This window comes from Kitasatospora sp. NBC_01287 (assembly GCF_026340565.1).
Lineage (GTDB): Bacteria > Actinomycetota > Actinomycetes > Streptomycetales > Streptomycetaceae > Kitasatospora.
In genome coordinates this window covers 3,962,935-4,189,616 of the sequence record NZ_JAPEPB010000001.1, presented here as the reverse complement: position 1 = coordinate 4,189,616, position 226,682 = coordinate 3,962,935, and the positions used below count along the sequence as shown (strand labels likewise).

General features: G+C 73.1%; 205 protein-coding genes, 2 tRNA genes and 2 pseudogenes (2 of these 209 only partly in view). 122 read left to right on the top strand and 87 right to left on the bottom strand.

Going from position 1 to position 226,682, the window contains the following annotated elements:
- Positions 1-333, top strand: partial view of a hypothetical protein gene (locus tag OG455_RS17725; protein WP_266294827.1) — the final stretch only. Its footprint begins 654 nt before the window's first position; the window shows 333 of its 987 coding nt (coding positions 655-987); its start codon lies off the left edge, out of view; its stop codon occupies positions 331-333.
- A 118-nt stretch (positions 334-451) separates the two neighbouring features.
- Here OG455_RS17725 and OG455_RS17720 read toward each other — a convergent pair whose 3' ends face one another.
- The gene (locus tag OG455_RS17720; RefSeq protein ID WP_266294825.1) at positions 452-1,336 is read right to left on the bottom strand and encodes a methyltransferase domain-containing protein; all 885 of its coding nucleotides are present in this window, start codon (positions 1,334-1,336) and stop codon (positions 452-454) included.
- A 62-nt stretch (positions 1,337-1,398) separates the two neighbouring features.
- Positions 1,399-2,367, bottom strand: coding sequence for an iron-siderophore ABC transporter substrate-binding protein (locus OG455_RS17715; protein ID WP_266294823.1), 969 nt, complete (start codon positions 2,365-2,367; stop codon positions 1,399-1,401).
- An 85-nt stretch (positions 2,368-2,452) separates the two neighbouring features.
- Here OG455_RS17715 and OG455_RS17710 point away from each other — a divergent pair, with 85 nt between their 5' ends.
- Positions 2,453-3,088 carry an HAD family hydrolase gene (locus OG455_RS17710; protein ID WP_266294821.1) on the top strand — a complete coding sequence of 212 codons (636 nt, stop codon included), beginning with the start codon at positions 2,453-2,455 and terminating at the stop codon, positions 3,086-3,088.
- 18 nt (positions 3,089-3,106) lie between these two features.
- On the opposite strand, the gene OG455_RS17705 is transcribed toward OG455_RS17710, so the two are convergent.
- Positions 3,107-3,340: a hypothetical protein gene (locus OG455_RS17705; protein ID WP_266294820.1), complete on the bottom strand. Its 234-nt coding sequence runs from the start codon at positions 3,338-3,340 to the stop codon at positions 3,107-3,109.
- Between the two features lie 487 nt (positions 3,341-3,827).
- On the opposite strand from OG455_RS17705, the gene OG455_RS42090 reads away from it, so the two are divergent.
- On the top strand, positions 3,828-4,211 hold the full coding sequence (locus OG455_RS42090; RefSeq protein ID WP_323185531.1) for a cold shock domain-containing protein: 384 nt from the start codon (positions 3,828-3,830) through the stop codon (positions 4,209-4,211).
- 87 nt (positions 4,212-4,298) lie between these two features.
- Here OG455_RS42090 and OG455_RS17695 read toward each other — a convergent pair whose 3' ends face one another.
- From OG455_RS17695 to OG455_RS17680, 4 genes are read right to left on the bottom strand one after another with little or no spacing between them, the layout of a single operon-like run.
- Positions 4,299-5,174, bottom strand: coding sequence for a 1,4-dihydroxy-6-naphthoate synthase (locus tag OG455_RS17695; protein ID WP_266294819.1), 876 nt, complete (start codon positions 5,172-5,174; stop codon positions 4,299-4,301).
- Positions 5,167-5,865 (bottom strand): futalosine hydrolase, encoded by a 699-nt coding sequence (locus OG455_RS17690; protein ID WP_266294812.1) that lies wholly within the window; start codon positions 5,863-5,865, stop codon positions 5,167-5,169. The genes OG455_RS17695 and OG455_RS17690 overlap by 8 nt, the downstream gene beginning before the upstream one ends.
- Complete coding sequence (locus OG455_RS17685) at positions 5,862-6,458, bottom strand: hypothetical protein (RefSeq protein ID WP_266294810.1); 597 nt, start codon at positions 6,456-6,458, stop codon at positions 5,862-5,864. The genes OG455_RS17690 and OG455_RS17685 overlap by 4 nt, the downstream gene beginning before the upstream one ends.
- 27 nt (positions 6,459-6,485) lie before the next feature.
- Positions 6,486-7,802, bottom strand: coding sequence for an MFS transporter (locus tag OG455_RS17680; protein ID WP_266300850.1), 1,317 nt, complete (start codon positions 7,800-7,802; stop codon positions 6,486-6,488).
- A 730-nt stretch (positions 7,803-8,532) separates the two neighbouring features.
- Here OG455_RS17680 and OG455_RS17675 point away from each other — a divergent pair.
- The 3 genes from OG455_RS17675 to OG455_RS17665 all read left to right on the top strand — a co-directional run bounded on the left by OG455_RS17675 (position 8,533) and on the right by OG455_RS17665 (position 13,580).
- Positions 8,533-9,411 (top strand): DUF3027 domain-containing protein, encoded by an 879-nt coding sequence (locus tag OG455_RS17675; RefSeq protein WP_266300849.1) that lies wholly within the window; start codon positions 8,533-8,535, stop codon positions 9,409-9,411.
- A gap of 203 nt (positions 9,412-9,614) precedes the next feature.
- Positions 9,615-12,929 (top strand): sacsin N-terminal ATP-binding-like domain-containing protein, encoded by a 3,315-nt coding sequence (locus OG455_RS17670; RefSeq protein WP_266294808.1) that lies wholly within the window; start codon positions 9,615-9,617, stop codon positions 12,927-12,929.
- Between the two features lie 90 nt (positions 12,930-13,019).
- Positions 13,020-13,580 carry a flavodoxin family protein gene (locus tag OG455_RS17665; RefSeq protein ID WP_266294806.1) on the top strand — a complete coding sequence of 187 codons (561 nt, stop codon included), beginning with the start codon at positions 13,020-13,022 and terminating at the stop codon, positions 13,578-13,580.
- 80 nt (positions 13,581-13,660) lie between these two features.
- On the opposite strand, the gene OG455_RS17660 is transcribed toward OG455_RS17665, so the two are convergent.
- Entirely contained in the window at positions 13,661-16,141 is a 2,481-nt protein-coding gene (locus OG455_RS17660) for an HAD-IC family P-type ATPase (RefSeq protein WP_266294804.1), read from the bottom strand.
- 75 nt (positions 16,142-16,216) lie between these two features.
- Positions 16,217-16,498 carry a DUF2530 domain-containing protein gene (locus OG455_RS17655; RefSeq protein WP_266294802.1) on the bottom strand — a complete coding sequence of 94 codons (282 nt, stop codon included), beginning with the start codon at positions 16,496-16,498 and terminating at the stop codon, positions 16,217-16,219.
- A gap of 121 nt (positions 16,499-16,619) precedes the next feature.
- On the opposite strand from OG455_RS17655, the gene OG455_RS17650 reads away from it, so the two are divergent.
- The 5 genes from OG455_RS17650 to OG455_RS17630 all read left to right on the top strand — a co-directional run bounded on the left by OG455_RS17650 (position 16,620) and on the right by OG455_RS17630 (position 23,203).
- The gene (locus tag OG455_RS17650; RefSeq protein ID WP_266294800.1) at positions 16,620-18,026 is read left to right on the top strand and encodes an NCS2 family permease; all 1,407 of its coding nucleotides are present in this window, start codon (positions 16,620-16,622) and stop codon (positions 18,024-18,026) included.
- Between the two features lie 1,124 nt (positions 18,027-19,150).
- Complete coding sequence (locus tag OG455_RS17645; protein WP_266294798.1) at positions 19,151-19,630, top strand: hypothetical protein; 480 nt, start codon at positions 19,151-19,153, stop codon at positions 19,628-19,630.
- Positions 19,631-19,711: 81 nt separating this feature from the next.
- Positions 19,712-20,998 carry a VanZ family protein gene (locus OG455_RS17640; protein WP_266294796.1) on the top strand — a complete coding sequence of 429 codons (1,287 nt, stop codon included), beginning with the start codon at positions 19,712-19,714 and terminating at the stop codon, positions 20,996-20,998.
- A 326-nt stretch (positions 20,999-21,324) separates the two neighbouring features.
- On the top strand, positions 21,325-21,816 hold the full coding sequence (locus OG455_RS17635) for a hypothetical protein (protein WP_266294795.1): 492 nt from the start codon (positions 21,325-21,327) through the stop codon (positions 21,814-21,816).
- 730 nt (positions 21,817-22,546) lie between these two features.
- Entirely contained in the window at positions 22,547-23,203 is a 657-nt protein-coding gene (locus OG455_RS17630; protein WP_266290265.1) for a hypothetical protein, read from the top strand.
- Here the strand turns inward: OG455_RS17630 and OG455_RS17625 are convergent.
- Both OG455_RS17625 and OG455_RS17620 read right to left on the bottom strand, forming a co-directional pair.
- Positions 23,112-24,077 (bottom strand): IS5 family transposase, encoded by a 966-nt coding sequence (locus OG455_RS17625; RefSeq protein ID WP_266290267.1) that lies wholly within the window; start codon positions 24,075-24,077, stop codon positions 23,112-23,114. The genes OG455_RS17630 and OG455_RS17625 overlap by 92 nt on opposite strands.
- Positions 24,078-24,284: 207 nt before the next feature.
- On the bottom strand, positions 24,285-24,902 hold the full coding sequence (locus OG455_RS17620; RefSeq protein WP_266294794.1) for a histone deacetylase: 618 nt from the start codon (positions 24,900-24,902) through the stop codon (positions 24,285-24,287).
- Positions 24,903-25,061: 159 nt separating this feature from the next.
- Here OG455_RS17620 and OG455_RS17615 point away from each other — a divergent pair, with 159 nt between their 5' ends.
- Positions 25,062-25,307: a hypothetical protein gene (locus OG455_RS17615; RefSeq protein WP_266294793.1), complete on the top strand. Its 246-nt coding sequence runs from the start codon at positions 25,062-25,064 to the stop codon at positions 25,305-25,307.
- 123 nt (positions 25,308-25,430) lie between these two features.
- On the top strand, positions 25,431-26,354 hold the full coding sequence (locus OG455_RS17610) for a DUF4231 domain-containing protein (RefSeq protein ID WP_266294791.1): 924 nt from the start codon (positions 25,431-25,433) through the stop codon (positions 26,352-26,354).
- A gap of 13 nt (positions 26,355-26,367) precedes the next feature.
- On the opposite strand, the gene OG455_RS17605 is transcribed toward OG455_RS17610, so the two are convergent.
- The gene (locus OG455_RS17605; protein WP_266294789.1) at positions 26,368-26,691 is read right to left on the bottom strand and encodes a hypothetical protein; all 324 of its coding nucleotides are present in this window, start codon (positions 26,689-26,691) and stop codon (positions 26,368-26,370) included.
- 184 nt (positions 26,692-26,875) lie between these two features.
- A complete protein-coding gene (locus OG455_RS17600) occupies positions 26,876-28,492 on the bottom strand; it encodes an MFS transporter (RefSeq protein WP_266294787.1) in 1,617 nt (538 codons plus the stop codon).
- Between the two features lie 236 nt (positions 28,493-28,728).
- Between OG455_RS17600 and OG455_RS17595 the strand changes: the two genes are divergently transcribed.
- The gene (locus tag OG455_RS17595; RefSeq protein ID WP_266294778.1) at positions 28,729-29,163 is read left to right on the top strand and encodes a MarR family winged helix-turn-helix transcriptional regulator; all 435 of its coding nucleotides are present in this window, start codon (positions 28,729-28,731) and stop codon (positions 29,161-29,163) included.
- Between the two features lie 282 nt (positions 29,164-29,445).
- Complete coding sequence (locus OG455_RS17590) at positions 29,446-30,774, top strand: MFS transporter (protein WP_266300848.1); 1,329 nt, start codon at positions 29,446-29,448, stop codon at positions 30,772-30,774.
- A 24-nt stretch (positions 30,775-30,798) separates the two neighbouring features.
- Here OG455_RS17590 and OG455_RS17585 read toward each other — a convergent pair whose 3' ends face one another.
- Together OG455_RS17585 and OG455_RS17580 are read right to left on the bottom strand one after the other, a co-directional pair.
- Positions 30,799-31,317, bottom strand: coding sequence for a GNAT family N-acetyltransferase (locus OG455_RS17585; protein ID WP_266294776.1), 519 nt, complete (start codon positions 31,315-31,317; stop codon positions 30,799-30,801).
- A gap of 56 nt (positions 31,318-31,373) precedes the next feature.
- A complete protein-coding gene (locus tag OG455_RS17580) occupies positions 31,374-31,781 on the bottom strand; it encodes a VOC family protein (protein WP_266294774.1) in 408 nt (135 codons plus the stop codon).
- A gap of 96 nt (positions 31,782-31,877) precedes the next feature.
- On the opposite strand from OG455_RS17580, the gene OG455_RS17575 reads away from it, so the two are divergent.
- Positions 31,878-32,888 carry a YafY family protein gene (locus OG455_RS17575; RefSeq protein ID WP_266294772.1) on the top strand — a complete coding sequence of 337 codons (1,011 nt, stop codon included), beginning with the start codon at positions 31,878-31,880 and terminating at the stop codon, positions 32,886-32,888.
- A 137-nt stretch (positions 32,889-33,025) separates the two neighbouring features.
- Here the strand turns inward: OG455_RS17575 and OG455_RS17570 are convergent, their stop codons facing one another.
- From OG455_RS17570 to OG455_RS17550, 5 genes are all read right to left on the bottom strand, one after another.
- On the bottom strand, positions 33,026-33,439 hold the full coding sequence (locus OG455_RS17570) for a DNA-binding protein (protein ID WP_266294770.1): 414 nt from the start codon (positions 33,437-33,439) through the stop codon (positions 33,026-33,028).
- Complete coding sequence (locus OG455_RS17565; protein ID WP_266294768.1) at positions 33,421-33,705, bottom strand: hypothetical protein; 285 nt, start codon at positions 33,703-33,705, stop codon at positions 33,421-33,423. Before OG455_RS17565 ends, OG455_RS17570 begins: the two co-directional genes overlap by 19 nt.
- An 80-nt stretch (positions 33,706-33,785) precedes the next feature.
- The gene (locus tag OG455_RS17560; protein ID WP_266294766.1) at positions 33,786-34,256 is read right to left on the bottom strand and encodes an NUDIX domain-containing protein; all 471 of its coding nucleotides are present in this window, start codon (positions 34,254-34,256) and stop codon (positions 33,786-33,788) included.
- Positions 34,257-34,308: 52 nt separating this feature from the next.
- Positions 34,309-34,512 carry a hypothetical protein gene (locus OG455_RS17555; protein ID WP_266294764.1) on the bottom strand — a complete coding sequence of 68 codons (204 nt, stop codon included), beginning with the start codon at positions 34,510-34,512 and terminating at the stop codon, positions 34,309-34,311.
- The gene (locus OG455_RS17550) at positions 34,509-34,835 is read right to left on the bottom strand and encodes a hypothetical protein (protein WP_266294762.1); all 327 of its coding nucleotides are present in this window, start codon (positions 34,833-34,835) and stop codon (positions 34,509-34,511) included. Before OG455_RS17550 ends, OG455_RS17555 begins: the two co-directional genes overlap by 4 nt.
- A gap of 149 nt (positions 34,836-34,984) precedes the next feature.
- Between OG455_RS17550 and OG455_RS17545 the strand changes: the two are divergent.
- Positions 34,985-35,809 (top strand): annotated as a pseudogene (locus tag OG455_RS17545) (Scr1 family TA system antitoxin-like transcriptional regulator); the annotation flags it as partial.
- Positions 35,810-35,843: 34 nt separating this feature from the next.
- On the top strand, positions 35,844-36,047 hold the full coding sequence (locus OG455_RS17540; RefSeq protein ID WP_266294760.1) for a DUF397 domain-containing protein: 204 nt from the start codon (positions 35,844-35,846) through the stop codon (positions 36,045-36,047).
- An 11-nt stretch (positions 36,048-36,058) separates the two neighbouring features.
- Here OG455_RS17540 and OG455_RS17535 read toward each other — a convergent pair whose 3' ends face one another.
- Positions 36,059-36,610 carry a GNAT family N-acetyltransferase gene (locus tag OG455_RS17535; protein ID WP_266294758.1) on the bottom strand — a complete coding sequence of 184 codons (552 nt, stop codon included), beginning with the start codon at positions 36,608-36,610 and terminating at the stop codon, positions 36,059-36,061.
- A 109-nt stretch (positions 36,611-36,719) separates the two neighbouring features.
- Positions 36,720-37,436 (bottom strand): annotated as a pseudogene (locus tag OG455_RS42230) (alpha/beta fold hydrolase); the annotation flags it as partial.
- 196 nt (positions 37,437-37,632) lie between these two features.
- On the opposite strand from OG455_RS42230, the gene OG455_RS17530 reads away from it, so the two are divergent.
- From OG455_RS17530 to thpR, 3 genes are all read left to right on the top strand, one after another.
- Positions 37,633-38,331 carry an SDR family oxidoreductase gene (locus tag OG455_RS17530; RefSeq protein WP_266294756.1) on the top strand — a complete coding sequence of 233 codons (699 nt, stop codon included), beginning with the start codon at positions 37,633-37,635 and terminating at the stop codon, positions 38,329-38,331.
- A 196-nt stretch (positions 38,332-38,527) separates the two neighbouring features.
- The gene (locus tag OG455_RS17525; protein WP_266294754.1) at positions 38,528-39,064 is read left to right on the top strand and encodes a GNAT family N-acetyltransferase; all 537 of its coding nucleotides are present in this window, start codon (positions 38,528-38,530) and stop codon (positions 39,062-39,064) included.
- Between the two features lie 31 nt (positions 39,065-39,095).
- Entirely contained in the window at positions 39,096-39,683 is a 588-nt protein-coding gene (gene thpR / locus OG455_RS17520) for an RNA 2',3'-cyclic phosphodiesterase (RefSeq protein WP_266294747.1), read from the top strand.
- Here the strand turns inward: thpR and OG455_RS17515 are convergent.
- The gene (locus OG455_RS17515; RefSeq protein WP_266294745.1) at positions 39,661-40,281 is read right to left on the bottom strand and encodes a TetR/AcrR family transcriptional regulator; all 621 of its coding nucleotides are present in this window, start codon (positions 40,279-40,281) and stop codon (positions 39,661-39,663) included. The two genes, thpR and OG455_RS17515, sit on opposite strands and share 23 nt — an antisense overlap.
- Positions 40,282-40,359: 78 nt before the next feature.
- On the opposite strand from OG455_RS17515, the gene OG455_RS17510 reads away from it, so the two are divergent.
- Positions 40,360-41,127: an SDR family oxidoreductase gene (locus OG455_RS17510; RefSeq protein WP_266294743.1), complete on the top strand. Its 768-nt coding sequence runs from the start codon at positions 40,360-40,362 to the stop codon at positions 41,125-41,127.
- 241 nt (positions 41,128-41,368) lie between these two features.
- On the opposite strand, the gene serC is transcribed toward OG455_RS17510, so the two are convergent.
- Together serC and OG455_RS17500 are read right to left on the bottom strand one after the other, a co-directional pair.
- Positions 41,369-42,490 (bottom strand): phosphoserine transaminase, encoded by a 1,122-nt coding sequence (gene serC / locus OG455_RS17505; RefSeq protein ID WP_266294741.1) that lies wholly within the window; start codon positions 42,488-42,490, stop codon positions 41,369-41,371.
- Between the two features lie 141 nt (positions 42,491-42,631).
- On the bottom strand, positions 42,632-43,732 hold the full coding sequence (locus tag OG455_RS17500) for a citrate synthase 2 (protein WP_266294739.1): 1,101 nt from the start codon (positions 43,730-43,732) through the stop codon (positions 42,632-42,634).
- Positions 43,733-44,117: 385 nt separating this feature from the next.
- On the opposite strand from OG455_RS17500, the gene pdxH reads away from it, so the two are divergent.
- The 6 genes from pdxH to fxsT all read left to right on the top strand — a co-directional run bounded on the left by pdxH (position 44,118) and on the right by fxsT (position 54,309).
- Positions 44,118-44,744 (top strand): pyridoxamine 5'-phosphate oxidase, encoded by a 627-nt coding sequence (gene pdxH / locus OG455_RS17495; RefSeq protein WP_266300847.1) that lies wholly within the window; start codon positions 44,118-44,120, stop codon positions 44,742-44,744.
- 330 nt (positions 44,745-45,074) lie between these two features.
- Complete coding sequence (fxsA, locus tag OG455_RS17490; protein ID WP_266294737.1) at positions 45,075-45,254, top strand: FxSxx-COOH cyclophane-containing RiPP peptide; 180 nt, start codon at positions 45,075-45,077, stop codon at positions 45,252-45,254.
- 67 nt (positions 45,255-45,321) lie between these two features.
- Positions 45,322-47,841, top strand: coding sequence for an FxsB family cyclophane-forming radical SAM/SPASM peptide maturase (locus OG455_RS17485; protein ID WP_266294735.1), 2,520 nt, complete (start codon positions 45,322-45,324; stop codon positions 47,839-47,841).
- A 1-nt stretch (position 47,842) separates the two neighbouring features.
- Complete coding sequence (locus OG455_RS17480; RefSeq protein ID WP_266294733.1) at positions 47,843-48,742, top strand: aminoglycoside N(3)-acetyltransferase; 900 nt, start codon at positions 47,843-47,845, stop codon at positions 48,740-48,742.
- A 124-nt stretch (positions 48,743-48,866) separates the two neighbouring features.
- Positions 48,867-50,246 (top strand): TIR-like protein FxsC, encoded by a 1,380-nt coding sequence (locus OG455_RS17475; protein ID WP_266294731.1) that lies wholly within the window; start codon positions 48,867-48,869, stop codon positions 50,244-50,246.
- A 76-nt stretch (positions 50,247-50,322) separates the two neighbouring features.
- A complete protein-coding gene (fxsT, locus tag OG455_RS17470) occupies positions 50,323-54,309 on the top strand; it encodes an FxSxx-COOH system tetratricopeptide repeat protein (RefSeq protein ID WP_266300846.1) in 3,987 nt (1,328 codons plus the stop codon).
- Positions 54,310-54,362: 53 nt separating this feature from the next.
- On the opposite strand, the gene OG455_RS17465 is transcribed toward fxsT, so the two are convergent.
- From OG455_RS17465 to OG455_RS17455, 3 genes are all read right to left on the bottom strand, one after another.
- Positions 54,363-55,238 carry an alpha/beta fold hydrolase gene (locus OG455_RS17465; RefSeq protein WP_266294729.1) on the bottom strand — a complete coding sequence of 292 codons (876 nt, stop codon included), beginning with the start codon at positions 55,236-55,238 and terminating at the stop codon, positions 54,363-54,365.
- A gap of 127 nt (positions 55,239-55,365) precedes the next feature.
- On the bottom strand, positions 55,366-56,289 hold the full coding sequence (locus OG455_RS17460; RefSeq protein WP_266294727.1) for a DUF4231 domain-containing protein: 924 nt from the start codon (positions 56,287-56,289) through the stop codon (positions 55,366-55,368).
- Positions 56,290-56,467: 178 nt separating this feature from the next.
- Positions 56,468-57,232 carry an SIS domain-containing protein gene (locus tag OG455_RS17455; protein ID WP_266294725.1) on the bottom strand — a complete coding sequence of 255 codons (765 nt, stop codon included), beginning with the start codon at positions 57,230-57,232 and terminating at the stop codon, positions 56,468-56,470.
- A gap of 174 nt (positions 57,233-57,406) precedes the next feature.
- On the opposite strand from OG455_RS17455, the gene OG455_RS17450 reads away from it, so the two are divergent.
- Positions 57,407-58,099, top strand: a complete 693-nt coding sequence (locus OG455_RS17450; RefSeq protein ID WP_266294716.1) for a metal-dependent transcriptional regulator — start codon at positions 57,407-57,409, stop codon at positions 58,097-58,099.
- 428 nt (positions 58,100-58,527) lie between these two features.
- Here the strand turns inward: OG455_RS17450 and OG455_RS17445 are convergent, their stop codons facing one another.
- On the bottom strand, positions 58,528-59,253 hold the full coding sequence (locus OG455_RS17445) for a bifunctional DNA primase/polymerase (RefSeq protein WP_266294714.1): 726 nt from the start codon (positions 59,251-59,253) through the stop codon (positions 58,528-58,530).
- Positions 59,254-59,721: 468 nt separating this feature from the next.
- Between OG455_RS17445 and OG455_RS17440 the strand changes: the two genes are divergently transcribed.
- Together OG455_RS17440 and OG455_RS17435 are read left to right on the top strand one after the other, a co-directional pair.
- Entirely contained in the window at positions 59,722-61,098 is a 1,377-nt protein-coding gene (locus OG455_RS17440) for a twin-arginine translocation signal domain-containing protein (protein WP_266294712.1), read from the top strand.
- Between the two features lie 290 nt (positions 61,099-61,388).
- Positions 61,389-62,489: a hypothetical protein gene (locus tag OG455_RS17435; RefSeq protein ID WP_266294710.1), complete on the top strand. Its 1,101-nt coding sequence runs from the start codon at positions 61,389-61,391 to the stop codon at positions 62,487-62,489.
- Positions 62,490-62,582: 93 nt separating this feature from the next.
- On the opposite strand, the gene OG455_RS17430 is transcribed toward OG455_RS17435, so the two are convergent.
- Entirely contained in the window at positions 62,583-63,437 is an 855-nt protein-coding gene (locus OG455_RS17430; RefSeq protein WP_266294708.1) for a neprosin family prolyl endopeptidase, read from the bottom strand.
- A 262-nt stretch (positions 63,438-63,699) separates the two neighbouring features.
- Here OG455_RS17430 and OG455_RS17425 point away from each other — a divergent pair, with 262 nt between their 5' ends.
- Positions 63,700-65,043 (top strand): helix-turn-helix transcriptional regulator, encoded by a 1,344-nt coding sequence (locus OG455_RS17425; protein WP_266294706.1) that lies wholly within the window; start codon positions 63,700-63,702, stop codon positions 65,041-65,043.
- A gap of 111 nt (positions 65,044-65,154) precedes the next feature.
- Here OG455_RS17425 and OG455_RS17420 read toward each other — a convergent pair whose 3' ends face one another.
- Entirely contained in the window at positions 65,155-66,465 is a 1,311-nt protein-coding gene (locus OG455_RS17420; RefSeq protein ID WP_266294704.1) for an ABC transporter substrate-binding protein, read from the bottom strand.
- Between the two features lie 157 nt (positions 66,466-66,622).
- Between OG455_RS17420 and OG455_RS17415 the strand changes: the two genes are divergently transcribed.
- The gene (locus tag OG455_RS17415) at positions 66,623-67,141 is read left to right on the top strand and encodes a hypothetical protein (RefSeq protein ID WP_266294702.1); all 519 of its coding nucleotides are present in this window, start codon (positions 66,623-66,625) and stop codon (positions 67,139-67,141) included.
- A 69-nt stretch (positions 67,142-67,210) separates the two neighbouring features.
- Complete coding sequence (gene purU / locus OG455_RS17410) at positions 67,211-68,119, top strand: formyltetrahydrofolate deformylase (protein WP_266294700.1); 909 nt, start codon at positions 67,211-67,213, stop codon at positions 68,117-68,119.
- Between the two features lie 95 nt (positions 68,120-68,214).
- Here purU and OG455_RS17405 read toward each other — a convergent pair whose 3' ends face one another.
- Together OG455_RS17405 and OG455_RS17400 are read right to left on the bottom strand one after the other, a co-directional pair.
- Complete coding sequence (locus tag OG455_RS17405) at positions 68,215-69,360, bottom strand: maleylpyruvate isomerase N-terminal domain-containing protein (RefSeq protein ID WP_266294698.1); 1,146 nt, start codon at positions 69,358-69,360, stop codon at positions 68,215-68,217.
- 55 nt (positions 69,361-69,415) lie between these two features.
- Entirely contained in the window at positions 69,416-69,913 is a 498-nt protein-coding gene (locus OG455_RS17400; RefSeq protein WP_266294697.1) for a sigma-70 family RNA polymerase sigma factor, read from the bottom strand.
- A gap of 223 nt (positions 69,914-70,136) precedes the next feature.
- Between OG455_RS17400 and OG455_RS17395 the strand changes: the two genes are divergently transcribed.
- Positions 70,137-70,577, top strand: a complete 441-nt coding sequence (locus tag OG455_RS17395) for an anti-sigma regulatory factor (protein ID WP_266294696.1) — start codon at positions 70,137-70,139, stop codon at positions 70,575-70,577.
- 397 nt (positions 70,578-70,974) lie between these two features.
- Here OG455_RS17395 and OG455_RS17390 read toward each other — a convergent pair whose 3' ends face one another.
- On the bottom strand, positions 70,975-71,952 hold the full coding sequence (locus tag OG455_RS17390) for a GlxA family transcriptional regulator (RefSeq protein ID WP_266294694.1): 978 nt from the start codon (positions 71,950-71,952) through the stop codon (positions 70,975-70,977).
- Positions 71,953-72,069: 117 nt separating this feature from the next.
- Here OG455_RS17390 and OG455_RS17385 point away from each other — a divergent pair, with 117 nt between their 5' ends.
- From OG455_RS17385 to OG455_RS17375, 3 genes are all read left to right on the top strand, one after another.
- Positions 72,070-73,416, top strand: coding sequence for an MFS transporter (locus OG455_RS17385; RefSeq protein ID WP_266294686.1), 1,347 nt, complete (start codon positions 72,070-72,072; stop codon positions 73,414-73,416).
- 165 nt (positions 73,417-73,581) lie between these two features.
- Complete coding sequence (locus OG455_RS17380) at positions 73,582-73,935, top strand: DUF4229 domain-containing protein (RefSeq protein ID WP_266294684.1); 354 nt, start codon at positions 73,582-73,584, stop codon at positions 73,933-73,935.
- A gap of 2 nt (positions 73,936-73,937) precedes the next feature.
- Positions 73,938-74,960, top strand: coding sequence for a LacI family DNA-binding transcriptional regulator (locus OG455_RS17375; protein WP_266294682.1), 1,023 nt, complete (start codon positions 73,938-73,940; stop codon positions 74,958-74,960).
- A 76-nt stretch (positions 74,961-75,036) separates the two neighbouring features.
- Here OG455_RS17375 and OG455_RS17370 read toward each other — a convergent pair whose 3' ends face one another.
- Positions 75,037-75,879: an alpha/beta fold hydrolase gene (locus OG455_RS17370; protein WP_266294680.1), complete on the bottom strand. Its 843-nt coding sequence runs from the start codon at positions 75,877-75,879 to the stop codon at positions 75,037-75,039.
- Positions 75,880-76,358: 479 nt separating this feature from the next.
- Between OG455_RS17370 and OG455_RS17365 the strand changes: the two genes are divergently transcribed.
- Positions 76,359-79,796: an SdrD B-like domain-containing protein gene (locus OG455_RS17365; protein WP_266294678.1), complete on the top strand. Its 3,438-nt coding sequence runs from the start codon at positions 76,359-76,361 to the stop codon at positions 79,794-79,796.
- 118 nt (positions 79,797-79,914) lie between these two features.
- Here the strand turns inward: OG455_RS17365 and OG455_RS17360 are convergent, their stop codons facing one another.
- Positions 79,915-81,138 carry an MFS transporter gene (locus OG455_RS17360; RefSeq protein WP_266294676.1) on the bottom strand — a complete coding sequence of 408 codons (1,224 nt, stop codon included), beginning with the start codon at positions 81,136-81,138 and terminating at the stop codon, positions 79,915-79,917.
- 445 nt (positions 81,139-81,583) lie between these two features.
- On the opposite strand from OG455_RS17360, the gene OG455_RS17355 reads away from it, so the two are divergent.
- Positions 81,584-82,918 carry a dicarboxylate/amino acid:cation symporter gene (locus OG455_RS17355; RefSeq protein ID WP_266294674.1) on the top strand — a complete coding sequence of 445 codons (1,335 nt, stop codon included), beginning with the start codon at positions 81,584-81,586 and terminating at the stop codon, positions 82,916-82,918.
- Positions 82,919-82,989: 71 nt separating this feature from the next.
- On the opposite strand, the gene OG455_RS17350 is transcribed toward OG455_RS17355, so the two are convergent.
- Together OG455_RS17350 and OG455_RS17345 are read right to left on the bottom strand one after the other, a co-directional pair.
- Complete coding sequence (locus OG455_RS17350; RefSeq protein ID WP_266294672.1) at positions 82,990-83,190, bottom strand: DUF397 domain-containing protein; 201 nt, start codon at positions 83,188-83,190, stop codon at positions 82,990-82,992.
- A gap of 2 nt (positions 83,191-83,192) precedes the next feature.
- A complete protein-coding gene (locus OG455_RS17345) occupies positions 83,193-84,047 on the bottom strand; it encodes a helix-turn-helix transcriptional regulator (protein ID WP_266294670.1) in 855 nt (284 codons plus the stop codon).
- A 72-nt stretch (positions 84,048-84,119) separates the two neighbouring features.
- On the opposite strand from OG455_RS17345, the gene OG455_RS17340 reads away from it, so the two are divergent.
- The 7 genes from OG455_RS17340 to OG455_RS17310 all read left to right on the top strand — a co-directional run bounded on the left by OG455_RS17340 (position 84,120) and on the right by OG455_RS17310 (position 88,194).
- Positions 84,120-84,380, top strand: coding sequence for a hypothetical protein (locus OG455_RS17340; RefSeq protein ID WP_266294668.1), 261 nt, complete (start codon positions 84,120-84,122; stop codon positions 84,378-84,380).
- Between the two features lie 104 nt (positions 84,381-84,484).
- On the top strand, positions 84,485-84,634 hold the full coding sequence (locus OG455_RS17335; protein ID WP_266294666.1) for a hypothetical protein: 150 nt from the start codon (positions 84,485-84,487) through the stop codon (positions 84,632-84,634).
- 50 nt (positions 84,635-84,684) lie between these two features.
- Positions 84,685-84,912, top strand: coding sequence for a hypothetical protein (locus OG455_RS17330; protein ID WP_266294663.1), 228 nt, complete (start codon positions 84,685-84,687; stop codon positions 84,910-84,912).
- 192 nt (positions 84,913-85,104) lie between these two features.
- Positions 85,105-85,383: a putative ATP-grasp-modified RiPP gene (gene tgmA / locus OG455_RS17325; RefSeq protein WP_266294661.1), complete on the top strand. Its 279-nt coding sequence runs from the start codon at positions 85,105-85,107 to the stop codon at positions 85,381-85,383.
- Position 85,384: 1 nt separating this feature from the next.
- The gene (tgmB, locus tag OG455_RS17320; protein ID WP_266294659.1) at positions 85,385-86,344 is read left to right on the top strand and encodes an ATP-grasp ribosomal peptide maturase; all 960 of its coding nucleotides are present in this window, start codon (positions 85,385-85,387) and stop codon (positions 86,342-86,344) included.
- Positions 86,341-87,483, top strand: coding sequence for an ATP-grasp peptide maturase system methyltransferase (gene tgmC / locus OG455_RS17315; RefSeq protein WP_266294657.1), 1,143 nt, complete (start codon positions 86,341-86,343; stop codon positions 87,481-87,483). The genes tgmB and tgmC overlap by 4 nt, the downstream gene beginning before the upstream one ends.
- A gap of 150 nt (positions 87,484-87,633) precedes the next feature.
- Positions 87,634-88,194 carry a Uma2 family endonuclease gene (locus OG455_RS17310; protein ID WP_266294649.1) on the top strand — a complete coding sequence of 187 codons (561 nt, stop codon included), beginning with the start codon at positions 87,634-87,636 and terminating at the stop codon, positions 88,192-88,194.
- Positions 88,195-88,383: 189 nt separating this feature from the next.
- On the opposite strand, the gene OG455_RS17305 is transcribed toward OG455_RS17310, so the two are convergent.
- Entirely contained in the window at positions 88,384-88,587 is a 204-nt protein-coding gene (locus tag OG455_RS17305) for a cold-shock protein (RefSeq protein WP_030235313.1), read from the bottom strand.
- Positions 88,588-89,014: 427 nt separating this feature from the next.
- Here OG455_RS17305 and OG455_RS17300 point away from each other — a divergent pair, with 427 nt between their 5' ends.
- The 6 genes from OG455_RS17300 (at position 89,015) to OG455_RS17275 (ending at position 94,963) form a co-directional block, all read left to right on the top strand.
- Positions 89,015-89,866 (top strand): menaquinone biosynthetic enzyme MqnA/MqnD family protein, encoded by an 852-nt coding sequence (locus OG455_RS17300; protein WP_266300845.1) that lies wholly within the window; start codon positions 89,015-89,017, stop codon positions 89,864-89,866.
- A 320-nt stretch (positions 89,867-90,186) separates the two neighbouring features.
- Positions 90,187-91,389: a cyclic dehypoxanthinyl futalosine synthase gene (gene mqnC, locus OG455_RS17295; RefSeq protein ID WP_266300844.1), complete on the top strand. Its 1,203-nt coding sequence runs from the start codon at positions 90,187-90,189 to the stop codon at positions 91,387-91,389.
- A 13-nt stretch (positions 91,390-91,402) separates the two neighbouring features.
- Positions 91,403-92,014: a hypothetical protein gene (locus OG455_RS17290; protein ID WP_266294646.1), complete on the top strand. Its 612-nt coding sequence runs from the start codon at positions 91,403-91,405 to the stop codon at positions 92,012-92,014.
- A 231-nt stretch (positions 92,015-92,245) separates the two neighbouring features.
- Positions 92,246-92,809: a hypothetical protein gene (locus OG455_RS17285; protein WP_266294644.1), complete on the top strand. Its 564-nt coding sequence runs from the start codon at positions 92,246-92,248 to the stop codon at positions 92,807-92,809.
- 93 nt (positions 92,810-92,902) lie between these two features.
- Positions 92,903-93,595 carry a demethylmenaquinone methyltransferase gene (locus tag OG455_RS17280; protein WP_266294642.1) on the top strand — a complete coding sequence of 231 codons (693 nt, stop codon included), beginning with the start codon at positions 92,903-92,905 and terminating at the stop codon, positions 93,593-93,595.
- Between the two features lie 84 nt (positions 93,596-93,679).
- Positions 93,680-94,963: a geranylgeranyl reductase family protein gene (locus OG455_RS17275; RefSeq protein ID WP_266294640.1), complete on the top strand. Its 1,284-nt coding sequence runs from the start codon at positions 93,680-93,682 to the stop codon at positions 94,961-94,963.
- Between the two features lie 88 nt (positions 94,964-95,051).
- Here the strand turns inward: OG455_RS17275 and OG455_RS17270 are convergent, their stop codons facing one another.
- The gene (locus OG455_RS17270) at positions 95,052-95,744 is read right to left on the bottom strand and encodes a peptidylprolyl isomerase (protein WP_323185530.1); all 693 of its coding nucleotides are present in this window, start codon (positions 95,742-95,744) and stop codon (positions 95,052-95,054) included.
- Between the two features lie 119 nt (positions 95,745-95,863).
- On the opposite strand from OG455_RS17270, the gene OG455_RS17265 reads away from it, so the two are divergent.
- Positions 95,864-97,201: an MFS transporter gene (locus OG455_RS17265; protein WP_266294638.1), complete on the top strand. Its 1,338-nt coding sequence runs from the start codon at positions 95,864-95,866 to the stop codon at positions 97,199-97,201.
- 43 nt (positions 97,202-97,244) lie between these two features.
- Here OG455_RS17265 and OG455_RS17260 read toward each other — a convergent pair whose 3' ends face one another.
- Positions 97,245-97,988: a TetR/AcrR family transcriptional regulator C-terminal domain-containing protein gene (locus tag OG455_RS17260; RefSeq protein WP_266294636.1), complete on the bottom strand. Its 744-nt coding sequence runs from the start codon at positions 97,986-97,988 to the stop codon at positions 97,245-97,247.
- 126 nt (positions 97,989-98,114) lie between these two features.
- On the opposite strand from OG455_RS17260, the gene OG455_RS17255 reads away from it, so the two are divergent.
- Complete coding sequence (locus tag OG455_RS17255) at positions 98,115-99,623, top strand: MFS transporter (protein ID WP_266294634.1); 1,509 nt, start codon at positions 98,115-98,117, stop codon at positions 99,621-99,623.
- A 75-nt stretch (positions 99,624-99,698) separates the two neighbouring features.
- On the opposite strand, the gene OG455_RS17250 is transcribed toward OG455_RS17255, so the two are convergent.
- Both OG455_RS17250 and OG455_RS17245 read right to left on the bottom strand, forming a co-directional pair.
- On the bottom strand, positions 99,699-99,941 hold the full coding sequence (locus tag OG455_RS17250; protein ID WP_266294632.1) for a hypothetical protein: 243 nt from the start codon (positions 99,939-99,941) through the stop codon (positions 99,699-99,701).
- On the bottom strand, positions 99,938-100,261 hold the full coding sequence (locus OG455_RS17245) for a hypothetical protein (protein ID WP_266294630.1): 324 nt from the start codon (positions 100,259-100,261) through the stop codon (positions 99,938-99,940). The genes OG455_RS17250 and OG455_RS17245 overlap by 4 nt, the downstream gene beginning before the upstream one ends.
- A 123-nt stretch (positions 100,262-100,384) precedes the next feature.
- Between OG455_RS17245 and OG455_RS17240 the strand changes: the two genes are divergently transcribed.
- The gene (locus tag OG455_RS17240) at positions 100,385-101,227 is read left to right on the top strand and encodes a helix-turn-helix transcriptional regulator (protein ID WP_266294628.1); all 843 of its coding nucleotides are present in this window, start codon (positions 100,385-100,387) and stop codon (positions 101,225-101,227) included.
- Entirely contained in the window at positions 101,203-101,415 is a 213-nt protein-coding gene (locus OG455_RS17235) for a DUF397 domain-containing protein (RefSeq protein ID WP_266294626.1), read from the top strand. The genes OG455_RS17240 and OG455_RS17235 overlap by 25 nt, the downstream gene beginning before the upstream one ends.
- 327 nt (positions 101,416-101,742) lie before the next feature.
- Here OG455_RS17235 and OG455_RS17230 read toward each other — a convergent pair whose 3' ends face one another.
- On the bottom strand, positions 101,743-102,324 hold the full coding sequence (locus tag OG455_RS17230) for a dienelactone hydrolase family protein (protein WP_266294624.1): 582 nt from the start codon (positions 102,322-102,324) through the stop codon (positions 101,743-101,745).
- A 74-nt stretch (positions 102,325-102,398) separates the two neighbouring features.
- Here OG455_RS17230 and OG455_RS17225 point away from each other — a divergent pair, with 74 nt between their 5' ends.
- Positions 102,399-102,989: a transcriptional regulator gene (locus tag OG455_RS17225; RefSeq protein ID WP_266294622.1), complete on the top strand. Its 591-nt coding sequence runs from the start codon at positions 102,399-102,401 to the stop codon at positions 102,987-102,989.
- A 13-nt stretch (positions 102,990-103,002) separates the two neighbouring features.
- Here OG455_RS17225 and OG455_RS17220 read toward each other — a convergent pair whose 3' ends face one another.
- The 10 genes from OG455_RS17220 to OG455_RS17175 form a co-directional block, all read right to left on the bottom strand.
- The gene (locus OG455_RS17220; protein ID WP_266294620.1) at positions 103,003-103,584 is read right to left on the bottom strand and encodes an NAD(P)H-dependent oxidoreductase; all 582 of its coding nucleotides are present in this window, start codon (positions 103,582-103,584) and stop codon (positions 103,003-103,005) included.
- A 152-nt stretch (positions 103,585-103,736) separates the two neighbouring features.
- Positions 103,737-104,078, bottom strand: coding sequence for a helix-turn-helix transcriptional regulator (locus tag OG455_RS17215; protein ID WP_266294618.1), 342 nt, complete (start codon positions 104,076-104,078; stop codon positions 103,737-103,739).
- A complete protein-coding gene (locus OG455_RS17210) occupies positions 104,056-104,514 on the bottom strand; it encodes a hypothetical protein (RefSeq protein WP_266294616.1) in 459 nt (152 codons plus the stop codon). Before OG455_RS17210 ends, OG455_RS17215 begins: the two co-directional genes overlap by 23 nt.
- Before the next feature lie 75 nt (positions 104,515-104,589).
- The gene (locus tag OG455_RS17205; RefSeq protein WP_266294614.1) at positions 104,590-106,992 is read right to left on the bottom strand and encodes an arylsulfatase; all 2,403 of its coding nucleotides are present in this window, start codon (positions 106,990-106,992) and stop codon (positions 104,590-104,592) included.
- A complete protein-coding gene (locus tag OG455_RS17200) occupies positions 106,989-108,563 on the bottom strand; it encodes an ABC transporter ATP-binding protein (RefSeq protein ID WP_266294613.1) in 1,575 nt (524 codons plus the stop codon). Before OG455_RS17200 ends, OG455_RS17205 begins: the two co-directional genes overlap by 4 nt.
- Positions 108,560-109,399 carry an ABC transporter permease gene (locus OG455_RS17195; protein ID WP_266300843.1) on the bottom strand — a complete coding sequence of 280 codons (840 nt, stop codon included), beginning with the start codon at positions 109,397-109,399 and terminating at the stop codon, positions 108,560-108,562. The genes OG455_RS17200 and OG455_RS17195 overlap by 4 nt, the downstream gene beginning before the upstream one ends.
- A 128-nt stretch (positions 109,400-109,527) precedes the next feature.
- Complete coding sequence (locus OG455_RS17190) at positions 109,528-110,469, bottom strand: ABC transporter permease (protein ID WP_266294611.1); 942 nt, start codon at positions 110,467-110,469, stop codon at positions 109,528-109,530.
- 5 nt (positions 110,470-110,474) lie between these two features.
- The gene (locus tag OG455_RS17185) at positions 110,475-112,058 is read right to left on the bottom strand and encodes an ABC transporter substrate-binding protein (RefSeq protein ID WP_266294610.1); all 1,584 of its coding nucleotides are present in this window, start codon (positions 112,056-112,058) and stop codon (positions 110,475-110,477) included.
- A 419-nt stretch (positions 112,059-112,477) separates the two neighbouring features.
- On the bottom strand, positions 112,478-112,885 hold the full coding sequence (locus OG455_RS17180) for a PIN domain-containing protein (protein ID WP_266294609.1): 408 nt from the start codon (positions 112,883-112,885) through the stop codon (positions 112,478-112,480).
- Positions 112,882-113,115, bottom strand: a complete 234-nt coding sequence (locus OG455_RS17175) for a type II toxin-antitoxin system VapB family antitoxin (protein WP_266294607.1) — start codon at positions 113,113-113,115, stop codon at positions 112,882-112,884. The genes OG455_RS17180 and OG455_RS17175 overlap by 4 nt, the downstream gene beginning before the upstream one ends.
- Before the next feature lie 523 nt (positions 113,116-113,638).
- Here OG455_RS17175 and OG455_RS17170 point away from each other — a divergent pair.
- The 22 genes from OG455_RS17170 to rarD all read left to right on the top strand — a co-directional run bounded on the left by OG455_RS17170 (position 113,639) and on the right by rarD (position 139,573).
- Positions 113,639-113,998 carry an NADH-quinone oxidoreductase subunit A gene (locus tag OG455_RS17170; RefSeq protein ID WP_033822576.1) on the top strand — a complete coding sequence of 120 codons (360 nt, stop codon included), beginning with the start codon at positions 113,639-113,641 and terminating at the stop codon, positions 113,996-113,998.
- 63 nt (positions 113,999-114,061) lie between these two features.
- Entirely contained in the window at positions 114,062-114,616 is a 555-nt protein-coding gene (locus OG455_RS17165) for an NADH-quinone oxidoreductase subunit B family protein (RefSeq protein WP_266294603.1), read from the top strand.
- Positions 114,613-115,335, top strand: a complete 723-nt coding sequence (locus OG455_RS17160) for an NADH-quinone oxidoreductase subunit C (RefSeq protein ID WP_266294601.1) — start codon at positions 114,613-114,615, stop codon at positions 115,333-115,335. Before OG455_RS17165 ends, OG455_RS17160 begins: the two co-directional genes overlap by 4 nt.
- Complete coding sequence (locus OG455_RS17155; RefSeq protein WP_266294599.1) at positions 115,335-116,663, top strand: NADH-quinone oxidoreductase subunit D; 1,329 nt, start codon at positions 115,335-115,337, stop codon at positions 116,661-116,663. The genes OG455_RS17160 and OG455_RS17155 overlap by 1 nt, the downstream gene beginning before the upstream one ends.
- Positions 116,660-117,448: an NADH-quinone oxidoreductase subunit NuoE gene (nuoE, locus tag OG455_RS17150; RefSeq protein WP_266294597.1), complete on the top strand. Its 789-nt coding sequence runs from the start codon at positions 116,660-116,662 to the stop codon at positions 117,446-117,448. The genes OG455_RS17155 and nuoE overlap by 4 nt, the downstream gene beginning before the upstream one ends.
- Positions 117,448-118,812, top strand: a complete 1,365-nt coding sequence (gene nuoF / locus OG455_RS17145; RefSeq protein WP_266294595.1) for an NADH-quinone oxidoreductase subunit NuoF — start codon at positions 117,448-117,450, stop codon at positions 118,810-118,812. Before nuoE ends, nuoF begins: the two co-directional genes overlap by 1 nt.
- Positions 118,809-121,268, top strand: coding sequence for an NADH-quinone oxidoreductase subunit G (locus OG455_RS17140; protein WP_266294593.1), 2,460 nt, complete (start codon positions 118,809-118,811; stop codon positions 121,266-121,268). The genes nuoF and OG455_RS17140 overlap by 4 nt, the downstream gene beginning before the upstream one ends.
- Entirely contained in the window at positions 121,268-122,626 is a 1,359-nt protein-coding gene (gene nuoH / locus OG455_RS17135; RefSeq protein WP_266294591.1) for an NADH-quinone oxidoreductase subunit NuoH, read from the top strand. Before OG455_RS17140 ends, nuoH begins: the two co-directional genes overlap by 1 nt.
- 15 nt (positions 122,627-122,641) lie before the next feature.
- Complete coding sequence (gene nuoI / locus OG455_RS17130) at positions 122,642-123,217, top strand: NADH-quinone oxidoreductase subunit NuoI (RefSeq protein ID WP_266294589.1); 576 nt, start codon at positions 122,642-122,644, stop codon at positions 123,215-123,217.
- The gene (locus OG455_RS17125) at positions 123,214-124,068 is read left to right on the top strand and encodes an NADH-quinone oxidoreductase subunit J (protein WP_266294587.1); all 855 of its coding nucleotides are present in this window, start codon (positions 123,214-123,216) and stop codon (positions 124,066-124,068) included. The genes nuoI and OG455_RS17125 overlap by 4 nt, the downstream gene beginning before the upstream one ends.
- A complete protein-coding gene (nuoK, locus tag OG455_RS17120; protein ID WP_266294585.1) occupies positions 124,065-124,364 on the top strand; it encodes an NADH-quinone oxidoreductase subunit NuoK in 300 nt (99 codons plus the stop codon). The genes OG455_RS17125 and nuoK overlap by 4 nt, the downstream gene beginning before the upstream one ends.
- 8 nt (positions 124,365-124,372) lie before the next feature.
- Positions 124,373-126,268 (top strand): NADH-quinone oxidoreductase subunit L, encoded by a 1,896-nt coding sequence (nuoL, locus tag OG455_RS17115; RefSeq protein WP_266294583.1) that lies wholly within the window; start codon positions 124,373-124,375, stop codon positions 126,266-126,268.
- 31 nt (positions 126,269-126,299) lie between these two features.
- Positions 126,300-127,964 (top strand): NADH-quinone oxidoreductase subunit M, encoded by a 1,665-nt coding sequence (locus tag OG455_RS17110; protein ID WP_266294581.1) that lies wholly within the window; start codon positions 126,300-126,302, stop codon positions 127,962-127,964.
- A 116-nt stretch (positions 127,965-128,080) separates the two neighbouring features.
- The gene (nuoN, locus tag OG455_RS17105) at positions 128,081-129,700 is read left to right on the top strand and encodes an NADH-quinone oxidoreductase subunit NuoN (RefSeq protein ID WP_266300842.1); all 1,620 of its coding nucleotides are present in this window, start codon (positions 128,081-128,083) and stop codon (positions 129,698-129,700) included.
- A gap of 206 nt (positions 129,701-129,906) precedes the next feature.
- On the top strand, positions 129,907-130,917 hold the full coding sequence (locus tag OG455_RS17100) for a polyprenyl synthetase family protein (protein WP_266294580.1): 1,011 nt from the start codon (positions 129,907-129,909) through the stop codon (positions 130,915-130,917).
- 78 nt (positions 130,918-130,995) lie between these two features.
- The gene (locus OG455_RS17095; protein ID WP_266300841.1) at positions 130,996-131,655 is read left to right on the top strand and encodes a response regulator transcription factor; all 660 of its coding nucleotides are present in this window, start codon (positions 130,996-130,998) and stop codon (positions 131,653-131,655) included.
- A gap of 332 nt (positions 131,656-131,987) precedes the next feature.
- Positions 131,988-133,841 (top strand): 2-oxoacid:acceptor oxidoreductase subunit alpha, encoded by a 1,854-nt coding sequence (locus tag OG455_RS17090; protein ID WP_266300840.1) that lies wholly within the window; start codon positions 131,988-131,990, stop codon positions 133,839-133,841.
- Positions 133,834-134,895 (top strand): 2-oxoacid:ferredoxin oxidoreductase subunit beta, encoded by a 1,062-nt coding sequence (locus tag OG455_RS17085; RefSeq protein ID WP_266294579.1) that lies wholly within the window; start codon positions 133,834-133,836, stop codon positions 134,893-134,895. Before OG455_RS17090 ends, OG455_RS17085 begins: the two co-directional genes overlap by 8 nt.
- A gap of 220 nt (positions 134,896-135,115) precedes the next feature.
- Positions 135,116-136,006, top strand: a complete 891-nt coding sequence (locus tag OG455_RS17080; RefSeq protein ID WP_266300839.1) for an RNA polymerase sigma-70 factor — start codon at positions 135,116-135,118, stop codon at positions 136,004-136,006.
- 43 nt (positions 136,007-136,049) lie between these two features.
- Positions 136,050-137,207, top strand: coding sequence for a hypothetical protein (locus tag OG455_RS17075; RefSeq protein WP_266294578.1), 1,158 nt, complete (start codon positions 136,050-136,052; stop codon positions 137,205-137,207).
- 76 nt (positions 137,208-137,283) lie between these two features.
- Positions 137,284-138,423 (top strand): hypothetical protein, encoded by a 1,140-nt coding sequence (locus OG455_RS17070; RefSeq protein ID WP_266294576.1) that lies wholly within the window; start codon positions 137,284-137,286, stop codon positions 138,421-138,423.
- 112 nt (positions 138,424-138,535) lie between these two features.
- Positions 138,536-139,573: an EamA family transporter RarD gene (gene rarD / locus OG455_RS17065; protein WP_266294574.1), complete on the top strand. Its 1,038-nt coding sequence runs from the start codon at positions 138,536-138,538 to the stop codon at positions 139,571-139,573.
- On the opposite strand, the gene OG455_RS17060 is transcribed toward rarD, so the two are convergent.
- From OG455_RS17060 to OG455_RS17050, 3 genes are read right to left on the bottom strand one after another with little or no spacing between them, the layout of a single operon-like run.
- On the bottom strand, positions 139,563-140,522 hold the full coding sequence (locus OG455_RS17060) for an ABC transporter permease (protein WP_266294572.1): 960 nt from the start codon (positions 140,520-140,522) through the stop codon (positions 139,563-139,565). The two genes, rarD and OG455_RS17060, sit on opposite strands and share 11 nt — an antisense overlap.
- Positions 140,509-141,531 carry an ABC transporter ATP-binding protein gene (locus tag OG455_RS17055; protein ID WP_266294570.1) on the bottom strand — a complete coding sequence of 341 codons (1,023 nt, stop codon included), beginning with the start codon at positions 141,529-141,531 and terminating at the stop codon, positions 140,509-140,511. Before OG455_RS17055 ends, OG455_RS17060 begins: the two co-directional genes overlap by 14 nt.
- Positions 141,532-141,533: 2 nt before the next feature.
- Complete coding sequence (locus OG455_RS17050) at positions 141,534-142,862, bottom strand: DUF2092 domain-containing protein (protein WP_266294568.1); 1,329 nt, start codon at positions 142,860-142,862, stop codon at positions 141,534-141,536.
- Between the two features lie 187 nt (positions 142,863-143,049).
- Here OG455_RS17050 and OG455_RS17045 point away from each other — a divergent pair, with 187 nt between their 5' ends.
- Complete coding sequence (locus OG455_RS17045; protein WP_266294566.1) at positions 143,050-145,698, top strand: bifunctional FO biosynthesis protein CofGH; 2,649 nt, start codon at positions 143,050-143,052, stop codon at positions 145,696-145,698.
- 58 nt (positions 145,699-145,756) lie between these two features.
- Here the strand turns inward: OG455_RS17045 and OG455_RS17040 are convergent, their stop codons facing one another.
- The 3 genes from OG455_RS17040 to OG455_RS17030 all read right to left on the bottom strand — a co-directional run bounded on the left by OG455_RS17040 (position 145,757) and on the right by OG455_RS17030 (position 148,128).
- Positions 145,757-146,320, bottom strand: coding sequence for a Uma2 family endonuclease (locus OG455_RS17040; protein ID WP_266294564.1), 564 nt, complete (start codon positions 146,318-146,320; stop codon positions 145,757-145,759).
- 68 nt (positions 146,321-146,388) lie between these two features.
- Positions 146,389-147,369 (bottom strand): hypothetical protein, encoded by a 981-nt coding sequence (locus OG455_RS17035; protein ID WP_266294562.1) that lies wholly within the window; start codon positions 147,367-147,369, stop codon positions 146,389-146,391.
- A gap of 450 nt (positions 147,370-147,819) precedes the next feature.
- Complete coding sequence (locus tag OG455_RS17030; RefSeq protein ID WP_266294560.1) at positions 147,820-148,128, bottom strand: hypothetical protein; 309 nt, start codon at positions 148,126-148,128, stop codon at positions 147,820-147,822.
- On the opposite strand from OG455_RS17030, the gene OG455_RS17025 reads away from it, so the two are divergent.
- On the top strand, positions 148,109-149,110 hold the full coding sequence (locus OG455_RS17025; protein ID WP_266294558.1) for a hypothetical protein: 1,002 nt from the start codon (positions 148,109-148,111) through the stop codon (positions 149,108-149,110). The two genes, OG455_RS17030 and OG455_RS17025, sit on opposite strands and share 20 nt — an antisense overlap.
- 131 nt (positions 149,111-149,241) lie before the next feature.
- On the opposite strand, the gene OG455_RS17020 is transcribed toward OG455_RS17025, so the two are convergent.
- Positions 149,242-149,763, bottom strand: coding sequence for a hypothetical protein (locus OG455_RS17020; protein WP_266294556.1), 522 nt, complete (start codon positions 149,761-149,763; stop codon positions 149,242-149,244).
- Between the two features lie 132 nt (positions 149,764-149,895).
- The gene (locus OG455_RS17015) at positions 149,896-150,816 is read right to left on the bottom strand and encodes a GNAT family N-acetyltransferase (protein WP_266294554.1); all 921 of its coding nucleotides are present in this window, start codon (positions 150,814-150,816) and stop codon (positions 149,896-149,898) included.
- A gap of 264 nt (positions 150,817-151,080) precedes the next feature.
- On the opposite strand from OG455_RS17015, the gene OG455_RS17010 reads away from it, so the two are divergent.
- The 4 genes from OG455_RS17010 to aspS all read left to right on the top strand — a co-directional run bounded on the left by OG455_RS17010 (position 151,081) and on the right by aspS (position 154,579).
- Positions 151,081-151,971 carry an aldo/keto reductase gene (locus OG455_RS17010; RefSeq protein ID WP_266294552.1) on the top strand — a complete coding sequence of 297 codons (891 nt, stop codon included), beginning with the start codon at positions 151,081-151,083 and terminating at the stop codon, positions 151,969-151,971.
- Positions 151,972-152,091: 120 nt separating this feature from the next.
- Positions 152,092-152,607: a MerR family transcriptional regulator gene (locus OG455_RS17005; RefSeq protein WP_266294551.1), complete on the top strand. Its 516-nt coding sequence runs from the start codon at positions 152,092-152,094 to the stop codon at positions 152,605-152,607.
- A complete protein-coding gene (gene trxA, locus OG455_RS17000) occupies positions 152,600-152,929 on the top strand; it encodes a thioredoxin (protein ID WP_323185528.1) in 330 nt (109 codons plus the stop codon). The genes OG455_RS17005 and trxA overlap by 8 nt, the downstream gene beginning before the upstream one ends.
- Before the next feature lie 312 nt (positions 152,930-153,241).
- Entirely contained in the window at positions 153,242-154,579 is a 1,338-nt protein-coding gene (gene aspS, locus OG455_RS16995; protein ID WP_266294549.1) for an aspartate--tRNA(Asn) ligase, read from the top strand.
- Between the two features lie 50 nt (positions 154,580-154,629).
- Here aspS and OG455_RS16990 read toward each other — a convergent pair whose 3' ends face one another.
- The gene (locus OG455_RS16990; RefSeq protein WP_266294547.1) at positions 154,630-155,712 is read right to left on the bottom strand and encodes a tyrosine-protein phosphatase; all 1,083 of its coding nucleotides are present in this window, start codon (positions 155,710-155,712) and stop codon (positions 154,630-154,632) included.
- Between the two features lie 184 nt (positions 155,713-155,896).
- Between OG455_RS16990 and OG455_RS16985 the strand changes: the two genes are divergently transcribed.
- Entirely contained in the window at positions 155,897-157,006 is a 1,110-nt protein-coding gene (locus OG455_RS16985) for an ADP-ribosylglycohydrolase family protein (protein ID WP_266294545.1), read from the top strand.
- Positions 157,007-157,036: 30 nt separating this feature from the next.
- Here the strand turns inward: OG455_RS16985 and OG455_RS16980 are convergent, their stop codons facing one another.
- From OG455_RS16980 to OG455_RS16970, 3 genes are all read right to left on the bottom strand, one after another.
- Complete coding sequence (locus tag OG455_RS16980; RefSeq protein ID WP_266294543.1) at positions 157,037-157,249, bottom strand: DUF397 domain-containing protein; 213 nt, start codon at positions 157,247-157,249, stop codon at positions 157,037-157,039.
- Positions 157,224-158,102, bottom strand: coding sequence for a helix-turn-helix transcriptional regulator (locus tag OG455_RS16975; protein ID WP_266294541.1), 879 nt, complete (start codon positions 158,100-158,102; stop codon positions 157,224-157,226). Before OG455_RS16975 ends, OG455_RS16980 begins: the two co-directional genes overlap by 26 nt.
- A gap of 380 nt (positions 158,103-158,482) precedes the next feature.
- Complete coding sequence (locus OG455_RS16970) at positions 158,483-159,223, bottom strand: GPP34 family phosphoprotein (RefSeq protein ID WP_266294539.1); 741 nt, start codon at positions 159,221-159,223, stop codon at positions 158,483-158,485.
- A 312-nt stretch (positions 159,224-159,535) separates the two neighbouring features.
- Here OG455_RS16970 and OG455_RS16965 point away from each other — a divergent pair, with 312 nt between their 5' ends.
- Positions 159,536-161,446 carry a D-alanyl-D-alanine carboxypeptidase family protein gene (locus tag OG455_RS16965; RefSeq protein WP_266294537.1) on the top strand — a complete coding sequence of 637 codons (1,911 nt, stop codon included), beginning with the start codon at positions 159,536-159,538 and terminating at the stop codon, positions 161,444-161,446.
- Positions 161,447-161,563: 117 nt separating this feature from the next.
- Here the strand turns inward: OG455_RS16965 and OG455_RS16960 are convergent, their stop codons facing one another.
- From OG455_RS16960 to OG455_RS16950, 3 genes are all read right to left on the bottom strand, one after another.
- Complete coding sequence (locus OG455_RS16960) at positions 161,564-162,331, bottom strand: polyprenol monophosphomannose synthase (protein ID WP_266294535.1); 768 nt, start codon at positions 162,329-162,331, stop codon at positions 161,564-161,566.
- 211 nt (positions 162,332-162,542) lie between these two features.
- The gene (locus tag OG455_RS16955) at positions 162,543-162,776 is read right to left on the bottom strand and encodes a hypothetical protein (protein WP_266294533.1); all 234 of its coding nucleotides are present in this window, start codon (positions 162,774-162,776) and stop codon (positions 162,543-162,545) included.
- A gap of 71 nt (positions 162,777-162,847) precedes the next feature.
- A complete protein-coding gene (locus OG455_RS16950; RefSeq protein WP_266294531.1) occupies positions 162,848-163,936 on the bottom strand; it encodes a substrate-binding domain-containing protein in 1,089 nt (362 codons plus the stop codon).
- A 145-nt stretch (positions 163,937-164,081) separates the two neighbouring features.
- Between OG455_RS16950 and OG455_RS16945 the strand changes: the two genes are divergently transcribed.
- Together OG455_RS16945 and OG455_RS16940 are read left to right on the top strand one after the other, a co-directional pair.
- The gene (locus OG455_RS16945) at positions 164,082-164,771 is read left to right on the top strand and encodes a rhomboid-like protein (protein WP_266294529.1); all 690 of its coding nucleotides are present in this window, start codon (positions 164,082-164,084) and stop codon (positions 164,769-164,771) included.
- A gap of 202 nt (positions 164,772-164,973) precedes the next feature.
- On the top strand, positions 164,974-166,158 hold the full coding sequence (locus OG455_RS16940; RefSeq protein WP_266294527.1) for an acyltransferase: 1,185 nt from the start codon (positions 164,974-164,976) through the stop codon (positions 166,156-166,158).
- A 368-nt stretch (positions 166,159-166,526) separates the two neighbouring features.
- Here the strand turns inward: OG455_RS16940 and OG455_RS16935 are convergent, their stop codons facing one another.
- Positions 166,527-167,504 carry a DUF5996 family protein gene (locus tag OG455_RS16935; protein ID WP_266294525.1) on the bottom strand — a complete coding sequence of 326 codons (978 nt, stop codon included), beginning with the start codon at positions 167,502-167,504 and terminating at the stop codon, positions 166,527-166,529.
- 456 nt (positions 167,505-167,960) lie between these two features.
- On the opposite strand from OG455_RS16935, the gene OG455_RS16930 reads away from it, so the two are divergent.
- Positions 167,961-168,033: transfer RNA gene (locus OG455_RS16930), tRNA-Arg, on the top strand.
- Between the two features lie 81 nt (positions 168,034-168,114).
- Here OG455_RS16930 and OG455_RS16925 read toward each other — a convergent pair.
- Positions 168,115-169,434 (bottom strand): glycoside hydrolase family 18 protein, encoded by a 1,320-nt coding sequence (locus OG455_RS16925; RefSeq protein WP_266294523.1) that lies wholly within the window; start codon positions 169,432-169,434, stop codon positions 168,115-168,117.
- A gap of 429 nt (positions 169,435-169,863) precedes the next feature.
- Here OG455_RS16925 and OG455_RS16920 point away from each other — a divergent pair, with 429 nt between their 5' ends.
- Positions 169,864-171,135, top strand: coding sequence for a S9 family peptidase (locus tag OG455_RS16920; protein WP_266294521.1), 1,272 nt, complete (start codon positions 169,864-169,866; stop codon positions 171,133-171,135).
- Between the two features lie 112 nt (positions 171,136-171,247).
- On the opposite strand, the gene OG455_RS16915 is transcribed toward OG455_RS16920, so the two are convergent.
- Entirely contained in the window at positions 171,248-172,624 is a 1,377-nt protein-coding gene (locus tag OG455_RS16915) for an LCP family protein (protein WP_266294519.1), read from the bottom strand.
- Positions 172,625-172,831: 207 nt separating this feature from the next.
- Between OG455_RS16915 and pcaB the strand changes: the two genes are divergently transcribed.
- Positions 172,832-174,244, top strand: coding sequence for a 3-carboxy-cis,cis-muconate cycloisomerase (gene pcaB, locus OG455_RS16910; protein WP_266294517.1), 1,413 nt, complete (start codon positions 172,832-172,834; stop codon positions 174,242-174,244).
- 184 nt (positions 174,245-174,428) lie between these two features.
- The gene (locus OG455_RS16905; protein ID WP_266294515.1) at positions 174,429-176,012 is read left to right on the top strand and encodes a PucR family transcriptional regulator; all 1,584 of its coding nucleotides are present in this window, start codon (positions 174,429-174,431) and stop codon (positions 176,010-176,012) included.
- A gap of 37 nt (positions 176,013-176,049) precedes the next feature.
- Here OG455_RS16905 and OG455_RS16900 read toward each other — a convergent pair whose 3' ends face one another.
- From OG455_RS16900 to OG455_RS16890, 3 genes are all read right to left on the bottom strand, one after another.
- The gene (locus OG455_RS16900; protein ID WP_266294513.1) at positions 176,050-176,943 is read right to left on the bottom strand and encodes a carbon-nitrogen hydrolase family protein; all 894 of its coding nucleotides are present in this window, start codon (positions 176,941-176,943) and stop codon (positions 176,050-176,052) included.
- Positions 176,944-176,954: 11 nt separating this feature from the next.
- Positions 176,955-179,297, bottom strand: a complete 2,343-nt coding sequence (gene murJ, locus OG455_RS16895) for a murein biosynthesis integral membrane protein MurJ (protein WP_266294511.1) — start codon at positions 179,295-179,297, stop codon at positions 176,955-176,957.
- Between the two features lie 411 nt (positions 179,298-179,708).
- Positions 179,709-180,536, bottom strand: a complete 828-nt coding sequence (locus OG455_RS16890; protein ID WP_266294509.1) for a phosphatase PAP2 family protein — start codon at positions 180,534-180,536, stop codon at positions 179,709-179,711.
- Positions 180,537-180,899: 363 nt separating this feature from the next.
- Here OG455_RS16890 and OG455_RS16885 point away from each other — a divergent pair, with 363 nt between their 5' ends.
- The 4 genes from OG455_RS16885 to OG455_RS16870 all read left to right on the top strand — a co-directional run bounded on the left by OG455_RS16885 (position 180,900) and on the right by OG455_RS16870 (position 187,830).
- Positions 180,900-181,886 carry a sigma-70 family RNA polymerase sigma factor gene (locus tag OG455_RS16885; RefSeq protein WP_266294507.1) on the top strand — a complete coding sequence of 329 codons (987 nt, stop codon included), beginning with the start codon at positions 180,900-180,902 and terminating at the stop codon, positions 181,884-181,886.
- Positions 181,887-182,216: 330 nt separating this feature from the next.
- A complete protein-coding gene (locus tag OG455_RS16880; RefSeq protein ID WP_266294505.1) occupies positions 182,217-185,459 on the top strand; it encodes an AAA family ATPase in 3,243 nt (1,080 codons plus the stop codon).
- Positions 185,460-185,799: 340 nt separating this feature from the next.
- On the top strand, positions 185,800-187,446 hold the full coding sequence (locus OG455_RS16875; RefSeq protein ID WP_266294503.1) for a protease pro-enzyme activation domain-containing protein: 1,647 nt from the start codon (positions 185,800-185,802) through the stop codon (positions 187,444-187,446).
- A gap of 117 nt (positions 187,447-187,563) precedes the next feature.
- Complete coding sequence (locus OG455_RS16870; RefSeq protein WP_266294501.1) at positions 187,564-187,830, top strand: hypothetical protein; 267 nt, start codon at positions 187,564-187,566, stop codon at positions 187,828-187,830.
- A 140-nt stretch (positions 187,831-187,970) separates the two neighbouring features.
- On the opposite strand, the gene mscL is transcribed toward OG455_RS16870, so the two are convergent.
- From mscL to OG455_RS16845, 5 genes are all read right to left on the bottom strand, one after another.
- The gene (mscL, locus tag OG455_RS16865) at positions 187,971-188,438 is read right to left on the bottom strand and encodes a large conductance mechanosensitive channel protein MscL (protein WP_266294499.1); all 468 of its coding nucleotides are present in this window, start codon (positions 188,436-188,438) and stop codon (positions 187,971-187,973) included.
- A 60-nt stretch (positions 188,439-188,498) separates the two neighbouring features.
- The gene (locus OG455_RS16860) at positions 188,499-188,873 is read right to left on the bottom strand and encodes a hypothetical protein (protein WP_266294497.1); all 375 of its coding nucleotides are present in this window, start codon (positions 188,871-188,873) and stop codon (positions 188,499-188,501) included.
- Between the two features lie 235 nt (positions 188,874-189,108).
- The gene (locus OG455_RS16855; protein WP_266294495.1) at positions 189,109-189,486 is read right to left on the bottom strand and encodes an FmdB family zinc ribbon protein; all 378 of its coding nucleotides are present in this window, start codon (positions 189,484-189,486) and stop codon (positions 189,109-189,111) included.
- Positions 189,487-189,595: 109 nt separating this feature from the next.
- Complete coding sequence (locus tag OG455_RS16850; RefSeq protein WP_266300837.1) at positions 189,596-190,894, bottom strand: MFS transporter; 1,299 nt, start codon at positions 190,892-190,894, stop codon at positions 189,596-189,598.
- Between the two features lie 401 nt (positions 190,895-191,295).
- Positions 191,296-192,780: a potassium/proton antiporter gene (locus OG455_RS16845; RefSeq protein ID WP_266294493.1), complete on the bottom strand. Its 1,485-nt coding sequence runs from the start codon at positions 192,778-192,780 to the stop codon at positions 191,296-191,298.
- A gap of 361 nt (positions 192,781-193,141) precedes the next feature.
- Here OG455_RS16845 and OG455_RS16840 point away from each other — a divergent pair, with 361 nt between their 5' ends.
- A complete protein-coding gene (locus tag OG455_RS16840) occupies positions 193,142-195,868 on the top strand; it encodes a penicillin acylase family protein (RefSeq protein ID WP_266294491.1) in 2,727 nt (908 codons plus the stop codon).
- Between the two features lie 71 nt (positions 195,869-195,939).
- On the opposite strand, the gene OG455_RS16835 is transcribed toward OG455_RS16840, so the two are convergent.
- The gene (locus OG455_RS16835; RefSeq protein WP_266294489.1) at positions 195,940-196,545 is read right to left on the bottom strand and encodes a 5-formyltetrahydrofolate cyclo-ligase; all 606 of its coding nucleotides are present in this window, start codon (positions 196,543-196,545) and stop codon (positions 195,940-195,942) included.
- A gap of 76 nt (positions 196,546-196,621) precedes the next feature.
- Here OG455_RS16835 and OG455_RS16830 point away from each other — a divergent pair, with 76 nt between their 5' ends.
- The 8 genes from OG455_RS16830 to OG455_RS16795 all read left to right on the top strand — a co-directional run bounded on the left by OG455_RS16830 (position 196,622) and on the right by OG455_RS16795 (position 202,870).
- Positions 196,622-197,473: a GGDEF domain-containing protein gene (locus tag OG455_RS16830; protein ID WP_266294487.1), complete on the top strand. Its 852-nt coding sequence runs from the start codon at positions 196,622-196,624 to the stop codon at positions 197,471-197,473.
- A 55-nt stretch (positions 197,474-197,528) separates the two neighbouring features.
- The gene (gene galU / locus OG455_RS16825) at positions 197,529-198,449 is read left to right on the top strand and encodes a UTP--glucose-1-phosphate uridylyltransferase GalU (RefSeq protein WP_266294486.1); all 921 of its coding nucleotides are present in this window, start codon (positions 197,529-197,531) and stop codon (positions 198,447-198,449) included.
- A gap of 79 nt (positions 198,450-198,528) precedes the next feature.
- Positions 198,529-199,866 (top strand): gephyrin-like molybdotransferase Glp, encoded by a 1,338-nt coding sequence (gene glp / locus OG455_RS16820; RefSeq protein ID WP_266300836.1) that lies wholly within the window; start codon positions 198,529-198,531, stop codon positions 199,864-199,866.
- 247 nt (positions 199,867-200,113) lie between these two features.
- Complete coding sequence (moaC, locus tag OG455_RS16815; RefSeq protein WP_266300835.1) at positions 200,114-200,551, top strand: cyclic pyranopterin monophosphate synthase MoaC; 438 nt, start codon at positions 200,114-200,116, stop codon at positions 200,549-200,551.
- Complete coding sequence (locus OG455_RS16810; RefSeq protein ID WP_266294485.1) at positions 200,548-201,048, top strand: molybdenum cofactor biosynthesis protein B; 501 nt, start codon at positions 200,548-200,550, stop codon at positions 201,046-201,048. The genes moaC and OG455_RS16810 overlap by 4 nt, the downstream gene beginning before the upstream one ends.
- A 14-nt stretch (positions 201,049-201,062) precedes the next feature.
- The gene (locus OG455_RS16805) at positions 201,063-201,647 is read left to right on the top strand and encodes a GNAT family N-acetyltransferase (RefSeq protein ID WP_266294483.1); all 585 of its coding nucleotides are present in this window, start codon (positions 201,063-201,065) and stop codon (positions 201,645-201,647) included.
- A gap of 154 nt (positions 201,648-201,801) precedes the next feature.
- Positions 201,802-202,728 carry a hypothetical protein gene (locus OG455_RS16800; RefSeq protein WP_266294481.1) on the top strand — a complete coding sequence of 309 codons (927 nt, stop codon included), beginning with the start codon at positions 201,802-201,804 and terminating at the stop codon, positions 202,726-202,728.
- Between the two features lie 68 nt (positions 202,729-202,796).
- Positions 202,797-202,870, top strand: a tRNA-Ala gene (locus tag OG455_RS16795).
- Between the two features lie 102 nt (positions 202,871-202,972).
- Here OG455_RS16795 and OG455_RS16790 read toward each other — a convergent pair.
- Positions 202,973-203,713, bottom strand: a complete 741-nt coding sequence (locus OG455_RS16790; protein ID WP_266294479.1) for an SDR family NAD(P)-dependent oxidoreductase — start codon at positions 203,711-203,713, stop codon at positions 202,973-202,975.
- A gap of 96 nt (positions 203,714-203,809) precedes the next feature.
- Between OG455_RS16790 and OG455_RS16785 the strand changes: the two genes are divergently transcribed.
- Positions 203,810-204,193, top strand: a complete 384-nt coding sequence (locus OG455_RS16785) for a MerR family transcriptional regulator (RefSeq protein WP_266294477.1) — start codon at positions 203,810-203,812, stop codon at positions 204,191-204,193.
- Positions 204,194-204,361: 168 nt separating this feature from the next.
- Here OG455_RS16785 and OG455_RS16780 read toward each other — a convergent pair whose 3' ends face one another.
- Both OG455_RS16780 and OG455_RS16775 read right to left on the bottom strand, forming a co-directional pair.
- Positions 204,362-205,453: a hypothetical protein gene (locus OG455_RS16780; RefSeq protein ID WP_266294475.1), complete on the bottom strand. Its 1,092-nt coding sequence runs from the start codon at positions 205,451-205,453 to the stop codon at positions 204,362-204,364.
- A 107-nt stretch (positions 205,454-205,560) separates the two neighbouring features.
- The gene (locus OG455_RS16775; RefSeq protein WP_266294473.1) at positions 205,561-206,106 is read right to left on the bottom strand and encodes a hypothetical protein; all 546 of its coding nucleotides are present in this window, start codon (positions 206,104-206,106) and stop codon (positions 205,561-205,563) included.
- A 428-nt stretch (positions 206,107-206,534) separates the two neighbouring features.
- Here OG455_RS16775 and OG455_RS16770 point away from each other — a divergent pair, with 428 nt between their 5' ends.
- Complete coding sequence (locus OG455_RS16770; protein ID WP_266294470.1) at positions 206,535-206,990, top strand: hypothetical protein; 456 nt, start codon at positions 206,535-206,537, stop codon at positions 206,988-206,990.
- Between the two features lie 24 nt (positions 206,991-207,014).
- On the opposite strand, the gene OG455_RS16765 is transcribed toward OG455_RS16770, so the two are convergent.
- Positions 207,015-208,367, bottom strand: coding sequence for an aminoglycoside phosphotransferase family protein (locus OG455_RS16765; protein WP_266294468.1), 1,353 nt, complete (start codon positions 208,365-208,367; stop codon positions 207,015-207,017).
- 61 nt (positions 208,368-208,428) lie between these two features.
- Between OG455_RS16765 and OG455_RS16760 the strand changes: the two genes are divergently transcribed.
- The 9 genes from OG455_RS16760 (at position 208,429) to OG455_RS16720 (ending at position 219,507) form a co-directional block, all read left to right on the top strand.
- Entirely contained in the window at positions 208,429-209,376 is a 948-nt protein-coding gene (locus OG455_RS16760) for an ATP-binding cassette domain-containing protein (protein WP_266294466.1), read from the top strand.
- Positions 209,373-210,044 carry an ABC transporter gene (locus tag OG455_RS16755; RefSeq protein WP_266294464.1) on the top strand — a complete coding sequence of 224 codons (672 nt, stop codon included), beginning with the start codon at positions 209,373-209,375 and terminating at the stop codon, positions 210,042-210,044. The genes OG455_RS16760 and OG455_RS16755 overlap by 4 nt, the downstream gene beginning before the upstream one ends.
- Before the next feature lie 237 nt (positions 210,045-210,281).
- A complete protein-coding gene (locus OG455_RS16750; protein ID WP_266294462.1) occupies positions 210,282-211,871 on the top strand; it encodes an MDR family MFS transporter in 1,590 nt (529 codons plus the stop codon).
- 118 nt (positions 211,872-211,989) lie between these two features.
- On the top strand, positions 211,990-212,538 hold the full coding sequence (locus OG455_RS16745; RefSeq protein WP_266294460.1) for a MarR family winged helix-turn-helix transcriptional regulator: 549 nt from the start codon (positions 211,990-211,992) through the stop codon (positions 212,536-212,538).
- Between the two features lie 184 nt (positions 212,539-212,722).
- Positions 212,723-213,226, top strand: coding sequence for a DUF1269 domain-containing protein (locus tag OG455_RS16740; protein WP_266294458.1), 504 nt, complete (start codon positions 212,723-212,725; stop codon positions 213,224-213,226).
- A 168-nt stretch (positions 213,227-213,394) separates the two neighbouring features.
- Positions 213,395-214,744 carry an FtsW/RodA/SpoVE family cell cycle protein gene (locus tag OG455_RS16735; RefSeq protein WP_266294456.1) on the top strand — a complete coding sequence of 450 codons (1,350 nt, stop codon included), beginning with the start codon at positions 213,395-213,397 and terminating at the stop codon, positions 214,742-214,744.
- A 44-nt stretch (positions 214,745-214,788) separates the two neighbouring features.
- Positions 214,789-216,258, top strand: coding sequence for a penicillin-binding transpeptidase domain-containing protein (locus OG455_RS16730; RefSeq protein ID WP_266300834.1), 1,470 nt, complete (start codon positions 214,789-214,791; stop codon positions 216,256-216,258).
- A gap of 122 nt (positions 216,259-216,380) precedes the next feature.
- Entirely contained in the window at positions 216,381-217,826 is a 1,446-nt protein-coding gene (locus OG455_RS16725; protein ID WP_266294454.1) for a glycosyltransferase 87 family protein, read from the top strand.
- 64 nt (positions 217,827-217,890) lie between these two features.
- Entirely contained in the window at positions 217,891-219,507 is a 1,617-nt protein-coding gene (locus OG455_RS16720; protein WP_266294452.1) for a N,N-dimethylformamidase beta subunit family domain-containing protein, read from the top strand.
- Positions 219,508-219,595: 88 nt separating this feature from the next.
- Here the strand turns inward: OG455_RS16720 and OG455_RS16715 are convergent, their stop codons facing one another.
- On the bottom strand, positions 219,596-221,365 hold the full coding sequence (locus tag OG455_RS16715; RefSeq protein WP_266294450.1) for a penicillin-binding transpeptidase domain-containing protein: 1,770 nt from the start codon (positions 221,363-221,365) through the stop codon (positions 219,596-219,598).
- 147 nt (positions 221,366-221,512) lie between these two features.
- On the bottom strand, positions 221,513-223,237 hold the full coding sequence (locus OG455_RS16710; protein ID WP_266300833.1) for a dolichyl-phosphate-mannose--protein mannosyltransferase: 1,725 nt from the start codon (positions 223,235-223,237) through the stop codon (positions 221,513-221,515).
- A 251-nt stretch (positions 223,238-223,488) separates the two neighbouring features.
- Here OG455_RS16710 and rsmI point away from each other — a divergent pair, with 251 nt between their 5' ends.
- The 4 genes from rsmI to rsmA form a co-directional block, all read left to right on the top strand.
- Entirely contained in the window at positions 223,489-224,334 is an 846-nt protein-coding gene (gene rsmI / locus OG455_RS16705; protein ID WP_266294449.1) for a 16S rRNA (cytidine(1402)-2'-O)-methyltransferase, read from the top strand.
- 329 nt (positions 224,335-224,663) lie between these two features.
- On the top strand, positions 224,664-225,146 hold the full coding sequence (locus OG455_RS16700; RefSeq protein ID WP_266294448.1) for a hypothetical protein: 483 nt from the start codon (positions 224,664-224,666) through the stop codon (positions 225,144-225,146).
- A 162-nt stretch (positions 225,147-225,308) separates the two neighbouring features.
- Positions 225,309-226,184 carry a TatD family hydrolase gene (locus tag OG455_RS16695; RefSeq protein ID WP_266294446.1) on the top strand — a complete coding sequence of 292 codons (876 nt, stop codon included), beginning with the start codon at positions 225,309-225,311 and terminating at the stop codon, positions 226,182-226,184.
- Positions 226,185-226,231: 47 nt separating this feature from the next.
- Positions 226,232-226,682, top strand: the 5' portion of a protein-coding gene (rsmA, locus tag OG455_RS16690) for a 16S rRNA (adenine(1518)-N(6)/adenine(1519)-N(6))-dimethyltransferase RsmA (RefSeq protein ID WP_266294444.1). 434 nt of this gene lie beyond the right edge of the window; the window shows 451 of its 885 coding nt (coding positions 1-451); its start codon is at positions 226,232-226,234; its stop codon lies off the right edge, out of view.

The following is a 226,682-nucleotide window of genomic DNA, read 5'->3' as shown; positions in this document are numbered from 1 at the left end:
CTGCTGGCGGCCGGGGTGCTGGTCGGCGGAGCCGTGTCCGGGGTGATCCTGGTGCTGCTGGCCGGCTGGGGGCTGGCCTATCTGTCGGCCCGGCTCGGCGCCCTGGCCAAGAAGTTCGTGGTGTTCGGGATCCCGCTGATCACCATGAGCGCCTCGACCCTCTGGTTCTGGGGCCGCGCCCAGGGCCGCTGGGGCGACCCGCTGAGCAAGGGGGCCCCGATGACGCACGCCGCCTACGCGGCCGCGCCGGGCGTGCTGCGGCTGGCGGCGGTGCTGTCGGCGCTCTTCCTGCTGGCGGTGGCCCTGAAGCGGCGCGGCCCGAAGACCGACTGATCGGGCGGGCAGCGCCGCCGGGAGAGCCCGGCCGCACCGCCTGCCCGCACCGCCTGCCCGAACCGCCTGCCCGAACCGCCTGCCCGAACCGCCCGCCCGTGGCCGAGCGCCCGGCACGCTACTCCCGCAGGGCGGTCGTGTAGCGGATCGCGGTGCGCCGCACCAGGCTGCCGTCCGCGGCGGTCAGCGGGGCGAGCACCGCCAGTGCGGCGGCCCGCGCTTCGTCCAGTCGCTCGGCCGGGATCGCCTCCAGCACCCCGCGCCATCCGCCGGCCCGCTGCGCGTGCCACCAGGCGTCGGCGGTGGGGTAGTGGGTGGCCGCGAGGTGCTCGACCGTTCGTACGTCGGTGAAGCCGGCCCGGTGCAGCAGCTCGGCCGCCTCCTCGGGGCTGCGGCCCAGCGGGTTGAACCGGGCCGCGCGGCTCTGCCGCAGCCGGGCCGCCTCCGCGGGGAGGAAGGCGTTGAGCGCCGCGCCGGGCCGCTCCCAGCCGGGTTCGTCCGCGCCGAAGGCGGTGAAGCCGAACCGGCCGCCGGGCACCAGCACCCGGTGCACCGAGGCCAGCGCGGCCGCCGGGTCGGGGGTGAAGATCACCGCGAAGGAGGAGAGCGCGGCCTCGAAGGAGCGGTCGGGGAACCCGAGCGCCTCGGCGTCGTCCAGCCGGACGCAGACGTTGCGCAGCCCGCGCCCGGCCGCCTGCGCGGCGGTCGCCTGGACCATCCCGGGGGCCAGGTCGACCCCGACCACGTAGCCCTCGGGGCCGACCTCGGCGAGCGCCGCGAAGAGCACGGCGCCCCGGCCGCAGCCCACGTCAAGCACCCGGTCGCCCGGGCGGAGCCCGGCCAGCCTGGCCAGCCGGGCGCCGATCGGATTGAAGAAGCCGCCGTTGGCCTCGTCGTACTCGTCGGCCGCGAGCGTGAAGGCGTGGGCCAGGGCGGCCTTGCGGCGGCGGGCCGCCGCGTCCTGCCCGGCGGGTGACTCACCTCGGAGCTGAGTGTTCGTCATATCGTCATGGTGGTCCCGTGTGGTGCGCGTCACAAGGGGGCGGACGGGGCGCTGATCGGCGCTCAGAAGCCCAGCAGGCACTGGAGTTGGCTCAGCACCAGGCCGGCGCCGGTGCAGCCGATCCCCTCGAACCACAGTTGGTCGTCCACCGGGAAGGCCCGCCCCGCCCGGACCGCGCCGAGCGCCCGCCAGGCCGGCCCGGCCAGGGTCGCGGTGGTGCCCGCCGCGTCCGGGTCGCCGTAGGTCGAGTAGAGCAGCAGGTCGCCGTCGGCCCCGGAGAGCTGGTCGGGCTTGACCTCGGTGTCGAACTGGTCGACGTTCTGCGCATCGGGCCGGCCGAGCCCCAGGTCGGTGAGGAGGCTGCCGGGGAAGCTCTGCCGGCCGTAGAGCCGGATCCGCCCGCCCTGGACGAAGCGCACCAGGCTGACCTTGCGGCCCGCGGTGGCGCCCGGGCCGCCGACCATCCGGGAGGTCTCGGCCAGCTGGGTCCGGTAGGCGGCGATCACCGCGTCCGCCTCGGCCTGCCGGCCGAGCGCGCGGGCGTGCAGCTGGAAGTTCTCCTTCCAGGTGGCGCCGGTGGTCCGGGTGAGCACGGTGGGCGCGATCCGGCGCAGCGCCTCGTAGCGGCCGCCGTCGCGCAGCCGGCTGCTCAGGATCAGCTCGGGGCGCAGTGCCTCGATCGCGGCCAGGTCCGGTGCGCCGATGGTGCCGGTGACGGCCACCTCGGCGAGTCGGGAGGCCGGCCAGTACCGGGGCAGGCCCGGTGCCTCCGCCGCCCGGCAGGCGCCGATCGGGGTGATCCCCAGGGTCATCGCCGAGTCCAGCTCGGCGGTGTCCAGCACCACCACCCGGGTCGGCAGGCCCGGCACCGCCACCGCGCCGGTGGCCGCCGTGACGACGGCGCTGGGCTCGGGGCCGGCGGCGCCCACCGCCGCCTGCGGGGCGGGCAGGCCCGGGGTCGGCCCGCAGGCGCCGAGCGTGGCGGCCAGGCCCGCCGCCAGCACGGCGCGGCGCGACGGGTGACGGTGCATCGGGGCTCCTCTGACGGCCGGTCAGGGAAATGATGTCCCAGATGGGGGGAAAAGGGCGTTATGCGATGCCTCTAGGCTGAGGGGCATGTCAGCGATCTCCGTGCCCGCCCCGCTCACCGTCGGCTTCGACCTCGACATGACCCTGCTGGACACCCGGCCCGGCATCAAGGCCACCTACCTGGCGCTCTCCGCCGAGACCGGCACCTACATCGACGCCGACCTGGCCGTCACCCGGCTCGGGCCGCCGCTGACCGTCGAGCTGACCAACTGGTTCGCCCAGGAGCAGCTGCCCGCGATGCTGGACCGCTACCGGGCGCTCTACCGCGACCACGCCTTCGCGCCGACCGTCCCGCTGCCGGGCGCGTACGCGTCGGTGGCCGCGGTGCGCGAGGCCGGCGGTCGGGTCGCGGTGATCACCGGCAAGTACGAGCCCAACGCGCGGCTGCACCTGGAGCACGCGGGCATCGAGTACGACGCGCTGGTCGGCGACCTGTGGGCGGAGACCAAGGGCACCGCGCTGCGCGAGCTGGGCGCGAGCGTCTACGTCGGCGACCACCTCGGCGACATCATCGGCGCCCGCGCGGCCGGCGCGGTGGCCGTCGGGGTGGCCACCGGGCCGTACGGCGCCGAGCAACTGGCCGAGGCGGGCGCGGACGTGGTGCTCGCCGACCTCACCGAGTTCCCGGCCTGGCTGGCCGGGCACCGCGCCACCGGCAGCTAGCCGGCGGCCGGCCCGCGGCTAGCCCGCGGCGGCGTCGGCCCGGCGTCGCTGGGCGCGGGCCGAGCGGAACAGGCCGAGCAGCGCGAGCAGGAAGCCCAGCGGCATCAGCATGCTCGCGAAGTACGCGGGGGTGGGCAGCGGGGTGAGGTGGAAGAAGAGCGGGACGAACGTCGCGATCGTGGCCAGCGCCCCCACCACGAACACCACCGCGCCCACCCGCACCAGGCCCTCGCCCGACTCCTTGCCGCTCACGGCAGCCCTCCTTCACCCGCACCGTCACGCTTCGAACCGACCGCCCCAGTCTCGCAGAGTCCGCGGCCCCTCGGCCCGACCCCCGCCACCTGCGCGGATCTCGATCCCGTCACTGCCTGCGGTTCGCCGGGGACAGCGAGTTTCGAACTCCGGGTGCGCAGGGTATGCAGGTCTCGCACGGGGTCGACCGACCCCGCTTCCGGCCAGGGGGTGACCGCCATGACGACCGACCGGGTTCCGTCGTCCGGCCGTACCGCCGTGCCCTGGCCGTCCTTCCTCGCCAGAGCCGGGCTCCAACCGCCGGGCGTGTGCGAGTGAAACCCTGAGCGGTCGCTAGCCTGCTGCCGGCGGACCGTCCTGCACCGGCTCGCGCCGGCGTCCACCGCGACCACGCCGGACGCCCGCGCGACCGGACCACCCCTGCCAGTTCACGGCACCCCGGCGACGACGCCGGGGCGCCCCCGCACCCACACCGAGGACATTCGAGATGCCCACCGGCCAGGTCAAATGGTTCAACGAGACGAAGGGATTCGGCTTCCTGTCGCGCGACGACGGCGAGGACGTCTTCGTCCACAGCAAGGCGCTGCCCGCCGGGTTGAGCTCGCTCAAGCCGGGGCAGCGGGTGGAGTTCGGTGTGGTCGCGGGGCACCGCGGCGACCAGGCGATGGGGGTCACCCTGCTGGAGGCGCTGCCCTCGGTGGCCGTCGCGCAGCGGCGCAGCGCTGATGACATGGCACCGATCGTCCAGGACCTGATCACCATGCTGGACACCGTGCTGCCCGGCCTGCAGCACGGCCGCTACCCGGCCAAGCCGGTCGGCCAGAAGCTGGCGGCCGCGCTGCGCGCGGTGGCCGACCAGTTCGACGTCTGAGACCGGCAGGGCCGAGGCCGAGGGCCTTCCCGCCGCCGCCCTCGCGGCCGCGGGAAGGCCGGTACGACTGCGGGAAGGCCCGCCCGGCTACGGGAAGGCCAGCGCGTCCGGCGCCACGGCCGGCACCAGGCCCTGCTCGGCCGCCCGGTCCAGCAGGCCGCGCACGGCCGCGTAGCCCTCGGGGCCGAGGTCGGCGGTGAACTCGTTGACGTAGAGCCCGATGTGCTGGTCGGCCACCGCCGGGTCCATCTCCTGGGCGTGCGCCAGCACGTACTCCCGGGAGGCCGCCGGGTCGGCCCAGGCCGCCTCGACCGAGCCGCGCACGGCCGCCGCCAGCTCGCGCAGCCGCGCCGCGCCCAGTGAGCGCCGGGCGATGATCGCGCCCAGGGGGATCGGCAGCCCGGTGCGCGCCTCCCAGACCTCGCCCATGTCGGCCAGCTTCGCGAGCCCGTAGTCCTGGTAGGTGAAGCGGGCCTCGTGGATCACCAGGCCGGCGTCCACCCGGCCGTCCCGCACGGCGGGCATGATCTCGTCGAACGGCAGCACCACCACCTCGCCGAGCCCGCCGGGCACCGCCTCGGTCGCCCAGAGCCGGAACAGCAGGTAGGCGGTGGAGCGCTCGCTGGGCACCGCGACCGTCTTCCCGGTCAGGTCGGCGCCGGCCGTGATCGGGCTCGCCCCGGCGTCGGCCCCGGGCCGGGTGAGCACCAGCGGGCCGCAGCCGCGGCCGAGCGCCCCGCCGCAGGGCAGCAGCGCGTACTCGTCGAGCACCCAGGGCAGGGCCGCGTAGCTGACCTTGAGGACGTCCAGCTCCCCGCGCTCGGCCAGGCCGTTGGTCACGTCGATGTCGGCGAAGGTGACCTCGGGCGCCTCGGCGCCCGGCAGCAGGCCGTGCGCCCAGGCGTGGAAGACGAAGGTGTCGTTGGGGCAGGGCGAGTACGCGATCCGCAGCGGCTCAGCCACCGGTGGCCTCCTCGATCAGACGGGTGTGGGGCAGCAGGGCGAAGGCGCGCTCCAGGGCCGCCAGCGCCTCGCCGATCCGCCAGGCGGCCCGGTCGCGCGGGCCCACGGCGTTGGAGACGGTGCGCAGTTCCAGGGCCGGCACACCGAACCGGGCAGCCGCCTCGGCCACCCCGAAGCCCTCCATCGCCTCCGCGGCCGCGCCGGGGTGCCGGGCGGCCAGCTCGGCCGCGCGCTCGGCGCTGCCGGTGACGGTGGAGACGGTGAGCACCGGGCCGACCACCGCACCGGTGGCCCGCGCGAGCAGCGCGACCGCGCCCGGCGGCGGGGTGTGCGCGACGGTGCCGAAGCCCAGCTCGGCGACGTCCTGGAAGCCGTCCGGGGTCTGCGCACCCAGGTCGGCGGCGATGATCGCGTCGGCGGCCACCACCGTGCCGATCGGCGCGCGCGGGGCGAAGCCGCCGGCGATCCCGGCCGAGACCACCAGCGGGTGGCGCTCGGCGGCCAGCGCGATGGCGGTGGCGCTCGCGGCCGCGGCCGGGCCGACCCCGGCCGTCACCACGGTGACCAGGCCGGCCGGCGCGCCGCGCCGCACGGCCTCGGCCTCGGCGGCCACCGCGACGACGACGAGCAGCCGACCCCCGGCCGGTGCGGCGGGGGCCGGCTGCTCGCCGGTGTCCTGCGGGCCGGTCACTGGCCCTGCGAGGGGTCCTGACCCTGGCTTGCGTCCTGCGGCGAGGCCACCGGGGCGGCGGAGTTGACCAGGTCGACGAACCAGACCGCGATGATGCCCTGGCTGGCCGAGCCCGCCGGGCTGTTCGGGTCGAACTCGATGATGGTCAGCGCGGTGTCGCGGTTGGTGGTCAGCACGTTGGCGGCCGACTGCAGACCGGAGAAGGTGTTGTCCTTCTGGAAGTTCGACACCACGGCGCCGCTCTGGCTGTTGCCGCCGTTGGTCACCGCCCGCCAGCCGTTCTTCGCGCTGTTCGGGTCGAGCCCGACGCCGATCTGGTCGCTCGACTTGATCGACAGCTTGGGGAAGGTCCCGGCCGGCTGGTTGGAGAGCTGGGCGCAGGCCTGGCGCCCCGCCGTGTCCAGCGGCTTGCCGCCGTTGTAGCAGGTCGGGTTCGGGGACAGCGCGGTCGAGGAGCGGCCGATGGTGACGGTGGCCTTGCTCTTGACCGGCGCGGGCTGGCTCGCCGCGTAGGCGATGGAGCCGCCGAGCGTGCCGGCGCCGATCACGACCACGGCGCCGAGGGCGGCGATGACACGGGTACTGAGGCTCATGGGACGAAGGCTATCCAACTCTGCCGATCACGCGACGCGGGGGTGCGGTGCGCCGCCGCGAACCCCCAGCCGGACCAGCGCCAGCACCGTCCAGACCAGCGCCACGCCGAGCAGCACCGACGCGATGGCCAGGCCCAGCTCGCCGTCGAGCGGCAGCAGGATGCCCAGCGCGCCGCCGGCCACCCAGGAGAGCTGCATCAGCGTCTCCGAACGGGCGAAGGTCGAGGTGCGCACCGCCTCGGGGACATCGCGCTGGATCAGCGAGTCCAGCGCGAGCTTGGCCAGCGAGTTCGCGATCCCGGCGACGGCGGCCACCACCAGCACGGTGACCAGCCCGTACCAGAGCGCGCACGCGACCGCGGCGCCGGTGGCCAGCATCAGCATCGCGGTGATGGTGGCCTCGGCGCCCCGGCTGCGCAGCCAGGAGCCGAAGACCGAGCCCAGCGCGTTGCCGCCGCCGGCCGCCAGGGCGAGCAGGCCCAGGCCCACGGTGGGCGACACGCCGCCGACCGGGTCGACCCGCAGCAGGAAGGCCAGGAACAGGGTGAGGAAGCCGCTCAGCCCGCGCAGCGCGGCCACCGCGCGCAGGCCCAGGATCACCGCCGGACCCACGGTGCGCAGGCTCGCCTTGACCCGGGGGGCCGGCTCGGACTCCGGCGGCTGCTCGCCCGGGTTCAGGTGCGGGCCGGCGTGCAGCACCGCGCGCTGCTCGCCCTTCGCGGAGTCGACCTGGTGCGGCAGGTGAAAGGCCATCAAGGTGCCGATCACGAAGACCAGGAAGGCGCCGCGCAGCGGCCAGGCCGGGCCGGCCAGGTGCAGCGCCCCGCCCACCGCGGCGGCCAGGCCGGTGGCCAGCAGCCCGGCCAGTGTCACCCGCGAGTTGGCCTTCACCAGGGTCACCCGGGCGGGCTTGAGCCGGGGCACCACCACGCTGCGCACCACGCCGTAGGCCTTGGAGGCGACCAGGCAGCCCAGCGCCTCCGGGTAGAGCGCGAGGTTGCCGTCGCTGATCGAGCCGGCCATCGTCCAGGCGAGCACCGCGCGCGCCAGCATCGACATCGCCATCGCCGCCCGGCGGCCGTGCGGCAGCCGGTCGAGCAGCGGGCCGATCACCGGGGCGAGCAGCGCGAACGGGGCCATGGTGACCAGCAGGTAGAGCGCCACCCGACCGCGGGCCTCGCTGGTGGGCACCGAGAAGAAGATGGTGGAGGCGAGCGCGATGGTGATCAGCATGTCGCCGAAGGAGTTCAGCGCGTGCAGCTCGATCAGTTTGGCCAGGCCCGACTCGCCGGCCCCGTCGGCCGAGGTGGCCTTGCGGATCCGGCGCCCGGTGCCGTGCACCACCCGCCCGGTGCGCAGCCCGGCCGCGGAGGCGCCACGCAGCAGCAGGGAGCGGCGGGGGGCGTCCTCGGGGGCCTGCTCCGGCTCCGGCGCCTGCTCCGGCGCCTGTTCCGGCGCCTGCCCCGGCTCGGCCTCGTGGTCGGCGGCGGGCCCCGGGGCGGCGGCGGACCCTGGCGCGGCCCGGTGTTTCGTGAGATCCGGCACGGTGGGCCCGGCGGGATCGGGCAGCGGCGACCCGTCCTCCGGCTGTGGACCCGAGTGGTCCGCAGGGGGGACCGCGAGCTGCTGTCGCGGCACGGCGACGGGCGAGGCGTGCTGCGACGGAGTTTCGTCCGCCACACAGGCAATCCTGCCTGACAATCCCTTCCAGGACGAGGGATTGCGGGTAGCTCGGCGCGGCCCGGAGCCCCTGGTATCCTCGGCGCCGCCTTACGGGCTGTCGCGCGGAGCTGCCCGGCGGGTAGCCTGCACTGTGCGGACCGCTGCGGTGGAGCGCGCGGCGCACCGGTCGGGCTGGCCCGACGGCGGCGCGGCCGGTCCCCGCAAGGCTCCCGGTCACGCAGAATAGGGGCGGTACCACCAGCGAGCGGTACCGGCGGTCGGTTGAGCGATGCGACGCCCACAGGGGCGCGCACCCGGCGGCCGCGACGGTCCCGTACGGCCCGGGTCGAGCCACCGGGCGATTAGGCTGCAGGTAAGAAGACTGGAGAGAACCGACGCCGTGAGTGCTGCGATTCGAAGCCGTACCCCCGACCGGCTCTGTGCCGACGCTGTCGAACTCGCCAGGCAGGCAGCGGTCGAGGCGGTGGGTGCTGCCGCTGTCGGCAGCCACCTGGGCGCCCGGGCCGAGGGCGAGCGGGTCGTCACGCATACCTTCGAGTGCCTGGACGCCGCCTACCGCGGCTGGCACTGGGCCGTCACCGTGGCCCGCGCCCCGCGCGCCAAGCTGGTCACCCTGGACGAGGTCGTGCTGCTGCCCGGCGCCGACGCGGTGCTCGCGCCGCAGTGGGTGCCGTGGAGCGAGCGGCTGCGACCCGGCGACCTGGGCCCGGGCGACCTGCTGCCCACCGACGCGGACGACGAGCGGTTGGAGCCCGGCTGGACCGGCGAGGACGAGCCGGCGCCCAACTCGGCCGTCTTCGACGGCGAGGAGGAGCTGGAGCTGTCCGACCCGCAGGTGCAGCCGGCCCCGGCCCGCGCGCGGATCGGCTCGGTCGCGGACGAGCTCGGCATGGCCCGCCCCCGGGTGCTCTCCCGGCTCGGGCTGCACCTGGCCGCCGACCGCTGGGAGAAGGCGCACGGCTCGCAGACCCCGATGGCGCAGTCCGCCCCGGCCTCCTGCACCAGCTGCGGCTTCCTGATCGCGATCGGCGGCTCGCTGGGCCAGGCCTTCGGCGTCTGCGGCAACGAGTACGGGCCGGCCGACGGCCAGATCGTCTCGCTCGCCTACGGCTGCGGCGGCCACTCCGAGGCGGCCGTGCTGCCGGCGCCGCCGGTGCCGGCCGAGCTGATCCTGGACGAGACCGTGGTCGAGCCGCTCCAGCTGCACCCCGACCGCACCGGCGGCTCGGTGGAGCCCGACGCCCCGGCCGAGGAGCTCGGCCACTCCTGAGCCCGCGTCACCGGGCGAACCCGCGTCACCGAGCCCCAGGAGCCCTGCCGCTCCTGGGGCTCGGCCGTGTCCGCGCCCCGCAGTGGCAGCCCGTCGGCCCGGCGGCGGAGCCCCGGCGCGCCCGGCGGCGAACCGGGTCCCGAAAAGGGGAGAGAATGCCCCCCAAGGATCTCGTGTGACGGTTGGGGAAGGCGGCGGGTCCAGTGGAGCCTCGCATCATCGGCAACGGCGGCGACGAGCAGGCGGCCGACCACTTCGGCACCGCCGAGCTGCGGCGCCGCGTCCTGGACGCCTGGGCGGCCTCGCCGGCCCGGTTCCGGGAGGACGCCAACGCCGAGGAGGAGCTGGCGCTCGGCGGCTACCGGGATCGCCTGGTGGTCGAGTTGGCGCAGAACGCGGCGGACGCCGCCGGGCGTTCCGGGCGCGGGCCCGGCCGGCTGCGGCTGACCCTGCGCGACGGCGTGCTGGCCGCCGCCAACACCGGCGCGCCGCTGGACGCGGCGGCCATCGAGTCGCTCTCCACCCTGCGCGCCTCCTCCAAGCGGGCCGACGCCACGCCCACCGTGGGCCGGTTCGGCGTCGGTTTCGCCGCCGTGCTCGCGGTCAGTGACGAGCCGGCCATCGTCGGCCACGCCGGCGGAGCCCGCTGGTCGCTGGCCGAGGCGCGTGAGCTGGCCGATCGGGTGGCCGGCGAACACGCCGGTCTCGCCGAGGAGTTGCGCCGCCGCGACGGCCACGTCCCGCTGCTGCGGCTGCCGCTGGCCGCCGAGGGCGAGCCGCCGGCCGGCTACGACACCGCGGTGCTGCTCCCGCTGCGCGACGGCGCCGCCGAGGACCTGACCCGCCGTCTGCTGGACGGGGTGGACGACGCCCTGCTGCTCACCCTGCCCGGCCTGGCCGAGATCGTCATCGAGACCCCGGACGGCGGCTCCCGCACGCTGACCCGATCGGCGGCCGAGCGTACCGAGGCCGGCCTGGGGCAGGTCGTCCTGACCGAGCAGGACGGGCAGGGCAGCTCCCGGTCGTTCTGGCAGACCGTCACCACCACCGGCGCGCTGACCCCCGAACTGCTCGCCGACCGCCCGGTCGAGGAGCGGGCCCGCCCGTACTGGACGGTGACCTGGGCCGTGCCGGTCTCCGCGGCCGGCACCCCGCAGCCGCTCCCGGTGGCCCCGGTGCTGCACGCGCCCACCCCGAGCGAGGAGCCGCTCGGCGTGCCCGCGCTGCTGATCGCCTCCTACCCGCTGGACTCCACCCGCCGCCACGTCGCGCCGGGACCGCTGACCGACTTCCTGACCGAGCGGGCCGCCGAGGCCTACACCGATCTGCTGCGGGCCCGCGGCGCCGATCTCGGCTCGCTCGTCCTGGTCCCCGGCCCGCTCGGCCAGGGCGCGCTGGACAACGCGCTGCGCACCGCGATCCTCTCCCGGCTGCCCGGCACCGCCTTCCTGCCGCACCCGGCCCCGGTGGAGGAGGGCACCCCCGCGCTGCGCCCGCGTGACGCCACCCTGCTGGAGGGCGCGGACTCCTCGGTGGTCGAGGCGCTGGCGCCGATCTTCCCCGGCCTGCTGCCGGCCGGGCTGGAGCGGCGGGCCGAGCTGCGCGCGCTCCAGGTGCGGCGCGTCCCGCTGGCCGAGGTGGTCGACCAGCTCGGCGGCCTGGACCGGGAGCCGGCCTGGTGGCGCAGCCTGTACGGGGCGCTGGCCGGGGCCGACCCGGAGGCGCTCGGCGCGCTGCCGGTGCCGCTGGCCACCGGGCGGATCGTCACCGGCCCGCGCCGGGTGCTGCTGCCCTCCGAGGACGCCGACTGGGCCGGCTTCCCCGGCTACCCCGAGGCCCTGGCCGAGGCGCTGGACCTGCTCGACCTGCGGCTGGCCCACCCCGAGGCGGCGCACCCGCTGCTGGCCAAGCTCGGCGCCGCCACCGCGACCCCGACCGGAATCCTGGCGACCCCCGAGCTGCGCGCGGCCGTGGCCCGCTCGCTGGACCTGGGCGAGGAGGACTTCGACGGCGCCGTCGACCTGGCCGACGCGGTGCTCGGCCTGGTCCGGGCGGCCGGCGCGCGGGTGGGCGACCACCCCTGGCTGGCCCGCCTCGCGCTGCTCGACGACGAGGGCGAGCTGACCCGGGCCGGCGAGCTGATCCTGCCCGACAGCCCGTTCGCGCAGCTGGCCCGCCCGGAGGACGCGCCCTTCGTCGACGAGGACCTGCTGGAGCGCTGGGGCCCCGAGGTGCTGGGCGCCGCCGGGGTGCTGAGCGGCTTCGTGCTGGTCCGGGCCGAGGACGCGGTGCTCGACCCGGACGACCTTGAGCGCCTGGACCCGACCGCGCCCGCCGACCGCGCGGTCGGCGGCACCCCGACCGGGCTGCTGGACGAGGCCCCGGACGGGCTGGCCGACTGGGCCGAGGAGGTGCTGGAGGCGCTGCACGCGGACGATGCCGACAGCGTGGGCGTGCCGCCGGTGGCCGCCGAACTCCTGGTGGTGCGCGACCTGGACCTGGTGGACGAGGAGGCCTGGCCGCAGGCGCTGGCGCTGCTGGCCCGCCCGCCCTACCGGGACGCGGTGGTCACCCCGGTGCGCGTGCTGTTGCCCGACGGCAGCTACACCGACCTGCCGCCGTACACCGCCTGGTGGCTGCGCGACCACCCGGTGCTGGCGGGGCGCGAGCCGGTCGGCCTGCGCGCCGCCGGGGCCGACTGGCTGCTGCGCGGGCTCTACGACGAGGCCCGCACCACCCTGGACGAGCAGTTCCTGCACGCCCTGGGGGTGCGCACCACGCTGGCCGCGCTGCTCGCCGAGAAGCACGGCCCCGACGAGCTGCTGGACCACCTCACCGACGACGCGAGTGAGGTGACCCACCGCCAGCTGCACGGCATCTACACCGCGCTGGCCGCCGTCGGCGACCTCGACCCCCTCGACGTGGTGCGGGCGCTGCCCCCGCTGGATCCGGACACCGGCCGCCGGCCCGGCCACACCGTGGTGGTGGACGTCACCGAGGCCGTCATCGCCGACGCCCCCGACCTGGTGCAACTGCTCCACCCCTATCCGCTGCTCCCGGTCGCCCCGGCGCTGGCCCCGGCACTGGCCGAGCGGCTGCACGTCTCGCTGGCCAGCGAGATCGCCGGCGGCCGGGTGCTCTCCGAGGGCGCGCTGCACCGGGTGCCGGCGGTGGTCCGCGAGCTGCTGCCCGGCTGCCCCCTGGCCTACGAGGAGCACGACGAGCTGCTGGTGGTCGGTCCGGACGGCGAGGAGGCGGCGGTGGACTGGCGCTGGGACACCGCCGCGGCCGCCCCCGAGCTGCCCTACGACCCGGAGTCGACGGACCCCGCCGATGAGGACGAGGAGTTCGACGTCCCCCCGGTGCCCGGCCTGCTGCACGCGGCCACCCCGGAGGGGCTGGCGGCGGGCCTGGCCTGGTCGGTCGGCCAGTGGCACCGGCGGTTCGAGGTGCTGGCCGCGCTCACCGAGCCGGACCGCGCCTACGAGCTCTCGGCGGCCCGCGACTTCGAGGGCTGACAGCCGTCGGGCCCCGCTCCAGGGCCTGCCGTCGAACCCCCTTCCGCGTGCGAACGAAAGGGGTTTGACGGCAGATTTAGGCTGGCAGCCATGATCGACAACGCTGAACGCAGCTTCCTGTTCCTGCTGGCGAGTTCCCGGCTCGACGGCAACACCGAGACGCTGGCCCGGCGGGCGGCCGAGCAACTGCCCGCCGGGACCGAGCAGCGCTGGCTGCGGCTCAGCGAGCTGCCGCTGGCGCCGTTCGTGGACCGCCGGCACGACGGCGACGGCGGCTACCCGCAACCCGAGGGGAACGAGCGGGTGCTGCTGGAGGCCACCCTGGCCGCCACCGACCTGGTGATCGCCTCGCCGCTGTACTGGTACAGCGTCTCGGCCGACGCCAAGCTCTACCTGGATCACTGGGCCGGCTGGATGCGGGTGCCGGGCTACGACTTCCGCCCCCGGATGGCCGGCAAGACGATCTGGTCCGTCACCGCGCTCGCCACCGCGGCCGAGGCCGCCGACGCGCTGGTCACCACCGTGCGGCTCAGCGGCGAGTACCTGGGCATGCGGTGGGGCGGCGCGCTGCTCGGTTCCGCCAACCGGCCGGGGCAGATAGCCGAGGACGACGGGGCGCTGAACCGGGCCAAGACCTTCTTCGCGAGCTAGTGCCGCGCCCGGGTGTCCCGCCAGGGCCTCAGGCCCGGGTGTCCCGTCAGGGCCTCAGGCCCGGGTGTCCCGTCAGGGCCTCAGGCCCGGGTGTCCCGGTCCTGGGTGCGGCTGACGAAGTGCCAGATCACCTCCAGCACCAGCCCGGCCGCCACCGCGATCGCCACCCCCGTCCAGGCGTCCTGGGTGCCGATCAGCTTGAGCTGGAAGAAGTCGGAGAGCCAGGGCACCACCAGCACCAGGGCGAAGGCCCCGCCCATGGCGCCGAGCAGCAGCAGCCGCCACCAGGTGTAGGGGCGGGCCACGATCGCCAGCACCCAGGTCGCCACCAGGAAGAGGGTCAGGGTGGCCACACTGGTGTCGGCCTTGAGGTCGGTGGCCTGGTCGGCGCGGGCCAGCTCGTAGGCCGTGAAGGTGGCCGCGCCCGCGATCAGGCCGCCCGGCACGGCCAGCCGCAGCACCCGGCGGACGAACCCGGGCCTGGCCCGCTCGTTGTTGGGCGCCAGCGCCAGGAAGAAGGCCGGGATGCCGATGGTCAGCGCGCTCAGCACGGTGGAGTGCCGGGGCAGGAACGGGTACGGCACCTGGGTGCAGACCACCAGCAGGGCCAGCAGCACCGAGTAGACCGTCTTGACCAGGAAGAGGGTCGCCACCCGCTCGATGTTGCCGATCACCCGGCGGCCCTCGGCGACCACCGAGGGCAGGGTGGCGAAGCTGTCGTTGAGCAGCACGATCTGGGCCACCGCCCGGGTGGCCTCGCTGCCGGAGCCCATCGCCACGCCGATGTCGGCGTCCTTGAGCGCGAGCACGTCGTTGACGCCGTCGCCGGTCATCGCCACGTGGTGTCCGCGCGACTGCAACGCGCCCACCAGCTCGCGCTTCTGCTGCGGGGTCACCCGGCCGAAGACGGTGGTGTGCTCGGCGGTGTCGGCCAGCTGCTCGGGGTCGGCGGGCAGGGTGCGGGCGTCCAGCGGGTGGTCGGCGCCCGGCAGGTCCAGGCTCGCCGCGACCGCGCCCACCGAGACCGCGCTGTCTCCGGAGATCACCTTCGCCTGGACCCGCTGCTCCTCGAAGTAGCGCAGCGTCGCGGCCGCGTCCGGGCGCAGCCGCTGCCTGAGCACCGCCAGGGCGAGCGGGTCGAGGTCCTTCGTGGGGTCGGGCCCGTCCAGCGGCGCCGTCGTGCGGCCGAGCAGCAGCACCCGCAGGCCCTGGCCGCCCAGCTCGTCCACCTCGGCCAGCGCCGGGTGTCCGGCGGGCAGCAGCACGTCGGGCGCGCCGAGCAGCCAGCCCGCCTCGGTGCCGCCGGGCTCCCGCAGTCGCGCGCCGCTCCACTTGCGGGCCGAGGAGAACGGCACCGCCTCCAGCACCCGCCACGGTCCGTCCTCCGCCGGGGTGCCGTAGGCGTCCAGCAGCGCGCGCATGCTCGGGTTGGGGCGGGCGTCGGCCGCCGCCAGCACGCCGAGCACCTCGCGCAGCCGCTCCCCGTCCGCGGTGGTGTCGGCGGTGGTGTCGGCGGTGGTGCCGGTGGTGGTGTCGGCGGTTCCGCCTGTGGTGTCGAGCATGCGCAGCTCCTGGACGTCCATGCCGCCCTCGGTGAGGGTGCCGGTCTTGTCCAGGCAGACGGTGTCCACCCGGGCCAGCCCCTCGATCGCCGGCAGCTCCTGGACCAGGCACTGCTTGCGGCCCAGCCGGACCACCCCGATCGCGAACGCCACCGAGGTCAGCAGCACCAGGCCCTCGGGCACCATCGGCACGATTCCGGCCACCGTGCGGCGCACCGCCTCGCGCCAGTCGTTGTGCTCGACGGTCCACTGACTGATCACCAGGCCGATCGCGGTGGGGATCAGCAGGTAGGTGATGAACCGCAGGATGGTGTCGATGCCGGTGCGCAGCTCCGACTTGACCAAGGTGAACCGGCTGGCCTCCTCGGCCAGGCGGGCGGCGTACGCCTGGCGGCCGACCTTGGTGGCGGTGAAGGCACCGGACCCGGCGACCACGAAGCTGCCGGACATCACCTCGTCGCCGGGGTGCTTGAGGACCGGGTCGGGCTCGCCGGTGAGCAGCGACTCGTCGATCTCCAGGCCCTCGGCCTCGGTGACCGCGCCGTCCACGATCACCTTGTCGCCGATGCCGAGCAGCACGGTGTCGTCCAGCACGATCCCGGCGACCGCGACCTGCGTGGTCCGGCCCTCGCGGCGCACCTCCGGGCGGGCCTCGCCGATCAGCGCCAGGCTGTCCAGGGTCCGCTTGGCGCGTACCTCCTGGATCACGCCGATCGCCGTGTTGGCCACGATGACCAGGCCGAACAGCCCGTCCTGGATCGGGCCGACCACCAGGATGACGGCGAAGAGCACGCCGATGATCGCGTTGAAGCGGGTGAAGACGTTGGCCCGCACGATCTCGCTGACGGACCGTGAGGAGCGCACCGGGACGTCGTTCACCTGACCCCGCGCCACCCGCTCGGCCACCTCGGCGGCCGTCAGACCGCCGTGCCGGGTGGGCACGAGGCCAGTGGCGCTGGCGCCGCTGTCGGGGGCGGTCCGGTCCGCGGGGTGCGTCATGGCACCGACTCTACGGGGGCGAAATGTCCAGTGCGTCCCCTCGACGTCCCGGTCCCGCCGACCGGGTGGAGGGTGCTACTCCTGCTCGGGGAGGTCCTGGTCCGCGCGCTCGGCGATGGCCCGGTCGCGCTCGATCGCGGCCCGCCGGGCCCGGCAGTACCAGAGGCCGATCAGGCCGAGCAGCCCGCCGGAGAGGCAGATCCACGGCCAGCTGCCGTGCCCGTGCTCGGAGAGCGCGTGCTGGAACGGGAGCAGCGCCAGGAAGCCCAGGAACCAGAGCACCGTGCCGCCGCCGACGATCGCGACGTCATTGGCTTCCAGCGGCGGCGGTGAGGGGCGCAGGGCGGTCTTCGGCATGGGGCTCAGCCTACGGCGTGCCGGGGTGCTCACCTGGTTGTTCTACGCGCGAAGATGGCGCGTGCACGACCGGTGAACACATACTGAAGTTTCTCCTTTGCCCCCACCAGAGGACATACGCATGCCATCCGCGGCCCTCGACCGCTACTTCCGGATCTCCGAGCGCGGCTCCACCGTGCCCCGGGAGATCCGCGGCGGTGTCGCCACCTTCTTCACCATGGCCTACATCCTGGTGCTGAACCCGATCATCCTGTCCAACGCCGTGGACATCGACAAGCAGGCGCTGAGCTTCCCGCAACTGGTGACCGCCACCGCGCTCACCGCCGGGCTGACCACGCTGCTGATGGCGGTGATCGGCAACGTCCCGATCGGCCTGGCCGCGGGCCTGGGCGTGAACACCATCGTGGCGCTCCAGCTGGCCCCCAAGATGACCTGGCCGGACGCGATGGGCATGGTCGTGCTGGCCGGCCTCTGCATCATGCTGCTGGTCGCCACCGGCCTGCGTGAGCGGGTGATGAACGCGGTGCCGCTCGGGCTGCGCAAGGCGATCGCGATCGGCATCGGCCTCTTCATCACGCTGGTCGGCCTGGTCGACTCCGGCTTCGTCAGCCGGATCCCCGACGTCGCCCACACCACCGTTCCGCTGGAGCTGGGCACCGGCGGCCACCTGCACGGCTGGCCGGTGCTGGTCTTCCTGCTCGGCGTGCTGCTGACCATGGTGCTCGTGGTGCGCAAGGTGCCGGGCGCGATCCTGATCTCGATCGCGACCATGACCGTGGTGGCGCTGGTGATCCAGAAGCTGGCGAACCTGCCCGCCGCCGCCTGGGGCCTGACCGTGCCCAAGTGGCCCGGCAACCCGGTCTCGACGCCCGACTTCGGGCTGGTCGGCAAGGTCAGCCTGTTCGGCGGCTTCCAGCACGTGGGCCTGCTGACCGGCATCCTCTTCGTCTTCACCGTGCTGATGAGCTGCTTCTTCGACGCGATGGGCACCATCCTCGGCGTCGCCGACGAGGCCCACCTGCTCGACGAGAAGGGCGACCTGCCCGGCATCAGCCGGGTGCTGATGGTCGACGGCGTGGCCACCGTGCTCGGCGGCGCCACCTCCTCCTCGGCCAACACCTGCTTCGTGGAGTCCACCGCCGGCGTCGGCGAGGGCGCCCGCACCGGCTTCGCCAGCCTGGTCACCGGCGCGCTCTTCATGCTCGCGCTCTTCCTCACCCCGCTGGCCACCATGGTCCCGGCCCAGGCGGCCACCCCGGCGCTGATCACGGTCGGTTTCCTGATCCTGGCCAACTCGATCCGGGCGATCGACTGGAGCGACTACACGATCGCGATGCCGGCGTTCCTGACCATGGTGCTGATGCCGTTCACCTACTCGATCACCAACGGGATCGGGATGGGCTTCATCGCCTTCTGCGTGCTGCGGGTGGCCACCGGCCGCTGGCGCAGCGTGCCGGTGGCGCTGTACGGGGTGGCGGCGGTGTTCGCCTTCTACTACATGATGCCGGCGCTGGGGATCGGGCAGTAGCGGCACCGGTTCTCGCGCCTTTCGGCAGGAACCCGCTGCGCAGAACAGCGGGCGTGGTCCAAATGCCGGCCGCGATGCCGACAAGTCTGTCGACCTCGCTGTTGGGCATGGTGGCCTCTGCTCTCCGAGATTCCATCGCCTGACGGGTCATCATGATCGGCAGAGGCTTTGCGGACCTGGCGTGCTCCAACGCCCAGGGAACGAGTCTGGTAGATGGCCCGGGAATCCCCGGTCGTCCGCGATGCGCTCGATGACACTCATGTTCGCGATCCACCGCGGCTGGAGATGACCTCGTCGGCTCTGCCGGGAGTTGGTGCACACGCCCTGCCAATGCGAGACAGGTGGAGTCCCCCTGCTGCTCGTCCGGTTGGACAAGCCTGGTATCGCCGTGCCGCGTTGGGCAGTGGCTCGTCGGGGCCTTGGCCAGCCACGACCGGTTGGACACGCGGTGGCACCTGTACCGCTGTTTCTCCCGGCAGGTGGGTCTCGTCTCCTCACCGGTCGGCAGGGTTGGAGGGAGGCACCAGTGGCGACCACCGGAGCGGAGTTGGGGCGTCTGGAATCCGAGCGGCCGAGCGACGAGGTCGGCGACTGTCACGGCACTGCGGGTCGTCTGCGGGTCCGCTTGGAAGGGCCGCGTTTGACACGGACCTTCAGAGCCCAGGCGACAGAGCGCCATGAGCATCCTGGCCGCTGAGTACCGGGCGTCACTGGAGCCGCTCGTGGCACAGCCGCATCAATCCCGGCGTGACGGTCAGACACCCCGCAGTCGCGATCTGGACACTGTGGGCGACCCGTCAGGCGGGGAATCCCGAAGCCGTGGGGCGCCCACCAGGGGGCTTCTCGGCCTGCATGCGTGAGCAACTGAACCAGGCCTGTGATGAATCTCTCATCGATGAAAGGATCATGACAGTACGGAACCGTCGTCGGGCGCCTTGTCCGCTCTCGTCTCACTTGGGGCGCGCCCGGCACGAACTGAAAGTGACGGACCGTCAGATTTTTCTCCCATGGCCGGTTCCGCATGCCGACGGCGGTCGGATTCCCCGAGAATCGTTCGGGGGCCCACGGATCGCCCACGACCGTGGCTGTGATCCTCCTGCCTACTACCACGAGAGAAGGTCGCCATGCGCATCACTGCCGCGGTTGCAGTCTTAGCCGTCGCTGCCACCACGCTCCTGACTGTCAGTGGCACCGCCGATGCCACACCCAACCAGCGCGTCATCGGCACCGCCTCCACCCCCATTCCGGCCGCGGGTAAGGGGATGAAGCCCGATATCGGCGGGAACTGCGGCCTGACGGCCTCCTGCACTTCACTGACCAACGGCAAGCTCACTGTTTCGCTCATCGGGGAGGGACAAGGCGAGCCTCCGTACACCGTCATCGACAACTACTACAAGTCCGGTGGCGGCACCATCACGGCTGACTTCGAGTACAACGCGGGCAGTGGTATCCAAGTGGACCAGGGCGCCTTCCAGGAGTCGTCGGGTCAGAGCAAGTACTTCGAGTGGGACTACCAGTACTTCAGCTCCTGTGCTCAGGTCGTGGGGATCCTGGCGGTGCAGGGACAGGGCAATTTCCAGACTCCGCCGATCTACATGTGCTGAACGTGAAAGTCTTCTTCGGTGCCCACCCCCCTGCGGGGGAGTGGGCCCGTCCCGCGTGTCGTCACATCAGAAAGGCGCCTCATGATCCGCGCGATCCTGCGTGCCAATACAGGTCTGCTACCGGCCTTCCTCATTGTCGCCATAGCCCTTGGCGCGGCAGCGTGGCTATTAGCCCCTCGCTGGAGGCTTGCCCGCTGGGTCGCGGTGCTGTTCTCAGTCTCATTGGCGGGGGAGGTGACGGCGACGCTGTACCCCACTGGGCATGGCTCGCCGGCCTCTGACGTCTGCTCTTACAGCAAGGACTTCCTCGGCGCGTTCGCCGATCAGCAGGGGCTGCTGAACGTGGTCATGTATGTGCCCCTGGCGTTCCTCGGCGTCCTTCTCGTCAACAGGCCGCTCATCATGCTGACCGGCTGCTGGCTGCTCTCCGCCACGACGGAGACGGCTCAGGCCCTGCTTCCGGAGATCGGACGGGCTTGCGACTCCCAGGACTTCGTCACCAACGCCACCGGCGCTCTTCTGGGGGTCGCCCTGGCCGTGGCATGGCGCAGCCTGCGAGGCACGTTCGTGATGCCGACCGGGCGGGAAGTCTTTCGGAGTGGCATGCCCCTGGCCGCCGGGATGATCATCCTCCTTGTCGTGCAGAGCGTGGCAGTGAGCCCGCAGTGGGCAGGGGGTGGCCTGACCAAAGTCGAGTCCTCGGACAAGCGGACTCTGGCCATCAAAGACGCAGGACTCGTCTTCGGGCCAGGTACCGAGGTGGTGAACGTGCAGGACGAAGCGGCGCTGGGGCAGACCCCCGAGGTGCTGATTGCCACCACCAGGACGCAACAGCTCAGCATCGAGTGGCCGTCCGGACAGCTCTACAGCGGCACCGTCAACGGCCTGGGGCTGCCGGCTGACGGGGGCTCCGATGCGGAAGCCCGTAACGCTGCCGACGCCTTCGCACACCAGTGGTTCTCGCAGGACATCGTCGCCGCCACCGTGCGGGTCTACAAGGTGGACCCGGCCAAGGGTCGGCGCACCGTCGAGTACCGCCGATTCCGCCCCGATGGCTTGCTGGAACCCATGCGCCTGGACATCGAGGTGGACCCGGGCGGGCAGATCGCCATGTTCAGTTCGCGATCCGTCGCTGACCCACAGCTGGCTCCGGTAACCGTGTCCCGCGAGGCTGCTGTTGCGACCGTCACCACGGCTCATCCGGGCGGTGTGCAGAACGCCTTCCTCCTCGCCGCCCAGGTGGGAGGGGAGTGGCGGCCTTGTTGGGCCGTGACGGTCGCTGTGTCGACTGATACCGATGCGAAGGGCGTGTCCTACGAAGTTGACGCAGCGACGGGAGTCATGGTGCAGAGCTCGGCCCAGCCGTAGAGCGCTTGACAAGAGGGTGTCTGCGTGGCCGGCGGAGAGCCCGGTGTGCGGGCGGTCGGCTCGACCCGCGACAGGCAGGTGGGTCGTCAGGGCGCCGCTGTCGTGTGCTTGCGCGCCGATCCTGTCATGCGTGGATGGCTGTCACACGCCGGTGGCGAGATTATCCCAATGCAAGGAATTATGTATCGAGCCCGTCCGAATGGTTCGGATACTAATCGCCTTCGGTGGTGCTGGGATAGGTATTGCCTGTCCGGGGAATTGATGTCATGCTCATGGCACAGAGCGGAAAGGGCCGCTCACAGTATTCGAATCCGAGGTGATCGTAGATGAAAACCGCGAGTCGAATGGTTGCAATCGTAGTTTCTGGCCTTGCGCTGATCTCTTCCGCTGGCGCCGCCAATGCCGCTGAAGGTCAGCCCACTGCCCCTGCTTCCCCGGCCCACGCCCAGCACGCTGCCAAGCCGAATGCCGTGAGGCCCAATATTTACGGTGGCAACTGCGGAGAGCCCGACCAGTCGTGCACCAGCCTGAGCAATGGCACGCTGTATCTCAGCGTAACGCCTGACGCGAACACCTGGGGCAATTGGGACATCAACGACTGGTACACCAAGACGGGCGGGGGGCAGATCTCGGCTGACTTCCAGTACAACTCGGGCAGTGGAATTCAGAACGACGAGGGGACATTCACGGAGAACAAGGGTCAGACAAAGTACTACACCTGGTACAACACTGGTCTCCCCGGGTGCCCTCAGGTAGTCGGAATTCTGGCCGTCGTGGACCAGGGCAACTTCCAGACGCCTCCGATCTACATGTGCTAGACGAGCACCGTTTGGAAGGTCTCTCACTCTGGAGCCCCGGAACCTGGACCGGACCTTCCGCTGCTCGCGCCTTTGAACAGTGGCCCCTGACCAGCACCTTCGGTCAGGGGCCGCCTGCTGTTCGAGTCCAGGTCGTAGGCCGCCGTCGACCGGTGCTTACCGGCTCTTCCAATAGGGGATCTGGGGCGCTTGGCATGGGCGCGGGGGGTTTGGTGGGCTCCATCGCCTTCTGTGTGCTGTGGGCTGCCACCGGCCGTCACACGCAGGGGTTCCCGCGCAGGTTGCCCTCGCCGTGGTGCCAGGCCGGGGAGCCAGTGGCCCCAGAGGTCTGTCCCGGACTTCCGCAGGCACGGCACCCGGGCAGTGCCGTCGACGGAGACCCGGGAGCGGGGCGCCTCGCTGAAGGGGAACTGTCGCTGCCAGCGGGTCGCGCCGGTGAGGTCCAGCGCGGCGACCACCGTCTCCTTCTGATCCTGGCCGTGGGTGGTCGTCGCGTACAGCAGCCCGGACGGGCCGGGGCGGAGAGTGCCGTGACCCTGTCGGGCAGCGCGATGCGCAGTGGATGCTCCATGGTCGGATTGCCGAACAGAGATAACACGAGTCTCAGAGCGTTGTGGTGAACCGCTCTGTAGCTCGATGAGCTGCGGTTTCCTCAGCACGGTGGTGTGTGGATGGCTTCTTCAGGGCAGCCAGCTGACGGTTGGTTGGGTCGGTGGTGGAGGTGTCGTTCGTGCCGTCGGTGATTGCGTTGCTGGAGCGTCGTGAGGCGCGGGCCCGGGAAGAGTTGGATGCCTGGCAGGAGCTGCTGCGCGAGGCCCAGGAGCAGGTGGCTGTCCATCAGGAGCGGTTGGAGTGTGCGCGGATCGGCCGGGAGGAGGTGCTGCGTGCGCTGGCGGAGGAGGCCGAGGCCGTGATGGTGCAGCCGCTGACTGCGGTGACGCCCACCGCTCGCGCGCTGGCGCCGGTGACGGCACCGCAAGTGCCGCCGCAGCCGCCGCACGAGGCGGGGGACGGCGTGCCGGAGCCGGCAGTGCCCGCGGTGCCTTCGGTCCTGCGGACGGGTTACGATCCGCGGCCGCCTGCGTGGCAGCCGGGCCTGGGCGTGGAGGTGCTGGCCGGGGCCTATCGGCAGGTCTTCGATGTGGTCGCGGGTGCGGGTGCCCCGGTGGCGGTCAAGGCGTTGACTGTCGCGCTGGGGCGGGACGCAGAGCGGCTGAAGGAGATCGAGAAGGTCCGTCACCGGGCCTATGCGCTGCAGGCCAGGGGCTGGCTGGGGCGGGTGCCGGGCGGGTTGTTCATCCCCGCGCCGGGCCCGGCGCGGGGAGCCGGTGCGGGCGGAACTCGGGCCAGTGCAGGCGCTGGCGGGCCATCCGCCGGCCGAGGGTGATCGAGGCGGCCCACCACACCATCTGCACGTGGTGGTCGTCGCGGCGCTCGTGGTCGCGGTTCAGGCGCCGCGAGCGCGAGAGCCAGCCGAGCGTGCGCTCCACCACCCACCTGCGCGCCAGTACCCTGAACCCCTTGGTTCCGTCGGTGCGCTTGACCACCTCCACTCTCACCCCGTGCGCGGCGAAGGCGTCGGCCAGTTCCTGGCCCTGGTAGGCGGAGTCCGTCCACACGAGTTCGAGCAGCCGTCCGGGCTCGGCCATGAATGCCTCGAGCAACTCCGGGGCGGCCTTGGAGTCGTGCACGTTGGCCGCGGTGACGGTGACCTCCAGCAGCAGTCCGCCGGTGTCGGTCAGGACGTGGCGCTTGCGCCCGTCGCGCAGCTTGCCGCCGTCGAAGCCGCGTGAGGTGGCCGGACAGGTCTCCGAGCCGTCCACGGACTGAGAGTCGATGATGCCCGCGCTCGGCTCCGTCGCCTTGCCCTGCTTCTTGCGCTCGGTGCGGCGCAAGCGCTGGTAGAGCTCGCGGATGTAGCCGTGGCGGCGCCAGCGGCGGAAGAAGTCGTACACCGCCCGCCAGAAGGGGTAGTCCGCAGGCAGATTGCGCCACTTGACGCCATTGTCGACCAGATAGCGCACCGCGTCGATCACCCCCCGGTGGCAGTGCGCCTCAGGGCGTCCGCCCTTCCCCTCCAGCCAGGCGGGCATCGGCATCGCGCCGCGGATCACCGCCCATTCGGCGTCCGTCATGTCGCTGTCGTAGCGCGGCGCGCGGTGCCCCTCCCCGATCGCCCCGTACAGGTGCACGTAGCAGTCACACCCCGGAGTGAGCGCAGTGGACTCGCCGGCACCGGGAGTGCTGAACTGGTTGGGCAACGGGCCTCCTCGGGCGAAAGCGGTCTCGACAACCAGCTCTCTACCAAGGGGCCCGTTGCTTCACGCCCAAGCGGTCACGGGCACCTGCGTGCGAACGCTCACCCTCCCCACCTGCAAACCTCGAACGCCGCACGGTTCACCACAACGCTCTCAATTGAAGGTTGGTCAGTGATGATCGGGTCGGCAGTGGGTGGGTCGGCAGGCGCGTCAGGTGAGCAGCTCGGCCAGGGCTTCCGGGGTCCAGTGGCCGGCGGCGCCCGGGCGGGTGGCGAGGTAGGTGGCGATCCGGGGGGTGTCCCAGGCGTGGGACTCGCGCAGGCCGGCGGCCAGGTGGCGCAGGTAGGCGGCGGACGGCGGGGCGAGGGGGGCCTCGGCGGTGCGCCAGGGGGCGGTGAAGGTGAGCAGTGGGCGGCCCTGGAGGGTGCCGGGGTGGACCAGGGTCTCGTAGCGGCCGGGGCCCAGGGCGGCGCGGCCGTGGGCGAGGGCCTCGCGCAGGTCGAGATCGGTGCCGGGCGGGCGGCGCATCTCCTGGGCGGCGAGGTCGGCGAACTGCTCGGCGGTGATCAGGTAGGCGCGGGCCGGGGTCGGGCCCGGGTCGAGCGGATCGTAGAAGGCCATGCCGCCGGTCCACTGGAGTGACTCCAGGGCGAAGTGCACCCGGCCGGGCAGCTGGATCGCGCGGATGTCGCGCGGCGGCCCCGGATCGCGGCAGCCGGGGTGCTCGTGGGCGCCGCCGGGGGGCCGGCCGCCGGCCAGGTAGGCGGTCAGGCGGGCGAGGTGCAGGTTGGAGCCGTAGGCGGCGTACCAGAGCAGCGGCTCGGTCATTCTGGAAGCGTAGGACGTGGGGTGGCCCCGGTAGGGGAACCGTCAGGGTCGGCTGGGGGGTAATCCCGATTCCGCGGGGTGGACCCGGGGCGGGAGGATGGTGCCATGCGGAGAGCGAGGGGGAGCGTCCGGTCGAGGGCGCGAGTGCGGGTGAGCGTCGTGGGGGCGGTCCTCGTGTTCGCGCTGAGCGCCGGCGTGGAGGGGACGTGGTCGACGCTGCGCGGTTGGGCGGCGCCGATCCCGCAGGGGGCGCACACCCTGGACGGGCCGCTGCTGCTCGTCGCCGAGCTGGGGCTGCTCGGCGCTGTGCTCGCCCTCGTGGCGGCGATCGCCCCGGCCTCGCGCGTCGGGCGGGGGCCCAGGCGCCGGGCGAGGGCGCCGCGCTCCCGCCCGGGGTCGCGCTGAGCCGCGCTGACCGGTATCGATCGAGGCGGGGCGCCCGTTGACCGTGATCGACCGGAAACCGCGCTGTGTAGCCCAGTTGGGGCTGGGCATACTGCCGGTGGAGTCGTGAGGGGGCACTGACCGATGACGCGATGGGATCCAACCGCTATCGACGAGGCGGACTTCCTGCCGGAGCCGTTCCGGACGGCTGACCAGGCGTCCGTCGAGGCACAGCGGCAGACCCTGCGCTGGTACCGCGGCATGATCCTGATGCTGGTGGTCGCGGCGGCGGTCAGCGCGGTGATCGCGCCGAGCAGCAGCGGGCACGGCAGCGCGGCGCCGTTCGTCTCGGTGGCCGCCTTCCTGCTGGCCGGGTACTTCTGGGCCAGGCTGCGCCGGGCGAACCCGCAGGCCCGGTGGTACGAGGCGCGGGCCGCCGCCGAGTCGGTGAAGACGCTCGCCTGGAAGTACACGGTGCGGGCCCACCCGTTCGACGGCCCGGCCGACTCGCCCGAGGTGGACGAGTGGTACCGGGAGCAGGTCGCCGGGGTGCTGCGGACCTTCGAGGCGGGCGGCTCCCTCCCGCCCGACGCGGCGCCCGAGATCACCGACGGGATGCGGCAGTTGCGCGCCGCCGACCTGACCGCGCGCCGCACCATGTACCTGCGGCTGCGGGTGCAGGGCCAGCGCACCTGGTACCTGGCCAAGGCGGACGCCTGCGAGTCGCAGGCCGTCTCCTGGGGCCTGGGCACGGTGGCGCTGCTGATCGTCGGTGGCGCCGCGGCGGTGGCGCAGGCGCTCGGCGCGATCTCGGTGAGCATCTTCGGCGCCTGCTCGGCGGCCGCGGCCGCGGTCATCGCGTGGACGCAGCTCAAGCAGCTGCGCCCGCTGGTCTCGGCCTACCAGCTCGCGGCCAGGGAACTCGACCAGGTCTGGGGGAGGCTCTCCACCCTGGACCTGAACGTGCCGGACGCCGAAGCCGGTTGGGCCCGGCTGGCCGGCGAGGTCGAGGACGCGGTGGCCCGCGAGCACACCAGCTGGCGGGCTCGGCGGGCCTTTCCGCAGTAGCGCCGACGCCGGGTCAGGAGAAGATGACCGAGCGCATCTTCAGCTTCTCGCCGAGCTTCTTGCCCGGCTTCAGTACGTAGTACGTGTCGCCGTTGCAGTCGCTGTCCAGGAAGACGGTGGCGGTGGCATCGGTGAAGTTCTCCGGCGAGTGGGCCGCGTGGTCCGCGTCGGATCCTTCCAGGTTGATGCACTCACTGCTCGCGGGGTCGCTCAGCGCCGCCTTCTTGCCGTCGTGGAGGCGGTAGTCGAACTCGCCGGTGGCGGCGAAGGCTGAGCTGGGCACGGAGAGCACGAGCAGCAGCGCACCGGCGGCGGCCACGGTGTGGCGAAGACGCATGAGGGTGATCCCTTTCGATGAAGGTGACATCGGGGATCAACGTAAGGTAGGGCCAAGTAGGAGAAACGGTTCTTCTTGCACTGATCGCGTGTCATACGGGTTAATTCGGGCGGGCGGGCGGGCGGGCGGGCGTCGGCGCCGCCGGAGCCGGGTGCGGCAGCGGGTGGGCGCCCTCGGTGCGCCGCTAGGGCTCTGTCGACCGGGGCTGGCTCGTCGGGATCCGCTGGGTGAAGAACAGCGCGACGAGGGCGCTGAAGGCGAGGGCGGCGAGTGCGGCGCGCAGGCCGTCGAGCCGCGCCGCCGCGTTCGCGTCGAGCGCGGCGGCGGCCGTCTCCTCGCTCACCCCCGCCTGATCGAGGGCGGCCCTGAGCTGGGCGTCCGACAGGAAGGGCGCACCGCCCTGGAGCTGGACGGTCGCCTGGCTCTTGACCTCGGCGGGGATCGCCGGATTCTGCTCGACGCTGGTCAGGAACGCGGTCGTCAGCGTGGCGATCAGGATCGACCCGGCCAGCGCCGTGCCGATCGAGGCGCCGAGGTTGGTGACGGCGTTCTGGATGCCGCCCACCGCCGCGCTCTGCTCGTCCGGGACGGCGGAGACGGTGACCGCCCCGAGCTGGGAGGCCAGGGCGCCCATGCCGAGCCCGATCAGCAGGAGCGGGACGGTGACGATCTCGGCGCCCGCGTGCGTGTCGAGCGCGGCCAGCAGGACGACCGCTCCCGCGAGCATGGCGAGGATGCCGAGCCGCACCACCCGCCGGGGTGAGACGTCCGGCAGCAGCCGCGGGATCAGGACGGCGGCGGCCAGCAGCGTCAGCGAGAGCGGCAGGATGCGGGCGCCGGTCGCGAGCGCGGACAGGCCGAGCGCGACCGACAGGTAGAGCGGTACGACGAAGAACACGCCCATCTGGATGAGGTACTGGAAGAAGAACATCGTCAGGCCGCCGGTCAGCTGCCGGTTGCGCAGCAGGGCCGGGTCCACCAGCGGCTCCGCGCGCCGCTCCACCAGGCGGGCCTCCCAGCGGAGGAAGAGCCAGATCAGCAGCAGGCCGGCCAGCATCAGCCACACGGCCGGGGAGAGGCCGAGCCAGGCGGGCGCGTCCGGCTTCGGTCGGAACCAGCCCCATGCGCTGGAGCGGAGCACGCCGAAGACGAAGACCCCGAGTCCGAGGGCGGAGAGGACGGCGCCGAGGAGGTCGATGCGCGGGCGCCGGTCGGTCGGCGCCTCGGCGATCCGGCGGGCGAGGAGGACGATGGCGAGCACGATCACGGACTCGCCGGCGAAGACCCAGCGCCAGGAGAAGTAGGTCGTGGCGACGCCGCCGATGAGCGGTCCGAGCGCGATCGCCACGGCCCCGGCGGCGGCGACCAGCCCGTAGGCGGCGGGCCGGCGCTCCACGGCGAAGTTTCCGGCGACCAGCGCCACGATCGCGGGCAGGATGAGCGCCGCGCCGACCCCTTCGAGGAACGACCAGCCGATCAGCAGGACGGGCAGGTTCGGGGCGAGCGCGGTGGTGAGGGAGCCGCAGCCGTAGATGGCGCAGCCGATCATGAACGCGCGCTTGCGGCCGATGAGCGCGCCGACCTTGCCGCCGGGGATCATGAGCATCGCCATCACGAGCGTGTAGGCCGTGATCGCGCCCTGGATCCCGGACACGGTCGTGCCCACGTCGTCGGCCACCGTCGCGATGGAGACGCTCATGACGGAGCTGTCGAGCGCCATCAGGAACTGTCCGGCCGCGAGCGTCGGCAGGATGAGCCCGGCCGTCGCGGGACGCTCGCGCGTGCCTGCCCTGGGTGCCATGGCCGTATCGTGCCAGCGGCCCCGGAGGGCGGAGCCCCGACCCGCGACGGGTGCCAGCAGGGTGTCAGCCGGTTGGCACTGGTCGGCACTGGTCGGCGTCGGTGGGTGCCGGTGGGCTCCAGCGGTGCCGGTGGGTGCCGGTGGGTGCCGGTGGTGCCGGTGGTGCCGGTGGGTGCTGGTGGGGCGCGAGCGATACTGATTTTAATTAGAGAGAGTAATGACGTAGTCTAAGGATCATGTCCGAGATGTCCGAGGGCGACCTCGCCGCTGTCAGTCAGCTGCGGTCGTCCGTGATGCGGCTGGCGCGCAGATTGCGACACCAGCATGTGGAGCAGTCGCTCAGCCCCACCGAGATGGGGGTGCTGGGGACGCTGGCCCGGTGCGGGAGCGCCACACCGGGGGAGTTGGCGCGGCGGGAGCATGTGCAGCCGCCGTCGATGACGCGAATCATCGCGATGTTGGAGGAGAAGGGGCTGGTGCGGCGCGAGCCGCATCCCGAGGACCGGCGGCAGGTGGTGGTCAGCATGACCGACCAGGCCGCGGAGATCCTCGACGAGAGCCGCCGGCGGCGCAACGCCTGGCTCGCGGAGCTCGCCTCCCAGCTGACCGAGGAGGAATGGGCCACGGTACGGGCGGCCGCGCCCGCGCTGTACAAGCTCGCGCACCTGTAGCGCAGCCACGCCGCGCCGCACCAGGACACGTCGGACCGGAGAGAGGACAACGGCATCACCGCAGGAACGATCAGGAAGACCAGCAGCGCGGCTCCGGCCAGGACCGGAGCCGCGCCACGAGGGGAGCAGTACGTGACACCGCAGGGCGCAGCCGGCGCCATCACCCGTCCCGACGACACCACCATCCCGACCACGAACCTCGCCACTGCGGTGGCCACGCCGGTGACCGCGCCCGGCGACGACGACCCCTGCGAACGCACCGCGGCGGCTGAGACCGCCGCACTGGGGACCGCGGGTTCCACGCGGTTCACCCGCCCCACGGGGACCTTCTCCTCGCTGCGGGTGCGCAACTACCGGTACTTCTTCGCCGGGCAGATCGTCAGCAACACCGGCAGCTGGATGCAGCGCATCGCCCAGGACTGGCTGGTGCTGAGCCTCACCGGCAGCCCGCTCGCGGTCGGCATCACCACCGCCATGCAGTTCCTGCCCACCCTGCTGCTCGGCCTCTTCGGCGGAGTGCTCGCCGACCGGATGCCCAAGCGGCGGATGCTGATCGCCACCCAGGGCGCGATGGGCCTGCTGGCCGCCGGCCTGGCCGCGATGACCATCTCCGGCGTGGTGACGGCCTACCACGTCTACGCCTTCGCGCTGCTGCTCGGCCTGGTGACCGTGGTCGACACGCCGACCCGCCAGGCCTTCGTCTCCGAGATGGTGGGCCCCGAGCACCTGAGCAACGCGGTGAGCCTGAACGCCGCCAACTTCCAGACCGCCCGCCTGGTCGGCCCGGCGGTGGCCGGCCTGCTGATCGCGGCGGTGGGCAGCGGCTGGGCCTTCGCGCTCAACGCGCTCTCCTTCGCGGCGGTGATCGGCGGCCTGCTGGCGATGCGGACCAGCGAACTGCGCCCGGTCGAGCGGATCCCGCGCGAGAGGGGCCAGCTGCGCGAGGGGCTGCACTACGTGCGCGAGCGCCCCGACCTGATGTGGCCGCTGGTGCTGGCCGGCTTCATCGGGACCTTCGGCTTCAACTTCCCCACCCTGCTCTCCGGCTTTGCCCACGACACCTTCCACGTCGGTCCGGGCCGCTACGGCCTGCTGAACACCGCGATGGCGCTCGGCTCGTTGGCCGGCGCGCTCTACGCCGCCCGCCGGGGCAACCCGCGGCTGCGCTGGCTGACCGGTGCGGCGCTGGGCTTCGGGCTGCTGGAGGTGCTGGGCGCCTTCGCGCCCGGCTACTGGAGCTTCGCGGTGCTGCTCACCCTGATCGGGATCTTCGGGCTGACCTTCAACACGGCGATCAACTCGTACGTGCAGCTGGCCACCGACCCCGAGATGCGCGGCCGGGTGATGGGCCTGATGGTGCTGGTCTTCACCGGCGGCACGCCCGTCGGCGCCCCGCTGGTCGGCTGGGTCACCGACGCCTACGGGCCCCGGCTGGGCATGCTCGCCTGCGGCGTGGTCTCGGCGCTGGCGGCGGCGGTGATCGGCCTGGTGCTGGCCCGCTGCGCGGACCTGCGACTCGCGGTCGACCTGCACCGCGGCCGCGCCGGCCGGGTGGTGGCCTTCGTGCCGCGCCAGCGCGCCCCACAGCGTGAGCTGGCCACGGCCTGCTGACGCGACGTCAGGTGGGTGGCCCGGTCAGAGCCTGATCTCCAGGACCTGGCCGGGCCACGACGTGCCGTCCGCGAGCACGGCGTCATAGGTGTCGCAGGGTGTGAAGCCGAGCGCGAGGTACTGGCGCACCAGCGCCTGGTCGTCGCCCCGGTAGCAGTCCACCCGCAGCAGCGGCAGCTCGCGCCGGACGGTCTCCGCCCGCGCGTCGGCCACCAGCGCCGCGCCGATCCCGCTGCCCTTGCGCGCGCGGTCGGTGATCAGCAGCCGGATGTAGAGCTCGGGCAGCTCGGCCGGGGTGACGTGCACGGGCAGCTCCTGGGCCAGCACGCAGACGCCGACCACCCGGCCCTCGTCGTCCTCGGCGAGCCGCATCAGGTAGTCGCGGGCGTAGCGCCCGATCCGCTCGACGTCGGCGGGGTGGGTCGACCACTCCCTGCTGCCCCACTGCCCGGTCCGTCCCTGGGCGGTCAGCCAGGCGACGGCGGAGTCGCCGAGGGCGAGGACGGCGGGGAGGTCGTCGGGGGTGGCGGTGCGGATCTTCATGGGGTCTGTTCTACCCCGGGCGCGCCGCTCCGCGGTCGTCCTTTTCCGCCAGGGCCCTACCGGGCTTGGCGGGCGAACCGCTCGATGGCGGCCGGCGTGACGGGCGTGAAGAAGTTGACGAGGTTGCCGTCCGGGTCGCGGAACAGCAGCGAGCGGTTGCCCCAGGGCATCGTGGTGGGCTCGTTGACGAACTCCTCGACGAAGTCGAGCAGGTTGCGGTGGACGGCGTCCACGTCGTCGACGAGGAACTCGATGATCACGCTGCTGTTGGCCGCCGGCTTGGCGGCACCGGGCGCGAAGAGCGCGACCGTGCGGGTGCTGCCGATCGCGAGGGTGCCGCCGGCGGTCCGGAGCTCGGCGAAGTCCTCGGTGGACCAGTGCGCCCGCACTCCGGTGGTGCGCTCGTAGAAGGCGACGAGGCGGGCGACGTCGTCCGTGATGACACGGATCGAGACGAGGTCCATGGTGGGCTCCCTTGGTTTCGGAGGTGCTGTTGCCCTTCGCACGCTAGACCTCATAGTGGACAGAAACGGTCCGGTATCGGGGTTAGGCTCGGCACCATGGTTCGACCCACTGGCCGCGTGCTCACCCTTCTGGAGCTCCTGCAGTCCGGCGGCACCCGCACGGTGGCCGAACTCGCCGACCGGCTCGGTGTCGAAGGACGCACCGTGCGCCGGTACGTGGACCACCTGATCGACCTCGACGTGCCCGTCGAGTCGGTGCGCGGCCGCTACGGCGGCTACCGGCTCGGCCCCGGGTACCGCCTGCCGCCGCTGATGCTCAACGACGACGAGGCGCTCGCCGTGCTGCTCGGCCTGCTGACCGCCCGCCGGGCGGGGCTACCGGCGACGGCGGGTGCGGCGAGCGCGGCGGGCGCGGCGAGCGAGACGGCGGCGGCCAAGATCCGGCGGGTGCTGCCCGAGCGGCTCGCCCGCCGGTTGCACGCCGTCCTCGAATCCCTCTCGTTCACCGCTCCGCCGCAGGAGGGCGCCGTTCCGGAGACCGGGATCCTGCTGACCGTCGCCGACGCGGTGCGCCACCGCCGGCCGGTCTCGATCCGGTACACCGGGCGGGACGGCCGGCGCAGCGAACGCACGCTGCACCCGTACGGGATCGTCACCCACGCGGGCCGCTGGTACGTCACCGGGGCCGACCCCGGGATCGGCGAGGACCGGACCTTCCGGCTCGACCGGATCGCGGACGCGCGGGCGCTGCCCGGCTCCTTCGAGCCGCCCGCCGGGCTCGATCCGGCGCGGCACGTGCTGGCGGGGCTGGCCGGTGCGGCGTACCGGTACGAGGTGGTGGTGCGGATCCAGGGGACGGTCGAGCGGATCCGGGCCCGGCTCCCCGCCGGGCTGGCACGGCTGGAGGAGGACCCGCTCGCGGTGGGCGAGGAGCCGCCGCAGGCCGAGCGCTGGCACCGCGTCGAGCTGCGGGTTGAGCGGCTCGACTGGCTCCCGGCGCTGCTCGCCTCGCTCGACCTGCCGTTCGCCGTCGAGCGCCCGGACGAACTCCGCGACCTGGTGGCCGCCCTCGCCGACCGCCTCGCGGCCTCCGCCCGCCGCAGCTGAGGCAGGCGGCGCGGGCTCAGTTCGGCGGGCGGCCCGCCGCGAAGTAGGCCGGGGCGGTGGGGCGGTGGGCGGTGGGCGTGCGGGCGGCGTGGTGGAGGGCGAGGACGGCGGGCCGCCGATCTGTCGGGTGGCAGCCGTCAGACGGCGATGAGCCGGATGCGATCCCCGCAGAGCTTGGTCATGTCGTCGACGTCCGACGTCAGCAGGACCACCGGGCGCTGCTGACGCAGTGCCAGCTCGGCCACCGCCGCGTCGATCGCGTACTTGTGACCGTGCAGGCCTGCCGCGATCAGCATCGAGGAGGCCGCTCGGGCCTCCTCGTCCCCCACCTGGGCGATCCGCAGCCCGGAGAGGAGCCACCGGAGACGGGCCTGGTCGGTGCGGGCGGGCACGGCCTCGATGATGGGCAGAGCGCTGGTCACCACCTCCATCCCCCGCTTCCGGCCCTCCGCGACCAGCGCGACGACGGGCTCGTGGTCACTGAGCAGCTTGGAGAGACCCTCGGAGTCGAGCACCAAGGTGCCCTCGTGAGTCAGCCTGCGACGGGCCATCCGCCCTCCTCGGCGAAGACGCCGTCGAAGACCTGCCGCGCGCGCTCCTGCTCCGCCGCCGAGATCGGTCCCTGCCGACGCTCGTAATCGGCCAGGTACTCGTCCAGGATCTGCCCGCGCAGCTCCCGCTCGACGGCCGCCGTGATGAACGCGGAGAACTCGCGCTTGCCCACCCGTTGGCGGATGGCCTCGGCCGTACCTTCGGGCAGGGAGAGGCTGACCCTGGTGGCCGGCCCCGCGCCGATGCTGTAGGGCGTCTCAGTCATGGGTCGTGATTATCAAATGAGTAGGAATATGGGCCGTGGCCAGGCCGGAGCAGCTCCAGCTGCTGGTCCGGCCGCACCGGTCAGTCGGGCGGGTGGCCCGCCACGAAGTAGGTCGGGGCGGTGGGGGAGCGGGTGCGGGCCAGGGCGAGGGCGGCGTGGTGGAGGGGGTCGCGCTCGCAGGGGGTCGGGGCGGCGGTGGCCGGGTCGGCCCAGGCGTAGCCGTGCACGGTGTGGGCGGCGGCGCTGGGGATCCGGGCGGCGGTGGTCTGCGCGGTGGTGAGGGGCTTGGTGAAGAGGAGGGTGACGGTCTCCGGAGTGTGGAAGTCGGCGGCGGTGTAGTCGACGGCCGCCAGGTCGGTGCCGGTGAAGCGCAGGTCCAGGCCCAGCTGCGTGCGCACGTACCGGCGGGCGGCGAGGTGCGGGGGGTCGTCCGGATCGGTCGGCCCGCCCGGGAGTTGGCGGCACGGGCGGGCGGCGAGGTCGAGCAGCAGGACGGTGGCGTCGTGCGGGTGGGTGAGGACGGCGCGGACGGTGAGCAGGCGGGGGAGCATCGGGGTCCTCGGCGGCGGAGGGGAGGGGAGGGGACGTCGGGCGGGCCGACTTTCACGGGGTGATGTTCACGGGGCGGACGGCGCGGGCGAGTTGGTGCAGCTCGGTAAGGTGGAGTGGGCGGAGCTGGACGAGGACGGTGCCGTCCGGGGTGATGCGCCAGCCGTCGCCGAGGTCGGGGAGGTCGACGTCCGCGTCGGTGAGGGCGCCGGTGAAGTCGGCCAGGGCGGCGGCCGCTTGGCGGCGGGGGTGGGTCACGAGGGCTTCACCAGCCACTTCACGTCGACGTCCCATTCCTGGCCGCCGCGTTCGGGGCGCAGGTAGACGAGGTCGCGGGTGCGGTCCATCACCACGCCGGACCGGTTGTTGAGCGTGTCATGCACCAACTCGCCGCGCCTGCTGGGCAGGTGGGGGTGCTCGGGAGGCTTGCTGGTGTACGGGTCGACGGTCGGGTAGGCCGGGGCGAGGCGCTGGAAGAGCTCGGGCCGGCCGCCGCACTCGGCGGGGCACTCGCACTCGGGCAGGCCGCGCTCGATGACGGGCGGGGGCGGGGTGTGGGTGGGGTGGTCGTGGCTCTTCATGGCAGATCGGCTCCGCAGCTGATGGCAGATCATGGCATAGCAGGGCAAAACGGGGATTTTTAGCCATTTTCCCTGCGGACTTCAGTCTCGTGGTGTGACCATGGCGTCACAAGCGGTTGGGCAAGAGACTTGCCAAGACTGTTGAGGGGATGATCATGGCTGTTGAGCTGGAAGTCATTGACGGTGGGGCAGCGTCGGACGAGGGCCCGATGACGTGGGGCCGGGTGCTGCGGATGATCCGGGAGGAGCGGGGGCTGACCCAGGCGCAGCTGGCGGACCTGCTGACGACACATCAGACGATGATCAGCCACCTGGAGCTGGGCAAGAGCCAGCCGGACGAGCAGTGGGCGAGACGGCTGGACGAGGCGCTGGGTGCGGGTGGGCGGTTGTGGACGGCGTTCAAGCTGGTGGAGCCGTACCTGTCGCAGCCGCACCCGAACTGGGATGCGTATGAGGAGTATCGGAAGGCCGAGGCGAAGGCTGTGCGGTCGTACGACCTGTCTACCGGTCGCTTGTCAGGCCTCCTGCAGATCGAGCCGTACATGCGGGCGCTATTCGCCGCGCACAACCCGTGGGAGGGAGAGAAGCAGATCGCTGACAGAGTGCGGGAAAGAATGTCCCGGCGGGGGAGGCTGTTTGAGCCAGGCGGCCTCGGTCTGGTCTGTGTGGTCGACGAGGCGGCGTTGCGGCGGGTGGTGGGGAGTCGCGAACTGATGCAGCAGCAGCTGTCTCACTTGCTCACGATGATGCAGTTGCCCAACGTTGTGCTCCAGGTGCTGCCGTTCGGTGACGGGGAGGCGACGCGCCTCCCTATGAGCGGGATGATCATTCTTGAGCAGGGAAGCGGCCAGAAGCGCGTCTATTCCGAGAGCTTCGAGCAGGGGCACTTCATTGACGATGCGCGCCGGGTGAGCAGGTGTGTCGATGCGTATGATCGGGTCCGCGCACAGGCTCTGCCACTTGCAGCTTCGGCAGAGTTGGTTCGAAGCGTTATGGAGGGAATGACGGATGACCAGCCTCTTGTGGGTCAAGAGCAGCTACTCGGATGGGAGCGGCGGCCAGTGCGTCGAGTGCGCCCCGCAATCCGCTACCCACGGCCTCGTCCCCGTGCGTGACTCCAAGGACCCGGCGGGCCCCGCCCTCGTCTTCCCCGCTGCCTCCTTCTCCGCTTTTGTGGACGGCGTCAAGGCAGGGGCGCTCCGCAGGAGTTGATCGCGGCGCTGTCAGGCGCGGAGGAGGGCGAGTTCGATCTCGCTGCTCGTGGGCTGTTTGGCGGCGGAGATCGAGAAGCCGGTGCGCTTGAATCCGACCTTGGCGTAGAGCGCTTCCGCTCGGGGGTTGTCCTCGTGCACGAAGAGCCGTACGCGGTCGATCCGCGGCTCGGCCAGTGACCAGGACCAGGCCAGGGCGGCTCGGAAGAGTTCCTGTGTGAGCCCGGTGCCGCGCGCCTCGGGCCGGACGAAGACGCCCACGATGTGCGTCTGGGACACCTCGGGGACGTCGCCGAAGAAGGTCTCGGTGCCGGACCGTTCGACCAGCACGGAGACCGTGCCGAGCCAGCGCCCGTCCGCGGCCTCCGCGACGAACTGCCGGCTGGTCCTGCCCTCGGCGGCTCCGGCGGCACGGTCCTGCCAGAACTCGTCGGGGCGGGCGGCGGCCTGCTCGTAGGTGTCGAGGAAGGCGAGGTGCGCGATCGGATCCCGCAACGCGTCCAGCCGCAGCGCCTTGGCCCTGGTCCAGTCGTCCTGCCGTACGGACCTGATGATGTGCGTCATCCGCTGATTCTGGCATCCGCCCTGGTGGCGGGCACAACCGAATTCCCTCGGTGTCCCGTTCGTCCTGGTTCACCCCCCCGCCGAGGAACTCCGCCATGGCCGCGAGCAGCTCAGGCGCGGTGAAGGCGCTCTGGTGACCGCCCGGCACCTGGATGAAGCGGGCGTCGCCCAGGCGCGCCGCCAGCTCGTCGGCGTCCGCGCGGTCGTCCCGGTCGCCGATCGCGACGAGGGTCGGGACGGTGATCCGGTGCAGGGCGTCCGCCGGGGTCGGGAGGAGCGAGTCCAGCACGAGCAGCAGCGCCAGGGGGTCGGCGTCGAGCTTCGTGATCCACTGCGCGATGAGCGCGTCGCGCGAGCCGGGCTCGATCGGCTCCCCGGCGACGAGCGCGGTGAGCACGGTGTGACTCGCCCTGCCCTGGGGGCCGGTCACCTTCGCCAGTCCCTGCCCGGCCACGATCGCGCGGCCCGGCCGGGCGCCCCGGGCGAGCAGGCGCAGCACGGTCCGCGCGCCGAGCGAGTAGCCGCCGAGGTCGTACTCCCCGTCGCCGAGACCGAGGTGCTCGACCAGGGCGAGCACGTCATCGGTCAGGACGTCCGGCGGGTAGGCGGCGGGGTCGTGCGGCCGCGTGCTCTGCCCGTGGCCACGGAAGTCCGGCGCGATGACGCGGCGCCCCCGCTCGGCGAATGTGTCGGCCCAGCCGTCGAGCATGTGCGAACCCGCGCCCATGAAGCCGTGCAGCAGGATCAGCGGTCGACCGGACCCGGGCCCGGTCTCGCGGCACGCCAGCTCCACGCCGTCGCGGCCGGTGAATTGACAGTCCTTCATATGGCGGTCGATCCGAGTGCTCCAGTCGTAGATCGTGATCTTCGTTGTTGCCGGTACTCGCAGCGCGGGCCGCCCGATATTCGTGTTGCCTCACGACATCATGACTATCGGGTAGCCTGCGTCCGCCAACTCGGTGTTCATCGACACCTGGAGCCTGGCGCATCGCCGATACCGCCGTCACCAAGGAGGCCGTGCCATGGAACCCGTCACGTTGATCACCGGCGGTTCGAGCGGGATCGGTGCGGCCACTGCCCGTGTCCTGCTCAAGCAAGGCCACCGCGTGGCGATCACCGGCCGCGATGCCGATCGCCTGGCCGCGTTCGCCACCTCCACCGGAGCGGGCGAGCGGTTGCTGACCATCATCGGTGACGCCGGCGACGAGCGCCATGTCGCCGATGCCGTGCGTCAAGTCGTGGGCCTGTGGGGCCGATTGGACACGGTGATCGCGAACGCCGGGTTCTCCCTGCCCGGCACGCTGGAGGACCACGACCCTGCGGCCATGCGTGCCATGGTTCTCACCAACGTCCTCGGCCCGGCTCTGCTGGTACGCGAGGTACTGCCACACCTGAGGAAGTCCAAGGGCCGGATCGTGATCGTCGGTTCGGTCGCGGGCACCAGGAACACGCCCGGCAACCTGTACTCCGTCACCAAGTGGGCCGCGCACGCCCTGGCCGAGAACGTCCGGCTCCTGGTGGCCAAGGACCGCGTCGGCGTCACTCTTGTCGCCCCAGGGGTTGTGGACACCCCGTTCTGGGACGAGCGCGGTGGATCACCCGCAGCGGCGCCGACACTGACCGCCGAGCAGGTCGCCGAGGCGATCCTGTTCGCCGTCGATCAACCCGAAGGCGTGGACGTCAATCACCTCGTTGTGCGGCCCGCCGGCCAGGTCAACTGATCTCGATCGCGCTGCGGGCGCCGGGGCGCATGAGCGGCATCAGGCCACGATCCACGACTGGAGCTGGGCCATCCGCCCCCGGGAGTCGAGGCCCGGACCTCACGGGCCAGTACGTCCAGGCCTTGTTCGGGGTTCGGATCCAGGTGGAGCCAGGCATCCCCGTTCGGCTGGTTCGACCACGTGTTAGCGTGCGCGGATGGAACTGGGACCCGTGGTTTGGCCGCCTGAGCCGATCAGGACCGAGAGGCTCTTGCTCCGTGAGTCCGAGGCCCGGGACCGTGCGGCGTTCGTCGAGTTGCTGGCGTCGCCGGAGGTGCACGCCTACCTCGGCGGCCCCCGGTCGCGTGACGAGCTCGAGCGCGAGCTGCCCGAGGTGCCCGAGCGGTGGCCGGGGAGTTTCGTCGTTGACCTCGACGGGGTGATGATCGGCCAGATCCTGCTCAGGAGGGCGTCGGAGCAGCATCGCCCGGCTGCTGCGGGGAAGCCCGATCTCGGCTACCTGTTCCTGCCACGGGCGTGGGGATCCGGATACGCCGCCGAGGCGTGCGCGGCGGCGCTCGACTGGCTCGACGGCGCCCTTCCCGGCGAGCCGGTGGTACTCGCCACCCAGACCGCCAACACCGGCTCGATGCGCCTCGCGGCGAAGCTGGGGTTCACCGAGGTGGAGCGGTACCACGCCTGGGACGCCGAACAGTGGCTCGGCCTGCGGTCCCCGGTCACGCCGTCCAGCTGAGTTCGCGGCAACCGCCGGGGAGCGCCCGCCCATGAGACTCTTCGTCGCCGTCCTGCCGCCCGCCGACGCGGTGGCCGAACTCGCCGCCGCCGTCGCCCCCTTGCGCGCGCTGCCCGGAGCCGAGCGGCTGCGCTGGACGGCGGAGGAGGGCTGGCACCTCACCCTCGCGTTCCTCGGGTCGGTGCCCGAGGACCAACTGCCCCCGCTGCGCGCCGCCCTCGGGCGGGCCGCGCTCGGCTCGCCCCCGCACCGCCTGTGCCTGGCCGGGGGTGGCCACTTCGGTGACCGCGTCCTGTGGGCCGGGGTGGCCGGGCAGACGCGGGTGCTCCGCTCGCTCGCCCAGGGCGTCACGCGGGCGGCGGCCGAGGTGCTGGACGCGGCGGAGCAGTCCGGGTTCCACCCCCATCTCACCCTGGCCCGCGACGGTCGCGAGGGGCGCACCGTCATCCGCACGGCCGCCGAGCAGTTGGCCGGGTTCCAGGGCGCAGGCTGGCCGGCGGCGGAGTTCCGGCTGATGCGCAGCGACTTCGACAGCGGCCGCGCCCGCTACACCACCGTCGACCGCTGGCCGCTCACCCCTCCGCTCACCCCTCCGCTCACCCCGCCGCCGCCGGGCTGACCGCCGCCGGCCAGGCCCGCATCGCCGCCGCCGCGACCAGTTCGAGATCCGCCCGCCCGACCCCGTCCCTGGCCTGCTGCGACATGCCCTGCACCACCGCGCCGGTGAGCCGGGCCAGGGCGCGCGGGTCGGCCTCCGGCGGCTCCTCGCCGCTCGCCACCGCCGCCGCGATCCGCCGCTGGATCTCGGCGGTGTTGCCCTCCCGGATCGCCCGCAGCCGAGCCCGCACCTCAGGGTCTCCGCAGTTGACCGCAGCGCTGATCACCAGGCAGCCGTGCGGCCGCCCGGGCGCGCTGAACTCCCGCGCCGTCTCGCGCAGCAGGCGCGCCACCCCGCCGCGCACGGTCGGCTCCTCGGCGAGCGCGCGGGCCATGAAGGCGCCGTAGGAGTCGCGGTAGGCGCCGACCGCCTCCTCGAAGAGCGTCCGCTTGTCGCCGAAGGCCGCGTAGAGGCTGGGCGCCCGGATGCCCATCACCGCCGTCAGGTCGGCGATCGAGGTGGCCTCGTAGCCCTGCTCCCAGAACAGCCGGGTGGCCGCGTCCAGCGCCGCCTCGCGGTCGAAGGACCGGGGGCGGCCACGGGTCGGGGATGTCGTCATGTCCAGATTCTATATCGACCACTACAGAAACCGTGCTACGTTCTTTCCATAGCGACCGCTACAGAAAGGCGAGGGGCGATGGGCAGCGGACTTTCCGGCAGGACGGCACTGGTGACCGGCGGCAGTCGGGGGATCGGCAAGGGGATCGCGCTGCGGCTGGCGCGCGAGGGCGCGCTGGTGGCGGTGCACTACGGCGGCAACGAGACGGCGGCCAAGGAGACGGTGGCCGAGATCGAGGCGGCCGGCGGCCGGGCGTTCGCGATCGGCGCCGAGCTGGGCGTGCCCGGGGACGCGGCGGCGCTCTGGGCCGCCTTCGACGGGGCGCTGGCGGCCCGGGGTGACGCGGCCGGCCTGGACATCCTGGTCAATAACGCCGGGATCGCGGCCCGGGGCACCATCGAGGAGGTCACCGAGGAGGCGTACGAGCGGGTCTTCGCGGTCAACGTGAAGGCGCCGTTCTTCATCCTCCAGCAGGGGCTGGCACGGCTGCGGGACGGCGGCCGGATCGTCAACGTCTCCACCGGCGCGACCCGGATCGCCACGCCCGGCCTGATCGCCTACGCGGCCGCCAAGGGCGCCCTGGAGGTGCTGACGGCGGCCCTGGCCCAGCAGCTCGGCGAGCGCGGTGTGACGGTCAACACGGTGGCGCCGGGGGTGATCGACACGGACACCAACGCCGACTGGCTGGCCGACCCGGCCGCGCGCGCCGGGGCCGAGGCCTACTCGGTCTTCAACCGGCTGGGCACCGCCGCCGACGTGGCCGACGTGGTGGCGTTCCTCGCCTCGGACGACGCCCGCTGGGTCACCGGCCAGCTGCTGGACGCCACCGGGGGCTCCCGGCTCTGAGCGGGCTCAGGTGCGCCGGGTACGCTCGAAACGTGGATCCCAAGACTCGTTCCCGCATCGTCACCGGCGCCTTCCTGCTGATCCTGGTCGGCGTGCTGATCGGCGCCCTGGTGCAGAGGTAGCGCCGCAGGAGAGGCGAACGGGCCGCCGCCCCGAGGGGCGGCGGCCCGTTCGCCGTTGCTCAGCAGGTCAGAGCAGGTCAGAGCAGGTCAGGCGGGTCAGGTCAGGCTGGTCAGGCTGGTCAGAGCTGGTCGACCACGTAGTCGACGCACGCGGTCAGCGCCTGCACGTCGGCGGGGTCGATCGCCGGGAACATCGCGATCCGCAGCTGGTTGCGGCCCAGCTTGCGGTAGGGCTCGGTGTCCACGATGCCGTTGGCGCGCAGTGCCTTGGCGACGGCGGCCGCGTCGATCGACTCGTCGAAGTCGATGGTGCCGACCACCTGGGAGCGCTCGGCCGGCTCGGCGACGAACGGGTTGGCGAAGGCGGACTTCTCGGCCCAGCCGTAGAGGTGGCCCGAGGATTCAGCCGTACGGGCGACGGCCCAGTCGAGCCCGCCGTTGCCGTTCAGCCACTCCAGCTGGTCGGCCAGCAGGAAGAGGGTGGCGATCGCCGGGGTGTTGTACGTCTGGTCCTTCGAGGAGTTGTCGATCGCGGTCGGCAGGTCGAAGAACGGCGGGATGTAGCGGCCGGAGCCGGCGATCTCGGCGGCGCGCTCCAGGGCGGCCGGCGAGAAGGCGGCCAGCCAGAGCCCGCCCTCCGAGGCGAAGGACTTCTGCGGCGCGAAGTAGTAGACGTCGGTCTCGGTGATGTCCACCGGCAGGCCGCCGGCGCCCGAGGTGGCGTCCACCAGGACCAGCGAGCCGTCGCCCGCGGTGCCCGCCGGGCGGCGGATCGGCATCGCGACGCCGGTGGAGGTCTCGTTGTGGGTCAGCGCGTAGACGTCGACGCCGGCCTCGGCGACCGGCAGCGGGTGGGTGCCGGGCTCGCTCTTGATCACGCTCGGGTCGTCCAGCCACGGCACGGCCTTGACCGAGGAGGCGAACTTCGAGGAGAACTCGCCGAAGTTCAGGTGCTGCGACTTCTGGCGCACCAGCCCGAGGGCGGCGATGTCCCAGAAGGCGGTGGAGCCGCCGTTGCCGAGCACCACCTCGTATCCCTCGGGGAGCGAGAAGAGGCTGCTCACGCCCTCGCGCACGCGCTTCACCAGGTTCTTGACGGGAGCCTGGCGGTGCGAGGTGCCGAGCAGTGAGGTACCGGTGGCGGCGAGGGCACTGAGTGCCTCGGGGCGCACCTTGGACGGGCCGCAGCCGAAACGGCCGTCGGCGGGCTTGAGGTCAGCGGGGATCTGAATCTGGGCCACGCGCGCAGCCTACTGCGCCGCGTGAGGGCCCCCGGACGGCTGTCCGGCCGCTGAGATGAGCACCTCAGCGGCCGGACGGCCCGGAGCGGGCTGACGGGTGATCGGTCCGCGATCGACCGGGTCGGTCCGCGATAGACCGGGTCAGTCCGCGATCGACGCGTAGCCCTCGATCTCGCGCGGGCTGCGGGCGGCCGGGCCGATGTAGCGGGCGGCCGGGCGGACCAGGCGGCCGGTGCGCTTCTGCTCCAGGATGTGCGCCGACCAGCCGGCGGTGCGGGCGCAGGTGAACATCGAGGTGAACATGTGCGCCGGGACCTCGGCGAAGTCCAGCATGATCGCGGCCCAGAACTCCACGTTGGTGGCGAGCACCCGGTCGGGGCGGCGGTTGTGCAGCTCCTCCAGGGCGGCCTTCTCCAGCGCCTCGGCGATCTCGAAGCGCGGCGCGCCGAGCTCCTTGGCGGTGCGGCGCAGCACGCGGGCGCGCGGGTCCTCGGCGCGGTAGACGCGGTGGCCGAAGCCCATCAGGCGCTCGCCCTTGTCCAGCGCGTTCTTGACCCAGGTGGTGGCGTCGCCGGTGCGCTCGATCTCCTCGATCATGCCCAGCACGCGCGAGGGGGCACCGCCGTGCAGCGGGCCGGACATCGCGCCGACCGCGCCGGACAGGGCCGCCGCCACGTCCGCGCCGGTGGAGGCGATGACGCGGGCGGTGAAGGTGGAGGCGTTCATGCCGTGCTCGGCGGCCGAGGTCCAGTAGGCGTCGATCGCCTTGACGTGCTTGGGGTCCGGCTCGCCGCGCCAGCGGATCATGAAGCGCTCGACGACCGTCTCGGCCTTGTCGATCTCGCTCTGCGGGACCATCGGCAGGCCCTGGCCGCGGGCCGACTGGGCCACGTAGGAGAGCGCCATCACGGCGGCGCGCGCGAGGTCGTCGCGGGCCTGCTCGGCGGAGATGTCGAGCAGCGGCTTCAGGCCCCAGACCGGGGCGAGCATGGCGAGCGCCGACTGCACGTCGACCCGGATGTCGCCGGAGTGCACCGGGATCGGGAACGGCTCGGCGGAGGGCAGGCCGGGGTTGAACTTGCCGTCCACCAGCAGGCCCCAGACGTTGCCGAACGACACGTGGCCGACCAGCTCGTCGATGTCCACGCCGCGGTAGCGCAGCGCACCGCCCTCGCGGTCCGGCTCGGCGATCTCGCTCTCGAAAGCGATGACTCCCTCAAGCCCGGGTACGAAATCGGACATCACGCGGCTCCTCAGTTACGTGACATGGCCGGCCGCCGAGGTGGGGCGGCATGGCCGGTGACCGTTTGGTGTTTGGCACTCGGTGCCAGAGTGGCAGGCACTGGGTGCATTGCGCCATACACCACTGCGGTGATGTTTCCCCATGGGCCGCTCGACCTCACGTCGCACCCGGCGACAGCCGGGGATCTTCCGGTGTGAACCGGTCGTTTCCGGACAATCCTCCGGACCGTAAGGGGCGAAAGCGTTGGCGAGACACCATATCTCTCGATGTCGAGATTCCATAGGCGAGCACGGTCCGCCGCTTGTCGTACGGGATGATGTTGATGTGCAGACCCCGGACAGCGCCCAGCCCGCGCACCAGACCTCCGCCCCCGACGTCGCCCGGATGCGCCGCCAGTACGCCGAGGAGGGCCTGGCCGAGCCGGACCTGGCGCCCGACCCGGTGACCCAGTTCTGCCGCTGGTTCGCGCAGGCCGAGCGCGCCGGGGTCGTGGAGCCCAACGCCATGGTGCTCTCCACCGCGGACGCCGAGGGCCGCCCCAGCGCCAGGACCGTCCTGCTCAAGGGCTTCGACCAGCGCGGCTTCGTCTTCTTCACCAACTACGGCTCCCGCAAGGGCGCCGAACTGACGGCCAATCCGCACGCCTCGCTGCTCTTCCCCTGGCACCCGATCCAGCGTCAGGTGATCATCAGCGGCGCGGTCGAGCGGACCGGGCGCGACGAGACCGCCGCCTACTTCCGCACCCGCCCGCACGGCTCGCAGCTCGGCGCCTGGGCCAGCGAGCAGTCCAGCCCGGTCGCCTCCCGCGAGGTGCTGGAGCAGCGCTTCGCCGAGCTGGCCACCCGCTACCCCGAGGGCGAGGGGGTGCCGGTGCCGCCGTTCTGGGGCGGCTACCGGGTGGTGCCGCGCAGCGTGGAGTTCTGGCAGGGCCGGCCGAACCGGCTGCACGACCGGCTGCGGTACACGGCGGCCGAGGGCGGCGGCTGGACGGTGGAGCGGCTCTGTCCGTGACGGCTGCCCGTGACGGCTGCCCGTGGCGGCTCCGCTCGTGACGGGGTCCCCCCGCGCGCGGGGTGCCAGCTAGACGCGCGGAGCGCTCGGACGGCACCCCGCTACGCGAAACGATGTAGCCCGCCCGGGTGGTCTTTGCCACGTCCGCGAACCTCTTCGGACGGTCTGTCAGCGGGTCGTCGCAGCTCGGAGCCGGTGCCGGGGGTGGAGCGACCTGGCGCAGCCCGCGCCACTTGCGCCGATGGGCCTGCTATGGCCCTTGCGGGGGGCTACCTTTTACCCACACCCGCGGCAGTTGAACCGCGGCTCCCCCGAAGAGGACCTCCCGACATGACGACGACCCTCGCCCCCACCCCCGCCGTCCCCGCCGAACTGCCGGTCGGCGCCCGTGTGTCGCTGGACGAACTGGCCACCCTGGGGGCCGAGGAGCTCACCGCCGCGCTGCATCGCGCGCTGCCGGGGGCGGATTCCGGCCAGATCGCCGTCGCGGCCTTCAACTCCTCGATCTGAGGCCGGACCGACCCGACCACCAGTCAGCAGCGGACTCCACGCGTCCCCCGAGCCGCGAGCGGCGGACATGACCCACTCCCCAGAGGCCCTGGTGCCCTTCGGGCAGTTCGTGCTCAAGGTGCACAGCCGCTGCGACCTGGCCTGCGACCACTGCTACGTCTACGAGCACGCCGACACCAGCTGGCGCGCCCGGCCCCGGGCGGTCGGTGAGCGGGTGCTCGACCAGGCGGCGCGGCGGATCGCGGAGCACGCGCGCACCCACCGGCTGCCCGCCGTGCACGTGGTGCTGCACGGCGGCGAGCCGCTGCTCGCCGGCCCGGTGCTGCTGCGCCGGGCCGCCGAGCGGCTGCGGGCCGAACTGCCCGAGGGCTGCGCGCTCGACCTGCGGATCCACACCAACGGGGTGCGGCTGGACCGGGAGTTCTGCGAGCTCTTCGCCGAGCTCGGGATCAAGGTCGGCATCTCGCTCGACGGCGGGAGGGCCGCCAACGACCGCCACCGGCGGTTCGCCGACGGGCGCAGCAGTCACCCGCAGGTGCTGGCGGCCGTCGAGCTGCTGCGGATGCCGGAGTTCCGGCACCTGTACGCCGGGCTGCTCTGCACCATCGACGTGGCGAACGAGCCGGTCGGGGTGCTGGAGGCGCTGCTGGCGCTGGACCCGCCGCGGATCGACTTCCTGCTGCCGCACGCGACCTGGGACACCCCGCCGAAGCGTCCCGCCGAGCTGGGCGAGCACCCCTACGCCGACTGGCTGCTGACCGTCCATCAGCACTGGCTGGCGCTGGGTCGCCCGGTCCCGGTGCGCACCTTCGACTCGATCGCCCGCACGCTGCGCGGCCACTCCAGCCTGACCGAGTCGCTCGGGCTCGATCCGGCCGATCTGGTGGTGATCGAGACCGACGGTTCGTTCGAGCAGGCGGACAGTCTGAAAACGGCCTATGACGGTGCGCCGGCGACCGGATTCGACCTCTTCGCGAACAGCCTGGACGAGGTGGCCCGGCATCCGGGCATGATGGCCCGTCAGTCCGGCCTGGCCGGGCTGAGCCAGGCGTGCCGGGCCTGCCCGGTGGTCCGCAGCTGCGGCGGCGGGCTCTACGCGCACCGCTGGCGCGAGGGCGCCGGCTTCGACAACCCGTCCGTCTTCTGCGGAGACCTCATGCGGCTGATCACCACCATCCGGGACCGGATCACCACCCCCGCCACCGTCGCGGCGGCCCCGCCCGTCCCGTCCGCCCCAGCGGTGCTGACCGGCGATCAGCTCGACCAGCTGGCCCGGGGCCACGGCGACGCGGCGACGATCGCGGCGCTGGCCGCCGGGCAGCTCGACCTGACCCGCCGGCTGCTGGCGGCCGTCGGCCCGGCGGCCGGGGAGTCCTGGCAGCTGCTCGCCGAGCTGGACGCCCAGGCACCGCGCGCGGTGGACGCGGTGCTCGCCCACCCCTACGTCCGGGCCTGGGCGGTGCGTTGCCTGCGGGCGGACGCCGAGGGCCCGCGGGCCGACCTCGGCGGGCTGGCCGAGATCGCCGCGGCCGCGCTGCTGCGGGCCGGGCGCGAGGAGGAGCTGGCGGTCCCGGTGCGCGGCGGCGCGGTGCACCTGCCCACGCTCGGCCGGGTGCTGGTCGGCGGCGCCGGGCAGGCGCGGGTGCGCGGCGGCTCGGAGGGCTTCACGGTGCGGGCGGCCGGCGGCGCGGAGCAGGTGGTCGGCTTCGACGGATCGACCGGTGAGCGCTGGCTGCCGGTGCGCCGGGTGGCGCTGGCGGGCGGCTGGACGGTGGCGCTGGAGGACACCGATCCGCAGCGCGACAGCCACCAGTGGCCCGTCGAGGAGCGGCTGACCGAGGAGCTGCTCGCCGACTGGACCGGCGCGCTGCGCGAGGCGTGGGAGCTGACGCGGCGCGACCTGCCGCGGTACGCCGCCGGGATCGCCGCCGGGCTCGGCACCATCACCCCGCTGCGCCCCTCCCGGGCGGGCCGGCAGATCAGCGCGGCCGCCCGGCAGGCCTTCGGCGCGGTCGGGATCGCCCGCCCGGCCACCGCGCCGGTCCTGGCGCTGCTGATCGCGCACGAGTTCCAGCACGTCAAGCTGGGCGCGGTGCTGGACTTCCACGACCTGTACGACCCCGCCGACCGGCGGCACTACCACGCGCCGTGGCGCGAGGACCCGCGGCCGTTGGAGGGCCTGCTGCAGGGCACCTACGCGCACCTGGCGGTGACCGAGTTCTGGGGCACCAGGGTGGCGGCGTACGACGGGGTGGGCGGCGAGGCGGCGGAGTTCGCCCGCGGGCAGCTGGCGCTCTGGCGCGGGCACACCGACCGGGCCGTCGACACGCTGCTCGGCTCGGGCTCGCTGACCGCGCTCGGCGAGCGGTTCGCGGCCGGGATGCGGGCCACCGTGGCGCCCTGGCTGGCGGTGCCGGTCGGCGCGGGTGGCTCCGGCAGCGTGGCCGAGAGCCTGCCCGAGAGCGCGTCCGAGGGCGAGTCCGGGAGTGCGTCCGAGAGCCTGCCCGGGAGCCTGCCCGAGAGCGCGTCCGGGAGCGGTGAACGGGAGGCCGAGCGCGCCGCCCCCGCCGCGCTGACGAGCCCCTGAGGTGCGGCCCGAGCAGCGGCCGGCCGTCGCACGGCTGACCGCGCAGCTGCGCCGGCTCGGGGTCGGGCCGCGGACCGGTGTGCTGCTGGTGCACGCCGCGCTGCGCTCGCTCGCCCCGGCGGCGGGCGACTCGGCGCAGGTGCTGGCCGCGCTGCGGGCCGCGCTGGGCCCCGGCGGCACGCTGGTGGCGTACACCGCGACGCCGGAGAACTCGCTCACCTCCCGGCTGCACGTCCAGGCCACCGCGGGCCTGACGCCGGCCGAGCGGGCCGCCCACCTGGCCGCGATGCCCCCCTTCGACCCGCGCCGCACGCCCTGCTCGCCCACCGTGGGCCGGCTCTCCGAGGAACTGCGCCGCGCCGAGGGGGCGCGGCGCAGCGCGCACCCGCAGACCTCCTTCGCCGCGCTCGGCCCGCGGGCGGCGGAGCTGACCGCCGAGCACCCCTACGAGTGCCACCTCGGCGAGGCCTCGCCGGTCGGCGCGCTCTACCGGGCCGGCGCCCAGGTGCTGATGCTGGGGGCGCCGCTGACCGCGTGCACGGTGCTGCACCTGGCCGAGTACCGGGTGCCGGCGCCGCCGCGCAAGCGCTACGGGTGCGTGGTGCGGGCGGCGGACGGGGCGGCGCGCTGGGTCCACTTCGACGGCGTGGACCTGGACGACGCGCACTTCCCGCGGATGCTCGCGCGGATCTCGCCCGGGCTCGGCCCGCTCGCCACCGGCCTGGTGGGCGGGGCCGAGGCGGTGCTGCTGCCGGTGCGGCCCGCGGTGGACGCCGCGCGGGCCTGGCTGCTGGCGGAGCTGACCGGCCGGACGGGGGCCGGGCCCGGGGCCGGCCACGGCTCCGGTGCCGGCTCGGGCTCCGGTTCCGGCTCCGGTGGGGAGATCGTCGCAAAGGCCTGACAGTTGACCGCGACCTGACGCATGATCAGTGAGTGGGGCGGCTCGCGGTATTCCCCTGGGGAAGCCGGGCTTCCTACACTGAAGGCCCCTGCGGGGGACGGGCGGTCGGCGCGGGGGAGGCTGCGTGAACGACGCTGAAGGCGGGCGGAAGGCCTCGGCGAAGCCGCACTTCTTCCTCAGCTACGCGCACATGCCGCCGGTCGGCACGCGCAATCCGAACGCCCGGGTCAGCCAGTTCTACGAGGACCTCTGCGAGGCGGTGCTGCAGCTGACCCCGCTGCCCACCGCCGATCCGGTGGGCTTCATGGACGAGACCATGCACCAGGGCGACAACTGGGCGGCGAAGATCTCCGAGGCGCTGGCCACCTGCCGCGTCTTCGTGCCGCTGTACCACCCGCGGCTCTTCCGCAGCACCCCGTGTGGGCAGGAGTGGTACACCTTCGCCCAGCGCGCGGCCAACGCTCCCGGTGGGGCGGCGCAGAACAGCGCGATCGTGCCGGTGCTCTGGGTGGGCATGCAGGACGGCGCGCTGCCGCCGGTGGCGCACGCCGTGCAGTACAACCACCCGAGCTTCCCACGGGCCTACGCCGAGGACGGGCTGTACGCGCTGATGGCCCAGCGCCACCACCAGGGCCTCTACGAGAAGGTGGTCTACAAGCTGGCCCGGCGGATCGTCGAGGTGGCACTGGAGACGGTGGTCCCGGTGGTCGAGCCGGTCGACTTCACCACCAACCCCTCGGCCTTCCCCGGCCGCTCCCCGGCCGACGAACTGATCATCGCGGTGCTGGCGTTCAAGGACAGCGAGGTGCCCGCGCACCGCGATGCCGGCTACTACGGCGCCCGGCGCACCGACTGGCAGCCCTACCTGCGCGGCGGTGACACCGCGCTGGCCGAGAAGGCGATGCAGCTGGCCCGGCAGTGCGACCTGAACCCGACGGTGCACGAGTTCGACCTGTCGGCCGGGCGGCTGATGGAGCTGGAGCGGCCGCAGGGCCCCGGGGTGGTGCTGCTGGACCGCTGGGTGCTGCAGGATCCCGGACGGCGCGAGCTGGTGCGGGAGTTCGCGCGGCGCAACCCGGCCTGGGTGGCGGTGGTCGAGCCGTGGAACCGGGACGACCCGCAGTGCGTGGCGCGGGCCGCCGAGCTGCTGGCGCTCAGCAACCAGGTGCTGGGGCGTGGCCGGGCCCCGGCCCGGCCCTCCTTCCGCCCCGCGGCCGGGGACCCGGCCGATCCGGAAGGGGTGCCCACCGCGACGGACTTCGGCCTGGTGTTCCAGCACGCCGCGATCCGCGCGCAGAAGGCCTTCAAGGAGCGCGCGCTGCCCCGCCCGCCCGCCACCGGCGAGGGCCGGCCCCGACTGAGCGGTGCCTTCGACGACCCGCGGCCGCCGATCGGCCGCCGCGGCGAGTTCGGGCCAGAGTTCGGATCAGAGTTCGGATCAGAGTTCGGACCAGAGAGCGACCGGCACGACGAGGACGACGAAGGAGGAGACCATGACGACTGACCGGACGCGCAACCTCCGGGTGGGCGGGCGCGGTCCGGCCCCGGCCCAGGCCGCCGCCGGCCCGGCGCCGACCCGGATGGACGGTGACGAGGACCGCCAGGGGCGGATCATCACCTTCTACTCCTACAAAGGCGGCACCGGGCGCACCATGGCGCTGGCCAACACCGCCTGGATCCTGGCCGCCAACGGCTTCCGGGTGCTCACCGTGGACTGGGACCTGGAGGCGCCCGGACTGGCCAAGTTCTTCCACCCGTTCCTGGACGCGGCCGAACTCGCCGAGGCGCCCGGCGTGATGACGCTGATCAACGACTACCGCGAGGAGGCGCTGCGGGAGACCGAGCTGCACGCCGACGCGCTGCTGGAGCCCGAGCGCTACCAGCGCGAGCTGCGCGAGATCGGCCACCACCCGGGCTGGCACCTGGGCTTCGCCAAGGTGGCGGGGCACGCGCTGCCGCTCTCCTGGGGCGGTTTCCCGGCCGGTGGCAGCATCGACTTCCTGGCGGCGGGCCGGCAGGACCGGGACTACTCCGGCACGCTGGGCAGCCTGGACTGGGACCTCTTCTACGAGCGCTTCGACGGCGGCCAGTTCTTCGACGCGCTCCGCGCCGACATGCGCAAGCGCTACGACTACGTGCTGATCGACAGCCGCACCGGGCTCTCCGACACCGCCGAGATCTGCACCGTGCAGATGCCCGACGACCTGGTGGTCTGCTTCACGCTCAGCGACCAGAGCATCGACGGCGCCTCCCGGATCGCCCAGCACATCGACGACCGCTACCGCGACCGCGGCATCCGGATCCTGCCGGTGCCGATGCGGATCGACGACTTCGAGAAGGACAAGGCCGATGCCGGGCGGGCGCTGGCCCGGATCCGCTTCGACGGGCTGCCCTCGGGCCTGTCCGGCGAGCAACTGGTGCACTACTGGGGCTCGGTGGAGATCCCGTACCGGCCGTTCTACGCCTACGAGGAGATCCTGGCCACCTTCGGCGACCAGGTGGGCACCCCCACCAGCATGCTCTCGGCCTGCGAGCGGCTCACCGACATGATCACCCAGGGTCGGGTGAACGCGCTGCCGCCGATGGACGAGGAGGTGCGGCTGCGCTACATCGAGGCCTTCACCCGGCGCCGTCCCACCGTGCCGGCCGACATCTACCTCAGCTACGTGCCCGAGGACCGGATGTGGGCGGACTGGATCGAGTTCGTGCTCGGCGCGGCCGGGTTCCGGGTGCTGCCCCGGGACGTGGGCGCCGGGGCCGACGCGCGGGCCGAGACCGAGCGCTCGGTGGACGCGGCCTACCGGACGGTGGCGGTGCTCTCCCCGGCCTACCTGCGCTCCCCGCAGGCCCGCGCGCTGTGGGAGTCGGTGGTCGGCTCGGACCCCTCGGGCACCCGCCGCCAGCTGATCCCGGTCCGGGTCGGGGCCACCCCGCTGGCCGCCCCGTTCAGCAGCCGCAACCCGGTGGACCTGGTCAACCTCAAGGAGCCGCAGGCGCTCGCCGCGCTGGTCAAGGCGCTGGGCCGGGAGGAGGTGCCGGCCGTGGACACCGCGAGCGGCCCCCGGTTCCCCGGCACCCAGCCGGAGATCTGGAACGTGCCGCCGCGCAACAGCTACTTCACCGGGCGCGCCGAGGTGCTGGAGCGGCTGCGCAACCAACTCGGCGGCGGCGCCGCGGTGGTGCTGCCGGTGCCGCAGACGCTCTACGGGCTCGGCGGCGTCGGCAAGACGCAGGTGGCGCTGGAGTACGCGCACCGCTTCATGGCCGACTACGACCTGGTCTGGTGGGTCTCGGCCGAGCAGGAGGACGAGATCCAGGGCCAACTGGCGGAACTGGCCCGCAAGATGGGCCGGGCCAGCAACGAGCCGGTGGCGCTCGCCACCGAGATCGCGCTGGAGGCGCTGCGCCGCGGCGAGCGGGTCAAGCGCTGGCTGCTGATCTTCGACAACGCGGACGAGCCGGGCGAGATCCGCCGCTACTTCCCCGGCGGCAACGGCCACATCCTGGTCACCTCGCGCAACCAGGCCTGGGCCACCCACGCCGAGGCGCTGACCATGGACGTCTTCACCCGCGGCGAGAGCATCGACCACCTGACCCGGCGCACCGGCGGGGCGCTCAGCCGCCCGGACGCGGACGCGGTGGCCGAGGCGGTCGGCGACCTGCCGCTGGCCGTGGAGGTGGCCGGCGCGTGGCTGAAGGCCACCGGCACCCCGGTCGGCGAGTACATCGCGGCGCTGCAGTCCGAGGCCGCCCGGGTGCTGGAGCTGGGCCGCCCGGTGGACTACCCGATGACGGTCGGCGCCACCTGGCGGGTCTCCATCGCCCGGCTGCGCCAGCAGTCCCCGGCCGCCGCCCGGATGCTGCAGCTGTGCGCGTACTTCGCGCCCGAGCCGATCTCGATGAACCTCTTCTACAGCGACCAGATGATCCGGGCGCTGGTCCCCTTCGACTCCGGGTTGAGCGACAAGTTCCTGCTCGGCCGGGTGATCCAGGCGATCGGCCGGTACGCGCTGGCCAAGGTGGACGCGGGGGCCAACAGCATCCAGGTGCACCGGCTGGTCCAGGAGGTGATCCGCTCGGAGATGACCGCGGTGGAGCAGATCGACACCGTGCACGAGGTGCACCGGATCCTGATCGGCGCCCGCCCGGTGGTCGGGGACACCGACGACCCGGCCAACTGGCCCGCCTTCGAGGAGATCTGGCCGCACCTGTCGCCCTCGCGGGCGCACGACTGCGACGAGTCGGACACCCGGCAGCTGATGATCGACCGGGTCCGCTACCTCTGGAAGCGCGGGGAGTTCGCCCAGGCCCGCCGGATGGGCCACCTGCTGGACGACGCCTGGACCGCCAAGCTCGGCGAGGACGACCGGCAGACCCTGCTGCTCCGCTTCCAGCTGGCCAACGTGATGCGCTCGCAGGGGCAGTACGCGGCCGCGCTGGCCCTGGACGAGAGCACCCTGGAGCGGCAGAAGCGGGTGCTGGGCGAGCAGCACCCGTACACCCTGATGACGGCCGGTTCGCTGGCCGCCGACCTGCGGGCGCTGGGGGACTTCTCCCGGGCCCTGGAGCTGGACCAGGACACCCTGGAGCGGTTCCGCGAGCAGTTCGGCGAGGACAACCCGCGCACCCTGTCGATCGCCAACAACCTGGCCATCGACCACCGCCTGGTGGGCAACAGCAACGCGGCCCAGGAGCTGGACCAGGACACCCTGGACCGGCGATCGCTGGTGCTGGGCCCCAAGCACCCCTACACCCTCTCCACCAAGTCCATGCTCGCCCGCGACCTGCGCGAGCAGGGCGACTACGACGGCTCGGTGACGATCCACCAGGAGGTGGTCGAGGCCTACGCCGAGGTGCTGGACATCGACGTGCCGGAGATCCTGCGCAACGCCAAGTCGCTGGCCGTCTCGCTGCGCAAGGCCGGCCGGCAGGCCGAGGCGCGCCGGCTCACCAAGGAGACCTACGAGCGCTACCTGGAGCGCTACGGCGAGAACGCGCCCGACACGCTGGCCTGCGCGCTCAACCTGGCCGCCGACTACAGCGCGGGCGGCGACAAGGACGCCGCCCGCGACCTGGCCCGGCAGGTCTTCGTCGGCCACCAGCAGCTCTTCGGGCCGGAGCACCCGTTCACCCTGGCCTGCGCCAACAACGTGGTGATCTACCTGCGGGGCAGCGGTGGGCTGGAGGAGGCGGCGCATCTCGGCGGCGAGACCGTGCGCACGCTCATCCGGGTGCTCGGCGCCGACCACCCGTACACCCTCAACGCGAAGATCAACCTGGCCAACACCTACGGCGACCAGGGCCGGCTGGCCGAGGCCGAGGAGCTTGAGCAGGCCGCCTACCGGGGCCTGTGCGAGCGCTACACCCCGCGCCACCCGGACGCGGTCGCCTGCCAGGCCAACCTCGCCGTGACGCTGCGCTCCCAGGGCAAGGTGAACCAGGCCGCCGAGCTGCGGTCGCGCGCGGTGGCCGAGTTCATCCGCCAACTGGGGGAGGAGCACCCCAACACCGTCTCGGCCCGGGGCTGGAAGCGGATCAACCGCGACCTGGAGCCCCAGCCCGTCTGACGGCGGCTCGGCCCGGCCGCCGGTCGGGCCGGTCGGGCCGGGCCCGCTCCGTCTCAGTCCGGCTCGGCCGCCGCCCACTTCAGGGCGGCGGTCAGCACCCGGAAGGACGCGAAGTGCGCGGCCCCCGGCTCCAGGAAGAGGGTGGCGTCGGGGATGTGCGCGGCCAGCCAGCGCGAGTGCTCGACCGGGGACCACATGTCGTCGGCGCCGTGCCAGAGCCAGGTGGGTGTGGTGACGTCCTGCGTCTTGAAGCCCCAGCTGGTGGTGAAGGCGAGCACGTCGTCGATCCAGCCGTCGCCGTTCTGCCGGAACGCCTCCCGGTAGTTGCGCTGCAGCTCCCGGCGCAGGCCCGCGTCCGAGATCATCACCCGGTCGGGGCCGGAGAGTTCCTGGCGCAGCCCGGCGAGCAGGGTGGCCGGATCGTCCCTGATCCGGCGGGCCCGCTGCGCCATGGTGGCGGCGATCCGCAGGTGGTCGCGCTCCGCGGCCCGGTAGTCGCGGACGTTGGCGGCCGTCATCCCGGCGTACCAGTCCAGGCCCTCGCCGTCGTGCGGGGCCAGGCAGACCAGCGCGGCCACCCGGTGCACCCGCTCGGGCAGCAGGGCGCCGCAGGCCAGCGCGTGCGGCCCGCCGCCGGATCGGCCCACCACGGCGAAGCGCTCCAGGCCCAGGTCGTCGGCGACCGCCCGCACGTCGGCGGCGGCGGCGGCGACCTGGCGGCCGTGCAGCCGGTCGGAGCCGCCGTAGCCGGGGCGGTCGAAGGCGATCAGGTGCACGCCCAGGTTGTAGAGCACGGTGCTGCGCGGGGTCGGCCCGAGCCGGCTGCCGGGCGTGCCGTGCAGCAGGAAGACGGGGCGGCCGGCAGGGTTGCCGAAGGTCTGCACCGCGAGTCTGCGGCAGTCGGCGGTCTTCACCAGTCGGGGCTGCACGCCGGGGACCTCCAGTGCTCGGGGACGGGGGCGCCGTTCGCCGGGGCTGTGCCCACGGGGACCGCGCCCACAGGGACTGTGCTTCGCAGGGACCGTGCTCTCGGGGACGGTGGCACCGGGACCGTGCTCACCGGGCCGGGCCGCGCACCTCGCGCCGGGCCTGCCAGGTGGTGTGCTCGCGCGAGACGGCGTCCTCGGCGTCCCGGGCGAGTCTGGCCCAGAGCCCCTCGGAGTCGTCGGCGCTCGGGTCGAGCCGGGCCAGTTGCTCGTGCACCAGCTCCAGTTCGTCAGCCGCCAGCCGGTAGGCGGCCGCCAGTGGCCGGTACTGGCGCAACTGGGCCCAGGCGGTGACCGAGGCGGTCACCGCCGCGATGGTGCCGAGCGCGTCGTAGCAGCACCAGCCGAGCGCGCGCGCCACCGCGAGGGCCAGCCCGAGGACCGGCAGCACGAAGCCCAGCAGCTCGGTCAGGCGCCCGGCCCGGTCGCAGTAGCCGGCCTTCTCGCGGTACCACTGGTGCTGCGCCCGCACCCGCTCGCGCAGGTAGACCTCGCGGCGCACGGTCAGCGGCTGCTCGCGCAGACCACGCATCGCCGCGGTCACCCCCGCGGGCGACCCGGTCCCGCCGGGCGGCACCGTGCCGCTCCCGAAGAGGCCCAGCACGCCGCGCAGTTGCAGGGCGTAGCGGCCCTCGGGGTCGTCGGGGGCCGCGGGCCCCGACGGCGCGGCCGGGGTCGGCCCGGCCAGGTCGGCCCGGACCGCGAACTTCCAGGCCAGCGTCTTGACCGACTCGGCGGCCGCCCGGCCCTCGTACCAGCGGCCCTGCGGGTTGTGCCGACCCACCCGCAGGGCCGGCAGGGCGGCGCCGAGGAAGGCCGCCGCCGCCGCCCAGGCGAACGCCGGGCCGCGCGCCGAGCCCAGCGCGGCGGCCGCGGTGAGCAGCAGCAGTTGCCAGCGGATCAGCCGGGTGGCGCGCCGCTGGCTGCGCAGCGAGGCGGCGTCGGCGTGCCGGAACGACTCGGGCAGCAGGTCGGCCTCGCGGACCGGCCCCATGGGTCCCGCACCGGCTGCCATCGAGTCCGCCCCCCCGTACGCGTGGTGTCCGCTGGACGCTGACGTACTGCCCGCGGCGGAGCCCCGGTACGCCTGCGACTGGGCCAGTATGAGCGGTGGCGGACGCCGCGGACAGGTCTGGTACGAGCCGTTTCGCCGCCCGGTGGCGGCGGGCGCCTCAGAAGGCGTAGAAGATCCGGTCGGCGTGCTCGGCCATCAGCTTGGCGTTCCAGTCGGTGCCGCCGTCCACGTTGCCGGAGCGGAACAGCGGGGGCGTGGCCCCCTGGCCCTGGACGGCGCGGTCGGCGAGCCGGCCGACCGCGCCCGCCACCACCGCCTGCATCAGCGCGCTGGTCACGATGGTGGAGACCGGCCCGAAGCTGGTCTCGGCGCCCGGGTGGGTCAGCTCGCCGTCGCCGACCGCGATCTTGTTGTCGAGCACCACGTCGCAGTGGTCCTTGAGGAAGGTCCCGGAGGGGTGGCCCGAGGCCACCTGGGCCGGGTACGCCAGCGAGGTCACCCCGACGACCCGCAGGCCGCGCGCGCGGGCGTGCTGGGCCAGCTCCACCGGCATCACCTGGCGGCCGGAGAGCGAGATGACGAAGAGCAGGTCGCCGGCGGTGGCGGGGGTCAGGTCCAGGGCCGCGGTGGCCAGGCCGGAGACCCGCTCCAGCGCGCTGCCCAGCGGCGCCGGCATCACGTTGACGCCGGTCATCCCCGGCACGTTGAGCAGGTTGACCACCACCAGGCCGCCGGCCCGGTAGACCACGTCCTGCGCGGCCAGCGAGGAGTGCCCGGCGCCGAAGGCGAAGATCCGCCGGCCCTCGGCGACGGCCTCGGCCAGCAGTTCGGCGGCCCGCTCGATCGCCTCCCCCTCCTCGGCCTGGGCCCGCCGCAGGTGCGCCACCGCGGCCTCGAAGTACTGCCCGACCAGGTCGTCCATGAGAGATCTTCCCTAACCGCCAGTGGAGAAAGCTACGGCGAGCACCGTGGAGCCTGGCCCGGTCCGCTGTCAACAGGGACGAAACCGCGCGGGAAGCGCCCGTGCGCGGACTCGGTTGTCAGTGCGGTACGTCAGAATTGGCGGTGAGGACACCGAGGAACGGAGCCGGCGACGATGTCTGGGCTGATCGATACCACTGAGATGTACCTTCGCACCATCCTGGAGCTGGAGGAAGAGGGCATCACCCCGATGCGCGCCCGGATCGCCGAGCGGCTGGACCAGAGCGGGCCGACGGTCAGCCAGACGGTCGGCCGGATGGAGCGCGACGGCCTGCTGCAGGTCGCCGGCGATCGCCATCTGGAGCTGACCGAGGAGGGGCGTCGGCTCGCGGTGCGGGTGATGCGCAAGCACCGGATCGCCGAATGCCTGCTGGTCGACGTGATCGGCCTGGAGTGGGAGGAGGTGCACGAGGAGGCCTGTCGCTGGGAGCACGTGATGAGCGAGACGGTCGAGCGCAAGGTGCTCGCCATGCTCGGCCACCCCACCCAGTCCCCCTACGGCAACCCGATCCCCGGGCTGGACGAGCTCGGTGACACCAAGGCCGAGGGTGAGGGCTTCGACTCCGCCCTGGTGACCCTCGACTCGCTGCGCCCCGGTGACGCCGGTGCCAGCGTGGTGGTCCGCCGGATCGGTGAGCCGATCCAGACGGACGAGGAGCTGATGCGCACCCTGCGCAGGGCCGGGGTGCGTCCCGGGGCCACCATCCAGGTCAACGCGGCGGTGGGCGGTGTGCTGGTCGGCAGCGGCGGGGAGTCCGCCGAACTCGGCAAGGAGATCGCCGCCCACGTCTTCGTCGCCCACCCCTGAGCCGGCGCACGCGCTGAGGACCCGGCGCGTCCCCACGCGCCGGGGCCTCAGCGGGTCCCCACCCTGTTCCCCCACCCTTCCCGCCCCTGTTCCCCCGCTCTTACTCTCCCCCCGCCTTTCCCCCCGAGGTTCCCCCCGTGCCGCGCCCGGCTTCCCCGTCCAGGCCTCCCCTGCGGCTCCCCCGGTCCTGGTGTCCCCGGTTCTCCTCGCCCTGGGCTGTGTCCTTTTCGTTGTCCCTTTCGCTCGGATTTGCCTGATCGCTGCCTGCCCCATTCATCCCCTGGGTGGTAGGCGCCAACCGCCGCGTCCTGTCACTCGTCCGAGCGGCTTGCCCCGATGTCCGCCGGGTAGGCGGCATGCCGGAGAGCGGACCCGGCGACCGGGCCCGCCCATCGATCTGACGCCGCGTCGGCCGGGGCCGGGCGGTCTCAGCGCACCGGCGCCGCCTGCTGCTGCGGCCCCGGCGGCGGGACCAGCCGGGCGGCGGGCGCGTCCCGGCCGCAGGCGTAGGCGAGCGGGTTGATCAGCTCGGCGGCGTCCGGCAGCCAGCGGTTGAGCGCGGACGGCGGCCTGGCCCACTGCGCGAAGCTGTACGGGCCGACCCGGGAGGGCGGCGCGACCACCCAGTCCCCGTCGCCGCGCACCGTCAGATCCAGCCGCCCGGGCTGCCAGCCGAGCTTGCGCAGCATCTCCGGCAGCTTGGCCAGTGCGCCGGGCAGCACCAGGAAGAGCAGCCGCCGCCCGCGCAGGCCGGGCGCGGCCGGCGCCGAGAGGACCGGGCCGAGCTGCAGCTCCAGCCGCTCCATCCGCGCCAGCGCCAGGCAGCCGGCCACCTCGGGGACGTCCAGCACGTCGAAGGAGCGCCCGGCGGGCAGCAGGATCGAGGCGGCCGGGTTCTCGGTCCACCAGCGGCGGATCACGCCGGGGCCGGCGCTGGCCCGCCGCAGCCAGTCCTGGGTGGTGGGATGCGCCCCCGGCAGCGGGCAGTCCGGCACGCCGCAGGAGCAGCGGGCCGGGCCGTCCCCCTCGATCAGGTGGGTGCCGGGCACGATCTCCCAGTGCCGCTCCTCCGCGTACCTGGCCGCCTCGATCAAGAGCGGGGAGATCGGTTTTCCGTCACTGCCCTGTTCCGGGGCTCCTGGGGTCTCTTCCACGTGCTGCACAACTGCCCTTGGTGGGGCGGGTTACGGGGTGGCGCGGGGACAGTGGCCGTGAGCCGCCAATGTCACCCGAACCGGTGAGCGGCGGTGCGGGCCGCGCTGCCGCACGAGTGGTCCCCCGGCCCGGTCCCGCGCGCCCGATGAGGTGGCGCGCCCTGGCGCGGAAGGTGGCGCTCCGCAGGCGTTGGCGCGGCGTTGCCCTGGCGTTCGCCTCCCGTCGTCCGGGTGGGCGCAGCGGGGGCGCACAGGAGCATTCAGCCGGGCGCGCACGCTGATCCGGTCGTCCGCATGGGTATCCCGATGGTGTCGTTGATCGCTAACCTGGCCTCAAGTTCCTTCACTGGCCGGGTAGTCGGCGCGCCGTCGGAGCCCCTTCGCGGGGCCCACCCGGCGGGCAGGCACCAGAGCAGCAGAGTCGACGCCCGCCGGCCGGAACCGGGGGGCGCTGGGGAGGCGAAGCCCATGGCCGCGAGACCACTCGTCGCACGACAGCCCAACGAGCGTCTGCAGTCGCTGATCCAGGAGGCGAGCTGCTCCAACGCGGGTCTCGCCCGCCGGGTCAACCTCTGCGGCGCCGAGCACGGGCTCGATCTGCGCTACGACAAGACCTCGGTCGCCCGCTGGCTGCGCGGCCAGCAACCGCGCGGCCAGGCACCGGCGGTGATCGCCGAGGCGCTGGGCCGCAAGCTCGGCCGCGGGGTGACCGTGGACGAGATCGGCATGGCCGACGGCAAGAACCTGACCTCGGGCGTGGGCCTGCAGTTCGCTCCCACGCTGAGCGGCGCGCTGGAGCAGGTCTGCGAGCTGTGGCGCAGCGACGTCAGCCGCCGCGACTTCCTGGGCGGCGCCACGGTGGCCGCCTCCGCGCTGGTCGAGCCCAGCCGGGACTGGCTGATCACCCCGCCGGACCCGGTGGTCGCCCGCACCGGCGGCCCGCGGGTGGGGCCGGCCGATGTCGCGGCGATCCGGGCCACCACCGAGATGCTGGTCGACCTGGACCACCGCTTCGGCAGCGGGCACGTGCGCCCGGTGGTGGTGCACTACCTGAACAGCGTGGTCTCGGGGCTGCTCAGCGGGGGCTACCGGGAGGAGACCGGGCGTCAGTTGTTCGGCGCGGTGGCCAGGCTGACCGAACTGGCCGGCTACATGGCGGTGGACACCGGCCAACCCGGGCTGGCCCAGCGGTACTACATCCAGGCGCTGCGCCTGGCCCAGGCCGCCGACGACCGGGGCTACGGCGGCTACGTGCTGGCCGCCTCGATGAGCCACCTGGCGGCCACCCTGGGCAACCCCCGGGAGATCGCCCAACTCGCCCGGGCCGCGCAGGAGGGCGCCCGTTCGGTGGCCACCCCGACCGCGATGGCGATGTTCTACGCCGCCGAGGCGCGCGGCCACGCGCTGCTGGGGGACGTGCGATCCTGCGAGCTGGTGGCGGCCAAGGCGGTCGCCGCGATGGAGCAGCGCAACCCGCAGGACGACCCGGACTGGATCGCGCACTTCGACGAGGCCTACCTCGCCGACGAACTGGCGCACTGCTACCGGGACCTGGAGCTGGCCAAGCAGGCCGAGCGGCAGGCCAGGATCGCCCTCGACCTGCACCCGGTCACCCGGGTGCGGCGCCGGGCGGTGGACCTGGTGCTGCTGGCCACCGCGCAGTTGCAGCAGCGCGAGATCGAACGGGCCTGCGAGACCGGGGCCCAGGCGATGCGGCTGCTGGGCGGGCTGCGCTCCAACCGGGGCGTGGAGTACCTGGACGACTTCCGGCGGCGGCTGGAGCCGTACCGGGAGCACCGGGTGGTGCGCGAGTTCCAGCAGCGGGCGGAGGTGGAGGCCGCGTGAGGGACATTTGACGGCCGCGCACCGCGGGGGAGCCGGACGCGGCCCTGGTCGCGAAGGTCACGCCCCGCCCGCGTGGTCACCCGTAGCGGTGAACCGGTAGCGTGGGCCGGACGTTCCGAGGAACTCCAGCAGAAGTGTGGTCCGCCGTCAGCCGAGCGTGCGGCAGAACCGAGGAAGGCCCGGGTGCGCACACCGGACAGACAGCGCGGGCGGTCCGCCACCAGAGGGACCGCCCGGCCGCCGCTGACCGTACCGCTGTGCCTACGGCCGTGCACAGGTGAGGATTCGCGTTGAGCCAGCGCCGCTCGTACCCCAACTCCGGTGACTTCAACCTGGACGACTTGTTCCGCCCGGAGCCGGCCGCCCCGCAGCAGCAGCAGCAGCCGCCGCAGCAGCCGCCGCACCAGCAGGCCGGGCCGCAGCCGCCGCACGGCGGGCCCGGCTACCAGGGTCAGGGGGAGTACCAGGGCGGCCCCGAGTACCTCGCGCCCGGGGCGCCCTGGGGCGAGCAGCCGACCGGGTACGCCGCCGAGCCGGCCCCCGTCGCGGCCGGTGAGACGCAGTACCTGCCGCCCTACCCGACCAGCGAGCCGGTGGCCACCTTCGGCGGCCAGCAGAGCTTCACCGACCCCGCCCAGTATCCGCACACCCCCGGCTACCAGGGTGGGCCCGCCTACCCGCCCCCCAACGAGCAGACCACCCGGCTCGGCCGGGCCTCGCTGCCCGAGCCCGAGCCCGCCGGGCGCTTCTCCCGCAAGGCCGTGGTCGGCGGCGTGGTGGCGGCCTGCGTGGTCGGCGGCATCCTGGTCGGGGTGCTGGCCAGCGGCAGCGGCGATGACGCCAAGGCCAAGCCGAAGGCCAAGCACACGGCGGCCGCGAGCACCGGCGCCTCGCCCAGCGCCTCGGCCGGCGCCTCCGCCGGCGGCAGTGCGCTGAGCCCCGACGCGCAGGCCCAGGCCCAGGCGCTCTCCACCCTGCTCGGCACCGCGAACGCGAGCCGCCAGGCCGTGATCGGCGCGGTCGGCGCGGTGAAGAAGTGCGACAACCCGGGCGCCGCGCAGACCGCGCTCACCCAGGCCTCGACGCAGCGCAAGCAGCTGGTGACCAGCCTCGCCGCGCTCAAGGTGGACAAGCTGCCGACCGGCGCCCAGTTGGTCACCCAGCTCAACCAGGCCTGGCAGGCCTCCGCCAACGCGGACGACTCCTACGCGGCCTGGGCCGGCGACTTCTCCCAGAGCTGCGATCCGACCAAGGTGGGCCAGGACCCCAACCTGCAGGCCGGCGACCAGGCCAGCGGCACCGCCACCACGGCCAAGGGCCAGGCCTCGACCCTGTGGAACGCGATCGCCCAGCAGGCCGGCCTGCCCTCGCTCGGCCCCTCACAGCTGTAGGCCGCCGGGCCCGTGAGGGCTCGGCGGCCTACGGCCGAGGGCTTGGCGGCCTACTGCCGGTGAGGGCTCGGCGGCCTACGGCCTGAGCGGGTGTCAGCAGGGGCCGGTGCCGGGGCCGCCGAGGCGGAACGAGGTCGGGGTGACCGCGCCCGCGGAGTAGAGGGCCGGGCTGGTGGCGGCCACCGTGAGGCTGGAGCGGTCGGTGGCACCGAGCAGGTGGAAGTCGGAGATCCAACCGGCGCTCCGCGCGGTGCCCGGGCGCCCGTCGCCCATCTGCTCGCAGGTGCTGCCCGTGGCGTGCGCCACCTCACCGAAGGCGGTGACGACCTGGGCCCGGGTGTAGGTCCCGTTCCAGAGTGACCCGGGGAAGTAGCCGACGGCCTGCTCGTTGTAGAAGAGCCACCAGTCGCCGGCCACGTTCTGGATGCTGAACCGGGCGGGGGTGCCCGGCCGCAGTGCCATGCCGGCCTTGGCGGTCCGCGAGACCTGGACGAAGCCGCAGCCGTTGTAGCAGCTGGTGGCGCCGTCCACCCAGTGGTAGACGAACAGGTGGGGCAGCACGTCGCCGTTGAGCCCGAGGTCGACCGTCCAGCCGATCTCCACGGTCGACTTCTGGTCGCTGGACTGCAGCGCCAGCTCCTGGAGCGAGTGCGAGTCGGTGTCGCCGGGCTTGATCGCGGGCGCGGCCTGCAGCATCCGCACCGTCGCCCCGTCGGTGTCGGTCACCTGACGGCCCGACACGTAGTCGTAGCAGGAGCCGAACCAGCAGACCGGGCCGCTGCCGTTGACCAGCGGCGGGCTCAGCGGGCCCGGGCTGGGCGCGGCCGTCGCGGGGGTGGTGGCGGCCGCGGTGACCGGGGTGGCGTTGGCCGCGGGGGCGGCGGCCAGCAGGCTGAGTGCGGCGGCGAGGGTGGTGGCGCCGCTGACGAGGGCCTGGCGTATGCGCATGGGGGTTCCGTTCCGGGAGGGTGCCGAGGGTGCGGCGGGTGTCGGGTGTGCTGGGGGTGCCGAGGGTGCGGCGGATGTGACAGGGGCGTGCCGAGGGTGCGGCGGGGCTGCTGAGGGCGTGCGAGGGCGCTGAGGGTGCGGGGGAGTCCGGAAGCAGCGACTTAAGTACGAATGTAAGCCTGGTTAAGTCATCTGCTTATGTTGGCGGTTAAGCTAGTGCCGACGGACCCGCCCCGCAATACCCTGTGCGAGCGTGACGAGAATGAACGAGCTGACGGACCAGAGCGGCATCGGCCCGCGGGTGCTGCGGCTGCGCACCGAGCGCGGCCTGACCCAGCGCGCCCTCGCGGAGCCCGACTACACCGCCGCGTACATCTCCACCCTGGAGGCGGGCAGGGTCCGCCCCTCCGGGACGGCGCTGCGCTACCTGGCCGACCGCCTGGGGGTCAGCGTGGAGCAGCTCGCCACCGGGCGGCCGCCGCACCTGGCCGCCGAGCTCGGCCTGCGCCTGGCCGAGGCCCGCCAGCTGCTCTGCGCCGGCGAGCCGGCCGAGGCGGCCCCGCGCTTCGCCGAACTCGCCGCCGAGGCCGAGCGGCACGGCCTGGCCGAGCAGTGGTCGGCGGCCCTGCTGGGCCTGGGCGACTGCGCGCTGGACACCGGCGAACTCGACCAGGCGATCGAGCACTTCCAGGCCGCCGAGGACCTGCTGCGGGAGGCCCCGCTGCCTGCCCGGGTGCCCGCGCTGCGCGGCCGCGCGGTGGCCCACCTGCTCGCGGGCGACCTGCGGTACGCGTGCTACCTGCTGGAGAGCGCGATCGACCAGCTCAACACCGGTGGCCTGGCCGACCCGCACGCCCTGCTGCTGCTCTACTCCGCGGTGATAGCCCCCTACATGGACCTGGGCGCGCACCGCCGCGCCGCCCAGGCCGCCGACCTCGCCCTCGCGCTCGCCCCGCAGGTGGCGGACCCGGCGCTGGTGGCCCGGCTGCACCGCGGGGTCGCCCGCACGCTGCTCGCCGAGGGCCGGGCGGCCGAGGCCGAGGCCTCGCTCGCCAAGGCCCAGGAGCTCTACCAGCAGCTGCGGATCCGCACCGAACTCGCGCACTGCCACTGGATGCGCGGCTACCTGCGCGCCCAGGACGGCGACCTGCCCGCCGCCGAGCGCGAACTGCGCACCGCGCGCGAACTGCTGGCGCGGGGTCAGGCAACCCTCTACCTGCAGCAGATCGACGTCGAGCTGGCCGACGTGCTGCGCCGCGCCGGCCGCTCGACGGAGGCGACGGCGCTCCTGGCCGACCTGCTGGACTCGCTGCACCCGGGCCGCGGCGCGGTGCACGGCGGCGCCGCGCACCGGCTGCTGGGCCGGATCGCCGAGGAGCAGGGCGACGCGGCGGCCGCCGAGGCGCACTACCGCACCGCGCTGGAGCTGCTGGCCGGCGCGGGTGCGGCGGCCGACCTGGCGGACCTGTGCCGGCTGCTGGGCGACCTGCTGCGCCGCACCGGGCGGCTGGAGGCGGCACTGGACGTCTACCGCAGCGGGTTGGGGCACCAGGCCGCGCCGGGCACCACGACGCTCGGCCCGGCCCCGGCCGCGCCGCCGCTCTGAGCGGGGCCAGGGCCGCGCGAGCGAACCCCGAGCGGCGGCAGCAGGCGGCCCAGCAGGTGGTTCAGCAGGCGGCCCAGGAGGTGGTTCAGCAGGTGGTTCAGGAGGCGGGGCTCAAGAGGCGGACGGTGAGGACGTGCCGGGCCCGGCCGGCGGCCTGCCGCCGGTCAGCACCCAGCGCACGTCCACGAAGCCCGGCTGCGACTGGACCAGCCGGCCGTTCTGCACCTGCTGGAAGGTGACCGAGGTGTTCACCAGGCGCGGGGCGTCGGCGCTGGCCAGCATGCTGGTCAGCGTCCAGCTGAGCGGCGGGGTGGCGCCGCCGGTGCTGATCGGGGCGCCGTTCTCCAGCTGGTCGCGCAGCGACTTGGTGGTCACCGGCTGGTCGCCCAGGTGCTGCACGGCCTGCAGGAAGACCTGGTAGGCGACCCAGGTGGTCTCCACCCCGGGGTCGGAGACGTCGATGGTGGTCAGCCCGGCGGCGGCCCGGGTGCTCACCACGTCGCGCAGCGGGTCCCAGACCTTCGAGTCCTCCGGCGGGTACCAGCCGGTCGCGAAGGCGCTGCTCAGCGGACCGCCGTCGCCGCCGGTGGAGTCCACCACGGACTGCTGGAAGCTGCCGATCACCGAGGCGAGCCGGGTGTTGCGGCGCGGCTGGCGGCGCAGCGCGTCGAGCAGGTTGAGGGTGGGGGTCGGGCTGAGGGCGGCGGTGATGCAGTTGCCCGGCAGGTCGGCGCCGATCGCCTGCTGGGCCTGGGCGGTGAAGTCGGAGGAGGTCTCCTTGGCCCGGACGTCGGTCAGCTTCACGCCGTCCGGCTGCAGCGCCGCGCCGAGCTCGCCGACCAGGCCGTCGCCGGCCGGGGTGTCGGGGCGGATCAGCGCGACCGTCCGGCAGCCCGCCGCGACCAGCTGCCGCCCGCTGCCGGCGATCAGCGCGAGCGTGCCGCCGGCCACGGGGTAGGACATCGGGCTGGTGAACTCGGGGCTGGAGAGGCCGTAGCCGCCGATGAAGGGGATGCCCTTGGCCTCCAGCGGCGGCATGAAGCTGTCGCCGTACTGGCTGTAGGAGCCGATCACCGCGACCGCGCCGGCCTGAACGGCCTGTTGGGCGCAGGCGGCGGCCCCGTCGGCGGTGTTGTGCTCGTTGCAGGTGAGCACCTTGAGCCGGCGTCCGGCCACGCCGCCCTGGGTGTTGACCTCATCGCCGATCGCGGTGGCCAGCGCGGTCATGCCGGGCCGGTCGGTGGAGCCGGTGTCGGCCGGTGCCCAGGTCATCACGGTCAGCGTGGTCTTGGCGCTGGCGTCGGCCGCACCGCCGCAGCCGGCGGTGGCGAGCAGGGCCGGGAGCAGCGCGGCCGCGGCGGCCAGCCCCGCCGCGCGGTGGCGCCCGGTCCGCTCCGGCCGCGCCCCAGGTGCGTCGGTCATCTCGGCCATCCCTTGCCATCGACGTGGTGGGCCACCAGCCTTGACGGGGGTTCGCACGGGCAGAGGGCGGACAACGGAACGAGCCGCCAACGAGGCATGAACTCAGTGTGCGGACGCGTGTAGATCCGGATGGAGCGGGAACGTAGCATCGCTTCCCATGGCGGTCAGCGCAGAAACTTCGAACAGCTCTCCACGAAACCCTTCTCGTCCGGGGCGCCGCTCAAGCACCATGGGCGGCATGTCGCTCAACGATCTGCCTTGGTGGCGCTGGCGCGCCCGGCTGCGCTCCGCCCTGCACATGCTCGCCGACCCCGTCTTCCAGCACGAGTACTGGGCGGAAGGCCGCGCGGGCTACGGCGACATCACCGACGCGGTCTACCGGCTGGTCGAGGACAGCTGGCTGGACCGCTGGTCGGCCGAGAAGTACATCGGCACCATCGTCCGGGACGCCGCCGAAGCGGCTCTGGTGGACGCCGCCGTGCTGCGGGTGCTGCGGATCCTGCACGAGGTCGGCGCGGACGCCCCGGCCGCCGCCTACCTCGGCCACCCCGACTGGCCGGAGGCGGTGGCGGCGGCGGCCGCCGCGCACGAGTTGCTCGCGGTCAACGACGGCGAGGATCCGCACACGCCGCCGCGTTCGCTCGAAGTGCTGAGGATCCTCACCCGGATCAGCTGACCCGCGCCCGGCTGTGCCACCCTTGACGCACTCAGAGCCGGGCGACCGAAGAGAGACCAAGGACCAGTGGTGGAGCAGCAGAGCGCGACCGAGCCGATCCCGAGCGAGCCGATCCCGAGCGAGCCGACCCAGTACGTGCTGACGCTGTCCTGCCCGGACAAGCAGGGGATCGTGCACGCGGTCTCCAGCTACCTCTTCATGACCGGCTGCAACATCATCGACAGCCAGCAGTTCGGCGACCGGGACACCGACAGCCGGCTCTTCTTCATGCGCGTGCACTTCTCGGCCGAGGCGCCGGTGAGCGCCGAGGGCCTGCGGGCCAGCTTCGCCGCGATCGGCGCCTCCTTCGGCATGGAGTGGGAGATCCACCCGGCCGAGGCGCGGATGCGGGTGGTGCTGATGGTCAGCAAGTTCGGCCACTGCCTGAACGACCTGCTGTTCCGCGCCTCGATCGGCGCGCTGCCGGTGGAGATCGCCGCGGTGGTCTCCAACCACACCGACTTCAAGGAACTCACCGCCTCCTACGGCATCCCCTTCGTGCACGTGCCGGTGACCCGGGAGACCAGGGCGCAGGCCGAGCGGCAGTTGCTGGAGCTGGTCGAGGCCGAGTCGGTCGAGCTGGTGGTGCTGGCCCGCTACATGCAGGTGCTCTCGGACGACCTCTGCAAGGCGCTCTCCGGCCGGGTGATCAACATCCACCACTCCTTCCTGCCGAGCTTCAAGGGCGCCAAGCCCTACCACCAGGCGCACGCCCGCGGCGTGAAGCTGATCGGCGCGACCGCGCACTACGTCACCGCCGACCTCGACGAGGGGCCGATCATCGAGCAGGAGGTGGCCCGGGTGCAGCACGACGTGACGCCCGAGCAACTGGTCGCGCTCGGCCGGGACGTGGAGTGCCAGGCGCTGGCCCGCGCGGTGAAGTGGCACAGCGAGCACCGGGTGCTGCTGAACGGCACCCGCACCGTGGTCTTCGCCTGACCGTGACCCCGTGACCCCGTGACGCCCTGACCCCCTCGCCTGCCCGGCCTGCCCCGCCTGCCCGGCTCCGTCCGGCCGTTCGCCCGGGGCGGGGTCTACGGGCGGGAGAGCAGCGGCACCGCCGCCAGCAGCTCGCGGATCGCCGCCCGGTCGCCGTGCTCGCCGACCGGCAGGCGCTCCGGGTCGCGGTGCGCGGCGGCGAGCTGGCAGAACTCCACGCCGTCGATCACCACCTCGGCCACCGGGTCGCCCGGCGGCGCGAGGGCGGCCGCGGCGGTGGCGTCCGGCGGCCCGCCGTCCAGCGGGATCAGCCACTCGCCGCTGGCCGGGCCCTCGATCACCAGCCGCAGCGTGCGGCCCGGCCCGGGGGCGGGTGCGGAGCCGGCGTAGGCGGCCTGGCGCAGGCCGGCCAGCGCGGTGGGCAGCATCCGGGCGGCCAGGTCGACCATCTGCCGCAGGTGCGGCGGGGCCGGGACGGCGTACGGGTAGTCCACCGCGCGGGCCACGTCCTCGCCGTGGATCCAGGTCTCGAAGGCCCGGTCGATGAACGCGTCGCGGACCGGCACGGTGGCGAAGCCGTAGTCCACCGGCACCCCGGCGGTGGCCGGCGCGGCCTCGCGGAGCAGTGCCTGGGCCTGCGTCCGCCAGAGCGTGCGCACCGCGTGCGGGGTGGCGCCGGCCTCGGCGCGGCTCAGCCGCTCGCTGCGCTCCACCAGCTCGTGGAACGGACCGGCCGGCCCGCCGCGTTCGCCGCCCTGGGCCGGCACCCGGTCCTCGGCGGCCGGCGGCAGCACGTCCGGCAGGCCCAGCGCCCGGGCGAGCAGCCCGTCCACCGCGGCCAGGTGGCAGAGCACGTCGGCCGGCCGGTGCCGCAGCGCCCCGCCGTGCCAGGGCAGTTCGGCCACCTCCTGCCACTCGCTCGGGCCCAGGTCGCGCAGCAGCGCGTCCAGCTTGGCCGTCTCCGCCGCGTACGGGGCGGCCCAGGGCGCGAGCGGCCGATCGGCCACGCGGCGGGTCAGGCAGAAGTCGAGCACCTGCTGGCGCAGCCCGTCGGGCTGGTCCAGCGGGTCGTCGGCCCGCAGCCGGGCGGCGGCCCGGCGCAGCCGTTCGCCCTCCTCGGCGCAGTCCGGGCAATCGGCGAAGTGCCGTTCCAGCTCGGCGCCTTCCTCGGGCGGGCAGGCCCGCAGCGCCCAGGCGCCGAGCAGGCCGCGCAGCGCCTCGTGTTCCCGCTCCGTCAGCACGAGCCGAGCTCCCGTCGCAGCCGAATTCCCCGCCGGTGTCGCGGGCCTGTCGCCATCATGACCCGAACTCCAGCTCGGAGGCGAGCAGTTGCAGACCCAGGCGGAGGCGCTGCTTGGTCGCCTGCTCGCTGATGCCGAGCCGGCGGGCCGTCTCCTGGTAGGTGCCGCCGTCCAGCCAGGCGGTCTCCAGCGTTTCGCGCAGCGGCGGCGGCAGTGCGGCCACCACGTACTGCACCTGGGCGTCGGCGGCCCGGGCGTCGATCTCCCGCTGGCCCAGGTCGGCCCCGCGCAGCCGCTCCACGGCCCGCCGCTGGGTCAGTTCGCCGACCCAGGAGCGCAGCGAGCGCCGGTCCGGGTCGAACTCCTCCGGGTGCTCCCACAGGTGGCCGAAGACCTCCCGGGTGAGCTGCGCCGCGGCCTGCTCGTCGTCCAGGATCCGCCCGGCCAGGCCGTGCACCAGCGGAGCGAGCTGGTCGTAGAGCTCGCCGAGCGCGCTCTCCTCACCGCGGGCCAGTCGCGACCGCATCTGCTGGTCCCAGTCCGGTGCGGTCATGGCTCCACGGTATAGCGGTGCCGGAGGCCCTGAGGGGCTTTTATCTGAAGAACTCCCGGGGGTTGTTCGAGCGCGGTTGGACATATGTCGCACGGGTGGTTTCGCCGCGTGGCCGCCGCAGGTCACCGGGGACGGGGCGGTAGGTTTCGTCACGCCGGTGCGATGACCGCCGACGTCGTGGACAGTCCTACCGGTAGCTCGTCAGGCAGCAGGTGGTGGAGCGGTGCAGGTGCTTCAGGTGCAGCTGATGGTGGCGGCCGACCCCGCCGAGGTCGGCCGGGCCCGCCGCTGGGTCCGCGCGCAGGTGCTCGCCTTCGGGGCGGATCCGGACGCGCCGTTCGCCGAGACCCTGGTCCTGGTGGTCTCCGAGCTGGTGACCAACGCGGTGCTGCACACCGGCCGGCCGGCCGTGCTGCGGCTCTCCTGGCCGCCGGCCGCCGGACCGCTGCGGGTGGAGGTGGCCGACGCCAGCGGTTCCGCGCCCGCGCCCCGGCACGCGACCGCCTCGGCCACCAGCGGGCGGGGGCTGGAGCTGGTCGAGCTGCTCTGCGCGCGCTGGGGCTGGTACCCGCAGGGCTCGGGCAAGCTCGTCTGGTGCGAGATCGACCGGGCCGGGGCCGGCGGCGGGCAGTCCGTCCGCGAGGCACGGGCCCTGACGGCCTGAGACCTGACGGCCTGAGACCTGACGGCCTGAGACCCGACGGCCTGAGGCCTGGCGGCCCGACGGCCGGAATGGGTGGTTGGCAGGCCGAAACGGAGCGCAACCAATCCGAATTTCGGACAACCCATTGACGTGACGTATCGAGCTGATCACCCTTGGGTCAGCTCTCCGTCGCGAGGGGACGCCAAGGAGCAGGTGGCCTGGGGAATCGGGCCTGCGGACCCGGTCGGCCACCGCAGCCTTGGCGAGTGCGGAGCGCCGTAGTGCGGGTCAGGGCCCGTACCGGCGGCCGCCCGGGCAGGGGTGCCCGGTCGGCCGCCGTGCTGCGTCCGCGGCCCGGTCCCGTTCCTGTTCCTGCGCCCGTTCCCGGCCCCGTTCCCGTTCCTGTGCCCGGTGACGGTCAGCCCGCCGGCGTCCGGAAGGTCCGCCGGTAGGCGCTCGGTGCCAGGTCCAGGTGCCCGCGCAGCTGCAGCCGCAGTGAGGCCGCCGTGCCGAAGCCGGACTCCCTGGCCACCTGGTCGATGCTCAGCTCGGTGCGCTCCAGCAGCTCCCGGGCCCGTGCGGTGCGCTGCACGGTGAGCCACTGCCCCGGGCTGCTGCCGGTCTCCTCGCGGAACCGCCGGGTGAAGGTGCGCACGCTCATCCGGGCCCGCTCGGCCAGCCGACGCAGCGTCAGCGGCTCGGCCAGGTGCTCCAGCGCCCAGCCGCGCACCGCCGCCGTGCTGTCGCCGGTGTCGTCCGCCGGCGTGGGCGCCTCGACGTACTGCCGCTGCCCGCCCTCGCGCCACGGCGGCACCAGGCAGGTGCGGGCCACCTGGTTGGCCACCGCGCCGCCGTGGTCGCGGCGCACCAGGTGCAGGCAGAGGTCGACCCCGGCGGCCACCCCGCCGGAGGTGAGCACGTCGCCGTCGTCCACGAAGAGCACGTCGGGGTCGAGCCGCACCTGCGGGAAGAGCTGGGCGAAGCGCTCGGTGTAGCGCCAGTGGGTGGTGGCCGGGCGGTCGTCCAGCAGCCCGGCGGCGGCCAGCACGAAGGCGCCCGTGCAGATCGAGGCGATCCGGGTGCCGGGCCGGATCCGGGCCATCGCCTCGGCGAGCGGCCCGTTCAGCTCGCCGTGCAGGAAGGCCGGCCCGAGGTCCCGGGCGGCCGGGACGATCACGGTGTCGGCCAGCTCCAGGAGTTCGGGACCGTGGTCCACGCTGATCTTGAAGTCGCTGCTGCTGGCCACCGCGCGGCCGTCCACCGTGCAGGTCGCGACCTGGTAGAGCGGGCTGCCGTCCGCCGCCGTCGCGGACTCGAAGATGCGGGAGGGGATGCCCAGTTCGAAGGCGATCACGCGGTCCAGGGCCAGGACCGCGACCCGATGAGGTGCCGTCATGCGCCTCATTGTGGCCGGTGGCGGGCCGCGGGCCGTTCGGCGGGGTGGCCCGATCTTGACGGAAGCTGGCAGTCAGGCCACTCGTGGCCGCCGCGCCGGGCCGCCAGAATCATCGCTGTGACCACCGAGCTGACCACGCCCACCGACGGCCGCCCCGACCGCCATCCCGACCGCCGTCCCGACCGCCGTCCCGCCACCCGCCCGCACTACGCCTGGATCGTCGCCGCCGTCTCGCTGCTGGTCCTGGTCGGCTCGGCGGGCTTCCGCTCCGCACCGGGCCTCATGATGGGCGCCTGGAACAGCCAGTTCGGCTGGTCGCACGCCACCATCGGGATCGCCGTCTCGGTCAACCTCGTGCTCTACGGCCTGACCGCGCCGTTCGCCGCCGCGCTGATGGACCGCTTCGGGGTGCGCCTGGTGACGGTCTGCGCGCTGCTCACCATCTCGGTGGGCTCCGGGCTGACCGTGCTGATGACCAGGCCCTGGCAGCTGATCCTCTGCTGGGGCTTCCTGGTGGGCCTGGGCAGCGGCAGCATGGCCGGCGCCTTCGCCACCACGATCAGCGGGCGCTGGTTCCGGGCCCGGCAGGGCCTGGTGCTCGGGGTGCTCACCGCGGGCGGCGCGACCGGCAACCTGATCTTCCTGCCGGTGCTCTCCTGGCTGGTGCAGAACGAGGGCTGGAAGGCCGCGGTCATGGTGGTCTCGCTCTGCGCCACCGCCGTCTCCGTGCCGGTGCTGCTGCTGATGCGCGAGCGCCCCGCCGACCTCGGACTGCTGCCCTACGGCGCACGGCCCGGTGAGCCGGACGCCGAGGCCGTCGGCGGCGACCGGGCCCTGTCGCGCACCCTGCGGGTGCTGCGCGAGGCCGTGCGGGTGCGGCAGTTCTGGCTGCTGGCCGGCTCCTTCTCGATCTGCGGGGCGACCACGGTGGGCGTGGTCGGCACCCACTTCATCCCCGCCGCGCACGACCACGGGATGCCGGAGACCACCGCGGCGAGCCTGCTCGCGCTGATCGGCGTCTTCGACGTGATCGGCACCGTGGCCAGCGGCTGGCTCACCGACCGGATCGACTCGCGCCGCCTGCTGCTCGTCTACTACGCGCTGCGCGGCCTGTCCCTGGTGCTGCTGCCGCAACTGTTCGCCGGCTCGGTGAAGCCGCCGTTCCTGGCCTTCGTGATCTTCTACGGCCTGGACTGGGTCGCCACCGTGCCGCCCACGGTCGCGCTCTGCCGGCGCCAGTTCGGTGCCGACGCGCCGATCGTCTTCGGCTGGGTGCTGGCCTGCCACCAGCTGGGCGGCGCGATCGCCGCCACCGCGGCCGGGGCGCTGCGCGACCACTACGGCAACTACGACCTGGCCTGGGACGGCGCGGGCGGCCTCTGCGCGCTGGCGGTGCTGCTCTGCCTGGGGCTGCGCGGCCGCCCGGCCGCCACCGTGCCGCCGGGCGCCCCGGCGGCACGGTAGTCGCGGTAGCCGCGGTGGTGTGGGCGGGGCGCCGCGCTCGGCCGCGGTAGTGGCGGCCGGGCGCCGCGCTCCCGGATCGGCATGCTTCACTGGGAGGTCGAGCCACGCCGGCGCCGGTGGCTCCCGCCCCGCCTGCCGTACCGCCCGTGACGAAGGAAGCCATCCGTGAGCAGCAGCAAGTCCCACGCCACGCTCCGCTACACCTCCCTGCGGGCCAGCATCTTCCTCGCCTGCCTGCTGGTCTCCGTGCTGCTGGGCCACTTCGGGATCATCCCCGTGGTGGGCGCCACCGGGATGGTCTTCCTGGTGCTGCTGGCCGGCCTGGTCTCGGCGCCGATCAGCTACGTGGTGCTGAGCAAGCAGCGCGACGAGATGTCCGAGCAGGTCGTCAGCAAGGTCGCCACCATCCGCTCCCGGGCCGGACAGCGGGTCGCCGCGCAGAACGCCGAGGAGGACGCGGCGGACGACGCCGCCCGCGCGGCGGCCGCCGGCGAGGCCGCCGCGACCACGCAGTCCTGACCGTGACCGGCGCGCCCACGCCTGCCGAGCCCGGCACGCCGGTCAGGCGCCCCACCGGCCGCGACGTGGCCCAGCTGGCCGGCGTCTCGCAGGCCACCGTCTCGCTGGTCTTCTCCGGCTCCGAGGCCGGCCACCGGGTCTCCGCCACCACCCGGCAGCGGGTCCTGGAGGCGGCTCGCGGTCTGGGCTACCGCCCGCAGGCGGCCGGTCGCCAGCTGCGGCTGGGCCGCAGCGGCCTGGCCCTGCTCGCCGTGCCCAACCTGCAGGGCCCGTTCTTCGGCCGGGTGCTGGCCGGGGTGCACGAGGAGGCCGCCCGGCACGGCCTGGACGTGGTGGTCAGCTCCGGCTGGAGCGCCACCACCCTCGCGGAGGCCGCCACCACCAGCCGCTTCGACGGGCTGCTGATCTGCTCGCCGGACGACAGCCAGCTCGGCGGGCTGCCACCCGGCACCCCGGCCGTCTTCCTGGACGCCGACCCGGCCGCGGCCGGCGGCGCCCCCACCGTCGAGCTCGACCTCGCGGGCGGCATGGCGGCCGCCGTCGGCCACCTGCTCGCGCTCGGCCACCGGCGCCTGGGCCGCTTCCGCTCGACCCACAGCGCGCACACCTTCCGGGTCCGCCAGGCCGCCTTCGAGGCCGCTGCCCGCGGCCTCGACGTGCTCGAAGTCGGCGTCCCCCTCAACCGCGGCGAATCCGCCGCCCGGTCGGCCGCCACCGAGCTGCTCGGCCGGCCCGACCGCCCGCACGCCGTGGTCTGCGACGACGACGTGGTCGCCTCCGGCGTCTACCAGGCCGCCGCCGACCTTGGCCTGCGGATCCCGCGGGACCTCTCGGTGGTCGGCATCGACAACGTCTCCGTCGCGGCGCTGCTCACCCCGCCGCTGACCACCGTGGACCTGCCCGGCGAGCAGCTGGGCCGGGCCGGGGTGGCGGCCCTGGTGGCCAGGCTGGACGGGCGGCCGGTGCGGGAGTCGGCGCCGCTGCCCACCTCGCTGATCGTCCGGGGCTCGACGGCGCCGGCCTGAGCCCGCCTGAGTCGGCCTGAGCCCGCCCGAGCCGGTCAGAGCCGGTCAGAGCCACCGGGCGGGCAGCCCTATCGCCCTACCGGTCGAGGAACCCCGCGACCGCGGACGCGAACGCCTCGGCGTCGTCCAGCCACGGGTAGTGGCCCGCACCCTGCTGGACCGCGAGCTCGGCGCCGGGCAGCAGGGCGGCGAACTCGCCCGCGATGCCCGGGGTGGTCGCCCAGTCCAGCTCGCCGGCCAGCACCAGCACCGGGGAGGTGAGGGTGGCGAGCGCGGCGCGGGTGGCGTCCGGGTCGAAGGCGCCCTCGGCGCCGAAGCCGTCCTCGGCCTCCTCGTTCTCCTGCTCCGCCGCGGCGGCGTCGTGGGCCTGGGCCACCGCGTCCCAACGGCCGTAGGAGAAGGGGACGATGGCCTCCCAGTCCTCGTCGGTCTCCTGCTCGGCCTCGATCGCCTCGAAGGCGGCGATCGCGGCGGCGAACCACGGCTCGTCCTCGCGCAGCAGGGCCGCCTCGCGCCGGGTCTCCCCGGTGACCGGGATGCCGACGGCCCGGGTGCTCGGGGTGACCAGGGCGAGCCGGGCGACCCGCTCGGGGTGCCGGGTGGCGAAGAGCACCGCGAGGTTGGCGGCGGCCGAGTGCGCGAGCAGGTCCAGCCGGTCGAGGCCGAGGTGGACCCGCAGCGCCTCGACGTCGGCCACCTGCCGGTCGCACCGGTAGGACCCCTCGTCCGCGGGCACGGCCGAGGAGCCGGTGCCGCGCGGGTCGAGCACGATCAGCCGCCGGTGCGCGCCGAGCCCGCCGAGGTCGCCCAGGTACTCGGCGTCCCGCATCGGGCCACCCGGCAGGCAGACCAGCGGCTCGCCCTCCCCGAAGACGTGGTAGGCCAGCCGGGTGCCGTCGGGTGCGTCGAATTCATGCATGGCGGGGAGCTTGGCAGCGGGTGCCGAGCAGGGCAATCGATTATCGGCGGGAAGGGTAGGGGAGGACCTGGGCTGGTCCCCGGGCCCGGAAACGTGAGCGGCCAGGTGGAGGAGCTGATCATGAGTACCGCCCCGACCCCACCGCAGCCGCCCATCCGTCCGGAGCAGGCGCACCCGCTTCGCACGATCCGGGAGATCCGGGAGTCGCTGCCCGCGGACCAGGTCACGCGTTTCGACGCGGAACTCGCCGACACCGATATCGACGCCAAACGGGTATCGACCCGCCCGATGCGCTGGTCGCGGCGACCGCCATCGCGAACGGCTGGACGGTGGCCACCCGGAACACCGAGCACCTGGCTCGCACCGGTGCGACCGTGCTGAATCCATGGGAGTTCCCCGCTAGGCCGCCCGGCTGAAAACGCGTCAGCGCGCCCCGCGTCGTCCAGCCGTGCGCCATACGGTCGGATGAACTGCTCAGCATGCGGATCTCCCTCTCCAGAGCGCCCGGCCGGGCGGCCCCGCCCCGGCTCACGCTCGTGCGCTTCTCGGCTGTCCTCGCACTGCTGGCGGGCTCGCTGCTCGGCAGCGGGGCGCTCGCGCCGCCCGCCCACGCGGCGATCTCGTTCACCAAGAGCGTGGACAAGGCGGACCCCGAGCCCGGGGAGAACGTCACCTATACGCTGCACTACACCTGTTCGCTCACCGAGTGCGACAACGGGCTGATCACCGACACCCTCCCGGCCGGGATGGAGTTCGTCGGGTGGTCGCCCGACCCGTCCTCGGTCGATGTCGAGGGCTCCACCGTCCCGGCCGCGGGCACCATGGGCGGCACGATGGCGATCAAGCTGCACCAGCTGAGCCCGGGCACCACCGCGACCATCACGGTCGTCCTCAAGTACCCGAACTGGACCACCGCCAACGGCACCCACTCGGTCAACTCGGCCACCATGACCGCCGACGGCGAGAGCGCGCAGACCGCGACCGCCGAGACCACGGCCCACGTCCAGCCGCAGTACACGGTGACCAAGGGGGTGCAGACCAGCAGCGGTGACGGACGCTCCGTCACCTACCAGTTCAGCACCTGCTCCGCCCCGAACGTGCCCAACGTCGACCTGGACGCCAGCCGGCTGCTCGACACGCTGCCCCCCGGCGCGGTGGTCGACACCGCCCGTTCGCCGGGCTGGGAGGAGGTGGCGCCGGGGCCGAACACCTGGGGCTACGACATCGGCGAGTTCCGCTCCGGCAACGGCCAGGCGGGCTGCCGGGTCCCGGGCGTGCTGGTGGTCTACTACCCGCAGGACCGGTTCCCCGACGGGACCACCTCCACCAACAAGGTGGACCTCAAGGGCGACCCGCTCGGCCCCGAGCCGGAGCGGCAGCTGGCCGAGGCCACCGCCGAGACCCACACCTTCCAGCCGCCGACCAGCGGGGTGCACGTCACCACCGGCAAGAGCTGGCGCTCGACCACGACCTCCGGCGACCTCAACGGGTTCAGCCTCTTCGCCACCAACACCGACGGCCCGGCCACCAGCCTGACCGTGACCGACCCGGGCGGCGGCACCACCGAGGGCCTCTACAACTGGTTCGCCCCGCAGTCCATCCAGCTCGACGCCTGGAACCCGACCAGCATCCTGCTGACCCTGGAGTACCGCCTCAACGGCGACCCCGCCTGGCACACCTTCACCCCCGGCGCGGCACTGAACGGCTCCGGCACGCGCCGGATCAGCTTCGCCCAGGGCGCCGGCGACCCGGCCAACGACGTGCTCGGCATCCCGGCCGGCCGCTGGTTGGACGGCCTGCGGTTCACCTGGAACGGGCCGATCCCCAGCGGCTGGAGCCCGGGCAACTCGGTGCAGGTGCTGACCCAGGTGCTGGCCACCGGGCACGACGGTCGCGCCGCCCCCGACCCGCTGACCAACTGCGTGGACACCACGGCCACCGACGGCACCAACGACGCCGCTGCCCACGCCTGCGCCGACACCACCGTGACCGCGGCGACCAACCTGGGCGCGGCCAAGACCACGGTGGCCGGCTCGCTGCTCTCGCCCGGTGGCACGGCCACCTTCCAGGTGATCCCGTACAACCGCACCGGCCGCGCGCTGGACCGTCCGCTGGTGCTCTACGACGTGCTGCCGCTCGGCCTCATCTACGTCGAGGGCTCGGCCCGGCCCGACCCGGGCTACGCGGACGCCAAGGCGCCGCAGTCGGTGGAGGTCTCGCCCGGTCCCGACGGGCGCCAGGTGATCAAGATGACCTGGCCGGCCGGCGCCCCCGACATGACCTACCTGCACGACCAGCTCGCCTACCGGATGCTCTTCGACGCCCAGGTGGCGGGCAGCGTCCACAGCGGCACGCTGACCAACGACGTGTACGTCACGGCCGACCAGCCGCTGCGGCCCGTCACCTGCAGGTTCAACGGCAGCGACAGCGGCGCCGTGCCGGACGGCATGGACCTGAACGGCAACGGCGACACCACCGAGACCCTCTGCCACGCCTCCTCCGAGGTCGAGGTGCAGGTCCCGGCCGTGCTGCGGTCGTACAAGGAGGTCAAGGGCGACCTGGACAGCGACTACGGCAGCATGGGCACCGCCACCCCCGGCGGGCAGCTCTCCTACCGGATGACGGTCCGAAACGACTCGCCCGACCCGGTGCACGACTTCATCGCCTACGACCGCCTGCCCACCCCGGGCGACGGCTACGTGCTGCACCCCGACGCCCAGCGCGGCAGCGCCTGGGCCCCCTCGCTCAGCCGGCCGCTGACCAGCAGCGACCCGACAGTGGTGATCGAGTACACCACCGCCAAGCAACCCTGCCTGCCGGACACCCTGCGCACCCCCGAGCAGAACGCCGGCTGCGACGCCTCGGCGACCTGGAGCACCACCTTCCCGGGCCCCGGGCTGGCCGCCTGGTTCCGGGTCAGCCGCCCGGGCGAGCTGGCCGCCGGCGACTCCTTCACGCTCACCTGGCCGATGGTCGCCTCGGTCGACGCACCCGAGGGCGACTACGCCTGGAACAGCTTCGCCTACGCCGCCACCGACGAGGCCGGCCAGCCGCTGCTGCCCGCCGAGCCCGCCAAGGTGGGGGTCGGGGTGAAGCGGCCCAAGCCGACCAACAACGCGCTGGGCGACCGGGTCTGGCAGGACGTCAACAGCGACGGCATCCAGCAGCCGGACGAGCCCGGACTGCCCGGGATCCGGGTGGAGCTGCTCGACGGCAACGGCCAGCCGGTGCGCGACCGCAACGGCGTCCCGGTCACGGCGGTCACCGACGCCAACGGGTACTACCTCTTCGACCACCTGCCGGACGGCTCCTACGCGGTGCGCTTCGACCTGGCGACGCTGCCCAAGGACGCGACCGTGACCAAGCGCGGCGCGGGCAGCGACCCGGCGCTGGACTCGGACGCGGACCCGGTGACCGGGCTCACCCAGACGGTGCGGCTGAGCGGCGGGCAGCGGTACCTGGACCTGGACATGGGGGTGGTGCTGCCGGCGCCGCCGACGCCGACGCCGACGCCTACGCCTACGCCTACGCCTACGCCTACGCCGACGCCTACGCCGACGCCTACGCCGACGCCGACGCCTACGCCGACGCCTACGCCTACGCCTACGCCTACGCCTACGCCGACGCCTACGCCTACGCCCACGCCGACGCCCACGCCGACGCCCACGCCGACGCCCACGCCCACGCCGACGCCCACGCCGACGCCGACCGAGACGGCCACTCCGACCGGGCCGCCCACTCCCACCCCGACCCCGACGGTGGTGCCCACTCCGAGTCCGACCACCAGCGGGCCGCCGCTGCCGAACACCGGCAGCGACCTGCCCGGCGGCCTGCTCGCCGCGATCGCCGGGATCCTCGCGCTCGGCGGGCTGGTGCTCCTCGGACTGGCGAGCCGCCGCGCGGGACGCCACGGGTAACCGGCCCGACCGGTCGCACCGGTCAAACCGGTAGTTGAACGGCTGACGGCCGCTCAGGACTCCTCACCAGGGGCCTGAGCGGCCGTCAGCATGTCAGCGCCGCAGGGTCGCGAAGCTCTCAGCCGGCCAGCGCCACCGCGGGCGCGCCCCCGACCTCGCCCGCCGCGCCCGGCACCGGTCGCAGCTGCCGCCGGGCGCCGAAGAGCAGCGCCCCGCCCAGGGTGATCCCGCCGACCGCGCACCAGGCCACCGCCGTCAGCGAGGTGGCGACCAGCGAGCCGGAGACCGCGTAACCGAGCGCGTTGCCGGTGGCGAAGAGGGTGACCAGCCAGGCGAAGGCCTCGGTCACGGTGCCGGTCGGCGCCAGCTCGGCGACCAGCACGAAGGCGGCGGCGAGCAGCGGCGCCAGACCGATGCCGGAGACGAAGGCCAGTGCCGCCATCGGCCCGGGGGAGGGCAGCAGGAGCAGCGGCAGGTAGCAGGCGCCCATCGCGAGGGCCAGCGCCCAGGTGCGGGTCGCGGTGCCGCTGCGCCAGCGCACCGCGCCGTAGCCGAGGGCGCCGAGCAGGCCGGCCAGCGCGGCCAGCGCGAGCAGCAGTCCGGCACCGCCGGGCAGTTGGTGCTGGTGGCGCTCCGCGTAGGCGATGAAGAGGACGTTCTGCGAGCCGACCGTCCAGCCCGCGCCGCCCAGCCCGATCAGCAGCAGCACCAGGCCCGGGGAGCGCAGCGGGCCGAGCAGCCCGGCACCGTGCTCGCGCGGCGGCGCCTGCCAGCGGCGGGCCGGCGCGGCGGTGGCGACCACCAGGGCGCCGGCCAGCCCCAGCCCGGCGGCGGTCCACAGCGCGGCGACCGGGCTCGCGGCCGCGGCGATGCCGGCCACCGCGAGCGGGCCGGCCACGTAGAGGATCTGCTGGGAGGCGGAGTCGAAGGCGTAGGCGGTGTCGAGCTGCTCCTCGGCGACCACCTCGGGCCAGAGCGCGCGCAGGCACGGTTCGAGCGGTGGCATGCAGAGTCCGGCCACCGCGGCGCCGCCGATGGCGGCCGCCGGGTTGCCGGGGGCGAGCGCCAGCAGCGCGTAGCCGAGTCCGGCCAGCGCGGCGGAGCAGAGCAGCACCTTGGGCTGCCCCGTGCGGTCCACGATCCGGCCGAGCACCGGCCCGCCGATCGCGGCGCAGATCGCGTAGGCCGCGGTGGCCAGCCCGATGCCGCTGTAGGGCGTGCCGGCGTGGCGCAGCGCGAGCGCGATGACCAGCGCGGTCATGCCCGCCGGGAGGCGGCCGAGCAGGGTGCCGAGCAGCAGCCGGGTCACGTGCGGGGCGCGGAGCAGGGCGAGGTAGCCCACGGGGGTTCTCCCGGGCGGTGGTGGGGCGGGCGTGGGGCGTGGGGCGGGACAGGGCGGTGCCCCTGTGCAGTTATACGTATAACTCTGCGGTCCGTCAATCTGACCGGATGTCGGCGTGAGGAGCTGAAGGTCAAGAGCATCTCAAACAAGTACTTTGAACATCTCAAATCTTTGCTGTTACTGTGTCGGCCATGACCACCCCAGGCGCACTCCGGCAGCAGGACATGAGCGGCTCGCTCATGGCGTGCGCGCTGCCGTTGCCGCTGTGCCTGGCGGGTGTGGGCTCGTGTCGCGTTCCGAGCTGTAGCTAGGCGGCGCACCCTTCGCCGCGAACCGTCCGACCGGTCCCCGGACCTGGCCCTGACGGCTTCCGTGCGCCGCCTTCCCCTTCCCTCGCACCCCCCTGCCCGTGCTGTCCCCACTCCTGCCTCGGAGCCGCACCCCCATGTCCAGTTCCACCCCCGCCCCCGCGCCCTCGGCCCTGGGCCGCCTGCGCCGCACGCCGTTCTGGGTGCAGATCGTCGCCGGCCTGGTGCTCGGTGTCGTGCTCGGCTTCATCGCCCGGCAGAACGACGTCTCCTGGCTGAGCACCACGCTCGACACCATCGGCAAGACCTTCGTCCAGCTGCTGAAGCTCGCGGTGCCGCCGCTGGTCTTCACCGCGATCGTGGTCTCGATCGCCAACCTGCGGAACGTCACCAACGCCGCCCGGCTGGCCGCGCGCACGCTGCTCTGGTTCGGCATCACCAGCCTCATCGCGGTCTCCATCGGCCTGGCGATCGGCCTGGCCACCAACCCGGGCCGCGGCACCAACCTCTCCACCAGCGGCCTGAAGCCCCCGCAGGACTCCGGCTCCTGGGTCGACTTCCTGACCGGCATCATCCCGACCAACATCGCGGACGCCTTCCTCAAGGTGAACGTCCTGCAGATCGTCTTCCTCGCGATCGTGGCCGGTGCCGCCATCCTCAAGGCCGGCGCGAAGGCCGCACCCTTCCTCAAGCTGAACGAGTCGCTGCTGGAGCTGGTGCAGACCGCGCTCTGGTGGGTGATCCGGCTGGCCCCGCTCGGCACCCTGGGCCTGATCGGCAAGTCCGTCGCCAAGTACGGCTGGGACCTGCTGCGCCCGCTGGCCACCTTCACCGTCGACGTCTACGTCGGCTGCGCCCTGGTGCTCTTCGTCGTCTACTCGCTGCTGCTGCGCTTCGTCGGCGGCCTCAACCCGGTGCGCTTCTTCCAGGGCGCCTGGCCCGCGATCCAGCTCGCCTTCGTCTCCCGCTCCTCGGTCGGCACCCTGCCGGTCACCCGCCGGGTCACCGAGCGGCTGGGCGTGCCGAGTGAATACGCCTCGTTCGCGGTGCCGTTCGGCGCCACCACCAAGATGGACGGCTGCGCCGCGATCTACCCCTCGATCGCCGCGATCTTCGTCGCCCAGGTCTACGGGATCCACCTCGGCATCGGCGACTACCTGCTGATCGCCTTCGTCTCGGTGATCGGCTCCGCCGCGACGGCCGGCCTCACCGGCGCCATCGTGATGCTGACCCTGACCCTCTCCACCCTGGGCCTGCCCCTGGAGGGCGTCGGCCTGCTGCTGGCCATCGACCCGATCCTGGACATGATGCGGACGGCGACGAACGTGGCCGGGCAGGTCGTGGTGCCGATCCTGGTCTCGGCCCGCGAGAAGACCCTCGACCTGGTCGCCTACAACGCCCCGAGCGCCGAGCTGTACGAGAGCCCGGTCACGGAGGCGGAGGTGGAGAGCAAGGAGCTGGTCGCGGCCTGACGGCTGATCAGCACGACCGAGAGCCCGGAGCGGGACGCTCCGGGCTCTCGCGCGTGGGGTGTGCGGATGCTTCAGACGTCGCCGAACGCACCGGCCTTGACACCGGCCACGAAGGCGGTGAAGCCCTCGGCGGAGAAGATCAGGGCTGCCTCGTCAGGGTTCTTGGAGTCACGGACGGGCACGGCGCCGGGGAAGCCGTCGGCGACCTCGACGCACGCGCCCTGTTGCTGGCTGTAGGTCGACTTTCGCCAACTGGCCTGAGACATGTCCATACTTACCCAAGGTCCTCTCGAGCAGCGCGAAACAGATCGATGGATGCAGTCTCGGAAAGTGCGCCCACCTGAAGGCGATGGTAGTTCCTGTCCCAGGTGGTGAGAGCCTTGGGATCACGTTGAACGTGGCCCTGACCTTCGGACTCCGAGTACCCGATCAAGCTTCGGTCAGCGAGCGTCAGCAGATGTACGGGGAGTGCGAACGGACGATCCGCGCCCATGGAGTAGGGGGCTACTTGGATGATCGTCCCTGGGCTGTGGGCGCGTTCTTCCAGTGCGGCGAGTTGCCTGCCCATCACCGCCCGTCCACCCACAAGCCGATGGATGCAGCTCTCATCGAGAACGGCGTGAAGTAGGGGTGCCCCAATTGCGGTGAGGCTCTGTTGGCGGGTGAGCAGTCGTGCGCACCACTCGTCCGCCTCTTCCTGGTTGATGGTTCCTCGCTGTACCTGGGCGTCCACGAGCGCTCCGGTGTACTCCGCTGTTTGAAGCAGGCCTGGTACCACCCCGATCTCGAAGACCCGGATCTCCCTCGCCTTCGCCTCCTTCGCGGCGTACCCCTCGAACCCGTCGAGCAGTGAGGCGCGTCGAACCTCGCCGTGCCGTTCGACCCACAGCGTTCCGCTTCCGAACGCCATGTCAGCTGCGCTGGCAAACCGGAGAGTTGAAGGCTTGCGGCCAATTTCTACCGCCGAGATGTGCACTGCCGAGTAACCCATGCGTTCGCCGAGCTCCTCCTGCGTCCACCCGCGTTCCTCGCGTGCGCTGCGGATTTGAGCGCCGAAGCGGGCGCGTGGTGAGGCATCCGGGTCAAGCTCCGAGCGATTCAAGATCTGCTCTCCCTCCAGATCTGGCACGGTTGAAGGCTCCTTGACTGTACGGGATCGTTGTTCGTCTTGGTAGTGGCTTCACTACGGAGAGGAGCGATGATGTCCGAACGCAGACATCCACAGGCGGTGTACCAGCCCCGCGAGGGCGAGCTGGTGCACGACGCGAAGCACAACCTGACCGGCGTCTATCAGTGCCCGGGGTTCGGCAAGTACCCCACGGTGTATCTGCGGCCGGTCGGTGGCGGTATCGAATGGGAGACCCCGACCAGCGAGATCCAACAGATCACCTCGGCAGGCGAGTTGGAGTCGGTCAAGGCGGCGGTGCCGCGTGGTCGGCCGAGCGGCGGGGTGGAGTTGTGAGCCCCTGCTCCGGCCACGATGCGGAGTTCGCCGGCAGCCCGATCTCTCTGCCACCCCGCCACATGTGGCGGTGGGGCCGGTGTGTCTGCTGCGACCGTCAGACCGTGGTGGCCCCCGGGCCGCAGATCCTCACCAACGGCCAGCAGTTGGTCACGTTGCCCTACTGCCAGGTGGGCTTCGAGCGGGCGGCCCGGTACACCCGGCGCGTTCAGCTGCACGCCGCCCTGCACGATGCGCGCGGGGTGCTCGCGTGAGCGGACTGAGGCCGGGGCTGGAGGACATCGGACTCCCGGGGAGCACGATCATGACCATCCACCAGCCCGGTGACAGCCTGGCGCGGCCCTACGACCACGCCGCCGCCGAGGCCGACCTGCGCCTGCTCGGCCGGCACCTCGACGGCCAGGCGCAGGCGGGCGCGAGCACGGCCATGCTCGACGCGACGCTCGGCGTGATGAGCGCGGTGCACGCGCGGATCGTCGCCGAGACGGCCGCCCGCCGCCCGCAGACGCTCCGCCCGCTGCTCGCCGGGTGAACTCGGCCGCCTCGGCCGACGCGGGACCGCCTCAACTTCCGTGCTGGTCCAGGGGCCAGCACGGAGCAAGCCCCCGCGTAGCCGAATCCTGGGGATGACGCTCGCGGGTCGCTCACCCCGGCCGCCGGAAGCGCGCACCGGTCGGCCGGGACGGCCCGTAGACCTCGCTCTACCTACAGAAAGGAAAGCGGTATGAGCACCACTGCACCTCCGTGGGGAACCACTCGGATGGGGCCGTTCGTGGAGTCCGGGCCCGTGCCCGCGATCACGTCGGTCATCGACCCCGAGACCCAGGTCGCCGTGTACTACGACGACCAGGGACGCGAGATCGAGATGGGGGCGCACGGCACGAGCACCAACACCAGCACGCCCACCACCACGGGCGGGGGCGATGGCAGGAGCGGCGAGCACGCCCAGCCGTCCGACATCGACAGCATGCCCGCCAACGACCAGGACCAGGGCACCGGCTGAGATGACCGACGATCGGCCCGGGGCCGTGCTGGTCCTGACCAACTCCCTCGACGCTACGGCGGATGTGGTCCTGCGCATCCTCGCCGAGCGCCGGGTCCCGGTCGTGCGCGTAGACCCCGGTGTCGATCTCCACAACGGCGCCTCGCTGACTGCCAGGTACGGAAACAGCGGTCAGCGAGGCGTTCTCGTGACACCGACTCGTGAACTCGACCTGCAACATGTCCGGGCGGTTTGGTGGCGCCGACCCACCGCGTACGGTGGGCTTTCCGAACTGAACGGTCAGGAAGCCAAGTTCGCCGGCTCTCAGATGTTCTGGGGAGTCGGCGGGATCCTCGCGTCACTGCCCCGCGCGCACTACCTCAATCACCCGTGGCAGATCAGGAACGGGGAGTACAAGCCCGCGCAGCTCGCTGCCGCGCTGCGGGTCGGGTTCCTGGTGCCCGAGACCATCATCACCATGGACCCGGCCGAGGCCCGGCAGTTCTGCACCGAGCGGCCCGCCGTGTACAAGCCGCTGTGGAACACCCCGTACCGCGACGCCACCGACAAGGCGCAACAGGTCTGGGTACGGGACGTCTACCCGGCCGACCTCACCGACGCGGTGGCCGCTTGCCCTCACCTGTTTCAGACGAAGATCGAGAAGGTGTTCGACGTACGGCTGACGGCTGTTGGTACGAAGCTGTTCGCAGTCCGGATCACGGGCCCGGAACTCGACTGGCGCAGGCGACAGGACCTGCTCACCTACGAGCCGATCGGCGTCCCGGACGCCGTTGCGGCTTCCGTTGCGGCCTATCTCGCGGAGACGGGACTCGTCTTCGGGGCGTTCGACTTCGCCGTTGACGCGGCGGGCACCTGGTACTTCCTTGAGTGCAACCCCAGCGGCCAATGGGCCTGGCTCCCGACCGAGATCACCATGCCCATCGCCCACGCGATCGCTGATGAACTGGAGAGTCCGCAATGACCGACGCCGAACGACTGAGGGCGAACCTGGTGGACACGCTCACCGCCGAGGGCGTGCTCCCGGACCCGGCATGGCGCAAGGCAGCCGAGGCGGTACCGCGAGAGTTGTTCGTCGCCAGCCACTTCACCGAGGTGGCGGGCAGCAACCCCACCAGCTACCGCGTGACCCACCCCGACGCCCCCGGATGGCTCGAAGCCGTCTACACCAACCAGACGCTGATCACCCAGTTGGACGGCCGGGCTGACCCGTCGGATGCCGGTGACCAGCCGGTGACCGGCGCTCCGTCGTCATCCTCCACGCTTCCGTCCCTGGTGCTCGGCATGTGGCAGCAACTCGACGTCGAGGTAGGGCAACGGGTGCTCGAAATCGGCACCGGCACCGGCTACTCGACGGCTCTGGGGGCGCACCGTCTCGGCTCCGAGAACGTCGTCAGCATCGAGGTGGACCCGGGTGTCGCGGATCGCGCGAAGCGGGCCGTCACCGCGGCCGGCTACGCCCCGACACTGGTTGTCGGTGACGGTCTCAACGGCCACGCGGACGGCGCGCCCTACGATCGGCTGATCGCCACCTGTTCGGTTCGCCATGTGCCCATGCCGTGGCTGTACCAGGTGAACCCGGGCGGCAGGATCCTGGTCACGCTGACCGGCTGGTCGTTCCGGTTCGGCCTGGCCCTGCTGACCGTGACCGGGCCCGGACGTGCGACCGGTCGATTCCTGCCGGGGTACACGAGTTTCATGGTGGCGCGTCCTCATGACCGGCCGCCCCGGCAGAGCCTCTGGCTCATGCCCGGCGAAGAACGGCCGACCCGGATCGATCCAGCTCTGATCGGCGACTGGACCGGCGGGTGGGTGGCTCAACTCGCCGCTCCGTCCGCCGAGCAGCTGGGGATGGGTGGGCAACAGATCCTGTCGGACGTGGCCACCGGCTCCCAGGCCCGCACCGCGCTGAGTCCGGATGGCGGGTGGACCGTGATCCAGCGGGGGCCGCTGCGGCTCTGGGACCAGGTGGAGAGCGCCATCGAGGCGTGGCAGGCGGCCGGTTCCCCGCACCAGGAGGGGTTCGGAATCACGGTCACCGAGAACGGCCAGCGGGTCTGGATCGGTGACGAGGACGGTCCGGGCTGGGACCTGCCCGTCTGACGACACCGAGCGGGGTGCGCGTGGGGCGGGTGCGACCGGTGGGGTGTGCGGGGGTCGGAGGCGCGCCCGGGGAGTCACTCGTTCGAGTGGGGGCGGCCCCGGCGGCCCGGGGGCGGGGCTACCTTGGCGGTGGGAGTGAGAGGAGGAGCCGTGGGCACGTCCGAGGCTGCTCGCGGTTACCAGGTCGATGACCCGGAAGCCGCGCTGAAGTTCGCCATTCGGCACATCAAGGGTGATCGCGTGCAGATCATCGAAGGGGTGATCGAGCCGATGGCGCCCAGCTGGGACCACGAGAACACGGCCGACCTGATCCGTGAGCAGCTGGGTCCCCGGGCGCGCACCCTGGAGTGCACGCTCGGGTCAGGGGATCTGGACCTCGTCGGTAGCAGCAACTGGTTCATCCCGGACCTCGCGGTCGTGCCGCGTTCGCTGGCCAAGGGAGCAGGCGCGCTGCGCCCCGACCAGACCCTCCTGGTCGTCGAGGTGACCTCCGAGTCGAACGGCGACACCGACCGCCTGGTCAAGCGCCGGCGCTACGCCGAGTACGGGGCGCCGCTGTACCTCCTGGTGGACCGCCAGGAGCGGACCTGCGCGCTCTTCTCCGAGCCGGGCCCGCTGGGCTACACCCAGGCCGCGGGGCCCTATCCGTTCGGCACGGACGTGCGGCTGCCGGAGCCGTTCGGACTGGAGCTGCGCACCGACGAGTTCTGAGTGGGCGGCAGCAGGGGCGATCAACGGCACGGCACCCAACGGCACGGCACCCAACGGCAGGGGGCCCGCCGGTCGGCTGACGTGGCGGGCCCCCTTGGTGGTGCAAGTCATGCTCTGCGGCCCGGGGAGGGCCGTCGGAGACCCGGCGCGGGGCGGGGTCCTGAGCGAGATCAGGTGATCAGAGAATGATCAGATAGCGGTGACGTTCTCCGCCTGCGGGCCCTTCGGGCCCTGGGTCACGTCGAAGCTCACCGCCTGGTTCTCCTCCAGCGAGCGGAAGCCGTTCGCGTTGATGGCGGAGTAGTGGACGAAGACGTCGGGGCCGCCGCCCTCCTGGGCGATGAAGCCGAAGCCCTTCTCAGCGTTGAACCACTTGACGGTTCCCGTGGCCATGCCGTTCTCCTTGCGAGGGACGTGGTGGACACCACACCGTGTGGCATCCGGTCCGCTGCGCTGATCGCCCCGCCTCCGGGAGTTGGGCCCGGAGTTTTTCGCACAATACGCAATGCTGAAAAACTACAAAAAGCCCGCGGTTACATGCTCCGCAGGCTTCAAGTACTGCAAGGGGAATCAAACTGCAACTGGATGAAACCGTAGCACGGAGGCGCGGGCTCGACCAGAGGTGTCCTGCGGTGCCCAAGGGGCGTGTCGGACCTGGCCGGAGGTGTGTCGCGCGGGGGTCGCGCCGAGTCGCGCGGAGCCCGGGCATACCCTGCGAAGACCGGACGAACGGGCGAAGGAGCACGCGGTGGCTGATCTTGTGGAAGAGGCGGTAGGGGCCGGCGTCGGCAGGGGGCCGGGCGGGCCCGGCGGCGCGCCGCTGACCCGGCCGCGGGTCGGCCACATCCAGTTCCTGAACTGCGTACCCCTCTACTGGGGGCTGGGCCGCACCGGCAGCCTGCTCGACCTCGACCTGACCCGGGACACCCCGGAGAAGCTCAGCGACCTGCTGGTCGCCGGCGCGCTCGACCTGGGGCCGATCACCTGCGTGGAGTATCTGAGGCACGCGGACGAACTGGTGGTGCTGCCGGATATCGCGGTCGGCAGCGACGGTCCGGTGATGTCCTGTGTGATCGTCAGCAAACTTCCGCTCGACCAGCTGGGCGGGCGCACGGTCGCGCTCGGCTCCACCAGCAGGACCTCGATCCGGCTCGCCCAGCTGCTGCTGGAGGAGCGCGAGGGGGTCCGCCCGGAGTATGTCAGCTGCCCGCCCGACCTGGAGGCGATGCTGGCCCGGGCCGACGCCGCCGTGCTGATCGGCGACCCGGCGCTGCGGGCCACCCTGGAGGCGCGGCCGGACAGCGGGTACACGGTGCACGACCTCGGGCAGATGTGGAAGGACTGGACCGGCCTGCCGTTCGTCTTCGCCGTCTGGGCGGCCCGGCGGGAGTTCGTCGAGCGGCAGCCGGAGCTGGTGGCGGCCGTGCACGGGGCCTTCCTCGCCTCCCGCGACCTCTCGCTGGTCGAGGCGGACCAGGTGGCGGCGCACTCGGCGCGCTGGGAGCCGTTCGACGCGGCGGTGCTGGAACGGTACTTCAGCCAGGCGCTGGACTTCTCGCTGGGCGAGCGGCAGCTGGCCGGGATCGCCGAGTTCGCCCGCCGGGTGGCCCACGACAGCGGCTTCGCGCCGGATGTGACGGTCCGCCTGCTGGAGCCTGCGCCGCTGCTCTGAGATCCGGGCTCTGAGATCCGGGCTCTGAGATCCGGGCTCCGAGGTACAGGCTCCGAGGTACGGGCTCCGAGGGCCTTGAGGGCTCCGGCCGGGCGCCGCGCCCGGCCGGTCGTCTGCGCAGTGTGCCGCCGCGGTGCCGCCGCGGTGCCGCCGCGGTGCCGCCGCGGAGCTCCCCCGGGCGGGGGAGCGGGCGGCGGCACCCCCTGGCGTAGGCTGGTCCGGTCACGTCGCCGGGGTCCAGCTCAGCCAGTCGGTTCAGCCAGGTGCTCCCGGCCGATCCTGGAGAGAAAGAAGGCCGCCAGGTGTCCGAGCCCGCAGCGATTCACGACGCGCCCAGCAGCGACCTGCAGGCGGTCCTCGACCGGGCGGCGGCCGGCGGCCGGATCTCGGCCGAGGAGGCGCTGGAGCTCTACCGCTCGGCGCCGCTGCACGCGCTCGGCGCGGCGGCCGACGCGGTGCGCCGCCGCCGCTACGCCGGTACCGAGCACATCGCGACGTACATCATCGAGCGCAACATCAACTACACCAACGTCTGTGTGACGGCGTGCAAGTTCTGCGCCTTCTACGTGGCGCCGAAGAGCGACAAGGGCTGGTCGCGCGACCTGGACGAGATCCTGCGCCGCTGCGCGGAGACCGTCGAGCTGGGTGGCACCCAGATCATGTTCCAGGGCGGCCACCACCCGGACTACGGGGTGGAGTACTACGAGCGCGCCTTCGCCGCGATCAAGGCCGACTTCCCGCAGCTGGTGATCCACTCGCTGGGCGCCTCCGAGGTCGAGCACATGGCCCGGCTGTCGAAGGTCTCCGTCGAGGAGGCGATCACCCGGATCCACGCGGCCGGCCTGGACTCCTTCGCCGGCGCCGGCGCGGAGCTGCTGCCGGAGCGCCCGCGCAAGGCGATCGCCCCGCTCAAGGAGTCGGGCGAGCGCTGGCTGGAGATCATGGAGATCTCGCACGGGCTCGGCGTGGAGTCCACCTCCACCATGCTGATGGGCACCGGCGAGACCAACGCCGAGCGGATCGAGCACCTGCGGATGATCCGCGAGGTGCAGGACCGCACCGGCGGCTTCCGCGCATTCATCCCGTACACCTACCAGCCGCAGAACAACCACCTCAAGGGCTCGACCCAGGCGACCGTCTTCGAGTACCTGCGGATGATCGCGATCGCCCGGCTCTTCCTCGACAACGTGGCGCACATCCAGGGCTCCTGGCTGACCACCGGCAAGGAGGCCGGCCAGCTCTCGCTGCACTACGGCGCGGACGACCTGGGCTCGGTCATGCTGGAGGAGAACGTGGTCTCGGCGGCCGGTGCCAAGCACCGCTCCAACCTGACCGAGCTGATCCACCTGATCCGCACCGCCGGCCGGGTGCCCGCCCAGCGCTCCACCACCTACCAGCACCTGCGGGTGCTGGACGACCCGGCCAACGACCCGGTCGACCCGCGGGTCGCCTCGCACATCGCCTCCACCGCGATCGAGGGCGGCACCGCGCACCCGGAGCTGAAGATCCTGCAGTCCAACTGACCGGCCCCGCCGCATGCTCACGCTGCACCGGGCCGCGCTGCTGCTGCCCGCCGTCCCCTCGACCAGCACCGCCCCGCCGTTGACCGACGGGGCGGTGCTGGTGCGCGGTGACCGGATCGCCGCCCTCGGCGGCTACGCCGAGCTGGCCGCGGCCCACCCGGACGCGCGGCGGCGCGAGTGGCCGGCGGCGCGGCTCACCCCGGGGCTGGCCCAGCCCCGCGGCGCGTTGCTGCTGGAGCACCGCTACCACCCCGACCCGCGCGAGGAGCTGGGCGCCGACCCGCTGCCACTGCCGTCCGGCGGGGTGCCGGAGGCGCACTACGGCGGCTTGGGCGGCAGCGCGAGGCGCGGGCTGCAGCGAATGCTGGCGCACGGGACCACGGCGCTGGCCGGTCCGTTCGAGCACCCCGCGGTGCGCGCGGCGGTCGCCCGCTCCGGGCTGCGGCCGCTGGCGCCGGGCGCGGCTCCCGAGGACGGCCTCGGCCCGGCGGACGGCGGCTTCGCCGGTGTCCCGTACGGCTCGCTGGTGGTCGGCGAGCGAGCGGATTTCGCCATCTTCGAGCAGCCCGGCGGTGCCTGCCTGGGCACGGTACTGGCCGGTAGGCTGCTGCACCGGCGGCGCTGAGCCGCTCCCGGCCAAGGGCCGGAAGGGTCGTCGGTCCCCGAACTCCGGTGTCCGGCCGACGTCCTGATTCCCACTCGCCGTGACCTGAGGGCCCGCCAGCGGTTACGATCCCGGTCGGTCCCGCGCACCTGCCGCCAGACGGGTGCATCCCCCGACCCGACGGCCGGGGAGGGCCCGCCTCACCGCCGTGCCCAGGGAAGCCAGGTCAACCCAGCCATGCGATCCGCGTCCGTGTCCGCCGTCCCCAGGATCGGCCGTGGCTGGTACCTCGCGGCGGTGCTGAGTGCCGTGCTGGCGCTCGGCATGTGCCTGCTGGGCTGGCGGCAGGCCGAGTTGGCCGACAAGATCGGCGCCCACCCGGTGCGGGTCGAGGGCACCGTCACCCGGCTGCCCGGCGGCAGCGCCACCTACAGCGGCGTCCGGTACCAGGCGGACGGCCAGCAGCGCACCGCCACCGACCTGCCGCTGCCGGACAAGGCCAAGGTCGGCGACCCGATCTGCCTGGAGCACGCCGCCACCGACGCGGGCGCGGTGCGCACCTGCGACCAGCACTACCCGCAGGCCGCCGGGGTGCGGCTGGCCCAGATCAGCGTGCCGGTCGCGCTGCTGCTCTGCGTGCTCTGCCTGCTGCGGATCACCCGGCACCGGCGGACCACCGGCGGTCTGCTGCGCCGCACCCGGATGGTCACCACCGTGGCGCTGGCCACCGAGGCGCTGGCCGAGGGGATGCCCGCGATAACGCACGGCAAGCGCTCCCGGCGCCGCCGCAAGGGCGGGCGGCGCGCGCTGCGCTGAGCCGTGTCCGACAATTCGCGCGCCGGGCGGGAATTGTCCGACAGACCCTGGCCCGGCGCCCGCGCCGGCCGGCCCAGGGTGAAGAATGGGCCCGTGACCCGAGCCAACCTGGACAAGCAGCCGCACGAAGTCGCCGCCATGTTCGACGACGTCGCGGCCAAGTACGACCGGACCAACGACGTCCTCTCGCTCGGCCAGGCCCGCGCCTGGCGCCGCGCGGTGGCCGAGGCGGTCGCCGCGGGCCCCGGCGACCTGGTGCTGGACCTCGGTGCCGGGACGGGCACCTCCTCGCTCCCGTTCGCCGAGGCCGGCGCGCGGGTCGTGCCGTGCGACTTCTCGATCGGGATGCTGACCGAGGGCAAGAAGCGCCACCCCGAGCTGGCGCTGACCGCGGGCGACGCCACCCGGCTGCCCTTCGCGGACGACTCCTTCGACGCGGTCACCATCTCCTTCGCGCTGCGCAACGTGCACGACACCGACGCGGCGCTGGCCGAACTGCACCGGGTCACCAAGCCCGGCGGCCGGGTGGTGATCTGCGAGTTCTCCACCCCCACCTGGACCCCGCTGCGCACCGTCTACACCGAGTACCTGATGCGCGCGCTGCCGCCGGTGGCCACCAAGGTGAGCAGCAACCCGGAGGCCTACGTCTACCTGGCCGAGTCGATCCGGGCCTGGCCCGACCAGCCCGAGCTGGCCGCCAAGCTGCAGCGGGCGGGCTGGACCAAGGTGGCCTGGCGCAACCTCACCGGCGGGATCGTCGCGCTGCACCGGGGAACCAAGGCCTGACCTGCCCGGGTCGGCGGGTGGGAGCGCCGTAGACTGCTCGGGACCGCCAGCCAGTTCCCCGTCAGTGCCAGGAGAGTGCCCGCCGTGACCGAGACCGCCGTCGAGAGCTCCGCTGACGTCATCGTGGTCGGGGCCGGCCCGGCAGGTTCGACGACCGCGTACTACCTGGCGCAGGCCGGGCTCGACGTGCTCCTGCTGGAGAAGACGGCCTTCCCACGGGAGAAGGTCTGCGGCGACGGCCTGACCCCGCGCGCCACCAAGCAGTTGGTGGACATGGGCATCGACGTCTCCACCGCCAACGGCTGGCTGCACAACAAGGGCCTGCGGATCATCGGCGGCGGGGTCCGGCTGGAACTGGACTGGCCCGAGCTCTCCTCGTTCCCCGACTACGGCCTGGTGCGCAAGCGCGCCGACTTCGACGAACTGCTGGCCCGTCAGGCCGAGAAGGCCGGCGCCCGGTTGTACGAGCGCTGCAACGTGAGCGCCCCGATCCTGGACGAGCGCACCGGCCGGATCACCGGGGTGCGGGCCAAGCTGGGCGAGGAGAAGCGCGAAGTCAGCTTCCACGCCCCGCTGGTGGTGGCCGCCGACGGCAACTCCACCCGGCTCTCGCTCGCGATGGGCCTGCACCGGCGCGAGGACCGCCCGATGGGCGTGGCGTACCGGACGTACTTCACCTCGCCGCGCGGCTCGGACGACTACCTGGAGTCCTGGCTGGAGCTCTGGGACACCCGAGGCAGCGAGAAGAAGCTGCTGCCCGGCTACGGCTGGATCTTCGGGATGGGCGACGGCACCTCCAACGTCGGCCTGGGCATCCTGGACTCCTCGCCCGCCTTCGGCGAGCTGGACTGGCGTGAGGTGCTGAAGTCCTGGTGCGCGAGCATGCCGGCGGAGTGGGGCTACACCCCCGAGAACATGACCGACCCGATCCGCGGCGCCGCGCTGCCGATGGCCTTCAACCGCCAGCCGCACTACACCCGCGGCCTGCTGCTGGTCGGTGACGCGGGCGGCATGGTCAACCCGTTCAACGGCGAGGGCATCGCCTACGCGATGGAGTCGGGCCAGATCGCCGCGCGGACCATCGTGCAGGCGCACGCCCGGGTGACGGACGGCGGCCGCGAGCGGGCGCTGCAGGCCTACCCGAGCACCCTCAAGGACGTCTACGGCGGCTACTACACGCTGGGCCGGGCCTTCGTGAAGCTGATCGGCAACCCGAAGGTGATGCAGCTGGCGACGCAGCGGGGGCTGACCCACCCGATGCTGATGCGCTTCACGCTGAAGCTGCTGGCGAACCTGACGGACCCGCAGGGCGGGGACGCGATGGACCGGATCATCAACGGCCTGGCGCGGGTGGCACCGAACGCCTGACGGCCCCTGACGCCTGAGGGCCCCTGACGGCCGAGCGCCCCTTGGGCCGGCTGGGTGGGCCCGACCGCGCGGGGTCGGGCCCGTGCGGTCAGCGCTTGCTGATCTGCACGCCCTTGATGTCGACGGGCAGGGTCGGGAAGCCGTCGCCCGGGCCGTTCTGGTCGTCCTCACCGGCGGCGGCGATCTTCTGCAGCACGTCCAGGCCCGCGGTCACCTTGCCGAAGGGGGTGTAGGCCGGGGGGAGCTTGGTGTCCTTCCAGACGAAGAAGAACTGGCTGCCGTTGGTGTTCGGGCCGGCGTTGGCCATCGCCACCGTGCCGGCCGGGTAGGTGGCGCCGGTCAGGTTCTCGTCGTTGAAGGAGTAGCCGGGCCCGCCGCTGCCGGTGCCGGTCGGGTCGCCGCACTGCAGCACGAAGATGCCCTGGGTGGTGAGCCGGTGGCAGTGGGTGCGGTTGTAGTAGTCGGCGTCGGCCAGGAAGCGGAACGAGAAGGTGGTGCACGGCGCGGCCGCCGTCAGCGCCTGGAAGGTGATCGCGCCCTGGCTGGTGCGCAGGGTCGCGTGGTAGGGCTGGGCGGCCTTGACGGCGTCGAAGACCGGGATGCCCTTGAAGCGGTCGGCCGGCACCGCCTTGGTGAAGCCGCAGTTGGCGCTGGTGGCGGGTGCGGGTGCGGCGGTGCCCGGCTTGGCGTCGGGTGAGACGGTGGCGGCCGAGGCCGCGCTGGTCGCACAGAGTGCCAGGGTGGCGGCAGCGGCGGCGACGGCGATCCGGGTGCGGGCCATGTGGGGACCTCTCGGGAGTTGACGGCATGTCATGCGCACAACGTCATTCCCAGACGCCTCACAAGTCATGCCTCTCGTGCCCTGGTTGCGAACGAACGTTCGTGTCAGGATGTTCGGCTGTGCGTCTCATCAACCGCGACTTCACCCTGCTCTGGGCCGGCCAGTCCGTCTCCCAGACCGGTGACTACGTCTTCGACACCACACTGACCCTCTGGGTCGGCACCGAGCTGCTCAGGGGCGGCGCGCTCGCCCCGCTCGCCGTCTCCGGCCTGCTGGTGACGGTCGCGGTCGCCACCCTGCTGGTGGCCCCGATCGCCGGGGTGCTCGTGGACCGGTGGGACCACCGGCGCACCATGCTGGGCAGCGACCTGATCCGGGCGGTGCTGATCGGGGCCGTCTCGGTGCTCGCCTTCCTGCCGAAGGGGACGCTGCCCACCGGGGTGACCGTCGCCGCCGTCTACCTCGCGGTCTTCCTCAACGCGGCGGTCTCGCAGTACTTCAACCCGGCCCGGTTCGCCATCATCGGCGAGGTGGTGCCCGCCGAGCTGCGGACCAAGGCCGCCGGGATCGGGCAGTCGACCCAGGCGATCGCCGGGATCGTCGGGCCGCCGCTGGCCGCGCCGCTGCTCTTCACCGCCGGCGTGCAGTGGGCGCTGGTCCTCAACGCGCTCTCCTACGTCGGCTCCTACCTGCTGGTCGGCGCCGTGCGGACGGAGCGGCGGACCACGCGCGAGTCGGACGCCCGTGCGAGCGTGCCGGCCGAACTCCGCGAGGGCCTGCGGCTGGCGCTCGGCAACCAGGTCGTCCGGGCGCTGCTCCAGGTGATCGCGCTGATCTCGGTCGGGATCGGCGCGCTGAACACCGTCAACGTCTTCTTCCTCCAGGTCAACCTGCACAGCGACGTCAAGTGGTTCGGCACCCTGGAGACGGCGCTCGGCCTCGGCACGCTGCTCGGCGCGGTGCTGGCCACCCCGCTGCAGAGCCGCCTCGGCACCCGGCGGGCCCTCCCGCTCGCCCTGGTGGCGATGGGGGCGCTGCTGCTCGGCTACGCGCGGTTGGGCGCGTTCTGGCCCGCGCTGGGACTGCTGGCGGTGCTGGGCGTGGCGCTCGCCGTGGTGAACGCGGGCTTCGCGCCGCTGCTGATCGAGGCGACGCCGAAGGAGTACCTCGGCCGGGTCTTCTCGGTGATCAACCCGGTGCAGCAGGTCGCCAACGTGCTCGGCATGGCGCTGGCCGGCTGGCTGGCGAGCACCGCGCTGCGCGGCTTCCACGGCGAGGTGGGCGGGCTGCACCTGGGCGGCTACGACACGGTGTTGACCGGCTCGGCGCTGCTGGTGCTGGCCGGCGGGGCGTACGCGGTGGGCGCGCTCTGGCCGACGGCGGGGCGGGCGGGGGCGGGGTCGCCGGGGCAGGACGGCGGGGCCGGTGCCGCCGTGGCCCCGGAAGCGGTTCCGTAGTTCCGTAGTTCCGTAGTTCCGTAGCTACGTGCCACGGCGGCGGTCAGCGCGGCAGCCGCAGCGCCAGGCCGTCGAGCACCACCTCCAGGCCGTAGCCGAACTTGCTGTTCCGGATCCCGACCGGATCGATCTCCGTGGTGGCCGCACTGGCGCCGTAGGAGTCGACCAGGTGGTCGTGGTCGGCGGCGGCCTGCCGGGCGGCGGGCATCAGGCGGGCGATGAAGGCGGCCTCGGTCTCACCCGAGCGGGCGACCGTGGTGAGCCAGGCCGCCTCCGTGGTGCTCATGCCGATGACGTAGGAGAGCACGGTGTCGATCGCCCGGTCCGGCTCCGGGAAGCCGGCGGCCGTGAACAGGGCGGCCAGCCGCTCCGAGTAGGACATCAGGTTGGGGCCCAGGTAGGCCAGGCCCGCCTGCCCGAGCACCGAGGCCAGCCACGGGTGGCGCAGGGCCGTCGCACGGAAGGCCTGGGCCGCCTCTATCGCGGCGGCGCGCCAGTTCGGGCCGTCGGCCGGCGGCACGGCCATCTCGCCGAAGACCTCGTCCACCGCGAGCTCCATCAGCTCGTCCTTGGTGGCGACGTGCCGGTAGAGCGAGGTCGCCCCGGCGTTGAGCCGGGCGCCGAGCTTGCGCATGCTGAGCGCCTCGGTGCCGTCGGCGTCCAGCATGACGATCGCCTCGCGGACGATCGCGCTCCGGCTGAGCGCGGGCTGGTCCGCCTCGCGCTGCTGTCGGGCCCAGACGGAGGGGATCGGGTTCTCGTTCTGTTGCTGCGCCTTGGCGGCCATGGCACTCCTCCTTGCGTACACCGTTCGCATCAGCGTACAGGAATGGAGGGTTGCGCACACCGTGCGCTGATGCGTACATTGTTCGCAACGAAGGAACGACGTGCGCAGCTCGGAAGGACGAACCTCATGGAGACCCGCAACCCACGCCGCTGGTGGATCCTCATCGTGCTGTGCCTCAGCTCGCTGGTCCTGGTGGTGGACAGCATGGCGCTGACCGTCGCGGTGCCCGCGATGACCAGGGACATCGGCGCGAGCGCCCAGGACACCCAGTGGATCCTCGACTCCTACGTCCTGGTCTTCGCCGGACTCCTGCTCACCGCCGGCAGCCTCGGTGACCGGTTCGGCCGCCGGAAGGTGATGATCATCGGACTGCTGCTCTTCGGAGCGGCCTCACTGGCCGCGAGCTTCTGCGCGAATCCCGGCGAGGTGATCGCCGCGCGGGTGGTGATGGGCGTCGGCGGAGCGCTGATCATGCCCTCGACGCTGTCGATCCTGATCACCGTCTTCGACGAGGCGGAGCGCGGCAAGGCGATGGCGGCGTGGAGCTCGGTGTCGATGCTCGGCCTGGTCGGCAGCCCGGTGCTCGGCGGCGTGCTGATCGCCCACTTCTCCTGGCACGCGATCTTCTTCATCAACGTCCCGGTCGTCGCACTGGCCGTGCTGGCGGGCCTGACCCTGATGCCGGAGTCCAAGGGCGCCTGGCAGAAGCCGGACCCGCTCGGCGCGGTGCTCTCCGCCGTCGGCATGACCGCCCTGATCTGGTGGATCATCGGGATCCCGCAGCACGGCGCCTTCGGCGGCGTCCCGGTGATCACCCTGGCCGTCGCGGTCCTCTCCCTGGTCGGGTTCGTGGTCTGGGAGAACACCACCCCCGCGCCGATGGCGCCGCTGGTCCTCTTCAAGCACCGCGACTTCAGCGGCGGCTCGCTCTCGCTCACCCTGGTGCAGGTCGGCAACGGCGGCCTGCTGCTGGTGCTCACCCAGTACCTGCAGTTCGTGCTCGGCTACTCGCCCGTCAAGGCGGGCCTGGCCTTCGTGCCGCTGGCCGTCGCCGCGCTGGTCGGCAACTTCTCCGGAGCTGCCCTCGCCGCGAAGATCGGCAACCGCCTGCTGGTGCTGGGCGGGATGCTCGTGATGGCCGCCTCCTTCGCCCTGCTGAGCACCGTGACGGTCAGCACCGGCTTCGCCGTCCCCGCCACCGCGCTCGGCCTGCTGGGCCTCGGCGCCGGTCTGGCGATGCCCGCCGCGGTCGGCGCGCTGATGGGCACCATCCCGGCGGAGCAGGCGGGCGTCGGTTCCGCCCTGAACGACACCATCCAGCAGGCCGGCACCGCGCTCGGCATCGCGATCCTGGGCTCGCTGCTCTCCAGCGGCTTCACCAGCCGGATGCCGTCCGGCGCCCCCGCCGAGGCCAGGCAGTCGATCGCCGGCGCCCTGGCCGTCGCCCACGGCGACGCCGGCGGCTCCCTGGTGCAGGCTGCCCGGCAGGCCTTCACCAGCGCGATGTCGACCACCTTCACGATCAGCGCGATCGGTGTCCTGGCCGCCGCCCTGGTGGCCAGCCTGGTCATGCGGGGCGCCACCGCGCCGGAGCCCGTCGCCGCGCCGCTGCCGGAGGCGGAGCTGGTCGCCTGAGTCGGCGCCCGCACGCAGGAGGCCGGCACCCCTCGCGGGGTGCCGGCCTGTTCCGTGTCCGGGAGGGCGAGGGGCTCAGGTTGCCGGGCCGGGCGGGCCGGGCGTGCCTGCTGGGCCTGCCGGGCCGGGCGGGCGGATGGCGTGGGCGAGTTGGAGAACCTCGGTGGGGTGCAACGGGCGCAGCTGGACCAGCACGGTGCCGGCCGGGGTGATCCGCCAGCCGCTGGAGAGCTCGCCGAGGTCGACGCCCGCCGCGTCGAGCGAGTCGGTCAACCGGTCGAGCGCGGCCACCGCCTGGTTGTGGGCGGCGAAGTTCACGGCAGCTTCACCAGCCACTGCGCGTCGACCTCCCACTCGGTGCCGCCCCGCTCCGGGCGCAGGTAGACGGTCTGCCGGGTGCGGGCCATGAACGCGCCGTGCCGCTGGTTGAGCACGTCGAACACCAGCTCGCCGCGCCGGGTGGGGGTGTAGGGCTGCTCGGGCGGCTTGGTGCGGCCGTCGTCGCGCACGGTGGGGTAGGTCGGCGGGATCCGGAGCATCGCTTCGGGACGCCCACCGCAGTTGGCGGGGCACTGGCACTCGGGCAGGCCGCGCTCGATGAAGGGCGGTGGGGGAGAAGCGATCTGATTGTCAGTCATATATGACGCTCCGTGCGCTCGCTGGGGTGAATCTCACGATCCGTGCATCTAGCGTGGCGCTTCGGAGTTAGGCTCGCCAGAGGGCAAGCGTTCAATCTTGGCGGGCTGAAGCAGGGAGTGGCGATGCCTGGGCCGAAGGAACTGGACCCCACCGTCTCGCTGGAGGCGTACTTCGGGGCGCAGGTGCGCAAGAGACGCGAGCGGAAGGGGTGGACGCAGAAGGAGCTGGGGGCGAGGGTCTTCCTCTCGCACAACCGGATCGCGCAGATCGAGCTGGCGACGGACCCGCCGGGGCGGGAGCTGGTGATGCTGCTGGACGCGGCGCTGGACGCGGAGGGGGATCTGGTTGATCTCTGGACGCACATCGGCGCCGGCAGGATCAGGAACTACGCACAACTGTTCCTGTTGCGACAGGGGCAGGCCAGGATCATCCAGGAGTACGGCCTGGTGATTCCGGGGCTGGTGCAGGTCGAGGGGTACATCCGGGCGATGTTCGCCGCGGGGGAGGCAATTGGAGAGCCGCCCGTGGCCGAAATGGTTCCGATCCGTCTGGGCCGCCAGGAGATCTTCGAGCGCGAGGACCCGCCGTGGTACCGCCTCACCCTGGACGAATCGGCTCTCTATCGGAACGTCGGCGGGCCCGAGGTGATGCGCATCCAGCTGCTCCGGCTGCTGAAGCTGGGCGCGCGTCCCCGGGTCGAGGTGCAGGTGGTGCCTTTCGGTGCCCTCGACCTCAGTGCCCTGGGCGGCTCGTTGTGCCTGCTCACGATGCCGGACGGTTCCAGAGCGGCGTACACCGAGGGCCTGAAGACCGGCCAGTTCTTCGATAAGCCGGACGATGTTGCTCAACTCACCCTCATCTACGATCGGATTCAGGCTGCCGCGCTCTCCCCGGAGATGTCAGCGGTCTTCATCCGGAACGTGATTGAGGAGCGGTACTCGTGGGACCTGCCACCCCTGACCTGAGCGCTGTCGCGTGGCGCAAGTCCAGCTACAGCTCGACAGGGCAGGACAACTGCGTCGAGATCGCGGACGGCCTCCCCGGCATCCTCCCCGTCCGCGACTCCAAGGACCCGGCCGGCCCCGCCCTCGTCTTCCCCGCCGCCTCGTTCGCCGCCTTCCTCGCCGGTGTCAAGCACGGCGCGTTGACATAGCGAAGGCGGCCAGGGATGGTTCCCGCCGAGCACGCGCCTTCGGCCCGCCGTCACCAGTTCGGTCTGCTCCACGGACTCCTCCCACAGCCGGAGTTCGCCGAGGACTCGGCTCAGCAGTGCGCGAGCGGCCAGTGTTCGTGGGTAGTCCGCCCCGAAGTAGTGTTCGAACGCTCCACCGCCGATGGGTCCGCTTCCCATGGTCGTGCCATGCGGGCACCTCCCGGCCGCAGATGAACTGACGGCACGTCAGGCCGGTCTGACCCACTGTGGCCGGGCAGTGCCTTTGTGGTCACCCCCGTGGCGGAAGCCGCGTGAGGGCCGCCGATTTCAGCTGTCGGCGCCGCCCAGGAAGTCGAGCACCCGGCGGGTGAGCAGCTCGGTGGCGTCGCGGTCGTAGGAGGGCAGCGAGGAGTCGGCGAACAGGTGCTCCTTGCCCGGGTAGACGAACAGCTCGGCGTGCTCGGTGGAGTCGGCCAGGGCGCGCGCCGCGTCGAGGTCGCCGTCGTCGGCGAAGAACGGGTCGGCGTCCATCCCGTGCACCTGGACGGGCACGCCCGCCGGCCAGGCGTCGCCGAACTCCGCTACGGGGAAGCAGGAGTGGAAGAGCAGCGCGCCCCTGGCCCCGGCGCGGGTCTGGGCCAACTGCTGCGCCGGCATGACGCCCAGCGAGAAGCCCGCGTAGACCAGCGCGTCGCCGAGCCCCTCGGTCGCCGCGACGCCGCGCTCCAGCAGGGTGTCGAACCCGGTCCGCCTGGCGTGGCCGAGGCCGTCCTCCAGGGTGGCGAAGACCTGGCCCTCGTAGAGGTCGGGCGTGTGGACGGTGTGACCCGCCGCGCGCAGCACGGCCGCGAAGGCCTCGACGCCCTCGGTCAGCCCCTGCGCGTGGTGGTACAGCACGATCTCGGCCATGGCCTGCCCTGCCCGTCTTCCGTCTAAACGATCCAAATACTTCGAACGTTCGGCGATGCTAGATTACTCGAACCATGTCGAGCAATCCCTCAACCCCGGACTACGAACTCGCGGACCGCCTCGAACTCACCACCGCGGAGCAGGTGCGGGCGATCAGCGACCCGCTGCGCACGACCCTGCTCGGCCTGCTGCACGAGCGGGCCGCGACCGTGACGGAGCTGGCCGGCGCGGTCAAGCGCCCCAAGAGCACCGTCGCGCACCACGTCGGCGTCCTGGCCAGGGCCGGACTGCTGCGCGTGGTGCGGACCCGGCGGGTGCGGGCGATCGAGGAGCGCTACTACGGGCGGGCCGCGCGGATGTTCTACGTCGGCCTCGGCCGGCAGGCGGACGGCGTCGCGCTGCCGCCGGACTTCAACGACTTCGAGGTGGCCGCCAAGGAGTCGAACGCGGCCTACGAGCTGGGGCAGTTGCGCGGCTTCATCCGGCACGCGCGGCTGTCCGAGGAGCGGGCGGCGGAGTTCTGGCAGCGGATCGACGAGGTGATCCACGAGTTCGACCGGCTGCCGCGCTCCGGCGAGCGGGTCTACGGGTTCGCCGTGGGCCTGTACCCGATGCTCGACGACTACCCGGTCCTGCCGGACCCGCAGGAGCGGCAGGAGAGTTGAGCGGGCCGGACGTTCACACGGGCTCGGCCGAAGCCCCGGCGAAGAACCGCTCGGCCCGCTCCAGCGCCGGCGCGTCCGCCAGGACCTCGCCCGGACGGTCGCCGTTGCCCAGCAGGACGCCGCCGAAGCGCATGTCCAGGTAGTCGGCGGCGCTCTCCAGCATGTCCACCATCGGCTGCGCGTCCGCCAGCCCCGGCCCGTTGAGCACGCCGACGCCCCAGAGCGTCCGCTCCCGCATCCGCGCGCGCAGGTCGACGCCCGGCAGCCGTACCCAGCCGACCACGTGGTCCAGGTAGAGCTTGGCCGGGGCTGCCAGGCCGCCCCAGTAGACCGGGGAGGCGATGACCAGGTCGGTGCAGGCCAGGGTGGCCTCCAGCAGGGCGAGTTCGCCGCCGGTCGGGGTCCGTGCGGCGCCGTCCGTGTGGCGGTCGTCGCGGAACGCCGGCAGCGGTGAGTCGTCGAGGTGCAGCCAGGTGGTGGAGGCGTCCTCGGGCAGGTGGGCGGCGGCGTGGCGGGCCAGGGCCTCGGTGTTGCCGCCGGGGCGGCCGCCGGCGAGCAGGAAGAGGAGCTGGCGCCGGTCGGTCGGCAGGGTCATCGGGGCTCCCGGATCGGGGCGGCGGGCTGAGCGGGCATGGCGGGCTGAGCGGGCTGGGCGCTGAGCATCATATTACGATGATTCTCGTAATATCTAGGCCGAGATTCCCCGCTGATGCTCTCCGAGCTCCCGTCAGCTCCCGTCAGCTCCCCTCAGTCTTCCCGGTGTTCCGTGCGGGCGGCCGCCAGGACGCTGTCCAGCAGCCCGGGGAAGCGGGCCTCCAGGTCCTCGCGGCGCAGCTGGTTCAGCACCTCCCGGCCCTGGTAGTGCTGCCGGATCACCCCGGACTCGCGCAGCACCCGGAAATGGTGGGTGTAGGTGGAGCGCGTCACCGGCAGATCCAGGCGGCCGCACGGCACTTCGGCGGGCGCGGCCGCCGCCAGCTCGCGCACCACGGTCAGCCGGTGCGGGTCGGCGAGCGCGTGCAGCACGGGCACCAGCGCGAGCTCCGCGCGGCTCGGGTGGGCGAGTTCACGGGCGGCGGTGACGCGCAACGGGCTCACGCTCCTGGGGCGGTGGGAGTGCGGTGGCGGGGTCCGCGTAGATCTCCGCACTGTGCCGCCACCGGGTGAGCAGCTGGGCGATCGGGGCGAGATTGTCGAGGGACACCGCCCCGCGTGCCGTGTCCACCAGCTCCAGGAGCAGCGTGTCGACATCCTCGGCGGGGAGGAAGGTGCACCACGGCAGGGCATCGGGCAGGGCCTGGCGCAGCGCGTCGAGGTTTCCGGTCCGCACCAGAGCGGCCAGCAGCCGGGAGGTGAAGTCCACGACGGAGGCGTCCTGCTCCATCTGGTCGACGCGCATCAGGGCGAGATCGCCCGCGTCACGCCGCCGCAGGCGCAGCGTGCGGACGGTGTCGAGGCGGCGCGCGGTGGCGGCGGGGTGGTGCAGGAGTTCGCTGAACGGTACGTCCTCATAGGCCGTCGTCATGACATCCACAGTAGCTTGGATATCGTTCTTCGGACACTGTCCGGCCGGGGGCGCCGACCGGACAGGTGCCGCGGACTACTCGAACGCCGCCGCCGCCTCCCGCAGGGCCTGGACCACCGTCTCCGGGTCGTACGGGGCGGGCTCGCCCGGGAGGTAGGTGACCGAGCGCAGGGCGCCGGTGTAGCGGAAGGAGCGGTGGCGTTCGAAGAGCGGCCAGGAGACCGGGGACTTGCGGTCGATGCCGACGCTGATGCCCTGGAACGGAGCCATCCCGATCAGCTGGTGGACCGGGCCGAGGCCGCCGCGCGGCACGTCGTCCACCAGCAGGTCGAACTCCCACTTGAGGTCGGCCACCGCGCGCGCCCGCAGCAGCACCGTGCGGGCACCCGGGGCGAGCGGGCCCGCGGTGGCCTCGAAGAGCTCGCCGTACTGGTTGTAGGCGAAGCGCAGTTCGCCGTCCTCCACGTAGAGGCTGTAGCCGCCGCCCTGGTCGCCGTGCGAGAGGAGCACCCCGGCGTCCTGGGCGCCGTGGTGGCCGAGATCGATCCGCACGTCGAAGGAGCGGAAGGAGATCAGCTTGGAGGAGCGGTAGCGCTCCAGCTCGGGGGTGCCGGGCAGCAGGGTGACCGGGCGGCGCAGCAGCGCGTCGTCCGGGTGGCGCAGGGCGAGCGCGCCGCGGCCGTCCTGGAGCGGGAAGACGCCGTTCTGCCAGGCGGCCGCCTCCCAGGCGGCGGACAGCTCCTTGACCACCTCGGGGTGGTCGGCGGCCACGTCGTCGATCTCGGTGGGGTCGGTGCGCAGGTCGAACAGCGCCCACTCGCTGTCGTCGTAGGGGGCGCCCGGACGGTGCAGGGTGACCAGCTTCCAGCCCTCGCGGTAGTAGCTGCGGTTGCCGGTCATCTCGCAGTACTGCTCGTGGTGGGTGCTGTCGGCGGCCTTGGCGCGCAGCACCGGCGCGAAGCTGATCCCGTCCAGCTCCTGCACCGGCTTGCCGTCCCGCTCCAGCGGCCGCTGCAGGCCCGCGAGTTCGAGCAGGGTGGGGGTGATGTCGGTGACGTACTGGTACTGCTGGCGGATCCCGTCGTCGCCCGCGGTGCGCGGCAGGCCGGCCGGCCAGGAGAGGACGAAGGGGACCCGCACGCCGCCCGCGTAGGTCTGGCCCTTGTAGAGCCGGAAGGGGGTGTTGGAGGCCATGCCCCAGCCGCGCGGGTAGTGCACCAGGCTCTGCGGGCCGCCGATCAGCGAGATCTCCCGTTCGACGTCCGGGTTCCAGTCGTCGGGCAGGTCGGGGTGGTGCACGAAGCGGCTGAAGTAGCTGCGGGTGCCCTCGGCGCCGCCCTCGCCGGTGCCGCCGTTGTCGGAGGTGAACAGGATGATGGTGTTGTCGAGTTCGCCGAGCGCGGCCAGCGTCCCGGTGAGCCGTCCGAGGTTCTGGTCGACGTTGTCGACCATCGCCGCGTAGACCTCCATGTAGCGGGCGTAGAGCTTCTGTTGGACCTCGGTCAGCTCCTCCCAGGCCAGCACGTCGTAGCCGGCCTCGTAGTTGCGGTCCGGCAGCCGGGTGCCGGGCGGGAAGAGACCGGCGGCCAGCTGGCGGCCGAATCGGTGCTCGCGCAGCGCGTCCCAGCCCTCGGCGTAGCGGCCGCGGTGGCGCGCCAGGTCGGCCTCCTTGGCCTGCAGCGGGCCGTGCACGGCGTTGTGCGCGAGGTAGAGGAGGAAGGGCTTGTCGCTGTCGTGGGCGCGCAGCGACTTGACCATCTTGATCGCCTGGTCGGTGATGTCGTCGGTGTAGTAGTAGTCGTCGGGGAACTCGTCGATGTCCAGCGGGCTGTTGTCGCGCACGAGTTGGTGCGGGTGGAAGAGGCTGGTCAGGCCCTCCAGCACGCCGTAGTACTGGTCGAAGCCCTTCTGCAGCGGCCAGTTGCGGCGGTCGTCGGCGGCGTTGGAGACCGAGTCGCGGGTCAGGTGCCACTTGCCGACCGCGTAGGTGGCGTAGCCGGCGTCGTGCAGGGTCTCGGCCAGGGTCGGGATGTCCTTGGCCACCTCCATGCCGTAGCCGGGGAAGCCGGGGTCGGCGTTGGCCACGAAGGAGTAGCCGACCCGGTGCGGGTTGAGGCCGGTGAGCAGCGCGGCGCGGGCCGGCGAGCAGAGCGGCATGGTGTGGTAGTTGGCCAGCCGCACGCCCCGGTCGGCGATCGCGTCCAGCGCCGGGGTGGGGATCTCCGAGCCGAACGGGCCGATGTCGCTGTAGCCCATGTCGTCGATCAGCACGACGATGATGTTGGGGGCGCGCTCGGGCGCGCGGTGCCGGGCGGGCCAGTGCGGGGTGGAGTCGGCGAAGGTGCGGCCCACGGTGCCGGGGAATCCGGCGTAGGGGGCGCGGCGGTGCGGGTCCTGCTGCGGGGCGGCGTTGGCGGTGTCGGTGTCGGGGGTGCCGGGGGTGCCGGGGGTGCCGGCGTCGGGGGTGTCGGTGCTCATGCGGTGCTCTCCTGGGGTGCGGGCAGCCGCGGGGCGGCGGCCAGCAGGGTTCGGGTGTACGGGTCCTGCGGGTCGGCGAGGACCTGGTCGGCCGGGCCGGTCTCGACCACCCGGCCCTGGTGCAGCACCGCGATCCGGTGGCTGATCCGCCGCACCACCGCGAGGTCGTGCGCGATGAAGACGATGGCCAGGCCCAACTCCCGCTGCAGCTCGGCCAGCAGCTCGATCACCTGGGCCTGCACCGAGACGTCGAGCGCGGATACCGGCTCGTCGCAGATCAGCACGGACGGTTCGGGGGCCAACGCCCTGGCGATGCCGATCCGCTGGCGCTGGCCGCCGGAGAAGGCGCGCGGGTAGCGGTCGGCGGCGGCCGGGTCCAGGCCGACCTGGGTGAGCAGCCGGGCCACCCGCGCCTCGCGGTCGGGCAGGCCGTGGGCGATCATCGGCTCGGCGATGATCCGGCCCACCGTCATCCGGGGGTTGAGCGAGGCGTACGGATCCTGGAAGACCATCTGCACCTCGCGCTCGACCGCCGCCAGGGGCCGGCCCCGGAAGAGGATCGTGCCGCTGTCCTGGCGGTGCACCTGGACCAGCGCCTTGGCCAGGGTGGACTTGCCGGAGCCGGACTCGCCGACGATGCCGAGCGTCTCGCCCGGACGCAGCACCAGGTCCACCCCGTCCAGCGCGAGGACCGGGCCGCCGCGCCGGCGCCGACCGCGGAAGGTCTTGCGCAGGCCGGTGGCGGCCAGCAGCACCTCCGGGCCCGGGGTGCTGTTGGCGGCGGCCGCGGAGGGCTCCTCCAGGCGCGGCACGGCGGCCAGCAGCTGCTGGGTGTACGGATGCCGAGGACGCGTCAGCAGCTCGGCGGTGAGCCCCTCCTCGACCACGCCGCCGTCGCGCATCACCAGCAGTCGGCGGCAGCTGCGGGCCACCACGCCCAGGTCGTGGGTGATCAGCACCAGCGCGGTGCAGGTCTCCCGGTTGATCCGCTCCAGCAGGTCCAGGATCTGGCGCTGCACGGTGGCGTCCAGCGCGGTGGTCGGCTCGTCGGCGACCAGCACCTCGGGCTCGTTGGCCAGCGCCAGCGCGATCATCACCCGCTGGCGCTGGCCGCCGGAGAACTGGTGCGGGTGATCGGCCAGCCGCTCGGCGGCGCTCGGGATGCCCACCAGGTCGAGCAGCTCCAGTGCCCGCCGCTCGCGCACCGCCTTGTCCCGCACGCCGTGCGCGCGCAGCGCCTCGTGCAGGTGGCGGCCGATGGTGAGCACCGGGTTGAGCGAGGACATCGGGTCCTGGAAGATCATCGCGATCTTCCGCCCGCGCAGCGCGCGCAGCGCCTCCTCGTCCAGCGCGGCCAGGTCCTGGCCGGCCAGCCGCACGCTGCCGCCGGTGATCCGCCCGGGGGCGGGCAGCATCCGCAGCAGCGCCAGCGCGGTGGTCGACTTGCCGGAGCCGGACTCGCCGACGATGCCCAGCGTGTCGCCGGCCGCCAGCGAGAAGCCGACCCCGGCGACGGCGGGGGTGCCGTCGAACTCCACGCGCAGCTCGTTGACTTCGAGGACGGTGCTCATCGGCGGATCCCCCGGTTCAGCGCCTCGGCGATCAGGGTGAAGCCCAGCACCAGCGTGGTCACGGTGACCAGCGGTGCGGCGGCGTAGCTCGGGTGGGTGGACAGGTAGGCCATCGACTGGCTGAGGATCGAGCCGAGCGAGGGCTCCGGTGGGCGCACGCCCACCCCCAGGTAGCTCATCGCGCCCTCGATGAAGACCGCCAGTGAGAGCGCGATCGCGGCCTGCACGATCAGCGGGTCGATCGCGTTCGGCAGCACGTGCCGCAGCAGCACCCGCCACCGCGAGGCGCCGCCGACCCGGGCGGCCACCGCGTAGTCGCGCTCGCGCTGGACCAGGATCTGGGCCCGCAACTGCCGTCCGAAGCCGGGGATCTCGGCCAGGGCGATGACGATCACCACGGGGAGCCGCCCCGGTCCCAGGATCGCGGTGACCGCGATCGCCAGGATCAGCCCGGGGAAGGCCAGGATCAGGTCGAAGATCCGCTGCACCACCACGTCCGCCGCCTTCGAGGCGCCGGCCAGCACCGCCAGGCCGCCGCCGAGCAGCGCGCCGATCGGCACCGCGATCAGGCTGATCTCCAGGTCGGTGCCGATCCCGTGCAGCAGCCGGCTGAGCAGGTCGCGCCCGATCTCGTCGGTGCCCAGCAGGTGGCCCGGCGCGCCGAGGCCGGCCAGCGCGGTGTCGCTCTGGGCGGTGGGAGAGAGCGGCGCGAGCAGCGGGGCGAACAGCGCGGCCAGCGCGATCACGCCCACCAGGGCCAGGCCGGTGAGGCCGCGCGGGGTCAGCAGGGCGCGCAGGTAGGGGTTCTTGGGCACGCGCCGGGGCGCCTTCCCGATCGGGCCCGGCGGGGGGCTCCCGGTGGTGGCCGTGTCCGTGTTCGGGGCCGAGGCCGTGTCCGTGTGCGCGCCCGTGTGCGCGCCCGTGTGCGTGGGCACACGCGGAGTCGTGTTCTTGGTCATGCCGATCACTCCCACCGGATCCGCGGGTCGAGCCAGGCGTAGAGCAGGTCGGTGAGCAGCTGGACGGCGACGAAGACCGCGACCAGCAGCAGGAGCAGGTCCTGCACCACCGGGTAGTCGCGCCGCAGCACCCCCTGCTCGGCCAGCTGGCCCAGGCCGGGCCAGGCGAAGATCGCCTCCACCAGCACGGCCCCGCCGAGCAGTTGGCCCACCTGCAGGCCCAGCAGGGTGACCACCGGGGGCAGCGCGTTGGGCAGCGCGTGCCGCCAGACGATCCGGCGCCGGGAGACGCCGAGCGCGGTGGCGGTGCGCACGTAGTCCTCGGCGAGCGCGCGCTCCAACCCGTCCTTCAGGTAGCGGGCCAGGATCGCCGCGCTGGGCAGCGCCAGGCAGAGCGCGGGCAGCAGCAGGTACTGCACGCCGATGTCCGGCTCGGCCAGGATCGAGGCGTGCCCGGTGGCCGGCAGCAGGCCCAGGCCCACCGCGAAGACCAGCACCAGCACCACGCCGGTGACGAAGGGCGGCACCGCGAGCACGGCGGTGGTCAGGATCCGCACCGCGGCGGCGAGCGGGCGGCTGCGGGCGGTGGCGCCGAGCAGCCCGAGCGGCAGGCCCAGGGCGAGCACCAGGACCAGTGCGCCCAGGGTGAGTTCGACGGTGTTGCCCAGGCCGCCGCCGATCAGGTCGGAGACCTGGCCGCCGATCGCGTAGGACGGGCCGAGGTTGCCGGTCAGCACGTTGCCGAGCCAGTGCAGGTACTGCACGGGCAGCGACTGGTCGAGGCCGAGCCGGGCGCGGACCGCCGCGACCGCCTCGGGTCCGGCGTCGCCGGCCAGGGTGGTGGCCGGGTCGCCGGGGATCAGCCGCAGGATCAGGAAGACCGCGACGGAGGCCAGCAGCAGCACCAGCAGGGCGGAGGGGAGCCGTTTGAGGAAGTAGCCGCGCATGTCGATCAGGCCGCCAGGTAGGCGTTGTCGAGGTTGAGGTAGGAGTACTTGTTGAGGGTCGCGCCGTGCACCTGGGCGGTGGCCACCTCCACCAGGCCGGCGATCGCCAGGTCGATCACGAAGGCCTCGTCCAGCAGGGTGTCGGTGATCTGCTGGTAGAGCGCCTTGGCGTCCGCGCTGTCGCCGTCGGCCCGGTTCCAGGCCTGCTGCACGATCGTGGTGTAGGCCGGCGAGCTGAAGTGCGAGCTGTTCTTGGCCTCGTTGAAGGGGTAGGCGCTCACCGCGAGGGTGGCCGGGTGCAGCTGGGCGAAGCCGTGGCTGAGCGTCCACAGGGCCGGCATGGTCTGGTTGATCAGCTGCTTCTGCATGGTGGGCGAGTCGGTGGGCTGCAGCTGGGCGGTGATGCCGATCTGGGACAGGTCGTACTGGACCATCTGCGCGATGGTGGTGTTGCCCGGGTCGGAGGAGTGCGCGAGCGGCAGCGTCAACTGCCCGGCGCCGGCCTCCTTGAGCAGCTCGCGGGCCTTGTCCAGGTCGAGGCTGTAGTGGGCGGCGGAGGCGTCGCTGTAGGCGGGGGAGGACTTGGGCCAGGGCGCGGCGGAAGCCAGGCCGTAGCCGCCGAGCGCCTGCTTGACCAGCCGGTCGCGGTCCAGCGCCCAGGCGATGGCCTGGCGCACCCGCTTGTCGCTGACGTGGTCGGCGGTGACGTTGACGCCCACGTAGTAGGCGCCCGCGCCGGTGTCGTACTGCTTGATCCCGAACTGGCTGTTGCCCTGCAGCGTGGCGATGTCCTTGCCCTGCACCGAGTAGGAGAGCTGGGACTGGCCGGTCCTCAGCGAGGCGAGCAGCGAGTCGGCCTGCGGGATCACCCGGACCTCCACGCCGTCCAGGTAGGGGCGCTGGGGGAGGAAGTAGTGGTCGTTGCGGGCGAAGCTGATCGAGGAGCCGGGGGTGCGGGCGGTGAACTTGAACGGGCCGGTGCCGATGAACTGCTTGCCCGCGAAGGCGTCCTCGACGGTGGCCGGGTCCGTGATGATCATGAATTCGAAGAGGTCGAAGAGGTTGCTCACCGGGTGGGCCAGGGTGAGGGTCAGCTCGTGGTCGCTCTTCTTGTCGAAGCCGGTGACGGCGGCGGCGGTGGAGCGCAGCTGGGCCGAGCGCACCGGGTTCTGCAGGTTCTTGATCGCGAAGATCACGTCGTCGGCGGTGAAGGCGCGGCCGTTGTGGAAGGTGACGTCGGTGCGCAGCTGGAAGGTGACGGAGGTGCCGTCGGGGGAGACCTGCCAGCTGGTGGCCAGCTCGGGTTGCGGGCGCAGCTGGTCGTCGTACCTGGTCAGCGTGTTGTAGACGAGGCGCTGCAGCAGGGTGTCGGCGCTCTGCGCGAAGAGCAGGCTCGGGGTGAAGTCGATCACGGTGGCCACCGTGAGGGTGCCGCCCCGGCGCGGGGTGGCGGAGGTGCCGGCGCCGGCCGTCCTGCTCTGGTCGGCGGCCGAGCGGCAGGCGGCGAGGGTGAGCAGGGCGGCTCCGGCGCCGCCGGCGCGCAGCAGGTTCCGGCGGGAGAGGGCGTTGGCGGTGTGGGGGGCGTTCATCGGGGCCACCTAGAGGTGTTACTTACTTTCGTATCGAAAGTAAGTGGGGCCGCACTGCGGCCTGGGCGGGTACGGAGACGGGAGCGGCGAACCGCCGGGATCGGCCGGCGGGCGGGCCCTCGGGCCTGAAGCGAGGCCCTGTGCGAGGTCGGACTGGCGAGCCGGCAGGCAAGGACCTGACGGCTTCGGCGACTTCTAGCGACAGCAGCGCACGGGCGAGAACATGCGGACAGATTGTCAGACCGGTTTGGGCAGGTCAATCGCGTCTCAAGCGTCGCAACGGTGCGCAACGCGAGGCAACAAAGGCCCGGAAACAAACCCGCCCGGAGTGACGGGACCGGCCCCCGGGCGGCGGGCCGGCCGACCCATGCGAACCGCTTCACAAGCCGGGGCGGCGAACTCGGGCCGGCCGGTGGGCCTCAGCCCCGCAGGTCTCGCTGCCGAACCTCGGTGAGCACCCTCGCGAGGGCGGCGAAGTCGTTGTCGACGTGCAGCACGGTCAGGTCGTGGTGGACGGCGGTGGCGCAGAGCAGCAGGTCGACGGGGCCGGCCGACCGGTGCTGCCCCTTCTGGGTCAGCTTGTACTGGGCGGTCTCCACCCACCGCCAACCCTGCTTCGGCACCGCGGCCGACCGACACAAGGTGTCGATGCTCTCGGCGAGTTCGTCGCGATGGGCCGGGTCGGTGGCGGAGCGGAGGAACTCGGTGCGGGTCGGCTCGCACAGGTGGAAGGCGCCGGCCGCGATGTGCCCCTCCCAGGGGCCGAGGGCGCCCGGCTCCCGGAACAGGTGCCAGAGTGCGGAGGTGTCCAGCAGGTAGCCGATCACCCGAGGTGCTCCTGGCGCGCCCGCTTGGCGGCGGCGTGCGCGGCCGCGGCGGCGTCGAACTCGCCGTCGGCACCGCGGGCCGCGAGCTTCTCGGCGGCCTCCAGTCGCGCGATCCGCTGCACGTACTCCCGGAGCGCGGTGTTGACGGTCTCCTTCTTCGTGCTGGAGCCCATCAGCCGCATCGCGGTGGCGAGCGCCTCGTCGTCGATGTCGATCTGGGTGACGCTCATCAGCTGCCTCCGGGGGCCGGGCGCGAACGATGCTGACATGGGTGATGTGTAAGACAACGATACATCACCCACAACGCGGGCCGGCGGCCGGAGTTCGTGAGCTTGTGAACGAAGGGTCAAGCGGGCGCCGGTCCTTCGTCACCCGGGAGGGTGGGGATCTCTATCACGTCAACATGAAGCCTCGAAATTTGCCTTGGTCGACGCATAGTTGATATAGGAAAGCGGCTCTGACCAGCTGCTTCGCCAAGGAATATGACTGTTTGCGACCATCTGGGTTCGTTGCGTTCATATCTCGCGACTTGTCGCCATGGCTACCGGTCTGCGAGGTGGCGTAGATCACAAAGATCCCCTCGGACTGCGTGTCGCAGATCACAAGCGGACGGGCATAGGATGCGCTCGATCCGGGCTTGTGAACTGCCTCACATGGGGCGGATCTCGGGAACCGGACGGTCGGTTCACCCCACAGTGACCCGGCCTATCCGATCTGCAGTCAAGGACGACTGGACGGAGGGAGCGAGGGCGGATGAATGCCTACGCGCCGATCCTCGTACTGGGTGCCATCGCGGCGGCGTTCGCGGTCGGCTCCGTCACGATGGCTTCGCTGACCGGCCCGAAGCGCTACAACCGGGCCAAGTTGGAAGCCTACGAATGCGGTATCGAACCGACCCCGCAGCCGGTGGGCGGCGGCCGGTTCCCGATCAAGTACTACCTGACGGCGATGCTCTTCATCGTCTTCGACATCGAGATCGTCTTCCTCTACCCGTGGGCGGTCAGCTTCGACGCCCTGGGGATCTTCGGGCTGGTCGAGATGCTCCTGTTCATCGCCACCGTCTTCGTCGCCTACGCCTACGTCTGGCGGCGCGGCGGCCTGGAGTGGGACTGAGCGAGCCGGCCGTGAACGGCCGTGCGATCAGCTGGATTTGAGGCCACTGAGAGGGATGGGTAGATGGGAATCGAGGAGAAGCTGCCGAGCGGCTTTCTGCTCACCACGGTGGAGAGTGCCGCGGGGTGGGTGAGAAAGGCCTCGGTCTTCCCGGCCACCTTCGGGTTGGCCTGCTGCGCCATCGAGATGATGACCACCGGCGCCGGCCGCTACGACCTGGCCCGGTTCGGCATGGAGGTCTTCCGCGGCTCGCCGCGGCAGGCCGACCTGATGATCGTGGCCGGGCGGGTGAGCCAGAAGATGGCCCCGGTGCTTCGCCAGGTCTACGACCAGATGGCCAATCCGAAGTGGGTCATCTCGATGGGCGTCTGCGCGTCCTCGGGCGGCATGTTCAACAACTACGCGATCGTCCAGGGCGTCGACCACATCGTCCCCGTGGACATCTACCTGCCGGGGTGTCCGCCCCGCCCGGAGATGCTGATGGACGCGATCCTCAAGCTGCACCAGAAGATCCAGCACGAGCCGCTCGGCGTGAACAAGCGGCGGGCCGAACTGGAGGCCGAGGAGCAGGCGCTGCACGCCACCCCGACCAGCGAGATGGGGGGGCTGCTGCGATGAGCGAGAGCGAGCAGGCACCCGGCGCCCCCGTGGTGCCGGAGACCCGCCAGGAGATCCCGGTCGAGGTGGTCGGCCGGCGCCAGGGCATGTTCGGCGCCCAGGGCAGCGGCGACACCTCCGGCTTCGGCGGCCTGGCCGCGGCCATCGTGCTGCCCGCGCCGGCCGAACGCCCGTACGGCGGCTGGTTCGACGAGGTGGCCGACGAGCTGGAGGGCGCGCTGGAGGAGCAGGGCCTCACGGTCTCCGAGGTGATCGAGAAGACCGTGGTCGACCGCGGCGAGCTGACCTTCCAGATCGCCCGCGAACACCTGCTGGCCACCGTGCGCACGCTGCGCGACGACCCCGCGCTGCGCTTCGAACTCTGCCTGGGCGTGAGCGGCGTGCACTACCCGGGCGAGGTGGGCCGCGAACTGCACGCGGTCTACCAGCTGCGCTCGATCACCCACACCCGGCTGATCCGCGTCGAGGTCACCGCCCCCGACGCCGACCCGCGGATCCCCTCGGTGGTCAGCGTCTACCCGACCAACGACTGGCACGAGCGGGAGACCTACGACTTCTTCGGCATCGTCTTCGAGGGCCACCCGGCGCTCACCCGGATCATGATGCCGGACGACTGGCTGGGCCACCCGCAGCGCAAGGACTACCCGCTCGGCGGCATCCCCGTCGAGTACAAGGGCGCCCAGATCCCGGCTCCCGACCAGCGGAGGTCGTACTCCTGATGAGCAGCACCGAATACGAGGCGGGAGCGCGCGAGACCACCGAGGGCCGGGTCTTCACCGTCACCGGTGGCGACTGGGGCGAGGTGGTCGAGGCCGTCGCCCGCGCCGACGACGAGCGGATCATCGTCAACATGGGTCCGCAGCACCCCTCCACCCACGGGGTGCTGCGCCTGATCCTGGAGATCGACGGCGAGACGGTGACCGAGGCCCGGTGCGGCATCGGCTACCTGCACACCGGCATCGAGAAGAACATGGAGTTCCGCTCCTGGGTGCAGGGCACCACCTTCGTCACCCGGATGGACTACCTCACCCCGATCTTCAACGAGACCGCCTACTGCCTGGCGGTGGAGAAGCTGCTCGGCATCACCGAGCAGATCCCGGACCGGGCCACCGTGATCCGGGTGCTGATGATGGAGCTCAACCGGATCTCCTCGCACCTGGTCTGCCTCGCCACCGGCGGCATGGAGATCGGCTCCACCACGCTGATGATCTACGGCTTCCGGGACCGCGAACTCATCCTGGACGTCTTCGAGCTCATCACCGGCCTGCGGATGAACCACGCGTACGTCCGCCCCGGCGGCCTGGCCCAGGACCTGCCCCCGGGCGCGGTGGACCAGATCCGCGAGGCCGTGAAGCTGTTCCGCTCCCGGATGCACGAGTACGACAAGCTGGCCACCGGCAACCCGATCTTCAAGGCCCGGCTGGTCGACGTCGGCCACCTCGACCTGGCCGGCTGCCTGGCGCTCGGCGCCACCGGCCCGATCCTGCGGGCCACCGGCCTGCCGCACGACCTGCGCAAGTCGGACCCGTACTGCGGTTACCAGGACTACGACTTCGAGGTGGCGGTCGCCGACACCGCGGACTCCTACGGGCGCTTCCTGATCCGCCTCGAGGAGATGCGCCAGTCGCTGCGGATCGTGGAGCAGTGCCTGGACCGGCTCGCTCCGGGCCCGGTCATGGTGGCCGACAAGAAGATCGCCTGGCCGGCCCAACTGGCCATCGGCCCGGACGGGATGGGCAACTCGCTGGACCACATCCGGAAGATCATGGGCACCTCCATGGAGGCCCTGATCCACCACTTCAAGCTGGTCACCGAGGGCTTCCGGGTCCCGGTCGGCCAGGCGTACACGGCCGTCGAGTCGCCCAAGGGCGAGCTGGGCGTGCACGTGGTGAGCGACGGCGGCACCCGCCCGTACCGGGTGCACTTCCGGGACCCGTCGTTCACCAATCTCCAGTCGATGGCGGCGATGTGCGAAGGCGGCCAAGTGGCTGACGTGATCGTGGCGGTGGCCGGGATCGACCCGGTGATGGGAGGCGTGGACAGGTGAGCCCCGATGTTCGAGCAGGCGGTGTTGAACTCGGCCTGCCGGCGCTGCCGGCCAAGCCGTACCCACCCGAGGTGCACACGCGCCTCGCCGCGGACGCGAAGGAGCTGATCGGGCGCTATCCGCAGGCCCGCTCCGCGCTGCTGCCGCTGCTGCACCTGGTCCAGGCCGAGGAGGGCTTCGTCAGCTCGACCGGGATCCGGTTCTGCGCCGAGCAGTTGGAGCTGACCACGGCCGAGGTCACCGCCGTCGCCACCTTCTACACCATGTACCGGCGCAGGCCGGCCGGGGAGTACCACGTGGGGGTGTGCACCAACACGCTCTGCGCGGTGCTCGGCGGCGACCAGATCTTCGCCGAACTGCAGGACCACCTCGGGATCAAGAACAACGAGACCACCGAGGACGGGCAGCTCTCCATCGAGCACATCGAGTGCAACGCGGCCTGCGACTACGCCCCGGTGGTGATGGTCAACTGGGAGTTCTTCGACAACCAGACCCCGCAGAGCGCCAAGCAACTGGTCGACGACCTGCGGGCGGGCGCCGAGGTGCGCCCCACCCGCGGCGCCAAGCTCTGCTCCTTCAAGGAGACCGCCCGGATCCTGGCCGGCTTCCCCGACGAGCGCCCCGGCGCGGTCGACGAGTCCGGTGCCGGCGGCGCCCCCTCGCTGGCCGGCCTGCGCCTGGCCAAGGGCGAGTCGCTGCCGGGCGCGCCCGGCGCCCGGGTGGTCGCGCCGCGAGCCGAAGGGCCGCGAGCCGAGGGGCCGCGAGCCGAAGGGACGGAGGCGTGATGTCCGCCACCGAGCCGGCCGAGAAGCTGCTCAGCCCCGTGCTCTCCGCCTCCTGGGACGACCACCGGCCGTGGTCGCTGGAGACGTACCGCCGCCACGACGGCTACCAGGGCCTGCGCAACGCCCTGGAGCTGGACCCGGACGCGCTGATCGCCCTGGTCAAGGAGTCCGGCCTGCGTGGCCGCGGCGGCGCCGGGTTCCCCACCGGCATGAAGTGGCAGTTCATCCCGCAGGGCGACGGCAAGCCGCACTACCTGGTCGTCAACGCGGACGAGTCGGAGCCGGGGACCTGCAAGGACATCCCGCTGCTCTTCGCCAATCCGCACGCGCTGATCGAGGGCATGATCATCGCCTCCTACGCGATCCGCTGCGACCACGCCTTCATCTACCTGCGCGGCGAGGTGGTGCCGGTGCTGCGCCGGCTGCACGCCGCCGTCGCGGAGGCCTACGAGGCGGGTTACCTCGGGCAGGACATCCTCGGTTCGGGGACCAACCTCGACATCACCGTGCACGCCGGCGCCGGCGCCTACATCTGCGGCGAGGAGACGGCGCTGCTCGACTCGCTGGAGGGCCGCCGCGGCCAGCCCCGGCTGCGGCCGCCGTTCCCGGCCATCGCGGGCCTCTACGCCTGCCCGACGGTGGTCAACAACGTCGAGTCGATCGCCTCGGTGCCGCCGATCCTGGTGCGCGGCAAGGAGTGGTTCACCTCGCTGGGCACCGAGAAGTCGCCCGGCTTCACCCTCTACTCGCTCTCCGGGCACGTCACCAACCCCGGGCAGTACGAGGCGCCGCTCGGTGTGACGCTCCGTCAGCTGCTGGAGGTCAGCGGCGGGGTCAGGGCCGGCCACCGGCTCAAGTTCTGGACCCCGGGCGGCAGTTCGACGCCGATGTTCACCGAGGAGCACCTCGATGTGCCGCTCGACTACGAGGGCGTGGGCGCGGCCGGCTCGATGCTCGGCACCAAGGCGCTGCAGATCTTCGACGAGACCACCTGCGTGGTCCGCGCTGTCACCCGGTGGACCGAGTTCTACGCCCACGAGTCCTGCGGCAAGTGCACCCCGTGCCGCGAAGGCACCTACTGGCTGGTCCAGTTGCTGAAGCGGATCGAGGCCGGGCAGGGCGCCCCGGGCGATCTGGAGAAGTTGCTGGACATCGCCGACAACATCAACGGCAAGTCGTTCTGCGCCCTGGGCGACGGCGCGGCCAGCCCGATCACCTCCTCGCTGCAGCACTTCCGCGCCGAGTACGAGCAGCACCTGGCCGAGCGCCGCTGCCCGTTCGATCCGGCCGCCGCCACCGTCTGGGCCGACGGCCGTCCGGCCAAGGCCCCCCAGCCCGCCACCGAGAGGGAGGTGCACGCGTGACCATCGCCGATCCGTCCACGGACCCGGCCAGGACCGCGGTCGAACTCGTCACGCTCACCATCGACGGCGTCGAGGTGCGGGTCCCCAAGGGCACCCTGGTGATCCGGGCGGCCGAGCAGATCGGCACCCAGGTGCCGCGGTTCTGCGACCACCCGCTGCTCGACCCGGCCGGCGCCTGCCGCCAGTGCATCGTGGAGATCGAGGGCCAGCGCAAGCCGGTCGCCTCCTGCACGATCCCGGTCGCCGAGGGCATGGTGGTGCGCACCCAGGTCAGCTCGCCGGTCGCCGAGAAGGCGCAGCGCGGCGTGATGGAGCTGCTGCTGATCAACCACCCGCTGGACTGCCCGGTCTGCGACAAGGGCGGCGAGTGCCCGCTGCAGAACCAGGCGATGTCCACCGGCGCGGCCGACTCGCGCTTCGAGGGCATGAAGCGGACCTACGAGAAGCCGCTGCCGATCAGCAGCCAGGTGCTGCTGGACCGGGAGCGCTGCGTGCTCTGCGCCCGCTGCACCCGCTTCTCGCAGCAGATCGCCGGCGACCCGTTCATCGACCTGGTGGAGCGCGGCGCGCTGCAGCAGGTCGGCATCGGCGAGGGCGACGACTTCGAGTCGTACTTCTCCGGCAACACCATCCAGATCTGCCCGGTCGGCGCCCTCACCTCGGCCGCCTACCGGTTCCGCTCCCGCCCCTTCGACCTGGTCTCCTCGCCGAGCGTCTGCGAGCACTGCTCGGCCGGCTGCGCGCAGCGCACCGACCACCGGCGCGGCAAGGTGCTGCGCCGCCTGGCCGGCGAGGACCCCGAGGTCAACGAGGAGTGGAACTGCGACAAGGGCCGGTTCGCCTTCCGCTACGCCCAGCAGCGCGACCGGCTGACCACCCCGCTGGTGCGCGACCGGGAGAGCGGCGAACTGGTGCCGGCCTCCTGGCCGCAGGCGCTGGCCGCGGCCGCCGAGGGCCTGGCCGGCTCCCGCACCGCGGTGCTGACCGGCGGCCGGGTGACGGTGGAGGACGCCTACGGCTACGCCAAGTTCGCCCGGGTGGTGCTCGGCACCAACGACGTGGACTTCCGGGCCCGCCCGCACAGCGGTGAGGAGGCGGACTTCCTGGCCGCCGTCGTGGCCGGGCGCGGCGTGGACCTCGGCGGCACCGGCACCACCTACCGCGACCTGGAGGCCGCGCCCGCCGTGCTGCTGGCCGGGTTCGAGCCGGAGGAGGAGTCGCCGATCGTCTTCCTGCGGCTGCGCAAGGCGAGCCGCACCGGCCTGAAGGTCTTCGCGATCGCCGACCACCGCTCGCGGGGCCTGCACAAGCTCGGCGGCGCGCTGCTGCCCGCCGCCCCCGGCACCGAGGCCGAGTGGCTCGGCGCGCTGACCGCCGAGGAGCCGCTGAGCGACGAGGCCGGCCAGGCCGCGCGACTGCTGCGCCGGCCCGGCTCGGTGATCCTGGTGGGCGAGCGGCTGGCCCAGACGGCCGGCGCGCTCACCTCGGCGCTGCGCCTGTCGCACGCCACCGGCGCCAGGCTCGCCTGGATCCCGCGCCGGGCCGGCGAGCGCGGCGCGCTGGAGGCCGGCGCCCTGCCGGGCCTGCTGCCCGGCGGCCGTCCGCTCGGCGTCCCGGCCGCCCGCGCCGAGGCCGCCGCGGCCTGGGGGGTGGCCGAACTGCCGGCCCGCCCCGGGCGCGACACCGGCCAGATCCTGGCTGCGGCCGCGCACGGCGACCTGGACGCGCTGGTGATCGGCGGGGTCGACCCCGGCGACCTGCCGGACCCGCAGCTGGCCGAGGAGGCGCTGAGCCGGGTCGGCTTCGTGCTCTCGCTGGAGCTGCGGCCCTCGGCGGTCACCGCCCACGCCGACGTGGTGCTGCCGGTGGCCGCGGTCGCCGAGAAGGCCGGCACCTTCCTGGACTGGGAGGGCCGGGTGCGGCTCTTCGAGGCCGCGCTGAAGCCCGACCAGCAGATGGGCCGTCACCTGCACTCGGACGTGCGGGTGCTGAACATGCTGGCGGACGCGCTCGGCCACCGGCTGGGCCTGCCCGACGTCCGGGCCGCCCGGCGCGAACTGGACGCCTTCACCCCGTGGGACGGCGACCGCCCCACCGCCCCGGCCGGCCACCCGGCGCCGCTGCCCCGGCCCGCCACCGGGCAGGCCGTGCTGGCGGGTTGGCGGCTGCTGCTGGACCTCGGCACCCTCCAGCAGGGTGACGAGCACCTGGCTGGCACCCGGCACGCCGCCGTCGCCCGGCTCTCGCCCGGCACCGCCGCCGAGATCGGGGCGGGCGAGCGGCTGCGGGTCAGCGGTCCGGCGGGCTCGCTGGTGCTGCCGCTGGAGCTCACCGCGGAGATGCCCGACCGCACGGTCTGGCTGCCGCTCAATTCCACCGGAGCGGGCGTGTACCGCTCGCTCGGCACCACGGTCGGCCACCTGGTGACCATCGCCCCGGCAGGAGGGGAGGACTGATGACAGGCCTGGAACTCGCCGCCAGTTACGAGACGCTCGGCTTCTTCGGGCGCGACCCGTGGTGGCTGGTGATCATCAAGGCGGTCTTCTGCTTCGCCTTCCTGCTGATCACCGTGCTGGTCTCGATCGTCTGGGAGCGCAAGGTCGTCGCCTGGATGCAGCTGCGGATCGGCCCCAACCGGCACGGCCCCTGGGGTCTGCTGCAGTCGCTGGCCGACGGGGTCAAGCTCGCCCTCAAGGAGGACCTGGTGGTCTCCGGGGCGGACAAGGTGGTCTACATCCTGGCCCCGGTGGTCTGCGCGATCCCGGCCTTCATGGCGATCGCGGTGATCCCGTTCGGCCCGGCCGACAACGAGATCTCGATCTTCGGCACCCGCACCCCGATGCAGCTCACCGACCTGCCGGTGGCCCTGCTCTACATCCTGGCCACCGCCTCGATCGGGATCTACGGCATCGTGCTGGCCGGCTGGTCCTCGGGTTCGACCTACCCGCTGCTCGGCGGGCTGCGCTCCTCGGCCCAGATGATCTCCTACGAGATCGCGATGGGGCTCTCCTTCGCGGCGGTCTTCATCTACTCCGGCTCGATGTCCACCTCGCAGATCGTCGAATCCCAGCAGCCCACCTGGTTCGCGGTGCTGCTGCCGGTCTCCTTCATCGTCTACGTCATCGCGATGGTCGGGGAGACCAACCGGGCGCCGTTCGACCTGCCCGAGGCGGAGGGCGAGCTGGTCGGCGGCTTCAACACCGAGTACAGCTCGCTGAAGTTCGCGATGTTCATGCTGGCCGAGTACGTCAACATGGTCACCGTCTCGGCGGTCGCCAGCACCCTCTTCCTGGGCGGCTGGCGGGCCCCGTGGCCGATCTCCACCTTCTGGGCCGGCGCCAACCACGGCTGGTGGCCGCTGCTCTGGATCGTGATCAAGATCCAGCTGCTGCTCTTCTTCTTCATCTGGCTCCGCGGCACGCTGCCCCGGCTGCGCTACGACCAGTTCATGAAGCTCGGCTGGAAGGTGCTGATCCCGGTCTCGCTGGTCTGGCTGGTGATGGTGGCCAGTGTCCGGGCGCTGCGCAACGAGGGCTACGGCTTCGGCAACGTGGTGCTCTACGTGGGCGCGCCGGTGGCCGCGCTGCTGCTGCTCTCGCTGCTCTGGGACGGCATGCGGACCAAGGAGCCCAAGGCGAGGCAGTTCCAGCCGGTCGAGGAGTTCGACCCGATGGCGGGTGGCTACCCCGTCCCGCCGCTGCCCGGCCAGCAGCTGCCCCCGGTGCCGCGCCGGCGCAGCCGGGTGCCCAAGGCGGTTCCCGTGGAGCCGCTCCAGGACGCGCTGAACGGCGCCAACCATTCCGAGGGGAGCTGAACCGAGATGCCAGAGATGCCAGAGTCAGAGGACAAGCCGTCGCTGCTGGGCCCGGCCGCCGGCTTCGGCGTGACCTTCACGGCCATGTTCAAGAAGCGGCTGACCGAGCAGTACCCGGAGCAGAAGAAGCCCACCGCGCCCCGCTTCCACGGCCGCCACCAGCTCAACCGCCACCCGGACGGGCTGGAGAAGTGCGTCGGCTGCGAGCTGTGCGCCTGGGCCTGCCCGGCGGACGCGATCTACGTGGAGGGCGCCGACAACACCGAGGAGGAGCGCTACTCCCCGGGTGAGCGCTACGGCGCGGTCTACCAGATCAACTACGCCCGCTGCATCCTGTGCGGGCTGTGCATCGAGGCCTGCCCCACCCGCGCGCTGACCATGACCAACGAGTACGAACTCGCCGACTCCTCGCGGGCCGACCTGATCTTCACCAAGGAGCAGTTGCTCTCCGGGCTGACCGAGGGCATGGTCGAGGCGCCGCACGCGCTCTTCCCGGGCACCGACGAGGGCGCCTACTACCGGGGCGAGGTCACCGAGGCCGCGCCCGGCACCGTCACCCAGGAGCGGCACCAGACGGAGGTGGGCTCATGACCTCCACCGGCGAAGCGGTCCAGTTCTGGGTGCTCGCGGTGATCGCGGTCGGCGGCGCGCTGGGCATGCTGACCATGCGCAAGGCGGTGCACAGCGCGCTCTGCCTGGCCGCCACCATGCTCGCGCTCGCGGTCTGCTACCTGGCCCAGGGCGCGGTCTTCCTGGGCGTGGTGCAGATCGTGGTCTACACCGGCGCGATCATGATGCTCTTCCTCTTCGTGGTGATGCTGGTCGGCGTCACCTCGGCCGACTCCCTCAAGGAGCAGCTGAAGGGCCAGCGGGCCGCCGCCGTGCTCTGCGGCCTGGGCTTCGGGGCGCTGCTGATCGCGGGCATCGCCCACGCCCGGCTCGGCCACTTCACCGGCCTGGCCGAGGCCAACGCCGCCGGCAACGTGCAGGGCCTGGCCCAGCTGCTCTTCACCAAGTACGTCTGGGCCTTCGAGGTCACCGGCGCGCTGCTGATCACCGCGGCGGTCGGCGCGATGGTGCTCACCCACCGCGAGCACGTCCAGCAGCCCAGCACCCAGCGGGAGTTGGCGGCCCAGCGGATCCGGGAGAACAAGCAGATCCCGCCGCTGCCGGCCCCCGGCGTCTACGCCCGGCACAACGCGGTCGACATCGCGGGCCTGCTGCCGGACGGCACGATCGCCGAGGACTCGGTGATGGCCACCCTGCGCGAGCGCGGCCAGATCCGCGACGTCAGCCAGGACATGCTGCGGCGGATGGCCGAGCTGGAGAACACCAGCGCCGACTGGCTGGGCCGTCCCTCCTCCGAGCGCCCGGTGCCGGCCCAGCCGCGCCCGGCCCTGGAGACCGTCCCGACGAAGGAACCGAAGGAGGACGCGGAGTGAATCCGGTCAACTACCTGTACCTCGCCGCCCTGCTGTTCACCATCGGCGCCTCCGGGGTGCTGATCCGGCGCAACGCGATCGTCCTGTTCATGTGCGTGGAGCTGATGCTCAACGCCTCCAACCTGGCCCTGGTCACCTTCTCCCGACTGCAGGGCACGCTGGACGGCCAGATCCTGGCCTTCTTCACCATGGTGGTCGCGGCGGCCGAGGTCGTGGTGGGCCTGGCGATCATCGTGAGCATCTTCCGGACCAGGCACTCGGCTTCGGTCGATGACAGCAACCTGATGAAGCTGTAGGGGCCCAGGTGAACTCTCTCATCCCGCTGCTCATCGCGGCGCCGCTGCTCGGCGCTGCCGTGCTGCTGCTCGGCGGCCGCGCCCTCGACCGGTTCGGCCACTGGCTGGGCACGTTCGCGGCGCTGCTCTCCTTCGTCTTCGCGGCGCTGCTCTTCTTCTCGATGCTGGGCCGCGGCGTCGACCAACGGCCGGTCTCCGTCCACCTGTTCACCTGGATCCCGGTGGCCGGCTTCCAGGCCGACGTGGCCTTCCAGCTCGACCAGCTCTCGATGACCTTCGTGCTGCTGATCACCGGCGTCGGCACCCTGATCCACGTCTACTCCACGGGCTACATGGCCCACGACGAGCGCCGCCGCCGCTTCTTCGGCTACCTCAACCTCTTCCTGGCCGCCATGCTGCTGCTGGTGCTGGCGAACAACTACCTGCTGCTGTACGTCGGGTGGGAGGGGGTGGGCCTCGCCTCGTACCTGCTGATCGGCTTCTGGCAGCACAAGCCGAGCGCGGCCACCGCGGCCAAGAAGGCCTTCATCGTCAACCGGGTCGGCGACGTGGGCCTGTCCATCGCGATCATGCTGATGTTCACCCAGTTCGGCAGTTTCACCTTCGGCCCGGTCTTCGACACCGTGCACCAGGCGAGCTCCGGGCGGCTGACCGCGATCGGGCTGCTGCTGCTGCTGGCGGCCTGCGGCAAGTCGGCCCAGGTGCCGCTGCAGAGCTGGCTCGGCGACGCGATGGAGGGCCCGACCCCGGTCTCCGCGCTGATCCACGCGGCCACCATGGTGACCGCCGGCGTCTACCTGATCACCCGGTCGAACGCGATCTTCAACCGGGCGCCGGACGCCCAGCTCGCGGTGGTCTGCGTCGGCGCCGTGACGCTGATCTTCGGGGCGATCGTCGGTTGCGCCAAGGACGACATCAAGAAGGCGCTGGCCGGCTCGACCATGTCGCAGATCGGCTACATGATCCTGGCGGCGGGCCTGGGCCCGATCGGCTACGTCTTCGCGATCATGCACCTGGTCACCCACGGCTTCTTCAAGGCCGGGCTCTTCCTCGGCGCCGGATCGGTCATGCACGGCATGAACGACGAGGTGAACATGCGCCACTACGGCGGCCTGCGCAAGTACCTGCCGATCACCTACGTCACCTTCGGGCTCGGCTACCTGGCGATCATCGGGTTCCCCGGGCCGTCCGGCTTCTGGTCCAAGGACAAGATCATCGAGGCGGCCTTCGCCAAGGGCGGCACCGAGGGCTGGATCCTCGGCCTGGTCACCCTGCTCGGCGCGGCCATCACCGCGTTCTACATGACCCGGGTGATGATCCTGACCTTCTTCGGCGAGAAGCGCTGGCAGCCGGACGCCGAGGGCCACCAGCCGCACCCGCACGAGTCGCCGAAGTCGATGACCGTCCCGATGGTCGTGCTGGCCGTCGGCTCGGTCCTCGCGGGCGGCCTCTTCACCCTGAACAACTCCTTCCAGCACTGGCTGGAGCCGGTCACCGGCTTCAGCGAGGGCGACTCGCCGCTGCCCGGCTGGGCCGTCATGACCCTGAGCATCGCCTGCATGCTGGCCGGTGTCGCCCTCGCCATCCAGATGTACGCGCGCTCCCCGATCCCGGTCACCCCGCCGGTCGGCTCCGCGCTCACCCGGGCGGCCCGCCGCGACCTGCTGCAGGACGACTTCAACCACGCCGCCCTGGTGCGCCCCGGCTCCGCGCTCACCGCCGCGCTCGTCTACTTCGACAGCAGGGGGCTGGACGGCTTCGTCAACGGCCTGGCCGCGAGCATCGGCGGCATCTCCAGCCGGCTGCGCCGGGTGCAGAACGGCTACGTCCGCTCCTACGCCCTCTCCATGTTCGGCGGCACGCTGGTCCTGGTCGCCACCACCCTCCTGATGAGGTCGGTATGAAAGACATGACACATCGTCAGGAGGCCCGGCCATGAGCTACCTGCTGACCGTCACCTGCGCCGTCCCCGCCGCCGGGGCGATCCTCACCGCCGCGCTGCCCGCCGGCACCAGCGAGGCCCGGCGGCGCACCACCAAGGCGGTCGCGCTCGGCGTCTCCGCCGTCACGCTGGCGCTCACCGCGCTGGTGGCCGCCGACTTCGAGCCGGGCGGCGCGCGCTACCAGCTCACCGAGTCGCACAGCTGGATCCGCTCCTTCGGGATCAACTTCTCGCTCGGCGTGGACGGCATCGGCGCGGTGCTGGTGCTGCTCACCGCCGTGCTGGTGCCGCTGGTGATGCTGGCCTCCTGGCACGACGCCGACCCTCCCTCCTTGCCCGCCAACGGGCAGGAGGGGCCCATCCCCCGCCCGGACGCCGGCTCCGAGGGCCAGTCGTTCGAGAACAGGCGCCGCACCCAGGGCTTCTTCGCCCTGATCCTGGCCGTCGAGGCGATGGTGCTCGTCTCCTTCCTGGCCACCGACGTCTTCCTGTTCTACGTCTTCTTCGAAGCCATGCTGATCCCGATGTACTTCCTGATCGGCGGCTTCGGCGACCGCACCGGCGGCCCCGAGGCGGCCCGCCAGCGCACCTACGCCGCGGTCAAGTTCCTGCTCTACAACCTGCTCGGCGGCCTGGTCATGCTGGCCGCCGTGATCGGCCTGTACGTGATCGCGCAGCAGCAGGGCCAGGGCACCTTCGACCTGCAGGCGCTCACCTCGGCGGTGGCCGACGGCAAGCTGGTGATCAACCCGACCGCCGAGCGCGCGCTCTTCCTCGGCTTCTTCTTCGCCTTCGCCGTGAAGGCCCCGCTCTGGCCGCTGCACACCTGGCTGCCGAACGCGATGGGCGAGTCCACCGCCGGTACCGCGGTGCTGATCACCGCGGTGGTCGACAAGGTCGGCACCTTCGCGATGCTCCGCTTCTGCCTGGGCCTCTTCCCGGACGCCTCGAAGTTCTTCGCCCCCGCGATCCTGGTGCTCTCGGTGGTCGGGATCATCTACGGCGCGCTGCTGGCGGTGGGTCAGAAGGACATCAAGCGGCTGGTCGCCTACGCCTCGATCTCGCACTTCGGCTTCATCATCATGGGCATCTTCGCGATGACCAGCCAGGGCCAGAGCGGCGCCACCCTCTACATGGTCAACCACGGCATCTCCACCGCCCTGCTGATGCTGGTCGCCGGGTTCCTGATCTCGCGCCGGGGCTCGCGCCTGATCGCCGACTTCGGCGGCGTGCAGAAGGTGGCCCCGGTGCTGGCCGGCACCTTCCTGATCGGCGGCCTGGCCACCCTCTCGCTGCCGGGCCTGGCGCCCTTCGTCAGCGAGTTCCTGGTCCTGGTCGGCACCTTCAGCCGCTACCCGGCGCTCGGCGTGATCGCCACCCTGGGCATCGTGCTGGCCGCGCTCTACGTGCTGGTGCTCTACCAGCGCACCATGACCGGCCCGGTCAAGGAGCCGGTCAGCAGGATGCCCGACCTGAAGGCGCGCGAACTGCTGGTGGCGGCCCCGCTGATCGCCCTGACCGTGGCCCTGGGGGTCTACCCCAAGCCGCTCACCGACCTGGTCAACCCGGCCGTGGCCGACACCCTCTCCCAGGTCCACCGGACCGACCCGGCCCCGGCCCACCCGGTGGCCATCCCTGCCGGAGGTGCGCAGCAGTGAGTGTCTCCCCCCTTCACAGCGCCTTGTCCGGACCTGGCGCCCTGTCCGGTCACAGCGCCCTGTCCGGCCACAGCGCCCTGTCCGGCCACAGCGCCTGGGCCGCGCACGGCGCCGCGCTGGCGGCGGCCGGCGGCAACACGCCGAGCATCCCGGCGCCGCAGATCGAGTACGGCCAGCTCTCGCCGATGCTGATCGTCTTCGGCGCGGCCGTCCTGGGCATCCTGGTGGAGGCCTTCGTGCCCCGCCGGGCCCGCTACGCCGCCCAGGTGAGCCTGGCGCTGACCGGTCTGGCCGGCGCCTTCATCGCCCTGGTGGTGCTCGCCACCCAGGGCTACGCCACCACCAAGTCCGGCCTGGTGGCGATGGGCTCGGTCGCGATCGACGGCCCCGCGCTCTTCCTGCAGGGCGTGATCCTGCTGGCCGCCGCGCTCTCCGTGCTGCTCTACGCCGAGCGGCGCCTGGACCCGCGCCCCGAGGGCGTGCCGCGCGACGCCTTCACCGCCCAGGGCGCGGCGAGCCCCGGCAGCGAGCAGGAGCGGCAGGCCACCCGGGCGGGCTTCGCCTCCACCGAGGTCTACCCGCTCACCCTGTTCGCGGTCGGCGGCATGCTGCTCTTCCCGGCGGCCAACGACCTGCTGACCATGTTCGTGGCGCTGGAGGTCTTCTCGCTGCCGCTCTACCTGCTCTGCGCGCTGGCCCGCCGGCGCCGGCTGCTCTCGCAGGAGGCCGCGGTCAAGTACTTCCTGCTCGGCTCCTTCGCCTCGGCCTTCTTCCTCTTCGGCAGCGCGCTGCTCTACGGCTACTCCGGCTCGTTCCGGCTGCCGGAGATCCGCGACGTGGTCTCCGGCACCGCCCCGGTCACCCCGGCGCTCGCCGTCAGCACCCAGAACGACGCGCTGCTGTTGATCGGCCTGGCGATGGTCGGGGTCGGCCTGCTCTTCAAGGTCGGCGCCGTCCCGTTCCACGCCTGGACCCCGGACGTCTACCAGGGCGCCCCGACCCCGGTGACCGGCTTCATGGCCGCGGCCACCAAGGTCGCCGCCTTCGGCGCGCTGCTGCGCCTGTTCTACGTGGCCTTCCCCGGGCTGCGCTGGGACTGGCGCCCGGTGATGTGGGGTGTGGCGATCCTCACCATGGTGGTCGGCGCGATCCTCGCGGTGACCCAGCAGGACGTGAAGCGGCTGCTGGCGTACTCCTCGATCGCGCACGCCGGGTTCATCCTGACCGGCGTGATCGCCACCAACCAGCAGGGGCTGAGCGCGGTCCTCTTCTACCTGCTCGCCTACTCCTTCGTCACGCTGGGCGCCTTCGCCGTGGTCACCCTGGTCCGCGACTCCAAGGGCGAGGCCACCCACCTGTCCAGCTGGGCCGGGCTGGGGCGGCGCTCGCCGCTGCTCGCGGCGGTCTTCGCGCTCTTCCTGCTCTCCTTCGCCGGGATCCCGCTGACCAGCGGCTTCACGGGGAAGTTCGCGGTCTTCCAGGCCGCGGCGGCGGGCGGGGCCACGCCGCTGGTGATCGTCGGTGTGCTGAGCTCGGCGGTCGCCGCGTTCTTCTACATCCGGGTGATCGTGCTGATGTTCTTCTCCGACCCGCAGCCGAACGGCCCGGCGGTGGCGATCCCCAGCGTCTTCACCACGATGGCGATCTCGCTCGGGGTGATCGTCACGCTGGGCCTGGGACTGCTGCCGCAGTACTTCCTGGACCTGGCCTCCAAGGCGGCCGTCTTCGCGCACTGAGGGCGGGCCCGGGACGCGCGGCGAGCCCGCGCACCGGGCCCGCGCACCGGGTCCGGGGCGGTCACCGCCGTGGACCCGGTGCGATCTTCGCCGCGTACCCGCACGCCCGTACAGTGATCCACTCGTGACCGGATACGCTGCTGGGGATGGCAGCGGCCGCAACAGGGACCGGACCGCATGATCGACCGGCGACAGGAGTGGTCTTCGTGACCGTCGTGGAACCCTTCGGGCTCAGCGTGCAGGACCGCGATCTGACCCGTGACGTCCAGGCCGGGCTGGAGGCGGTGGAGGCCGCCATGGCCGAGGCCGTGCAGAGCGACCGGCCGCTGATCGCCATCACCGCCAACCACCTGATCCAGGCCGGCGGCAAGCGCTTCCGTCCGCTGCTGGTGATGCTGGCCGCCCAGTTCGGCGACCCGACCGCGCCCGGCGTGGTGCCGGCCGCCGTGGTGGTCGAGCTGACCCACCTGGCCACGCTCTACCACGACGACGTGATGGACGAGGCGCCGGTGCGCCGGGGCGTGCCCACCGTGAACGCCCGCTGGGACAACTCGGTGGCCATCCTGACCGGCGACTTCCTCTTCTCCCGGGCCTCCCAGGTGCTCTCCGACCTGGGCCCCGAGGCGGTGCGGATCCAGGCCGACGCCTTCGAGCGGCTGGTCACCGGCCAGATCCTGGAGACCGCGGGGCCCGCGCTGGGCGAGGACCCGCTGGCCCACTACCTGGCCGTGCTCTCCGGCAAGACCGGCGCGCTGATCGCCGTCTCCGGCCGCTTCGGCGCGCTGATGTCCGGCGCCGAGCCCTGGGTGGTGGAGATCCTCACCCAGTACGGCGAGAAGATGGGCATCGCCTTCCAGCTCGCCGACGACGTGCTGGACATCGCCAGCGACGGCCACGAGTCCGGCAAGACCCCCGGCACCGACCTGCGCGAGGGCGTGCCCACGCTGCCGGTGCTGCTGCTGGAGTCGATGCCGGTGGACGAGAGCGACCCCGAGGACGCCCGGCTGCGCGAGCTGCTCCAGCAGGACCTGACGGACGACCAGCGGCACGCCGAGGCGCTGCGCCTGCTGCGCCGCCACCCCGCGCTGGAGCGCGCCCGCCGCGAGACGCTGGGCTACGCCGAGGAGGCCCGCGCGCTGCTGGCCCCGCTGCCCGAGTGCCCGGCCAAGGCGGCCCTGCAGGGGCTCTGCGACGCGGTGGCGATCCGCACCATGTGACGCGGTGGAGATCCGCACCAGGTGAGGATCCGTACCATGTGAGCTGACCGTCACCGGCTCCGGGGGAGAAGCACCATGCTGCGCGTCGTCATCGCCGAGGACTCGGTCCTGCTCAGGGAGGGCCTGATCCGCCTGCTCACCGACCGCGGCCTGGAGGTGGTCGCGGGCGTGGGCGACGGCGAGGCGCTGATCAGCACCATCAAGGAGCTGGCCGGCGCGGGCGCGCTGCCCGACGTGGTGGTGGCCGACGTGCGGATGCCGCCCACCCACACCGACGAGGGCGTGCGGGCCTGCGTGACGCTGCGCGCGGCCTACCCGGAGCTGGGCGTGCTGGTGCTCTCCCAGCACGTGGAGCAGCAGTACGCCGCGGAGTTGCTGGCCGGCTCCACCCGGGGGGTGGGCTACCTGCTCAAGGACCGGGTGGCCGAGGTGCGCGAGTTCGTGGACGCGGTGGTCCGGGTGGCCGGCGGCGGCACCGCGCTGGACCCCGAGGTGGTCCAGCAGCTGCTCAGCCGCAGCCGCAAGGGTGACGTGCTGGCCGGGCTGACCCCGCGTGAGCGCGAGGTGCTCGGCCTGATGGCCGAGGGCCGGACCAACGCCGCGGTGGCCAAGCAGCTGGTGGTCTCGCCCGGCGCGGTGGAGAAGCACGTGAGCAACATCTTCCTCAAGCTGGGCCTGGCGCAGAGCCCCGAGGACCATCGCCGGGTGCTCGCGGTGCTCACGTACCTGAACTCCTGACCGGTCGCCCGGACACCTGCTCGGACACCTGCTCGGACACCTGATCGGCCACCTGCTCGGACGCCTGATCGGCCACCCGGGTACCCCTGGGGCGTGTACGGAATACGCGGCGCCGCTGCTTTGCTCTAGTTACAGCCCAGGGATTCGCGACCCGCATAGGATGCGATCGGTGCACCAGGCGGACGGGGCACACGGCTCACGCCCGCGGCTGGTACCCCTGAGGGAGGTTCGCGGCAGTGACCAGCGAGGTCGATCAGGCAGAGGCAGTGAGCGGCGACCCGGACACGCCGGACGGCCGAGCAGTACCGGGCGCGCCCCGGCCAACCAAGCCCGTGCGGCAGCTGGACCGGGTGATCATCCGCTTCGCCGGGGACTCCGGCGACGGCATGCAGCTCACCGGGGACCGCTTCACCTCCGAGACCGCCTCCTTCGGCAACGACCTCTCGACGCTGCCGAACTTCCCGGCCGAGATCCGCGCCCCCCAGGGCACCCTGCCGGGTGTCTCCAGCTTCCAGCTGCACTTCGCCGACCACGACATCCTCACCCCGGGCGACGCGCCGAACGTGCTGGTCGCGATGAACCCGGCGGCACTGCGGGCCAACCTGCCCGACCTGCCGCGCGGCGCCGAAATCATCGTCGACACCGACGAGTTCACCAAGCGGGCGCTGGCGAAGGTGGGCTACGCCGCCGACCCGCTGGCGGACGGTTCGCTGGACGGCTTCCACCTGCACAGGGTGCCGCTGACCACCCTCACCCTGGAGGCGCTCAAGGAGAGCGGACTGGCCCGCAAGGACGCCGAGCGGGCCAAGAACATGTTCGCGCTCGGGCTGCTCTCCTGGATGTACCACCGCCCCACCGCCGGGACGGAGAAGTTCCTGCGGCAGAAGTTCGCCAAGAAGCCGCAGATCGCCGAGGCCAACATCCTCGCCTTCAAGGCGGGGTGGAACTTCGGCGAGACCACCGAGGACTTCGCGGTCTCCTACGAGGTGGCGCCGGCCAGGCTGCCGGTCGGCACCTACCGCAACATCTCCGGCAACCTGGCGCTCTCCTACGGCCTGATCGCGGCCGGGCAGCGCTCGGGCCTGCCGGTCTTCCTCGGCTCCTACCCGATCACCCCCGCCTCGGACATCCTGCACGAGCTCTCCAAGCACAAGAACTTCGGCGTGCGCACCTTCCAGGCCGAGGACGAGATCGCCGGGATCGGCGCGGCGCTGGGCGCGGCCTTCGGCGGCGCGCTCGGGGTGACCACCACCTCGGGCCCCGGGGTGGCGCTCAAGTCGGAGACCATCGGCCTGGCGGTCTCGCTCGAACTGCCGCTGCTGGTGGTGGACATCCAGCGCGGCGGCCCCTCCACCGGGCTGCCCACCAAGACCGAGCAGGCCGACCTGCTGCAGGCGATGTTCGGGCGCAACGGCGAGGCCCCGGTGCCGATCGTGGCGCCGGCCACCCCGGCCGAGTGCTTCACCGCCGCGCTGGAGGCGGCCCGGATCGCGGTGACCTACCGCACCCCGGTGCTGCTCCTCTCCGACGGCTACCTGGCCAACGGCTCGGAGCCCTGGCGGATCCCCGGCGTGGACGAACTCCCGGTGATCGAGCCGGACTTCGCCACCGGGCCGAACACCCCCGAGGGCGAGTTCTGGCCCTACAAGCGCGACCCGCTGACGCTGGCGCGGCCGTGGGCGGTGCCCGGCACCGCCGGCCTGGAGCACCGGATCGGCGGCATCGAGAAGCAGGACGGCACCGGCAACATCTCCTACGACCCGGCCAACCACGACCTGATGGTCCGCACCCGGCAGGCCAAGGTCGACGGCATCGCGGTGCCGCCGATCGAGGTCGACGACCCGGACGGCGAGGCCGGGGTGCTGGTGATCGGCTGGGGCTCCACCTACGGGCCGATCACCGCCGCGGTGCGCCGGGTGCGGGCCGACGGCGGCCGCATCGCCCAGGCGCACCTGCGCAATCTCAACCCCTTCCCGGCCAACCTGGGCCAGGTGCTGGGGAGTTACGACAAGGTCATCGTGCCCGAGATGAACCTCGGCCAGCTCGCCCTGCTGCTGCGGGCCAAGTACCTGGTGGACGCGCAGTCCTACAACCAGGTGCGCGGACTGCCCTTCAAGGCGGCGCAGTTGGCGGACGTGCTGCGGGCGGCGATCGGGACACTGGACGGGAGCGCGGGCGATGAGTGAGCAGCGTGCGACGAACGGGCTGCCTTCGCTGCGGCTGGTGCCCAAGGCCGAAGCGCCGCAGAGCGCCAAGGACTTCAAGACCGACCAGGAGGTGCGCTGGTGCCCCGGCTGCGGGGACTACGCGATCCTGGCCGCCGTGCAGTCCTTCATGCCGGAGCTGGGCATCCGCCGGGAGAACACGGTCTTCGTCTCCGGGATCGGCTGCTCCTCCCGGTTCCCGTACTACATGAACACCTACGGGGTGCACTCGATCCACGGCCGCGCCCCGGCGATCGCCACCGGCCTGGCCTCCTCCCGGCAGGACCTGAGCGTCTGGGTGGTCACCGGCGACGGCGACGCGCTCTCGATCGGCGGCAACCACCTGATCCACGCGCTGCGCCGCAACGTCAACCTGAAGATCCTGCTCTTCAACAACCGGATCTACGGCCTGACGAAGGGTCAGTACTCGCCCACCTCGGAGCTCGGCAAGATCACCAAGTCCACCCCGATGGGCTCGCTGGACGCGCCGTTCAACCCGCTCTCGCTGGCGATCGGAGCCGAGGCCACCTTCGTGGCCCGCACCATCGACTCCGACCGCAAGCACCTGACCTCGGTGCTGCGCGCGGCCGCCGAGCACCAGGGCACCGCGCTGGTGGAGATCTACCAGAACTGCAACATCTTCAACGACGGCGCCTTCGAGGTGCTCAAGGACCCGGGCACCGCCGAGCGGGCGCTGATCCGCCTGACGCACGGGGAGCCGATCACCTTCGCCGGCCAGGGCGTCTTCCGCGACCCGGCCACCGGCGAGCTGGCCGTCGCGGAGCTCACCGAGGCCAACCAGTCCCAGGTCCTGGTGCACGACGCGCACGCGGCGAGCCCGGTGGCCGCCTTCGCGCTCTCCCGCCTGGCCGACAACGACACCCTGCACCACACCCCGATCGGCGTGCTGCGCAGCGTCCGGCGCCCGGTCTACGACACGCTGATGGCCGACCAGCTGGCCACCGCCGTGCGGCAGAAGGGCGCCGGTGACCTGGCCGCGCTGCTCGCCGGGCCGGACACCTGGACGGTCGCCTGACCCGGGCGCCGGGCGCCCCTCGCCCGACCGCGGGCCCCGGCGGTGACCCAGGTCACCGCCGGGGCAAGGTGGTTGCCCGGCGGTCGGGGCAGCTGGCACGCTGAGCCGTGTGATCGACTCCGCGGCGTTCCCGGCCGACCCGTTCCCGGCCGACCCGTCCTCGGCCGACCCGTTCCCGGCCGACCCGTCCTCGGCCGACCCGCTTCAGGCCGACCCGTTCCTGGAGCACCGGCGCCTGCTCTTCGGCGCCGCCTACCGGCTGCTGGGCAGCGTCGCGGACGCCGAGGACGTGCTGCAGGACGCCTGGCTCAAGTGGGCCGCGGTGGACCAGGCGGCCATCGCGCACCCGAAGGCCTACCTGGTGAAGACGGTCACCAACCTGGCGCTCACCCGGCTCACCTCCGCCCGGGCCAGGCGCGAGGCCTATGTCGGCCCCTGGCTGCCGGAGCCGCTGCTCACCGATCCGGCCCTGGCCGCGCCCGACGCGGGCCGGCACGCCGAACTCGCGGACTCCGTCTCACTGGCGATGCTCGTGGTGCTGGAGACGCTCAGTCCGCTGGAGCGCGCGGTCTTCGTCCTGCGCGAGGTCTTCGCCTACAGCAACGCCGAGATCGCCGAGGCGCTGGGCCGCAGCGAGGCGGCCGTGCGGCAGACCGCGCACCGGGCCAAGGCGCACGTGGAGGCCCGCCGCCCGCGCTTCGAGACCGACCCGGGCGAGCGGCGCCGGGTCACCGAGCGCTTCCTGGCCGCCTGCGTGAGCGGGGACGCGGCGCGGGTGATGGAGCTGCTGGCGCCCGACGTGATCTCCTGGTCCGACGGCGGCGGCGTGGTGCGCGCCGCCCGCCGACCGCTCTACGGGCCCGACCACGTGGCGCGCTGGCTGATCGGGGTGATGGCCAAGCCGGAGATGGCGGGCGTGCTGCCCGGCTTCGCCTGGTTCAACGGCGAGGAGGGGGTGATCTTCGGCAGGGACGGCATCCCGCGGGGCGCGCTCAGCCTGGAGGTGCGCGACGGCCGGGTGCACGGGCTGCGCGCACAGCTCAACCCCGAGAAGCTGGCCGGCCTTCGCGGAGCCACCCCCTGGGAGGGGAGGGCGCCGGACGGCGCGTAGCCTCGGGCCGGGAACGAGGGACCGAGGGGGAACCGTGGCGCTGGTGGCGGTATTTCTGCTGGGCTGCGTGGTGATGGGCCTGATCGGCCAGGCGCGTGGCGCGCGGCGGACGGCGCGGAGGGCGCTGGAGTCGGCCGAGCGGGCCGAGCGGTTGGCCGCTGACGCGGTGTCGGCGCTCGCGGAGCTCAGGGCGGCCGAGCGGTCGGCGGCGGTGCGGGAGGCGGTGCGGGAGGCGGTGCCGGTCGATCGGGTGGTGCTCACCAAGGCCCCGGCCCCGGGGCGGGAGCAGCTGATGGCGGTGCTGCACACCGAGCTGGTCCAGGTGCTCGGGCGGCGCGCGGCCGACGAGTTGCGAGCGCTGCCGGTGGCTGCGCCTGTGGACGCGGTGCCCGCGGACGCCGTGCCCGCGGTTGCCGTGCCCGTGGACGCCGTGCCCGTGGACGCTGTGCCCGTGGTTGCCGTGCCCGCGGACGCGGTGCCGAGGCCCGCCCCGCCCGCCGAGGGCGACCTGCCGCGCCTGGTGCCGGTCACCGGCCCGCGCGACTCCGTCGGCGGCCTCCCCGAGGCCCGGCCCGGTGAGCGCTTCCACTACTCCGGCGTCCGGACCGGCGAGGGCGAGGAGGAGTTCCCGATCGACTGGCCCGAGCCCGGTGCCGTCGCCATCGCGGAGGTCGTGGTCGAGGCGGAGTTCATGGTGACCGTCGTCCCGATGACCCGCACCCGCACCCGGGTCCACACCCACCCCCGGGTCGCCGCCGCCTGGGGCTACGAGGGCCAGATCCGGGCGCGGGGGCTGCTGACCCAGGAGATGACCCATCTCAAGGTGGAGTCGCGGGAGGGCGCGTCGAGCTGGTCGGTGTGGCTGCGCGGCCCCTCGGAGCTGGACGAGCTGCTGGACGAGCGCCAGGGCAGCGGCAGCCCGATCCTCGCGGTGCGTCCGCGGGGCCCGGTCGAGGTGGTGGCACACGCCAAGTCCCGCTCATGGAGCCTGCGGTTCGTCTGCGGCTGCTGGGCGGGCGACAAGTGCGCATGTACGACGAGGGGGCTCGGCTACACGACCAACTACGTCAGCGCCTGCGGCGAAGCCATCGAGGTGCTCACCGTCCCGCGCCCGGGCCTGCTCGTGGTCACCATGGACGAGGAGACCGACCCCTGGCGCCTGCGCGTCCGCGCGGTCGGCTCCGAGCGCGACGAGGACTGAGCGCGACGAGGACTGAGTCGCGCGTAGTCTCTGGCGCGAACGAGGTCGCGGAACACCGCGGAGTACAGGGGGAGCCGTGCTGGTCGTCGTCGCTTTTCTGCTGGGCTGTGTCGTGACGGGGCTGCTGGTGCAGCTGCTGGGGGTCGGCAAGGCGGCGAGGCGCGCGGCCGAGGCCGCGGAGGAGACGCGGCGCCTGGTGGCCGAGCGGGTGCCAGGCGCGATCGCGCCCGTGCCCGCGCTCGTCCCGGCGCTCGTGCCGGTGCCGGTGCCGGTGCCCAAGGCCGAGCCCGGCCCTGCCCTTGAACCCGAGGATGCGCCGGTGCCCAAGCCTGCCCCCGCGCCCAAGCCTGCCCCCGCGCCCAAGCCTGCCCCCGCGCCCAAGCCTGCCCCTGCGCCCAAGGCCGCGCCCAAGGCCGCGCCCAAGGCCGCTCCTGAGCCCGAGCCCGAGCCCGAGGCCGTCCCCGCGCCCCCGGCCAAGCGCAAGCCCAAGGCCAAGCCGCCCGCCCCGGCCCGACAGGACGTCATCCGGAGCGTTCCCAAGGCCCGGCCCGGTGAGCGCTTCCACTACTCGGGCGTGCTGACCGGTCCGAGCGGCAAGCGGTTGCCGATCGAGTGGCCCGAGCCGGGCGCCGTCGCGGTGGCCGAGGCGGTGGGCCTGACAGAGAGCTACCTGTCGGTCTCACCGGTGGTCGGGGATGACAAGCACCAGGCGTTCCTGAGGGTCTTCGGCCACGACCGCGCCCCGGTCCGTGCCCGGGGATTGCTGACCCCGGACATGACCCACCTGGAGCTCTACACGAGTGACGGAATCACCGAGTGGTCCGTCCGCCTGTTTCCCGCCGCCGAGCTGGACGAGCTGGCAGGCGACCGGTCCGGCGCGGGCCCGTTGATCGTGGCCGTGCGCTCCGGGTACCCGGCGGAGGTGGCGGTGAAGGTCACCTCCGGCTCCTGGAGTCTGCAGTTCGTCTGCGGCTGCTGGGCCGGTGACCTGTGCGTCTGCGGGGTGATCGACGGGTTCGACCAGGCGGCTCCGGCGGTCCTGGGCCGGCGTGCGGGCAGCGAGGTGCTCGCCGCCCCGCGTCCGGGCCTGCTGGTGCTCAAGACGGAGAAGCCGACCGACCGTTGGAGCCTGAGCCGGCGGCCCGTCGACGCGCCTCCCGTCGACGCGCCTCCCGTCGACGCGCCCTCCGTCGACGTGCCGCCCGTCAAGGGCTGAGCGGTCGGGTGGACCTGTCATGACCAAAATGCGAGAACGGAGATGACAACCCCGCTCGCCGGCCGCTACCGTCGCCACGACACGCGTGCGCCGAGCGGAGGAGAGGCCTGTCATGGCAGCGGAACCGGAGTCGAGCCAGGCACTCCAGCGCGAGGCGGGCCGGGGCCTGTGGTTCGGGATGGCCGCCTACGGCATCTGGGGCCTCTTCCCGCTCTACTGGCCGCTGCTGGAGCCCAGCGCCTCCGGCGACATCCTGGCCAACCGGATGGCCTGGTCGCTGGTGGTCGCCGTGGCCGTCCTCACCGTCCGCCGCCACTGGGCCTGGGTGCTGCCGCTGCTGCGCCAGCCCCGGCGGCTCGCGCTCTCCGCGCTGGCCGCCGCCGCGATCTCGGTCAACTGGGGCGTCTACATCTGGGGCGTCAACTCCGGGCACGTGGTGGAGACCAGCCTCGGGTACTTCATCAACCCGCTGGTCACCATCGGATTCGGCGTGCTCGTGCTGCGTGAGCGGCTGCGCCGCGCGCAGTGGGCGGCGGTCGGGGTCGGGGCGCTCGCCGTGGTCGTGCTCACCATCGGCTACGGGCGGCTGCCCTGGATCGCGCTCACCCTGGCGCTCAGCTTCGCGGTCTACGGGTTGCTGAAGAAGAAGATCGCGCTCGGCGGGCTGGAGAGCTTCGCGCTGGAGACGGCGTTCATCTTCCCCTTCGCCGTCGGCTTCCTGATCTACCGCTCGGCCACCGGCCATGCCGTCTTCGGGCACGGTGCGGGCCATCTCACGCTGCTGATGCTGACCGGCCCGATCACCGCCGTGCCGCTGCTCCTCTTCGGTGCCGCCGCGATCCGGATCCCGCTCTCCACCATGGGGCTGCTGCAGTACCTGGCGCCGGTCTTCCAGTTCCTCTGCGGCGTCCTCTACTTTCACGAGGCGATGCCGGGCGAGCGCTGGGCCGGTTTCGCGCTGGTCTGGGTGGCGCTGGTGCTGCTCACCTGGGACGCGGCGCGGCGGCTGCGGGCCGAGCGTGCCGACCGCGTCCGGTCAGCGGGTACGGCCGTGGTCGCGGGAGCTGGAGCAGGAGCGGGCACCGGCCTCGCCGTCGGGGCGGTGCCGGTGGTTCCGGCCCCGGCCCCGGCGGGCGACGTCACGCGGTGATGTCGCGGCTGCTGAAGCGCGCCCAGGCGGCCGAGCCGAATACGGCCACGTAGAGCGCCTGCAGCCCCAGGTCCTGCCCGATCTGGTGCCAGTACATCGGCTGCCGCAGCAGGTCGCCGAAGGAGAGCCAGTAGTGGGTGAGCAGCCAGGGCTGGATCGCGTGCAGCTGCGGGAAGCCGTCCAGCACCTGCACGATGATCACCAGGCCGACCGTGCTCGCCATCGCGGCGATCCCGCTGCCGGTCAGGGTGGAGATGAAGAGCCCGACCGCCACCAGCCCGGCCAGCGAGAGCGCCACCACCCCGCAGATCAGCACCACCCGCAGCAGGGCCGCGCCCAGGCCGATGGTGTCCCCCGAGAGCAGCGTGACATCGCCGACCGGGAAGAGGATCGAGCCGACGATCAGACCGGAGAGCGCCACCGCCAGTGTGGCCGCCACGCAGAAGGCCATCGACGCGGTGAACTTGGCCGCCAGCAGCCGGCTGCGACCGGCCGGGGCGACCAGCAGGTAGCGCAGCGTCCCGGTGGCCGCCTCGCCGGCCACCGAGTCGCCGGCCACCACGCCCACCGTCATCGGCAGGAAGATCGGCAGCGAGGTGGCCAGCGCGGTGAAGGTCAGGAAGACGCCGTTCTGGGTGACCTGGGCGATGAAGGCCGGTCCGCCGTCGCCGTGCAGGTTGCCGGTCTCGATCCGCACCACCACGCCGATCAGGATCGGCACCACGGCCAGCACGCCGAGCAGCGCGAGCGTCCGCAGCCTGCGGAAGGTCAGCGTCAGCTCGCTGCGGAAGAGCGCGAGGAACCCGGGGAGACTCTGCGCCCGCGGTCCGGCGGCGGCCGGGTCCGCCACCGCCACCCCCGCCGCCGCTCCCACCCCCGCCGCCGCTCCCGCTCCCGCCGCGGCTCCCGCTTCCGCCGTGCCGGCGCCCGCCGTCTCAGCCCGCGACATCGAAGCCCTCCCCGGTCAGCGCCACGAAGGCGTCCTCCAACGTGCCCCGCTCCAGGCTGAAACCGCGCACCCGTACCCCGGCCGCCACCAGCGCGGCGCACAGCTCGGGCAGCGACTCCTCGTCGACGGTGGCCAGTTCGCCGTCCACCCGGCCCTCACCGACCCGCAGGTCCGCCAGGCGGCGCTCGGTCAGCACGGCCAGCGCCGCCGCCGTGTCCGCCGTCCGCACCACCAGCCGGCCTTGGGCCCGGGCGGCCAGTTCGGCCACCGTGCCCTGCACCACCAGCCGGCCCTTGGACATCACGGCGGCGTGCGTGCAGACCTGCTCGATCTCGTCCAGCAGGTGGGAGGAGAGGAAGACGGTGGTGCCCTCCGCCGCGACCTCGCGCACCAGTGCCCGGATCTCCCGCATGCCCTGCGGGTCGAGGCCGTTGGTCGGCTCGTCCAGCACCAGCAGCTCGCGCGGCCGCAGCAGCGCGGCGGCCAGGCCGAGCCGCTGCTTCATGCCCAGCGAGTAGGCCCGCGCCTTCTTCCCCGCCGCGGCCGCCAGGCCCACCCGCTCCAGCGCGTGGGCCACCCGCTGTTCGCGGGTGCGCGGGTCGCAGGTGGGGTCGGCCGAGTCGTAGCGGACCAGGTTGTCCCGCCCGGAGAGGAACCCGTAGAGCGCGGGCCCCTCGATCAGCGCGCCGACCCGGGGCAGTACGCTGCCCGCCGACTGCGGCATCGGGGCGCCGAGCACCGTCGCCACGCCGGCGGTCGGGGCGATCAGGCCCATCAGCATCCGGATCGTGGTGGTCTTGCCCGAGCCGTTCGGACCGAGGAACCCGAAGACGCTGCCGCGCGGCACGGTCAGGTCCAGCTGGTCCACGGCCAGTTGGCCGCCGGCGAACCGCTTGGTCAGGCCCTGGGTGCGGATCACCGGCGGGCCGTCGAAGGGGACCGCGGCCGCCTCGGCGACCCGGCCCCCCTCGACGGCCCCCGCCGCGGCCGCGGCCGGAGACTGCGTCATCGCTACTCGACTCCCGCCGCTGCCTGCAGCACGGGCAGGGTGACGGCACCGGCGTAGACCCGGTTGTCGTCGGTGATCAGCACGTTGAGCACCTTGGTGCTGATCAGCCGGCCGCCGGCCACGGGCTTGCCGAGCGACTTGATCAGCTCACCGGCGTTCGGCAGCGCCTGCTTCGGGTGGTGGCCGCCGGCCGGCCGGCCGCCGTCCGCCGGGGTGCTCGCGCCCTGCGCGGGCAGCGTGAAGGAGAGCACGGCGGTCCAGTCGGTGCCGGTCACCTTCGCGCCGCCCTGGTCCTGCTGCGGGTGGCCGCCCTGCGGGTGCCGCGCCGGCTGCCCGGTTGTCTGCCCGGTTGTCTGCCCGGTTGTCTTCCCGGCTGTCTGCTGGACCACCTCGGCGCCCTTGGGCGGGGTGAAGTCGAAGGTGCTCGCGCTCGGCGCGGCGAAGGAGACGTCGCTGAAGTGCACGTCCAGCACGGTGCCGCCGGAGGCGGCGGTGGCCGTCACCGCGAGCGGGGTGCCGGTGGCGGCGTCCACCGCGATCCGCACCTCGCCGATCGTCGAGCCGGAGTGCGCGGGCTTGACGCTCAGCTGGTAGGCGTCCCGCCCGGCCACCGAGACGCTGCCGGCCACCGTGATGTCCGAGCTGCCCGCGCTGTCGGCCAGGAACTGCCGGGCGGCCTCCTCCGGGGTGGTCGGCACGCCGCTCAGCGGGGACTTCGCGTCCTCGGCGGCGGCCTGGCCGCCCGTCAGGTGCACGGCCTGGTTGCTCGCGCTGTCCCAGGCCCAGAGCTGGTTCCCGTCGCGGATCAGGTCGTACTCGGCCAGCGGCTCGACCAGCGCGATCCGCTGCTTGTCCGGGCCGTCGGCCGCGACCCGCAGCGTGTGGTCGCCGGAGAGCAGGGTGGCCAGCTGGGCCTGCGGGTCGGCGCTCGCGCCGCCGCCGTCCTGCTTGGCCTGACCGCTGCCGCCGGCCGCCCCCGCGGCACCCGCCGCCGCCGCGGCCGCGCCGCCCCGGCCCGCGAGGTCGAGCACCTGGCTCGGGATGCCGAGGTCGGTGGAGACCTGCACCGTGCCGCTCAGCGCGGTGGTCCGGTTCGCCAGCACCTTGGCGACCAGCTGCTGGGCCGTCACCTGGGGCAGGCTCGGGGTCCCGGGGCTGGCCAGGGCCGGCACCACGGCCACGCCCGTCGCGGCGATGGCGGCGACCGCCACCGGCACCAGCACCCGGACCGCGGTGCGGCGCCGTGCCCGGTAGGGAGCGCCGAGCGCCTCGGCCGGTGCCGACCCGTCCGGTTCCCGCTGTTCGTCGAACCCCGCGTACCCGCTGCTCATGGTGTCAGCCCCTCCGTCGAACTCCCGATCGTGCCTTCCCTCATGGCATCCATTAGAGACCCGCGGCACCTCCGGCCGCATCGCCCCGCAGGGTTAAGCCGGGCTACATCGCGTGGAGCAAACGACCCTGAGGCCGTATCAGGGTTGTCGGGGTCGGCGGGTCCTCCTGCTGGCGTAGGGTCGGCCCATGGACGCCACGCCACCCTCCACGCCGACCGCGCGGCCGAGTGCTTCGCAGCCGCCCGCGCCCGTGCCGGTGCCCGCGCCTGCGCCCGTGCCGGCGCAGCCGACCGCGACCGCGATGCGCCGCGCCCTGCGCCGCGCCCGCGACGGGGTGGCGCTGGACAGAGCCGAGGCCGCCGTGCTGCTGCAGGCCCGTGACCAGGACCTGGCCGACCTCTGCGGCACGGCCGCCCGGCTGCGCGACCAGGGCCTGGCGGCGGTCGGGCGCTCCGGCGTCATCACGTACTCCCGCAAGGTCTTCGTCCCGCTCACCCGGCTCTGCCGGGACCGCTGCCGCTACTGCACCTTCGTCACCGTCCCCGGCAAACTGCGCCGCGCCGGGCAGGGGATGTTCCTGTCACCTGACGAAGTACTGGAAATCTGCCGCCAGGGCGCCGCACTGGGCTGCAAGGAGGCCCTGTTCACGCTCGGCGACCGCCCCGAGGACCGCTGGCCCGAGGCCCGCGAGTGGCTGGACGCGCACGGCTACGACGACACCATCTCCTACCTGCGGGCGATCTCCATCCGGGTGCTGGAGGAGACCGGCCTGCTGCCGCACCTCAACCCGGGCGTCTGCACCTGGACCGACTTCCAGCGCCTGAAGCCGGTCTCCGGCAGCATGGGCATGATGCTGGAGACCACCGCGACCCGCCTGTGGTCCGAGCCGGACGGCCCGCACCACGGCTCGCCCGACAAGGAGCCCGCGGTGCGGCTGCGGGCCCTGGAGGACGCCGGGCGCAGCGCCGTCCCCTTCACCACCGGCCTGCTGATCGGCATCGGTGAGACCTACGAGGAGCGGGCCGACTCGCTCTTCGCGATCCGGAGCATCTCCCGCCAGTACCACGGCATCCAGGAGGTGATCATCCAGAACTTCCGGGCCAAGCCCGACACCGCGATGCGCGGCATGCCGGACGCGGAGCTGCAGGAGATCGCCGCCTGCATCGCGGTCGCCCGGGTGGTGCTCGGCCCCGGGATGCGGCTGCAGGCGCCGCCGAACCTGGTGGCGGGGGAGTACCAGCTGATCATCGGCGCGGGCATCGACGACTGGGGTGGCGTCTCCCCGCTCACCCCGGACCACGTCAACCCCGAGGCGCCCTGGCCGCAGATCGAGGAGCTGGCCGCCCGCACCGCCGAGCAGGGCTACCGGCTGCGCGAGCGGCTGACGGTCTATCCGGAGTTCCTGCGGCGCGGCGAGCCCTGGCTGGACCCGCGGATCCGCCCGCACGTGGCGGGCCTGCTGGAGCCGGAGACCGGGCTCGCCCTGGAGACGGCACCGGTGCTCGGCCGGCCCTGGCAGGAGCCGGAGGACCTCGGCTCCTCGGGCCGCACCGAGCTGCACCGCGAGATCGACACCGAGGGCCGCGGGGCGGAGCGGCGCGGCGACTTCGACGAGGTGTACGGGGACTGGGGCGCCCTGCGCGAGCAGGCCGCCGCCGTGCCCGCCGCCCGGCTGCCAGGCGACCTGCGCTCGGCGCTCGCGGTGGCCGCCGACGACCCGACGAAGCTGACGGACGACCAGGCGCTGACCCTCTTCCAGGCCGAGGGCGCCGGGCTGGACGCGCTCTGCCGGATCGCCGACGACGTGCGCCGCTCGGCGGTCGGCGACACCGTCACCTACTGCGTCACCCGGAACATCAACTTCACCAACGTCTGCTACACCGGCTGCCGCTTCTGCGCCTTCGCCCAGCGCCGCACCGACGCCGACGCCTACACCCTCTCGCTCGACCAGGTCGCCGAACGCGCCGCCCAGGCCTGGCAGGTGGGCGCCACCGAGGTCTGCATGCAGGGCGGCATCCACCCCGACCTGCCGGGCAGCGCGTACTTCGACATCGCGCGGGCCGTGAAGGAGCGGGTGCCCGGCATCCACGTGCACGCCTTCTCGCCGATGGAGGTGGTCAACGGCGCCACCCGCACCGGGCTGTCGATCCGCGAGTGGCTGACGGCGGCGAAGGAGGCGGGCCTGGACACCATCCCCGGCACCGCCGCCGAGATCCTGGACGACGACGTCCGCTGGATCCTCACCAAGGGCAAGCTGCCGGCCGACACCTGGGTCGAGGTCGTCAGCACCGCCCACGAGCTGGGCATCCGCTCCTCCTCGACGATGATGTACGGCCACGTCGACACCCCCGCCCACTGGCTGGGGCACCTGCGCCTGCTGGCCGCCATCCAGCAGCGCACCGGTGGCTTCACCGAGTTCGTCACCCTCCCGTTCATCCACACCAACGCCCCCGTCTACCTGGCCGGCATCGCCCGCCCCGGACCCACCCACCGGGACAACCGCGCCGTGGTGGCGATGGCCCGGCTGCTGCTGCACCCGCACATCCCCAACATCCAGACCAGCTGGGTCAAGCTGGGCGCGGAGGGGGCCGCCGAGATGCTGCGCGGCGGTGCCAACGACCTGGGCGGCACGCTGATGGAGGAGACCATCTCGCGGATGGCGGGCTCCGCCTACGGCAGCTACAAGTCGATCCGCGACCTGGAGGCCATCGCCGAGGCGGCCGGCCGCCCCTCGCGGCAGCGGACCACGACGTACGGCGAGGTGAGCGCGGAGCGGCGCGCGGCGGCGCTGGCCTCGGACGGGCACCTGCCGGAGCTGCTGCCGGTGCTGGAGTAGGGCGCGGCGGCATCCGGGGTGGCAGCGCGGCCGCTCGGCCGGTTGGCTGCTCGGCCGCTCAGAGGCCGGTGGTGTCCAACGCCAGGTCGAACGGCGCCGGCAGGTGGAGGACGGCCCCGAACGGGTGGGGGCCGTCCACCACCGCGTAGCCGAGGTCGTGCGGTTCGGCGAACAGGGTGCACGTGCGGTCCTGGCGGTCGGCCAGGAGGTAGAGCGGGGCGCCGTACTGCGCGTAGCGCTTGCGCTTGACGACCCGGTCGGTCTCGCCGTTCGACTCCGAGGTCACCTCGACCACCAGGAGGGTCTGGTGGGGGAGCAGCGCCCCGGCTCCCTCGGCCAGCTCCTGCGGCAGGACGGCGAGGTCGGGGATGTACCAGTTCGGCGAGCCGGGCAGGTCGAGGTTGCCCGAGCCGATGATGCAGCCGAGCTCATCGGCCTTGGCATCGAGCTGGCGGCGGATCCTGGCAGCCGTCTTCTCGTGGTCCCACATCGGTGACACCAGGACGATCCGCCCTTCGATGACCTGCGCCCACCGATGGTCGATGAGCTGGACGGCGTACTTCAGTGCTGCTTCGTGGTCGACGTCCCCGTACGCGATGGGTTGTGCACTCACGCTGACCATCCCTTCGCCTGGGCCGGGCCGGTGTCCGCTCGGCATCCACGGTACCGGGGTCCGACCGACCGCAGTGGTCACGCCGCCACCGGCTCCCGCGTCGCGCTGCGCAACTGCTCCCGCGTCGCGCGCAGGGCCGCCCGGGCGTTGGCGGCACCGACGGCGGTCGCCGCGTGGCCGCCGCCGATGGCGAGGACCGGTGTGCCGCGCCCGGCGCAGCGGCCGCAGCGGCCGGGCCCGGCCACCGGGGCGTTGCACTCCGTGCACTCCGCGCGCTCGGGCGGCGGGGTTGTCGGTGGCGCTGTCGGTGGCGCTGTCGACGGGGCTGTTGGCGGGGCTGTTGGTGGGTCCGTCAGCGGGGCCGGCAGGGAGCCCGGCACGGGCGGCATCTTGCGCTGCAACCGGTCGCGCAGCAGGCCCAGCGGCGAGTGCAGCGGTGTGGGCAGTGTGGGCAACAGTGCCTGGGCGAGGTCGGCGAGCGTGCTCCCCCGCTCCAGCCAACTCGCCACCAGCGGCGCCAGCTGCAGCGCCTCGGCCTCGCCGAGCCGCAGGCGGCGCTCGGGTCGGATCACCCGGTAGAGCGCGGCCACGGCCTCGCGCAGCACAGGGTCGGGTTCGGCGGGTGGGTCGGGTGCGACCGGACGGGTGGGGAGGGGGGTGGGTACTTTCCCCCGGTTCTTTCTCTTTTGGCTGACAGGGGATCCGGGTCTCACCGCACCGGGTCCCTGGATGGTGGCAGTCGGCGCCACCAGCCGCGGAGTCTCGTATTGCGGAGTGTCGTAGACGTGGACCTCGCTGCGGAGCTTCCCGTCCGGGAGCCGCACGGCCAGCACGTGGTAGTAGCCCGCCTCCCGCAGCTCCTTGAGCGCCTTGTGGACGGCGGTCCGCCCCTGCGGGCTGGAGTCGGCCATCCGCCGCCCGTCCTCGCACCAGCCGTCGGGGCGGGAGAGCAGGTCGCAGAGCAGGCCGCGCGCGGTGAAGCTCAGGCCGCGGTTCTGCAGCAGGGCGTTGGGCAATACCGCGAAGTCGCGCCGATGAGCGGTAACATGAAGGTGCATCACGAGACTTGCCTCCGAGTGTTGTCGGGAGCCGGCCTCCGAGTGCCAAGCCCCGGGGTGTTGGAGCACCGCCGGGGCAAACTGGCTTTCTGGTGGCTTTTCCACGGAACGTAGCACGCCAACTCCCGTGCACCATCGCGCATTCACTCGAACGGGCTGCGCAGGGGGCGCGCATCCACTCGCACACGCCCGGCGCGCGCCTGCTCGGTCGGGGAGCGGGGCTGGCCTCACCCGCCCGCGGGCCCAGGTCGATACCGCCTCGTCCGAGTGCTCCGTGGTGTCGTCGGCATGGAAATCACCGCGCACACCGCGACCGACTCCTCGTCGAGAACCTCGTAGAGCTCGTTCTTGAGATCGCCCCAACCCATGCCACCGGCCGGGGCGGCCCGGAAATGACTTGGGGTCAGCTGACATCATTCCTTCGAGCACGAGGATGATCACCAAGCGGAGTCACACGGGGGTACGGATGAGATTGCGGCCGAAGGCAGTGGCAGTGACGGTCGGGCTGGTGCTCCCGCTGGCGGCCGGGTGCGGCGGCTCGGGCGGGGTGCCGGGGCCGGCGGGGAGCCACGCGGCGCAGGTGCCGCCGCCGGCGACGGGTGGCGCGGGTCCGGCGACGCCGGGTGCGGGGTCCTCGTTCCCGGCGAGCGGGCTGGTGATCAGTGCCGGGTGCACGGTGCCCGCGGACAGCCCGGCGAAGGTGTGGGTCAGCGGGTACGACCCGAGCAGTTGGAAGAAGGTGGCCTCGGCCCAGTTCACGCTGCCGGCCAACGTGGCGATCAGTCCGGTCAGCGGGCAGGACCTGAGCGCGCTCGACGCGCTCTGCGCCGGCAACTTCCCGGTCCCCGGCTCCGATGACGGTGCGCCCTCGGACCAGGCCTTCGGCCCGGAGGTGCGGCAGCTGTTCGACCACGACTTCACCCACCTCGCGGTTGTCACCTCGGACGCCAAGACCGGGGCCAGCCACGTCGGATACGTCGACCTGGCAGGCAAGTTCACCGACCTGACCGGGGACAGTACGGGCTTCACCAGCACCCCCGCGGAGCGCGACGCACTCTTCGCCCCCGACGGGTCGAGCGTCTGGTTCAGCTACCGCGACGCCGCGGGCCAGCAGCACATCGCCAGCCGCGCCGTCTCGGGCGGCCACCAGATCACCGAGCAGTGGACGGGCGCGCCCGGCACGCTCGGCAACGTCACCCTGGCGCTCGGCGGCAGCCCGCTGCACGGGGTGCTGGGCGGGGACCTGTCCTTCAGCCCGGACGGCAAGCGGGTGGTCGGCTTCGTCGACGGCCAGGGCGAGAACGTCGTGAACGTGGCGGCCAGCGGCCTGCTGTCCACGGCCTCCGCCCCCGCCGCGATCCCGGACCTCGACTGCCGACCGGTCGGCTGGGTCGACGACCACACCATCCTCTGCGGTCACTCCGCCCTCGGCAGCGTCGACAGCTCGGGGGCGAACTACCAGAACAACATCTGGACCATCGACGTCGACAAGATGCAGCCCGGGGCCTGGGACCACGCGAAGGACGCCGCCTCGCCCCCGCTGCTTCCGGTGACCGACCGCAAGAACCTGCCGGTCGCGATCTCTCCCGACGGGAAGCGGGTGCTGTTCCGCTCGTTGCAGGGATCGACCGAGCAGCCCTTCGTCACCGATCTCACCCCCGGCGCGCAGCCGCAGCAGATCACCGCCCCGGACGCCGCCACGGCCCTCGGGACGGGGGACGTGGTCATCGACTGGCGCTAGCGGTGGGCGGTTCGCCCGGCTCCGCACGCCGGTGGCGCAGGGCCCGAACGTGCCGCAGGCCCGGCCGTATCGGCCGGGCTGCTGGCGGGTGCCTGGCGGGTGCCTGGCGGGGTGAGAGGGGCGGGAGGGGCTCAGGCGGCGAGCTTCAGGGCGGCCAGGGCGCGGCGGGCGGTGCGGGCGCGCAGGCGGATGGTGACGAGGCGGGCGACGGCCTCGCACAGGGCCATCAGGACGAAGGCGGCGACCCAGGCCTGGGAGCCGGTGATGTCCTGGTCGCGGCTGAAGTCGGCCACGGTGGTGGCGAAGTGGGTGTGCTCGGTGGCGAGCACGAAGACGATGCGGGCCCCGATGCCGCCGACCCACAGGGCCGCGGCGGCCAGGCCGGCCTTGGCGTGCACGCCCTCGTCGTGGGTGGCCCAGACCCGGGTGGTGGCGCCGGCGGCGATGCCGAGCGCGGTGCCGAGACCGGCCAGGGCGAGTTCGAGGCCGAGGTCGCCACCGGCGGTGGGGATGGAGCGCAGGTAGTAGGCGGCGGTACCGGCGACCAGGACGATCGGCAGGACCAGGCCCGCCAGGTCGAGGCGTCCGCCGCGGATCTGGCGAACGACGAGGAGGACCAGGACCAGCTGCACGCAGTACTCGGTGGTGTTCATGGGAAGACCTTCCCGCGCCGGGCCCTGGTGCGGCGTCAACCCCGGGGTGGGGCCGCCGGTTGAACCGCGTCCTCCACCCCCGGGTGGAGGCGGGGGTGGAGGGCAGGGCCCAACCGGCACCGTCGGGGAGCGCTACGGCGTGGTGAGGTCCTTGTAGTGGACGGTGGCGCTGCGCCGGATCGTCATGCCGAGCTTCTCGTAGAGCGACAGCGCGCCGGTGTTGGAGTGCGTCCAGAGCGTGCAGACCGGCCGGCCCTGGCGGTGGAAGCCGCGGAAGGTGTGCTGCAGCAGGACGCGGGCGATCCCCTGGTTGCGGTGGTCGCGCCGCACCGCGACCCGCTCGATGTAGCCCTCGCCGCTCTCCGGGACGTCCAGCGACAGCACCGCGCCGACGAGTTGGTCCCCGGCGAAGGCCAGCATCGAGACGGCCGGTGCGAAGGTGGCGCGCTCGACGGTGAGCAGCGCCCACTCCTCGTAGGACCGCCGGCGCTGCTGCCACTCGTCGAAGGCGTCCTCGGTGAGTTGGTGCGCCGCCCGCTCGTCGCCGGGCCGGAACGGGCGGACCGTGATGCCCGCCGGCGGCTCGGGCACCACCGGTTCGGTGGGCGAGATGAGCTCCAGCAGCCAGCTGGTGACCATCGGCACGTAGCCGTGCCGTCGAAGCAGTGCGACGCCCTGGTGATCGCGGTCCGGGACGGTCTGGGCGATCCGCGTGCCACCCGACTCGCGGGCCCGCGCCTCGACCCAGGTCAGCAGCGAGTCGCCCAGGCCCAGCCCCCGGTGACCGGGGTGGACGTCGACCTCGGAGCGCCGGTTCACCCAGGCGCGGCCCGCCAGTTCGCCGTCCGGTGCGAACACGAGCAGGGTGTCCAGCGCCGGATCCAGGCCGGGCCGGGCGAGGTCCGCGGCGACGATGTCGAGATCGGTCTCGACGCTTCCGTCCAACTCCTCTTCACAGGAGGCGATCAGACGGTACATCAGTTCGATGTCGGCGGTGGTCGCCGGGCGGCTGCGGTAGCCGGGCGGCAGGTGGTGGGGTAGGAGAGCAGGCATGTGATGAACCCTGGGCCATCACTCCGCACCCTGTCGACCCGTTTCGCGGCTCCGGGGGTCCGCGGCGGCTCCGGGTGGCGCGGCGCCCACTCCCAGGAATGCGGGAACGCCGATTTCCGACTCTGCCGCGCCGGGGCTGGAAATACCTCGGGAAACGGCCTCCGAATGGGAACCCCGCGAGGGTCCCGTCCGTTCTCAATAAGGCTGATCAGCGCGGTATTTGACACTCTGGGCTATTTCGCCGAGCTGTGATTTACTCCCGCAATGACTTCCCAGACGATCACCGCGTCCTCGTCCGGCACCTGGCAGCTCGGCAACCTGACGGTCAACCGGCTCGGCTTCGGCGCGATGCGCCTGACCGGCACCGGCCCCTTCGACATGGGTGTCCCCAGCGACCGCGCCCGGTCGATCGCGGTGCTGCGGCGCGCGGTGGAGTTGGGGGTGAACCACATCGACACCGCCGCGTTCTACTTCTCCGCGCTCCGCTCGGCCAACGAGCTGATCAACACCGCGCTCGCGCCCCGCACCGAGGACCTGGTGATCACCACCAAGGTCGGCCCGGGCCGGGACAACAGCGGCGAGTGGTGGTGGGCCGAGCCGGCCCAACTGCGCGGGCAGGTGGAGGAGAACCTGCGCCAGCTCGGCCGCGACCACCTCGACGTGGTGAACCTGCGGAACAAGGGCAGGGCGGTTGCGCCCCTCGTCGAGCGGTTCGGCGCGCTGGCCGAGCTGCGTGAGGCGGGGCTGATCCGGCACCTGGGGCTCTCCAACGTGACGGTCGAGCAGCTCGCCGCCGCGCGGGCCGTCGCGCCGGTGGTCTGCGTGCAGAACCGGTTCGGCATCGGTGCCACGGCCGAGCAGCGCGAGGTGCTGCGGGTCTGCGGGGAGCGGGGTGTGGCGTTCGTGCCGTTCTTCGCGATCGCGGGGGAGGGGCGCGAGGAGGGCGTCGCCGAGGGCCAGGACCAGGCGGTGCTCGACATCGCCCGGGCGCACGGGGCCTCGGTCGCCCAGGTGCGGCTGGCCTGGACCCTGCAGCAGGGCCCGCACGTGCTGGCCATCCCGGGCACCGGCAACCCGGACCACCTGGTGGAGAACGTGGCGGCCGCCGCGCTGCGGCTCACCGAGGCGGAGCTGGCCCGGCTCGACGCCGTCTGAGGCCGGGCCGGGCGGCGGCGGTCGGGCGGCGGCGTCGGGCGGCGGCGTCGGGCGGCGCTGGCGTTGACGTCAGGGTCAAGGTCTACGGTCGAGGGGACCGAGCGGGCAGGAGGCCATGGGATGCGGATCGGGGAGCTGGCGGAGCGTGCGGGAACGACCACCCGCACCTTGCGGTACTACGAGTCGCGCGGCCTGCTGACCGCCCGGCGCACCGGCAACGGCTACCGGGCGTACGGGGAGGACGAGCTGCGGCTGGTCCGCCAGATCCGGCTGCTCCAGGACTTCGGCTTCGAGCTGGAGGACACCCGCCCCTTCGTGGAGTGCCTGCGGGCGGGGCACGCGGCGGGTGACTCCTGCCCGGCCTCGCTGGAGGTCTACCGGCGCAAGCTGGCCGAGCTGGACGACTGCCTGGCCCGGCTCGGCGCGGTGCGCGAGCAGGTGGCGGGGCAGCTGGCCCGCGCCGAGTTGGAGGTGGCGAGCGCGCACGCGGAGCCCCGGTGCGAGTGGACGGCCCAGCAGTCGCCGGCCCGGCAGACAGTGACTCAACAGGCAGCGACTCAACAGGCCGCGGCCCAACAGGCCGCGGCCCAACAGACAGTGGCCCAACAGACACGGGAGGACGAGGTAGATGGCTGAGAAGGTGGCAGCGGTGACCGACGCGAGTTTCGGCGTGGAGGTGCTGGAGAGCGAGCTCCCGGTGCTGGTCGACTTCACCGCCGACTGGTGCCCGCCGTGCCGGATGATCGCACCGGTGCTGGACGCGGTGGCGGTCGAGGAGGCGCACCGGATCAAGGTGGTCTCGCTCGACGTGGACACCAACCCCGAGACGCAGGCCGCCTACGGAGTGCTCTCGATGCCGACCCTGATGGTCTTCAAGGGCGGCGAGCCGGTGAAGGTGATGGTCGGCGCCCGGGCGAAGGCCAAGCTGCTGCGGGAGCTGGCCGAGGTGGTCGCCTAGGAGCTGGGTGGCCGGGGTGGGCGCCGCGAGGCGCTGAAAGCACCTTGCGCGATGGTGGGTGTGCTGCCTATCCTCCTGCTCAGCGCGTTGATGGAGACGAGTAACCGCGGGATTCCGCGAGCCGAGAGAGCCGCCGGCAGCTGTGAAGGCGGCCTCGTGCCCGTGGTGAAGACACTCCGGAGTGCTGAGCAGTGCAAGAGGCCGCCCCCGGCCGCCGAGCGGCAGGGTGGCGACGAAAGTGCGGTGGCACCGCGAGTCACCCTTCTCGCCCGCACTTCCAAGGGATCACGTCGAGGTCCGTGGAGGACTGCGATGATCCACCCCGTCGAGCGCACCATGGTCGCCGACCTGCGCCAACACGCCGAAGAATCCCCCGGGGCCGGCCGGACGGTCACCGTCGCCGGCTGGGTGCACACCCTGCGCCTGCAGAGCACGATGCAGTTCGTCCTGGTCCGCGACCAGAGCGGCATCGTCCAGGTCACCCACCGCAAGGCGGACGACGAGCTGACCGCCGTGCTGGACGGTCTCACCACCGAGTCCGCGGTGCGGATCACCGGCCGGGTGGTCGCCAACCCGGTGGTCAAGCTGGGTGGCCTGGAGCTGGTCCCCGAGACGGTGGAGGTGCTCAACCGGGCCGCCGCGCCGCTGCCGATCGACGAGCACTCGGGCCCCGAACCCCGGCTGGACTGGCGGTTCCTGGACATCCGGCGCCGCCCGGCGGCCCAGCTGGTCTTCGCCGTGCAGACCACCTTCGAGGCGGGCATGCGCGAGTACGCCTACGCGGCCGGCTGCACCGAGCTGCACACCCCGAAGCTGATGGGCACCGCCTCCGAGTCCGGCGCCGAGGTCTTCGAGCTGGGCTACTTCGGCGGCAGCGCCTACCTGGCCCAATCGCCGCAGTTCTACAAGCAGATGGCGATCGCGAGCGGCATCGACCGGGTCTTCGAGATCGGGCCGGTGTTCCGCGCCGAGCCCTCCTACACCTCCCGGCACGCCACCGAGTTCACCGGTGTCGACGTCGAACTCGCCTGGACCACCGACGTCGAGGAGGTGCAGCGGTTCGAGGAGGAGATGATCGCGCACGCCCTGGGTCGGGTGGCCGAGCGCCACGGTGCCGCGATCCAGGAGGAGTTCGGGGTGGCGGTGACGGTGCCGACCACGCCGTTCCCGCGGGTCACCATGGCCGAGGCGCACCGGATCCTGCGCGAGGAGCTGGGCTGGGACCCCGAGGGCGTCAAGGTCGACCTCGACCCCGAGGGCGAGCGCGCGCTGTCGGCTCACTTCCAGCGGGAGACCGGGCACGAGTTCGTCTTCGTCACCCACTACCCGGCCGGGATCAGGCCGTTCTACCACGCCCGACCGGCCGACCGGCCCGACCTCACGCTCAGCTTCGACCTGCTCTGGAAGGGCCTGGAGGTCACCACCGGTGCCCAGCGCGAGCACCGCTACGAGGTGCTGGTCGAGCAGGCGGCGCAGAAGGGCATGCGGACCGAGCCGCTGGCCGACTACCTGAACTGCTTCCGCTACGGCTGCCCGCCGCACGGCGGCTTCGGGATGGGCCTGGGGCGGATGCTGATGGTGCTGCTCGGCCTGGGCTCGCTGCGCGACGCGGTCTTCCTCTTCCGCGGGCCGAACCGCCTGACGCCGTGACCCGCTGACGCCGTGAGCCCTTCGCGCGGCTCATGGCGTCAGCGGAGCCGTCAGCCGACCAGCAGCTGCGCCTTCAGGTCGCGCAGGTCGCGGTTGTCCAGGCCCAGGCCGTTCTTCAGGTAGCCGTTGAAGGAGCCGAAGTCCTTGGTGACCTCGTCGAACCCGGCGTTCAGGTACTCGGGCCGCACGTCCAGCAGCGGCTTGTAGATCGCCTGGTAGGCGGGCGGCAGCTTCGCCAGGGTGGCCGCGTTGAGGGCCGCCCGGTAGGTGTTGCTCGCCAGGTAGTCGGCCATCACCGTGTCGCTCGGCACGCCGAGCGCGGTGAGCAGCGCGGCGCTGGCCCAGCCGGTGCGGTCCTTGCCGGCGGTGCAGTGGTAGAGCACGTTCTCGTCGTCGCGCTCCACCAGCGCGGTGAAGACCGCGTGGTAGGCGGACTTGGCGGACGGCGCGGCGACCATGGTGCGCTCGGCGTCCTCCATCTGCTGCACGGCGGCGGCCGGGGTGGTGACGTTGAACGCGCCGGTGTCGGCGACGCCCAGCACGTTCTCGCTGAACTCCTTCGCGCCGGCCGGCAGCCGGTCGGGGGCGGCCTGCTGCTCGCCGGGCGTGCGCAGGTCGAAGACGTCGGCGATGCCCAGGCGGCGCAGCTCGGCCAGGTCGGCGGCGCTCAGCTGGCTGAGGTCGCCGGAACGGTAGACCACGCCCATCCGCACCCAGTGGCCGTCGGCGGTGCGGTAGCCGCCGGCGTCACGGAAGTTGGGGGCCGAGGCCAGGTGCAGCGAGCGGTCGGCGATGGTCAGCGGGTCGCCGTGGTCCGGGACCAGCTGGAAGTACCAGCGGTCGGCGGCCGGCACCTTGACGGTCACGGTGGCCGAGCCGGTGGCGCGGGCGACCGGCTCGCGGTGCGCGATGTCGTCCTGGTCCTGGCCGGCGTAGACGGTGACGTGGTGGGTGCCGGGGGCGGTCCAGGTCAGGGTGAAGCTGCCGTCGGCCTGCTGGGTCGCGGTGGCGGTGGTGAACGGGATGGCGGCGGAGCGGTGGTGCGTGTCGGCCAGTGCGGGGGAGGCGGTGCCGAGCAGGAGGGCGCTGGTCAGGGCGGTGGCGGCGGCAACCAGGCGGGGAGAAGTGCGCATGCCCGGAGGCTAGACATGCCAGAGTGGCACGTTGTGACATCAAGGTGGCGCACCGGCAACACCTTGTTGAAGAGCAGATGTTCGACGGAAGCGTCGCCACCCGTCACCCGGAGCAATTACAGTGCCATGTCGCCGGGGGGAGGCCTCCGGGCGCATTACGCCGTCCAGTGAAAGGCCGTCATCCGTGATACCCCTGTGGTCACGCGCCCAGCAGCAGGACTACCGCAGCCGGGTCCGCGGCTGCCTGCTCGGCGGCGCGATCGGTGACGCGCTCGGCGCCGGCATCGAGTTCGACACGCTCGACAAGATCCGGCGGGACCACGGCCCGGACGGCGTGACCGGCTTCGTCACGGCCTACGGCAAGCGCGGCGCCGTCACCGACGACACCCAGATGACCCTCTTCACGGTGGACGGCCTGATCCGGGCCCACGTCCGCCAGGCCGCCGGCGGCTGGCACCCGCCCACCGACGTGCACCACGCCTACCTGCGCTGGGCCGCCACCCAGCGCGACTGGGGCCCGGACGAGCGGCGCCGCGACCTGGGCTGGCTCGGGCGCGAGGAGTGGCTCTACGCGCGGCGGGCGCCGGGCTCGGCCTGCCTGTCCGGTCTCTCCGGGCCGGACGCCGAGCGGCTGGGCACCCTGGAGGCGCCGAAGAACCCGCACTCCAAGGGCTGCGGCACGGTGATGCGGGCGGCGCCGTTCGGGCTGCTGCTCGGTTGGGAGCCCGGTCTGGTCTTCCAACTGGCGCTCGAATGCTCGGTGCTGACCCATGGCCACCCGACCGGCTACCTCTCCGCCGGGGCGCTGGCGGTGATCGTGCACGCCGTGCTGCGCGGCGCGACGGTGGAGGAGGGGGTCGAGCTGGCGCTCGGCCTGCTGGGCGAGCGGCCGGGCCACGAGGAGACCTCGGCGGCGCTGCGCGGGGCGCTGGCGGCGGTGCGGGCCGGCGAGCCGTCGGCGGAGCGGGTGGCCGCGCTGGGGGAGGGCTGGGTGGCCGAGGAGGCACTGGCGATCGGGGTGTACTGCGCGCTGGTCGCCGAGGACGTGCGCAGCGGCCTGCTGCTCGCGGTCAACCACTCGGGGGACAGCGACTCGACCGGGACGGTCTGCGGCAACCTGCTGGGCGCGCTGCACGGTGAGACCGCGCTGCCCGCCGAGTGGCTGGTCGAACTGGAGGGCCGGGGCACCGTGCTGGAGCTCGCCGACGACCTGGTGCTGGAGCTGAGCCACGGCGCCGAGCTGCACGGCCCGGGCGCCGGGCCTGCCTGGCGCGAGCGCTACCCGGTGGGGTGAGCGGCTCCCGTCAGGCGGCGCGGCGCGGCCTCAGCGGGCGCCGAACGCGCCGTGCCCGGCGGCACCCGCGAACGCGTGCCAGGCCTCGGGGGAGAAGCGCAGCTGCGGACCGGACGGGTCCTTGGAGTCCCGGACCGCGACGGTGGCCGGCGCGGGTACCGCGACCTCCACGCAGGCGCCGTTCCCGCCGCTGTGGCTGCTCTTGCGCCAGGCCGGGTCAACGGTCAGGGTCTTGGAGCTCATTCTCGTATACCTCCGCATAGGTGGTGATCAGCGACCTCGACTCGGCGACGCCGAAGGCGGCAGCCCGCAGGTGGTCGTAGAGACCGGTATAGCGGCGGACGTCTGCCTCCTTCTCCAGGTACAGGTCGCTCGTCACCCCTTCGAAGTAGACAACTGTGGAATCGGCGGACTCGGGGAACTCCATCAGGGAGAATGTCCCGGTCATACCGGGGTGGGCGCCGCGCGTGAACGGGATCACCTGGATGTTGACGTTCGCCTGCTCGCTGGCCTCCAGCAGCCGGCGCAGCTGCTGGCTCATCACCGTGGGCCCGCCGACCTCCCGGGCCAGCACCGCTTCGTCTATCACCGACCAGAAGCTGGCCAGCTGGTCCTCGCCGGTCAGCCGGTCCTGCCGCTTGAGGCGCACCTCCACCCGGCGGCGGATCGCCTCGGTGTCGGTGTCCGGCTGGGTGCCGTGCACCACCGCCTCCGCGTACTCGCGGGTCTGCAGCAGCCCGGGCACGAAGGAGGACTCGTAGGAGCGGATCGAGAAGGCCGCCGCCTCCAGGCCGATGTAGACGCTGTAGGGGATGTCGCCGAAGTCGTTCCACCAGCCGCGCTGCTTGGACTCCCGGGCCATCTCCAGCAGGCTGCCGCGCATCTTCGGGTCGGTGACCTCGTAGAGCTCGCACAGGTCGCGGACATCGCGCGGGCTGATGCTGCGGCGGCCGTTCTCCAGCCGGCTGATCTTCGACTGGGAGACCATCAGGACGTCGGCGACCTGCTCGGCCGTCATGCCCCGCTGCTCACGCAGGTGGCGCAGTTGCGCCCCCAGCCTTCTGCGGCGGACGGTGGGATTGCTGCTGGCGGACACATGGACCTCCGGCGGGACCTCTACGGTGCTGGGAGCGATTCGGCTGCGGGGCACGGCAGGGGCGGCCGGCGCCTCGATGCCGTTCGACGGCTTGGACAGCGGAACCGACCCCCTCTTTCTCAGCAGCATGTCACTTCCGATCAGCTCGCCGCCGGGGATTGACTCGACCTCCCACGGACTCGGCGAAAGCCGCACGCCGGAACGATTTCAGTGGTAATGCGATCTGTATGCGGAGTGCGTCTCGCGGCCCGGCCCGGTCTGTCCCGGCCTGAAGCGCGCGGAGCGGAGCGGGCCCTGCGGCGGCCCCCGGGGACGACGCAGGGGCGGTCGCGCCCGGCAGCTGCCGGGCGCGACCGCCCCGTGGCCGTGGGGCTGTCAGTTCAGCGCACACCGACCCGGGTGGGTGCGGCGGGCTCGGTGCGACTGCGCGGGATCTGCTCCCCGCCGCTGCGCGCGGCCGGGGCCCGACCCGTCGGGCCGGTGCGGCCCGGCTGGACGGGCAGACCGTTCTGCACGTCCATCACGGCGTGCGCGACCATGCCGCCGAGCGGGTCGTAGCGGATCAGGTCGCGCAGCCGCGACCGTGAGGATCTGCCCTCGTTGCCCGGGTAGAGGTGCTTGCCCAGGCCGACGGCGTGCGCCAGCGCTGCCAGCGCGGCCGTCCGAGGGTCCGGCGGCACGCCGGTGCGGATGGCTGTGTCGAGACGCTGTTTGATCGCAGCGTTCGTACAGTCGTCCGACGCCTGATAGCGCGTCGTCGGCAGGACCCCGCACACCTGGCCAGGAACGGCGGCGACCATGCCGCACCGCTCCAGATGCGCCAGGTAGGTCTGCCGCAGCCCCAGTCGGGGCCCGCCGATCCAGTGCGCGGCACGCACCGGGCTGCCGCGACGGCGCAGCAGCTCCAGGGCGTGGTCCAGGGTCGGGTCACCGGTCGGCCGCGGCAGCACCACGGCGATCCGATCTCCGTCCGGGACGATCCGTCCGGCCAGGGACAGCTCGACGAGCTGTGCCCCGGCGAGTCCGAGGTCGAGGGTTTGCGGCTGCGCGGTGGTACCCGTGGTCGGGTCCAAGGCGAGCAGCAAAAGTTCCTCGGGAATTGTTCTACGGCTCTTGCCCATCCAAGCCTCCCCGCGTGGATGAATGACAGCGTGACGCCTCTCACACGGACTTGTCGAGTACGCCTCCGAATCGTGACCTTGGGCCGGGAACTCTTCCGGGGCGGTCGCGGGGCGCTCGCGGTGCGGGGAACCGGGGGCCGAGAGGGTGACGTCTGAGCCGGGGACAGGCCGCCGACCCGGAATAACCGCCGGTCGGACGGGGTGTGGCGGACTGCGAACGGGCCGCGGTGGCGGAGACTGTACAGGTCGGACCCGCGGCGGTGGAACCCCCGCGGCGTAGGACGATGACCGAGAACGAGGAGGTCGGAACAGGTGGGCGACGCCCCGGAGAAGGTGCAGGACGGGGAGCGGGAGCAGCCCGCGGCTGCCGGGTCGGCGCCGCCGCCGGAGGCGGCCGGGCCGCGGGGGGCGGGACCGGACGGAGCGGGGGGCGGGGCCTCCGCCGGGCCGGCGGTCAAGGGCGGATCGACCGTCCAGCTGCGCGTCCGGGATGCGGACATGAGGACCACCTTCCTGCGGATGCCGGAGCCGGAGCCGGCCGAACCGGTCGAGGCCGACGAGGAGAAGCCGCAGACCGTCGACCCGCGTCTCGCGATCCGGGACGAGCCGGCGGCAGCCGTGGACCAGGTGCCGGTCGACGGGGTGCCGGCCGACGCGGTGCCGGCCGTGGCGGCGCGGGCCGACGCCGTACCTGCTGACGCCGCGCCGGCTGACGCGTCGCCCATCGAACACGAGCCCGCCGCGGCGCCGGCCCCCGAGCCCGCCCCCCTGGCCGCTGCCCCCCTGGCCGCCGTGCTCCTCGCCGCCCCAACGGCCCCGCCCGTGCCGCCCGCGCCCGCCTTCGGCCCTGCCGCCGCTTTCGGGCCTGCCGCCGATTTCGGTCCTGCCCCGGACTTCGGCCCTGCCGCCGACCCCGGTCCCGCCGACCCCGGTCCCGCCGGCGCCGGGGTCGAGCCGCCGGCCGTGCCGGGCCTGACCGCGCTGGGCGGCCGCCCGCGCTCGCGGGCGCGCGGCGCGCTGCGGCGGGCCACCGCCGGCGTGCTGCTGCTCTCCGTGCTGGCCGGCGGCCTTGCGGTGGCCCAGCTGCTGCGCCCGCTGCCCGCCCCCCAGGTGCGGCTGACCGCCGCCACCTCCTACACCTTCGGTGGCGAGGCACCGGCGCTGCCCTGGCCGGCCAAGGGCCAGGCGGCCGCCGAGGTGGTGGGTCTGGGCAGCCTCGGCAGCTCGGGGCCCAAGGCCACGCCGGTCCCGATCGCCAGCGTGACCAAGGTGATGAACGCCTACCTGATCCTGCAGGACCACCCGCTGGCCAAGGGCCAGCCGGGACCGATGCTCACCGTGGACAAGGCGGCCGCCCAGGAGTCGGGCGACTCCGACCAGTCCACCGCCAAGGTGACCGAGGGCCAGCAGATCAGCGAGTACGAGGCGCTGGAGATGCTGATGCTGCCCAGCGCCAACAACATCGCCCGGCTGCTGGCCCGCTGGGACGCGGGTTCGGAGGAAGCTTTCGTCAAGAAGATGAACGACCGGGCCGCCACGTTCGGCATGAGCAGCACCAGCTACGCCGACGCGGCCGGTTACAGCGCCGACACCAAGAGCACCGCCCAGGACCAGCTGAAGCTGGCCGAGGTGGTGATGCAGAGCGAGATCTTCAAGCAGATCGTCGCCGAGCCGGAGTCCACCATCGCCGGCACCAAGATCTACAACACCAACGCGCTGGTCAACAAGAACGGCGTGATCGGCACCAAGACCGGCTCCAGCACGCCGGCCGGCAGTTGCCTGATGTGGGCCGCCACCAAGGAGGTCGGGGGTACCCAGCAGTTGCTCCTCGGGGTCACCCTGGGCCAACCGCCGACCGCCACCGACAACATCCTCAAGGCCGCGCAGACCGTCAGCTCGAAGATCATCACTGCCGGACAGGCCGCGGTCACCGGCCAGACCCTGGCCCACCAGGGCGAGGTGGTCGGCTACCTGGACGACGGGCTGGGCGGCCACCTGCCGGTGGTGGCGGCCAAGGACGTCACGGTGCCCGGCTTCACCGGCGTCTCGGCCCGGCTGACGCTCACCGGCGTGCCCGGGGGCATCGGCCACGCGGCGCCGGCCGGCACCGCCGTCGGCACGCTGACCGCCGGCGAGGGGCCGGCCCAGGTGAAGGTCCCGGTGGTGCTGCAGCGCGACCTGGCGCCCCCGGCGATCGCCGCCCGGCTCACCCGGCTGGGCTGAGGCGCCCAGGGGCGCCTCGGGGGCGCCCAGGAGTGCGCGGGAGCAACCGGGGGCGGCGGAACGCCCGGGAACGCCGAAGGCCCGTACGTCACGACGTACGGGCCTTCGGCGTTCGCGCTACTTCTTGCCCTTCTCCGTGAGCTTGGCCACCCGTGCCTGGACGCCCCAGACGGTGACCCGCCAGAGCGCCTCGAAGACGATGTTGCGGCTCATCTTGGAGGCGCCGTGCTCGCGCTCGACGAAGGTGATCGGCACCTCGGCGACCTTGAAGCCGCTGCGCACCGAGCGGAACGCCAGGTCGACCTGGAAGCAGTAGCCGGCCGAGGCGACCTGGTCCATGCCCAGACCCAGCAGGGTCTCCTTGCGGAAGGCGCGGTAGCCGCCGGTGACGTCGCGGATCGGCACCCCGAGCATCAGGCGCGAGTATGTCGAGCCGCCGCGGGAGAGGAAGAGGCGGGACTTCGGCCAGTTGACCACCTTGCCGCCCGGCACCCAGCGCGAGCCGAGCACCAGGTCGGCGCCGCGCAGCGCGGTCAGCAGGCGGTAGAGCTCCTCGGGCTGGTGCGAGCCGTCGGCGTCCATCTCGACCAGGACGTCGTAGCCGTTGTCGATGCCCCAGTGGAAGCCGGCCAGGTAGGCGGCGCCGAGGCCCTCCTTGCCCTTGCGGTGCAGCACGCGGACGTTGTCGTCGCGCTCGGCGATCTTGTCGGCCATCTCGCCGGTGCCGTCGGGGCTGTTGTCATCGGCGACGAGGACATGCACCTCGGGAACGGCGGTCCGCACCCGGGAGACGATCCGTTCGACGTTCTCGGCCTCGTTGTAGGTCGGAATGATGACCAGCACCTTGCCGAGGTCGCTGAAGGAGTGTTCCTGGGGCGCAGTCACGTACGAGCCTTTCGGTTGCACCGCATCCACCCTGGATCGCGGCGATCACGTAGGTGTCGGAACCGTCCCAAGGGCCCGGGGCTGGTCCGCCGGGAGTGTCTGGCACGGGTTCCTCACCAGTCCCGATGGTAGCGACCCGAAGGGTGACCGTTGGCAGGACAGTGGGCCGGCCCCGGGCACCCCGGTGCTCCCCGGGCCGGCCGTGCCGCGCTCAGCCGGCGGCGCGCCGGCCCCCGGCCGCCACCGCCGGGTCCGCGCGCCGGTCCTCGGCCAGCGACTCCTTCAGCCCGCTGAGCAGCAGGACGAAGTTCTCCAGGTCACCCGGCCGGCACCACTCGGGCGGGGGCGCGCCCGGCCCCTCCGGCCCCTCCGGTCCGTCCGGTCCACCGGGCCCGTTCGGTTCGCTCGACGCGCTGGGTTCGTTCGGCTTGTTCGGCTCGTTCACCCGGGCGACGCTAGCCCGCGGCGATCAACAACGAATAAGTCCCGCGAGTGACCGGGCGGGTTGACGCGGTGTCAGGCGCAGCCGCCCGGCTTGCTGCCGGCGTCGACCATGGTGGCCTGGGTGAGCGACTCGGCCGGGAAGGCCTTTCCGGTGCGCAGCTTGTCGACCATGGTCTGCACGGCCAGCGCGCCGACGTCCGAACCGTTCAGGTAGAGCGCGGCCCGCATGCCGGTGGGCTGCCCGGTGCCCCAGTCCTGACAGGCCAGGTAGGCGCCCAGGCCGATGCCGATCACGTCGCCGGTGCCGACCCCGGCCTGCTGCAGCGCGGTGATGGCGCCCTGCACGTTCTCGTCGTTGCACCCCCAGACCAGCCAGTGCTTCACGCCAGGGGTGGCCGCGATGATCCGGGCCGCCTGGCGCTGCGCGCCCGTGGTGGTGTTGTCGGTCGGCAGGTCGGTCAGCGGCGGGCGCCCCGCGGCCGTGAAGAAGGCCTCGGCGGCGGCGTTGACCCGGTCGGCGCAGACCGAGACGTCCGGCTGCCAGGCCGAGAGGATCCGGGTGTCGGCCGGGGTCCAGCCCGCCTGGCGGTACTCCTGGGCCGCCCGCTGCCCCACCGCGCTGCCCAGCTGGTCGCCGCTGAAGCCGACCCTGGGCACCAGGTCCTGGTGCGCGCAGGCCACCGGATCGGTGGAGAGGCCGCAGAGCTCGTCGTCCGAGGAGAGCAGCGCGACCTTGGCGTCCTTGGCGATCTGCACCACCTGGGGGCCGACGGTCGGATCCGGTGCCACCACGATCAGCCCCTGGCTCTTCGCGGCGATGGCCGCCCGCTCCTCGGCGACCGTCCGGTCCGCGTCCGTGCCGAGGTCAACCATCTTCAGGGTCACCCCCAGCTGCGCCGCCCTGGCCTTGGCCCCGGCCGCCTCGTCCTTGAAGTACTGCTGGTCGCCCTGCTTCTGCAGGTAGGTGAGCGATATCGGGCCGGTCACCTTGGCATCGGCGCCGGAGCCGCCGCCCGAGCAGCCGGTCAGGCAGCCGGCCAGCGCGAGCGCGGCCGACAGGGCGAGGGCGGTGGTGCGCAGCCGGACGCGCGGGCGGCGGGACGGCAGAAGGGGGCGGGACGGCGGGCGGGGGTGGACGCGAGGAGGGTGGGTGGCGGGCATGGGGGCTCCGAACAGTCGACAGGTCAATCAAAATCGCACATGGTCAAACGCAATGCGCCATATGACAGACCCTGACATGCTGCCGCGTCAAGACTTCTGGCGTGGCGAGATTCCGGCGCGACCGCTCAACGCCCAGACTGGAGCGATGGGTCACCGAGTCGCCAGGCTGCTTCGCGGGTACGGGAGCTACATCCGGAGCGCCCCAGGAACGCACATCTGGTTGCTGATCCTCTTCGCCACCACCATCGCGCTGCGCCACGTCTCCCCGCACCTGGAGCACCGCATCCTGGAGCGGCGCTCCACCAACCTGCACTACCTGGCGGTCTCCCCGGTCCGGGTGCTGATCTCCAGCGCGTTCTACATCGCGGGCGGCGGCTGGTTCTTCTACTTCGTCCTCTACAACGTCTTCCACGTCCCCGCCGAACGCTGGCTGGGCACCCTGCGCTGGCTCCTGGTCGTGGCCATCGCCCACGTCGGCGCCACCTACCTGAGCGAGGGCGTGCTGTACTGGGCGATCGAGCACGGCCATGCCCCCGAACGGGCCAGGTACACCCTCGACTACGGCGTCAGCTACGCCCTGGCCGGCGTCGAGGCGGTGCTCGTCTACCTGATCACCCGCCCCTGGCGCTACCTCTACCTGGCCGGCCTGCTGCTCTTCTACGGCACCGCCCTGCTCCGCAGCCGCGACTTCACCAGCGTCGGCCACTTCAGCGCCGTCCTGCTCGGCCTGGCCTGCTACCCCCTGACCCGCGCCCGCCCGGCCTCGTGGGACCCGGTGGCGTCACTGCGCGGCCTGCCCCACCGGCTGCGCGCCGCCTGGTCGAGGCCCGCCTGAACACCCCCGCCGACAGCAGATGGAGCGACGCCAATAGAATCGCCACATTTGCCGACTGCGCGGGTGATTCCCGCCCGAGCTCCACGAGGCGACCATCGACACCACCCCGCCCCAGCGCCGTGCCCGGAGCCGCAGGGCAAGCAGGACCACCCCTGGCGTCATCTCCAGGCCGAACGGCGGCCGCATAGCGGTTCTGGACGGCTTGCGGCTTGTCGCGGCGCTCATGGTCGTCGCGTACCACTACATCGCCTACCCGTCGGGCTGGGACACCCCGGCCGAGAAGATCTTCAAGAGCGCCTACCTGCCGTCCACCTACGGATTCCTGGGCGTCAACCTCTTCTTCCTGATCAGTGGATTCGTGATCTGCCTCAGCTGCTGGGGCCGCTCGCTCGGCGACTTCCTCACCTCACGGGTGATCCGGCTCTTCCCCGCCTTCTGGTTCGCCGTGATCTGCACCTCCGTGGTGCTGTACTTCTACCCGGGCCCCGAGCGCTCCCTCTCCCCGTCGCAGATCCTCGCCAATCTCACCATGCTGCAGGACCCGTTCGGTGCACCCGAGGCCGACGGCGTCTACTGGACGCTCTGGATCGAGATGCGCTTCTACCTGCTGTTCGCGCTGGTGGTGTGGCGCGGGGTCGACTATCGCCGGGTCGTCACCTTCTGCATCGTCTGGGCGGCCGCCTCGGCCGCGGCGGTGGGGATGAACAGCCCCGCGCTCAGCAACATCCTGATCGCCAACAACTCCTGGTTCTTCATCGGCGGCATCGCGTTCTTCCTGATGTGGAAGTTCCGGCCGTCCGTCCTGCTCTGGGCGATCGTCGGGCTGAGCTTCCTCGCGGGCCAGTACTTCGTGATCGACAACTACCACGGCCACGCGCTGTACTACCACGGCGGGCGCGCGCCGGTCTGGCCGGTGCTGGTGCTGCTCGCGTTGTTCTACGTCCTCATGGCGGGGGTGGCGCTCGGCTGGTTCAGCCGGATCAGCTGGCGCTGGCTGCCCACGGCCGGGGCGCTGACGTACCCGCTGTACCTGATCCACGAGAACATCGGCTGGAGCATCACCAGTCGGCTCCAGCACAAGGTGCCGCCGGCCGAACTGGTCGGTTCGATCGTCGTCGGCATGCTCATCGTGGCCTGGGTCGTCCACCGCGTCGTCGAGCGCCCGGTCTCGAAGTGGCTCCGCACGGGATTCCGCGCCTCCTTCGCCGACATTCGGGAGTTCTCCACCGCAGCGCCGGCGAAGTCCCCGGACCTTCCGCCGGCCGAGCCGAGCCCCGCGGCGGCCCCCGCGGTCGGCGCGCCGACCGTCCCGGACCCGAGGGGGGCGGCCGCACCGGGGATACCGGAGCGGTCCTACGCGGAAGAGGTGCCCGGGGCGCGATCCTAGGGCCCGGACGGGCCCTGGCCGCTCGACCGCGCAACGGGCGGTGCGGATCCCGCCGCGCCGCAGCCGAGGGTGGATCCGGGTGCGGAATCAAGCCGCGCGCCTACGAGCTGCTCGGGTTCGCTTGCGCGTCAGGTGGTGTGTCGAAACGCCCACGGACAGACGCATCCCCAGGTCGGGGCTCCTGGCGGTCCGATTGTTGATCTTCGCAGGGGTGGCCCGCGCCGAGCGCTTCAGGCACACCCGGGAGCACTCCCATGCCTCGAAGGATCAGCAGTACCACCCTCGCGGCGTCGGCGGTGCTCGTCGGGAGCCTCACTGCTGGTCGCCGCGACCCGCAAGCGGCGGTCCACTGCCGCGGACACCCGCGCCTACGTGTGCGGCCATTCGGGCCAGCCGTGCCGGGTGGACTGTTTGAGCACCGGGTCGGTGACCCCGCCGAAGCAGGTCAGCGCCTGTACGTCCCAGCCGGCGAGTTCCGCGCCCGCCACGTACGCGGACTGCAGAAAGCCCAGCACCGCCGCCACCGGCTTCGCCGCCGCACGCGCGTCGGCGTAGCTGTAGGAGGCCATGTGCCCGGAGCCCGACTCCATCCACCTGGCCCCGGCCGGATACAGCGGCCGCCCGGTAACGCCGGGCGGCTCGGGCGCGGTGTACGTGTAGAACGACGGCTCGGGGATCTTGTCATCGCCGTACCAGAACCCCGCGCTGACGACCTCGCGCGAGTACGCCTCGCGCGTCGCCGCGTCCACGCTGTCCGGCATGTCGATCTGCCGGTCCGAGAAGCGCGTCACGGCCAGGTCGAAGCTGTGCCAGAACAGCTGCACCGGGCTGACCTTGCCGGAGAACCCCGCACTGAACTCCTCCAGGATCGCCCCGACCCGGCTCAGGACCTGGAACGCCTGCTGCGCCCGCACCGGGTCGTACTCGGTGTGCTCGGTGTCCTGGGCGAACGGCCGCTTCTTGTCGGGGAGGTCGTACGGGGTGGCTTTCTCCAGGAAGTCCGCGTCGATGTCCATCGCGCGCAGCGCGTGCAGCAGGTTCGCGTGGAAGCTCGCCACCGACTGCCCCGTGAGCGCGAACGCCGTCTGCCGGCCGTCCGCGCACGCCACCCGCAGCGCGTGGTCGAAGAAGTCGAACGTGATGGTGAACACCGGCCCCCGGCGCACGTCGCCCAGTGGCACCGTCGTCCAACCGCGCGCCGTCAGCCGGTAGGTGATGTGCCACCAGTGATTGCGCCGGGTGCCCTGGGCCAGCGCCACCTTGCCGACGACCTGTGCGAAGCGGTGGAGGGTTTCCTTGGTGGGCCGCCATGCCTCGAACGGGAGGTCCGGGAGGATGTCCGTCATGTCACCAGACGCTAGGACAGCGCCTGCGACCGCGCGCGCCGCACCGGCCATCCGGGCCCAGTGCCTCCCGCCGGCCCCGCCCGCCCACCGCGACCAGCGACGAACTGCTGGGGCAAGCGGCAGCCCGGAGCATCCAGCTACGGGCTGACAGTCCGCGCCGTGGACGTTCCGGAGCCGGTCGAGCCCGAAGCCCCGGGCGTCTTCGAGCAAGCCGACAAACGTGCAGGTCCGAGGAGTGCCGACCTGTCAGAGTACGGCCGCGTCCGTACGGACGAAGATCCCGGTGGCCCGATCCGCTAGTCTGTCATCGGTCAGTCGGCTGTCCCTCCGCGGACACGGTCGCCACCTTTCCCCAGGTGTCGCCCGGAGCGCCAGCCCACCGCCTGACCAGGGTGTTTGTTCAACCTGCCCGAGGCCCCGCGTCAGGGTTCTCGGCAAGGTTTTCCACAAGCCCCCGCCCCAGTAGCTCAGGGGATAGAGCACAGCTCTCCTAAAGCTGGTGTCGCAGGTTCGAATCCTGCCTGGGGCACAGTGCACGCGTGACGCCGCCGGCCCCGCGCCCCGATCGGGGCGCGGGGCCGGCGGCGTCACGGCGTCAGAGCGGCTGGGGTCAGTGGCCGTTGAGGCTCTCGCCCAGGGCGGCGGTCAGGCTGCCGTCGGAGGTGTCGCCGTCCATCGACCAGACGAAGGTGCCGCGCAGGTCGTTGGCGCGGATGTACTGGCCCTTGAGCCAGACCGAGGCCGGGTTGTCATAGGTCGAGAAGGTGCCGCTGGCCGGGTCGTACTTGTAGGGCTCGGCGGCCAGCGGGTCCCAGTAGGTCTTGCCGGGGGCGGTGACCACCTGGTTGTAGTTCGGGGTGCCGGCCACGCCCGAGGCGGCGGGCTGGAAGAGGCCGTCGCCCTTCGGGCCGGGGGCCACGCCGCTCCACTCGTGGGCGTAGTACGGGATGGCCAGGCCGATCTGCTCGGGGCGCACGCCCTGCTTCTCGTAGTACTTGACCGCCTGGTCCACGCTGAACCGGTCGTTCGAGGGGTTGGGGTCGCGCGGGTCCTGGAAGAGGGCCGAGGAGAGGTCGCTGGGACCGGTGGCCTCCCAGGCGCCGTGGTAGTCGAAGGTCATGACGTTGAACCAGTCGACGACCTTGGCGATCTTGGGCAGCTCCAGCTTGGCGGCGTAGGCCGGGTTGGCGGAGGTGTTCGCGGTGAGCAGGTAGTGCCGGCCGGATGCCTGGCCGACCCGGTTCTCCTGCTGGCGGAACTCCTGCATCAGCGCGGTGTAGTCCGGGGTGTCCTGCGGGCCGTACGGGTTGCCGTTGCCCGGCTCGCCCGGGTACTCCCAGTCGACCGCGAAGCCGTCGAAGATGCCGGCGGCGGCGCCCGCGGGCAGGCCGGGGATGTCGCCCTTGAGGTACTGGTCCACGCAGGAGGCGACGAAGTCCTGCCGCCCGGCCTCGGTCGAGGCGAGCTGGGAGAACTGGCCGGACCAGGCCCAGCCGCCGATCGACATCACGATCTTCAGCTTGGGGTACTTCGCCTTGAGCTCGCGCAGCTGGTTGAAGTTGCCCAGCAGGGCCTGGCCCGCCTGGTCGGCCTGGCCGTCGACCGACTCGGTGGCGCTGAACGGGCGCTGGTAGTCGGCCCAGCTGTCGCCGCTGCTGCACAGGCCGGCGGCCGAGACGGCGCTGAAGCCGTAGTCCAGTTCGGTGAGGTGGTTGATCTCCCCGCTGGTGATCAGGTTCTTCTCCATGAAGCCGGAGTAGATGCCCCACTGGGTGAAGTAGCCGGTCAGTTCCTTCTGGCCGCCCTGGCCGCCGCCCCCGTGGGCGGGTGCGGCGCCGGCGGGTGCCGCGCCCAGCAGGGCGAAGGCGCAGGCGGCGGCCGCGGCGGTGACCGCGGCTCTGCGGACGGCGGTACGGCGGGTCACTGGCATGGACTCTCCTCGGCGGGCGCCGCGGACTGGCGCGGCGGCGGTGGGGGACGCGGCGGTGGGGGCGCGGGGTGCGGGGTGCGGGGAGGAGCGGAGGCGCGGAGGTCTTATTGGCATAGACCAATGAGAGGGAAGGTATAGTCCACCGCCCGCCGGGTCAATGGTCGGGATCCGCTGCCGGCCAGCCGTGCTGACGATCGGTCACCGGCTGACCGATGGAACGGCCGACCGATGGAACGGCCGATCGGCGCGACGATCGACCGGGTCGCGGCAGCACGGCACGCCCGCCGCCGTCATCGCGTGCGCCGGATCCCCCGGGTGGACACACCGGCTGGCCCCACCCCCGGTTCGGGTGCTGCCCGCATCGTTGGGGACCGCTCCCGCTGGAAGGCTTGAGCCCATCGAGGAAGCAGTCGAGAAAAGGAAAATCCGATGACGAACCGTCAGCTCGCCGCCCAGCAGACCCCCCGCCGCACCCCGCGCCGCACCCCCCGCCGACTGGTCGCCGCCGCCGGGCTGCTCTGCCTGGCGGTCACCGCGGGCACGGTCGGCGCGACCACCGCCTCGGCGGCCGACGCGGCGGCCCGCGGGGCCCGCGGGACCTTGGTCTCCGCGACCTCGCTGGACTCGTTCGACGCCTCCCAGGCCACCGCGTACGTCCAGGGCATCGGCTTCGCCACCCCGGCCGAGCCCGATGGCGTCGAGGTCTACCAGGTCACCTACCGGACCGTCACACCGACCGGTCGGCCCACCACCGCCAGCGGCGTGGTCGCCCTGCCCCGCACCACGGGCTCGGGGCCGCTGGCCACCGTCGAGTACACGCACGGCACGATGGCCTACCGGGGCGACGCCCCCTCGGTCGCGGACGGCCCGGACCGGGCGGCGGCCGTGATGTTCGCGGGCGACGGCTTCGCCGCCGTGGCGCCGGACTACCTGGGCCTGGGCACCGGACCCGGCACCCACCCGTACCTGGACGTGCGTTCCGAGACCACCGCCTCGCTCGACCTGCTGACCGCCGCCCGGGCGCTGGAGGCGCGTCAGGGCCGCAGCGCCGACGGACGGGTGCTGGTGACCGGCTTCTCGGAGGGCGGCGCCGCCGCGATGAGCGTGGGGCAGGCCCTGCAGGGCGGCGCGCTGCCCGGCTACCGGCTCACCGCGCTGGCACCGGTCAGCGGCCCGTACGACCTGCGGGGCAGCGAGCTGCCGGCCGCACTGAACGGTCAACTGCTGGGCAGCCACGCCTCGTTCTACGCCGCTGACCTGGTGGTCGCCTGGAACCGGCTGCACCCGCTCTACTCCTCGCCCGCCGAGGCGTTCCAGGCGCCCTACGACAGCACCATCACCGCGCTCTTCGACGGCGAGCACACCGACGAGCAGATCGCCGCCGCGCTCCCGGACAGCCTGCAGCAGCTCTTCACCCCCGGGTTCCTGCACCGGCTGCAGCACCCCACCGGCGCGTTCGCCGAGATGTTCCAGCGGGCCGACTCCGTCTGCCGCTGGGCGCCGAGCGCACCCGTCCGGCTCTACGACGCGGACGGCGACCAGGACGTGGCGCCCGCCGACACCACCGCCTGCCAGGGAGAGCTGGCCGCCGCCGGGGTGAAGGTGCCGGTGGTCGATGCCGGGGCCACCGACCACAACGGATCGGCGATCGCCTCCTACCCCCTGATCCGGACCTGGTTCGACACCCTCGCCGGGCGCTGACCCCCGGCCCGGCCGAGCCCCGACCCCCGACCCCGCTGAACCCCGCCGGCCCCCGACCCCCGAACCAGGGGCCGGGGGCCGGGGCTTCGTGGGAGCCGCCCGTGAGCGACCGTCAGTTGACGCAGGGCACGCCGCCCTCGACGGCGGGGCCCGCGTAGCTGTCCGTGGGCGCGGAGCCGGGTGTGGGCGCGGAGCCGGGTGTGGGCGCGGAGCTGGGCGTGGGAGTGGGGGCCGCGGGGGAGTCGCCACCCCCGGTCGGTGTGCCCGTCGTGCTCGGCGCAGGCGCAGTGGGTGTGGCCGGCGCGGCCGCCCCGGGGTCGACGCCGTCGATGCTCTGCCGCACCATCGCCTGGATCTTCGCCACGTCCACCAGGTTCACGTCGCCGTCACTGGCCAGCGTCTCGTACCCCTCCATCGGCAGGGTGTTGAACTCGACGTCGCCGCCGGTCAGACTGCTCGCCTGCTGGGCGAAGTCCAGGACGTCCCAGTCACTGTCGATCACCAGGTCCTGCTTCACCGCGTCCAGCAGCCCCTGCATCCGGCCGAGGTCGCCGAAGACCCCCTCCTGCGCCAGCTTGGTGGTGACCGAGGCGAGGAAGGCCTGCTGACGGTGGGTCCGGTCGAAGTCCCCGTCCGGCAGGTTGTGCCGCTGGCGCACGAAGGCCAGCGCCATCGAGGCGTTCAGCTGGTTGAGCCCGCGGTGCCCGGTGAAGCCGGAGCCGCCGCCGGGGGTCGAGGCGGTGCGGGAGATGATCGGGTCGCTGATGTCGTTCTTGAGGCAGACGGTGATGGGTCCGAGCGCCTGGGCGACGTCGTAGAAGCCCTTGAGGTTCAGCTCGGCGAAGTGGTCGATCGGCACGTCCAGGAACTTCTGCACCGTCAGCAGCGTGGCCGCCCGGCCCGCGTCGCGGCCCCGGCGCTCCAGTTCGGCGCCCGAGTACTGCTTGGAGAGCTGCTCCTCGGCGTAGTACTTGGCCCGGTCGTAGGCCTCCTTGACCTTGTGCTTGCCGAGCGGGTGGCCGCCGGGCACGTTGACCAGGTCGACGTAGTCGTCCCGGGGGATGGAGAAGGCCTCGACCTTGCCGCCGTTCGCCGGGATGTGCATCAGGATCAGGGTGTTGGTGTTGTAGCCGCCGATGTCGCTGCTGCCGGCCTGCAACTCGTCCTGGACGAACTGCTTGGGCAGGTCGTTGCCGTTCTGGTCCTTGCGGCTGTCCAGCCCGATCAGCAGGATGTTGACCGACTTGTCCAGCCGCGGCGGCGCGGCGGTCGGCTTCCCCGGCCCCTGCTGGGCCGCCTGCTGGGCGGCGGCCTGCTTCACCATCCGCATCGCGTCCGAGGTGGTCATCCCGGTCGTCAGGTCGTGGTGGACGTACCAGGCGAACCCGCAGGCCGTCAGCACCGAGAGCGAGACGGCGCAGGCCACCACCCGCCCCGCGATCCGCAGCACCGTCCCGCTTCGCGCACCGCGCTTCCCGCTCTCGGCCATGGTCCCCCCGCTGTCTCCCACCGGCTCCCACCGGCCGCGTGTGCCGCCTGGCGCACCGCTCCTTCTGGGACGTTCCGCACGGCGTTCCGGGGGACAACAGTTCGGACAATGTTGCGAAGATCACATCGGCACTGCCGATGGCGATGCGGAATCCCCTACCCTGAGCCGAGTTGACCGACCGTCCGTTTTCTCCTGGGGGACCACGCCATGGGCACCGACACCGACCCCGACTCCGGCCTGCTCTCGCCCGTGCGGGCCGGCACCCCGGTTGAGCCGGTCACCGGCGACCGGGCCTGGCTGCAGGCGATGCTGGACGCCGAGGCCGGGCTGGCCAGGGCGCAGGCCCGGCTGGGCACCGTGCCGGTGGCGGCGGCCGAGGCGATCGGGCGGCTGGCGCGGGCCGAGCGGCTGGACCTGGTGGCGCTGGCCCGGCAGGGCCGGGAGGCCGCCAACCCGGTGGTCGGCCTGGTCCGCGCGCTCACCGCGGTGGTCGCCGACCAGGCGCCGGAGGCCGCCGAGTACGTGCACCGCGGCTCGACCAGCCAGGACGTGCTGGACACCGGCGCGATGCTGGTCGCGCAGCGGGCGATCCGGGTGGTCCTGCCCGACCTGGACCGCACCCTGGTCGCGCTGGCCCGGCTGGCCGCCGAGCACCGGGACAGCACGATGGCCGGGCGCACCCTGTCGCTGCAGGCGGTGCCCACCACCTTCGGCCTCAAGGCGGCCGGCTGGCACGAGCTGGTGCGCACCGCCCGGGAGCGGCTGGCCGCGCTGGCCGAGGGCGGGCTGCCGGTCCAACTCGGCGGCGCGGCGGGCACTCTGGCGGGCTATCTGGAGTACGCGGAGGGCGTGGCCGAGGACCCGCGGGCGCGTGCCGACTACGTGCGCCGGCTCACCGACACCTACGCGGCCGAGCTCGGCCTGGCCGCGCCCGCGCTGCCCTGGCACGTGCTGCGCACCCCGATCGCCGACCTGGGGGCCGCCTGCGCCCTGCTGACCGGGGCGCTCGGCAAGATCGCGGTGGACGTGCAGTCGATGGGCCGCACCGAGGTCGGCGAGCTCGCCGAGCCCGCCGTCAGCGGACGCGGCCGTTCCTCCGCGATGCCGCACAAGCGCAACCCGGTGCTGGCCACCCTGATCCGCTCGGCCGCGCTGCAGGTCCCGGTGCTCTCGGCCGGCCTCGCGCAGTGCATGCTCGCCGAGGACGAGCGCTCGGCCGGCGCCTGGCACGCCGAGTGGCAGCTGCTGCGCGAGTGCCTGCGGCTGGCGGGCGGAGCCGCGCACCTGGCCGCCGAGCTCACCGAGGGCCTTGAGGTGCACCCCGAGCGGATGCGCGCCAACCTCGACCTGACGGCGGGCCAGCTGGTCTCCGAGCGGATCGCCGCCCGGCTGGCCCCGCTGCTCGGCCGCGGCACCGCCCAGGAACTGCTCAACCAGGCCTCCGGCACGGCCGCCCGCGAGGGCCGCACGCTCGGCGAGGTGCTCACCGAACTGCCCGAGGTGCGGGCCGAGCTCTCCGACGCGGAGCTGGCCGACCTGCTCGACCCGGCCCGCTACACCGGCGCCGCCGCCGCCCTGGCCGACCGCGCACAGGACGCGGTCGGGGAGCGGAGCCGCTGACCCGCTGCCCCGGCCGGCAGCCCGCCGTGCCCGGCCGCTGTCCGCCATCCGGATGATCACCCGCGGGGCTACTGACCCCGCCCCTTGGCATTTACCATGCATAGGCACCTGAATCCCTGGCTGATAAGAGGGCCGGCCGGGTGCGGCGCTCGCATCCGAGCGCTCGGTACCGAGGAGTGTCGCGGTGATCGTCTCTGATCTCCTGAAGGTGGCGGACCTGCGGCTGCGGCTGGCCTGGGGCCCGCCGGAGCTGCTGGAGCGCCAGGTCACCGGGGTCACCTCCACCGACCTGCAGGACCCGGCCCGCTACCTGCAGCCCGGTGAGCTGGTGCTCTCCGGGCTGGTCTGGTGGCAGCCCGGCCACCCCGCCGCGCAGGCGCTGCGCTTCGCCACCTCGCTGCGCAGCGCCGGGGTGGCCGCGCTGCTGGCGGGGGAGGGGACGCACGGCGAGGTGCCCGACGGCCTGGTCGAGGCCTGCCGGGTGCACGGGATCCCGCTGCTCTCGGTGCCGGCCGGCACCAGCTTCCGGGCCGTGACCGACCGGGTCTACCTGCGGCTGTGGGGCGACCTGCGGGCCCAGTCCGCCGGTGCGGCGGCGGTGCCGGACGGCGCCCGGCGCGAGCTGGTCGAGCTGATGTACGCGGGCGCCCCGGCGGCCGAGGTGCTGGACGGCGCGGTCTCCCGGCTCGGCTGCGGTCCCTGCTCGCTGGTCACCGCCGCCGGCCGCACCATCGCCAGCTCGGCCGGCGCCCCCGACCCGGACCCGGAGACGGTCCGGCTCGCCCTGCCGGTGCCACCGGGCGCGGTGGGCGCGGCGGGCGAGGGCGGCGGCGCCGCGCTCACCATCGGCGAGGGCGGCGACAGCCCGTTCGACGGCTGGTACCTCTACCCGCACGCGGCCGGCCCCGGCCAGGCCGCGGTGCTGCACGGGCTGGCGGACGTGCTGGCCACCCTCTGGACCCGCAGCCGGGGCGAGGCCGCCGAGCGGCGCAGGGCGGCCGGGCGGCTGGCCGGCCTGCTGACCGGCGCGGCGCCGGTGCACCCCGCCGAGCTCGGCGAGGCGCTGGCCTCCTGCGGGCTGCCCGCCGAGCTCCCGCTGATCCCGCTCGCCGCCCGGATCGACGGACTGGACGCCCCGTGGGCGGCGGACGCGCTGGCCGAGGCGCTGCGCTGCGCGCTGGCCGCCGGGGCCGCCTTCGCGGTCGGCGCGGACGAGCGGGGCCGGGTGGTCGCCGTGGTGGCGGACCAGGACCCGGTGCGGCTGGCCGCCGGCCTGCGCGAGGTGTGGCCCCGGCTGCAGTCCCGGCTGCCCGACCGGCACCTGCTGCGGGTCGGCGTCGGCCCCCGTGCCGCGCGGCCGGCGGCCGAGCTGGCCGCCGGCCTGCGGCAGGCCCGCTACGCGCTGGACGCGGCCGCCGCCGACCGCCCGCGCGGCTGCTCGGTGGGGGCCAGTGCCGAGCTGGACTCGCTGGCCGCCCTGGTCCGGGGCATCCCGGCGGAGGTCGCCGACGCCTTCCGCCGCCGCCTGCTCGACCCGCTCACCGAGCACGACCGCCACACCGGCGGCGCGCTGCTGGCGACCCTGGTCACCTTCCTCGACCACGACTGCTCCTGGGCCCGCTCGGCCGAGGCGCTGCACGTCCACGTGAACACCGTCCACTACCGGGTCCGCCGGATCGAGGAGCTGACCGACCGCGACCTGGGGCGGCTGGACGACCGCCTGGACCTGCGCGCGGCCCTGCTCTGCGGGCCGCCGCGCGAGCGGTGACGGGCCCAGGAGCGGCGTGCCGGTCGGCGCGGCGCGCTCAGCCCAGCGGCACCAGGGCGCGCGGGCCCGTCGCCGAGCCCGCGTCCCGCTCCTTGATCTCGCTCAGCATCCGCAGGTCGGCCCGCACCTCGCGCAGCCGCTCCGGGTCCAGCTCGACCACGGCGAGCCCGGTCTCGGCCTCGCCCAGCGCGGTGAGCAGCCGCCCGTCCGGGCCCCAGACGGCGCTGTGGCCGCAGCTGTCCAGGCCGCCGGTGCGCCCGATGTGGTTGGCCAGCAGCGCGTAGCTCGTGTTGTCGATCGCCCGGGCCGGGAACCAGGTGTCGATCTGCTGCTTCCCACCGCCCTTGCTGAAGAGCGCGCCGACCAGGTAGGCGTGGCAGCCGTCCAGCACGGCGGCCCTGGCGTGCTCGGGGAACCCGGAGTCGTAGCAGATGCCCAGACCCAGCCGCCAGCCGTCCAGCTCCACGGTGCACCCGGCGGCGCCGGCCGCGAAGACAGCGCGCTCGGCCCCGAACTGGTGCTGCTTGTCGTAGCGCGCGGCCACCGCGCCGTCCGGCCCGAAGACCAGCGCGGAGATCCGCAGCACCCCCGCCGCGTCCCGGCCGGCCGCGCCGACCACGGCGGCGGTGCCGGCCGCCCGGCAGGCGGCGGCGATCGGGGCCAGCCGCGGGTCGTCCACCGTCACCGTGTAGCGGGTCGGGTCGCTCGCGATCAGCTCCGGCTCGTAGCCGGTGAGGAACTTCTCGGCGAACACCACCAGGCGGACCCGGTCGGCGCCGGCCCGCTCGATCAGCGCGGCGACCCGGGCCACGTTGGCCTCGACGTCACCGCGGACCACCGGTGCCTGGGCGGCGGCGACGCGCAGCGGTCGGGCGGGCAGTGGGAAAGGCTGGGAGGGCTGGGAGGGCTGGGAGGGTTGGCTGGAGGTCATGTCCGCCCAGGCTAGCGACGGCGCCGCCGACCGCTCGGCTCGGGGGCCTGGGGATAGGGCAGCCGCAGCTTGCGGGCCAGCGGCGCGACGGCCGCGGCGGCGCCGAGCGGCTTGGCCAGCACGAAGAGCGAGCCGAGCACGGCCACCGAGCCGACACCGAGGCCCAACGCGTTGCCGAAGAACCCGCCGCCGAGCATGCTCCCGACCCCGGCGGCCAGGAAGTGGCCGATCAGCGCTCCCGGCAGGCAGGCGAGCACCAGCCCCAGGTGCAGCCCGAAGACCCGGCGCCCGTCCAGGCCGCTGCCGGTGCGGTTGGTCAGCGAGGCCCGCACCACCCGGGCGCGCGCCTCGGGGTCCTCGGGCGCGGGCGGCAGCGACTGCAGGCGCTTGGCCAGCGCCCGGCCGGTGATCGTCATGCTGATCACGCAGGCCGCCGTCTGCGCGCCCGCCATGCCGACGACCTTCCAGTGCGGGCTGAGCAGCAGGAAGGCCAGGTAGGAGAGCAGCACGTTGGTGCCGGAGGAGACCACGGTCAGCCAGAACGGGGTCCGCGCGTCGCTCATCGCGTAGAAGCCGCGGGCCAGCGCGTACTGGGCGCAGAAGAACGGGATGCCGATCGCGAAGGCCAGCAGCGAGTAGCTGATCAGCGAGATGCCCTGGGTGCCGGCTCCGTAGCCGTAGGCGAGACCGGAGATCTGGCCGGCGAACGCGACGAAGAGCATGGTGATCGGAATGATCATCGCAGCGGAGTTCCGCAGCACCCGGGACAGGTCCGCACCGATCTTCGGCAGGTTGCCCTCGTCCGCCGCCCGGGCCATCTGCGGCAGGATCGCGGTCACCAGGGAGATGGTGATGACGCCCTGCGGGACGACGAAGAGCGCGTAGGCGTTGCTGTACGCCGCGTTGCTGGCGCCGGAGTCGATGCTGGTGGTCAGCGCGGTCAGCGCGGTGAACGCCACCTGGGTGACCACCACGAGCAGCAGTGCCCAGCTCGCCGCCCGCAGCGGCTGGCTCAGGCCGGCGCCGCGCCAGTCGAAGCGCGGGGTCCAGCGGAACTTGGCCGCCCGGAGCGAGGGCAGCATGCCCAGGGCCTGCACCACCACGCCGAGCGTGGTGCCGATGCCCAGGATCGCCGTCTGCCCAGAGGTCACCTTGCCGACCGATGCCGCCTGGCCGCCGATCACGGCGTAGAGCCCGAAGACCGCGATCGCCACGATGTTGTTCAGCGCGGGCGCCCACATCATCGCGGCGAACTTGCCGCGGGCGTTGAGCACCTGGCCGAGCAGGGTGAAGAGGCCGTAGAAGAGGATCTCGGGCAGGCAGTACCGGGCGAGCGCGATGGTCAGGTCGCGCTGCACGCCGTGCCAGTGCGGCGCGTAGACGCTGACCAGGAGCGGAGCGGCGAAGACCGCCACCGCCGTCAGGGCCACCAGCGCCACCGTGCACAGCGTGAGCAGCCGGTCGGTGTACGCGACGCCGCCGTCCTTGTGGGTCCGCTGCGCCTTCACCAGTTCGGGCACGAAGACCGAGCTGAGCGCGCCGCCGATGAGCATGGTGAAGACGATGTTCGGCAGCGTGTTGGCGATGTTGAAGGTCGCCGCCACGTCCTTGATGCCGAGCGCGTAGGCGAGCATCGCGCTGCGCACGAAGCCCAGCCCGCGCGAGGCCAGCGTGCCGATCGCCATGATCAGCCCGTTGCGCCCGGCCGCCGCCTCCTCGGACTGCGCCGACTCCGGCTGCCCGTCGGCGGACTCGCGCTGCTGAGGCAGCTGCCCGGGGGCCGGCGGGGCGTAGGACTCGATCGCGCGCAGCGACAGGGACATGGTCGGCGGGTCGCCGAAGAGCTGCGGCATGCCGTAGTCGGGCGGCAGCGTGTACGGCTCGGAGACCGCGTACGGCTCCGGCTCGCTGCGGTAGTGCCCGGCGTAGTACTGCTCGGCGGCGGGCTGCTGCGGGTCCTGGGGGTAGCCCTGCTGCTGACCGTAGCCCTGCTGCTGCTGCTCGCCGTAGCCGGGGGACTGCTGACCGTAGCCGGACTGCTGCTGGTAGGGGTTCTCCTGGTACGCCTGTCCGTATCCCTGCGGCTGTCCGTAGCCGGGCTGCTCGCCGAAACCCTGCTGCTCGCCGTAGCCCTGGTGCTCCGCGTAGCCGGGCGACTGCTGCTGGTACGGGTAGCCCTGCGGGTAGCCCTCCGGCTGGCCGTAGCCCTGCTGCGGCACCGCCGCCTGTGCGCCGTACTGCTGCTCCGGATCCGGCTGACCCTGCGTCGGCGCCGCCGGGTACGGCTGTGCCGACCCGTACGACTCCGGCGGGCCGTACGAACCGTACGGCTCGCCCGCCGTGTGCGTGGTCATCGGACCCCCGTCGCTCGGTTCGTGGGCAGGTGCTGCTGCGGGGTCGGCCGCAGTGCGAGCGCGGTTGCTGCTGGTCGGTGTACGGAGCTGACGCATGGGCGCGAGTTCCGGACGACCGGCCGCCGCCGCGCTGTCGTGCTCGGTTCCCCCGAACTGGACATGGGTATGCCCAGCCGAAGCAGTCTGCCCTACCCGGGCACTTACTGGGGAGTCCGGTGTCATGTGGTGGATCTCTCCGGCACGCGAACCGGCCGTTTCCAGGGCGTTCGAAGGGCCTGGCGGTGATCCATTTTCCGGACTTTTTGCCCGAGTTGATACCTCTTTGTCATGGCTGGACCCGCCCTGGGCGGACTCGGACCGCCCTGCCCGGTTACCTCCCCGATGGTCGGCGGATCACTCGTGTGAGGTATCTCACGAACCGTCAGGCCCGCGGGTGTCGAACTCCACCTCGAACGTGCCGGGCGCCAGCTCGGGGAACGGCACCGCCGCGGCCAGCACGCTCTGCACCCGGGGCCTGGTCCGCCAGTCCACCCGCCGCACATCGCGGGAGAGCGCGCCGGGCCGCCACAGCTCCACCGCCACCGTGGTCCCGCCGACCACCGCGCCCGCGAGGAACCAGCCGCCCAGCACGTCGCTCGGCCAGTGCACCCCGAGTCCGACCCGGGTGAAGCCGACCACCGCGGTGCCCAGTGCGCCCAGCGCGCAGCAGGTGATCCGCACGGCGCGGTCGGCCCGCGGCCAGATCAGGGCGACCAGCGTGGCCGCCGTGATCGCCGAGGCCATCGCGTGCCCGGAGGGGAACGCGGCGCCGGCGGCGTGTGCGACCGGGTCGGGCCAGCTCGGTCTGGCCCGGTCCGCCAGTGACTTGGCGGCCCAGGCGGCTCCCCAGCCCACCAGTGCCTGGGCGGCGGTCCAGCCGGCCAGGGTGCGGGCGCCGATGGCCCAGAGCCAGGCGGCGGCGAGCCCGAGCAGGGTGCGCATCACCAGGGGGCAGCCGAGCGTCGTGGTGGTCTCCAGCGAGGCGGTCCACGCGGTGTGCTGCCGGGCGTAGCCGTGCAGCGCCGCGGCCCAGCCGTGGTCGAGCCGGGCCAGTGGGCCCCAGCCGCCCTCGACCAGGGCGAGCAGCACCCCGAAGAGCGCGAGCGCGCCCATGGCGATCGCCGCGTAGCGCGGCAGTCGGGCGCGCAGGGTGCGCCGCGAGGTCGGGGTGCGGCGGTCGAGGCCACTGGTCAGGTGCATGGCTGACACCTTCCCAGCGCGAGGCGGCGATCCGATGGGAGGCGCATCGCGATTTGGCATCTTTTGTGCGGACCTGGTGCGGGGATCGTTCGCGGGCCCTGGGGCGTTTGCCGAGTGGTCCCCGTAGGCAGCCCGATCCACCCGGTGTGACCGAGCGGTCGCACCGGGTGCGAATTCCGAGGCCGGGCGCGCAGGATACTGCATCGTCCGAAGAATCTGAGCGACTTGGGAATGTTGTCCGGATTCTGCTCGTTGGATTGTTACGTGCGAGGCCCCCGGGGTCCCGCACAGTGAGCAGGCGTGTCGTCGCCCCCAAGGAAGTCCTGCAGCCAGACCCGGGCATTCACCAGCAAGGGAGCAAGCATGGCCACCCGTGCCGTCGTTCGCGACAGGGCCGACCGGACTCGTACGGCCCGCCCGACCAATTTCGAGGCCGACCGCGACCTGGTCGGTATGTACCTCGACGAGATCGCCAGGACGCCCCTCCTCGATGCCGCCGAGGAGGTCGAACTGTCGCTGCGCATCGAAGCCGGCGTCTACGCCCAGCACCTGCTGGAGGATGTGGACGGCAACGGTGCCGCACTTCCCGAGGGTACGACCCGCGAGGAGTTGGAGGCGATAGCCGCCGACGCCGAGCGGGCGAAGGACGTCTTCATCCGCTCCAACCTGCGCCTGGTGGTCGCCGTCGCCCGTCGCTACCCGCGCAGCGGGCTGCCGTTGCTCGACCTTATCCAGGAGGGCAACGCGGGCCTGGTCCGCGCGGTCGAGAAGTTCGACTACGCCAAGGGCTTCAAGTTCTCCACCTACGCGACCTGGTGGATCCGCCAGGCGATCACCCGCTCGATCGCCGATCAGTCCCGCACCATCCGGCTGCCCGTCCACCTGGTCGAGGAGCTGGGCCGGATCCGCCGGGTCCAGCGGGAGAAGTCCAAGGAGCTGGGTCGCGAGGCCGAGCCGGCCGAGATCGCCGCCGAGTTGGACACCACGGAGGCCCGGATCAAGGACGTGCTCGACTGGGCGCGCGACCCGGTCAGCCTCAACATGGCGGTGGACGACGAGGGCGAGACCCAGTTCGGCGACCTGGTCGAGGACACCGGCGCGGTCTCCCCGGAGGACGCCGTGCTGGTCATGCTCCGCCGCGAGGAACTGGACGACCTGATCGGCCGCCTGGACGACCGCACCGCCTCGATCATCCGCTCCCGCTACGGCATGGAGGACGGCCGCGAGCGCACCCTCACCGAGGTGGGCAAGCAGCACGGCCTGACCCGCGAGCGGATCCGCCAGATCGAGAAGCACGCCCTGGCGGAGCTGAAGAAGATCGCCGGGCACGCGGGCTTCGAGGCCGCCTGACGCGGCACTGGCCGCGACCGCACCGCCGCAGCCGCCCGGGCCCCGTTCGCGAGGCCCGGGCGCAGGCCTGCCCGGTGGCCTCCTCGCACCGGTGGTCTTCCTCGCGCGCGGCGGCCTCTTTGCGCCGGATCAGCACCAGGTCAACGGCGGTGAACTCCGGGTTTCGGCTGAACGCTTGCCCGGTTGCCCTTATTGACGGGGCGTCTGGCGGGGGTTGAGATGGACCTTCGCCGGGGACGTGGTCGGCCGATCAGGTGTCAGGTCCATGCTGACATGGCCCCGGGCGGCGGTCGCGGACCGGCGGCAGGCGACTGGGAGGTGGCGCGGCAGATGGGCGCGGGCGGGGGCCGGGGCGGGGCCCGGGACGAGGCGGCCCCGATCGGACGCGAGGACGAACTGCGCGCCGCCCGAGCCGCGTTGCGCACCGGCGGAGCGGCCCTGCTGACCGGGCCCGCCGGCATCGGGCGCACCGCCCTCGCCGACGCGCTCGCCGCCGAGGCCGCCCGGTGCGGTGCCGTCGTGCTGCGCTGCGCACCCGCCGTGCCGGAGCGCGCGCTGCCCTACGTCGGCCTCGGCGACCTGCTCGCCGGCCTGCCGGGCGGTCGCCCGGCGGCGCTGCTCGACGCGCTGCCGCAGTCGGCGGGTGCCGCGCCGGCGGCGGCCCTGCCCCGGCCCTGCCCCGGCGCCGCGGTGGACCGGCTGGCGCTCGGGCGCGGCCTGGTGGAACTGCTGCGGCTGGCGGCCGCGCCGGCCGAGGGCGGTGGCCTGCTGCTGGTGCTCGACGACCTGCAGTGGCTGGACGTGCCGAGCGCGCGGGCGCTGGGCTTCGCGCTGCGCCGGGCGGGTGGGGCACAGGCGGGGGTGCGGGTGCTCGCGACCGTGCGGGACGGTGCGGGGGCGGGTGCGCGGGGCGGGGCGGGTCCTACGGCCGGTGGCCCCGCGGCCGACGGCGGGGGTGTCGAGAAGGCGGACGCTCAGGACGGGCCGGGCGGGGACGGGGCGGTCCGCTGGTGGGAGGTCTGCCCGCCGTCGACGGTCGAGGTGCGACTGGCCGCGCTGGCACCGACCGCCGTCGCCGACCTGCTGGCCCGCGACCTCGGCGGCCCGCTGCCGGCGGTGCTGCTCCGCGACGTCCAGCGGGTCGCGGCGGGCAACCCGGGCCATGCGCTGGAGCTCGCGCGGGCCGGCACCCGGCTCGGCCTGGTGACCCCGTACCGGGTGCCGCCGAGCCTGCGGGCCCAGGTGCTGGAGCGGCTGCGCCCGTACGGGGCGGCGGAGCGGCAGCTGCTGCTGGCGGCCGCCGCGGCGACGCGTCCGACCCTGGCGCTGCTGCGCCGGGCCGCGGGCAGCGAGCCGCTGCGGCTGCTCGACGGCGCCTTGCGGGCCGGCCTGTTGGAGCTGGTCGACACCCCGTCCACCACCGACCCGGTGCTGGGCGCGGCCGGGCCTGCGGGGGAACTGCGCGCCGGTGAGCTGCGGTTCGGCGAGCCGATGGTCCCCACCGTCCTGCTGGCCGAGGCCTCGCCGGCCGAACTGGCCTCCGCCCGAGCCGCGTTGGCCGCCGTCGAGCCCGACCCCGACGAGTGCGTCCGGCTCGCCGCGCTGGCCCAGCTGGACGCCCCCGGCGCCCGGGCGCTGGCGGAGGCGGCTCGCCGGGCGCACCGGCGCGGGGCACCTGAAACGGCCTACGAGCTGGCCGTGCTGGCGATCCGGCAGGGTTCGCTGGGCGCGCGGACCGTGGTGGACGCGGCCGACTACGCCTCGGACGCCGCGCACTGGCCGCAGGCTCGGGCGCTGGCGCTGCAGGCGCTGGGCGCCGGCCCCCAGGTGGCAGTGGCGCTGCGGACCCGGGCCCGGGTCGTGCTGCTCCGCTCGGCGGGGCAGGCGCTGGCCGGGTTCGGTGAGCTGATCGCGGACGGCCTGGCCGAGCTCGGCACGCTCCGACGCGCGGGCGGGGGCTCGGGCGCGGGCGGCTGGGCGGAGGCCGCCGATGGGGCCGAGACCGCCGGGTGGGCCGAGCCGGAACTGCTCCGCTGGGCCGCCGAACGTCACCTGCTCGCCGGCAACCCGGAGCAGGCGCTGACCGTGGTCCAGGCGGCGCTGACCTCGGCCGTCCCGGGCGCGCTCGCCCAGCGGGTCGCCGCACTCGGGACGTTGGCGGTGGCGAGGGCCGCGCGCGGCGAACTGTCGGCCGGGCGACGCGCGCTGGCGGAGGCGACCGCGCTGACGCGGCAGTCGGAGCGGGGCGCGAGAGGACCCGACCCGCGCCTGTGCCTGCTCACCGCCGAGCTGGCCCTGGACGACCCCGCCGCGATCCGGGCCGCCCTCGCCGCCTCGGCCGCCACCGGCTCCTTCGCGGTCCCGCACGTCCCGCACGTCCACGTCCCGCACGTCCTGCCATCTGCCACCCCACCCGACGCCCCGCGCACCTTCTCGCCCGCTGCCCCGCCGCTCGCCGTCCCGCCTGCCGCTCTCCCGCCTGCTGTCGGGCTCGCCATTGCCGGGCCGCGGGCGGAGCGCGTGTTCAGCCCGCTCGCGGCCGCCACCACGCCCGACCTGCTGGCACTCGGCTTGCGCTGCGCGGCCCATGCCCAACTCGGCGAGGTGGCCGCGGCGACCGCCGCGGCCACCCGGTTGAGCGAGGCGCTCGCCGCGCTCGGTGAGCCGCTGGCCCACCCCGCGCCCGCCGCCGGCCCCGTCCACGGACCCGCGCTGCACGCCGTTGCACTCGCCGAACTGGTGGGCGGCAGCGCCAGGCTGGCGGGGGAGCTGGCCCGGCGGGCGGCGGCGGGCGCGGCGGCGGCCGGTGACCGCTGGCACCAGGTGCGAGCGCTCGGGGTGCTCGGTGAGTCCGGCCTGCTCCGGGGGGACGCGGCCGCCACCGCGGCCGGGGTGGAGGTGCTCCAGGAGGCGCGGCGGCTGAGCGCGGCGGCGGGATTCGCGGACCCGGCCGCGGTGCGCAGGCTCGCGCTGCTCGCGGAGGGGCTGGCGGCCCTGGGCGAGCACGGTGCGGCCGCGCAGGCGCTGCACCAGGGCGGTGAGTTGGCGTCGCGCTGGGCCGGTGCGCCGCAGGCCCCGGCGCTGGCCGTGCTGGACCGGTCCGCCGGACTGGCGCAGGCGGGAGTGGGGAACGGGCGTGAGGCGGTGGAGCTGCTGCGGCGGTCGGCGGAGCGGCAGCGCGCGCTGGGGCTGCCACTGGACCTGGCCCGGACGCTGGTGGCGCTCGGCTCGGTCGAGCGGCGCCTGCGCCACCGCCCGGGCGCGCGGGCCGCGTTGCTGGAGGCCCGGGACCTCTGCGCGGACCACGGGGCCCGCCCGCTGCTGGCCCGGGTGGCGCGGGAGCTGGAGCGGTTGGACCAGGCGGTGGCCCTGCCGGGCTCGGACGGCGGCCTGCTGACGGCCAGTGAGCAGCGGATGGCGGGCCTGGCGGCCGACGGCGCGAGCAACCGCGAGGTGGCCGCCGCCCTCTTCGTGAGCGTGAAGACCGTGGAGGGGACGCTCTCCCGGGTCTACCGGAAGCTCGGTGTCCGCTCCCGCGCCGGACTCGCCCGAGCCCTCGCCACCGGCGGCTGACCGCTCGCCTGCCGCACCTCGCCCAGCGGTGCCGAGTCCCTTCCCTGGCGCACCCAGCCCCGTCATGTCCTGCCGCCCCGCCCCGCCCCGCTGCACGAGGCCGCACGAGGCCGCGCGCCACCGCACGACGCGGAGCGACATCCCACGCCGCCCCAGGACGCCTCGCGACACCCCGGGACACGATCGCGACACACAACCAGCAGGGGATACCCCTCTTTTGACAGTGAATCGACAAACCTAGCGTTGGAGCCATCCACTCCCCAGCCCTGGGCGCCGGGCGCGGCCGAACCTCGGCAGCCGGCGTCCGCGGCCGATCGCTCCCGTCCCAGGAGGACCTTCCGTGAAGTCCCGTATCAGGCCTGTCATCGGACTGCTCGCCGCCCCGCTGCCGATCATCGCGCTGGCCGCCACACCCGCGTTCGCCGCCCAGCCCGCCGCCCAGACCCCCGCCGCCCTGCGCGGGGACGTCGTGGCGGCCGTGAGCCACTCCATCCGGACCGGCGACGTCGCGGCCGACCAGCGGATATCCGTGGCGGTCAGCCTCACGCAGCGGGACACCGCGGGGCTGGACACCTTCCTCAACCGGGTCACCGACCCGAGCTCGCCGGACTACCAGCACTACCTGACGGTGGACCAGTTCGCCCAGCGCTACGGCGCCACCCAGGACACCGTCGCCAAGGTCTCCGCCTACCTGGCGGGCCAGGGGCTGCAGGTCGGCCAGGTGACCGCCAACCGGCTCACCATCGAGGCCAGCGGCACGGCCGCCCAGGTGCAGAAGGCCTTCGGGACCAGCCTGGCCAACTACCGGGACAACCAGGACGGGCGGACCTACTTCGCCAACACCGGCGCCCCGCAGCTGCCCGCCGACATCGCCTCCGTGGTGACCGATGTCTCCGGCCTGAACAGCTACGCGAAGTTCACCCACGACAGCGTCAAGAACACCTCCCCGGCCGCCTCCTCCAAGGCGCCGACGGGCCTGTCCCCGACCACCGCGCGGTCCGCCTACAACCTCACCTCCGCGATCAGCGCCGGTTACACCGGTAGCGGTGCGACGGTCGGCCTGCTGGAGTTCTCGGGCTTCAAGCAGAGCGACATCACCGCCTACGACAAGCAGTTCAGCCTCAAGCCCAGCACCCCGACCGTGGTCGCCGCCGGCGGCGGCACCACCGACCTGTCCGGCCAGGACGAGGTCGACCTGGACATCGAGGTCGTCCAGGCCCTGGCTCCCGGCGCGACGGTCAAGGTCTACGAGGCGCCGAACAGCGACGCGGGCGAGACCGCGATCTACGCCAAGCTCGTCAGCGACAACGTCCCGGTGATCTCGATCAGCTGGGGCACCGACGAGGCCGACGAGACCGCGAGCAACCGGGTGGCCGTCGACGCCGACCTCCAGGAGGCCGCCGCGCAGGGCCAGTCGGTGTACGCCGCCTCCGGTGACAGCGGCTCGGACGACGCCGGCAACGGCGGCACCTCGGTCGACTTCCCGGCGGCCGACCCGTACGTCACCGGCGCCGGCGGCACCACGCTGACCACCGGCTCGGGCGGTGCCTGGAGCAAGGAGACCGCCTGGTCCGGCAGCGGCGGCGGCGTCTCCTCGTACTTCAACACCCCGAGCTACCAGACGCCGGTCAACACCGGCACCTTCCGCACCGTCCCGGACGTCGCGGCGGTCGCCGACCCCTCCACCGGCTGGGCGATCTACACCGGCGGCTCCTGGAACGAGTACGGCGGCACCAGCGCGGCGGCGCCGAACTGGGCGGCCTTCACCGCGGTCTACAACAGCGAGGCCAAGGCCAAGGGCGCGGCCTCCTTCGGCTTCGCGAACAGCCGGATCTACACCCTGGCGACCTCCAGCTCCTACTCCTCGGCCTTCCACGACGCGAAGACCGGCAGCAACGGGGCCTACAAGGCCGGCACCGGCTACGACAAGGTGACGGGCTGGGGCTCCTACAACGGCGCCAACTTCCTGAAGGCCGAGCTCGGCTGAGAGTGAACCGAGCACGCACACCCGCAGCTGCCGGGTGGGCGCCAGGGGCCGGGCCGACGCCCGGCCCCTGGCGCCGTTCTACGCTGGACGGGAACGGACCACAGCGGAGGCAGCACGATGGCAGCACAGGACGAGCGCGACGAGCGCGACGAGCAGGGCGAGCAGGACGGCCGGAGCGAGCCGGGCCAGGAAGGCCGGCAGCCCGAGTCGGCGGCGGTCGGGCAGGAGCCGGGCCGGACGGCCCCGGCGCAGGCCGCCAAGCTCGTCTTCACCGACCCGCTGAGCCGGCAGACCGCGGACGACACCGACGCCGGCTGGGGCGAGTCCCAGGCCTCGCGCGGCCTGGACTGGTACCTGAGCCAGCGGCCCCCGCACCACGGCTAGCGGCGGGCGGGGACCGTCGGCCCGAACGGATCACTGGATCGGACTATCCGGGGGACGGGAACGGGGACGGCAAACGCAGAGACGGGGACGGGGACGGGGACAGTGAACGTAGGGGCGGGACAGAGAGCGGGGGACGGGGATCAGCGCTGGCGGACGAGCGCGTCCCGGATCTCGGTCAGCAGAGCGACCTCCTGGGCCTCGGCCTCGGCGGCCAGCTCGGCGACGGTCTTGCGGTGGGCCATGTACCGTGCGGCCGGCAGCACGATGAAGAAGTAGACCACCGCGGCCGTGATCAGGAACTGCAGGGCCGCGCTGAGCACGGATCCCCAGAGCAGCTGGATGCCGGAGGTCACCTCGCCGCTGGCGTTGACCACGCACGGGCCCTTGATGCAGGAGCTGTAGGAGTCGAGGTCCTTGGCGCCGAAGGCACCGACCAGCGGGTTGATGATGCCCTTGACGAATGCGTTGATGATGTTCGTGAACGCCGCGCCGATGACGACGGCGATCGCGAGATCGATGACATTGCCACGTAGCAGGAATTCCTTGAAGCCTTTCACGTCCCGTGAACGACAGGGACCTTGATCGGTAACGGGTGAATTGTCCGGCATTCGGGTGATATCGGCAGGGCGCTGCTCGCCGCTCCGTCGGCGCCGCCGCCGAGGCCGCCCTCAGCGCCCCGACGGGCAGCGCGCCACGGCCGGGGTGGGCGGTGACTGCGGGGTGGCCGGCACGACCGGTGCGGGCGGGCCGGGGCGCAGGGGGCAGGCGGTGATCGCCGCGGCGGCTGCCAGCAGGCCGGTGGCCAGCACGCCCGGTCGATGCCGCACAGCCTGCTGGAGCCGGTGCCGCCCGCTGCCGCCCCGCCGGATCGGACGGAACTCCGGGACCGCCCGCCGGGGCGGCAGCGGCGCCGCGCGGCGCGGCGGCGGATGCTGGGCGCGGTGGCGGCCACGGTGGCGGGCGCCGCCGATGAGCGGTCCGGGGGCGTCGGGCGCGGGTGTGGTCGTAGGGGCGGGAGCAGGCGCGGGCGCGGGCGTGGTCATGGGATCCACCTCTGGTTCGTGGGCCGACGGGCTGGCCGGACCAGCATCCGAGAAGAGCGCAAATGTGGATAACTTTTGCCCGTCCCGAGCGTCCCGACCGCCCGGAGCGCCCGCACCCACCGCCCACCGCCCACTCAGCGGCTCCACGCACGCCACTGCCCCCTGCCGGCGCCGATCGGGCGCCGCCAGGGGGCAGTGGTCGAAAGTCAGTGCGCCGGTCGAGCCGGCGCCCGGGTCAGCTCGCCGACGTCGAGGAGGACGAGGAGGAGCCGCTCGAACCCGAGGTGGAGCTCGACGCCGAGGAGGAGCCGCCCGACGAGCCGCCCGACGCCCCGGAGGACGAGGACGAGGCGGACGACGCGCCGGCCGAAGCGCCCGAGCCCGCGGCACCCGAGGTGGACGAGCCGGAACCGGCGCCCACGGAGCTGCTGGAGGAGGTGCGGCTGTCCGTCCGGTAGAAACCGGAGCCCTTGAACACCACGCCCACCGCCGAGAAGACCTTGCGCAGGCGCCCCTGGCAGTTCGGGCACACGGTCAGTGCCTCGTCGGTGAACTTCTGCACCGCCTCAAGGCCGTTGCCGCACTCGGTGCACTGGTACTGGTACGTGGGCACTTGTCTTCCTCCTGGCACTCTCGCCTGATGAGTGCTAACGACGGTCAATGATGCGGCATTCCGCTTGATCAGTCCAGCGCCGACCCGGGACGGCGGGTACCGCGTCGCCTCAGCGCTCGGACACCCCGACGAGCGAGGCCACCGCGCCGCCACTCCTGGCAACGGTACGGCCCCGGGTGCCGGGGGCCAGCAGAAGCCGCCGCAACGTGACCAGCGCCACCAGGCCGAGCCCCGCCCCGACCAGCGGCACCAGGAACCCGGTCCACGGCCCGTCGGCGTCGATCAGCTGCCCGGCGACGGTCGAGCCGACCGCCAGCCCGAGGCCGATCGCGCCGGTCAGCCAGGTGAACGCCTCGGTCTTGGCGCCGTCCGCGACCAGCGTCTCGACCAGCGTGTAGCCGGTGATCAGGGTCGGTGCGATGGCCAGGCCGCAGACCAGGCCGGCCACCGCCAGCGTGGTCAGGTTCGGCATCGCCCAGAGCGTCGAGCAGCCGAGCACCAGCAGGGCGTAGCTGCCGAGCATCCGCTGCTGGGCCGAGCGCCGCCAGGCGACGAGCCCGTACAGCACGCCCGCCAGCATCGAGCCGCCGGCGAAGATCCCGTAGACGATGCCGCTCAGCTCGCCCTGCCCGGCGGCCTCGGCGGTGGCGGTGACCGAGATCTGCATGCCGCCGAAGACGCTCCCGACGCCGAGGAAGGCGCCGGCCAGCAGGCGGACGCCCGGCGAGGCGAGCGCCGAGGCCCGTCGGGCGCCGGGCTCGGGCAGGTGACGGGCCGGCGCGGTGCGCCGCTGGGCGGCGAAGGCCAGCCCGCCGAAGAGGGTCAGCGCGGCCTCGACGACCAGCGCCGCCGCCGGGGCGACGGTGGTGGCGATCGTGCCGGCCAGCACCGGGCCGATGACGAAGGTGAACTCGTCGGTGACCGATTCGAAGGCGAAGGCGGTGTTGAGGTGGGCCGGCCGGTCGGCGACCTTGGCCACCCAGCGGGCCCGGACCATCGCGCCGATCTGCGGCACGGTGGCGCCGGCCGGCGTGGCGGCGAGGAAGAGCGTCCAGACCGGCGCGTGCCCCAGTGCCAGCGCGATCAGCGCGCCCACCGAGACGGCGTGCACCAGGACGCTGGGGACCAGCACGGCGGCCTGGCCGAAGCGGTCGGCCAGCCGGCCGGTCTGCGGCCCGACCAGGGCCTGGGCCACCGCGGCCACCGCGGCGACGGTGCCGGCGATGCCGTAGGAGCCGTTGGTGTCGCGGATCAGCAGCACGATGCCCAGGCTGAGCATGGCGTAGGGCAGGCGGGCGGCGAGGGCGGGGGCCAGGAAGGTCCACGCGCCGGGGGTGCGCAGCAGGGCGCCGTACCCGACCCGGGCGGGTGCCGCGGCCGGCTCCGCGACGCGGTCCTCCGCTCGCACGTCGAGCTGCTCGGTCCGTACTGCTCCGGGGTTGTCGACCGTTCGGCGGGCCGTCACGGTCGGTCCTTCCTGCTGCCTGGTAGCGCGGCCGGGGACGGGAAAGCCCCGACGGCGCCGAGAGTCGTCCTCTCGCGCGTCGACCGGGGTTGATACCGGGTCCGGCTGGCCGGTCGTGGAAGCGGGGGCCAGGAACTGCTCGCGGACCGCGGCCGCCGAGCGGTCGCGCCAACTCTGCTTCAGGCAGATGTTGCGGGTGTCTGTTGGATACCTCTGTGTCGGGTGCGCAGGGTGATGCGCTCCCCGCACCATCCTACGGGTCCGGTCACTTCATTGTCTACGCGCATAGAAACTCCCCCGGGAGCCCGACCCGGCCCACCTCGCCCCGGTCCACCTCGCCCCGGTCAGCTCCCCGCCAGCCACCCCGCGAGCTTGCCGCCCCGGTCCACCGCGCGCAGCCGCCGCTCGGTCGCCTCCTCGGCCGCCTCGGTGGTCACCACCAGCAGCTCGTCCAGCTCCCGCAGCACCGTGGCCCGGTCCGGCACGAAGCTGCTGCCCTCACGCACCACCAGGGTCACCGCGGCACCCCGCGGCAGCCGCAGCTCGCTCACCTCGACGCCAGACATCCGCGAGCCGCGCGCCAGCGAGACCGACAGCAGGTGGCCGTGCAGGCGCTCCAGCGGCGCCGACTCGATCCCCAGGTCCTGGCCGATCGCGCCCTCGGATATCCGCAGCCGCTTGGCCAGCCAGGGCAGCGTGGGGCCCTGCAGCAGGGTGAAGACGACCACCAGGACGAAGACGATGTTGAAGACGTCCTGGGCGTGCGGCACCCGGGCCACCAGCGGGATGGTGGCCAGCACGATGGGCACCGCGCCGCGCAGCCCGGCCCAGCTGAGCAGCGCCTGCTCCCGCCAGGGCAGCCTGAACGGGGTGAGGGTCAGCACCACCGAGAGCGGCCGGGCGACCAGCACCAGCACCAGGCCGATCACCAGCGCCGGGAGCACCGCCGAGCCCATCGTGGCGGGCGTGCAGAGCAGCCCGAGCAGCACGAACATGCCGATCTGGCCGATCCAGGCCAGTCCGTCCGCGAAGCCGCGCACCGCCGGCCCGTGCGGCAGCTTGGCGTTGCCGAGCAGCACCGCGCAGACGTAGACCGCCAGGAACCCGGAGCCGTGCAGCAGCGCGCCCGCGGCGTAGGCGAGCGAGGTCAGCGCGAGGACGGCGATCGGGTACAGGCCGCTGGAGGGCAGCGCCACCTGCCGCAGGGCGTAGGCGCCGAGCTTGCCGACCGCCAGGCCCACCGCCGTGCCGATCGCCAGCTCGGCGAGGATCGTGCCGACCAGCAGGTACCAGGAGTCGAACGGCCCGGTGGTGGCGAAGGCGACCACCAGGATGACCACCGGCGCGTCGTTGAACCCGGACTCCGCCTCCAGCAGGCCGCTCAGCCGGGCCGGCAGCGGCACCGTGCGCAGCACCGAGAAGACCGCGGCCGCGTCGGTGGAGGAGACGATCGCGCCGAGCAGCAGCGACATCCGCCAGTCCAGGCCGACCAGCCAGTGCGCCCCGGCGGCGGTCGCGAAGACGCTGACCCCCACACCGACGGTGGCCAGCACGGTGGCGGCCGGCATCACGGGTCTGATCTCGCGCCAGCTGGTCTTGAGCCCGCCCTCGGCCAGGATCACCACCAGGGCCGCGTAGCCGAGCACCTGGGTCAGCTCGGCGTTGTTGAAGGTGACGCCCAGTCCGTTCTGGCCGATCACCACCCCGATCCCGAGGTAGAGCAGCAGGCTGGGCAGGCCTGAGCGGGTCGAGAGCCGCACCGCGACCACCGCGACGAGCAGGACGACGGAGGATTCGAGCAGGAGTCTGTTCAGGTGGTCAACGGTCACGCAGGGGCACCTCGGGGTCGGGGGCGGCCTTCAGAGGTCGGCCGGCGGCACGGGAGGGGTCACTGTGGTGGCACGAATGGCCTCGAACTGCCTGGTGGGCGCGCCGAGACGGCGGGGTCGGACGATCGCCGGAGTGTGATCACCGGATGGATCGTTAACCAGTCTAACATTTTGCCTGATCTTTGACGTCGGGGTGCCTCGGAGGGCGCGCCGACCCCTTAACCGGGGCCCGGTAGGGTCCCTGTGGTTCCCCGTGGGTGTCCCCCGTGCGTTCGTGCCACCTGAGTCGTCCTAATGTGGTGAGCGGTCACGGCCGCCCAGCTCTTGTGACGTTGCCCCGCTCCCTGCCGCTAGGACCGAGATGCCCCGCTCGCCCCGCTCGAAGAAGTTCCGGCGCGCCCGTCTGATCGTGCTCGTGCTCGTCATGCTCCTGGTGGCCGGCACCGGCGCCGGCGGGTGGTACGCGGTGCACACCGTGCAGGCGTCCTTCCCGCAGGTGAGCGGCACCATCAAGGTCCCGGGCCTGGGGTCGTCGGTGGACGTGGAGCGGGACGCCAACGGGATCCCGCAGGTCTACGCCAACACGCCCGACGACCTGTTCAAGGCACAGGGCTACGTCCAGGCCCAGGACCGGTTCTGGGAGATGGACGTGCGCCGGCACATCACCGCGGGCCGCCTCTCCGAGATGTTCGGCTCCTCGCAGGTGAACACCGACGCCTTCGTGCGCACCATGGGCTGGCGCCAGGTCGCCCAGCAGGAGTACGACACCCAGCTCAGCCCGGACACCAAGCGGTACCTGCAGGCCTACTCGGACGGGGTCAACGCCTGGCTCGCCCAGCACCCCGGCGGCGCCGGCGCCTCACTGGAGTACGCGCTGCTCGGCACCGTCAACAGCGCCTACAAGCCCGAGGCCTGGACCCCGGTGGACTCGGTGGCCTGGCTCAAGGCGATGGCCTGGAACCTCTCCGGGAACCTCCAGGAGGAGATCGACCGCTCGCTGCTGAGCCAGACCTTCACCCCGGACCAGATCGCGCAGCTCTACCCGGACTACCCGTACTCCCGCAACGGCACCATCGTGCAGACCGGCACGGTGGACCCGGGCGGCAGCTACCAGCCGCCGGCCGGCGGCTCGGACGGCTCCGGCACCCAGCAGAGCGCCGCCGTCACCCAGGGCCTGCTGCAGAACGTCTCGGACCAGATGACCGGCATGCCGCAGCTGCTCGGCCCGCAGGGCCAGGGCATCGGCTCCAACTCCTGGGTGGTCTCCGGCGCGGACACCACCACCGGCAAGCCGCTGATGGCCAACGACCCGCACCTGGGCCCCAGCCTGCCCAACACCTGGTACCAGATGGGCCTGCACTGCCGCAGCGTCAGCGCGAGCTGCCCGTTCGACGTCACCGGCTTCACCTTCGCCGGGATGCCGGGCGTGGTGATCGGCCACAACCAGGCCGTCTCCTGGGGCCTGACCAACATGGGCGCCGACGTGACCGACCTCTACCTGGAGAAGGTCACCGGCCCCAACACCTACCTGTACAACGGGCAGGACGCCAAGTTCGCCACCCGCCAGGAGACCATCAAGGTGGCCGGCGGCCCGGACCGGGTGATCACGGTGCGCAGCACCCAGGACGGCATGCCGCTGATCTCGGACCAGAGCACCGAGCAGCAGCAGGTCGGCACCTACGCGCCGGTCGGCAACGCCGCGCCCGACCGCGGCACCACCGGGTACGGGGTGGCGCTGAAGTGGACCGCGCTCACCCCGGGCAAGACCATGGACGCGGTCTTCGAGCTCGACCGGGCGACGAACTGGACCCAGTTCCGCGCCGCGGCCGCCGACTTCGCCGTCCCCGCGCAGAACCTGATCTACGCCGACACCGCGGGCAACATCGGCTACCAGGCCCCGGGCGTGATCCCGATCCGCGGCTCCGGTGACGGCGGCTACCCGGCCCCCGGCTGGGACCCCGCCTACCGCTGGCAGGGCACCATCCCGTTCAAGTCCCTGCCGTACTCGTTCAACCCCTCGGCCGGCTACATCGTCACCGCCAACCAGGCCGTGGTCGACCCGAGCTACAAGTACCTGCTCACCACGGACTGGGAGTACGGCACCCGGGCCAAGGAGATCACCGACGACATCAACGCCAAGCTGGCGGGCGGCGGCAAGATCTCGCCGGACGACATGCAGTCGATGCAGCTGGACAACACCAGCGTGATGGCCAAGACGCTGGTCCCGCTGCTGCTCAAGGAGCAGATCAGCGACCCGTACGTGCGCCAGGCCCAGGACCTGCTGAAGGACTGGAACTACAACCAGGACGCCGACTCGGCCGCCGCCGCCTACTACAACGGCGTCTGGCGCCAACTGCTGATCCTGGCCTTCGGGCAGAAGTTCCCGGCCTCGATCCGGGCCCAGGGCGACTGCCTGCTGGTCCAGCAGAAGGTCGACCCGAACCAGCCGGCCGGCACCGTGGGCGGCGAGACCAAGGTGGTCACCCAGTGCGGCACCCGCAGCCCCAGCCAGGCGCAGCCGGACGGCGGTGACCGCTGGATGGAGGTGGTCCGCCAGCAGTTGGCCAACCCCAACAGCCAGTGGTGGAGCTACATCGACTCCAACCACCAGCAGCAGCACGGCCTGGACAACCTGCTGAAGCAGGCGATGAAGGACGCGCGCCAGGACCTCACGGCCCACCTCGGCAAGGACATCTCCACCTGGAGCTGGGGTCGGCTGCACCAGCTGAACCTGAAGAACCAGACGCTGGGGGTCGACAACTCCTCGATCGCCTCCGGCGTGGTGCACCGGCTGCTCAACCGCGGCCCGTTCAACCTCGGCGGCGGTTCGGCGGCGGTGGACGCGGCGGGCTGGACGGCGGCCGAGGGCTACGACGTGGACTGGATCCCGTCGATGCGGATGGTGGTCGACCTCAGTGACTTCGACGCCTCCCGGTGGATCAACGTGGGTGGTGAGTCGGGGCACGCGTTCAGTCCGAACTACGACGACCAGACCTCGCTCTGGTCCCAGGGCAAGCTGCTGACCTGGGCCTATTCCAGCGGCGCGGTGAACAGCGCGACCAAGAACCGGCTGACCTTGACCCCCTGACCCCCTGACCGCCTGACCGCCTGACTCCTTGACCTCTTGACCCCTTGGGCGCGGGTCCGCCGGCCAGGCGGTCAGCGGCCCGGGAGAGCAGGAAAGCGGTGCACGCCCGCCGGGGTGACGGCGGCGTGCACCGCTCTGTCGTGCGGCTCGGCGGGCAGCAGGTCCAGCAGCTCGGCGTCGTAGAGCAGGGTGGCCAGCAGCGGTTCGGCGCCGAGCCGGGCCAGCCGGGCCAGCACCCGGTCGTAGGAGCCGCCGCCGCGCCCCAGTCGCAGCCCGCGCCGGTCCACCGCCAGCCCCGGCAGCAGCACCAGCGCCGCCGCCCCGACCGCGTCCGGGCCCAGCGGCGGCGCCGTGGGCTCCAGCAGGCCCCGGCCGGCCGGGGAGAGCCGCTCCCGGCCCTGGTAGGGCGCCCAGTCGAGGTCGTTGTCCGCCAGCAGCAGCGGCAGCAGCACCGTCACCCCCCGTTCGCGCAGCAGCTCCAGCAGCGGTCCGGTGCCCGGCTCGGCGCCGACCGAGACGTAGGCGGCCACCGCGGCGCCCGGCGGGACCAGCGGCAGCGCCCGCTCGGCCAGCGCGAGCGCCGCCGCTGCCCGCCGTTCGGGGGACAGGGCGCGCCGCCCGGCCAGCAGCTGTGACCTCAGGGCGGCCTTGTCGTTGTACAAGGGATCGTCGGTCATGGCCGCTCCTCGCTTCCGGGTGGTCAGCCGATCTTCTCCCACCCGTCCCGTCCGCCCGTCCCCGGCAGGGAGTCCGATGCCCACTGAGCTCCTGGTGCAGGCGTCCGCCCTGCTCAGCGCACCGCTGGCCGGGCTCGGCGCGCTGCTCGCGGTGCGCCTGCGCCGCGCGGCCACGGCGGCGGCCGGGCGCGAGGACGGGCTGCGCGCCCGGCTCGCCGAGCTGGAGCGGCGCTGCGCGGAGCTGACCGAGCACGCGGCGCGCGATCCGCTCACCGGCGTCGCCAACCTGGACCAGCTCAGGCGCACCCTGGAGCGCGAGGTGGAGCGCTGCCGCCGCAGGCCGGCCGCGCAGCCCGTGGCCGAGCTGGCCGTGGTGCTGCTGGAGGTCGAGGGCTTCGAGGCGGTCACCGCCGCGCAGGGGCGGGGCCGGGCCCAGGCGATCCTGCGTGACCTGGCGCAGCGGCTCGGCCTGGAGGTGCGCTGCACGGACACCCTGGGCCGGTACGGCGGTACCGAGTTCCTGGTGGTGCTGCCGGAGACCGGTGCGGCGGGTGCGGCCAAGGTCGCCGAGCGGCTCTGCTGGACGGTGCGCCGCCACCGGCTGCTCGACTGGTCCGGCGTGCCCTGGGCCGCCGAACCGGCCCCGGGCGGCGGCAACGGCCTGCGCGCCACCGCCGGGATCGCGGTGCTGCCGGCCGACGGCACCCACCCGGTGCCGCTGCTGCGCGCCGCCGACCGCGCGCTGGTCGCCGCGAAACGGGGGCGGCCCGAACGCGCCGAGCGTGCCGAGCGCCCTGAGCAGGTCCACACCCGGACAAGGGGTGCGGAAAGGCACGGTAATCTGTCGCCCTGTGCCGGTCCGGGCCCCATCGCCCGTGCCGCCCGTCCTGTCGCTGCCGTGCCCGGTGCCGACGAGGTCCATGCCTAGCCAAACGACCTCGCCACCGGTCAGGGCGGTCATCCTGCCTGAGTAAGGTCACCGCATGACGACGACGAATCCCCGCCTGCCCGTCACCAAGGCCGTCGTGCCTGCCGCTGGTCTCGGCACGCGCTTTCTGCCGGCCACCAAGGCCACGCCCAAGGAGATGCTGCCCGTCGTCGACAAGCCGGCGATCCAGTACGTGGTGGAGGAGGCGGCCGCGGCCGGCCTCTCCGACATACTGATGGTCACCGGCCGCAACAAGCGCGCCCTTGAGGACCACTTCGACCGCGCCTACGAGCTGGAGGAGCTGCTCTCCCGCAAGGGCGACGCGGACAAGCTGGCCCGGGTGCAGGAGTCGGTCTCGCTGGCCAACATGCACTACGTCCGCCAGGGCGACCCCAGGGGTCTGGGCCACGCGGTGCTGGTGGCCGAGCAGCACGTGGCGGGCCAGCCGTTCGCCGTCCTGCTCGGTGACGACCTGATCGACCCGCGCGACCCGCTGCTCGCCCGCATGATCGAGGTCCAGCAGGAGCTGGGCGGCTCGGTGGTGGCGCTGATGGAGGTCGACCCGTCGCAGATCCACCTCTACGGCTGCGCGGCCGTCAAGGCCAACGGCTTCGGCCCGGACGTCTTCCACGTCTCCGACCTGGTCGAGAAGCCGGAGCCGGCCGACGCCCCGTCGAACTACGCGGTCATCGGCCGCTACGTGCTCGACCCGGCCGTCTTCGAGGTGCTGAAGAAGACCGAGCCCGGCCGCGGCGGCGAGATCCAGCTGACCGACGCGCTGCGCACGCTGGCCATGCTCACCCCGGAGGAGGGCGGCCAGGTCCACGGTGTGCTCTTCGAGGGCCGCCGCTACGACACCGGCGACCGTGCCGACTACCTGCGCTCGATCGTCCGGCTCGCCAGCGAGCGCGCCGACCTGGGCCCGGAGTTCCGCAGCTGGCTGCGCGAGTTCGTGGCCGGAGAGATGCAGGACTGACGCGGGAGCGGGCCAGGAGTTGACGGAGCCCCGTGGCCGACCGGGCCGCGGGGCCGACGAGCGGGAGGCGACAGCGGCGATGACCGAGCAGAGCGGTACCACTGCGGACGCGTGCGGGACCGAGGCCGTGGGAGATCGCCACTGGACCGTCGACGAGCACCTGGCCGACGTGCTGGCGGGCGTCGCCCCGCTGCCCGCGATCGAGCTGCAACTGCTCGACGCCCAGGGCTGCCGGCTGGCCGAGGACGTGGTCGCGGCCGGCGACCTGCCGCCCTTCGACAACAGCTCGATGGACGGCTACGCCGTGCGCACCGCGGACACCGTCGGCGCCACCACCCGCTACCCGTCGGTGCTCACCGTGGTCGGCGAGATCGCGGCCGGCGCGGGCGAGCTGCCCAGGGTCGGGCCCGGCCAGGCGGTCCGGATCATGACCGGCGCTCCGGTGCCCCCCGGTGCCGAGGCGGTCGCCCCGGTCGAGTGGACCGACGGCGGCAGCGGGACGGGGCAGGCCGCCGACGCCATGGCGCCGCCCGTGGCCGGCGAGGAGGTGCGGGTCCTGCGGGACGTCGCCGAAGGCGCGCACATCCGCCGCCGGGGCAGCGACATCCGGGCCGGCGAGACGGTGCTGACCGCCGGCGCCCGGCTCGGCCCCACCCAGCTGGGCCTGCTGGCCGCGATCGGCCGCGGCACGGTGCGGGTGCGCCCGCGCCCGCGGGTGGTGGTGCTCTCCACCGGCAGCGAGCTGGTGCAGCCGGGCGAGCCGGTGGGCCCCGGGCAGATCTCCGACTCCAACAGCTTCACCCTGACCGCCGCCGCCCAGCAGGCCGGCGCGATCGCCTACCGGGTCGGCGGCGTGCCGGACGACACGGCGGTGCTGCGCGGCGTGCTGGAGGACCAGCTCGGCCGGGCCGACCTGATCGTCACCAGCGGCGGGGTCAGCGTCGGCGCCTACGACGTGGTCAAGGAGGCCCTTCAATCGAGTGCGGGGGGCGCCGACCACGCCGGGGTGGACTTCCGCAAGCTCAAGATGCAGCCCGGCAAGCCGCAGGGCTTCGGCCGGATCGGCGAGGGCGCCGAGGGAATCCCGCTGTTCGCGCTGCCGGGCAATCCGGTGAGCGCCTACATCTCCTTCGAGCTCTTCGTCCGCCCGGTGATCCGCACCATGCTGGGTGCCGCGGACGTGCACCGCCCGCGGACCCGCGCGCGCTGCACCGGTGCGGTGCGCTCGCCGGCCGGGCGGCGCCAGTTCCTGCGCGGCTGGTACACGGCCGAGGACGGCACCGTGGCGCCGGTCGGCGGCGAGGGCTCGCACCTGGTCGGGGCGCTGGCCCGGGCGAACTGCCTGATCGTGGTCCCCGAGGAGACCGTGGCGGTGGCGGCTGACGAGTACGTCGACGTGGTGCTGCTGACGGACTGACCGGGCTGACCGGGCTGTTGGCCGAGCGATGGGCCGGGCGGTACGGCCGGCGCCCCGAGCGGTGGCGCTGGGGTGTGGCGCTGGGCTCTTCGGACGAGCGCCACCGTCCCGCTGACGGACCGGCGGCGGGACGGTGGCGGCGGAGCGGTACGGTAGCGCGGTATTCACCCCGTCCTGCTGGAGTACTGACGTGACCACACCCCCCGGCGACCGCCTGACGCACGTGGACGAGACGGGCGCCGCCCGCATGGTCGACGTCTCCGAGAAGGCGGCCACGGTCCGCACCGCGGTGGCGGCCGGCCGGGTCCGGGTCGCGCCCCGGGTGATCGAGCTGCTGCGCGGCGAGGGCGTGCCCAAGGGCGACGCGCTGGCCGTCGCCCGGATCGCCGGGATCATGGGCGCGAAGAGGACCCCCGAGCTGATCCCGCTCTGCCACCCGATCGCGATCTCCGGGGTCACGGTGGACCTCGAAGTGACCGACGAGGCCGTGGAGATCACCGCCACCGTGCGTACCGCCGACCGCACCGGCGTCGAGATGGAGGCCCTGACCGCCGTCGCGGTGGCCGGGCTGACCGTGATCGACATGGTCAAGGCGGTCGACAAGGCCGCCGCGATCGAGGACGTCCGGGTGCTCACCAAGACCGGCGGCAAGAGCGGCGACTGGGTCCGCGGTGAGGCCTCGTGAGGGCGCTCGCGGTCACGGTCTCCAACCGCGCCTCGGCGGGGGTCTACCAGGACAAGGGCGGCCCGCTGCTGGTCGAGGGGCTGCGCCGGATGGGCTTCGCGGTGGACGGCCCGACCGTGGTGCCCGACGGCGAGCCGGTGCTGCTGGCGCTGCGCGCGGCGGTGGCCGCCGGCTACGACGTGGTGCTGACCACCGGGGGCACCGGCATCTCGCCGATGGACCTCACCCCCGAGATGACCGCCCAGGTGATCGATCGTCAGATCCCGGGCATCGCGGAGGCGATCCGCGCCCACGGTCGGGAGAAGGTGCCCACCTCGGCGCTCTCCCGCGGCCTGGCGGGCCTCGCCGGGCGCACCCTGGTCGTCAACCTGCCGGGTTCCACCGGAGGTGTGCGGGACGGCCTCGCGGTGCTGGAGCCGCTGCTGGCGCACGCCGTCGACCAGCTGGCCGGCGGCGACCACCCCCGTCCGCCGGTGGAGCCCGGAGGAGTGAGCTGAGCGCGGGTTGGCCGGTGGAGCTGCGGGCGGGTGACATCGCGCTGCGCCCGATCCGGCTGCGCGACCAGCGCGCCTGGCAGGAGGCGAGCCGGCGCAACCGCGACTGGCTGCGGCGCTGGGAGGCCACCGTGCCCCCGGTACCGCTGGGCCGGACGGCCGGGCCGCGGCCGACCTACCGTCAGATGGTGCGCTACCTGCGGCGTGAGGCGTCGGCCGGGCGGATGCTGCCCTTCGTGGTGGTCTACCGGGGCGAGCTGGTCGGACAGCTGACGGTGGGGGGGATCACCTGGGGATCGATGTGCTCGGCGAACATCGGCTACTGGGTCGACGAGGCGGTGGCCGGGCGCGGCATCATGCCCACCGCCGTCGCGCTCGGGGTGGACCACTGCTTCCAGGCGCTCGGCCTGCACCGGGTCGAGGTCTGCATCCGGCCCGAGAACCGGCCCAGCCGCCGGGTGGTGGAGAAGCTGGACTTCCGCTCGGAGGGGCTGCGCCCGCGCTACCTGCACATCGACGGGGACTGGCGCGACCACCTGGTCTACGCGCTGACGGCCGAAGAGGTCCCGGAAGGGCTGCTGGAACGTTGGCGTCAGAGGTAATTGAATAAGTGTTCGAAATTGATATCGATATGGCATCGCCGCCCCGGCAAGCGGTGACAAATTCCGGCAAAATAGTCAGAGAATCAGCTTGGCGGTGCGACACGCCGCGCCAAATTGCTGCCCGCCCTTACCCAACGCCCGTACGGTGTGAAACGTGAGCAGTAGCGGCCTCATCTACGCGGTCATCGTAGGGGCCTGGGCTGCCTATCTGGTGCCCATGTGGCTCCGCAGGCAGGACGAGCTCAACGAAGCGCGCCCGACCGAACGTTTCAGCACCGCCATCCGCCTGCTCGCCGGGCGGTCGGCGATGGAGCGTCGGGCGTCCCGGGCCCTTGGCGACGACCCCACCACGACCTCCGACGGCACCCCTGACGCCGAGTCGGCCGACACCCCGTCAGCCGCTCCGTCCGCGGTGCCCCATGCCGGGCCGAGCGCGGCCGGGCCCTGCGCCGTGCCCGCGGCCGGGCCGACCACCGAGAAGCGGGCGCGGCTGCTGGCCCGCCGCCGCCGGATGGTCACCGTGCTCTTCCTGGCCTTCGCCCTCGGCGCCATCGTGGCGGCCGTGGCGGGCGTCGCCTTCCTCTGGGCGCCCGCGCTGCCGGCCCTGCTGCTGACCCTCTACATCGGCCACCTGCGCCGCCTGGAGCGCCAGCGGTTCGAGGTGAAGCTGGACCGGGTCCGGGCCGCCCAGGCCGCCCAGCGGGTCCGCGAGCGCGAGCAGTCCCGGTCGGCTCCCACCCTCACGGTGGCGGCCGCGCCCGAGCCCGCCGGGCCGCCGCTCGCCACCGCCCCGCCCGAGCCGCAGACGGCCCGGCAGGCGCTGGTCGAGGTCACCGACCACCAGGAGTGGGTGGACGGCCTGCGCGAGCGCGCCGCCGCCGGCCCCGACTCCTGGGAGCCCGTCCCCGTCCCGCTCCCCACCTACGTCACCGCCCCGGTCGCCCCCCGCGTCACCCGCGGCCTCGACCTCGCCGCCCCCGGCACCTGGAGCTCCGGCCGCCCCGCCGAGCCCCCGCACACCCCGCTCTTCGACCAGTACGAGACCCCGCCCCCGGCCCGCCCCCGCGCCGCCGGCGAGTAGCCCACCCCGTCCCACCAGCGGGGGCGGTCACGAGCCCCCGCCAGAAGGTGCTAGAGTTTCTTCTCGTTGGGGCTGTGGCGCAGTCCGGTAGCGCACCTCGTTCGCATCGAGGGGGTCAGGGGTTCGAATCCCCTCAGCTCCACCCAACGCAGAGGCCCGACCGGTGAAAACCGGTCGGGCCTCTGGTCGTACGTGCGGCAGTGAAGTGCGTGACCGCCGGGGCGGACGCGGTCCTCACCCGCCGTCAGACGGTGTAGCCGCCGTCGACGGCGAGGGTGGTGCCGGTGACGTAGCGGCCGCCGGGGCCGGCCAGGTAGGCCACCGCGGCGGCGATGTCCTCGGCCTGGCCGTAGTGGCCCAGGGCGGTGAGGGAGCGCTGGAACTCGGCGCTCTCGCCGTCGGCCGGGTTCATGTCGGTGTCGATCGGGCCCGGGTCCACGATGGTGGCGGTGATCCCGAGCGGTCCCAGTTCCCGGGCGAGTCCCTTGGTCAGTCCGATGAGCGCGGACTTGGCCATCGCCTGCAGGACGAAGTTCGCGCCGGGGACGCGTCCGTTGAAGCAGGAGCCGATGCTGATGATCCGCCCGCCGTCGCCCATCTGCCGGGCGGCGGCCTGGGCGGCCAGGAAGACCGACCGGACGTCCACGGCGAGCACCCGGTCCAGCTCGGTGGTGGTCACCCCCGCCAGCGGGCCGTAGGTGAGGAAGCCCGCGTTGTTCACCAGGATGTCGATGCGGCCCAGCTCCCGCACCGTCTCCTCCACCGCCCGCGCCGCGGCTTCCGGTTCGGTCAGGTCGGCCTGGATCACCGCGGCCCGGCCGCCGGCCGCTTCGATCTCCTTCGCCACCGCGCGGGCCTGGTACGCGCCCTGGACGTAGGTCAGCGCGATCGCCGCGCCCTCGGTGGCCAGCCGCTTCGCGATCGCCGCGCCGATCCCGCGGCCGCCGCCGGTCACCAGTGCCACCTTGCCGGTCAGATCACTCATCGCTGCCTCCTGGGTGAGAGCGGCGTGTTCGCCGTACCGGCATGGTAGAAGTTGACATTGATGTCAGATTCAAGGCGACGTCGTGCGAGGTGGGGAATGCGGATCGGTGAACTGGCCCGGCGCAGCGGGGTGAGCGAACGCTCCCTGCGCTACTACGAGGCACAGGGACTGCTGCGGTCGGAGCGAACTCCCGGCGGCCACCGGGAGTTCGGGGAGTGGGCGGTCGACCGCGTCGTCCGCATCCAGACGCTCTACGCCGCGGGCCTGCACAGCGCGAAGATCGCTCAGCTGCTGCCCTGCATGAGGGACGTGGACGGCGGCCCGAACGAGGCCACCACCCCGGTGCTGGCCGACGAACTGGCGGCGGAGCGCGATCGCATCGACCGCATGATCACCGAATTGGTCCGCTCCCGCGATGTCCTCGACGAGGTGATCGGCACGGCGTCAGCCGCGCCCGTGGGCCCGGGCGGGGCCCGGTAGCCGCGCGGCGGGGCGCGGGCGCCGCGGAGTCGGACGCCTGCGATCGGCTGGACGGCGGAGCGAACACCGGCCGGACAGCCGCACGAACAGGGGGCCCGGGATGGCCACGGTGACGGACGATGAAATCCGAGGGGGTCGCGCGCCGTTCGCCGGCGCCGCCCGGGCGCCTTACGGGCGGTAGGCGGGCAGGCCCGGGGTGGTGACGGTGAGCTTGGGCGCGCCCTGGCCGTTGGCCGGCACGGTGGCGACGCCGTCCGGGGTGCGCACGGCGATGGTCTTGCTGTCCGGCGACCAGGCGGGCTCGGTGTAGTCGGTGGTGGCGTTCGGGGTCAGGTCCTTGGGCGTGGCCCCCTGGGACTGCAGGCTCAGGACGAAGAGGTGGTCGTGGCCGTTGGCGGACGAGACGAAGGCCACCGCGGACTCGTCGGGGGCGAGCGCCGGCTCGGAGCCCACGGTGAGCACACCGCCCTGCTGGCGCGTGTACTCGTCGCGGATGTAGACGTGGCCGTCGGCGCCGTTCGCGTACACCGCGGTGCCGTGCGGGCCGGCCACGTCGGGCCAGAGGTTGCCCGTCTGCGGCAGCGTGGTCGGCGGGTCGGTCAGTTCGGCGTTCAGGCTCAGGGTGGTCGGGGTCGCGTCGGTGGCGGTGGCCGACACCTCGGCCAGGTGCGTGGTGCCGGCCTGGTCGACGGTGAAGAAGAGGTTGTTCCGGACCGGCAGGCCGATGCCGGGGTCCGCCGCGCTCTGCTGCCAGGTGGGGTGGGACCAGGTCTGACCGCCCGGGTTCTTGGCGACCACCCGCTGGGCGCTGCCGTCCGGCTTGGAGACCACCAGGTCGCCGGCGCTGTTGACGAAGGCGGCCTGGTCGCCGCTGGAGGACCAGGCCAGGTCACGGACCTGGGTGTGGAAGTCGACGGAGGTGCCGTTCATCAGCACCTCCGAGGTGCCGTCGCTGACGGTGAGCGGGGAGTTGGCGGTGCCGCGTCCGGCGGTGCCCGGCGCGCCGCTCGCGGGCGGGCTGCTCTTCGCGGCGGCCGGAGTACCGGCGGGGGCGGTCGGCTTGCCGCTGGGCTTTCCGGGAGCGGCGGGCGCGGTGGGTGCGGTGGAGCGGGGCGCCGCCGCTGTCGGCGAGCCGGCGGTGGAGCCGGTGGCGCCGACCTCGTCGGGCCCGCAGGCCGAGATGAGCAGGACGACGCCCGCTGACAGCGCCGCGGCGAGCGCGACGGTGGTGGCAGGGCGGCGGCGGTGGCGAGCGGACATCGGAATTCCCCCGGATCGTGCTGCTGGTGGCGTGCGACCAGGATGGCAACGCGAGGTCCGGGAAGCGTCGAGCGGCGGTCACGGCCGTGCAACAGCGTGACGGTCCGTCAGAGTCGCAGTCGGGCGGCCCGCAAGGCCGCGTGCTCCAGCAGTCGGTGGACGTCCGACTGCCGGGTGGTCGGCCGGTCGTTGTACTGGTCGGGCGAGCTGACCGGGCGTCCGGTCGAGTGCAGCACCTCCATCAGCTGCGCCCGGGCGGTCCGCACCGTGGCGGCGGTGCCGTAGCCGTGGCCCAGCACGGCGGCCTGGGCGCCGAGCAGGCAGACCCGCCCCGCCGGGTCCCACATCGCACCCTGCAGCCAGCCGTACTGGGTGAGGTAGCGCGAGGTGAGCCGCAGGTGCTCGGCGGCGCTGACCGGCAGCGGGCGGGCCGCCCGGCGGGCCAGCCGGTCGCGCAGGGTGCGCCGGGGCGGCAGGTGCTCGGCGTTCCACGGCTGGAGTACCTGGCCGTGCGGGCAGATCATCGGACAGATGTACGGGGCGGGTCGGCGGGCCGGGGCGGGCAGCGAAGCGAGGTAGGCCTCGATCTCGGCCACCAGGCCGGAGGCGCCCGGGTCGACGAGCAGGGGTCGGGACGGCAGGGTCAGGCGCACAGCGGGCTCCCTCTGTCCAGAATGTCTGGCTTTGCCCCCTTGTCATGGATAACCGGAGCGAGGCCGCCTGGCGCGGAGGGGGAGGTCGAGGGCGTGCGTGTGTCGCGGTGCGCCGCGTCCGTGGCATCCGGCCGGCCGGACCCTTAGGGGTCGACCCCGCCGGACGGCCGGGTGTCGGGGCGCCGGCGTCAGCCTGGAGGCGGAGGCGACTGAGCCTGCGGGTGGACGGGTGCGGTCCGCCTGCGGAGCGACGCGCCGGGGCCGCCCGACCGGAAGGATGGAAGCAAGCGGGCCGACCCCGCCCCGCAGGGCCGCCGCCCGCGGCGCCGCGGCGTCCGCAAGACCACCGCCCCGCAAGACCACCGCCCCGCACGACTCCACCTCGCACGACTCCACCTCGCACGACTCAGCCCGGAAGGGACAAGCCCATGCCGCCCAGGACCGGTACCGTCGCCGCTGTCACCGTGACCGTCCTCGGCCTCGGCGTGCTCGGCGCCACCTTCGCCCCGATGGCCGGCGACCTGCTGGCGAGCCAGCACATCGAGGAGTCCAGCTACACCTCCGGCGCACAGGCGAAGACGGCGCGGGCCTCGGTGCCGCGCTGGCTGCCGGACAACGCGACGGCGGTCCGCTACAAGCTGTCGACCAAGGACGGTGACCGCCTGCTCCGCGCCCACCTGCCGGGTGGCACCCTGCCGGTCGGGTGCACCACGGGTGGCGGGCCGCAGACGGGCACCGTCAAGCTCAGCGCCACCTGGTTCCCTGCCGGTCGGGCGGCGGCGGTGCAGCCCACCGCGAGCTGCGGCGGCTACCGGGTCGTGCTGGACGGCGAGCAGCTCTACGCCTGGCAGGACGGCGCTGACCTGATCGCGGCGGCCCGCTAGGCCGGGCCCGCGCCGGCTGCGCCGTCAGTGGTGGGTGGCGGTGGCGGTGGCGGTGGTGACGGCGGCGGTGGCGACGGACGGGGCCTCCACCACCGCCGGCTCCTGGAAGGCGCCCAGCCCCTCGAAGGCCGCCAGCGCCGCGCGCAGCTCGGCGGCCGGGTCGCCCGCGTGGTAGCGCTCCTCGCTCGGCTCGATGCCGTCGAGGAACTCCTGGTAGCGCACCGCGTAGGCGAGGTGGGACAGCGGCTCGGCCAGTCGCAGCGCGGTGGCCGGGTCGCTGCCGGGGGCCGCTGCCCGCCAGGCCGCGCTCCAGGCCTCGGCCGCCTGGGTCCAGCGCTCGGCGGAGGTGAAGTCCTTGGGGCGCAGCCCGTCGACGGCCGGGTGGCCGTAGCAGCCGTCGGCGAAGTCCACCAGCACCACCGGCGCACCGGTCGTGCCGGTGGAGCGCCAGTTGCCGGGGTGGAAGTCCCCGTGCAGGACCGTCAGCGGCAGCCCGCAGGCGCCCAGTCGCTCGATCAGCAAAGGGAGTTGATCGGCCATCAGCTTGGCACGCGCCGCCTCGTCCGCCGTCAGCTCGGCTCCGGCCGGGCCGTTCAGCAGCGCGGAGAGGGCTGGCGGCAGCAGGTGCGGCGAGCGGTCCGGCAGGTTCGGCGGGGGCCCGTCGGGGAACCGTGCGGCCAGTGCCGCCTGGACCCGGACCAGGCGCGGCACGGCGGCCTCGACCACTGCCGCCGACGGTCCCCAGCAATCCTCGCCGGGCACGTGGTCGAGCAGCAGCAGGCGCCGTGCCGGGTCGGCGGCCAGCACCGGGGGCACGAACGACGGGTCCACCGAGGCGACCAGACCGATCATGTCCGCCTCGTCGGCCGCGAAGTCGCGCCCGGTCTTCAGCCAGACCGGGCCGGTGGCGGTGGGCAGCCGGAACAGGCCGGCCAGGTTCCAGGTCTTCACCTGCTCGACCGGCCCGATGGCCGGCCGCCCCAGCTCGGTCAGCCGCTGCCCGGCCCAGGCCAGCGCCGCCCGGCTGCCGTCGGCGGTCGCGTACGGGGCCCGGCGCGGATGCGGGGCCGGCGGCGCGAGCTCCTCGGGCGCGGCCGGCCGCAGGGCCCCGGCCGCCGAGGCCGCCGCCAGCACCGCCGCCGCCGGCTCGCGCAGCGCCTCGGCGTGGTAGTCGACCCGCCCGCCGAGCCCGCCCGAGCCGCCCTCGACGTCCAGCAGCCGCAGCACCACGACCGGCACCTGGAGCACGGTCGTCAGGTGCGCGGCGACCGGCGCCACATCGTGCCAGCGCGGCCGGTCCGTGACGAACGGGCCGACCACCCCCAACTGCCGTTCTCCACAGGAGACCAGGACGCTGACCGTACGATCGGAAGGCATGTTCACTGGCGAAGTCTGCGGTCCGTCGTCCCGCGGCGCGACCGAATTTCGGGGAGGCCGGATGGAGCTGCTGCGGTTGACCGCGGTCGGCAAGAGGTACGGGCGCTCGGGGCCCTGGGTGCTGGGCGAGGTGGAGCTGACGCTCGGGCCGGGAGAGCTGGTGCGGATCGAGGGGGCCAACGGCAGCGGCAAGTCGACGCTGCTCAAGTTGGTCGCCGGGATCGAGCCGCCGAGCCGGGGCACGGTGCGCACCGCCGGGCGCAAGGCGTACGTCCCCGAGCGCTTCCCGCCCGCGCTGCCCTTCGACCCGGCCGGCTACCTGCGCCACCTCGGACGGATCCACGGGCTGAGCGCTGCCTCGGCGGCCGGGCGCGCGGAGTACTGGCTGGACCGCTTCGGCATCGCGGACCGGGCGGGCACCCCGCTCAGCCGACTCTCCAAGGGGACCTGCCAGAAGGTCGCGGTGGCCCAGGCACTGCTCGCCGAGGCCGAGGTGCTGCTGCTGGACGAGGCCTGGACCGGGCTGGACCATGCCGCTCGGGCCACTCTGGACGAGGTGGCGGTGGAGCGGGCCGCGGCGGGCGGGGCGGTGCTCTTCGTGGACCACGGCCCGCCCGCGGCCGGCGGCGGCCACCGCCACCGGCTGGCGGGCCGGACCACCCGGACCTTCCGGATCGGGGCCGGCGCCCTGACCGAGGTCGAGGGGCTGCCTGCCGAGGCCGGGGGGCTACTTGCCGGGGCCGGGCAGCCGTCCGCCGGGATCGAGCGGCCGTCCGTCGGCGACCAGCGGCAGGCGGCCGGAGGCCCGCGGCCGCTGATGGGCATCCGGGTCGCGGCGGGCGAACTGCCGGACCTGCTGCCGGGCGCCCCCGAGCGCGAGGAGGGGGCGGACGGCACGGTGCTGCTGCGCGTCGGCGCCGAGCGGTCGGACGACCTGCTGCGGCTGCTGCTGAACGGCCCCGCCCCGGTGCACGTGCTGGCCGTCGGCACGCTGGAGGAGGCCCGGTGAGCGCGCTGATCCGCTATCAGCTCGCGCTGCTGCTGCGCTCGCAGCGCTGGCTGCCGCCGTTCCTGGCCTACCTGCTCGTGCTGGGCACGGGGGTGGCGGGCGATCAGCCGATGATGGACTGCCTCGGCTACGCGGCCGCCGTGTTGGTGCCGGTCACGGCTTGGTACGCGCGCTGCACGCTGACCGCCGACCCGCCGCAGGCGCGGGCCTGCCTGGTGGCCGCCGCCGGAGCGGCCCGGGTGCAGCTGGCCTCGCTGGCGGCCGCGCTGGTCGCCGGTCTGGTGCTGGCGGTGCTGGAGGTGGTCGCGATCTGGCTGGTCTGCGGGCGCACCACGATCCTCGCGGGCCACGAGGTGCCGTGGGCGCAGGCCGCGCTGGCCGGGTTGCTCGCCGCGGTCTGCGGGGTGCTGGTGGGTGTGGCGGCGGGTGCGCTGAGCCACCGGCCGGTGTTGCTGCGAGGGTCCTACGGGATCCTGGCCGCGCTCGGGCTGTCGGTGCTGGCGCTGGTGGTGCCGCACTCGCCGGCCAACGCGGCGGTGCGGGCGCTGGTCCTGGGCTCGCAGCTGGCCCGGGTCCGCTATCCGCTGGCCGCGCTGGCCGTGGCGGCGCTGCTGGCCCTGCTCGCCGCGGCCGGCACCGCGGCGCTGGCCCGCCGCCGCACCGAGTAGCCCCGCCGCGTAGCCCGCCGCCTCCGCGGGCACCGAGGGAAGGGTCGCCGAACATCGTTCGGCGACCCTTTCGCGTGCCCGGCGCCGGTGAGCGGCCTGTCCTGACCGCCCGCAATCGCCTCGGTTGTCGATGGTCGAGAACAGGATCATACGGGGATTGACAGTCCGGATCCAGATCACTAGCTTCGCTAATCATCGAGATTTCGACTATCTGAGATTCGACTACTGGGGGTTCCGATGTCCATCACACCGACCGTTGCCGAGGCGGGCGCCACCGCGCCGCCCGCCGCCAAGTCCGCGGGGCGCTGGTGGACGCTCGGCATCGTCTCGATCGCCACCTTCATGCTGATGCTCGACCTGACCGTGGTGAACGTGGCGCTGCCGGACCTGCGCACCGCGCTGCACGCCGACTTCGCCGACCTGCAGTGGGTGCTCGACGCCTACGCCCTGACGCTGGCCGCCTTCCTGCTCACCGGCGGCTCGCTGGCCGACCGGCTGGGCCGCAAGCGCGTCTACGGGATCGGCTTCGTGATCTTCACCGCGGCCTCGCTGGCCTGCGGCGCGGCCCCGGGCATCCTGTCGCTCAACCTGGCCCGCGGCGTCCAGGGAGTCGGGGCCGCGGTGCTCTTCGCGGTCGGCCCGGCGCTGATCGGTCAGGAGTTCCGCGGCAAGGACCGGGCGCTCGCGTTCGGCGTCTTCGGCGGGGTCTCCGGCCTGGCGATCGCCTTCGGCCCGCTGATCGGCGGCGCGCTCACCGACGGGATCGGCTGGCGCTGGATCTTCCTGGTGAACGTCCCGATCGGCCTGGTCGCGATGGTGCTCGGCACGCTGCGGATCAGCGAGTCGCGGGATCCGGCCGCGCACCGGGTGGACTGGGGCGGCCTGCTGGTCTTCTCGGCAGCGCTCGGCCTGCTGGTGCTGGGCTTCCTGCGCGGCGAGGCGCTGGGCTGGACCAGTGCGGCGGTGCTGGCCATGTTCGCGGGCGCGGTGCTGCTGCTGGTCCTCTTCACGCTGATCGAGCGCCGGCTCGGCGCTGCGGCCATGCTCGACCTGGGGCTGTTCCGCAACCGCACCTTCAACGGGATCTCGGTGGCCACCCTGCTCGGCAACGCGGCCGGCATGTCGGCGATCTTCCTGGAGGTCTCCTACATGCAGAACGTGCTGGGCTACTCGCCGCTCGCCACCGGGCTGCGCTTCCTGCCGCTGACCCTGATGCTCTTCGTCGCGGCTGCCGTGACCGGCGGTCTGACCGCCACGGTCTCGCCGCGGTTGCTGGTGGGCACCGCGATCACCCTGATGTCGGCCGGACTCTTCCTGGTCACCCTGGTCGAACCGGGCAGCGGCTGGACCGCGCTGCTGCCGGCCATGCTGCTCACCGGCCTGGGGATGGGCATGTTCAACCCGCCCAGGTCCGCGCTGGCGATCGGGGTGGCCGAGCCGGCCAAGGCGGGGATGGCGGCCGGGATCGGCGAGACCTTCCAGCAGGTCGGGATCGCGATCGGGATCGCCGGTTTCGGAGCACTCTTCCAGCACCGGGTGACCGACGCCTTCGCGCACTCCGCCGCCGGTGCCGCGCTCGGGCCCGGGGCCGTGGCGGGCGGGCAGGCGGTGGCCGCCGGGGCGGGCAGGGAGCTGGCCGGCTCGGTGCCGCCGCCGCTGCGGACCGCGGTCGAGGCCGCGGCGCGGGAGGCATTCGTGCACGGGCTCACCGAGGTACTGGTGGGCTGCGGGGCGGTGGCGGCGGCCGGGGCGCTGGCCGGGTTCCTCTTCATACGGACCCGCGACCTGCACGAGAGCGCGCTCGCCGGTGCCGAACTGGGCCACTGAGCGGGCCCGCACGGGTGGCCCGGTGGATCCTCGGCATCATTGAGGGTCCACCCGGCCGATGATAGATTCCTGAAAAGTTGAAGAGTCCAAAGACTCCCGATGGATTGGGAGATCCCCGATGGCCCGCACCACCACCGCGAGCGCTGCCGCGAACACCCCCGCTGCTGTCAACGCCCCCGCCGCCGATTCCTCCGACGCGGCCACCGGCGCCACCACCCTGCGCCGTGACTTCCCGCTCGCCGACCACACCGGGGTCCTGCTGCACAAGGCCGGGCTGCTGATCGCCGAGGAGGCCGACCAGGCGCTCCAGGCGGCCGGCTACCGTCTCCGCGACTTCCTGGTGCTGGCCGCGCTGGCCGGTGGGGCCGAACTCTCCCAGCAGGACCTCAGTCAGGTGATCAACCTCGACCCCACCACCGTGGTCGCGCTGATCGACGAGCTGGAGCGGGCCGGTCTGGTGGATCGGCGGCGCAACCCCGCCGACCGGCGCCGCTACATCCTGGGCCTGACCGAGGCCGGCCGGCAGAACCTGACCGATGCCCAGCAGATCGCCGAGCGGGCCGAGGAGGCCTTCTTCGCCGGCCTGCCGGAGGGCGGCCGCGAGCTGCTGCACGCGATGCTCTCCGGCCTGCTCGCCGACCGCTGGCCGAACTCCGTCTGCACCTGACGGCCGGCGCGGGCTGTCCGACGCGGCACGGGCACGTTGCGGGCACGACGGAGTACGGGCACGCGCGGGCACGACGGAGCACGGCGCCGCCAAAACCGGACACACCGCTGCAGAAGCTCGATAAGTATGGCTAATCGTCCTACCGTGACGGCAGCATGCCCGTCGAGTCGGAAGGACCCCGCACGTGAGCAACCTGTTCGCCATCGCCTACCCGGACCTCGCCACGGCCCAGCAGGTCCGCAACGAGGCTCTCAGCCTGCAGAAGCAGCAGCTGATCGAGCTGGAGGACATCGTCGTGGTCGAGCGCCGCGACGACGGCAGGATCAAGCTCCACCAGGCCGGCAGCCCCACCGGGATGGCGGCCGCCTCCGGCGCGCTCTGGGGCGGGGTGATCGGCCTGCTCTTCTTCATGCCGCTGATCGGCGCTGCGGTCGGCGGCGCGACCGGTGCGGCGGTGGGCTCCACCGTCGACGTCGGGGTGGACGACAACTTCATGCGCCAGCTCGGCCAGCACCTGCAGCCGGGCAGCGCGGCCGTCTTCCTGCTGGTGCGCAAGGCCACCGCCGACAAGGTGGTCCCGGCGCTGGCCGGGTTCGGCGGCGAGATCATCCAGACCTCGCTCTCCACCGAGGCCGAGGAGCACCTGCGCGAGACGGTCAAGGCCGCCCAGGCCGCCCCGGTCGCCTGATCCGGTCGCCTGACCTGGCCGTCTGACCTGGCCGCCTGACCCGGTCCGGTCCCGCCACGGCCGCGGCGCGAGGCCCCCCGCCCAGCGCCGCGGCCGGGTGAACACGAGGACACGAGGAGCAGTCTCCGGTGATAGCCCTGCGCGCCCGAGGGGAGCCGCGGTCCGCCCATGGCCACACCCGCCGCCGTCGCCGCCCGCGGTGAGCCCGCCTACCGGCCCAGGACCGGTCGCAACATCGAACTCGCCCTGCTGCTCTGCGCGGTGGCGATCGCGGTGTTCGGCTACGTCGAGGTCGGCATCAACATCGACGACAGGGTCCCGCCGGACGCGGCCGAGTACGGCGCGGCGCTCGGCGGCCTCGCGCTCGTGGCGCACGGCGTGATCCGCTGGCGGGCCAGGTACGCCGACCCGCTGCTGCTGCCGATCGCGGTGCTGCTCAACGGCATCGGACTGGTCGTCATCTACCGGCTGGACCGGGCCACTCCGGGCAGCCACGCGGCGCCGACCCAACTGCTCTGGTCCGCCCTCGGGGTGGGGCTCTGCGTGGCCGTGATCGTGCTGCTGCGCGACCACCGGGTGCTGCGGCGCTACGCCTACAGCGGGGCCCTGGTGGCGCTGGTGCTGCTGGTGGCGCCGATCTTCTTCCCCGCGGTGTACGGCTCGCGGATCTGGATCACCGTCGGCCCGTTCTCCATCCAGCCGGGCGAGTTCGCCAAGATCCTGCTGGTGATCTTCTTCGCCGCCTACCTGGCCGCGCACCGCGACGCGCTCGCGCTGACCGGGCGCCGGATCTGGCGCTTCACGCTGCCGCCGGGCCGGGTGCTCGGCCCGGTGCTGCTGGTCTGGGCGGCGTTCATCGGGGTGCTGGTGCTGGAGACCGACCTCGGGATGTCGCTGCTGTACTTCGGGATCTTCGTGGTGATGCTCTACGTGGCCACCGCCAGGACCAGCTGGATCGTGATCGGCCTGGTGCTGGCCGCCGCCGGCGTGGTGCTGGTCGGCTGGCTGTCGCCGCACGTGCACGCCCGGGTCGACCAGTGGCTGCACCCGCTGGCCTCGGTCGAGGCGGGCCAGGGCGCCAACCAGATCGCGCAGTCGCTCTTCGCCTTCGCCTGGGGCGGGGTGCTCGGCACCGGCCTGGGCCTGGGCCACTCGATCCTGATCGGCTTCGCCGCCAAGTCCGACTTCATCCTGGCCACCATCGGCGAGGAGCTCGGACTGGTCGGCATGGTGGCGCTGCTGCTGCTCTACCTGCTGCTGGTCTCGCGCGGCTACCGGGCCGGGATCGCGCTGCGCGACCCGTTCGGGCGGCTGCTCGCGATCGGCCTGGCCACCATCGTGGGCCTGCAGGTCTTCGTGGTGGCGGGCGGCGTGCTCGACCTGATCCCGCTGACCGGGGCCACGCTGCCGTTCATCGCCCAGGGCGGCTCCTCGGTGGTGACCAACTGGATCATCGTGGCGCTGCTGGTGCGCCTGAGCGACCTGGCCCGCAGGCCGCTGCCGGAGGGGGAGGCGTGATGACCCGCAGGTCCAAGGGGAACGGCCCGCCGGGGCTGCCCGGGATGTCCACCACCGGGCGCCGGGCCGGCCTGTTCTGCCTGGTGCTGATCCTGCTGCTGGCCGCCCAGGCGACCCGCATCCAGGTCTTCCAGGCCAAGGGCTACGACAACAACCCGGCCAACCAGCGCAAGACGATCCAGCGCTACGCCCAGCCGCGCGGCGACATCCTGGTCGGCGGCGACCCGGTGACCGGCTCGGCCGCCACCGGGGGCCGGTACGCCTACAAGCGGACCTACCCGGACGGCCCGCTCTACGCCGCCGTCACCGGCTTCTCCTCGCAGACGTACGGCAACACCCAGCTGGAGGGGGTCGAGGACGGCATCCTCTCCGGCACCGACAACCGGCTGGCGGGCTGGGCCCTCTGGGACGAGATCAGCCGCAAGCAGCACCCCGGCGGCGATGTCCACACCACCATCGACAAGGCCGCCCAGCAGGCCGCGGTGCAGGGGCTCGGCAACCAGAAGGGCGCGGTGGCGGCGATCGAGCCGAGCACCGGGCGGATCCTGGCGCTGGCCAGCACCCCGTCCTACGACCCGGGCAGCTTCGCCGGCACGAGCACCGCGGACCAGCACGCCTGGACCGAGCTGCAGGCCGACTCCGACCAGCCGATGCTCAACCGGGCGCTGCGCCAGACCTACCCGCCCGGCTCGACCTTCAAGGTGGTCACCGCCGCGGCCGCGCTGGCCGGCGGCACGGTCACCGACATCAACGCGCCGACCGGCGCGCCGTACCCGTACGTGCTGCCCGGCACCACCACGCCACTGGTCAACGACACCAGCGCGTGCAACCAGCCGAACCTGGACCTGGACACCGCGATGACGCTCTCCTGCAACAACGTGCTGGGCTACCTGGGCGTGCAGACCGGCCTGGACAAGATGGTGGCGATGGCGCAGGACTTCGGCTTCAACGACCCGAAGCTGGACATCCCGGTACGTGCGGCGCGCAGCAACTTCGACACCCGGATGGACCAGTCGCAGCTCGCGCTCTCCTCGATCGGCCAGTTCGACACCGCCGCCACCCCGCTGGTGATGGCGATGGTCGCGGCGGGCGTGGCCGACAACGGCACGGTGATGTATCCCCAGCTTGTGGACAAGCTGACGAAGTCCGACGGCAGCACGGTCCAGCTGATGCGGCCCAAGGTCTACCAGCAGGCGATGAGCCCCTCGGTGGCCGGCCAGGTGCAGCAGCTGATGACCGACGTGGTGCAGAACGGCACCGGCACCAGCGCGCAGCTGCCCGGCGCCGTGGTCGGCGGCAAGACCGGCACCGCCCAGCACGGGGTGGACAACAGCGGCACGCCGTACGCCTGGTTCATCTCCTGGGCCAAGCCGGCCGGCTCCGCGGCGGTGCCGCCGGTGGCGGTCGCGGTGGTGATCGCGGACAGCGACGCCACCGATGTGACCGGCGGCAGGCTGGCCGCGCCGATCGCCCGGTCGGTCATGCAGGCGGTGCTGGCGGGGAAGAGCCAGTGACCCGGGCCCCGCACGGCATCCGCGCCCGTGGCACGCCGGTGTACCTCTAACCGATCGACGGCATTCTGAATAGCCCCTGCAGTCTGACGACACAGGGCCCCGAGCCGAAATAATCTTCCTCCATGGTGACCACCCGTTCGTCCGCCACGGCTCGCGGCCGAGGCCGGTTCGGTTCTCGGCGCGCCGCACCGGCGCACCCCGGCCGGCCCGCGGGGCATCCCGGCGACCGCCCGGGCGGTCGCCGCCCCGAGCCCGCGGCCCCCGCCGGGCTGCTGCCGGGGCTGCCGCGGCAGCGGCCCAACGATCCGCCCGCGCCGGCGGTCGGCGGCGGGCCGGGCCAGAAGCTGGCCGCGCTGGGGATGCGGCTGGGCGGCCGGCGCGAGGTCCACCTGCTCGGCTGCCTGATCGCGGCGGGCTGGGCCGGCGCCTTCCCGCTGGTCTCCGACCTCGGCAACCAGCGGCTCTGGGGCGAGGTCGCGGCCCCCGCCTACCTGCTGGCCGGGCTGGTGCTGCTCACCCTGCCGCGTCGCTACGCGGGCAGGGTGGCGGCCGTCGTCGCGCTGATCGGCGCGGTGCTGCTGCCGCTCGGGGTGCTGGCCGTGCACGGCCAGCACCAGTCCGAGGTGATGGTGGTGGAGCGCTCCGCCCAACTGCTGCTGCACACCGGCACGCCGTACCTGCCGCATCCGGTGCGGGTCACCGACTTCAACCCGTACCTGCCGGCGATGGCGCTGTTCGGGCTGCCGCGCGCGGTGCTCGGCTCGGGCAACGACGTCACCCGGGTGCTCGGTGACGCCCGGATCTGGTTCGCCCTCAGCTTCCTGGGCTGCCTGACCATCAGCTGGCGGCTGCTGAGCCCCGGCCGCCGGCACTCGCCGCTGCTGCCGCTCGCGGTGCTCACCGGCTCGCCGCTGATCGCGCTGATGCTGGCCGTCGGCGGGGTGGACCTGCCGCTGATCGGCGTCTGCTGCCTGGCGATGGCACTGGCCGCCCGGGGCCGCACGATCAACGCGGGGCTGGTGCTGGCACTGGCCTGCACCCTGAAATGGACCGCCTGGCCCGCGCTTCCGGTGGCGGCGCTGCTGATCTGGCGGCTCTACGGGCGGCGTCCGGCCGCCCGCGCGACCCTGACCGCCCTGCTGGCCGGCACCGCGGTGATCCTGCCGTTCGCGCTGAACCGGGCCCGCGACTTCCTGGACCAGGTGATCAAGTTCCCGCTCGGGCTGGCCGCCGTGCGCACCCCGGCCGGCAGCCCGCTGCCCGGCAAGGTGCTGGCCGACCTCGGACCGGTGGGGCACACCGTCTCGATCGTGCTGATGGTGCTGGCCGGGCTCGCGGTCGCGGGGTGGCTGCTGCTGCGCCCGCCGACCTCGGCGGTGGCCGCCGCCGACCTGCTGGCCGCCGGGCTCACGGTGGCCTTCATGCTGGCGCCGGCCGGCCGGTTCGGCTACCTCGCGCTGCCCGCCGTGCTGGCCATCTGGCCCCGGCTGGCCGCGCGCTCCTGGACCGGGCGCCCCGCCCGCGAGGTCCGTACGGTGGAGAGCGACGGCGTCGCGGTCCTGCGATAGTCGGACGCTGACGGTTCATGAGGGCGCAGGGTCGCCCTCGGCACAGATTCAGGAGGCAGGACCGATGTCCGAGCAGCGGACAGCTGAGGAACCGTCGGACGGGCGGCGCGCGGGGACGGGCCGACGGCGGTTCCTCGGTCTGGCCGGCGGCGCGGCGGCCGGGGTCGGCCTGACGGCCTGTGGCCCCGGCGGCTCGGGCGGCCGGCCGGCGGCGGTGGCGGTCGCCGCCGGCGCCTCACCGGGCGCCTCCTCCCCGGCCACCGGCAGCGCGGCGCCGCAGCGGGAGAACGACAAGCCGGGCAACCCCGACTGGCCGATCGGCAACGCCGGGCCGGACCGGGCGATCGAGGGCTGGGCCGACAGGGCGAGCGTGCTGCCCGGCGAGAGCTTCGGCCTGCACGTCTCCACCACCGCGCCGGGCTTCACCGTATCCGCCTACCGGATGGGCTGGTACGGCGGCGCCAGGGGGCGCCTGGTCTGGCGCTCCGACCAGCTGCCCGGCAGCCCGCGGTCGGCGGCCGCGCTCGACCCGCACACCCGGATGATCAGCACCGACTGGCCGACGAGCACCACCGTGGAGACCACCGGCTGGCCCGAGGGCAGCTACCTGCTGCGGCTGGACGCGGCGGGCGGCGCGGGCCAGCGCTACGTCCCCGTCACCGTCCGCTCGGCGAGCACCGCGGGCAAGCTGGTGGTGGTGAACGCGACCGCCACCTGGCAGGCGTACAACACCTGGGGCGGCTACAACCTCTACAACGGTGCGAACGGCGCCTACGCGACCCGCTCGCTGGTGGTCTCCTTCGACCGCCCGTACCACGAGTACTCCGGCGCCGGGCTCTTCATGGTCTACGAGACGCCGCTGATCGCGCTGGCCGAGCAGCTGGGCCTGCCGCTGGCGTACACCACCAGCGCCGACCTGGCCGGGGACCCGGGGCTGCTCAAGGGCGCGCTCGCGGTGCTCTCGCTCGGGCACGACGAGTACTGGTCGCCCGAGCAGCGCGCCCACGTGGTCGCGGCCAGGGACGCCGGGACCAACCTGGCGATCCTGGGCGCCAACTGCTGCTTCCGCCGGGTCCGCTACGAGCCCTCGCCGACCGGGCCGGACCGCCAGGTGGTCTGCTACAAGGACTCCTACAAGCAGGACCCGGGCTTCCAGAAGACCGGGCTGCCGACCAACGACTTCCGGGTGGACCCGCACGCCGACCCGGAGAGCTCGATGCTCGGGGTTATCTACGACGGTTACCCCGTGGACGCGCCCTACGTGGTGGGCGACCCGGGCCACTGGCTCTTCGCGGGCACTGGCGTGCGGCAGGGCGACAGCTTCCCGCACCTGGTGGGGGTGGAGTACGACCGGGTGAACACCGCCTTCGACACGCCCCGGCCGATCGAGGTCCTGGCCCACTCGCCGGTGGTCTGCGCGGGCCGCAAGAGCTTCAGCGACACCGCCTTCTACGCCGCGCCCAGCGGGGCCGGGGTGTTCGCCAGCGGCACCATGCGCTGGGTGGAGTCGCTGGACGCCAGCGGCGACGGCAGCTCGGGCGCCGACCACTCGCTGGACGCCAAGGCGGCGGCGATGACCAGGGGGGTCACCCAGAACCTGCTGCGGGCCTTCGCCGCCGGACCGGCCGGCGCGGCGCACCCGCCGCAGGACAACGTGGCGGCGGTCTACGGCGGCCACTGAGAACCACGGGCTCCGAGGACGCGAAGCGGCCCCGGTCGGCAGGTGCCGACCGGGGCCGCGTCACACCCCGCGTCCGCGGGGCAGGGGCTCAGCCAGCGTTGCCGATCTTGAGCACCTCGGCCACCGCCGGGGCAGCCGAGTCGGCGCCGAAGCCGCCGCTCAGCACCTCGGCGCAGACCGCCAGGTTGTCGCGGTAGCCGGTGAACCAGCTGTTGGTCGGCGCCTTGGGGTCGCTGGAGACCTCGGCGGTGCCGGTCTTGCCGCCGAACAGGGTGCCGCTGATGCCGCCCATCGCCGGGGTGGCGGTGCCCTTCGGGTTGGTGACCACCTGGTTCATCATCGACCGCAGGTTGTTCAGCACCGTCGGCGACAGCTGCCGGGCCGCCGGCGTCTGCGGCAGACCCGCCATCAGGATCGGCTGCTTGAAGGTGCCGCTCTCCACCGTCGCCGCGACCGAGGCCATGGCCAGCGGGTTCATCAGGTCCTTGCCCTGGCCCATGAACTCACCCGCCGTCTCGTCCTTGGACTGGCCGGGGCCGGGGATCGAGCCGTCGGCGGTCGGGAAGCCGATCTTCCAGCCCGGGCCGATGCCGAAGACGTCCGCGGCCTCCTTGGCCAGCGAGCCGGACTGCAGCGAGGCCAGGCCCTGCTTGATGAAGGCGGTGTTGCAGGAGACGGTGAAGTCCTGGATGAAGGTGTTGTTGGGCTCTTCGTCGGTGAAGTCGTTGTGGTACGTCGTGCCGGTGTTGATGGTGGACGGGCACGGCATCGTCGCGTTCGGGTCGACCCCGGCCTCCAGCAGCGCGGTGGCGGTGATCACCTTCATGGTGGAGCCCGGCGCGGTCTTGCCCTGGAGCGCGGTGTTGAAGCCGGTGGCCGGCGCGTTGGCGACGGCCAGGACGTTGCCGGTGCTGGGCTCGATGGCCACCATCCCCGCCTTGTGGGTGGGGTCCTTGGCGAGCTGCTCGTCGACCGCCTTCTGGGCCGCGGCCTCCAGGTTCGCGTCGATCGTCAGCTTGATCGGCTTGCCCGGCTTGGGGTCGGTGACGGTGAAGAGCGGCTCGGGCTTGTTCTTGCCCGCCGCGTCCACGATCGCCACGCCGGTGCCGGCGTCGGCCGGGTCCTGGGCGGGCGGGTTCTGCTGGAAGTTCAGCAGGATCTGGCTCAGCGAGGGGAAGTTCGCCAGCGACTGGCCGTTGCGGTCGGTGACCCGGGTCGGCGGGTTGAACACCGGCTGGGTGACGATCTGCTCGCCGGCGCCCAGGTGCGGGTTGATCACGGTGGGTGCCCAGTTGACCGCCGCGGTGCCGTCGCTCATCTTCACCATGCCCAGGTACCCGGTGTAGTCCCAGGTGTTGGTGGTGCCGGCGAACTCGACGTGCGACTTGAAGTTGAGCAGCACCTGGGAGGCCGGGGCCGCCGAGGCGGACGGCGAGGCGCTTGCCGAGGCGCTCCCCGAGGGGGCGGCCGAGGGCGAGGCCTTGGCCGCACCGCTGGGCTGCGCGGTGGCCGAGGCGAAGGCGGCGGCGGTGGCCGGCTGACCCGGGGTCAGGGTGACCGCGCTCGGCTTCACCTGCTGCTGGAAGGCGGTCAGCGCGGCCAGCGCGGCCTGCGGGTCGTCGGTCAGCTTGGCCGCCCCCTGCAGGTCGCCGCTGCTCCAGGCGGCCAGGAAGCTCTTGGCACCGCTCGCGGCCAGATCGGGCGCGGGTGACTCGGCGACCACGGTGCGCGGCTTGGGCGGCGCGGCGGTGGTGGACTTGCTGTCCGAGCCGAACAGCGAGTACGCCCCGTAGCCGCCGGCCCCGAGCATGGCGGCCGCGATGGCGCTGACGATGGCGGTCTTCGCGCCCTGGCGCATGGTGGTGCTCCCCCTTGGGATGACGGCAGAGACTTGCTGACCGGCCGTGACCGGCAGCCCAGCCTAAGCCGCCGTCCAGGGTGCTCCCGCGAAAGGGGGCCCCTCGTGACAGAGCTGGTACACACCGCCCGGCAGCCGCGCCGCCGGTCAGATCCAGCTGGTGAACCACATCCGGGAGCGCCAGTCGTCCATCGGAATCACCTGGCCGGTGTACAGCGGATAGAAGTAGAGGAAGTTCCAGACCACCGCGAGCACCAGCAGCCCGGCAGCCGCGCCGCCGGCCAGCCGGCGTTCGTGGCTCGCCGTCGCGGGCCCGATCATCGCGCCGACCAGCATGGTCACCGCCAGCACGATGAAGGGCACGAAGGCCACCGCGTAGAACAGGAAGATGGTCCGGTGCTGGTACTCGAACCAGGGCAGCAGCCCCGCGCCCAGGCCGCAGAGCACCGCCCCGGCCCGCCAGTCGCGGCGCAGCGCCCACCGGTACAGGCAGTACACCAGTGCCACCACGCCCGCCCACCAGAGCAGCGGGGTGCCGATCGCCAGCACCTCGGAGGCGCACTGGGTGGCCTTGCAGCCGCTCTGCCCCTGGTGCGGCGACTCGTAGTAGAAGGAGACCGGCCGGCCGAGCACCAGCCAGCTCCACGGGTTGGACTGGTACAGGTGGGGGGTGGAGAGGCCGATGTTGAAGTTGTACATCTGCGCGTGGTAGTGCCACAGCGCCCGCAGGCCCCCCGGCACCCAGGTCATGTCCACCTGGAAGGGCATCTTGACCTTGCCGAGCAGCGGCAGCGAGACGAACTCGGTGGAGAGCCCGTGCCGGCCCACCGCCCAGTCCCGCCCGTAGCCGCCCTTGCCAGGCACCGTGCTGCTGGCCAGCCAGCCGGACCAGGAGCTGACGTAGACGACCAGCGAGACCAGCACGATCGAGGCGAAGGCGGGCAGGCCGTCGCGGACCAGGGTGGTCCAGTACGGGCGGCGCGCCCCGGCGAGCTTGCGCGCGCCCAGGTCCCAGAAGACGGTCAGCAGGCCGAAGAAGGCCGCCACGTACATCCCGCTCCACTTGGTGGAGCAGGCCAGCCCCACGCAGACCCCGGCGGCCAGCCGGTAGGGGCGCAGGCCCAGCCGCATCGTGTGGGCGAGGGCGGTGTCGGGCAGCTCGGCCAGTCGCGCGGCGATCCTGCCCCGGGTGCGGTCGCGGTCCAGCAGCAGGAAGCCGAAGGCGGCCAGGATCCAGAACATGACGATCAGGTCGAGCAGCGAGGTGCGGCTCATCACGAAGTGCAGCCCGTCCACCGAGAGCAGCAGGCCGGCCACGCAGCCCAGCAGGGTGGAGCGGAAGAGCCGGCGCCCGATCCGGGCGATCATCAGGATCGACAGGGTGCCGAGCACCGCGACCATGAACCGCCAGCCGAAGGGGTGCATCCCGAAGAGCTGCTCGCCCATGCCGATGATCCACTTGCCGACCGGCGGGTGCACCACGAAGGCGGGGTCGACCTGGTAGGGGATCACCTGGTGCGGCTGGATGATCTGGGTGTTCGCGCTGTCCGGCCAGGAGGTCTCGTAGCCGCCCTGCCAGAGCGCGTAGGCGTCCTTGGCGTAGTACGTCTCGTCGAAGATGATCGCGCCCGGGCTGCCCAGGTTCCAGAACCGCAGCAGGCCGCCGAAGAGCGCCACCAGCAGCGGGCCGATCCAGCCGGACCAGCGGCAGAGCCAGTTCCACAGGCTCGCGGGCAGCTGGACGCCGGCCCGCAGCAGCAGCGCCGAGGGCGCGACCACCGCCGGGGTCACCCCGGGGCCGTCCGGCATCGGCGGGACCAGGCGGTCGGCGAGGGTGGTCCGCGGCGGCGCCTGGTAGCCCAGCGCGGCCAGCCGGGCGGGCCAGCCGCCGCTCGCCCGGGGCGCGGGTATCCGCTCGGGGTCGCCCCCGCGCACCTCGCCGCCCAGGTCGGTGTCGCCCGGGGTGCCCGCGGTGGTCTCGACCACCGCCGTATCTGCCGCCGTCTCGCCGTTCACCCGCACATCGTAGGGGCGGGGCCGGAAAGCAGAACCGCTCCCTCGGAAGCTGCCCGGTTCGTCACCAATCGCCCGGGGGCCGGCCGGGGCCTGACAGGATGGCGGGCGTGACAGGTGTACTCGTACTGGCAGGAACCCCCATCGGCGACGTCGCGGACGCGCCGCCCCGGCTGATCACCGAGCTCGCCTCGGCGGACGTGATCGCGGCCGAGGACACCCGGCGGCTGCGCCGGCTGACCCAGGCGCTCGACGTGCAGCCCGCGGGCAGGGTGCTCTCCTACTTCGAGGGCAACGAGGTGGGCCGCACCCCCGAACTGGTCGAGGCGCTGGTCGGCGGCGCCCGGGTGTTGCTGGTGACCGACGCCGGGATGCCCTCGGTCTCCGACCCCGGCTACCGCCTGGTGGCCGCCGCGGTGGCGGCCGGGATCAAGGTGACGGCCGTGCCCGGGCCCTCCGCCGTGCTCACCGCGCTGGCCCTGTCGGCGCTGCCGGTGGACCGCTTCACCTTCGAGGGCTTCCTGCCGCGCAAGGCCGGCGACCGCTCCCGGGCCCTGGCCGAGGTCGCCGCCGAGCCGCGCACCATGGTCTTCTTCGAGGCCCCGCACCGGATCGCCGAGACCTTGGCGGCGATGGCGCAGGCCTTCGGTGCGGAGCGGCCCGCCGCGGTCTGCCGGGAGCTGACCAAGACCTACGAGGAGGTCAAGCGCGGGCCGATCGGCGAGCTGGCCGACTGGGCCGCCGAGGGGGTGCGCGGCGAGATCACCGTGGTGGTGGCCGGCGCCCCGCCCGCCGCCCCGCAGCAGCTCACCGCTGCCGAGCTGGCCGCGCGGGTGGCCGCGCGCGAGGCGGCCGGCGAGCGCCGCAAGGAGGCGATCGCGGCGGTCGCGCTCGCCCTCGGCCTGCCCAAGCGCGAGGTGTTCGACGCGGTCGTGGAGGCCAAGCACACTCCGTGATCCTCGCTGTTCAGAGGGGATGAACCGGCCCTCGCCCAGTTCGCCGCAGGCGCGTACGGTGGAGTGATGGGCGACACCGCGTACGCCGGTGCTCCCGGCGGGCCGGCACGGCCCGACGTGGTCGCGCGCACGCCCCGCGCCGCTCGGAAAGGTAAAGCTGAGCCCTGCTGCGGGCCTGCTGGGCCGGGGCCGCGCCGACAATTCGTACAGGGATCCCCAACTCCGGACCAAGTCTCGGCAAGCCGGGCATCGAGGCCGGGTGCCTGGGCATTCCATCGGATGGAAAGACCCGAACCGGACGAACGTCCGGCGGGCGCTGGGAGACCGCGATGAGCGACACAATCGGTAGCCCTGTGGGTGGCACTCCGCTGACCGGCGTCAAGCCGGCTCCGGGCAACCCCGAGCACGCCACCCGACCCGGACCCGGCGGCCTGGCCGCCGCACAGCACATCGGCCGGCTCCACCGGGGCGGCGAGACGGTCCGGGAGGCCTACTCCTTCGCCTGTCTGAACTGCGGCTACGGCTGGGAGCAGGCGTACGACATCGAGCACCACCAGGCGGAGGACGGCCACACCGTGGTCCAGTACTACGCCAACGGTGTGCGGGTGCCGTCCCCGCTGCTCCAGCCGACCTGCCCGGGCTGCGGCGGCCACACGGTGCGGATCATGCGCCCCGGGCGGATCGCCACGGCCGAGAGCTCCTGGCACCACTCGCCCGGCTTCGCGGCGCACGCCGAGCCCGCCGACCCGCCCCGGCCGATGGAGCGGCGGGTGCGGCTGCACTGGTACCAGCTCTGGCTGCCCAAGGCGTAGCCGGCCGCGCCCACCGGACCCACCGGACCCGCCGGACCCGCCGGACCCGCCGGGTCCACCGCGCCCACCGGGTCCACCGCGCCGGTGGGCCGAGCGCGTCGGCCGGCGCGGGGACGCTCGCGCCGACCGGGCCCGCGCGGCGCGGCGTTAGGCTCTTGGCCCATGGCTGCCAAGGACGACCGCTCCACCCCGCCCCCGCTGCCCGCGCCGCTCGCGGTGGCGGTCGCCGACTCGCACACCCATCTCGACATGCAGTCCGGCACCCCGGCCGAGGCGCTCGCCAAGGCCGCCTCGGTCGGCGTGAGCACGGTGGTCCAGGTCGGCTGCGACCTGCCGGGATCGCGCTGGGCCGCGGCGCTGGCCGCCGAGTTCGAGCAGGTGCACGCGGCGGTCGCGCTGCACCCCAACGAGGCGCCCCGGCTGGTGCTGGGCGACCCCGACAGCTGGTCCGGGCAGCGGAGGGCCCCGGGCGGCTCGGCGGCGCTGGAGCAGGCGCTGGCCGAGATCGACCGGCTCGCCGCGCTGGAGCAGGTGCGCGCGGTGGGCGAGACCGGCCTCGACTACTTCCGCACCGGGCCCGAGGGCGTGGACATCCAGAAGGAGTCCTTCCGCCGCCACATCGAGATCGCCAAGCGGCACGGCAAGGCCCTGGTGATCCACGACCGCGACGCCCACGAGGACGTGATCGAGGTGCTGCTAGCCGAGGGCGCCCCGGAGCGGACCGTCTTCCACTGCTACTCCGGCGACGCGGCGATGGCGAAGGTCTACGCCGAGCACGGCTGGTACCTCTCCTTCGCCGGCCCGGTCACGTTCAAGGCCAACCAGCCGCTGCGCGACGCGCTGGCCGCCACCCCGCTGGAGCGGGTGCTGGTGGAGACCGACGCGCCGTTCCTCACCCCGCACCCGTACCGGGGCCGGCCGAACGCGCCCTACCTGATCCCGGTCACGGTGCGCTCGATGGCCGACACGCTGGGGCTGGCCGAGGAGGAGCTGAGCGCCGCGATCGCGGCGAACACGGCGCGGGCCTTCGGGTACTAGCTCCTGGGCGTGCTTCCGGTACCGGGCCCGGCTTGTAGCCTTGTCCGGTGAGCACCACCGACCCCACCCCTGACAGCAGCAACCTCCTCAGCGCCTCCGACATCCGGGAGCTGGCCGCCACCCTCGGGGTCCGCCCGACCAAGCAGCGCGGCCAGAACTTCGTGATCGACGCCAACACGGTGCGCCGGATCGTCCGAGCCGCCGGCGTGACGTCCGAGGACGCCGTGGTGGAGGTCGGCCCGGGGCTCGGCTCGCTCACCCTGGCGCTGCTGGAGGTGGCCGCGCACGTCACCGCCGTCGAGATCGACCCGCTGCTCGCCCAGCACCTGCCGGCCACCGTCGCCGCCCGGATGCCGGGCCGGGCGGACGCCTTCGACCTGGTGCTCAGCGACGCCATGGAGGTCACCGAGCTGCCCGGCCCCGCGCCCACCGCGCTGGTGGCCAACCTGCCCTACAACGTCGCCGTCCCGGTACTGCTGCACATGCTGGCCACCTTCC

Excerpts from the sequence above, each read along its gene's own strand:
- OG455_RS17455 (WP_266294725.1), bottom strand. The coding sequence starts at position 57,232 with ATGGACGACCTGGTCGGGCAGTACTTCGAGGCCGCGGTGGCGCACCTG.
- OG455_RS16885 (WP_266294507.1), top strand. The coding sequence starts at position 180,900 with ATGGCCACCCGTGCCGTCGTTCGCGACAGGGCCGACCGGACTCGTACG.
- OG455_RS16925 (WP_266294523.1), bottom strand. The coding sequence starts at position 169,434 with ATGCCAGTGACCCGCCGTACCGCCGTCCGCAGAGCCGCGGTCACCGCC.
- OG455_RS17200 (WP_266294613.1), bottom strand. The coding sequence starts at position 108,563 with ATGAGCACCGTCCTCGAAGTCAACGAGCTGCGCGTGGAGTTCGACGGC.
- OG455_RS16745 (WP_266294460.1), top strand. The coding sequence starts at position 211,990 with ATGGCCCGCACCACCACCGCGAGCGCTGCCGCGAACACCCCCGCTGCT.
- OG455_RS17050 (WP_266294568.1), bottom strand. The coding sequence starts at position 142,862 with ATGAGCAGCGGGTACGCGGGGTTCGACGAACAGCGGGAACCGGACGGG.
- fxsT (WP_266300846.1), top strand. The coding sequence starts at position 50,323 with ATGGACGGTGACGAGGACCGCCAGGGGCGGATCATCACCTTCTACTCC.
- OG455_RS17205 (WP_266294614.1), bottom strand. The coding sequence starts at position 106,992 with ATGAGCACCGACACCCCCGACGCCGGCACCCCCGGCACCCCCGGCACC.
- OG455_RS16715 (WP_266294450.1), bottom strand. The coding sequence starts at position 221,365 with ATGCGCCAGGGCGCGAAGACCGCCATCGTCAGCGCCATCGCGGCCGCC.
- OG455_RS16725 (WP_266294454.1), top strand. The coding sequence starts at position 216,381 with ATGGTGACCACCCGTTCGTCCGCCACGGCTCGCGGCCGAGGCCGGTTC.
- OG455_RS17665 (WP_266294806.1), top strand. The coding sequence starts at position 13,020 with ATGATCGACAACGCTGAACGCAGCTTCCTGTTCCTGCTGGCGAGTTCC.
- glp (WP_266300836.1), top strand. The coding sequence starts at position 198,529 with ATGACCGAGCAGAGCGGTACCACTGCGGACGCGTGCGGGACCGAGGCC.
- OG455_RS17110 (WP_266294581.1), top strand. The coding sequence starts at position 126,300 with ATGAGCTACCTGCTGACCGTCACCTGCGCCGTCCCCGCCGCCGGGGCG.
- OG455_RS17525 (WP_266294754.1), top strand. The coding sequence starts at position 38,528 with ATGGAACTGGGACCCGTGGTTTGGCCGCCTGAGCCGATCAGGACCGAG.
- OG455_RS17350 (WP_266294672.1), bottom strand. The coding sequence starts at position 83,190 with ATGGACATGTCTCAGGCCAGTTGGCGAAAGTCGACCTACAGCCAGCAA.
- rarD (WP_266294574.1), top strand. The coding sequence starts at position 138,536 with ATGGCAGCGGAACCGGAGTCGAGCCAGGCACTCCAGCGCGAGGCGGGC.
- OG455_RS16770 (WP_266294470.1), top strand. The coding sequence starts at position 206,535 with ATGCCGCCCAGGACCGGTACCGTCGCCGCTGTCACCGTGACCGTCCTC.
- OG455_RS16900 (WP_266294513.1), bottom strand. The coding sequence starts at position 176,943 with ATGACCTCCAGCCAACCCTCCCAGCCCTCCCAGCCCTCCCAGCCTTTC.
- OG455_RS17175 (WP_266294607.1), bottom strand. The coding sequence starts at position 113,115 with ATGAGCGTCACCCAGATCGACATCGACGACGAGGCGCTCGCCACCGCG.
- OG455_RS17460 (WP_266294727.1), bottom strand. The coding sequence starts at position 56,289 with ATGGGGCCGGTCCGCGAGGCCGACCTGCTGCCCGAGTCGTTCCGGCAC.
- OG455_RS16750 (WP_266294462.1), top strand. The coding sequence starts at position 210,282 with ATGTCCATCACACCGACCGTTGCCGAGGCGGGCGCCACCGCGCCGCCC.
- tgmA (WP_266294661.1), top strand. The coding sequence starts at position 85,105 with ATGAGCACCACTGCACCTCCGTGGGGAACCACTCGGATGGGGCCGTTC.
- galU (WP_266294486.1), top strand. The coding sequence starts at position 197,529 with ATGACGACGACGAATCCCCGCCTGCCCGTCACCAAGGCCGTCGTGCCT.
- OG455_RS16945 (WP_266294529.1), top strand. The coding sequence starts at position 164,082 with ATGGGTCACCGAGTCGCCAGGCTGCTTCGCGGGTACGGGAGCTACATC.
- OG455_RS17020 (WP_266294556.1), bottom strand. The coding sequence starts at position 149,763 with ATGAACACCACCGAGTACTGCGTGCAGCTGGTCCTGGTCCTCCTCGTC.
- OG455_RS17450 (WP_266294716.1), top strand. The coding sequence starts at position 57,407 with ATGTCTGGGCTGATCGATACCACTGAGATGTACCTTCGCACCATCCTG.
- OG455_RS17440 (WP_266294712.1), top strand. The coding sequence starts at position 59,722 with ATGGCCGCGAGACCACTCGTCGCACGACAGCCCAACGAGCGTCTGCAG.
- OG455_RS17685 (WP_266294810.1), bottom strand. The coding sequence starts at position 6,458 with ATGAGCCTCAGTACCCGTGTCATCGCCGCCCTCGGCGCCGTGGTCGTG.
- OG455_RS17575 (WP_266294772.1), top strand. The coding sequence starts at position 31,878 with ATGGTTCGACCCACTGGCCGCGTGCTCACCCTTCTGGAGCTCCTGCAG.
- OG455_RS17600 (WP_266294787.1), bottom strand. The coding sequence starts at position 28,492 with ATGGCACCCAGGGCAGGCACGCGCGAGCGTCCCGCGACGGCCGGGCTC.
- OG455_RS17560 (WP_266294766.1), bottom strand. The coding sequence starts at position 34,256 with ATGCTCCCCCGCCTGCTCACCGTCCGCGCCGTCCTCACCCACCCGCAC.
- OG455_RS16780 (WP_266294475.1), bottom strand. The coding sequence starts at position 205,453 with ATGTCCGCTCGCCACCGCCGCCGCCCTGCCACCACCGTCGCGCTCGCC.
- OG455_RS16720 (WP_266294452.1), top strand. The coding sequence starts at position 217,891 with ATGTCCGAGCAGCGGACAGCTGAGGAACCGTCGGACGGGCGGCGCGCG.
- OG455_RS17655 (WP_266294802.1), bottom strand. The coding sequence starts at position 16,498 with ATGCCGAAGACCGCCCTGCGCCCCTCACCGCCGCCGCTGGAAGCCAAT.
- OG455_RS16790 (WP_266294479.1), bottom strand. The coding sequence starts at position 203,713 with ATGAGTGATCTGACCGGCAAGGTGGCACTGGTGACCGGCGGCGGCCGC.
- OG455_RS17240 (WP_266294628.1), top strand. The coding sequence starts at position 100,385 with ATGCCTGGGCCGAAGGAACTGGACCCCACCGTCTCGCTGGAGGCGTAC.
- OG455_RS17510 (WP_266294743.1), top strand. The coding sequence starts at position 40,360 with ATGGGCAGCGGACTTTCCGGCAGGACGGCACTGGTGACCGGCGGCAGT.
- OG455_RS17535 (WP_266294758.1), bottom strand. The coding sequence starts at position 36,610 with ATGACGCACATCATCAGGTCCGTACGGCAGGACGACTGGACCAGGGCC.
- OG455_RS17220 (WP_266294620.1), bottom strand. The coding sequence starts at position 103,584 with ATGACCCTGCCGACCGACCGGCGCCAGCTCCTCTTCCTGCTCGCCGGC.
- OG455_RS17010 (WP_266294552.1), top strand. The coding sequence starts at position 151,081 with ATGACTTCCCAGACGATCACCGCGTCCTCGTCCGGCACCTGGCAGCTC.
- OG455_RS17605 (WP_266294789.1), bottom strand. The coding sequence starts at position 26,691 with ATGCGTCTTCGCCACACCGTGGCCGCCGCCGGTGCGCTGCTGCTCGTG.
- OG455_RS17330 (WP_266294663.1), top strand. The coding sequence starts at position 84,685 with ATGACCATCCACCAGCCCGGTGACAGCCTGGCGCGGCCCTACGACCAC.
- OG455_RS16880 (WP_266294505.1), top strand. The coding sequence starts at position 182,217 with ATGGGCGCGGGCGGGGGCCGGGGCGGGGCCCGGGACGAGGCGGCCCCG.
- OG455_RS42090 (WP_323185531.1), top strand. The coding sequence starts at position 3,828 with ATGCCCACCGGCCAGGTCAAATGGTTCAACGAGACGAAGGGATTCGGC.
- OG455_RS17035 (WP_266294562.1), bottom strand. The coding sequence starts at position 147,369 with ATGCACCTTCATGTTACCGCTCATCGGCGCGACTTCGCGGTATTGCCC.
- OG455_RS16890 (WP_266294509.1), bottom strand. The coding sequence starts at position 180,536 with ATGCACCTGACCAGTGGCCTCGACCGCCGCACCCCGACCTCGCGGCGC.
- OG455_RS16735 (WP_266294456.1), top strand. The coding sequence starts at position 213,395 with ATGGCCACACCCGCCGCCGTCGCCGCCCGCGGTGAGCCCGCCTACCGG.
- OG455_RS17225 (WP_266294622.1), top strand. The coding sequence starts at position 102,399 with ATGTCGAGCAATCCCTCAACCCCGGACTACGAACTCGCGGACCGCCTC.
- OG455_RS17620 (WP_266294794.1), bottom strand. The coding sequence starts at position 24,902 with ATGACCGAGCCGCTGCTCTGGTACGCCGCCTACGGCTCCAACCTGCAC.
- OG455_RS16835 (WP_266294489.1), bottom strand. The coding sequence starts at position 196,545 with ATGACCGACGATCCCTTGTACAACGACAAGGCCGCCCTGAGGTCACAG.
- OG455_RS17415 (WP_266294702.1), top strand. The coding sequence starts at position 66,623 with ATGGCGGTCAGCGCAGAAACTTCGAACAGCTCTCCACGAAACCCTTCT.
- OG455_RS17540 (WP_266294760.1), top strand. The coding sequence starts at position 35,844 with ATGACCAGCCTCTTGTGGGTCAAGAGCAGCTACTCGGATGGGAGCGGC.
- OG455_RS17425 (WP_266294706.1), top strand. The coding sequence starts at position 63,700 with ATGAACGAGCTGACGGACCAGAGCGGCATCGGCCCGCGGGTGCTGCGG.
- OG455_RS17340 (WP_266294668.1), top strand. The coding sequence starts at position 84,120 with ATGTCCGAACGCAGACATCCACAGGCGGTGTACCAGCCCCGCGAGGGC.
- OG455_RS17565 (WP_266294768.1), bottom strand. The coding sequence starts at position 33,705 with ATGACTGAGACGCCCTACAGCATCGGCGCGGGGCCGGCCACCAGGGTC.
- OG455_RS16860 (WP_266294497.1), bottom strand. The coding sequence starts at position 188,873 with ATGACCACGCCCGCGCCCGCGCCTGCTCCCGCCCCTACGACCACACCC.
- OG455_RS17710 (WP_266294821.1), top strand. The coding sequence starts at position 2,453 with ATGTCAGCGATCTCCGTGCCCGCCCCGCTCACCGTCGGCTTCGACCTC.
- OG455_RS17290 (WP_266294646.1), top strand. The coding sequence starts at position 91,403 with ATGCTCACGCTGCACCGGGCCGCGCTGCTGCTGCCCGCCGTCCCCTCG.
- OG455_RS17155 (WP_266294599.1), top strand. The coding sequence starts at position 115,335 with ATGAGCAGCACCGAATACGAGGCGGGAGCGCGCGAGACCACCGAGGGC.
- OG455_RS17085 (WP_266294579.1), top strand. The coding sequence starts at position 133,834 with ATGAGTGAGCAGCGTGCGACGAACGGGCTGCCTTCGCTGCGGCTGGTG.
- moaC (WP_266300835.1), top strand. The coding sequence starts at position 200,114 with ATGGTCGACGTCTCCGAGAAGGCGGCCACGGTCCGCACCGCGGTGGCG.
- OG455_RS17260 (WP_266294636.1), bottom strand. The coding sequence starts at position 97,988 with ATGGCCGCCAAGGCGCAGCAACAGAACGAGAACCCGATCCCCTCCGTC.
- OG455_RS17015 (WP_266294554.1), bottom strand. The coding sequence starts at position 150,816 with ATGCCTGCTCTCCTACCCCACCACCTGCCGCCCGGCTACCGCAGCCGC.
- fxsA (WP_266294737.1), top strand. The coding sequence starts at position 45,075 with ATGACGACGACCCTCGCCCCCACCCCCGCCGTCCCCGCCGAACTGCCG.
- OG455_RS16935 (WP_266294525.1), bottom strand. The coding sequence starts at position 167,504 with ATGACGGACATCCTCCCGGACCTCCCGTTCGAGGCATGGCGGCCCACC.
- nuoI (WP_266294589.1), top strand. The coding sequence starts at position 122,642 with ATGCCAGAGTCAGAGGACAAGCCGTCGCTGCTGGGCCCGGCCGCCGGC.
- OG455_RS17060 (WP_266294572.1), bottom strand. The coding sequence starts at position 140,522 with ATGTCGCGGGCTGAGACGGCGGGCGCCGGCACGGCGGAAGCGGGAGCC.
- OG455_RS16970 (WP_266294539.1), bottom strand. The coding sequence starts at position 159,223 with ATGGGCAAGAGCCGTAGAACAATTCCCGAGGAACTTTTGCTGCTCGCC.
- thpR (WP_266294747.1), top strand. The coding sequence starts at position 39,096 with ATGAGACTCTTCGTCGCCGTCCTGCCGCCCGCCGACGCGGTGGCCGAA.
- OG455_RS17370 (WP_266294680.1), bottom strand. The coding sequence starts at position 75,879 with ATGCATGAATTCGACGCACCCGACGGCACCCGGCTGGCCTACCACGTC.
- OG455_RS17365 (WP_266294678.1), top strand. The coding sequence starts at position 76,359 with ATGCGGATCTCCCTCTCCAGAGCGCCCGGCCGGGCGGCCCCGCCCCGG.
- OG455_RS17640 (WP_266294796.1), top strand. The coding sequence starts at position 19,712 with ATGATCCGCGCGATCCTGCGTGCCAATACAGGTCTGCTACCGGCCTTC.
- OG455_RS17230 (WP_266294624.1), bottom strand. The coding sequence starts at position 102,324 with ATGGCCGAGATCGTGCTGTACCACCACGCGCAGGGGCTGACCGAGGGC.
- aspS (WP_266294549.1), top strand. The coding sequence starts at position 153,242 with ATGATCCACCCCGTCGAGCGCACCATGGTCGCCGACCTGCGCCAACAC.
- OG455_RS17270 (WP_323185530.1), bottom strand. The coding sequence starts at position 95,744 with ATGGCCCGCACCCGGATCGCCGTCGCCGCCGCTGCCGCCACCCTGGCA.
- OG455_RS17305 (WP_030235313.1), bottom strand. The coding sequence starts at position 88,587 with ATGGCCACGGGAACCGTCAAGTGGTTCAACGCTGAGAAGGGCTTCGGC.
- mscL (WP_266294499.1), bottom strand. The coding sequence starts at position 188,438 with ATGCCGGACAATTCACCCGTTACCGATCAAGGTCCCTGTCGTTCACGG.
- OG455_RS16915 (WP_266294519.1), bottom strand. The coding sequence starts at position 172,624 with ATGGCCGAGAGCGGGAAGCGCGGTGCGCGAAGCGGGACGGTGCTGCGG.
- OG455_RS17185 (WP_266294610.1), bottom strand. The coding sequence starts at position 112,058 with ATGAACGCCCCCCACACCGCCAACGCCCTCTCCCGCCGGAACCTGCTG.
- OG455_RS17580 (WP_266294774.1), bottom strand. The coding sequence starts at position 31,781 with ATGGACCTCGTCTCGATCCGTGTCATCACGGACGACGTCGCCCGCCTC.
- OG455_RS17585 (WP_266294776.1), bottom strand. The coding sequence starts at position 31,317 with ATGAAGATCCGCACCGCCACCCCCGACGACCTCCCCGCCGTCCTCGCC.
- OG455_RS17400 (WP_266294697.1), bottom strand. The coding sequence starts at position 69,913 with ATGACCGCACCGGACTGGGACCAGCAGATGCGGTCGCGACTGGCCCGC.
- OG455_RS17255 (WP_266294634.1), top strand. The coding sequence starts at position 98,115 with ATGGAGACCCGCAACCCACGCCGCTGGTGGATCCTCATCGTGCTGTGC.
- OG455_RS17160 (WP_266294601.1), top strand. The coding sequence starts at position 114,613 with ATGAGCGAGAGCGAGCAGGCACCCGGCGCCCCCGTGGTGCCGGAGACC.
- OG455_RS16700 (WP_266294448.1), top strand. The coding sequence starts at position 224,664 with ATGAGCGACACAATCGGTAGCCCTGTGGGTGGCACTCCGCTGACCGGC.
- OG455_RS17610 (WP_266294791.1), top strand. The coding sequence starts at position 25,431 with ATGACGCGATGGGATCCAACCGCTATCGACGAGGCGGACTTCCTGCCG.
- OG455_RS17650 (WP_266294800.1), top strand. The coding sequence starts at position 16,620 with ATGCCATCCGCGGCCCTCGACCGCTACTTCCGGATCTCCGAGCGCGGC.
- OG455_RS17595 (WP_266294778.1), top strand. The coding sequence starts at position 28,729 with ATGTCCGAGATGTCCGAGGGCGACCTCGCCGCTGTCAGTCAGCTGCGG.
- OG455_RS16830 (WP_266294487.1), top strand. The coding sequence starts at position 196,622 with ATGCCCACTGAGCTCCTGGTGCAGGCGTCCGCCCTGCTCAGCGCACCG.
- OG455_RS17570 (WP_266294770.1), bottom strand. The coding sequence starts at position 33,439 with ATGGCCCGTCGCAGGCTGACTCACGAGGGCACCTTGGTGCTCGACTCC.
- OG455_RS17005 (WP_266294551.1), top strand. The coding sequence starts at position 152,092 with ATGCGGATCGGGGAGCTGGCGGAGCGTGCGGGAACGACCACCCGCACC.
- OG455_RS17190 (WP_266294611.1), bottom strand. The coding sequence starts at position 110,469 with ATGCGCGGCTACTTCCTCAAACGGCTCCCCTCCGCCCTGCTGGTGCTG.
- OG455_RS17635 (WP_266294795.1), top strand. The coding sequence starts at position 21,325 with ATGAAAACCGCGAGTCGAATGGTTGCAATCGTAGTTTCTGGCCTTGCG.
- nuoH (WP_266294591.1), top strand. The coding sequence starts at position 121,268 with ATGACAGGCCTGGAACTCGCCGCCAGTTACGAGACGCTCGGCTTCTTC.
- OG455_RS17165 (WP_266294603.1), top strand. The coding sequence starts at position 114,062 with ATGGGAATCGAGGAGAAGCTGCCGAGCGGCTTTCTGCTCACCACGGTG.
- nuoF (WP_266294595.1), top strand. The coding sequence starts at position 117,448 with ATGTCCGCCACCGAGCCGGCCGAGAAGCTGCTCAGCCCCGTGCTCTCC.
- OG455_RS17500 (WP_266294739.1), bottom strand. The coding sequence starts at position 43,732 with ATGTCCGATTTCGTACCCGGGCTTGAGGGAGTCATCGCTTTCGAGAGC.
- OG455_RS17515 (WP_266294745.1), bottom strand. The coding sequence starts at position 40,281 with ATGACGACATCCCCGACCCGTGGCCGCCCCCGGTCCTTCGACCGCGAG.
- OG455_RS16730 (WP_266300834.1), top strand. The coding sequence starts at position 214,789 with ATGTCCACCACCGGGCGCCGGGCCGGCCTGTTCTGCCTGGTGCTGATC.
- OG455_RS16950 (WP_266294531.1), bottom strand. The coding sequence starts at position 163,936 with ATGCCCGCCACCCACCCTCCTCGCGTCCACCCCCGCCCGCCGTCCCGC.
- pcaB (WP_266294517.1), top strand. The coding sequence starts at position 172,832 with ATGGGCACCGACACCGACCCCGACTCCGGCCTGCTCTCGCCCGTGCGG.
- OG455_RS17430 (WP_266294708.1), bottom strand. The coding sequence starts at position 63,437 with ATGCGCATACGCCAGGCCCTCGTCAGCGGCGCCACCACCCTCGCCGCC.
- OG455_RS17420 (WP_266294704.1), bottom strand. The coding sequence starts at position 66,465 with ATGACCGACGCACCTGGGGCGCGGCCGGAGCGGACCGGGCGCCACCGC.
- OG455_RS16695 (WP_266294446.1), top strand. The coding sequence starts at position 225,309 with ATGGCTGCCAAGGACGACCGCTCCACCCCGCCCCCGCTGCCCGCGCCG.
- OG455_RS17550 (WP_266294762.1), bottom strand. The coding sequence starts at position 34,835 with ATGAAGAGCCACGACCACCCCACCCACACCCCGCCCCCGCCCGTCATC.
- OG455_RS17355 (WP_266294674.1), top strand. The coding sequence starts at position 81,584 with ATGTCCAGTTCCACCCCCGCCCCCGCGCCCTCGGCCCTGGGCCGCCTG.
- OG455_RS17660 (WP_266294804.1), bottom strand. The coding sequence starts at position 16,141 with ATGACGCACCCCGCGGACCGGACCGCCCCCGACAGCGGCGCCAGCGCC.
- OG455_RS17125 (WP_266294587.1), top strand. The coding sequence starts at position 123,214 with ATGACCTCCACCGGCGAAGCGGTCCAGTTCTGGGTGCTCGCGGTGATC.
- trxA (WP_323185528.1), top strand. The coding sequence starts at position 152,600 with ATGGCTGAGAAGGTGGCAGCGGTGACCGACGCGAGTTTCGGCGTGGAG.
- OG455_RS17170 (WP_033822576.1), top strand. The coding sequence starts at position 113,639 with ATGAATGCCTACGCGCCGATCCTCGTACTGGGTGCCATCGCGGCGGCG.
- OG455_RS16760 (WP_266294466.1), top strand. The coding sequence starts at position 208,429 with ATGGAGCTGCTGCGGTTGACCGCGGTCGGCAAGAGGTACGGGCGCTCG.
- OG455_RS16785 (WP_266294477.1), top strand. The coding sequence starts at position 203,810 with ATGCGGATCGGTGAACTGGCCCGGCGCAGCGGGGTGAGCGAACGCTCC.
- OG455_RS16765 (WP_266294468.1), bottom strand. The coding sequence starts at position 208,367 with ATGCCTTCCGATCGTACGGTCAGCGTCCTGGTCTCCTGTGGAGAACGG.
- OG455_RS17245 (WP_266294630.1), bottom strand. The coding sequence starts at position 100,261 with ATGACTGACAATCAGATCGCTTCTCCCCCACCGCCCTTCATCGAGCGC.
- OG455_RS17040 (WP_266294564.1), bottom strand. The coding sequence starts at position 146,320 with ATGGTCAGCGTGAGTGCACAACCCATCGCGTACGGGGACGTCGACCAC.
- OG455_RS17485 (WP_266294735.1), top strand. The coding sequence starts at position 45,322 with ATGACCCACTCCCCAGAGGCCCTGGTGCCCTTCGGGCAGTTCGTGCTC.
- OG455_RS16870 (WP_266294501.1), top strand. The coding sequence starts at position 187,564 with ATGGCAGCACAGGACGAGCGCGACGAGCGCGACGAGCAGGGCGAGCAG.
- tgmC (WP_266294657.1), top strand. The coding sequence starts at position 86,341 with ATGACCGACGCCGAACGACTGAGGGCGAACCTGGTGGACACGCTCACC.
- OG455_RS16980 (WP_266294543.1), bottom strand. The coding sequence starts at position 157,249 with ATGAGCTCCAAGACCCTGACCGTTGACCCGGCCTGGCGCAAGAGCAGC.
- pdxH (WP_266300847.1), top strand. The coding sequence starts at position 44,118 with ATGCGCCGCCAGTACGCCGAGGAGGGCCTGGCCGAGCCGGACCTGGCG.
- OG455_RS17390 (WP_266294694.1), bottom strand. The coding sequence starts at position 71,952 with ATGACGGCACCTCATCGGGTCGCGGTCCTGGCCCTGGACCGCGTGATC.
- tgmB (WP_266294659.1), top strand. The coding sequence starts at position 85,385 with ATGACCGACGATCGGCCCGGGGCCGTGCTGGTCCTGACCAACTCCCTC.
- OG455_RS17645 (WP_266294798.1), top strand. The coding sequence starts at position 19,151 with ATGCGCATCACTGCCGCGGTTGCAGTCTTAGCCGTCGCTGCCACCACG.
- OG455_RS17720 (WP_266294825.1), bottom strand. The coding sequence starts at position 1,336 with ATGACGAACACTCAGCTCCGAGGTGAGTCACCCGCCGGGCAGGACGCG.
- OG455_RS17045 (WP_266294566.1), top strand. The coding sequence starts at position 143,050 with ATGGACGCCACGCCACCCTCCACGCCGACCGCGCGGCCGAGTGCTTCG.
- OG455_RS16990 (WP_266294547.1), bottom strand. The coding sequence starts at position 155,712 with ATGCGCACTTCTCCCCGCCTGGTTGCCGCCGCCACCGCCCTGACCAGC.
- OG455_RS17210 (WP_266294616.1), bottom strand. The coding sequence starts at position 104,514 with ATGACGACGGCCTATGAGGACGTACCGTTCAGCGAACTCCTGCACCAC.
- OG455_RS17715 (WP_266294823.1), bottom strand. The coding sequence starts at position 2,367 with ATGCACCGTCACCCGTCGCGCCGCGCCGTGCTGGCGGCGGGCCTGGCC.
- OG455_RS17055 (WP_266294570.1), bottom strand. The coding sequence starts at position 141,531 with ATGACGCAGTCTCCGGCCGCGGCCGCGGCGGGGGCCGTCGAGGGGGGC.
- murJ (WP_266294511.1), bottom strand. The coding sequence starts at position 179,297 with ATGACCACGCACACGGCGGGCGAGCCGTACGGTTCGTACGGCCCGCCG.
- OG455_RS16840 (WP_266294491.1), top strand. The coding sequence starts at position 193,142 with ATGCCCCGCTCGCCCCGCTCGAAGAAGTTCCGGCGCGCCCGTCTGATC.
- OG455_RS17530 (WP_266294756.1), top strand. The coding sequence starts at position 37,633 with ATGGAACCCGTCACGTTGATCACCGGCGGTTCGAGCGGGATCGGTGCG.
- OG455_RS16920 (WP_266294521.1), top strand. The coding sequence starts at position 169,864 with ATGACGAACCGTCAGCTCGCCGCCCAGCAGACCCCCCGCCGCACCCCG.